General features: G+C 62.5%; 201 protein-coding genes, 2 tRNA genes, 1 other RNA gene and 1 pseudogene (2 of these 205 running past the window's edge). 119 read left to right on the top strand and 86 right to left on the bottom strand.

Going from position 1 to position 229,020, the window contains the following annotated elements; genetic code table 11:
- Both CTR2_RS24350 and CTR2_RS24345 read left to right on the top strand, forming a co-directional pair.
- Positions 1–6, top strand: partial view of a PDR/VanB family oxidoreductase gene (locus CTR2_RS24350; RefSeq protein WP_087080322.1) — the final stretch only. The gene continues 963 nt to the left of window position 1, outside the view; only the last 6 of its 969 coding nucleotides appear in the window; its start codon lies beyond the left edge, outside the window; the stop codon is at positions 4–6.
- A gap of 93 nt (positions 7–99) precedes the next feature.
- Complete coding sequence (locus CTR2_RS24345; RefSeq protein WP_087080324.1) at positions 100–1,041, top strand: 2-hydroxyacid dehydrogenase; 942 nt, start codon at positions 100–102, stop codon at positions 1,039–1,041.
- Positions 1,042–1,330: 289 nt separating this feature from the next.
- Here the strand turns inward: CTR2_RS24345 and CTR2_RS24340 are convergent, their stop codons facing one another.
- The 3 genes from CTR2_RS24340 to CTR2_RS24330 form a co-directional block, all read right to left on the bottom strand.
- Entirely contained in the window at positions 1,331–2,368 is a 1,038-nt protein-coding gene (locus CTR2_RS24340; protein ID WP_063663828.1) for a DctP family TRAP transporter solute-binding subunit, read from the bottom strand.
- Positions 2,369–2,450: 82 nt separating this feature from the next.
- On the bottom strand, positions 2,451–3,749 hold the full coding sequence (locus CTR2_RS24335; RefSeq protein WP_087080326.1) for a TRAP transporter large permease: 1,299 nt from the start codon (positions 3,747–3,749) through the stop codon (positions 2,451–2,453).
- Entirely contained in the window at positions 3,746–4,309 is a 564-nt protein-coding gene (locus CTR2_RS24330) for a TRAP transporter small permease (protein WP_087080328.1), read from the bottom strand. The genes CTR2_RS24335 and CTR2_RS24330 overlap by 4 nt, the downstream gene beginning before the upstream one ends.
- Before the next feature lie 425 nt (positions 4,310–4,734).
- Between CTR2_RS24330 and CTR2_RS24325 the strand changes: the two genes are divergently transcribed.
- The 5 genes from CTR2_RS24325 (at position 4,735) to CTR2_RS24305 (ending at position 9,316) form a co-directional block, all read left to right on the top strand.
- The gene (locus CTR2_RS24325; RefSeq protein ID WP_039050033.1) at positions 4,735–5,685 is read left to right on the top strand and encodes a LysR substrate-binding domain-containing protein; all 951 of its coding nucleotides are present in this window, start codon (positions 4,735–4,737) and stop codon (positions 5,683–5,685) included.
- Between the two features lie 430 nt (positions 5,686–6,115).
- A complete protein-coding gene (locus tag CTR2_RS24320; protein WP_003051113.1) occupies positions 6,116–7,015 on the top strand; it encodes a transporter substrate-binding domain-containing protein in 900 nt (299 codons plus the stop codon).
- Between the two features lie 113 nt (positions 7,016–7,128).
- Complete coding sequence (locus CTR2_RS24315; protein WP_003068095.1) at positions 7,129–7,881, top strand: amino acid ABC transporter permease; 753 nt, start codon at positions 7,129–7,131, stop codon at positions 7,879–7,881.
- Between the two features lies 1 nt (position 7,882).
- Complete coding sequence (locus CTR2_RS24310) at positions 7,883–8,554, top strand: amino acid ABC transporter permease (RefSeq protein ID WP_003068096.1); 672 nt, start codon at positions 7,883–7,885, stop codon at positions 8,552–8,554.
- A 24-nt stretch (positions 8,555–8,578) separates the two neighbouring features.
- Positions 8,579–9,316: an amino acid ABC transporter ATP-binding protein gene (locus CTR2_RS24305; protein ID WP_003068099.1), complete on the top strand. Its 738-nt coding sequence runs from the start codon at positions 8,579–8,581 to the stop codon at positions 9,314–9,316.
- Between the two features lie 209 nt (positions 9,317–9,525).
- On the opposite strand, the gene CTR2_RS24300 is transcribed toward CTR2_RS24305, so the two are convergent.
- From CTR2_RS24300 to CTR2_RS24270, 7 genes are read right to left on the bottom strand one after another with little or no spacing between them, the layout of a single operon-like run.
- Positions 9,526–10,521, bottom strand: a complete 996-nt coding sequence (locus tag CTR2_RS24300) for a Bug family tripartite tricarboxylate transporter substrate binding protein (protein WP_087080330.1) — start codon at positions 10,519–10,521, stop codon at positions 9,526–9,528.
- Between the two features lie 35 nt (positions 10,522–10,556).
- Positions 10,557–11,810: an alkyl sulfatase dimerization domain-containing protein gene (locus CTR2_RS24295; RefSeq protein ID WP_087080332.1), complete on the bottom strand. Its 1,254-nt coding sequence runs from the start codon at positions 11,808–11,810 to the stop codon at positions 10,557–10,559.
- 1 nt (position 11,811) lies between these two features.
- Positions 11,812–13,164 carry a DUF1254 domain-containing protein gene (locus tag CTR2_RS24290; protein ID WP_087080334.1) on the bottom strand — a complete coding sequence of 451 codons (1,353 nt, stop codon included), beginning with the start codon at positions 13,162–13,164 and terminating at the stop codon, positions 11,812–11,814.
- The gene (locus CTR2_RS24285) at positions 13,161–14,549 is read right to left on the bottom strand and encodes a DUF1254 domain-containing protein (protein WP_087080336.1); all 1,389 of its coding nucleotides are present in this window, start codon (positions 14,547–14,549) and stop codon (positions 13,161–13,163) included. The genes CTR2_RS24290 and CTR2_RS24285 overlap by 4 nt, the downstream gene beginning before the upstream one ends.
- Positions 14,550–14,603: 54 nt before the next feature.
- Positions 14,604–15,716: a Bug family tripartite tricarboxylate transporter substrate binding protein gene (locus CTR2_RS24280; protein ID WP_087080338.1), complete on the bottom strand. Its 1,113-nt coding sequence runs from the start codon at positions 15,714–15,716 to the stop codon at positions 14,604–14,606.
- Between the two features lie 40 nt (positions 15,717–15,756).
- Entirely contained in the window at positions 15,757–17,895 is a 2,139-nt protein-coding gene (locus CTR2_RS24275; RefSeq protein ID WP_087080340.1) for an acetate--CoA ligase family protein, read from the bottom strand.
- A 12-nt stretch (positions 17,896–17,907) separates the two neighbouring features.
- The gene (locus CTR2_RS24270) at positions 17,908–18,972 is read right to left on the bottom strand and encodes a porin (RefSeq protein ID WP_087080342.1); all 1,065 of its coding nucleotides are present in this window, start codon (positions 18,970–18,972) and stop codon (positions 17,908–17,910) included.
- 165 nt (positions 18,973–19,137) lie between these two features.
- Between CTR2_RS24270 and CTR2_RS24265 the strand changes: the two genes are divergently transcribed.
- Positions 19,138–19,857, top strand: coding sequence for a Crp/Fnr family transcriptional regulator (locus CTR2_RS24265; RefSeq protein ID WP_087080344.1), 720 nt, complete (start codon positions 19,138–19,140; stop codon positions 19,855–19,857).
- Positions 19,858–19,885: 28 nt separating this feature from the next.
- Here CTR2_RS24265 and rocF read toward each other — a convergent pair whose 3' ends face one another.
- Complete coding sequence (gene rocF / locus CTR2_RS24260) at positions 19,886–20,839, bottom strand: arginase (protein ID WP_087080346.1); 954 nt, start codon at positions 20,837–20,839, stop codon at positions 19,886–19,888.
- Between the two features lie 13 nt (positions 20,840–20,852).
- On the bottom strand, positions 20,853–21,959 hold the full coding sequence (locus CTR2_RS24255; RefSeq protein ID WP_087080348.1) for an ornithine cyclodeaminase: 1,107 nt from the start codon (positions 21,957–21,959) through the stop codon (positions 20,853–20,855).
- A gap of 129 nt (positions 21,960–22,088) precedes the next feature.
- On the opposite strand from CTR2_RS24255, the gene pyrC reads away from it, so the two are divergent.
- From pyrC to CTR2_RS24225, 6 genes are all read left to right on the top strand, one after another.
- On the top strand, positions 22,089–23,135 hold the full coding sequence (gene pyrC, locus CTR2_RS24250) for a dihydroorotase (protein ID WP_176391692.1): 1,047 nt from the start codon (positions 22,089–22,091) through the stop codon (positions 23,133–23,135).
- 149 nt (positions 23,136–23,284) lie between these two features.
- Entirely contained in the window at positions 23,285–24,166 is an 882-nt protein-coding gene (locus tag CTR2_RS24245; protein WP_087080351.1) for an NYN domain-containing protein, read from the top strand.
- A gap of 14 nt (positions 24,167–24,180) precedes the next feature.
- Positions 24,181–24,999, top strand: a complete 819-nt coding sequence (locus CTR2_RS24240) for a DUF3025 domain-containing protein (RefSeq protein ID WP_087084430.1) — start codon at positions 24,181–24,183, stop codon at positions 24,997–24,999.
- A 73-nt stretch (positions 25,000–25,072) separates the two neighbouring features.
- A complete protein-coding gene (gene htpX / locus CTR2_RS24235) occupies positions 25,073–25,945 on the top strand; it encodes a protease HtpX (RefSeq protein ID WP_003068113.1) in 873 nt (290 codons plus the stop codon).
- A gap of 125 nt (positions 25,946–26,070) precedes the next feature.
- Positions 26,071–26,439 (top strand): YXWGXW repeat-containing protein, encoded by a 369-nt coding sequence (locus CTR2_RS24230; protein ID WP_003068115.1) that lies wholly within the window; start codon positions 26,071–26,073, stop codon positions 26,437–26,439.
- An 86-nt stretch (positions 26,440–26,525) separates the two neighbouring features.
- Complete coding sequence (locus CTR2_RS24225) at positions 26,526–27,320, top strand: oxepin-CoA hydrolase, alternative type (protein WP_087080353.1); 795 nt, start codon at positions 26,526–26,528, stop codon at positions 27,318–27,320.
- 18 nt (positions 27,321–27,338) lie between these two features.
- Here CTR2_RS24225 and CTR2_RS24220 read toward each other — a convergent pair whose 3' ends face one another.
- The 5 genes from CTR2_RS24220 to CTR2_RS24200 form a co-directional block, all read right to left on the bottom strand.
- The gene (locus CTR2_RS24220) at positions 27,339–27,908 is read right to left on the bottom strand and encodes a hypothetical protein (protein WP_087080355.1); all 570 of its coding nucleotides are present in this window, start codon (positions 27,906–27,908) and stop codon (positions 27,339–27,341) included.
- A gap of 178 nt (positions 27,909–28,086) precedes the next feature.
- Positions 28,087–29,871, bottom strand: coding sequence for an NAD(P)/FAD-dependent oxidoreductase (locus CTR2_RS24215; protein WP_087080357.1), 1,785 nt, complete (start codon positions 29,869–29,871; stop codon positions 28,087–28,089).
- Between the two features lie 229 nt (positions 29,872–30,100).
- Positions 30,101–32,038, bottom strand: a complete 1,938-nt coding sequence (locus CTR2_RS24210; RefSeq protein WP_087080359.1) for a TRAP transporter large permease — start codon at positions 32,036–32,038, stop codon at positions 30,101–30,103.
- On the bottom strand, positions 32,035–32,607 hold the full coding sequence (locus CTR2_RS24205; protein WP_003068125.1) for a TRAP transporter small permease subunit: 573 nt from the start codon (positions 32,605–32,607) through the stop codon (positions 32,035–32,037). Before CTR2_RS24205 ends, CTR2_RS24210 begins: the two co-directional genes overlap by 4 nt.
- Before the next feature lie 116 nt (positions 32,608–32,723).
- Positions 32,724–33,839, bottom strand: a complete 1,116-nt coding sequence (locus CTR2_RS24200; RefSeq protein ID WP_087080361.1) for a TRAP transporter substrate-binding protein — start codon at positions 33,837–33,839, stop codon at positions 32,724–32,726.
- 501 nt (positions 33,840–34,340) lie between these two features.
- On the opposite strand from CTR2_RS24200, the gene CTR2_RS24195 reads away from it, so the two are divergent.
- Positions 34,341–35,144, top strand: a complete 804-nt coding sequence (locus CTR2_RS24195; protein ID WP_254913208.1) for a dioxygenase family protein — start codon at positions 34,341–34,343, stop codon at positions 35,142–35,144.
- Positions 35,145–35,152: 8 nt separating this feature from the next.
- On the opposite strand, the gene CTR2_RS24190 is transcribed toward CTR2_RS24195, so the two are convergent.
- The 4 genes from CTR2_RS24190 to CTR2_RS24175 are packed head-to-tail and all read right to left on the bottom strand — an operon-like array spanning position 35,153 to position 40,401.
- Complete coding sequence (locus CTR2_RS24190) at positions 35,153–38,584, bottom strand: AAA family ATPase (RefSeq protein ID WP_087080363.1); 3,432 nt, start codon at positions 38,582–38,584, stop codon at positions 35,153–35,155.
- On the bottom strand, positions 38,581–39,825 hold the full coding sequence (sbcD, locus tag CTR2_RS24185) for an exonuclease subunit SbcD (RefSeq protein WP_087080364.1): 1,245 nt from the start codon (positions 39,823–39,825) through the stop codon (positions 38,581–38,583). The genes CTR2_RS24190 and sbcD overlap by 4 nt, the downstream gene beginning before the upstream one ends.
- 29 nt (positions 39,826–39,854) lie before the next feature.
- Positions 39,855–40,133, bottom strand: coding sequence for a hypothetical protein (locus CTR2_RS24180; protein WP_087080366.1), 279 nt, complete (start codon positions 40,131–40,133; stop codon positions 39,855–39,857).
- A 1-nt stretch (position 40,134) separates the two neighbouring features.
- Positions 40,135–40,401, bottom strand: coding sequence for a DUF2164 domain-containing protein (locus tag CTR2_RS24175; protein WP_043375203.1), 267 nt, complete (start codon positions 40,399–40,401; stop codon positions 40,135–40,137).
- A 241-nt stretch (positions 40,402–40,642) separates the two neighbouring features.
- Between CTR2_RS24175 and CTR2_RS24170 the strand changes: the two genes are divergently transcribed.
- Together CTR2_RS24170 and CTR2_RS24165 are read left to right on the top strand one after the other, a co-directional pair.
- Positions 40,643–41,617: a quinone oxidoreductase family protein gene (locus CTR2_RS24170; RefSeq protein ID WP_087080368.1), complete on the top strand. Its 975-nt coding sequence runs from the start codon at positions 40,643–40,645 to the stop codon at positions 41,615–41,617.
- 15 nt (positions 41,618–41,632) lie between these two features.
- Complete coding sequence (locus tag CTR2_RS24165; RefSeq protein WP_087080370.1) at positions 41,633–42,577, top strand: LysR family transcriptional regulator; 945 nt, start codon at positions 41,633–41,635, stop codon at positions 42,575–42,577.
- A gap of 89 nt (positions 42,578–42,666) precedes the next feature.
- Here the strand turns inward: CTR2_RS24165 and CTR2_RS24160 are convergent, their stop codons facing one another.
- The 3 genes from CTR2_RS24160 to cysK form a co-directional block, all read right to left on the bottom strand.
- Positions 42,667–43,908, bottom strand: coding sequence for a helix-turn-helix transcriptional regulator (locus CTR2_RS24160; protein WP_087080372.1), 1,242 nt, complete (start codon positions 43,906–43,908; stop codon positions 42,667–42,669).
- Between the two features lie 227 nt (positions 43,909–44,135).
- On the bottom strand, positions 44,136–45,980 hold the full coding sequence (locus CTR2_RS24155) for an ABC transporter ATP-binding protein (protein ID WP_087080374.1): 1,845 nt from the start codon (positions 45,978–45,980) through the stop codon (positions 44,136–44,138).
- Positions 45,981–46,196: 216 nt separating this feature from the next.
- A complete protein-coding gene (gene cysK, locus CTR2_RS24150) occupies positions 46,197–47,117 on the bottom strand; it encodes a cysteine synthase A (RefSeq protein WP_087080376.1) in 921 nt (306 codons plus the stop codon).
- Positions 47,118–47,273: 156 nt separating this feature from the next.
- Between cysK and CTR2_RS24145 the strand changes: the two genes are divergently transcribed.
- Positions 47,274–48,209: a LysR family transcriptional regulator gene (locus tag CTR2_RS24145; RefSeq protein ID WP_087080379.1), complete on the top strand. Its 936-nt coding sequence runs from the start codon at positions 47,274–47,276 to the stop codon at positions 48,207–48,209.
- Between the two features lie 20 nt (positions 48,210–48,229).
- Here the strand turns inward: CTR2_RS24145 and CTR2_RS24140 are convergent, their stop codons facing one another.
- From CTR2_RS24140 to CTR2_RS24130, 3 genes are all read right to left on the bottom strand, one after another.
- Positions 48,230–49,600 carry an amidase gene (locus CTR2_RS24140; RefSeq protein WP_087080380.1) on the bottom strand — a complete coding sequence of 457 codons (1,371 nt, stop codon included), beginning with the start codon at positions 49,598–49,600 and terminating at the stop codon, positions 48,230–48,232.
- Positions 49,601–49,645: 45 nt separating this feature from the next.
- A complete protein-coding gene (locus CTR2_RS24135; protein WP_087080383.1) occupies positions 49,646–50,323 on the bottom strand; it encodes a DUF2848 domain-containing protein in 678 nt (225 codons plus the stop codon).
- Positions 50,324–50,397: 74 nt separating this feature from the next.
- The gene (locus CTR2_RS24130; protein WP_087080385.1) at positions 50,398–51,717 is read right to left on the bottom strand and encodes an MFS transporter; all 1,320 of its coding nucleotides are present in this window, start codon (positions 51,715–51,717) and stop codon (positions 50,398–50,400) included.
- Positions 51,718–52,130: 413 nt separating this feature from the next.
- Between CTR2_RS24130 and CTR2_RS24125 the strand changes: the two genes are divergently transcribed.
- Positions 52,131–52,295, top strand: a complete 165-nt coding sequence (locus tag CTR2_RS24125; RefSeq protein WP_223305621.1) for a hypothetical protein — start codon at positions 52,131–52,133, stop codon at positions 52,293–52,295.
- Here CTR2_RS24125 and CTR2_RS24120 read toward each other — a convergent pair.
- Positions 52,279–53,193, bottom strand: a complete 915-nt coding sequence (locus CTR2_RS24120) for a DMT family transporter (protein ID WP_087084432.1) — start codon at positions 53,191–53,193, stop codon at positions 52,279–52,281. The genes CTR2_RS24125 and CTR2_RS24120 overlap by 17 nt on opposite strands.
- 91 nt (positions 53,194–53,284) lie before the next feature.
- Here CTR2_RS24120 and CTR2_RS24115 point away from each other — a divergent pair, with 91 nt between their 5' ends.
- Both CTR2_RS24115 and rnpB read left to right on the top strand, forming a co-directional pair.
- On the top strand, positions 53,285–54,109 hold the full coding sequence (locus CTR2_RS24115) for an AraC family transcriptional regulator (protein WP_087080387.1): 825 nt from the start codon (positions 53,285–53,287) through the stop codon (positions 54,107–54,109).
- A 21-nt stretch (positions 54,110–54,130) separates the two neighbouring features.
- Positions 54,131–54,468, top strand: an RNA gene (rnpB, locus tag CTR2_RS24110) — RNase P RNA component class A.
- A gap of 44 nt (positions 54,469–54,512) precedes the next feature.
- Here rnpB and CTR2_RS24105 read toward each other — a convergent pair.
- The 4 genes from CTR2_RS24105 to CTR2_RS24090 form a co-directional block, all read right to left on the bottom strand.
- Positions 54,513–56,981: a TonB-dependent siderophore receptor gene (locus CTR2_RS24105; RefSeq protein ID WP_087080389.1), complete on the bottom strand. Its 2,469-nt coding sequence runs from the start codon at positions 56,979–56,981 to the stop codon at positions 54,513–54,515.
- Between the two features lie 136 nt (positions 56,982–57,117).
- Entirely contained in the window at positions 57,118–58,410 is a 1,293-nt protein-coding gene (locus CTR2_RS24100) for a sigma-70 family RNA polymerase sigma factor (RefSeq protein ID WP_087080391.1), read from the bottom strand.
- Between the two features lie 96 nt (positions 58,411–58,506).
- Entirely contained in the window at positions 58,507–59,274 is a 768-nt protein-coding gene (locus CTR2_RS24095; protein ID WP_087080393.1) for a pseudouridine synthase, read from the bottom strand.
- 66 nt (positions 59,275–59,340) lie between these two features.
- The gene (locus CTR2_RS24090; protein WP_087080395.1) at positions 59,341–61,035 is read right to left on the bottom strand and encodes an MBL fold metallo-hydrolase; all 1,695 of its coding nucleotides are present in this window, start codon (positions 61,033–61,035) and stop codon (positions 59,341–59,343) included.
- A 159-nt stretch (positions 61,036–61,194) separates the two neighbouring features.
- Here CTR2_RS24090 and CTR2_RS24085 point away from each other — a divergent pair, with 159 nt between their 5' ends.
- The 33 genes from CTR2_RS24085 to CTR2_RS23925 all read left to right on the top strand — a co-directional run bounded on the left by CTR2_RS24085 (position 61,195) and on the right by CTR2_RS23925 (position 98,433).
- On the top strand, positions 61,195–61,977 hold the full coding sequence (locus tag CTR2_RS24085; RefSeq protein ID WP_087080397.1) for a crotonase/enoyl-CoA hydratase family protein: 783 nt from the start codon (positions 61,195–61,197) through the stop codon (positions 61,975–61,977).
- Positions 61,978–62,015: 38 nt separating this feature from the next.
- Positions 62,016–63,920 (top strand): feruloyl-CoA synthase, encoded by a 1,905-nt coding sequence (locus CTR2_RS24080; protein WP_087080399.1) that lies wholly within the window; start codon positions 62,016–62,018, stop codon positions 63,918–63,920.
- A gap of 60 nt (positions 63,921–63,980) precedes the next feature.
- Positions 63,981–64,748 (top strand): SDR family NAD(P)-dependent oxidoreductase, encoded by a 768-nt coding sequence (locus CTR2_RS24075; RefSeq protein ID WP_087080401.1) that lies wholly within the window; start codon positions 63,981–63,983, stop codon positions 64,746–64,748.
- Positions 64,749–64,844: 96 nt separating this feature from the next.
- Positions 64,845–65,852 (top strand): Bug family tripartite tricarboxylate transporter substrate binding protein, encoded by a 1,008-nt coding sequence (locus tag CTR2_RS24070; protein ID WP_087080403.1) that lies wholly within the window; start codon positions 64,845–64,847, stop codon positions 65,850–65,852.
- A gap of 91 nt (positions 65,853–65,943) precedes the next feature.
- A complete protein-coding gene (locus tag CTR2_RS24065; RefSeq protein WP_087080405.1) occupies positions 65,944–66,951 on the top strand; it encodes a Bug family tripartite tricarboxylate transporter substrate binding protein in 1,008 nt (335 codons plus the stop codon).
- Positions 66,952–67,119: 168 nt separating this feature from the next.
- Positions 67,120–68,883, top strand: a complete 1,764-nt coding sequence (locus CTR2_RS24060) for an acyl-CoA dehydrogenase family protein (protein WP_087080407.1) — start codon at positions 67,120–67,122, stop codon at positions 68,881–68,883.
- A gap of 96 nt (positions 68,884–68,979) precedes the next feature.
- The gene (locus CTR2_RS24055) at positions 68,980–69,540 is read left to right on the top strand and encodes a MarR family winged helix-turn-helix transcriptional regulator (RefSeq protein ID WP_087080408.1); all 561 of its coding nucleotides are present in this window, start codon (positions 68,980–68,982) and stop codon (positions 69,538–69,540) included.
- A 50-nt stretch (positions 69,541–69,590) separates the two neighbouring features.
- Positions 69,591–70,469, top strand: a complete 879-nt coding sequence (dapF, locus tag CTR2_RS24050; RefSeq protein WP_087080410.1) for a diaminopimelate epimerase — start codon at positions 69,591–69,593, stop codon at positions 70,467–70,469.
- Positions 70,466–71,179 carry a DUF484 family protein gene (locus CTR2_RS24045; RefSeq protein WP_003069020.1) on the top strand — a complete coding sequence of 238 codons (714 nt, stop codon included), beginning with the start codon at positions 70,466–70,468 and terminating at the stop codon, positions 71,177–71,179. The genes dapF and CTR2_RS24045 overlap by 4 nt, the downstream gene beginning before the upstream one ends.
- Positions 71,180–71,203: 24 nt before the next feature.
- Positions 71,204–72,250, top strand: a complete 1,047-nt coding sequence (locus CTR2_RS24040; RefSeq protein ID WP_087080412.1) for a tyrosine recombinase XerC — start codon at positions 71,204–71,206, stop codon at positions 72,248–72,250.
- 210 nt (positions 72,251–72,460) lie between these two features.
- On the top strand, positions 72,461–73,576 hold the full coding sequence (locus CTR2_RS24035) for a CobW family GTP-binding protein (protein WP_087084433.1): 1,116 nt from the start codon (positions 72,461–72,463) through the stop codon (positions 73,574–73,576).
- Positions 73,577–73,830: 254 nt separating this feature from the next.
- Positions 73,831–74,574, top strand: a complete 744-nt coding sequence (dksA, locus tag CTR2_RS24030) for an RNA polymerase-binding protein DksA (protein WP_003069012.1) — start codon at positions 73,831–73,833, stop codon at positions 74,572–74,574.
- A 46-nt stretch (positions 74,575–74,620) separates the two neighbouring features.
- The gene (locus CTR2_RS24025) at positions 74,621–76,348 is read left to right on the top strand and encodes an STAS domain-containing protein (protein ID WP_087080414.1); all 1,728 of its coding nucleotides are present in this window, start codon (positions 74,621–74,623) and stop codon (positions 76,346–76,348) included.
- A gap of 148 nt (positions 76,349–76,496) precedes the next feature.
- Positions 76,497–77,042, top strand: coding sequence for an ATP-dependent protease subunit HslV (gene hslV / locus CTR2_RS24020; protein WP_003051248.1), 546 nt, complete (start codon positions 76,497–76,499; stop codon positions 77,040–77,042).
- Positions 77,043–77,118: 76 nt separating this feature from the next.
- Positions 77,119–78,438 (top strand): ATP-dependent protease ATPase subunit HslU, encoded by a 1,320-nt coding sequence (hslU, locus tag CTR2_RS24015; RefSeq protein WP_176391580.1) that lies wholly within the window; start codon positions 77,119–77,121, stop codon positions 78,436–78,438.
- 354 nt (positions 78,439–78,792) lie between these two features.
- Complete coding sequence (gene mraZ / locus CTR2_RS24010) at positions 78,793–79,221, top strand: division/cell wall cluster transcriptional repressor MraZ (protein ID WP_003051254.1); 429 nt, start codon at positions 78,793–78,795, stop codon at positions 79,219–79,221.
- Positions 79,222–79,230: 9 nt separating this feature from the next.
- Positions 79,231–80,160 (top strand): 16S rRNA (cytosine(1402)-N(4))-methyltransferase RsmH, encoded by a 930-nt coding sequence (rsmH, locus tag CTR2_RS24005; RefSeq protein WP_003081144.1) that lies wholly within the window; start codon positions 79,231–79,233, stop codon positions 80,158–80,160.
- A 43-nt stretch (positions 80,161–80,203) separates the two neighbouring features.
- Entirely contained in the window at positions 80,204–80,485 is a 282-nt protein-coding gene (gene ftsL / locus CTR2_RS24000; protein WP_087080416.1) for a cell division protein FtsL, read from the top strand.
- Positions 80,482–82,230, top strand: a complete 1,749-nt coding sequence (locus CTR2_RS23995; RefSeq protein WP_087080418.1) for a peptidoglycan D,D-transpeptidase FtsI family protein — start codon at positions 80,482–80,484, stop codon at positions 82,228–82,230. The genes ftsL and CTR2_RS23995 overlap by 4 nt, the downstream gene beginning before the upstream one ends.
- Positions 82,227–83,732 (top strand): UDP-N-acetylmuramoyl-L-alanyl-D-glutamate--2,6-diaminopimelate ligase, encoded by a 1,506-nt coding sequence (locus CTR2_RS23990; RefSeq protein ID WP_087080420.1) that lies wholly within the window; start codon positions 82,227–82,229, stop codon positions 83,730–83,732. Before CTR2_RS23995 ends, CTR2_RS23990 begins: the two co-directional genes overlap by 4 nt.
- A complete protein-coding gene (locus CTR2_RS23985; RefSeq protein WP_087080421.1) occupies positions 83,729–85,156 on the top strand; it encodes a UDP-N-acetylmuramoyl-tripeptide--D-alanyl-D-alanine ligase in 1,428 nt (475 codons plus the stop codon). The genes CTR2_RS23990 and CTR2_RS23985 overlap by 4 nt, the downstream gene beginning before the upstream one ends.
- A complete protein-coding gene (mraY, locus tag CTR2_RS23980) occupies positions 85,147–86,325 on the top strand; it encodes a phospho-N-acetylmuramoyl-pentapeptide-transferase (protein WP_087080423.1) in 1,179 nt (392 codons plus the stop codon). Before CTR2_RS23985 ends, mraY begins: the two co-directional genes overlap by 10 nt.
- 5 nt (positions 86,326–86,330) lie before the next feature.
- Positions 86,331–88,241: a UDP-N-acetylmuramoyl-L-alanine--D-glutamate ligase gene (gene murD / locus CTR2_RS23975; protein ID WP_087080425.1), complete on the top strand. Its 1,911-nt coding sequence runs from the start codon at positions 86,331–86,333 to the stop codon at positions 88,239–88,241.
- Complete coding sequence (gene ftsW, locus CTR2_RS23970; protein ID WP_087080427.1) at positions 88,238–89,509, top strand: putative lipid II flippase FtsW; 1,272 nt, start codon at positions 88,238–88,240, stop codon at positions 89,507–89,509. Before murD ends, ftsW begins: the two co-directional genes overlap by 4 nt.
- The gene (gene murG / locus CTR2_RS23965) at positions 89,506–90,591 is read left to right on the top strand and encodes an undecaprenyldiphospho-muramoylpentapeptide beta-N-acetylglucosaminyltransferase (RefSeq protein WP_087080429.1); all 1,086 of its coding nucleotides are present in this window, start codon (positions 89,506–89,508) and stop codon (positions 90,589–90,591) included. Before ftsW ends, murG begins: the two co-directional genes overlap by 4 nt.
- Positions 90,588–92,021, top strand: a complete 1,434-nt coding sequence (murC, locus tag CTR2_RS23960) for a UDP-N-acetylmuramate--L-alanine ligase (RefSeq protein WP_087080431.1) — start codon at positions 90,588–90,590, stop codon at positions 92,019–92,021. The genes murG and murC overlap by 4 nt, the downstream gene beginning before the upstream one ends.
- Complete coding sequence (locus CTR2_RS23955; RefSeq protein ID WP_087080433.1) at positions 92,018–92,989, top strand: D-alanine--D-alanine ligase; 972 nt, start codon at positions 92,018–92,020, stop codon at positions 92,987–92,989. Before murC ends, CTR2_RS23955 begins: the two co-directional genes overlap by 4 nt.
- Positions 92,986–93,795: a cell division protein FtsQ/DivIB gene (locus tag CTR2_RS23950; RefSeq protein WP_003068968.1), complete on the top strand. Its 810-nt coding sequence runs from the start codon at positions 92,986–92,988 to the stop codon at positions 93,793–93,795. The genes CTR2_RS23955 and CTR2_RS23950 overlap by 4 nt, the downstream gene beginning before the upstream one ends.
- A 72-nt stretch (positions 93,796–93,867) precedes the next feature.
- Positions 93,868–95,097 carry a cell division protein FtsA gene (ftsA, locus tag CTR2_RS23945; RefSeq protein WP_003051293.1) on the top strand — a complete coding sequence of 410 codons (1,230 nt, stop codon included), beginning with the start codon at positions 93,868–93,870 and terminating at the stop codon, positions 95,095–95,097.
- Positions 95,098–95,243: 146 nt separating this feature from the next.
- Positions 95,244–96,437, top strand: coding sequence for a cell division protein FtsZ (gene ftsZ, locus CTR2_RS23940; RefSeq protein ID WP_003051295.1), 1,194 nt, complete (start codon positions 95,244–95,246; stop codon positions 96,435–96,437).
- A gap of 253 nt (positions 96,438–96,690) precedes the next feature.
- The gene (gene lpxC, locus CTR2_RS23935; protein ID WP_003068962.1) at positions 96,691–97,614 is read left to right on the top strand and encodes a UDP-3-O-acyl-N-acetylglucosamine deacetylase; all 924 of its coding nucleotides are present in this window, start codon (positions 96,691–96,693) and stop codon (positions 97,612–97,614) included.
- Between the two features lie 11 nt (positions 97,615–97,625).
- On the top strand, positions 97,626–97,802 hold the full coding sequence (locus CTR2_RS23930; protein ID WP_176391581.1) for a hypothetical protein: 177 nt from the start codon (positions 97,626–97,628) through the stop codon (positions 97,800–97,802).
- A gap of 202 nt (positions 97,803–98,004) precedes the next feature.
- Positions 98,005–98,433, top strand: a complete 429-nt coding sequence (locus tag CTR2_RS23925) for an RcnB family protein (protein ID WP_087080436.1) — start codon at positions 98,005–98,007, stop codon at positions 98,431–98,433.
- Between the two features lie 113 nt (positions 98,434–98,546).
- Here the strand turns inward: CTR2_RS23925 and ruvC are convergent, their stop codons facing one another.
- The 6 genes from ruvC to CTR2_RS23895 form a co-directional block, all read right to left on the bottom strand.
- Positions 98,547–99,095 carry a crossover junction endodeoxyribonuclease RuvC gene (ruvC, locus tag CTR2_RS23920; protein WP_003068955.1) on the bottom strand — a complete coding sequence of 183 codons (549 nt, stop codon included), beginning with the start codon at positions 99,093–99,095 and terminating at the stop codon, positions 98,547–98,549.
- Between the two features lie 123 nt (positions 99,096–99,218).
- The gene (gene mtgA, locus CTR2_RS23915; RefSeq protein WP_087080438.1) at positions 99,219–99,947 is read right to left on the bottom strand and encodes a monofunctional biosynthetic peptidoglycan transglycosylase; all 729 of its coding nucleotides are present in this window, start codon (positions 99,945–99,947) and stop codon (positions 99,219–99,221) included.
- Between the two features lie 14 nt (positions 99,948–99,961).
- Positions 99,962–100,828 (bottom strand): shikimate dehydrogenase, encoded by an 867-nt coding sequence (gene aroE, locus CTR2_RS23910; protein WP_087080440.1) that lies wholly within the window; start codon positions 100,826–100,828, stop codon positions 99,962–99,964.
- 180 nt (positions 100,829–101,008) lie between these two features.
- Positions 101,009–101,869, bottom strand: a complete 861-nt coding sequence (locus CTR2_RS23905; RefSeq protein ID WP_087080442.1) for an energy transducer TonB — start codon at positions 101,867–101,869, stop codon at positions 101,009–101,011.
- Positions 101,870–101,898: 29 nt separating this feature from the next.
- The gene (locus CTR2_RS23900; RefSeq protein WP_087080444.1) at positions 101,899–103,968 is read right to left on the bottom strand and encodes a ribonuclease catalytic domain-containing protein; all 2,070 of its coding nucleotides are present in this window, start codon (positions 103,966–103,968) and stop codon (positions 101,899–101,901) included.
- A gap of 167 nt (positions 103,969–104,135) precedes the next feature.
- Positions 104,136–104,720 (bottom strand): YqiA/YcfP family alpha/beta fold hydrolase, encoded by a 585-nt coding sequence (locus tag CTR2_RS23895; RefSeq protein ID WP_003068947.1) that lies wholly within the window; start codon positions 104,718–104,720, stop codon positions 104,136–104,138.
- Between the two features lie 177 nt (positions 104,721–104,897).
- On the opposite strand from CTR2_RS23895, the gene rodA reads away from it, so the two are divergent.
- From rodA to CTR2_RS23880, 3 genes are all read left to right on the top strand, one after another.
- On the top strand, positions 104,898–106,079 hold the full coding sequence (gene rodA / locus CTR2_RS23890; RefSeq protein ID WP_003068946.1) for a rod shape-determining protein RodA: 1,182 nt from the start codon (positions 104,898–104,900) through the stop codon (positions 106,077–106,079).
- 384 nt (positions 106,080–106,463) lie between these two features.
- Positions 106,464–107,924, top strand: a complete 1,461-nt coding sequence (gene tldD, locus CTR2_RS23885; RefSeq protein WP_003051333.1) for a metalloprotease TldD — start codon at positions 106,464–106,466, stop codon at positions 107,922–107,924.
- A gap of 575 nt (positions 107,925–108,499) precedes the next feature.
- Complete coding sequence (locus CTR2_RS23880; protein ID WP_087080446.1) at positions 108,500–109,660, top strand: 3-deoxy-7-phosphoheptulonate synthase; 1,161 nt, start codon at positions 108,500–108,502, stop codon at positions 109,658–109,660.
- Between the two features lie 94 nt (positions 109,661–109,754).
- Here the strand turns inward: CTR2_RS23880 and CTR2_RS23875 are convergent, their stop codons facing one another.
- Complete coding sequence (locus tag CTR2_RS23875; RefSeq protein WP_087080448.1) at positions 109,755–110,126, bottom strand: YqcC family protein; 372 nt, start codon at positions 110,124–110,126, stop codon at positions 109,755–109,757.
- A 394-nt stretch (positions 110,127–110,520) separates the two neighbouring features.
- Between CTR2_RS23875 and CTR2_RS23870 the strand changes: the two genes are divergently transcribed.
- A complete protein-coding gene (locus CTR2_RS23870) occupies positions 110,521–110,838 on the top strand; it encodes a hypothetical protein (protein WP_012839818.1) in 318 nt (105 codons plus the stop codon).
- Between the two features lie 164 nt (positions 110,839–111,002).
- Here the strand turns inward: CTR2_RS23870 and mpl are convergent, their stop codons facing one another.
- The gene (gene mpl / locus CTR2_RS23865) at positions 111,003–112,421 is read right to left on the bottom strand and encodes a UDP-N-acetylmuramate:L-alanyl-gamma-D-glutamyl-meso-diaminopimelate ligase (protein ID WP_087080450.1); all 1,419 of its coding nucleotides are present in this window, start codon (positions 112,419–112,421) and stop codon (positions 111,003–111,005) included.
- A 43-nt stretch (positions 112,422–112,464) separates the two neighbouring features.
- On the opposite strand from mpl, the gene CTR2_RS23860 reads away from it, so the two are divergent.
- From CTR2_RS23860 to CTR2_RS23825, 8 genes are all read left to right on the top strand, one after another.
- Positions 112,465–112,698, top strand: coding sequence for a hypothetical protein (locus CTR2_RS23860; RefSeq protein WP_140400968.1), 234 nt, complete (start codon positions 112,465–112,467; stop codon positions 112,696–112,698).
- Positions 112,695–113,297 (top strand): hypothetical protein, encoded by a 603-nt coding sequence (locus CTR2_RS23855; protein ID WP_176391582.1) that lies wholly within the window; start codon positions 112,695–112,697, stop codon positions 113,295–113,297. The genes CTR2_RS23860 and CTR2_RS23855 overlap by 4 nt, the downstream gene beginning before the upstream one ends.
- Entirely contained in the window at positions 113,290–113,841 is a 552-nt protein-coding gene (locus tag CTR2_RS23850; RefSeq protein WP_087080451.1) for a TlpA family protein disulfide reductase, read from the top strand. The genes CTR2_RS23855 and CTR2_RS23850 overlap by 8 nt, the downstream gene beginning before the upstream one ends.
- Positions 113,842–113,988: 147 nt before the next feature.
- Complete coding sequence (gene accB / locus CTR2_RS23845; protein WP_087080453.1) at positions 113,989–114,447, top strand: acetyl-CoA carboxylase biotin carboxyl carrier protein; 459 nt, start codon at positions 113,989–113,991, stop codon at positions 114,445–114,447.
- Positions 114,448–114,571: 124 nt separating this feature from the next.
- Positions 114,572–115,930 carry an acetyl-CoA carboxylase biotin carboxylase subunit gene (gene accC / locus CTR2_RS23840; RefSeq protein WP_087080454.1) on the top strand — a complete coding sequence of 453 codons (1,359 nt, stop codon included), beginning with the start codon at positions 114,572–114,574 and terminating at the stop codon, positions 115,928–115,930.
- A 143-nt stretch (positions 115,931–116,073) separates the two neighbouring features.
- Positions 116,074–116,964 (top strand): 50S ribosomal protein L11 methyltransferase, encoded by an 891-nt coding sequence (gene prmA / locus CTR2_RS23835; RefSeq protein WP_034355260.1) that lies wholly within the window; start codon positions 116,074–116,076, stop codon positions 116,962–116,964.
- 60 nt (positions 116,965–117,024) lie between these two features.
- Positions 117,025–118,293: a zinc-ribbon and DUF3426 domain-containing protein gene (locus CTR2_RS23830; protein ID WP_087080456.1), complete on the top strand. Its 1,269-nt coding sequence runs from the start codon at positions 117,025–117,027 to the stop codon at positions 118,291–118,293.
- A 111-nt stretch (positions 118,294–118,404) separates the two neighbouring features.
- On the top strand, positions 118,405–119,304 hold the full coding sequence (locus tag CTR2_RS23825; RefSeq protein WP_087080458.1) for a carbohydrate kinase family protein: 900 nt from the start codon (positions 118,405–118,407) through the stop codon (positions 119,302–119,304).
- 103 nt (positions 119,305–119,407) lie between these two features.
- Here the strand turns inward: CTR2_RS23825 and CTR2_RS23820 are convergent, their stop codons facing one another.
- From CTR2_RS23820 to CTR2_RS23785, 8 genes are all read right to left on the bottom strand, one after another.
- The gene (locus CTR2_RS23820) at positions 119,408–120,478 is read right to left on the bottom strand and encodes a hypothetical protein (protein ID WP_310221982.1); all 1,071 of its coding nucleotides are present in this window, start codon (positions 120,476–120,478) and stop codon (positions 119,408–119,410) included.
- A 176-nt stretch (positions 120,479–120,654) separates the two neighbouring features.
- Positions 120,655–121,746, bottom strand: coding sequence for a ribonucleotide-diphosphate reductase subunit beta (locus CTR2_RS23815; RefSeq protein WP_034357815.1), 1,092 nt, complete (start codon positions 121,744–121,746; stop codon positions 120,655–120,657).
- A 223-nt stretch (positions 121,747–121,969) separates the two neighbouring features.
- Complete coding sequence (locus CTR2_RS23810; protein WP_087080460.1) at positions 121,970–124,879, bottom strand: ribonucleoside-diphosphate reductase subunit alpha; 2,910 nt, start codon at positions 124,877–124,879, stop codon at positions 121,970–121,972.
- Between the two features lie 505 nt (positions 124,880–125,384).
- Positions 125,385–126,023, bottom strand: coding sequence for a 1,6-anhydro-N-acetylmuramyl-L-alanine amidase AmpD (gene ampD / locus CTR2_RS23805; protein WP_087080462.1), 639 nt, complete (start codon positions 126,021–126,023; stop codon positions 125,385–125,387).
- A complete protein-coding gene (locus CTR2_RS23800; RefSeq protein WP_176391694.1) occupies positions 126,016–127,482 on the bottom strand; it encodes a sigma-54-dependent transcriptional regulator in 1,467 nt (488 codons plus the stop codon). Before CTR2_RS23800 ends, ampD begins: the two co-directional genes overlap by 8 nt.
- Positions 127,483–127,529: 47 nt before the next feature.
- Positions 127,530–129,335, bottom strand: coding sequence for a sensor histidine kinase (locus CTR2_RS23795; RefSeq protein ID WP_087080466.1), 1,806 nt, complete (start codon positions 129,333–129,335; stop codon positions 127,530–127,532).
- Between the two features lie 4 nt (positions 129,336–129,339).
- On the bottom strand, positions 129,340–129,585 hold the full coding sequence (locus CTR2_RS23790; RefSeq protein WP_087080468.1) for a PP0621 family protein: 246 nt from the start codon (positions 129,583–129,585) through the stop codon (positions 129,340–129,342).
- Positions 129,582–130,388: a cytochrome C assembly family protein gene (locus tag CTR2_RS23785; protein ID WP_003075234.1), complete on the bottom strand. Its 807-nt coding sequence runs from the start codon at positions 130,386–130,388 to the stop codon at positions 129,582–129,584. The genes CTR2_RS23790 and CTR2_RS23785 overlap by 4 nt, the downstream gene beginning before the upstream one ends.
- Before the next feature lie 485 nt (positions 130,389–130,873).
- On the opposite strand from CTR2_RS23785, the gene ffh reads away from it, so the two are divergent.
- Both ffh and CTR2_RS23775 read left to right on the top strand, forming a co-directional pair.
- Positions 130,874–132,265, top strand: a complete 1,392-nt coding sequence (gene ffh / locus CTR2_RS23780; protein ID WP_003070990.1) for a signal recognition particle protein — start codon at positions 130,874–130,876, stop codon at positions 132,263–132,265.
- Positions 132,266–132,566: 301 nt separating this feature from the next.
- Positions 132,567–133,145 (top strand): C40 family peptidase, encoded by a 579-nt coding sequence (locus CTR2_RS23775; RefSeq protein WP_087080469.1) that lies wholly within the window; start codon positions 132,567–132,569, stop codon positions 133,143–133,145.
- Between the two features lie 61 nt (positions 133,146–133,206).
- On the opposite strand, the gene CTR2_RS23770 is transcribed toward CTR2_RS23775, so the two are convergent.
- The 9 genes from CTR2_RS23770 to modA all read right to left on the bottom strand — a co-directional run bounded on the left by CTR2_RS23770 (position 133,207) and on the right by modA (position 143,257).
- Entirely contained in the window at positions 133,207–133,920 is a 714-nt protein-coding gene (locus CTR2_RS23770; RefSeq protein WP_087080471.1) for a DUF1266 domain-containing protein, read from the bottom strand.
- Positions 133,917–135,119: a hypothetical protein gene (locus tag CTR2_RS23765; RefSeq protein WP_087080473.1), complete on the bottom strand. Its 1,203-nt coding sequence runs from the start codon at positions 135,117–135,119 to the stop codon at positions 133,917–133,919. Before CTR2_RS23765 ends, CTR2_RS23770 begins: the two co-directional genes overlap by 4 nt.
- Positions 135,101–137,413, bottom strand: a complete 2,313-nt coding sequence (locus CTR2_RS23760; protein WP_087080475.1) for a hypothetical protein — start codon at positions 137,411–137,413, stop codon at positions 135,101–135,103. Before CTR2_RS23760 ends, CTR2_RS23765 begins: the two co-directional genes overlap by 19 nt.
- Positions 137,414–137,602: 189 nt before the next feature.
- On the bottom strand, positions 137,603–138,931 hold the full coding sequence (miaB, locus tag CTR2_RS23755; protein WP_003071003.1) for a tRNA (N6-isopentenyl adenosine(37)-C2)-methylthiotransferase MiaB: 1,329 nt from the start codon (positions 138,929–138,931) through the stop codon (positions 137,603–137,605).
- A 157-nt stretch (positions 138,932–139,088) separates the two neighbouring features.
- Positions 139,089–139,493: a hypothetical protein gene (locus CTR2_RS23750; RefSeq protein WP_087080477.1), complete on the bottom strand. Its 405-nt coding sequence runs from the start codon at positions 139,491–139,493 to the stop codon at positions 139,089–139,091.
- Between the two features lie 96 nt (positions 139,494–139,589).
- The gene (gene fdhD / locus CTR2_RS23745; RefSeq protein WP_087080479.1) at positions 139,590–140,453 is read right to left on the bottom strand and encodes a formate dehydrogenase accessory sulfurtransferase FdhD; all 864 of its coding nucleotides are present in this window, start codon (positions 140,451–140,453) and stop codon (positions 139,590–139,592) included.
- Positions 140,454–140,510: 57 nt separating this feature from the next.
- Positions 140,511–141,596 (bottom strand): molybdenum ABC transporter ATP-binding protein, encoded by a 1,086-nt coding sequence (gene modC, locus CTR2_RS23740; RefSeq protein ID WP_087080481.1) that lies wholly within the window; start codon positions 141,594–141,596, stop codon positions 140,511–140,513.
- A complete protein-coding gene (gene modB / locus CTR2_RS23735; RefSeq protein WP_003051416.1) occupies positions 141,593–142,273 on the bottom strand; it encodes a molybdate ABC transporter permease subunit in 681 nt (226 codons plus the stop codon). Before modB ends, modC begins: the two co-directional genes overlap by 4 nt.
- Positions 142,274–142,462: 189 nt before the next feature.
- Positions 142,463–143,257: a molybdate ABC transporter substrate-binding protein gene (modA, locus tag CTR2_RS23730; RefSeq protein WP_140400969.1), complete on the bottom strand. Its 795-nt coding sequence runs from the start codon at positions 143,255–143,257 to the stop codon at positions 142,463–142,465.
- Positions 143,258–143,354: 97 nt separating this feature from the next.
- Here modA and CTR2_RS23725 point away from each other — a divergent pair, with 97 nt between their 5' ends.
- A complete protein-coding gene (locus tag CTR2_RS23725) occupies positions 143,355–144,227 on the top strand; it encodes a molybdenum-dependent transcriptional regulator (RefSeq protein ID WP_087080483.1) in 873 nt (290 codons plus the stop codon).
- 164 nt (positions 144,228–144,391) lie between these two features.
- Here the strand turns inward: CTR2_RS23725 and CTR2_RS23720 are convergent, their stop codons facing one another.
- From CTR2_RS23720 to mdlC, 4 genes are all read right to left on the bottom strand, one after another.
- Positions 144,392–145,408 (bottom strand): Bug family tripartite tricarboxylate transporter substrate binding protein, encoded by a 1,017-nt coding sequence (locus CTR2_RS23720; protein WP_140400970.1) that lies wholly within the window; start codon positions 145,406–145,408, stop codon positions 144,392–144,394.
- 30 nt (positions 145,409–145,438) lie between these two features.
- Positions 145,439–146,410, bottom strand: a complete 972-nt coding sequence (locus tag CTR2_RS23715; RefSeq protein ID WP_087080485.1) for a Bug family tripartite tricarboxylate transporter substrate binding protein — start codon at positions 146,408–146,410, stop codon at positions 145,439–145,441.
- A 103-nt stretch (positions 146,411–146,513) separates the two neighbouring features.
- A complete protein-coding gene (locus CTR2_RS23710) occupies positions 146,514–147,455 on the bottom strand; it encodes a ketopantoate reductase family protein (RefSeq protein WP_087080487.1) in 942 nt (313 codons plus the stop codon).
- Between the two features lie 28 nt (positions 147,456–147,483).
- Entirely contained in the window at positions 147,484–149,100 is a 1,617-nt protein-coding gene (gene mdlC / locus CTR2_RS23705; RefSeq protein WP_087080489.1) for a benzoylformate decarboxylase, read from the bottom strand.
- 111 nt (positions 149,101–149,211) lie between these two features.
- Between mdlC and CTR2_RS23700 the strand changes: the two genes are divergently transcribed.
- A complete protein-coding gene (locus CTR2_RS23700; protein ID WP_087080491.1) occupies positions 149,212–150,117 on the top strand; it encodes a LysR family transcriptional regulator in 906 nt (301 codons plus the stop codon).
- A gap of 156 nt (positions 150,118–150,273) precedes the next feature.
- On the opposite strand, the gene CTR2_RS23695 is transcribed toward CTR2_RS23700, so the two are convergent.
- The 7 genes from CTR2_RS23695 to CTR2_RS23665 form a co-directional block, all read right to left on the bottom strand.
- Entirely contained in the window at positions 150,274–151,443 is a 1,170-nt protein-coding gene (locus tag CTR2_RS23695) for an MFS transporter (RefSeq protein ID WP_176391696.1), read from the bottom strand.
- A gap of 373 nt (positions 151,444–151,816) precedes the next feature.
- Positions 151,817–151,893: transfer RNA gene (locus CTR2_RS23690), tRNA-Met, on the bottom strand.
- 121 nt (positions 151,894–152,014) lie between these two features.
- A tRNA-Met gene (locus CTR2_RS23685) sits at positions 152,015–152,091 on the bottom strand.
- Between the two features lie 73 nt (positions 152,092–152,164).
- Positions 152,165–152,944 carry an enoyl-CoA hydratase gene (locus CTR2_RS23680; protein WP_057093504.1) on the bottom strand — a complete coding sequence of 260 codons (780 nt, stop codon included), beginning with the start codon at positions 152,942–152,944 and terminating at the stop codon, positions 152,165–152,167.
- A gap of 96 nt (positions 152,945–153,040) precedes the next feature.
- On the bottom strand, positions 153,041–154,858 hold the full coding sequence (locus CTR2_RS23675; protein ID WP_087080493.1) for a M61 family metallopeptidase: 1,818 nt from the start codon (positions 154,856–154,858) through the stop codon (positions 153,041–153,043).
- 94 nt (positions 154,859–154,952) lie between these two features.
- Positions 154,953–155,660 carry a DsbC family protein gene (locus tag CTR2_RS23670; protein ID WP_087080495.1) on the bottom strand — a complete coding sequence of 236 codons (708 nt, stop codon included), beginning with the start codon at positions 155,658–155,660 and terminating at the stop codon, positions 154,953–154,955.
- Positions 155,661–155,788: 128 nt separating this feature from the next.
- Positions 155,789–156,916 carry an FAD-dependent monooxygenase gene (locus CTR2_RS23665; protein ID WP_176391583.1) on the bottom strand — a complete coding sequence of 376 codons (1,128 nt, stop codon included), beginning with the start codon at positions 156,914–156,916 and terminating at the stop codon, positions 155,789–155,791.
- A 164-nt stretch (positions 156,917–157,080) separates the two neighbouring features.
- On the opposite strand from CTR2_RS23665, the gene CTR2_RS23660 reads away from it, so the two are divergent.
- The 3 genes from CTR2_RS23660 to ychF all read left to right on the top strand — a co-directional run bounded on the left by CTR2_RS23660 (position 157,081) and on the right by ychF (position 159,771).
- Positions 157,081–157,968, top strand: a complete 888-nt coding sequence (locus CTR2_RS23660) for an MOSC domain-containing protein (RefSeq protein ID WP_087080499.1) — start codon at positions 157,081–157,083, stop codon at positions 157,966–157,968.
- Positions 157,969–158,075: 107 nt separating this feature from the next.
- A complete protein-coding gene (locus tag CTR2_RS23655; RefSeq protein ID WP_087080501.1) occupies positions 158,076–158,399 on the top strand; it encodes a hypothetical protein in 324 nt (107 codons plus the stop codon).
- A 274-nt stretch (positions 158,400–158,673) separates the two neighbouring features.
- A complete protein-coding gene (ychF, locus tag CTR2_RS23650; protein ID WP_003075290.1) occupies positions 158,674–159,771 on the top strand; it encodes a redox-regulated ATPase YchF in 1,098 nt (365 codons plus the stop codon).
- Positions 159,772–160,402: 631 nt separating this feature from the next.
- Here the strand turns inward: ychF and CTR2_RS23645 are convergent.
- From CTR2_RS23645 to CTR2_RS23630, 4 genes are all read right to left on the bottom strand, one after another.
- Entirely contained in the window at positions 160,403–160,771 is a 369-nt protein-coding gene (locus CTR2_RS23645) for a DUF1428 domain-containing protein (protein WP_087080502.1), read from the bottom strand.
- A 196-nt stretch (positions 160,772–160,967) separates the two neighbouring features.
- Positions 160,968–161,132: a hypothetical protein gene (locus CTR2_RS23640; protein WP_176391584.1), complete on the bottom strand. Its 165-nt coding sequence runs from the start codon at positions 161,130–161,132 to the stop codon at positions 160,968–160,970.
- Positions 161,133–161,144: 12 nt separating this feature from the next.
- On the bottom strand, positions 161,145–162,764 hold the full coding sequence (locus tag CTR2_RS23635) for a sensor domain-containing diguanylate cyclase (protein ID WP_087080504.1): 1,620 nt from the start codon (positions 162,762–162,764) through the stop codon (positions 161,145–161,147).
- 203 nt (positions 162,765–162,967) lie between these two features.
- Positions 162,968–163,852 (bottom strand): LysR family transcriptional regulator, encoded by an 885-nt coding sequence (locus CTR2_RS23630; RefSeq protein ID WP_087080506.1) that lies wholly within the window; start codon positions 163,850–163,852, stop codon positions 162,968–162,970.
- Positions 163,853–164,049: 197 nt separating this feature from the next.
- Here CTR2_RS23630 and CTR2_RS23625 point away from each other — a divergent pair, with 197 nt between their 5' ends.
- From CTR2_RS23625 to CTR2_RS23615, 3 genes are all read left to right on the top strand, one after another.
- On the top strand, positions 164,050–164,562 hold the full coding sequence (locus tag CTR2_RS23625) for a universal stress protein (protein WP_087080508.1): 513 nt from the start codon (positions 164,050–164,052) through the stop codon (positions 164,560–164,562).
- Positions 164,563–164,709: 147 nt separating this feature from the next.
- Positions 164,710–165,684 carry a TerC family protein gene (locus CTR2_RS23620; protein WP_087080510.1) on the top strand — a complete coding sequence of 325 codons (975 nt, stop codon included), beginning with the start codon at positions 164,710–164,712 and terminating at the stop codon, positions 165,682–165,684.
- A 943-nt stretch (positions 165,685–166,627) separates the two neighbouring features.
- Complete coding sequence (locus CTR2_RS23615; RefSeq protein WP_087080512.1) at positions 166,628–167,011, top strand: DUF6713 family protein; 384 nt, start codon at positions 166,628–166,630, stop codon at positions 167,009–167,011.
- Positions 167,012–167,446: 435 nt separating this feature from the next.
- On the opposite strand, the gene CTR2_RS23610 is transcribed toward CTR2_RS23615, so the two are convergent.
- Positions 167,447–167,620 carry a hypothetical protein gene (locus tag CTR2_RS23610; RefSeq protein ID WP_176391585.1) on the bottom strand — a complete coding sequence of 58 codons (174 nt, stop codon included), beginning with the start codon at positions 167,618–167,620 and terminating at the stop codon, positions 167,447–167,449.
- Between the two features lie 281 nt (positions 167,621–167,901).
- On the opposite strand from CTR2_RS23610, the gene CTR2_RS23605 reads away from it, so the two are divergent.
- Positions 167,902–168,813: a DUF4382 domain-containing protein gene (locus CTR2_RS23605; RefSeq protein WP_254913209.1), complete on the top strand. Its 912-nt coding sequence runs from the start codon at positions 167,902–167,904 to the stop codon at positions 168,811–168,813.
- A complete protein-coding gene (locus CTR2_RS23600) occupies positions 168,810–169,133 on the top strand; it encodes a hypothetical protein (RefSeq protein ID WP_310224508.1) in 324 nt (107 codons plus the stop codon). The genes CTR2_RS23605 and CTR2_RS23600 overlap by 4 nt, the downstream gene beginning before the upstream one ends.
- Before the next feature lie 340 nt (positions 169,134–169,473).
- Here the strand turns inward: CTR2_RS23600 and CTR2_RS23595 are convergent, their stop codons facing one another.
- Both CTR2_RS23595 and CTR2_RS23590 read right to left on the bottom strand, forming a co-directional pair.
- Entirely contained in the window at positions 169,474–169,716 is a 243-nt protein-coding gene (locus CTR2_RS23595) for a heavy-metal-associated domain-containing protein (protein WP_087080514.1), read from the bottom strand.
- A 184-nt stretch (positions 169,717–169,900) separates the two neighbouring features.
- A complete protein-coding gene (locus tag CTR2_RS23590) occupies positions 169,901–170,362 on the bottom strand; it encodes a cupin domain-containing protein (protein WP_039049792.1) in 462 nt (153 codons plus the stop codon).
- A gap of 857 nt (positions 170,363–171,219) precedes the next feature.
- On the opposite strand from CTR2_RS23590, the gene CTR2_RS23585 reads away from it, so the two are divergent.
- The 4 genes from CTR2_RS23585 to CTR2_RS23570 all read left to right on the top strand — a co-directional run bounded on the left by CTR2_RS23585 (position 171,220) and on the right by CTR2_RS23570 (position 173,335).
- A complete protein-coding gene (locus tag CTR2_RS23585; RefSeq protein ID WP_003071090.1) occupies positions 171,220–171,537 on the top strand; it encodes a winged helix-turn-helix domain-containing protein in 318 nt (105 codons plus the stop codon).
- 74 nt (positions 171,538–171,611) lie between these two features.
- A complete protein-coding gene (locus tag CTR2_RS23580) occupies positions 171,612–171,770 on the top strand; it encodes a hypothetical protein (RefSeq protein WP_153260304.1) in 159 nt (52 codons plus the stop codon).
- Between the two features lie 165 nt (positions 171,771–171,935).
- Complete coding sequence (locus CTR2_RS23575; RefSeq protein WP_087080517.1) at positions 171,936–172,220, top strand: hypothetical protein; 285 nt, start codon at positions 171,936–171,938, stop codon at positions 172,218–172,220.
- A gap of 197 nt (positions 172,221–172,417) precedes the next feature.
- On the top strand, positions 172,418–173,335 hold the full coding sequence (locus CTR2_RS23570; protein WP_087080519.1) for a nitroreductase family protein: 918 nt from the start codon (positions 172,418–172,420) through the stop codon (positions 173,333–173,335).
- Positions 173,336–173,849: 514 nt separating this feature from the next.
- On the opposite strand, the gene CTR2_RS23565 is transcribed toward CTR2_RS23570, so the two are convergent.
- The 4 genes and pseudogenes from CTR2_RS23565 to CTR2_RS23550 form a co-directional block, all read right to left on the bottom strand.
- Positions 173,850–174,443, bottom strand: coding sequence for an HD domain-containing protein (locus CTR2_RS23565; protein ID WP_087080521.1), 594 nt, complete (start codon positions 174,441–174,443; stop codon positions 173,850–173,852).
- Positions 174,444–174,660: 217 nt separating this feature from the next.
- A pseudogene (locus CTR2_RS23560) lies at positions 174,661–175,619 on the bottom strand (catalase family peroxidase).
- A gap of 91 nt (positions 175,620–175,710) precedes the next feature.
- Positions 175,711–176,073: a COG4315 family predicted lipoprotein gene (locus tag CTR2_RS23555; protein ID WP_087080523.1), complete on the bottom strand. Its 363-nt coding sequence runs from the start codon at positions 176,071–176,073 to the stop codon at positions 175,711–175,713.
- Between the two features lie 408 nt (positions 176,074–176,481).
- Positions 176,482–176,736, bottom strand: a complete 255-nt coding sequence (locus tag CTR2_RS23550) for a hypothetical protein (protein WP_140400971.1) — start codon at positions 176,734–176,736, stop codon at positions 176,482–176,484.
- On the opposite strand from CTR2_RS23550, the gene CTR2_RS23545 reads away from it, so the two are divergent.
- The 3 genes from CTR2_RS23545 (at position 176,735) to CTR2_RS23535 (ending at position 178,535) form a co-directional block, all read left to right on the top strand.
- Positions 176,735–177,388, top strand: coding sequence for a cytochrome b/b6 domain-containing protein (locus CTR2_RS23545; RefSeq protein ID WP_087080525.1), 654 nt, complete (start codon positions 176,735–176,737; stop codon positions 177,386–177,388). The genes CTR2_RS23550 and CTR2_RS23545 overlap by 2 nt on opposite strands.
- Positions 177,385–178,167, top strand: coding sequence for a molybdopterin-dependent oxidoreductase (locus CTR2_RS23540; protein WP_087080527.1), 783 nt, complete (start codon positions 177,385–177,387; stop codon positions 178,165–178,167). Before CTR2_RS23545 ends, CTR2_RS23540 begins: the two co-directional genes overlap by 4 nt.
- Before the next feature lie 83 nt (positions 178,168–178,250).
- A complete protein-coding gene (locus CTR2_RS23535) occupies positions 178,251–178,535 on the top strand; it encodes a hypothetical protein (protein WP_087080529.1) in 285 nt (94 codons plus the stop codon).
- Positions 178,536–179,137: 602 nt separating this feature from the next.
- Here the strand turns inward: CTR2_RS23535 and CTR2_RS23530 are convergent.
- Together CTR2_RS23530 and CTR2_RS23525 are read right to left on the bottom strand one after the other, a co-directional pair.
- Complete coding sequence (locus CTR2_RS23530; protein WP_087080531.1) at positions 179,138–179,941, bottom strand: anti-sigma factor; 804 nt, start codon at positions 179,939–179,941, stop codon at positions 179,138–179,140.
- An 18-nt stretch (positions 179,942–179,959) separates the two neighbouring features.
- Complete coding sequence (locus CTR2_RS23525; protein WP_087080533.1) at positions 179,960–180,535, bottom strand: RNA polymerase sigma factor; 576 nt, start codon at positions 180,533–180,535, stop codon at positions 179,960–179,962.
- Between the two features lie 238 nt (positions 180,536–180,773).
- On the opposite strand from CTR2_RS23525, the gene CTR2_RS23520 reads away from it, so the two are divergent.
- The 12 genes from CTR2_RS23520 to CTR2_RS23465 all read left to right on the top strand — a co-directional run bounded on the left by CTR2_RS23520 (position 180,774) and on the right by CTR2_RS23465 (position 196,715).
- On the top strand, positions 180,774–181,367 hold the full coding sequence (locus CTR2_RS23520; RefSeq protein WP_087080535.1) for a ferritin-like domain-containing protein: 594 nt from the start codon (positions 180,774–180,776) through the stop codon (positions 181,365–181,367).
- Between the two features lie 69 nt (positions 181,368–181,436).
- Positions 181,437–181,991 carry a DUF3455 domain-containing protein gene (locus CTR2_RS23515; RefSeq protein WP_087084439.1) on the top strand — a complete coding sequence of 185 codons (555 nt, stop codon included), beginning with the start codon at positions 181,437–181,439 and terminating at the stop codon, positions 181,989–181,991.
- A gap of 672 nt (positions 181,992–182,663) precedes the next feature.
- Positions 182,664–184,052: a sensor domain-containing diguanylate cyclase gene (locus CTR2_RS23510; protein WP_087080537.1), complete on the top strand. Its 1,389-nt coding sequence runs from the start codon at positions 182,664–182,666 to the stop codon at positions 184,050–184,052.
- Between the two features lie 46 nt (positions 184,053–184,098).
- Positions 184,099–185,037, top strand: a complete 939-nt coding sequence (locus CTR2_RS23505) for an NUDIX hydrolase (protein ID WP_087080539.1) — start codon at positions 184,099–184,101, stop codon at positions 185,035–185,037.
- A gap of 150 nt (positions 185,038–185,187) precedes the next feature.
- Positions 185,188–186,057: a carboxylating nicotinate-nucleotide diphosphorylase gene (nadC, locus tag CTR2_RS23500; protein WP_087080541.1), complete on the top strand. Its 870-nt coding sequence runs from the start codon at positions 185,188–185,190 to the stop codon at positions 186,055–186,057.
- Between the two features lie 143 nt (positions 186,058–186,200).
- Entirely contained in the window at positions 186,201–187,205 is a 1,005-nt protein-coding gene (locus CTR2_RS23495; RefSeq protein WP_087080543.1) for a tripartite tricarboxylate transporter substrate binding protein, read from the top strand.
- A gap of 424 nt (positions 187,206–187,629) precedes the next feature.
- Positions 187,630–188,775, top strand: a complete 1,146-nt coding sequence (locus CTR2_RS23490; RefSeq protein ID WP_087080546.1) for an efflux RND transporter periplasmic adaptor subunit — start codon at positions 187,630–187,632, stop codon at positions 188,773–188,775.
- Positions 188,772–191,939, top strand: a complete 3,168-nt coding sequence (locus CTR2_RS23485; protein ID WP_087080548.1) for an efflux RND transporter permease subunit — start codon at positions 188,772–188,774, stop codon at positions 191,937–191,939. The genes CTR2_RS23490 and CTR2_RS23485 overlap by 4 nt, the downstream gene beginning before the upstream one ends.
- Before the next feature lie 38 nt (positions 191,940–191,977).
- A complete protein-coding gene (locus CTR2_RS23480; protein ID WP_087080550.1) occupies positions 191,978–193,303 on the top strand; it encodes a TolC family protein in 1,326 nt (441 codons plus the stop codon).
- Positions 193,304–193,390: 87 nt separating this feature from the next.
- Positions 193,391–194,491 (top strand): sensor histidine kinase, encoded by a 1,101-nt coding sequence (locus CTR2_RS23475; RefSeq protein WP_087080551.1) that lies wholly within the window; start codon positions 193,391–193,393, stop codon positions 194,489–194,491.
- Positions 194,484–195,104: a response regulator transcription factor gene (locus CTR2_RS23470; RefSeq protein ID WP_087080553.1), complete on the top strand. Its 621-nt coding sequence runs from the start codon at positions 194,484–194,486 to the stop codon at positions 195,102–195,104. The genes CTR2_RS23475 and CTR2_RS23470 overlap by 8 nt, the downstream gene beginning before the upstream one ends.
- A 243-nt stretch (positions 195,105–195,347) precedes the next feature.
- Positions 195,348–196,715 carry a carbohydrate porin gene (locus CTR2_RS23465; protein ID WP_254913213.1) on the top strand — a complete coding sequence of 456 codons (1,368 nt, stop codon included), beginning with the start codon at positions 195,348–195,350 and terminating at the stop codon, positions 196,713–196,715.
- A gap of 1 nt (position 196,716) precedes the next feature.
- On the opposite strand, the gene CTR2_RS23460 is transcribed toward CTR2_RS23465, so the two are convergent.
- Positions 196,717–197,238: a YqaA family protein gene (locus CTR2_RS23460; RefSeq protein ID WP_176391586.1), complete on the bottom strand. Its 522-nt coding sequence runs from the start codon at positions 197,236–197,238 to the stop codon at positions 196,717–196,719.
- 290 nt (positions 197,239–197,528) lie between these two features.
- Between CTR2_RS23460 and CTR2_RS23455 the strand changes: the two genes are divergently transcribed.
- The 8 genes from CTR2_RS23455 to CTR2_RS23420 all read left to right on the top strand — a co-directional run bounded on the left by CTR2_RS23455 (position 197,529) and on the right by CTR2_RS23420 (position 205,609).
- Entirely contained in the window at positions 197,529–198,182 is a 654-nt protein-coding gene (locus CTR2_RS23455) for a M15 family metallopeptidase (RefSeq protein ID WP_087080555.1), read from the top strand.
- Positions 198,183–198,338: 156 nt separating this feature from the next.
- Positions 198,339–199,403 carry a tRNA dihydrouridine synthase DusB gene (gene dusB / locus CTR2_RS23450; RefSeq protein ID WP_087080557.1) on the top strand — a complete coding sequence of 355 codons (1,065 nt, stop codon included), beginning with the start codon at positions 198,339–198,341 and terminating at the stop codon, positions 199,401–199,403.
- Positions 199,400–199,633 (top strand): Fis family transcriptional regulator, encoded by a 234-nt coding sequence (locus CTR2_RS23445; RefSeq protein WP_003071135.1) that lies wholly within the window; start codon positions 199,400–199,402, stop codon positions 199,631–199,633. The genes dusB and CTR2_RS23445 overlap by 4 nt, the downstream gene beginning before the upstream one ends.
- A gap of 87 nt (positions 199,634–199,720) precedes the next feature.
- Positions 199,721–201,319: a bifunctional phosphoribosylaminoimidazolecarboxamide formyltransferase/IMP cyclohydrolase gene (gene purH / locus CTR2_RS23440; RefSeq protein WP_087080559.1), complete on the top strand. Its 1,599-nt coding sequence runs from the start codon at positions 199,721–199,723 to the stop codon at positions 201,317–201,319.
- Between the two features lie 186 nt (positions 201,320–201,505).
- Complete coding sequence (locus tag CTR2_RS23435; protein ID WP_087080561.1) at positions 201,506–201,952, top strand: c-type cytochrome; 447 nt, start codon at positions 201,506–201,508, stop codon at positions 201,950–201,952.
- Between the two features lie 140 nt (positions 201,953–202,092).
- Positions 202,093–202,788, top strand: coding sequence for a phosphatase PAP2 family protein (locus CTR2_RS23430; RefSeq protein WP_254913214.1), 696 nt, complete (start codon positions 202,093–202,095; stop codon positions 202,786–202,788).
- Positions 202,789–203,350: 562 nt separating this feature from the next.
- Positions 203,351–204,835: an amino acid permease gene (locus CTR2_RS23425; RefSeq protein WP_087080563.1), complete on the top strand. Its 1,485-nt coding sequence runs from the start codon at positions 203,351–203,353 to the stop codon at positions 204,833–204,835.
- Between the two features lie 138 nt (positions 204,836–204,973).
- Positions 204,974–205,609, top strand: coding sequence for a DNA-3-methyladenine glycosylase I (locus tag CTR2_RS23420; RefSeq protein ID WP_087080565.1), 636 nt, complete (start codon positions 204,974–204,976; stop codon positions 205,607–205,609).
- A gap of 33 nt (positions 205,610–205,642) precedes the next feature.
- On the opposite strand, the gene CTR2_RS23415 is transcribed toward CTR2_RS23420, so the two are convergent.
- The 3 genes from CTR2_RS23415 to thiD all read right to left on the bottom strand — a co-directional run bounded on the left by CTR2_RS23415 (position 205,643) and on the right by thiD (position 209,834).
- Positions 205,643–207,415 carry an alkaline phosphatase D family protein gene (locus tag CTR2_RS23415; protein ID WP_217896224.1) on the bottom strand — a complete coding sequence of 591 codons (1,773 nt, stop codon included), beginning with the start codon at positions 207,413–207,415 and terminating at the stop codon, positions 205,643–205,645.
- A 162-nt stretch (positions 207,416–207,577) separates the two neighbouring features.
- Positions 207,578–208,882: a glutamate-1-semialdehyde 2,1-aminomutase gene (gene hemL / locus CTR2_RS23410; RefSeq protein WP_034353945.1), complete on the bottom strand. Its 1,305-nt coding sequence runs from the start codon at positions 208,880–208,882 to the stop codon at positions 207,578–207,580.
- A complete protein-coding gene (thiD, locus tag CTR2_RS23405) occupies positions 208,866–209,834 on the bottom strand; it encodes a bifunctional hydroxymethylpyrimidine kinase/phosphomethylpyrimidine kinase (protein ID WP_087080567.1) in 969 nt (322 codons plus the stop codon). Before thiD ends, hemL begins: the two co-directional genes overlap by 17 nt.
- A gap of 115 nt (positions 209,835–209,949) precedes the next feature.
- On the opposite strand from thiD, the gene CTR2_RS23400 reads away from it, so the two are divergent.
- The 6 genes from CTR2_RS23400 to CTR2_RS23375 are packed head-to-tail and all read left to right on the top strand — an operon-like array spanning position 209,950 to position 220,360.
- On the top strand, positions 209,950–210,102 hold the full coding sequence (locus CTR2_RS23400; RefSeq protein ID WP_034399566.1) for a rubredoxin: 153 nt from the start codon (positions 209,950–209,952) through the stop codon (positions 210,100–210,102).
- A 50-nt stretch (positions 210,103–210,152) separates the two neighbouring features.
- The gene (locus CTR2_RS23395; RefSeq protein WP_003071158.1) at positions 210,153–210,557 is read left to right on the top strand and encodes a response regulator; all 405 of its coding nucleotides are present in this window, start codon (positions 210,153–210,155) and stop codon (positions 210,555–210,557) included.
- On the top strand, positions 210,557–210,919 hold the full coding sequence (locus CTR2_RS23390; protein ID WP_003071159.1) for a response regulator: 363 nt from the start codon (positions 210,557–210,559) through the stop codon (positions 210,917–210,919). The genes CTR2_RS23395 and CTR2_RS23390 overlap by 1 nt, the downstream gene beginning before the upstream one ends.
- A 15-nt stretch (positions 210,920–210,934) precedes the next feature.
- The gene (locus tag CTR2_RS23385) at positions 210,935–211,462 is read left to right on the top strand and encodes a chemotaxis protein CheW (protein WP_003071161.1); all 528 of its coding nucleotides are present in this window, start codon (positions 210,935–210,937) and stop codon (positions 211,460–211,462) included.
- 19 nt (positions 211,463–211,481) lie between these two features.
- Positions 211,482–213,725, top strand: coding sequence for a methyl-accepting chemotaxis protein (locus CTR2_RS23380; protein ID WP_087080569.1), 2,244 nt, complete (start codon positions 211,482–211,484; stop codon positions 213,723–213,725).
- Between the two features lie 59 nt (positions 213,726–213,784).
- On the top strand, positions 213,785–220,360 hold the full coding sequence (locus CTR2_RS23375; RefSeq protein WP_087080571.1) for a hybrid sensor histidine kinase/response regulator: 6,576 nt from the start codon (positions 213,785–213,787) through the stop codon (positions 220,358–220,360).
- 180 nt (positions 220,361–220,540) lie between these two features.
- Here the strand turns inward: CTR2_RS23375 and CTR2_RS23370 are convergent, their stop codons facing one another.
- Positions 220,541–222,031, bottom strand: a complete 1,491-nt coding sequence (locus tag CTR2_RS23370) for a cryptochrome/photolyase family protein (RefSeq protein ID WP_087080573.1) — start codon at positions 222,029–222,031, stop codon at positions 220,541–220,543.
- Between the two features lie 22 nt (positions 222,032–222,053).
- On the opposite strand from CTR2_RS23370, the gene CTR2_RS23365 reads away from it, so the two are divergent.
- The 8 genes from CTR2_RS23365 to CTR2_RS23330 all read left to right on the top strand — a co-directional run.
- Positions 222,054–222,653 carry a YqgE/AlgH family protein gene (locus CTR2_RS23365; protein WP_003051525.1) on the top strand — a complete coding sequence of 200 codons (600 nt, stop codon included), beginning with the start codon at positions 222,054–222,056 and terminating at the stop codon, positions 222,651–222,653.
- The gene (ruvX, locus tag CTR2_RS23360) at positions 222,650–223,162 is read left to right on the top strand and encodes a Holliday junction resolvase RuvX (RefSeq protein WP_087080575.1); all 513 of its coding nucleotides are present in this window, start codon (positions 222,650–222,652) and stop codon (positions 223,160–223,162) included. The genes CTR2_RS23365 and ruvX overlap by 4 nt, the downstream gene beginning before the upstream one ends.
- Positions 223,159–223,677, top strand: a complete 519-nt coding sequence (gene pyrR, locus CTR2_RS23355) for a bifunctional pyr operon transcriptional regulator/uracil phosphoribosyltransferase PyrR (RefSeq protein ID WP_087080577.1) — start codon at positions 223,159–223,161, stop codon at positions 223,675–223,677. Before ruvX ends, pyrR begins: the two co-directional genes overlap by 4 nt.
- A gap of 2 nt (positions 223,678–223,679) precedes the next feature.
- Positions 223,680–224,642 carry an aspartate carbamoyltransferase catalytic subunit gene (locus CTR2_RS23350; protein ID WP_003051536.1) on the top strand — a complete coding sequence of 321 codons (963 nt, stop codon included), beginning with the start codon at positions 223,680–223,682 and terminating at the stop codon, positions 224,640–224,642.
- Between the two features lie 223 nt (positions 224,643–224,865).
- Positions 224,866–226,158, top strand: a complete 1,293-nt coding sequence (locus CTR2_RS23345) for a dihydroorotase (RefSeq protein WP_087080581.1) — start codon at positions 224,866–224,868, stop codon at positions 226,156–226,158.
- Positions 226,159–226,345: 187 nt separating this feature from the next.
- Positions 226,346–227,107, top strand: a complete 762-nt coding sequence (locus tag CTR2_RS23340; protein WP_087080583.1) for a lysophospholipid acyltransferase family protein — start codon at positions 226,346–226,348, stop codon at positions 227,105–227,107.
- Positions 227,108–227,158: 51 nt separating this feature from the next.
- Positions 227,159–228,067, top strand: a complete 909-nt coding sequence (locus CTR2_RS23335; protein ID WP_087080585.1) for a LysR family transcriptional regulator — start codon at positions 227,159–227,161, stop codon at positions 228,065–228,067.
- A 103-nt stretch (positions 228,068–228,170) separates the two neighbouring features.
- Positions 228,171–229,020, top strand: partial view of an 8-oxoguanine deaminase gene (locus CTR2_RS23330; protein WP_087080587.1) — the 5' portion only. 539 nt of this gene lie beyond the right edge of the window; only the first 850 of its 1,389 coding nucleotides appear in the window; its start codon is at positions 228,171–228,173; its stop codon lies beyond the right edge, outside the window.

Raw genomic sequence — 229,020 nt, 5'->3', positions numbered from 1 at the left:
CTGTGACCAGCGGATCGGGCAGGCTTTGACCATGCGCGGGCAGGGCTGGCGCAGCCTGCTCAAAATAGGCGTTTTCCATGAAAGCGCCGCGTTCCCGCCATGAAGCCTGCCCTGCTAGTTCTGAACCTCCAGGTCCCCGCCCATCTGCAGCAGATGGAGCAGACCTTTGCCGACTTTGATGTGATCTATGCGCCCGAGGCCGATCAGGCCGAGGCCGCCATCGCCGCACACGGCGCGCGCGTGCAATGCGTGTGCACGATTGGCGCGACGGGTCTGTCGGCCGCGCAGATGCAGCGCATGCCCGGGCTTTCGCTGGTCTGCGCCATGGGCGCGGGTTACGAGAACATCGATGTGGCCCATGCCAAGGCGCACGGGATTGCCGTCGGCAACGGCGTGGGCACCAACGACGAATGCGTGGCCGACCACGCCATGGGTCTGCTGATCGCAGCGGTGCGCGGCATTGTCAAGCTGGACAAGGCCACGCGTGCCGGCATCTGGCGCTCGGCCCTGCCGCTGCCCGCCAATGTCTCGGGCAAGCGCCTGGGCATCGTGGGACTGGGCCAGATCGGCGCCAAGATCGCCAGGCGCGCTGCCGCCTTCGACATGCCCGTCGGCTATCACAATCGCAAGCCCCGCGAAGGCGTCGAGCATCAGTACTTCGACGACCTGCTGGCGCTGGCCGCCTGGGCCGATGTGCTGCTGGTGGCCACGCCCGGCGGCGCTGGCACCCGCCATCTGATCAATGCCGAGGTGCTCGAGGCGCTGGGCGAGAAAGGCGTGCTGGTGAATATCGCTCGCGGCTCGGTGGTTGATACCGCAGCGCTGGCCGAAGCCGTGCGTGCAGGCCGTCTGGCCGGTGCCGGGCTGGATGTCTACGAAAGCGAGCCGCTGCCGCCGCAGGAACTGATAGCTCTGGACGCCGTGGTGCTGACGCCCCATGTGGGCGGCTGGTCGCCCGAGGCGGTGCAGAACTCGGTGGACCGCTTCATCGCCAATATGCGCTGCCATCTGGATGGCAAGCCCTTGGTTTCGCCAATCTGAGTGCTATTGAATTGAAAGCTGCTTGCGCTTGATTTTTAGGGATCCCAGATAACTTCTTTATTGAAATCATTTGTTAATAAGCGCTATAAGCTTCGGTATGCATAGCAATAAGAAATCCCCGCGCAGATCGCTCTGGCGGGGATTTTTACTATCTGCGGCGCCATGAAGCTGGCGCGGACCAAGCCAGTGACACCAAGCAAGGGCCGCCCCGCAGCGAGGGTGTCGTCCCCCTCCCGAAGAGAGAGGGGGAAGCCGCGGGGCCGCCTAGGCGTAGCGGCTCAGGGGGAGTTTACTTCTGGCTGGCAGCAATGGCCTTTTCGGCCTTGTCGACCAGCGGTGCGCCGATCTGGCTCTTCCACTTGTCGAACACGGGGCGCGTGGCCTTGACAAAGGCTTCGCGCTCGGCAGCGTTAGGCGTGGTCACGGTCACGCCCAGGCCGGCCAGGTCCTTGAGCAGAGGCTTGTCTGCTTCGACCAGACCCTTGCGAGCGATGGCGATTTCTTCCTTGGCGGCATCCAGCGCGGCTTGCTTGACGATGGCCTGGTCAGCCGGTGTCCAGCTGTTCCAGATGTCCTTGTTCACCACAAAGATCAGCGGATCGTTCATATAGCCCCACATGGTCAGATGCTTCTGGCCCACGGACTGCAGCTTGGCCGCCATATACACGCCGATGGGGTTCTCCTGGCCGTCCACGGCGCCGCTGGCCATGGCGGGCTGGGCATCGGCCCAGCTCATCTGCGTGGGATTGGCGCCCAGGGCTGTGAAGGTGTCCAGGAACAGGGGCGAGCCCACGACACGGATCTTCATGCCCTTGAGGTCGGCAGGTGTCTTGATAGCGTGCTTGGAGTTGGAGATTTCGCGGTAGCCGTTCTCACCCCAGGCCAGAGGCACCACGCCGCCTTTTTCCAGGGTCTTGAAGATTTCCTGGCCCACTTCGCCCTGGGTCACGGCATCCACGGCCTTGAAGTTGGGGAAGAGGAAGGGCATGGAGAACAGGTTCAGCGACTTGACCTGGGGCGACCAGTTGATGGTCGAGCCCACGGCCATGTCGATCACGCCCTGGCGCAGCGCGGAGAACTCACGGGTCTGGTCGCCCTGCACCAGCGAGGTGCCGGGGTAGAGCTTGATGTTGATGCGGCCCTGGGTGCGTTCGCGCACCTTGTCGGCCCACAGCTCGCCACCCTTGCCCCAGGGGAAGGCCGTGCCCAGCACCAGGGACATGCGGTATTCGCTCTTGTACTTGGCCTGGGCCATGGCCATGGGCGATGCAAAGGCCAGAGCGGCGGCTGTCGCCACGGCGGATGCGAGGAAGGTACGAAGTTTCATTTGGTTTGTCTCCCTTTTAGAAACGAAAAAACTGGCAAGCAGGAATGAGCAGTTGCAGCCTTCAGGGCCGCAACTGCTGGAATCAATAGCCCATCTTTGCGGGCAGCCACAGAGCGAGTTGCGGGAAGGCGATGACCAGAATCATCACGGCGAACATGGACAGCAGCATCCACCCCACCCAGCGCACGGTGGATTCCATGCGCACGCCCGCGATGCGGCAGCTGACCATCAGGTTCACGGCCAGTGGCGGCGTGAACTGGCCCAGTGCCACCTTGAGCGTGAGGATCACGCCAAACCAGACGGGATCCCACTGGTAGTGATTCATGATGGGCAGCAGCAGCGGCACAAAGATCAGGAAGATCGAGATGCCGTCCAGGAACATGCCCACAGTGATCAGCAGCAGGATCAGCAGGCCCAGCACGCCGTATTCGCCGAGACCGGAATTCACGATGGCATTGGCCACCGGATCGATCACGCCCAGCGTGGACAGCGAGAAGGCAAAAATACCGGCCAGCGACACCACCAGCAGGATCACGGCCGACAGCTCGCCCGCTTCGCGCAGAATTGGGAAGAGGTCGCGCATGCCGATGGTGCGGTGAATCACCATGCCGACGAACAGCCCGTAGAACACGGCGACCACGGCGGCTTCGGTGGGCGTGAACCAGCCCATGCGCATGCCGCCCAGGATCAGCACCGGAGCCGCCAGGCCCCAGGAGGCCTCGCGCAGGCTTTTCCAGAACGGCGGGCGGGGCATGGAGGCTTCGAGCGCGCCCATCTTGTGCTTGCGCGACATCCACACGGCGGGAATGATGAGCGCAATGCCGGCCAGCACGCCGGGAATCATGCCGGCCGCGAACAGGGCCGGCACCGAAGCGCCGGGCACCAGCACCGAGTAGATGATGAAGGCCACCGAAGGCGGAATCAGGATGTCCGTCGCTGCGGCCGCTCCGACCACGCTGGCGGAGAAGCTCTTGGGATAACCGGCGCGGCTCATGGCGGCAATCATCACGCCGCCCACGGCCGCTGCATTGGCCGGCCCGGAGCCGGAGATGCCGCCTAGGAACATGGCCACGGCAATCGCCACCAGCGGCAGCATGCCGGGGCCGCGGCCCACGATGGCCACGGCAAAGTTCACCAGCCGCAAGGCAACGCCCGAGCGATCGAAGATGGAGCCCACGAGCACGAACATGGGAATGGCCAGCAGCGGATACTTACCCAGCCCGGCATAGAAATTCTGCGGCACGGCCAGCAGACCGAACCACTGTGTATCGGCATTGGCCAGGGCAATCGCGGCCGCACCGGCCAGACCGAGGGCGGCACCTATGGGCACGCCAATGAACATCAGGCCCAGAAAGGCCACGAACAGCAAGGTGGCGATCATGCGATCTCCTTGCTGTGGTCTTTTTCCACGGGCTCGTCAGGGAAGGCGCCGGGCCTGCCCTGGCGGATGAACAGGCCGATGGCGCGCACGGTGATCAGTGCAGAGACCACGGGTAGCCAGATCGAGTACCACCACTGCGGCACGCCGATGCCGGGCGAGGTCTCCTCGAAACGGAAGTCGTCCCAGACCACGCGCACGCTGAGCACGGCAATGATGGCAAACAGCAATGCCACCATCAGAGAGCCGAACCGGGCCAGTGCCTTGCGGCGCTGGACCGAGCCGCTGTCCGAGAAAAACTCGATGCGGATATGCTGGTTGCGGGCCACGGCGGCAGAGCCTGCGACCAGGGCCAGCAAGATCATCAGAAAGACCGAGATTTCCTCGGTCCAGGCGAAGGAGGAGTTGGTGAAGTAGCGCACCAGCACATTGGCAAACGTGATCAGGGCCAGAGCGGCCATGATGATCACGGTCAGCCAGTCTTCAATGCGCAGGGAACGAGGCTCGTCCGGGCGCGCGCCGGTATCGGCTGCACCATCGGTCTCGGGAGGAGTGGAGGACATGAACGCGGAAAGTCAGAAAAACACACAGGAGTCAGGGCAGCTCGCCTGAATGGCGTGATCCGCGCGCACTCGATGAGAATGCCCTTATGTTCACGACTTACGCAAAACGGGTTCAGGCAAGACGATTGCCTCGGGAGGCAGGCCGTTGTTGCATTCTTGTTTGCGTAAGTCCTTATGTTGTTCCTTGACCTTCACGGCGTTGTGCGCCGGGATGGCTTGGAGCGAGTAGACACACCGGATAGATGTGAACAAATATTATCAAGGTATCTATGTCGCAGGGCTTACGTCCGGCGGCAGGCATTACCCTAGGGTCTGGCGACCAAGGCATGGCTCATCGTCGAGTCTGTGTTTTGTCCCGTTTACTAGCCAACAAGGATTACCTCCGTTGCACAGCTTTGGTGCAGGGCAGCGGATAATGAGAGTCTATGGAAACCAAATGGCTTGAAGATTTTGTCAGCCTTGCTGAAACCCGCAGTTTCAGCCGCTCGGCCCAGCTGCGCCACGTTACGCAGCCTGCGTTCTCGCGCCGCATCCAGGCGCTGGAGGCCTGGGCGGGAACCGATCTGGTCGACAGAAGCTCGTATCCGACGCGACTGACGCCAGCAGGCAAGACCATGTACGAGCAGGCGCTGGAGATACTGCAGTCCTTGCAGAGCACCCGCACCATGTTGCGTGCCCACGTCAGTGCGGGCAAGGGCATGGTGGGCTTTGCCGTGCCGCATACCTTGGCGTTCACGTTCTTCCCGAACTGGGTTTCGGCCGTGCACGAGAAGTTCGGCCCCTTCCGCAGCCGTCTGTTCGCACTCAATGTGCATGATGCGGTGATGCGTCTCGTGGAAGGTGGCTGCGATCTGCTGATTGCTTACTACCACTCTTCTCAGCCCTTCCAGCTGGACCCTTCGCGCTATGAGATGGTGAGCCTGGGGCATGAGGTGCTGGCTCCCTACTCCAAGCCGGACGAGAACGGCAACCCCATCTTTGCCCTGCCCGGTCGCCAGGGCCAGCCCTTGCCATACCTTGGCTATGCCGCTGGCGCTTATCTGGGGCGGGTGACGGAGTTGATCCTCAAGGAGGCGGCCGAGGCCGTGCACCTCGAGCGCGTCTATGAAACCGATATGGCCGAAGGCCTCAAGGCCATGGCGCTGGAAGGTCATGGCGTGGCCTTTTTGCCCTATAGCGCGGTACGCGGCGAGCTGGAGTCCGGTCGACTGGTGCGCGCAGTGCCGGAAGGTGTGACCGGTTTTCAGATGGACATGGAAGTGCGGGCCTATCGGGAAAAACCCACGGGCGATGCCCCTCAGGGAGGAGCAGCTGCGCTATGGAACTTCCTCAAGGAGCAGGGCGAGATTGCGGGTGGCGAGGTCAAGGCTGTGTAACCCGACCGAGTGTTGCTTTTCTTCCAAAAGGGCCAGTTGGCCCTTTTTTTGCTTGTGTGAGCAGCTTGCCGTGATTTCAGGTGTTTTACTGGTAAAAACCCTAATGTTATGCATCGGGTTAATACTGAATATGCAAGTTGCGCATAAGGATTTTTGCCATCGGCATTGGCTTGTGAAATCACGAAAGCATTAGAGTTCGCAGCTTGCACAAAAAGAGGTGCTGCTTTGCAACACAAGATTGAGGCGGTAAGTAGGTGGTTGCCTTCCTGAATTACCTACGGGAAAAGTCTTAGAAATGATTGCATTTCAGCCATCTTCATGACTGCACAATGTGTGCAGTACATTTGTTAACGCAACCTGTCCACCCTCACAAAGGGCGATGCGTTAAGGAGTGGCAAGCGTTTTTGGTCCTTACCAATAGGAGATCCGTATGAAGAAGCATTTGTTGGCCATCGCCGTAACCGCACTGGCAACTGGCACCGTGTTTGCCCAGGCCAATGACACCTTGGCCAAGATCAAGTCCACCGGCAGCGTCACTCTGGGCGTGCGTGAATCGTCCGGCCTGGGCTATACGCTGGGCAATGGCAAATATGTAGGCTTCCATACCGAAATGGGCGAGCGCATTCTCAAGGACATCCAGAAGCAACTGGGCCTGACAGCGCTGGAAGTGAAGTACCAGCCCGTGACCTCGCAAAACCGTATTCCTCTGGTGCAGAACGGCACCGTGGACATCGAGTGCGGCTCCACCACCAACAACACGGCTCGTCAGAAGGATGCAGCCTTTGCCTTCACCACCTATGTGGAAGAAGTGCGCATTGCCACTCGTGCCAACTCCGGCATCACCGGCATCAAGGACCTGAACGGCAAGACCATCGTGACCACGACGGGTACGACTTCCGTGCAGACCCTGCGCAAGAACAAGCGCGCTGACGGCCTGACCTTCAAGGAAGTCATGGGCAAGGACCATGCCGACAGCTTCCTGATGCTGGAAACCGGCCGTGCCGATGCCTTCATCATGGACGGCTCCATCCTGGCCGCCAATATTTCCAAGTCCAAGGCTCCCAACGATTACAAGATCGTGGGTGAAGTGCTGTCGGTGGAGCCCATCGCTTGCATGATGCGCAAGGACGATCCCGCCTTCAAGAAGGCTGTGGACGAATCCATCGTGCGTCAGATCAAGGATGGTTCTCTGACCAAGCTGTACGACAAGTGGTTCCTGCAGCCCATTCCTCCCAACAACGTGAAGGTGGGCCTGCCACTGTCGGCAGCGACCAAGGATGCGTGGGCTCACCCCAACGACAAGCCCATGGAAGCTTACGAAGTCAAGTAATCCCGCCTATAGGTGTACCGCCCCTTCTGCCAAGCGGTTAGAAGGGGCTTTTTTGTTGCGAGGGCCGGTGTGAGCGTTTGCCCTCATAAACCAAGAATGAAAGAGGTGCTCGTATGAGTTGGGATTGGCAGGTGTTCTGTCAGGACACCATTACCCAAGAGGTCGGGCAGAGTTGTTTTGGCAAGAACGGTGACATCACCTATCTGGATTGGATGATGTCGGCCTGGGGCTGGACCGTGTCGGTGGCATTGCTGTCGCTGGTCATCGCTCTGGTGTTGGGCGCAGTCATCGGTACCTTGCGTACCTTGCCCGATCGTCCGTGGATAGTGCGCCTGGGCAATGCCTGGGTGGAGTTGTTCCGCAATATTCCGTTGCTGGTCCAGGTGTTCATCTGGTACCACGTGGTTCCGGCCATCTTCCCTGCAATGAAGTCCCTGCCGGGCTTTGTGCTGGTGGTGTTTGCGATCGGTTTCTTCACCTCTGCCCGTATCGCCGAGCAGGTGCGCTCCGGTATTCAGGCATTGCCGCGGGGCCAGCGGTATGCCGGCATGGCAGTGGGGTTCACGACCTTCCAGACCTACCGCTATGTGCTGCTGCCGATGGCGTTTCGCATCATCATTCCGCCGCTGACCAGCGAGGCCATGAACGTGTTCAAGAACTCGTCCGTGGCGTTTGCGGTGTCCGTGGCCGAACTGACCATGTTCGCCATGCAGGCCCAGGAAGAGACCGCCCGTGGCGTTGAAATTTATATGGCTGTGACAGGTCTGTATGTGATTTCTGCCTTCATCATCAACCGCATCATGGCCTTCATCGAGAAGCGTTCTCGTGTTCCCGGCCTGATTGCAGCCAGCGGTGGAGGCCACTGATATGAATCTCAACCTCGACTGGTCGTTTTTCTCGTGGGACCTGTTCAGCAACTTTGTGCTGAAGGGGCTGTATTTCAGCGTGTCCTTGACCGTGATCGCCACGCTGGGCGGCATCTTCTTCGGCACCTTGCTGGCGCTGATGCGCCTGTCGGGCAAGAAGTGGCTGGACCTGCCTGCCACCATCTATGTCAACGGCATGCGCTCCATCCCGCTGGTGATGGTGATTCTGTGGTTCTTCCTGCTGATGCCCATGCTGATCGGCAAGCCCATCGGCGCGGAGACTTCGGCCATCATCACCTTCGTGGCCTTCGAAGCAGCATATTTCTCTGAAATCATGCGTGCCGGCATTCAGTCCATTCCACGTGGACAGGTGTTTGCCGGCCAGGCGCTGGGCATGACCTATGGTCAGAACATGCGTCTGGTGGTGCTGCCCCAGGCCTTCCGCAACATGCTGCCCGTGCTGCTGACCCAGACCATCATCCTGTTTCAGGATACCTCGCTGGTCTATGCGATCGGTGCCTACGACATGCTCAAGGGCTTCGAAATCGCCGGCAAGAACTTCGGCCGACCCATCGAATCCTATCTGGCGGCTGCCGTGACCTATTTTGTGATCTGCTTTGCACTGTCTTGGTTCGTCAAGCGTCTGCACAAGAAGATCGCCATCATCCGTTAAGCCGGCTCCCTTTGAGGAATTGCAATGATTGAACTCAAGAACGTTTCCAAGTGGTACGGCAGCTTTCAGGTGCTGTCCGATTGCTCCACCAATATCAACAAGGGCGAGGTGGTGGTGGTGTGCGGCCCTTCGGGCTCCGGCAAGTCCACGCTGATCAAGACCATCAATGCACTGGAGCCTTTCCAGAAGGGCGAGATCTTTGTGGACGGCACGGCAGTGCACGATCCCAAGACCAATCTGCCCAAGCTGCGCAGCCGCGTGGGCATGGTGTTCCAGCACTTTGAGCTGTTCCCCCATCTGTCGGTGACGGAGAACCTGACCATCGCACAGATGAAGGTGCTGGGCCGCAGTGCTGCCGACGCCAAGACCCGTGGCCTCAAGATGCTGGACCGCGTGGGCCTGACCGCTCACAAGGACAAGTTCCCCGGTCAGCTCTCCGGTGGTCAGCAGCAGCGCGTGGCCATTGCGCGCGCTCTGTCCATGGATCCCATCGTCATGCTGTTCGACGAACCCACTTCGGCATTGGACCCCGAAATGGTGGGCGAAGTGCTGGACGTGATGATGGGCCTGGCCAACGAAGGCATGACCATGATGTGCGTGACCCACGAAATGGGATTTGCGCGCAAGGTGGCCAGCCGTGTGATTTTCATGGACGTGGGCGGCAAGATTCTGGAAGACTGCAGCAAGGAAGAGTTCTTCGGCCATCCCGAAAACCGTCAGCCGCGAACCAAGGAATTCCTCAACAAGATCCTGCAGCACTGATGCTGCTGCCCTATGGGCTCAAGGCGCTCCTAGTGAGCGCCTTTTTTCATGGTCCAGCCATGGGAAGGTTTGAATAAAAGATGAGCTGGCATCGATTGTTAATCAACAAATATTGGCATGAAAGTATTCATATTTGTTTTCTGGTGATCGATGACAGCTCCTATTTTTAACGAGCTTGCCTGCATCAGGCAGGGCCTGGCCGGCGTGCGCTAGTCGAGTTGCACGCCGGTTTCCTTGACCAGCTGGCTCCAGTCGTCCAGGTCCTGGAGCAGGGTCTGGGTGAATTGCTGGGGCGTGGTCAGCGGCAGGTCCGAGAAGTTGAGCTCGCGCATGCGCTGGATCAGGGCCGGGTCGCGCAGCGCGCGCAGAACCTGTTCGTTGAGCCGTGCGACGACGGCCGGCGGGGTCTTGGCCGGCGCGAAGATGCCGTACCACGAGTAGTTCCTGAATGGGTAGCCGGCCTCGGTCATGGAGGGCACCTCGGGCAGGGACGGCAGCCGTCCCGAGCTGCTGTGCGCCAGCGCCTTCACGCGGCCGGCCTTGACCAGCTCCACGGTGGAGGACGTGTCACCGAAGCCCGCATCCACCTGCCCGCCCATGATGTCCTGCACGCAGGGGCTGGAGCCCTTGTAGGGGATGTGAGTCATGGTGATACCGGCCTGCTTCTTCAGGCTTTCCATGGTCAGGTGGCCGCCCGAGCCCAGGCCCCAGGAGCAGTAGTTGAGCGTGCCGGGATGGACCCTGGCATAGCTCACGAATTCCTGCAGCGTGTTGACGGGCAGGTCCTTTCTGACCAGCAGCAGATTGCCGCCGCGCCCGATCTGGGCGATGGGGGCGAAGTCCTTGAGCGGGTCGTAGGGCAGCTTGCGGTAGAGGCTGGGGTTGACCGCCATGGTGGCCGCGTAGGTGAACAGCAGGCGGTAGCCGTCGGCCGGGCCCTTGGCTACGGAATCGACGCCGATGATGCCGTTGGCGCCGGGGCGATTGTCCACCACGAAGGGCTGCTTCATGGCCTTGCCCAGCGCGTCGGCGAACAGCCGGGCAATGGTATCGGTGCCGCCGGCCGCCGCCGTGGGAACGACCAGGGTCACGGGCCGGTTGGGGTAGCCGGCGGTGCCTTGCGCATGGACGGTGCCGGAGGTGGCGGAGGCCAGCGCTGCGGCCAGGGCCAGGCCGCGGCGTAGGTGGTGCGGTTGAGGGTGCATGGATGTCTCCTGGATGGGACTGGCCAGCGGGCGGGCTAGCGGATGCCGAAGCGGCCCTGCGTGCCTTGCTCGATCATGTCGGCGCTGACTTTGTAGAGATTGCGCGATACATAGCTGGCGACCTGGGCCGCGCGCTCGCGCAGCCAGGCGGCCTTGAGGGCGCGCGCCTGGGTGAGTTCGGGCGCATCGCCATGAGCGGTGGCCAGCAGGTCGATGACGTGCAGGGCCAGCTGCCACTGGCCGGCGTCGGCCAGGGCCTGGGCGCTGGCGATGACGGCGGGCTTGTCGGTGATGGCCCGGGCCACGGCGGCGCCCACGGCTTCGGGCGGCTCGGGGTGCAGGGTGGTGGGATTGCGGTCCCACCAGCCGTTTTCCGAGCGGTAGATGTCGCGCACGATGTAGCTGGGGTCGCCATAGGTGGGCTTCATCCAGGGCACGCCGAACAGCTCCTCGGGGTAGTGCATCCGGGCCAGTACCTGCTGCTCGCCCAGTCCCTGGTTCATGAGGCTGACCACTTCGGCGCGCAGCCAGCGCAGCGCGCGGGCCGTGTGGGTGAGCACCTTCTGCACTTCGGCCTCGCCCTCGATCACGGGGCCGAATTCGCGCACGGCGATGCGCGGATTGAGTGCGGCCAGGGCTTCGAGCGTGCCGGCCCAGCGCACGGTGTCGCGCAGCGTGCGAAACGGCGTGCCAATGTTGGGAATGGAGTCCAGCAGTGCCGCGCCGCCGTAGATCACGCGCCGCGCGGGGCTCCACAGGGCGATGGCGTCGTCGGTCTCGGACGGTGCCCACAGCAGTTCGATGCGCTGCTCGCCGCTGCCTATGACCAGGCGCTGGTCAAAGGTTTCGGTGGGCTCGTGCATGGCCAGCCGGCGCTCGAAGAAGCCGGGCGAGCGGTTGAACTGCACTTCGGCCATGCGGTGCTGCAGGGCCTGGGTCTCGCGGTAGCGTGTGTGGCGGCGCGGCACGTTGCGGTGGGCGATGAGGCGGGGCGCTGGCTCGCCGCGCTGGCGCGCATGCTCCAGCCACTGGGGCACGCCGGCGTTGTAGCCGATGTGGCCGTGGCTGTAGCACAGCGCATGCACGGGCGCGTCGCTGAGCGCGCGCAGGCTGTCGATCATGCCCTGGGTGACGGAGCCGCCGGGGCCGGCGTCCACGACCACCAGGCCGGCGTCCGTCTCGGCCACGAAGGACTGGCCCTGGCCGCGCAGTATGTGCAGGCCCGGGGCCACGGTTTCGCTGCCCGTGCCCACGAGCAGGAAGGGCTTGTCGTCATCTTTGCTGTCCATGTCAGGTCTCCTGTTCATCGTTCAGGCGCTGCAGCGGCGGCAGTGCGTAGTGCCCGTTCAGCATGTCGGTGCGCGGCAGGTAGGCGCGCAGGCAGAGGTAGAAGGGGCCTTCGGGCGCGGGCAGCCAGTTGGCGCGCGCGGCTTCACTGTGTGGCGCGGCGTGCTGTATGTGCAGGGTCAGGCCGCCGTCGGCATCGCGGCGCAGGCCGGTGCTGCGGTCGCCTATGGCGTAGCGGTCCAGCGGGTTGTCCACCAGCATGTAGCTGCGCGCGTCGTACAGGGTGATGGACCAGAACGCGTCCACGGGCGGCAGGGCCCCGGGCACGAAGCGCAGGCGGTAGCGCGCGCCGCCGTCCAGGGGCTGGCCCCGGGCATCGGTCCAGGCCATGGGGTAGACGGCTTCGCGCCCGTCCAGCATGCCTATGTACTTGAGCGCCACCTGGGCGCGGGTGGCGTAGTCGTCGCCGAAGTTGTCCATCACCAGCGGCGGCACGATCCAGCCGGAGGCCTGGCTCGTGCCCGACTGTGCGCTGCGCAGTCGCGGCAGCACGGCATCCAGCGCCTGCTGCAGGACCGGGGCCTGGTCCTCATTCGGCCCGGTGCAGCCGCTGCCCAGGCCCACGGCCGCAAAGCGCTCCACCAGTTCGCGCTGCGCCGCGGGCGGCGGATTCTCCTGCAGCGCGGCGTTGACCTGGGCGGCGAAGTGGGCGGCCGTGGCCGGGGCCTGCGGGTCGCAGTCTGGTACAAAGGCCCGGGGCGCGGGCGCGACTCCCGCTTGGCCGGCCAGCGGGGCAACGCTGAAGCCGTCCTGCAGCGCATGCACGGCCGCGAGGTCGTGGGGACCGTCCACCAGGATGCGGCCTATGACCCAGAGCCAGCGCGTGGGCGCCTGGATATGGGCGCCGGGCGCATCGAAGCCCGCGGGCAGCGCGCCGCTCCAGCCCGGGGGTGTGACCAGGAAGGAGCGCGCCTGGGTGCCGGTCAGGCGCGGCCCTATGTGGGCGAAGGGATTTGTGTAGAAGTCCAGCAGGCCCAGCACGTAGTAGCGCCCCGCAGTGTCGGGCACGTCGATGACCAGCGGCCCGGCGTCCAGGTCCAGCCAGGCATTGGTGTAGAGCGTGTCGTTGTTGGGCGTGACCACGCGGCTCGTGCCGGCGCGCAGCAGCTGGCGCGCGTGGGTGAAGAGGTTGCACCAGCGCATGCCTTCGGGCGCGGCCTGGCCCGCCTCGGTGCGCCGGGGCGAGGTGGCCGCGCGCATGCGGCGCATCTCGTACAGCGGGTAGGCCCAGGTCACGGCTTGCTCGGCCAGGGCCTGCAGTTCGGCGGTCGTTGCGGCGGCGGTCATGGCGGTCATGCGTGCACCGCCTGTGTCTGCAGGGCGGGAATGCGCCAGCTCTGCACGCCGTCGCGCGGGTAGTACATGCGTAGTATCAGGTAGAAGCGCCCGGCTGGCGCGGGCAGCCAGTTGGCCGCATTGGCGGGGCGCTCGTGGCCGATCTCTATCTCCAGGCTGCCGTTGGCGCCGAACTGTAGCCCGGGCGTGCGGTCGCCGATGGCGTGGCGGCGGATGTCGTTGGGGTAGAGGAAGCGGTCGCTGTCATACAGCGTCACGGACCAGAAGGCATCGGCCGGCGGCAGGTCGCCCGCTTCGAAGCGCATCACATAGCGCTGCTGGCCGTTGAGTGGCTCGAGGTCGGCGTCGTAGTGAGAGGCGGAGTAGATGGCCTCGGTGGTGGCCAGCGCGCCCAGGCCCAGGTAGGCGGTGCGGGCGCGGATCAAGAAGTGGCTGCCGTAGCGGCCTGTATTGGTCGTCATGGTCCACGGCCGGGGACGGCGGTTGCTGCCCATGGCCGCCACGGTCTGCACGCCGTCGGCAAAGCCGTCGATAAGGCCGGCGCGCGTGGGCTCGTCCAGCGCCTCCCAGGAAAAAGGCACGCCGGGCACCAAGCCGGCCTGGCCCAGCCAGGCGACCAGGCTGCGGTCCTCGATGCGGCCTGGTGCCTCGGCCAGGGCCTGGCAGAGATTGGTGAAAAAGCGCGGCGCCACCTGCTGCGCGGGCTCGCCGTTCTCGAAGGCTGCGGCCATGACGTCCACGGGCTCGCCGCACCAGTGAGCGATGGCGGCGGGGCGTCCCTGAGGCACGGTGCCGGGCGCTGGCTCCAGGCGTATCTCCGACTGCAGTGCGCGCGCCGCAGGCCAGTCGCTCTCGTCGCCCGCGAGGATGCGGCCTATCAGCCAGACCAGGTGGGTGGGGCAGTGCACAGCGCGCAGATGGGCCAGCGATGGCGGCACCTGGCCGCCGGGGCCGATCAGGACCACGGTCTCGCCTTCGGGATTGCAGTTGCGCGGACCCAGGTTCTCGAAGTTCTCGGTATAGGCGTCGTACAGCGGCAGCACGAAGTAGCGCCCCGGATGGCGGGCCGAGGATGGAATGGTCAGCAGCATGGGGCCGCCTTCCAGGTTCAGCCAGGCCATGGAATACAGCAGGTCGTTGGCCGGAGTGACCACGTCGCGGTCCTCGTGGGTGGAAGGGCGCGGCGCATGGTGCAGCGTGTTCATGGGCGCGCGCACATCCGAGCCGGCCGAGCTGCCAGGGCGCAGCCGCGCCTGCTCGGCGGTCTGCAGGGCGCAGGTGCGGTAGGTCTCGGTGAGCGGGTAGCCGTAGACGAAGGCGGTCTGGCCTATGGAGCGGGCCAGGGCCTGGCGCGTCTGCTGCAGGGTCGTGGTGGACTGGGTCATGGAATCTACCTTTGCAAAGGAACAGGAAGGTGTTCTGGGAAATGGTGCGGGGATTCAGTTCGGCTGCACGCCGGTGGACTGGGTCAGCGCAATGGCGACGGGCAGGTAGGACTGGTAGTCGCTGGCGGCCTGGGCGGGCGTGTTGCCTATGGGGTCGGCCCCCATTTCCTGCAGGCGGCGCTGCATCTCAGGCTGTCGAACCACCACGGCCACCTCGCGGCCTATGCGCTCGACGATGGCGTCGGGCGTCTTGGCTGGAGCCATCAGCGAGGTGGGCGCCATGAAGGTGTAGACGTCGTCCTTGAAGCCCTGTTCGGCAAAGGTGGGCACGTTGGGCAGGGCGGTGGCGCGGCTGATGCCGGGCACAGCCAGGGCGCGCAGCCGGCCGGACTCGATATAGGGTTTGAGGGTGGAGATGGAGGCCGAGGTCATCTGGATCATGCCGCTGATGAGGTCGGAGACCATGGGGCTTTCGCCCTTGTAGGCGGCGTGCAGTACCTTGACGCCGTACTTGCGCTCCATGAAGGCCTGTATCTGATGTGGCTGCGTGCCCGCGCCCCAGGAGCCCATGGCGTAGTCGCCGGGTGCCTTGCGCACCAACTCGATCAGCTCGGCAAAGGTCTTGGCAGGCACGGAAGAGTGCACGGCCATGACGGTGCGCTGGCCGGCCACGTCCGAGACCATGCGCAAGTCGGTGCGCGGGTCGTAGGGCAGCTTTTTGTACAGCACCAGGTTGGCGGCGATGGGGCCGGGCACGGTCAGCAGCAGGGTGTAGCCGTCCGCAGCGCTCTTGACCACGTAGTCCGTGCCAATGATGCCGCCCGCGCCGCTGCGGTTTTCCACGATGACGGGCTGGCCCAGGCGCTTGGACAGGCCGTCGCCAAGGGTGCGCGCGAGGATGTCGGAGGAGCCGCCGGCCGCGAACTGAACGATGATACGCACGGGTCGGCTGGGGTAGCTGTCCTGGGCACGTGCGGCGGCCGGAGCCAGGGCGAATACAGGAGCGAGTGCGGGAGCTAGGCCCGCCAGATGCAGCAGGCAGCCGCGCCGGGACAGGCCTGTGTAGCCGGTGGTGGAGCCCGCTGCGCAGCTGCCTGCAGGCAAGCCCTGCATGGCGCCGCTGTCTTGGCCGCCAGCGGCCGGGGCTTGGGTGTGATGGGTCTTCATGCGAATCCTTGGGTTGTGGCAGAGGACATGCGGGCCGCGCTCAGCGGGCTGGGGCTGTGCAGCGGTCGGCGCCTATCACCAGCGCATCGACCGCCACGCAGCCGCCCTGTTCTCGAGGCAGGGCGATCAAGGGGTTGATCTCGGCGCTGGACAGGGTGTCGCCGCAGCGCTGGGCGAAGCCAGCCAGTGCCACCAGCGCATCGGCCAGTGCCTGCAGGTCCGCGGGCGGCTTGCCGCGCGCGCCGGCCAGGATGGGGAAGGTGCGCAGCTCCTGCACCATGGCCAGGGCATCGTCCCGGGTGATGGGCAGTGCGCGCAGCGACACGTCGCGAAGGATTTCGACGTGGATGCCGCCCAGGCCGAACATCAGCACCGGGCCGAACACCGGATCGCGGTGCACGCCAGCAATGCATTCGACGCCGCCGTGCACCATGCGCGCGGCCAGCGCTCCGTCCAGCTGCGCTTCGGGCCGCGCCTGGCGTGCACTGGCGAGAATGCGCTCGAAGGCGGCGCCCGCATCCATGGCCGTGTGCAGGTTCAGCGCCACGCCGCCGACCTCGGACTTGTGCGCGATGTCGGCGCTGGCCACCTTCAGCGCAATGGTGCCGCCCAGGGCCTGCACGGCTTGCGCCGCCTGCTGCTGGGTGCGCACCAGTTGGTGGGGCACCACGAGCATGCCGGCCTTGGCCAGCAGTTCCATGCTGCGGGCTTCGGACAGGCTGCCCGCGGGCAGCTGCAGCGTGGGCTGGGCCGGGGAGGCCGACGGCAGCGGCGCGGCGCGCGGCATATCGGCCAGCGAGGCCAGGGCGCCTATGCAGCGTATGGCCGCGCTGGGGTCCGAGAACACCAGGCATCCCAGGGCCTCCATCTCGGCGCGGCGCGCGTCGGAGCACAGCGTGCAGATGGCCAGCAGCGTGTCGGGGTGGGCGGCGCGCAGCTTTTCCACCAGGGAGCGCAGCACGGCCCAGAACGCGTCGGACAGGCCGCCCGCGGCGAAAAATCCCAGCCAGCTCGCGAAGTTCCGGTCCTGCATCATCAGCTCGGCGCTGCGCTCGAGCAGGGTGACGTCGTTGGTGACCTGGCCCGTGATGTCCACGGGGTTGCGTGGCGCGGCAAACGGCACCCATTCGAGCAACTGGCGCTGGGCGGCCTCTGACAGGGGCTGCACGTCGAGACCGGCGGCGCTGGCGTCGTCGGCCATCATGGCGCCCACGCCGCCCGAGACGGTGAGCAGGCCCAGGGAGCGGTTGCGCGGAATCGGCGCGATGGAGGCGCTGGCCGCCAGCGCGAAGAAGTCGCTGATGGTGTGTGCGCGCAGTACGCCGTACTGGCGGAACACGGCGTCATAGACAGCATCGTTGCCGGCTAGCGATGCCGTATGCGAGGCGGCCGCAGCCGCGCCCAGCTCGCTGGTGCCCACCTTGAACATGATCACGGGCTTGCCGCGCTCGCGCGCCAGCGCCAGGGCCGCGCGCAGGCGCTCGCCGTCGCGGCAGCCCTCCATGTAGGCCATGATGACATCGGTCTCCGGATCGCGGGCCAGCCAGGCCAGGCCGTCGGCCAACTGAACGTCGGCTTCGTTGCCCGTGGTCGCCCACAGGGACAGGCCCAGACCGCGCTCGCGCGCCATGCTGTAGGCATAGGCTCCAAAGGCCCCGGACTGGCTGATCAGGCCTATGCGCCCGGGCTTGACGCAGCCCGCATTGGGGGCGGGCGAGAAGGTGGCGTAGGTCTGGTGGCCGGGGCGCATGAAGCCCAGGCAGTTGGGGCCTATGATGCGTATGCCGGCTGCGCGGGCGCGTTCCTGCAGGGCCTGCTGGGCCGCCGCGCCTTCGGCGCCGGTCTCGGCAAAGCCCGATGAGAACAGCACCATGGAGCGCACGCGGGCCGTGGCCGCGTCCTCGAGCACCGCGGCCACATGGGCCTGGGGCACGGCCACGATGGCCAGATCTACGGGGTCGGGGATGTCGGTCAGCCGCGCGTGGGTGGGCAGGCCCTGCACCGTGGCCGCGCGCGGGTTCACGGCATGCAGCCGGCCCGTGTAGCCGAGGCGCAGCAGGTAGTCGAGCGGAATGCCGCCTATGCGCTCCGGCGAGTCGGTGGCACCGACGACGGCGATGGAGCGTGGCGAGAACAGGGCGTCCAGCCCGGCGAAATCGAAGTCCATTGATGGCTGCATGAAGTTCCTCTGTCAGAAGTTGTGGCGCACGCCCAGTGCCAGCGAACGCACGCCGTTGCCGCTGTCGGCCACCACGGGCACGTTGGCGATGGATACCGAGGAGCCGCCCGCGTTGCTCAGTTGCAGCCAGCGCGCGTACAGCGTGGTGCGCTTGCTCAGGTAGTGGTCGTAGCCCAGGGTCCAGGCGGTCTGGCGGCGTTCGGAGCCGTCGACCTTGCGGCGTGCCACCGACAGCATCACCTTGGTCGTGAAGGTTGCGCTCCACTCCGTGCCCAGCTGCAGGAGGTGGGCGTCGCCTGTACCGGCCAGGTGGATGCTGACGCGGCTGTAGCTGCCGCTCAGGCGCAGCTTAGGTATGGCATCCCAACTGGCCACCAGCGTCTGGTAGCGGCTGGTGCGCGGCGTGGCCACGGGCGCTGCAGCGCTGCCTTCTGTGAAGTTCTGGACGCTGTAGGCCATGAAGAAGGGCTTCTGGTTCCAGCCCACGGTGCCGCCGTAAAGCCGGGCGTTGTTGCTGTCGGGCGAGGGCACCTCGCCGAAGGAGTAGGCCAGGTCCAGCACCCAGGGCTGGCCCTCGGGAAGGCGGTAGCGCACGAGATTGCTGCCGCGCGCGGCAAAGGCCTTCAGGTTCGGCTGGCCGTCGGTGCTATAGCCGAGATTGGTGGGAGAGAACAGCGAATTCATGCCGAACGGGTCGGCGCGGAACAGGGCGCCGAACATGGGCGTGTACATGCGGCCCATCTCGACGTGGCCCCAGGGCGCGCTCAGGCCGATGAAGGACTGGCGGGTGAAGGCCAGGGAAGGCCCGGGAATGGTGCCCATGCCGGTGTCCGGAGTGACGCCGGCCTCGAGCATGAAGCGGGCGCGCCAGCCGCCGCCCAGGTCCTCGGAGCCGCGAAAGCCTATGCGCGAGGCGGCGCTGCCGCCGTCCTCCAGGCGTGTCAGCCGCGTGGCCCCCGATCGGGTGCTGTTGAGATGGACGTCCATGACGCCGAAGATCTCCACGCTGCTCTGCGCCCAGGCGGCACTGCCGAATATGGCCCAGCCTGCGGCGGCAAGCCATTGCTTGTGCTTCACGATATGTCTCCTGTGTTTGTGCTTTTGACGGGTGCACAGCCTTGCGCTGCGGTGTGACTGCTACTATCCGAACCAGTGCGGTTGGCACTCTGTCAACGCTTTGACAATTGGCGGCACTCGAGCCCGGGACTAACCCGGGGCCTGTTTTCCCGCGCACACAGATCCATGCCTCGCAAACACCAACCTGAAGCCGATTCCGTGGCGCTGATACGGCGTGCCTTGAGGCTGTGCCCGCTGATGAGGCACTGGCCGGATGACGTGCTGGACGAAGTGGTGGCCGTGGCGCGGCTGAGGCGCTATGACAAGCGAACGCCCCTCATGGTTGGCGAGCGATCGCGCCGCGAGGTGCTGGTGGTGGCTTCGGGGCGTCTGGCGGTGGAGGGCGTGGATGCGGCGGGCGTGCGCTTCGTGCTGTCCCTGCACGGCCCCGGAGAGATCGTGAGCCTGGTGCGCATGCTGGGCAACACCCGCTTCGTCTATCACTTCGTGGTGCAGGAGGGCACGGTGCTCGTGCACCTGCCGGGAGGGGCGTTCATGGCCGTGCTGGATGCGCACCCGGCGCTGTGGCGCGATGTCTGCATGCTGGTGCTGGAGCGCCTGCACGAGCAGATCGCCACCCAGCAGCGCCGCGCCCTGGGCCATACCGCCAATCATGTGGCCGATGCGCTGGCACGGCTGGCGCTGATTCACGGCAAGCCTATCGAAGGCGGCCAGGCCGTGAGCCTGCGCATCTCGCAGGGCGATCTTGCGGCCATGCTGGCGGTCTCGCGCCAGACCGTGAACAAGGAGTTGCGCACGCTGGAGCAGATGGGCGTGATCAATGCGGCCTATGGGCGCGTGACCATCCACGACCTCGAAGCCCTGCGCCAGGCGGCCGGCGGCTGATCTACCTGTGGCTCGTGCGGTGCCGGCCTCAGCGCGGCGCCGCTTGCGGCGCGGGGCGCATCAGCGTGCTCTGGCCGAACAGGCTTTGCACCAGATCCACCACCAGCTCTGCCGTCTGGTTGCGCAGATCCAGCGCCGGGTTGAGCTCCACAATGTCCAGCGAGGCAAGACGGCCGGTGTCGGCAATCATTTCCATGCACAACTGGGCCTCGCGGTAGGTGGGGCCGCCGCGTACCGGCGTTCCCGTGCCGGGGGCTATATCGGGGTCCAGAAAGTCCACGTCGAAACTCAGATGCAGGTGGATGTCCCTGTCGTTGCGTCCCAGCAAGGTGACCAGTGCCCGGCGCATCACTTCACGCATGCCCAGTTCGTCAATGGCCCGCATGTCGTAGACCTCCAGCCCCAGCTCTCGGATCATGTGCTTTTCGCTCTCGTCCACGCTGCGCAGGCCGATCTGACAGAACGATGAGGCGGGCAGAGCGGGAGTCGTGCCCGACAGCGAGGCCAGCTCCGTCGGCCCCAGTCCGCAGAGGCTTGACACCGGCATGCCGTGCAGATTGCCCGTGGGCGAGCTTTCGGGGGTGTTGCAATCCGAGTGGGCATCGAGCCAGAGCACGCGCAGCTGCTTGCCCGTGGCGCGGCAATGGCGGGCCACGGCGCTGATGGAGCCTGTGGCAAGCGTGTGGTCGCCACCCAGCAGTATGGGCAGCCGGTTTTGCTGCAGCACCTGCAGCACCGCGTCATGGGCGATCCGGTTCCAGCTCAGGCATTCGGCCAGATTGCGCAGACCCTGGGCATCGCGCGCGCCACGCGGATTGGCGGGGCCGCTCAGATTGCCCAGATCGCTGACCTGCACGCCCAGCCGCTCCAGCGCCGGGCCCAGCTGGGCCACACGCAGGGCATCGGGCCCCATGGCAGCGCCAAGGCGCGAGGCACCGATATCGGTGGGCAGACCGATCAGTGTGGACGATGTGTATGCCATGAGCCGCTCCGCTTCAGGCCGTCTTACGGGCCGCAAGATTGATGATCTGGGGACTGGCTGCCTGTCTCACCATGGCAAACAGATCCTTGGGGTCGGCGAGTTCCGGCACCAGCTCGATCTGTGACAGCAGGCCCGCGCCTCGTGCCAGGCTGTGCATGGTGCGCAGCGCCGAGTAGTCCTCCAGCGCGAATCCTACGGAGTCGAACAAGGTGATCTGGGCGTCCGATGTCCGGCCCGGCGTCAGCTTCTGCAGCACGCGCCAGAGCTCGGTCACGGCAAAGTCGGCCGGCATCTGTTGCAGCTCGCCCTCGATGCGCGTCTGCGGCTCGTACTCGACAAAGACCTGCGCACGCTGCAGGGCGCTGGCATCGAACTCTGTCTTGCCGGGGCAATCGCCGCCCACGGCATTGATATGCATGCCGGGCTCCAGCAAATGCCCGGGGATGATGGTGGCGCGGGTCTTGTCGGCGGTGGCGGTGGTCACGATGTCCGTGCCGGCCACGGCGTCCCGCACGCTGGTGCAGACGGTGGCCGTGGCGGAAAAGTCGGGCAGGAACGGCTGCAGGTTGCGCAGCAGCTTTTGCGAGGCTGCAGGGTCGATGTCGAACAGGCGCAGCTCGCGCACGCCCAGCAGCTCCATGAAGGCCAGCGCCTGGAATTCGCTTTGCGAGCCATTGCCGATCAGCGCCATGCTGCGGTTTCCGGCGCGCGCCAGATGGCGCGCGGCCATGGCGGATGTGGCGGCGGTGCGCAAGGCCGTGGTCAGCGTCAGCTCGCTGACAAAGCGCGGCATGCCGGTGGCGACATCGGCCAGCGCGCCGAAAGCCATCACCGTGGGAAGGCCCAGACGCGGATTGTGCGGGTGGCCGTTGACGTATTTGAAGGCGTAGTCCCGTGCATCGGCCACCGGCATCAGCTCGATCACGCCGCTGGCGGAATGGGCGGCGGTACGTGCGCTTTTGTCGAAGTCCTGCCAGCGGCCGAAGTCGGCCTCCAGGGCTTGGCTGATCAGGCGCAGCACCTGGGTGATGCCGATGCGCGCGACCAGCCGGGCTGCGTCGCTGGCGCTGAGAAAGTCGGTACGCAATGGTGTGCCGGCCATAGCTTGAGGAACAGACATAAGACCTCCTCCTTGGCTTCATTTTTGAGGATTTTTGCGCCAAATGCCAGAGAGAAGAGCCTGTGACCGCCGTGGGCGCACTGCTCTTGCGGGGTCGGGTGCGGCCCTGTCGCCGGGGAAGATGGGACAATATCGGCCATGACTCAGACCATCACGATTACCCGCCCCGATGACTGGCACTTGCATGTGCGCGATGGCGATGCCATGCGCTGCGTGGTGCCGCACACTGCCCGCCAGATGGGCCGTGCCATCATCATGCCCAACCTCAAGCCCCCGGTCACCACGGCGGAGATGGCTGCGGACTACCGCGCCCGCATTCTGTCGGCCGTGCCTGAAGGCAGCCGGTTCCAGCCGCTGATGACGCTGTATCTGACGGACAACCTGGGCCCTGAGGAAATCGTGCGTGCCAAGGCGGCCGGCGTGGTGGCCTGCAAGCTGTACCCCGCAGGTGCCACGACCAATTCCGACCATGGCGTGACCGATCTGCGCAAGATCTACCCGACGCTGCAAGCCATGCAGCGCGAAGGCCTGGTGCTGCTGGTGCACGGTGAAGTGACCGATCAGAGCATCGACCTGTTCGACCGCGAGGCCGTGTTCATCGAGCAGCAGCTCAAGCCTTTGCGCAAGGACTTCCCCGAGCTCAAGATCGTCATGGAGCATGTGACGACCAAGGAAGCCGCCGAGTACGTGGCCGCAGCCGATGATTTTCTGGCAGCGACCATCACGCCCCAGCATCTGCTGTTCAACCGCAATGCCATCTTCCTGGGCGGCGTGCGCCCGCACTTCTATTGCCTGCCGGTCCTGAAGCGCGAAACTCATCGCCTGGCGCTGGTGCAGGCCGCCACCAGCGGCAGCAGCAAGTTCTTCCTGGGCACGGACAGCGCTCCCCATGCTGCGCATCTGAAGGAGGCCGCGACCGGCTGCGCCGGCTGCTACAGCGCCCACGCCGCCATCGAGATGTATGCCGAGGTGTTTGACGGCGTCGGCGCCCTGGACAAGCTCGAAGCCTTTGCTGCCTTCAACGGCGCCGATTTCTACGGCCTGCCCCGCAACACCGACACCATCACCCTGGTCAAGGAAAGCTGGACACCTCCCGTGAGCTTTGCATACGGCGAAGGGGCGCAGCTCAAGCCTCTGCGCTTTGGCGAAGCCCTGCCCTGGAAGATGCTGGACTAAAAACAGTAGCTGCAAGCGCCTGCGTTCACTTGAATCAAAGGTGTTTTCGGTCTGAAATCAAGAAAGGAGTTGCGCAAGCTGCTCCTTTTTTAATTTGGCTTTGAGCAAGGCCTCGGTTAGGCTTGGCCAAACAGCGCTCAGGAGATTGCATGCCCAACGATGTCCAGCCCAGGATTGCCTTGCTGATCGATGCGGACAACGCGCCCGCGGAGATGATTGACGAGATATTGACCGAGCTGTCCACCTTCGGCCTGATCAATATTCGCCGTGCCTATGGCAACTGGACCAAGGCCGGTCTGCACGGCTGGCAGAGCAAGCTGCTGGAGTACGCCGTGCGGCCCATGCAGCAGTTCGATTACTCCAAGGGCAAGAACGCGACCGATATGGCCATGACGGTGGATGCCATGGAGCTGCTCTACACCGAAAAGCCCGATGCCTTCGGCATCGTCTCGTCGGATGCCGACTTCACCCCGCTGGTCATGCATTTGCGCGCCAAGGGCGCTGCCGTCTATGGATTCGGGGCGGAGCAGACGCCCAGGGCTTTCGTCAATGCCTGCTCGCGCTTTCTGTATTTCGATGCGCTCAAGGAGCTGGGCGACGGCATTGTCAGCCGCAGCGAGCGCCGCGAGGCACTGGAGGCCGAAGCCGTGCCGCGTGCCGTGCCCGCGGCAGGCCAGCCGCTGGGACCGAATCTCAACGCCGGCAATGGCCGGGTGGCTGGCGGCACCGGTGTGGCCGCACCGGCATGCACCACGCTGCGCGTGCCTTCGCACATGCTCAAGGAAGACAGGCAGCTCATTGCCATGCTGCGCGATGCCGTCAAGGCGACGCAGGACGAAGCCGGCTGGGCACGTGTGGCGGCGGTGGGCACGCATATCGGCAACAAGTTGTCGTTTGATGCGCGCAACTATGGCTATGCCTCGCTGACCAAGCTCATGGCCGCGACCCAGGTGTTCGAGTTGCGTGACGAAGGCACGGCCAGAGTGGCGGTGCGCGATCTGCGTGGGCATCAGGACGAGGTGCTGCCTTGATGCAGCCAGCCGCAATGCAGTCGGTGGATTGGGCCATTGATTGGCAGGCGCCCTGGCTGGCCCCGCTGCAAGCGATTGGACGTCAGGTTCATGACCAGGTGCTGGGCGGTGCCGGCGTGGCCAGGGCCTTGCAGGAGGTGGCTGCCGCCCACGGACTGCTGCCGGGCTGGCAGTTCGTCGAACAGTTGCAGCTGCCTGCGGGTCAGGCCTATGAGGAATTTATCCACAGCCGGCGCAGCATTCCTACGCGCGACAATCTGCATGATTTCTTCAACGGCCTGATCTGGCTGCACTGGCCCAGGCTCAAGCAGCGGCTCAATGCGCTGCAGGCGGCCGAGATCGCGCGCCAGGGCGTGGGGGCGCAGCGCGGGCGCCTGCGCGACTCGATCACGGTGCTGGACGAGAACGGCGGCCTGCTGCTGGCGCCACAGGCCCTGTGCGATGCGCTGCGCGACAAGCGCTGGCAGGAGCTGTTTGTGGGCCGACGTGCGCTGTGGGAGCAGGCGCGCTTTCTTCCCATAGGCCATGCCCTGCTGGAAAAGCTGGTCCAGCCGCGCAAGGCCATCACGGCGCATGTGATCTGCGTGCCGCTGGAGCAGGCTCCTGGCCTGGCGTCGCTGGCCGAGGCCGATGGCTGGCTGGACGATCAGTTGCGGACCCAGTCTTGCAATCTGGTCAGCAAGCCCTATCTACCAATTCCCATATTAGGAATCCCGGACTGGTGCCTGCAAAACCAGAACTTTTCCTTCTATGATGACTCTCTAGTTTTCCGAGCCCCACGTACCGCACAAACAACACAACAACGGGTACTGCCAGAAACAGAACTGGTTTGATGAGCATTCGTCCTGCACAGGCGGTGCCTCAGGGGTTTTGGTCATTTTGTCCCCTGTGTGGAGTACACCCTCGATGAAACGTATTGCCTTATTTCTACTGACCAATATCGCCGTGGTGGCGGTATTGGGCATCGTCGCCAGCTTGCTGGGCGTCAACCGCTACCTCACTGCCAACGGCCTCAATCTGGGCGCCCTGCTGGGTTTTGCCTTCATCATGGGCTTTGGCGGCGCCATCATCTCGCTGCTGATCTCCAAGCCGATGGCCAAGTGGACATCGGGCGTGCAGGTCATCAACGAGCCGCGCAATGCCGATGAGGCCTGGATCGTCAACACCGTGCGCGGCTTTGCCGAGAAGGCCGGCATCGGCATGCCCGAAGTCGGCATCTATGAGGGCGAGCCCAACGCCTTTGCGACCGGTGCATTCAAGAACTCGGCCCTGGTGGCCGTGTCCACCGGTCTGCTGGAAGGCATGACGCGTGAAGAGGTCGAGGCCGTGATCGGCCACGAAGTGGCCCACATCGCCAATGGCGACATGGTGACCATGACGCTGATCCAGGGCGTGATGAACACCTTTGTGGTCTTCCTCTCGCGCGTGATCGGCTATGCGGTCGACTCCTTCCTGCGCCGCAATGACGAGCAAAGCTCGGGCCCCGGCATCGGCTACATGATCACCACCGTGGTGCTGGATATCCTGCTGGGCTTTGTCGCCGCCATGATCGTTGCCTGGTTCTCGCGCCAGCGCGAGTTCCGTGCCGATGCGGGTGCCGCACAGCTCATGGGCCGCAAGCAGCCCATGATGAATGCGCTGGCGCGTCTGGGCGGCATGCATCCGGGCGAGCTGCCCAAGAGCGTGGCGGCCATGGGCATTGCCGGCGGCATCGGCCAGCTGTTCTCCACCCATCCGCCCATCGAGCAACGCATTGCTGCACTGCAAAACGCCCGCTAAGCGTACACATGTGTAAAAGGCAGTAGCCGGTCTTTACCGCTGCTTCACAAGCCCCTGTCAACAACTGGCAGGGGCTTTTGCGTTGTAGGAGCATATACATGTCCCTCGGACTTTCAGGAGTTGTGATGTCCTTCATCTCTCAAACCATGACCCGCCGCCTGCTGCCGGTCTTGCTGCTGGGCGGCTCGGCCGCCCTGCTTACGGGCTGTGTGGTGGCCCCGGCCTATCCGGCTTATGGAACCGAGGTGGTCGCGGGCGACGTTTATGCACCCATGGCCCCGCCTCCTCTGATCAACGAGGTGATTCCAGTGGCACCCTCGCCGGCCTATGTCTGGATCGGCGGCTCCTGGGGCTGGGGCGGCGGACGCTACAACTGGCGTCCCGGTCGCTGGGCCATGCCACCACGTCCTGGCTACGGCTGGCATGAAGGGGGCTGGAACCATGGTCCTGGCGGCTGGCATCATGGCGGTGGCCATTGGGGACCGCGCCGCTGAGGGCGTCCGCTAGGTGACAAGAGATGGCATAAGCCCGCTAGGCGGGCCATGCCAGCATCGCTAGAGTCGGATGCAGGAGGTTTGCCGTGAATCCTGCTCTTGTCACGCGCCGCGAAGGCGCTGTTCTCATCCTCTCCAACAACAACCAGGCCGCGCGCAACGCGCTGTCGCCCGAGTATTACTACGCGGTCATGGAAGAGCTGCGTGCGGCCGGCACCGATGCCTCGGTGGCCGCCGTGATCCTCACGGGCGAGGGCGGTCATTTCTGCGCTGGTGGCGATCTGAACCAGCTGGCAACGAGGCGCGAGATGCCGCTGGCCGAACGCCGCCTAAAGCTTGAGGATCTCAACCATCTGATTCGTGCCATACGCGACTGCCCCAAGCCCGTGATCGCGGCGGTGGAGGGGGCTGCTGCTGGTGCAGGCCTGTCTCTGGCCATGGCTTGCGACATGCTGGTGGCGGCAAGGTCGGCGGTTTTCTCGGTGGCCTATGTGAAGGTCGGCCTCACACCCGACGGTGGCGCGACGTCGTTTCTGGCCGAATTCATGTCCCGTCAATTGCTGACCGAGCTCTGCCTGACGGGCGAGCGCATCAGCGGCGAGCGCATGCATGAGCATGGCTGTATCAACCGTTTGACGGAGCCGGGCCAGGCCCTGGCCCAAGCGCTGGAGCTGGCAGGGCAACTGGCCCAGGGGCCGGAAGTGGCGACCGCGCGTATCAAGGCACTGTGCCGGGTAGCCCACAGCCACGGCCTGGAGCAGCAGCTGGCGCTGGAGGCCGACCATATGGTCGAGGCCCAGGGCAGCGAGGAGTCCCGCGAAGGCATTGCGGCCTTTCTGGAAAAGCGTGCGCCCGACTTTGCCAGGCTGCGCGGTTCCTGACAGGTCGTACCCGACGGCCTAGCGAACCGTGTAGTTGAGCTGGAACATCACGCCGGCATTGCCCAGCACATTAATCTGGGTGCCCCAGTTGCTGTTGAAGTCATAGCCCACGGCCGGAATGGCCGTGATGCCCCAGCCATGCCGGTTGTTGAACGGGATCTTCTTGTTGTACGGAAACTTGTAGCCGTGAATGATGCCGCCCGTGACCTTGAAAAAAAGGCCTGGCACGCTGTCAAACGGCCTGAATCGCCAGCCGTAATAGGCGTACTGGCTGGGCTGGCCGAATGAGTTCCTGAAATAGGCAAATCCCGCGATATGGCGCTCGTCCAGCTCCTTCTCGGCCTGGATCAGCCAGACATAGGCGTGCTTTTGTTCGTCGGGCTCGAAATCGTTTTCCTTCTTGGCATCGGAGAAATGCCAGTCAAGAGGGGCATAGCCGAACATCCAGCCCGACAGCGCTGAGGGCTTGTTGCCGACAGTGTCGGCCGCAGCAGCAACGTCACTGGTTTGTGCGCTGACACTGACTGCCGCCAGCCAGCAGGCCAGTCCCAGGGACACGGAGGCAGGGGCAGGTCGTAGAGGTTTCATGGTGACGCCTGGCGTGCAATGAAGTCACCAGCGTAGCGATGCCAAGCCTGGTGCATTGTCAGTCAGCGCCCAAAAACTTGTGAAGCCATGACGTCTGGTATGGACGCGGCCATCAAAGGCAGCCAGCAGCAGGGCTGGCATGGCTGGAAGTGGGTGCAGAGCGGCTGCCTGCCCCCGCTTAGAGGGCGCCGCCCGAGCCGCGCGCGCCCGAGGAGGGCACCTCGACGCCGAGAATTGCGGCCGCAACGGCCTCGCCGACTTTGATGCCGTCCACACCGGCCGACAGAATGCCGCCCGCGTAGCTGGCACCTTCGCCGGCCGGGTACAGACCGCGCGTGTTGTCGCTCTGGAAGTCGGCGCCGCGGCCGATCTTGACCGGGGACGAGGTGCGGGTTTCCACACCGGTCAACACGGCATCCTTCATGTCGTAGCCGCGAATCTTCTTGCCAAAGGCGGGCAGGGCCTCGCGCATGGCTTCGATCGCATAGAAGGGCAGGGCCTGGTGCAGATCGCCGAGGCTGATGCCGGGCTTGTACGAGGGTTGCACCTCGCCAAACTCGGTGGAGGGCTTGCCGGCGACAAAGTCGCCCACGAGCTGGCCGGGAGCGCTGTAGTTCTGGCCGCCGAGCACATAGGCTCTGGACTCCAGCTGGCGCTGCAGCACAATGCCGGAAAGCGGGTGATGCTCGCCTTTTTGCTGCTTTTCAACGCCAAAGGTCTTGCCGTCAAAGGCCCAGGCAAAGCTCTCAGCGTCTTGCGGGTAGTCCTCGGGGTTGATGGCGCAGACCATGCCGGCATTGGCATTGCGCTCGGCGCGAGAGTACTGGCTCATGCCGTTGGTGACGACGCGCCCGGGTTCGCTGGTCGCGGCCACCACGGTGCCGCCGGGGCACATGCAGAAGCTGTAGACGGCGCGGCCGTTTTTGGCATGGTGCACCAGCTTGTAGTCGGCAGCGCCCAGCAGCGGGTGGCCGGCATCCTTGCCCCAGCGGGCACGGTCGATCACGCTTTGCGGATGTTCGATGCGGAAGCCCACGGAGAAGGGCTTGGCCTCCATGGCCACGCCGCGCTCGTAGAACATGGCAAAAGTGTCGCGCGAGCTGTGGCCCAGAGCCATCACGGCATGATGGGTGGGCAATGCATAGCTTTGGCCCGTGGCCTGGTCGAGCACTTGCAGGCCGACCAGCTGGCGCTGGCCGTCGATGTCTTCGATCTGTACATCGGTCACGCGCTGCTCGAAGCGGATTTCGCCGCCCAGGCGCACGATTTCCTCGCGAATGCCCTCGACCAGCTTGACCAGCTTGAAAGTGCCGATATGGGGGTGAGCCGCGTAGAGAATTTCGGGCGGCGCGCCATAGGTCACGAACTCTGTCAGCACCTTGCGGCCCAGATGGCGCGGGTCCTTGATCTGGCTGTAGAGCTTGCCGTCGGAGAAGGTGCCGGCGCCGCCTTCGCCATACTGCACATTGGACTCGGGCGTCAGCTCGCGCTTGCGCCACAGGCGCCAGGTGTCCTTGGTGCGCTCGCGCACGGTTTTGCCGCGCTCCAGCACGATGGGCTTGAAGCCCATCTGGGCCAGCACCAGCCCGGCAAACATGCCGCAGGGGCCAAAGCCCACGACCACGGGGCGCTCGTCCAGATCCGCCGGGGCCTGGCCCACGGGTTTCCAGCTCATGTCGGGAGTGGGATTGACATGGGGATGGTCGGCAAACTGCGTCAGCAGCGCGGCTTCCTGGCCCTCGTCAGCCAAAGTGATGTCTACGATGTAGACGGCCAGCAGTTCCGCCTTGCGCGCATCGAAGCTGCGCTTGTGCACATGCAGCTTTGCAATGGCGGCGGCCGCAATTCCCAGGCGCTCGGCCGCAAGCTGGGTGAGCTTGTCCGTGGGCTGGTATTCGGTATGGTTCTCGGGGTGGTATTCAACCGCCGAGAGAGGGAGTTTGAGTTCTGCGATCCGGATCATGGCTTGTACCTATCAAGCAAGGGTCTGGATGGTACGGCAAAGACCTGATGACTGCGCGACAAGGCCATGGTGACCTCGGCTTTTGTTGTGCTTATCGCTTCTAAGAAGATAGCGGTTTGCGCTTGAGACAGCTCATGTCTCTCATCTCTTTGAGCATGAAGTTACTATGTATCAAGCGCAGCCAGCTATGCATTTGATAGTTTGATAGTTATGTGCTGGTGGCCTTTTGTTATTTGTAGAGCAGTTGCGGCAGCCACAGACCGATCTGCGGCCAGATGTAGAGCAGCACGATGGCCAGGATTTGTATGCCCATGAAGGGCATCATGCCCACGAAGATCTGGTTGAGCGTCACCGAAGGCGGTGCCACTCCCTTGAGGTAGAAGGCAGACATGGCCACGGGCGGAGAGAGGAAGGCCGTCTGCAGATTCAGCGCCACCAGCAGGCCGAAGAACAGCGGATCAACGCCAAAGTGGTTGAGCAGGGGGATGAAGATGGGCATGAAGATGACGATGATCTCCGTCCATTCCAGCGGCCAGCCCAGCAGAAAGATCACGACCTGAGAGAGGATCATGAACTCTATCTTGCTGAGGTTCATGGACAGCACCCAGCGCTCTATCAGCTCCTGCCCGCCCAGCAATGCAAAGGCGGCGGAGAAAATGGCCGAGCCCACAAACAGCCAGCAGACCATGGCCGAGGTTTTGGCGGTCAGGTACACGGACTCCTTGACGACATCGATACTCAGGCGCTTGTAGGCAGCAGCAAGCAGAAAGCCACCCAGGGCGCCCATGGCAGCCGCTTCGGTCGGCGTGGCCAGGCCAAAGACAATGGAGCCGAGTACGGTCAGGATCAGCACCACCAGCGGAAAGAACGAGCCCAGCAGCATCTTGAAGATTTCCAGCCGCGCAAAACTCAGAAACAGATAAAACAGTGCGGTGCAGATCCCCAGCATTGCAAAGCCAATCCACCACCAGGTGGGGGCTGGCTGGGTTTCAGCCTGGCTGGTAGCAGGCACGCCCGTTGCGCCTGTTTCAGGCTCTGCCGGCGCCGTCGCAGCCACTGTGCTGGAGGATTCTGAGCCGGGCGGCTCTTGCAGCCCTCCTTCCGTGGGTGGTTCCTGCAAGCCGCCTTCGATGGGCGGCTCGGTCAGGCCTGTGCCGTAGCTGGAGCTGGAGGAGCTGCCGCTTTCCATGCCTATGGGCTGGATCTCGAACTGTTCCTGCACCTTCGGCGTAGTCACTGCCTGCCAGCTGCTGGCAGCCAGCAGCAGGAACAGCATTCCGGGCAGAACCACCACGGCCAGCTGGCGCAGCAGATAGCCCGTGGGAATCTGTGCATTGCGTTGGCCTTTGAGCGCGGCCAGCAGGCGCATGGGGGCGTATTGCTGAGCGGTGGCGGGCAGCTCGCGAGTCAGGGGCGGTAGAGCTACCTGGCGCTCGGCGGCTGACAGCGGTGGTGCCCAGGCCGGCTTGATCTTGGCCATGATGACCACATAGCCCACGTACAGGCCGGCAAGCATCAGGCCAGGGAAGAAAGCGCCGGCATACAACTGGACGACGGAAACGCCTGCTGTCGCGCCATAGAGAATCAGCAGCACCGAAGGCGGTATCAAGATGCCCAGGCAGCCACCCGCCGTGATGGCCCCTGCCGCCATGGACGTGCTGTAGCCGGCACGCAGCATGGTGGGCAGTGCCAGCAGGCCCATGAGCGTGACCACGGCGCCCACAATGCCGGTGGCGGTGGCAAACACGGTGCAGGTCACCAGCGTGGCCACAGCAAGCGAGCCCGGCACGCGGGCCATGGCCAGGTGCATGCTTTTGAACAGCTTTTCGATCAGGTTGGCGCGCTCGACCAGATAGCCCATGAAGACGAAAAGGGGGATGGCGATGAGCACGTCATTGGTCATGCTCTTGTAGGCTGACTGCACCATCAAATCCAGTGTGCGTGTGGTATCGCGCTCATAGGCCAGCCAGGTGAAGATCATGCCCATGCCCATCAGCGTGAAGGCAGTGGGAAAGCCCAGCATGATGGCGACCACCACCAGCGACAGCATCAGCAGGCCCAGATGGCCGTTGGTGATGTTTTCTACGCCCAGCAGCAGCACGATGGCCGAGAGCACGACCAGGGCCATGATGGAAAAGCCGAACCAGAGTTCCTTGCGCATCTTCATGCTTTGCCCTCCTGCACCATTTCCTTGAGCTTTTCCACATCCACTTCTTCCACGTCTGCGCCGCGACGGGGCCATTGGCCGTCGCGCAGGCACAGCATGCAGCGGGCGATCTCGGCCAGGCCCTGAAGCAGCAGTACGCCACCGGCCAGCGGAATCATGAATTTGAATGGGTACAGCGGCAACGGATGGGCAGAGAAGGTCTGCTCGCGAATGTCCAGCGATTCGTGGGCGTAGGTCCAGCCGGCCCATGTCAGGGCCAGCACGCCAGGCAGGAAGAACAGGATGTACAGGCACAGATCCACGGCAGCCTGCGCACGAGGGCTGAAGAAGCCGTAGAGCACATCGCCGCGCACATGGCCGTTCTTGGACAGGGTGTAGGCGCCGGCCAGCATGAACATGGTGCCGTAGAGCATGATCTGTGCATCCAGCACCCAGGCGTGAGGTTTGTTCAGTGCGTAGCGGGAGAACACCTCCCAGCTGATCAGCATTGTCAGCAGCACCACGGCCCAGGCCGCCACCTTGCCGATAAAGGTCGAGAACGCATCGACAGCAAGCAGAATTTTTTGCATGGCAGTCTCCGCTGCGTGATGCAGCGAGGTGCGAAGAGGATGGGATGCCCGCCTGCCGGGGCGGGGTTGCGGGAGGAAAACAGGCGCCGCCCCTTCTGGGCTGCGCTGTGTCGACATCAACTGCGCTTTTGCGCGAAGTAGTGGTTCCAGGCCATCTTGAAGTCGAGGTCGGTATCGTTTTGCCAGCGCCCACTGCGCTGGGCAAACGTGCGCATGGAGTCCATCACCCGCTTGAACATGGGGTTCTCGGCGGCCTTCTTGGATGTCACCTTGTCCCAGGCGGCCAGTTGGGCGCGCAGGATGGTGTCGGGTGTCTTGTAGAACTTCACGCCCTGCTTGGACTGCATCTCTGCATAGTCCTTGGCATAGCGGTCGGTGGCCTTCCAGCTCATGTCGGCGCTGGCGGCCTGGGTGGCGTACTCGATGATGGACTTGATCTCGGCCGGCAGTGCGTTGAACTTGGTCTTGTTGAACAGCACCTCAAACTGCTCACTCGATTGGTGAAAGCTTTGCAGCATGCAGTTCTTGGTCACATCCGGAAAGCCCAGCACGCGGTCGCTGGATGCATTGTTGAACTCGGCGGCATCCAGCAGGCCGCGATCCAGGGCTGGAACGATCTCACCGGCAGGCAGCGGGTTCACTGCCAGACCCATTTCCGTAAAAACATCCACGGCAAGGCCGACGGTGCGAAATTTCAGTCCCTTCAGGTCCTCCACCTTGGCCACGGGTTTCTTGAACCAGCCCAGCGGCTGGGTCGGCATGGGGCCGTAGAGTTTGGAGACCACGTCCATTTTCAGGCCGCCGTAGATCTCGTCCAGCAACTCCTTGCCTCCGCCATAGTTGTGCCAGGCCAGCACCATATTGGCATCCATGCCAAAGGCCGGTCCGGACCCCCACAGCGCTACGGCCTGGCTTTTGCCATACCAGTACGCAATCACGCCGTGCCCGCCATCCAGCGTGCCTTTGGATACGGCATCCAGCAACTGGAATGCAGGCACCACGGAGCCGGCAGGCAGCACCTCGATCTTGAGGCGGTTGCCAGTCATGTCGTTGACTTTCTTCGCGAAGTCCTGGGCAAACTCGTGAAAAATGTCCTTGGCTGGCCAGGTGCTCTGAAAGCGCCAGGACGTGGTCTGGGCCGTGCTTATCATGGGCACGGACATGGCGGAAGCAGCCACTGCGGCACCTTTGAGTAGGTTGCGGCGGCCGGTTTTCTGGGTCTCCTGTGTCATCTACTTCATCTCCTCAGGGTGGTTATCCTGGCCTTCCGCCAGTGCATGCATCTTTGAAGCGAGTGACAGGCCGGCGCAGAGGGTTAACACCAGACTTGATGGACGGGTGGCTGCTCGAAGTCTTGAATTTTCTTTATTGAAATCAATCTATTACGCCCGCAATTAAAGTGGTTTTTGCTATGGATTGGTGAGTGTTTGGCAGTGCTGGAGATCTGCCGGTTAAGGGTAATTTGGGGGGCGCTGCGTGGATGTATCGTTGCGGTAAAGCTCGCAAAGCAAGCGCCTGAATGACTTGCCGTGCACTAGCATGCAGTCAGTCTGACTTGACGCCCAAGCTCCATGCCCCATTCATCCTCCGACTCGTTCCTACCACTTACCCGCAGGCATTGGCTGCAGCATTCCGGTGCTGTACTGGGGGCGCTGCCAGTCATTCCCTTGCTCGGCTGCACAGCTCCTGCTGCGGAGTCGGTGAGGAGCGGGGGACAAGCGGCTGCTCCATGGTTGAGCGGTGGTACGGCCGCCATTACAGCGGCTGTGCGCAGCGTCAACCCGTTTGCCGGTGCCGGGCTGGCGGGCGGTTGCCGCCTGACCTGCGAGGCCACCATAGGCCCCTGCCACACGCTGTCGCCGCAGCGAACGGATATCAGCGATGGCTGGAATGGCCTGCCGCTGCATATGCAGATTCGCGTGGTCAACGAGCGCTGCGAGCCGGTGGCGGGAACGATTGTGGAGATCTGGCATACCAATCACACGGGCGGTTACTCGGGCCAGATTCACCGCATGTGCAACAACGATGCCGCCGATGTGAACAAGCAGTTCTTTCGCGGCTATCAGCGCTCCGACGGCAATGGCGTGGCGCGCTTCGACAGCTGCTACCCCGGCTGGTATCGGGGCCGTGCCGTGCATGTGCACTTCCGCATTCTGCAAGGCAGCTACGATCCGGCGGACAGCGCTGCATCGTGGTTGACCAGCCAGCTGTTGTTCAGCGATGCGCTCAACAGCGAAATCTTTTCGCAGGCGCAGCTTTACAAGGACAAGGGCCAGCCCGATACCCGCCTGGATGTGGACAACGTGGTCGGGCAGGAGCCGGACAAGACGGCTTATGTCTTCGATGTGCAGAATCTGGGCGGGGTGATGCTGGCATCGAAGACCGTGGTGGTGCGCAGCGACAGCGCCGACAAGCTCTGCCAGGTCAAGGGCTCCATGCCGCCGGGCGGCCCAGGTGGGCCAGGTGGTCCGGGGCGGCCCGGCGGCATGCGGCCGCCGCGCCCGGGCATGATGCCGCCACCTCCACCCGGCACCTGAACCAGGCTTCAGATCACCAGTCTGGAGTAGCCGATTCCAGCCGCTTTTTCCACGCGGATCTGCGCCGGAATACGCTCCTTGAGGGCTTCCACATGGCTGATGACGCCAATCATCTTGCCACTGGCGTTGAGTGCATCGAGCGCGGCCAGGGCGATCTCCAGCGTATCGCCGTCCAGCGTGCCGAAGCCTTCGTCCAGGAATAGCGAGTCAATCGAGGTCTTGCTGCTGACCAGATCGGACAGTGCCAGTGCCAGTGCCAGGCTGACGAGAAAGGCCTCGCCGCCGGAGAGCGTGCGGGTGTCGCGCGCCACATCGCCCTGCCAGCCGTCCACGATGTCCAGTTCCAGCTCGCCCGTGGGCTTGCGCCGCAGCAGATAGCGACCGTGCAGGCGCTCAAGGTGCCGGTTGGCCAGATGCAGCAGATGGTCCAGCGTCAGCCCCTGTGCGAACTTGCGGAACTTGTCGCCCCTGGCGGAGCCTATCAGGCTGTCCAGGTGCTGCCATAGATCGCTGTCCTGTTCCTGCTCGGCAATCCGGGCCAGCAGGGCTTGCTGGCCCGCGCGGCGCTGGTCGTCGTCCGCCAGGCGGGCACGGTGCGCGCCCAGTTGCTCGGCCTGCTGGGTGCGTTCGGTCTCCAGTTGCGTGATCTGGTCGCTGATGCTCTCGGGCGTTTCGGCGCTGAGCGCCTGGGCCTGCAGCTCGGCCAGGCGCTGGCTGGCGTCGGCCTGCAAGGTGGCCGCGCGTTGTGCCGCGCCCTGAAGCTGGTTGCTCATTGCCTGCAGACCTTGCTGTTCGGCATCGGACAGCAGGGCCGAGCTGTACTGCGCTTCGTCGGAGAACGGGCTGGCCTGCAGCGCCTGCTGCCATTCGGCCTGGGCCTGCCGCGTCGATTGCTGCAGCTGCTCGAGCGTGGCTTGTGCCTGGCTTGCCTGACCTTGCAGCGTGGCCAGCTGCTGCGCAGTCTGCTCGAGCAGGGTTTTGCAGTCTTGCAGCGTGGCTGCGGCTGGCACTGTATAGGCGGTGGCGTCGGCGGACATGTCGGGCAGGGCCTGGCTGCGCTGCTGCCAGTGCTCGGCATCCTCTGCGGCCTGCGCGACCTGGCGTTGCAGCAGGTCAATCTGCTGGGCCAGCGTCTGCATGGACTGCTGCTGGCGCTGCCATTGCTGCCATTCCTGCTGGCGCGCAGCCAGCCAGTCTGCCGTGTCCGGGCCTTCGGGCAATGCATGGCCTGCCTTCTGCAGGGTATGCTGCAAGCGGGTCTGCAGGTCGCCGGTCTGCTGCTCCAGGGCTTGCAGTGCCTGAGCGGTCTGCTCCTGCTGGCTCAGATTGCTCTGGAGAGCCTGCCGGGTGCTGGCCTGTGCATGCTCGATCTGTTGCTGGTGTTGCAGGGCCGCCTGGCAGGCGTCCTTGGCCTGTTGCAGCTGGCGTTCGGCAGTTTCGGCATCGGCCAGGTTCTGCTGCAGCTGCGCAATCTGCTGCATGGCTTCAGCGCAAGCGGTGCGCAGTGCATCGGGCTGCTGCCATGCCGCCTCATCCGGTGGCACCATGCTCTGTGCGCGCAATTCAGCCCAGCGTGCCAGCCATTTTTCAATTTGCTGGGCAATGGTCTGGTGCTGCTCCTGCTGCTGTTGCTGCTGGCCCTGGGCAGTGGCCAGCGCGGTGTTCAGCTGCTCGCCCTGGCGTTGCAGCGATTCCAGCGCGCTCTGTGCTTGCTGCAGCGCAGCGGCAGTGGCCGATACATCCAGCGCTGCATATTCGGTGATGGCCGGGTGATCCTGAGAACCGCACAGAGGGCAGGCTTCGCCGGGGTGCAGCGCGGCGCGGTGGTCTTGCAGACTTTGGATGAGGCGCTCCTGGTCAAGCAGGGCCTGCTTGTCGCTCACCTTGTCCTTGAGCGCCTTGTACTGAGCACGCAGGGCATCGCGTTGTGCAAGCTGTTCCTGAATGCGGGAACCAACGGCGTTCAAGGCCTGCGCATTGCGCTGCTGCTGCGCGTCCAGGGGCTGGCGCAGCGCGGCATGCTCCTGCAACTGCTGCCAGTGATGCAACTGGCGCTCTGCGTTTTGCCAGTGGCTGCGCAACTGAGGCAGGCTGCCGTGCGTGACCAACTGCTGCTGCAGGGCTTGCTCTGCGGCCTGTTGCTGTTGCTGAATCAGGGAGACTTGCAGTGTCGACTGCGTGGATTGCTGCGTCTGTGCCTCGGCTTGCTGCTGCAGCTGCAGGGCGACTTGCTGCAACTGCATGGCCTGCGCTTTTGTCTGGGCAGCTTGCTGCTGCAGTTGCTGCGCTTGCTGCAGCTGTTCGCGCCAGCCGCTGAGGTTTTCACCCAGCAGGGCGTGGCTGGCATGGGCTTGCTGCCATGCCGTCAAGTCGGCCTGCCGGGCCTGTGCAGACTGAAGTTGCAGCCTTGACTGCTGCAGCTGAGCGTCAGCCAATTGCCGGGCCTGTTGGTGTTGCTGCCATTGCGCGCTTTGGGCTTGCAGCCGCTGGGTATGCAGTTGCTGCAATTGCGCAGTCTGTTCGCTTTGCTGGTCTTGTGCCAGCTGCCAGCGCTGATGCACGGGCTGGATTGCCTGAGCAGGTCCATGGGCCTGCAGGCGCAGCAGATCGTGGGCGGCATCACTCAGCGCTTGCTGGGCGTTCGCTTGTGCATTGCGCGCCTGTTCCACGTCCTCCATGGCCTGCATGGTCTGTGCCTGCCAGCGCTGCACGGTTTGCAGTTGCTGGTGGCGTGCCTGCAGATCCGTCAAGCCGGTCTGCAACAGTGCGGCTTGGGACAGCAACTGCTCGCGCGTGCCGGCATCCAGCAACTGCATGCCCTGGGCCTGGGCCTGCTGCTTTTCCACGGCCTGACGCGCGTCGCGCGCGCGTGCAAAGACGCTCTCCGAGATGCGGCCGTAGATATCGGTGCCGGTCAGCTCTTCGAGCAACTCGGCGCGCTCATTGGCCGTGGCCTGCAGGAAGGCGGCAAAGCCTCCCTGGGCCAGCAGCATGGACTTGGTAAAGCGCGCAAAGTCCAGTCCGGTGATCTCGGCGATGCGCCGGGTTTTGTCCTTGACGTGGGTGGTGAGTATGCTGCCGTCCGCCACCAGTGCCAGCTCCACCCTGGGAGCTTGCAGGGCTGCGTCGGGTTTGCCGCGCGCGCGGCGCTGGCTCCAGAAGGCGCGGTAGGCCACGCCTTTGACCTCGAACTCCACCTCGGCTTCGCATTCGCCGGTGTGGCGCGTCATGATGTCGTTGCTGCCGCTGATGCTGTCGAGCCGAGGCGTCTGGTGATAGAGCGCCAGGCAGATGGCATCGAGCAGCGTGGACTTGCCTGCACCCGTGGGGCCGGTGATGGCAAACAGGCCGTTGTCGGCAAAGGGGGCAGCGGTGAAGTCGATATTCCACTCGCCCTTGAGCGAGTTCAGGTTCTTAAGCCGCAGTTTGAGAATTTTCATGCCGCTGCTCCTCGTTCGTCGTGGAGGCCGTGCAGCACCTGTTGATAGCGCTCGGTCAGCGCCGATTGCAGCGGCGGCTCCAGGCTCTCCTGGGCCAGTCGGCGCGCAAACACATCGAGCGGGGTGAGTTCATCCAGCGACTCGCGGGCCTCGCCGGACAGCTGTGCTGCGGCCTGGCCGCGCTGGCGTTTGATGCGCAGAACCTCCACGGGCAGCGACTCGGCCATGGCCTGCACGCGCGCCGTGAGGTCGGAGAGATAGTCGTCTTCCTCGACCGTGACTTCAAGCCAGACAGGCAGATTGTTGCGGGTTTGAGCGGCGGCAGACTTCAGCAGCTCGGGCATCTGCGCCAGACTGCCGGCGATGGAGGCCATGGGCTGGAACACCGGCACGGGCAGGGCAGTGACGGTCTGCAGTCCGTCGGCATTCAGATCCACCAGCAGGACCTGCTTGGTCTGTCTGGCTTCGTCAAAGCCCAGGGCGATGGGCGAGCCGCTGTAGCGGATGTGATCGAGTCCGCCGACGAGCTGCGGCTTGTGGATATGGCCAAGGGCGATATAGCAGGCTGGCGGGAAAGCACTGGTCGGAAAAGCCTCCAGTGCGCCTACATAGATCTCACGTACCGATTCATTGCTGCTGGCACCCACCGTGGTCAGATGACCGGTGGCAATGATGGGCAGCAGTTCGCCGTTGCTGGCCTGCATCGCCTGTTGCTGTTGCAGGGCGGCGGCATACACGCGCTGGTAGGTGGACGCAATCGCGGCTTGCAGTGCCTGCTGCTTGTCCTGCGCGCTTTGCCCGGCCTGGCTTTGCTGCACATCACGCGGGCGGATGAAGGGCAGTGCGCAGACGATGCAGCCAGGCTTGCGGGCCGCGCCGCGCAGTGGCAGCGTGATCACATGCCGGGCCTCGTCGCCGGTCGAGCTGACCACCTGGGCGCCCAGGTAGCTCAGCAGCTCGCGGCTTTCATCGAGCACGCTGACCGAGTCATGATTGCCCGCCAGCATCAGCAAGGCCGTGCCTGCGTCGTGCAGGCGCACGATGAGCTGGTTGTACAGCTCGCGCGCATAGCTGGGCGGGGCTCCGGTGTCGAAGATGTCGCCGGCGATCAGCACGGCATCCACGGCATGGGTCTGCACCTGGGTGAGCAACCAGTCGATCAGGGCCTGATGCTCGGCCTGACGGCTGCGGCCCATGAAGTGCTGGCCCAGATGCCAGTCGGAGGTATGGAGAAGACGCATGCGGCGATGGTATGCCAGCCGGCCCCGTCCTACTCGCTGTCCAGCCGTTCTTGCGATAGCTCCTGTTCGAACAAGGCATGGCCTTTGGCCCAGCCACCACCCCAGATCAGATCCATGGTCTCGGCCAGCGCCTCCAGGTGCGGATCGTCGAGGTCGCTGCGTGCATGTTCGGCCTGATACAGGCGGTAGAGCGCGGCCTGGGTCATGCCTTCATCCCTGAGAGCCTGGGCCAGCACCACCAGCGTCGCCACAGTCGGGGGCGGCTGGTCTGGCCGCAGAGCTGCCTGCAGGCGTCGGGCAGACATCATCTCAGCGCCTGCCAGCGCGCTTGGCCGTCCAGTAGCTGAATTCTTCCTTGCCGACTTCATAGTCCAGCTCCTGCAGCCGGGCCTGCAGGTTTTCCTGCACATCGGCCACGGCACGGTTGTAGATGCTGGGGCCTATTTCCGCGAGAAAGAAATTCAGCAGGGCACCGGATTGCATATTGCCTATGGGTTCGTCCATGTTTTCACGGAAATAGCGTTCTATGGAGGCAATGGCCTGCTGCTGCGCATGTTTGGGGAGTTCTATGCTCATTGATCAAGCTTCCTTGTAAATCTTCTTTCGCTTCAAGCGTCTGATTCTTCTTCAGCTGACTGGCTACCTTGTCTCGCAACTGGCGGTGTGACAGTGGCAGTCCGCTTCATGGCTTCGGCCAAGCACGGGGCGCCATGCAGAGATTGCTGCACCACATGCACTTATTATGTGCATGAGCTCATGTTGATGCACGCAGATGGCATGAATACGATGGCTTCTTCATCATTCCCAAGGAAAAGCCATGGCTGTCGCCATTCGAATCTACAGCTCAGGTGCGCCCGAAGTGATGCAGCTTGAAGAGCTGGATCTGCCGTCACCAGGGCCGGGCGAAGTTCTGCTCGAGCAGACCGCCATCGGTGTCAATCCTCTGGATGTCAATCAGCGCAAGGGGCTGGTCCCGATTGCATTGCCTTCGGGACTGGGTCTGGAGGGCGCTGGAATAGTGGCAGCCGTGGGCTCGGGAGTGTCGGGCTTGAGGTCAGGGGACCGTGTAGGCTACGCAACCGGGCCGCTGGGCGCGTATGCCAGTGCGCGCTTGTTCCCCGCTGATCGTCTGATCAGGCTTCCGGACAGTCTCGCGGATGATGCCGCGGCGTCGGTCCTGTTCAAGGGCATCACGGCTCAGTACCTGCTCAAGACCACCGGCCAGGTGAGTCAAGACAGCCGCGTCCTGATTTATGGCGCTGCCGGGGCTCTCGGACAACTGATGTGCGCGTGGGCCAAGCATCTGGGCGCCCAGGTTCTGGGCGTCGTCTCCAAGCCCGCCAGCGTGGAACGTGCCAAGGCGGCAGGCTGCGACCAGGTGTTTGTCTTTGATGCGCAGACACTGGCATCCCAGGTGATGCAGGCCACGCAGGGACGAAAGGTGGATGTGGTCTACGACTCCATTGGAAAAGACACTTTCTTCGCTTCGCTGGACTGTCTGCGACCCAGAGGGCTGATGGTGTCGTTTGGTGCCACATCGGGCCTGCCGCCCGCCGTCGAGGTAGGCGTGCTCAATGCCAAGGGCTCGCTGTTTCTGACCCGTCCGTCTCTGGCCGCGCATACGGCCACGATAGAGGAGTATCAGAGCCGTGTGCAGGACGTGCTGGATGCCATCGCAGGCGGCATACTCACGCCTCGCATATGGAAAAGCTACGCGCTCAAGGACGCAGCCCTGGCGCACGCAGACCTGGAGCGAGGACGCTCGCAAGGTTCGATCATCCTCACCCCCTGAATCGCTATAGACACCATGGAGATATTCGACAGCCAGCACACGGATGAGCTCGCCACGCTGGTCGCACTGGCAGACCAGGGTTCGTTTGCCGCTGCGGGACGACTGCTGGCGCGTCACCCTTCGGTGCTCTCCAAGCGCATGCAGGCTCTCGAGCGAAGACTGGGCGTGCGCCTGGTGGAGCGCACCACGCGCCAGCTGCATTTCACCAACGAGGGCTGGCGGCTTGTCGAAAAGCTGCGCCAGGCTGCCCATCTGATTCGGGATGCAGAGCAGGAAGCGGCGCAGGGAGCGCAGGAAATACGGGGGCGCCTGCGCTTGTCCATGCCCGCGACGATGGGGCGGCGGTGGATCAGCCCCATGCTGGCGGATTTTTCCCTGGCCTACCCGGAGGTAGCGCTCGAAGTGGAGTACAGCGAGCGCATCGTGGACATTGTGGGAGAGCGTTTTGACGCCGCCATACGTATCGGCAACCTGGCGGACAGCCGGCTGGTTGCCACGCGGCTATGTGATCAGTATCGCCTTCTGTGTGCATCATCCAGCTATCTTGAGCGCCATGAAGCGCCAAACAGGCCTGCGGATCTTGCCCGTCACAACTGCCTGGGCTACACCGGCCTGCTGGACTTTCCGCAATGGCGACTGGTTCAGTCGGCAGGAAAGCGGGCAGCGAAGACCGCCGAATCGGTGCGCGTCAGCGGCTCCATTCTCAGCAACGACAACGAAGCTTTGCTTCATGCGGCAATCAAAGGTGTGGGCATCATCGCCGGCAGTGACTGGCACCTCATGCCCTCCATCCATGCTGGAGAGCTGGTCCGCATATTGCCGCAATGGACGTTGGGAGATACCGGGGGCATCTACCTGCTACGACCTTCGGGACAGTACAACACGGGAGCCATGAAGGCGTTCAAGCAATGGGTGACGGGGGCCTTTGCGGCGGCTCCCTGGCGGTCGCCCCAAAGCTGATGATCACCTGTTTTCATTGCTGTTCCAGGAGGGTGATATCTGGACGTTGCAACTAGAGGCTTGGAGCTCGGCTATCGCCCAAGCAAGGGTTAGGAGTCGCTCTTGCTTCCCAGCCAGGCCGCGCTATTGAGAAAGAAGCGTACCAGCTCGCTCTGACGGCGTGCGCCGGTCTTGGAGAAGATGGAGCGCAGGTGAGCTCTTGCGGTATTGAGGCGAATGCCCAGCGCTTTGGCTGCCTCCTCCAGCGTCAAACCATGGGTCAGCTGTATCACCAGCGAGGTCTCCGAAGACGTGAGCTGAAACAGCTGCTGGGCCAGATGTGTGGATGGATCGGCTTTGCCATCCGTGTTGCGCATGAACACGGCTACGCAGGGACGGCTCTTGGCCTCTGCGTTGTCACCTGAGGAAATGCTCTGGACCACAAGCCCCCAGTTGAGCTGACCCGAAGGACGGGCAATCGAGATACCTTCGGTCATGACGGACGTCGATGCCTGGGATGACAGCAAGGCATCCTTGACCAAGCGCTGGAGCTTTCGGTTGTCGCTTGCATATTCAGCCTCCAGCATGCCTCCAGAGATCCGGATGCCATCCTGAGCATCGAGAATGCCTTTGGCCGCAGGGTTGCTTTCCAGCAATCGGCCATTCTGGTCCAGGATGACGACACCCACCATCAAGCGCGCCGTGACGGTGCTGTACAGCGACATGACCTGACGATCATGGTGCAGCGCCAGATGCATGTTCAGCGCACGGCGGATATGCGGCATGAGCATGCGGCCCAGATCCAGATCCCGCTGGCTGAAGGCGGGTTCCGACTCGGGGCGCGTGATCCGCAGGCCGTAGACACTGCCATCCTTGGTCACGATATCTGCGGCCATCACATGGAAAATATTGTGCACACGGCACCAGTCCTTGTAATAGACGCTGCTGCGCCATTCGCTTTCGGACATCAGGTCGGGAATGGTCTTGAATTGCTCCTTGGGCATGCCAAGGAATGGACTGTGCTCGCTGTAGACGTCGTGCGTAAGCAAGCCCTTGAGCCCTCCGGATGCGGTGATCGTCAAACCGATATTGTCTCCCTCGGTCTGGCGGATGATCAGCACTGCAAAATTGCTGCGCATATGCGTACGAATCACCTCCAGGCAGGGAACCCAGGCCTCCGGCAAAGAAGCAGCATCGTAGAGGTGATTGATGAATTCGCTGAAGCGCTCCGCACTGATCAGCTCTGTTGTCTCTGGGTTCTGAACTCCGGATATCGAGCCATCTTTGAGAGCAAAAGTCATTGAGGCCTGTGCGTAATCGATGGGTTTCAGTTTGCCGTAGGTGGTGCTCATTGCGTGGACCTCTTGCTGCATCGCATTATCAGCGCCTCATTGCCTGGCTTCGCTTCACAAGACTTCATCCTTGGTGCATGCAATTGGCGGCCGCCGGACGGCGGCTTCTTTGGAATGCACCGGCCAGGTTTTGCTGGCCACCTTGCCGCGCCCGCCAATGAGGAGACCCGGGCATCAAGCCGGCTGCGCTGCCGTATCCAATGTAGCAGGCAGACCGGCTCGTCGGCTTATTGCACGGCCTCATCCTGGTCGGCGAGGAAGCCGCCGCTCTGGTGCGCCCAGAGCTTTGCGTAGATGCCGCCGCGCTGCAGCAGTTGCTGGTGCGTGCCTTCCTCCACGATATGGCCTTCGTTCATCACGATCAGGCGATCCATGGCCGCGATGGTGGAGAGGCGGTGGGCAATGGCGATCACGGTCTTGCCGTCCATCAGCGAATCCAGGCTTTCCTGGATGGCGGCTTCCACCTCGCTGTCCAGCGCGCTGGTGGCTTCGTCGAGCAGCAAGATGGGCGCGTCCTTGAGCATCACGCGTGCAATTGCCACGCGCTGGCGCTGGCCGCCCGAGAGCTTGATGCCGCGCTCGCCGACCTGGGCGTCATAGCCGCTGCGGCCCTTGAGGTCGGTCAGCGTGGCGATGAAGTCCGAAGCCTCGGCCTTGTCGGCGGCAGCCTGCATCTCGGCTTCGCTGGCGTCGGGGCGGCCATAGAGGATGTTGTCGCGCATGGAGCGGTGCAGCAGCGAGGTGTCCTGGGTCACCATGCCGATGGCGCTGCGCAGGCTGTCCTGCGTCACGCTGCGAATGTCCTGGCCGTCGATGGTGATGCGGCCGCTTTGCGGCTCATGAAAGCGCAGCAGCAGATTGACCAGCGTGGACTTGCCCGCGCCCGAACGGCCGATCAGGCCGATGCGCTCGCCGGGACGGATGTGCAGGTTCAGGTGGTCCAGCACCTTTTTGCCGCCCTCCTTGTAGCCAAAGCTCACATCTTCGAAGGCAATCGCTCCTCGCGTGACCTGCAGCGGCTTGGCGTCGGGTGCATCGACGATGGTACGAGGCTTGGTCAGCGTGGTGATACCGTCCTGGATGGTGCCCACGTTCTCGAACAGGCCCGTCATCTGCCACATCACCCAGTGCGAGTAACCCATCAGGCGCAGCGCCATGGCAATCACGGCCGCCACCACGCCGGCGGAGGCCTGAGCCTGCGTCCACAGATAGAGCGCCGTGCCGCCGCTGCCCAGCAGCAGCAGGGCAATCATCAGGTGGTTGGTGATCTCGAACAGGCTGACCAGACGCATCTGCGCATAGCCCGTGGCCTTGAAGGCTTCCATGGCATTGCGCGCATATTCGGCTTCGCGGCGCGTGTGGGCGAACAGCTTGACGGTGGCGATATTGGTATAGGCATCGGTGACGCGGCCCGTCATCATGGAGCGCGCATCGGCCTGTTCCTTGCCGATCTGGCCCAGGCGCGGCACGAAATAGAAGCAGGCAGCGGCATAGGCGATGAACCACAGCGCAAACGGAATCATCAGCCGCCACTCGAAGCTGGCGGCCAGGATCAGAATGCCGATCATGTAGACGCCCACGCCCACAAACACGTCCACCACCATGAACACCACTTCCCGCACCGACAGCGCGGTCTGCATGATCTTGGTGGTGATGCGGCCGGCAAACTCGTCCGCATAAAAGGACATGCTCTGGCCCAGCATCAGCTTGTGGAACACCCAGCGCAGCCGCATGGGGAAGTTGATGGCCAGCACCTGGTGCATCACGGTGGTGTGCAGGGCCAGCAGCGCCACGCTGCCCAGCAGGATGGCGGCAATGCCCAGCACCGTGGCCTGTTGTTCGGCCCAGAAGTTGGCGGGCGAGACCGTGCCCAGCCAGTCCACCACGCGGCCCATGATGGCGAACAGCACCGCTTCGTAGGCGGCCAGCAGGGCCGAGGTCAGGGTCATCAGGCCAATCCAGCCGCGCATGCCCTGGGTACAGGCCCAGACAAAGGCAAAGAATCCCTTGGGCGGAACTTTGGGCTCCTGGCCGGGATAAGGGGCTACCTGTTTTTCAAAAAATCGGAACAAGATGGAAATACTCCCGTGTCATGCTTGTGGCATATCTTGTCCCCATGGTAGGGGAGTGCCCTGAATTGGTGTCAAGCGGACTCGATGACCGCTTGTCCCATGGGCCATTGGCACAAGCCGATGACTGTGCGGCGAACTCGGGCTATGCGCAAGGTGCGCGACGGGCATGAAAAACGCCGCATCTGGTGCGGCGTGGCAGGAAGGCGCGCGGCGCGATCAGGCGTTGGGCAGGAAGCCTTCCACCGACAGGTAGCGCTCGCCCGTGTCGTAGGCAAAGCCCAGCACCCTGGCACTGGGCGGCAACTCGGGCAGCTTCTGGGCAATGGCGGCCAGCGTGGCGCCCGAGGAGATGCCGACCAGCAGGCCTTCCTCGCGAGCGGCGCGGCGCGCGTATTCGCGTGCGGGCTCGGCCTCCACCTGAATCACGCCGTCGAGGAGGCTGACGTCCAGATTCTTGGGCACAAAGCCGGCGCCAATACCCTGGATCGGGTGGGGTGCGGGCTGACCGCCCGAGATCACGGGCGATGCCGAAGGCTCCACCGCATAGACCTTGAGGTTGGGGAACTTGGCCTTGAGCACCTTGGCCACGCCGGACAGGTGACCGCCTGTGCCCACGCCGGTGATGAAGGCGTCGATGCCGTCGGGGAAGTCGCGCAGGATTTCCTGGGCCGTGGTGGCCTCATGCACGGCCACGTTGGCGGGGTTCTCGAATTGCTGGGGAATCCAGGCTCCGGGCGTCTGGGCAGCCAGTTCCTGGGCGCGGGCGATGGCACCCTTCATGCCTTTTTCCTTGGGAGTCAGATCGAACGATGCGCCATAGGCCAGCATCAGGCGGCGGCGCTCGATGCTCATGCTCTCGGGCATGACCAGGATCAGCTTGTAGCCCTTGACAGCCGCGACCAGGGCCAGGCCCACGCCAGTGTTGCCGCTGGTGGGCTCGATGATGGTGCCGCCGGGTTTGAGCGCGCCGGACTTCTCGGCGTCTTCCACCATGGACAGGGCAATACGATCCTTGATGGAGCCGCCGGGGTTGCTGCGCTCGGACTTGATCCAGACGTTGGTATTGCTTCCGAACAGACGGTTGATGTGAATGACGGGCGTGTCGCCAATCGTTTGCAGAATGTTGTCAGCTCTCATCGGACCTCCGCGAATAAGGGATGGTGGGACAGTGGATCGCAGCGCAGGCTGTCTGCGCAGACACAGAGCATTGTGCACGCAAGCGTTCTGCGAATGGGCTATATCGATATGACCCGAAAAGTGGGCAAGGCCGCAGGCGATGATTAACATCGGCCCATGAATCTACGGTTTCTGGAAACCTTTGTGCTGCTGGCCGAGCTGCGCAACTTCCGCATGACGGCCGAGCGGCTGTTCACCACACAGGCTGCCGTCTCCAGCCGCATCGCCACGCTGGAGCAGGAGTTCGGCGTGCGCCTGTTCGACCGCGGCGTGCGCGAGGTCACGCTCACGGCCGACGGCGCCAAGGCCCTGGTGCATGCCGAGCGCATGCTCAGGCTGATGCGCGAGATGCGCGAGGACATGCTGGACAAGCAGGCCTATGCGGGCGTGATCCGCATCGGCGCCATCGAATCCATCGTGCACAGCTGGTTCCCCGACTTTCTCGCGCTGCTGCAGCAGCGTTATCCGCGGCTGCAGGTGGAGATTGCCTGCGACACCACGCTGCACATGTCCGAGCAATTGGTGAAGGGCCAGCTGGACCTGTCGCTGCAGGCCAAGCCCGTGACGGCGGCCGGCGTGGGCCATTTGTCGTTGGGTGAATTTCCCATGGCCTGGGTGGGCAGCCCCAAGCTGGGCATTGGCGACGAGACGCTGAGCCTGGCCGAGCTGGCTGCCTTTCCCATCATGTGCTTTGCGCGCGGCTCGGAACCCTATGCGGTGGTCGAGCAGCTGTTCTCGTCCGAGGGCATTGCCTCGGTGCACCTGAACTGCATTGCCTCGGTGGCCACCATGATCCGCGTGGTCTGCGACGGCCTGGGCGTGGCCGCCGTGCCACCGGCCATCATCCAGCGCGAGCTGGCCGAGCAACGCCTGCGCCTGCTGCGCGTGGACCGCGAGTTTCCCTCGCTGCCCCTTGTGGCCTGCTACCGCAATGACCACCAGAACCCCTTGACCGAAGTGGTGGCGCGCGCGGCCGAAGAGACCGCCGCCGCCTTTGCGCTGAATCACGGCCAGGCGGTGGCGCGGCTGCCGGGTAGCGGCCTGGGCGGTTAGACCGTCCGGGGCCCCGGCGATCAGCCCTGCGCCGAAGCCAGCAGCTGCTCCACGGCCAGCGCCACGGACAGCAGGCGCTGGTCCTGCCCGCCCAGTCCCGCCAGGCTCAGGCCCACGGGCGCTTCGCCTGCGCGATGGCAGGGCAGGGAGATGGCGCAGCCGTCGAGGAAGTTGATCAGCGTGGGGTTGCGCAGGATCAGGCCGTTGGCGCCGAAGTAGGCGTCGTCGCTGGCCGCGAGGTTGGCGATCTTGGGGGCGACCACGGGCACGGTGGGCATGACCAGCAAGTCGTGGTCGGCCATCTGGGCACCGACCGAGGCAATCCACTGCTTGCGGCGTGCCAGCAGGTCGATGTAGTCGGCCGCGCTGATGTCCTTGCCGCGCAGGATGCGTGTGCCCACGCGCGGGTCGTATTCGGACAGGCGTGTGGCGATGTGGTGGCGATGCCAGGCCCAGGCCTCGGCGGCCGTGAAGCCGCCCTTGGCATTGATGCCGGGCAGCTCTCCGAAGGGCGCGACCACGGCATGCGTGATCTGCGCGCCGGCCTGCGAGAGCAGGGACAGCGCGCGCTCCCAGGCGGCGGCCACGGTGGCGTCCATGCCGTCCAGCACCACGTTGGTGGGGGCCAGCAGGCGCAGGCCCTGCAGCGACGCGGCCTGCAGCTCGCCCAGCGGCTCGCCCGAAAGAATGGCATCCAGCGTGGCGCAGCAGCGCACGCTGGATGCCAGCGGGCCGATGGAGTCCAGGTTGGCCGACAGCGGCAGCACGCCTTCCATGCTCACGCGGCGCGCCGTGGGCTTGAAGCCCGTGAGGCCGCACAGCGCCGAGGGAATGCGCACCGAGCCGCCCGTGTCCGAGCCGATGGCCGCCATGGCCATGCCATCGGTGACCGAGATGGCCGCGCCCGAGGACGAGCCGCCCGGAATGCGGCCGCCGTCCTCGTCACGCTGCCAGGGGTTGCGCGGCGTGCCGTAGTGCGGATTGATCCCCAGGCCCGAGTAGGCGAACTCCGTCATGTTGGTCGTGCCCACGATGACGGCGCCGGCCTGGCGCAGGCGCTGCACCACTTCGGCCGTGCGCTGCGCGGGCGGCGCATCGGCCAACAGGCGCGAGCCGCCCAGCGTGGGGAAGCCCGCGATGTCGAACAGGTCCTTGACCGAGATAGGCAGCCCCTCGATGGGCGAGCGCGCCAGGCCCGCCGCGCGCAGCGTGTCGCTGGCGCGGGCTTCGGCCAGGGCCGAGCCCTGGAAGACGCGCGTGAACACCTTGGGGCCTTCCCCCGCCATGGCCCGGGTCAGGGCCTGCTCGGTCAGCTGCACCGAGGTGGTCTGGCCGGAGCCCAGGTGCTGCGATGCTTGCTCCAGGGTGGAAAGAGGGAAGGCTTGGGTCATATGGGAAATCCTGTCGATGAAAACGGCCGGGGGCTGGAGGAAGGCTCAGGCCACAACGTCCAGCAGTTTGCTGCGGTAGCTGTGGCGGATGGAGCGCTGGCTGCGGGGATCGTACAGCTCCATGGTGAACTGCGCCGAGGGGCGGATGCCGCCGATGGCGCCTACCGTGCCGCAGGTCATGCCGCAGCCCTCGGGCAGCAATTGCTTGCCGTCCGTGAAGCCTGCAATCAGGTCCTGGGGCGTGCGCAGGCTGGCCAGCGTGCCCTCCTGGTAGAGCACCTCGCGACCGTCTTCCACGATCCAGGAGCGCACGACCAACTCGTCCCAGTGGCCGGCCACGTCGGCAAAGCGCCAGGCCTGGGTGGCCACGGGCTTGACGCAGGCCTGCTTGGAAAAGGCCACGCTGTAGGCTTCGAGCTTGCGGTCGGTGTGGTCGGAGGCCAGGCTCACGAACATTTCGCCGCCATGCGTGAACACGAAGACCTCGACCTCGCCCGAGGAGTCGGGGCCCAGCACCTGCAGCGCGCTGCGCTGGCTCAGCTGGTTGCTGGAGATGCGGTAGTACAGCGGCACGGCGCTGGGGCGGGGGATGCCGATGGCGGCCAGCTCTTCGATGTGGTGTTCGATGGCCTCGCGGTCGCGGCCGGCCCAGCCGGCGACGATGAGCGTGTCGAAATCAGGGGCGAAGGTCTGGCCTTCGGGGGTGGTGAACTGCAGTTGCATGGCGGAAATCTCAAGAAAGGGAGAGCGGGGTCGTGGGCCTCGCATGGCGGCGCTGCACAGGCAGCGTCAGGAGGTCACTGCTTCTTGACGAAGAGCACGACCAGGAAGGCGGCGAGGAACTCCAGCGCGGCCACGAAGTACAGCCCCGAAGACAGCGAGCCGGTGCTGGTCTTGAGCGCGCCGATCATGTAGGGCGCCACAAAGCCGGCCAGGTTGCCAACGGAGTTGATCAGCGCAATGCCGCCTGCTGCTGCCGTGCCGGCCAGAAAGGCCGATGGAATGGACCAGAACACGGGGAAGGCGGCGAGGATGCCGACGGAGGCCAGCGTCAGCGCGCACAGGGCCAGCACGGCGTTGTGCAGGAACATGCCGGTCAGGATCAGGCCTGCGGCGGCGATCAAGGCGGCGATGGCGCTGTGCATGCGGCGCTCGCCGGTCTTGTCCGAATGCATGCCGTTCCAGACCATGGCCAGCGTGCCGGCCAGGAAGGGAATGGCCGAGATCAGACCGATCTGCAGATTGTTCTGGATGCCGATCTCCTTGATGATGGACGGCGACCAGAAGGCGATCGTGGCGTTGCCGCTGACGATGCAGAAGTACACGGCGGCGCACAGCCAGACGCGGTAGTTGCGGCAGGCGTCGGCGAAGGAGTGCTGCTTGTGACCTTGCTGGCTCTCCTGAGCCACGGCGGCGCTGACGGCGCGCTGCTCGGCGGCGCTCAGCCACTTGGCGTTCTCGGGCTTCTCGGGCAGCCAGGCCAGCACGAAGAAGCCGGCGATCACCGAGGGAATGCCTTCAAGAATGAACAGCCATTGCCAGTTGGCCAGATGGCCCACGTCCTGCATGCCGTTCATGATGGCGCCCGCGATCGGGCCGCCCACGGCACCGGCGATGGCGAACGAGGTCATGAACAGGCCGTTGATACGGGCGCGATGGCGGGCCGGGAACCAGTAGGTGAGGTACAGCACCACGCCGGGGAAGAAGCCGGCCTCGACCACGCCCAGGATGAAGCGCAGCACGTAGAACATGGTGGGCGTGGTCACATAGGCCATGGCCATGGAGGCCGCGCCCCAGAGGATGGTGATGCGCGCCAGCGTCTTGCGTGCACCGATCTTCTCCAGCAGCAGGTTGCTGGGCACTTCGAACAGGAAGTAGCCGATGAAGAAGATGCCGGCGCCCAGGCCGTAGATGGCCTCGCTGAATTGCAGGTCCTGCAGCATCTGCAGCTTGGCGAAGCCGACGTTGACGCGGTCTATCCAGGCCAGGACAAAGAGAAAGACCAGAAAGGGGATCAGGCGCCAGGTGATCTTGCGGTAGGTGGCGTCCATGTCGGGGTGCGCGTGCGCACCGGCATGGCCGGCAAGAGGGTGGGTGGCGGAAGCCGGGCTGCTCATGGGGAGTCTCCTGTATGCGAAAGTGCAGCGGGCACATGGGGCGCTTTTGCTGGCGCTCCTGTGTGTCTTGGAACATGGGGTGCGGCGCGGGCCGGTGTTCCTGTGGCGGCAGTATCGAAAGGCAGCGAGAGGCTGTCCAACAAGAAATTCTGAGCGGCCCTGAATGCAAATTCTTATGAGCAGAGGTGGTGCGGGCTTTGCACCGGCATGAGGCAGGCGTGCACCGATAAAGCGCGGGAAAACCCTAGGATTCATCCGCACCGGATCGCGCTGCCGGGCCGCTCAAAACCCCGGTCTGCGCCTGGTGCCAGAGACTGGTGATTGATTCACATCAAGCCCTGGGGAGATGGTGTTTCCCCTTGGGCCTGCAATCGGGAACAATGGGGCAAAGTCTGTTTGAGGGAGGACTGCTCTTGCTCACGTTCAACACAATTCTGGTGCTGCTGGGGGTCTGTTGCGTAGGCCTGCTGGTTGGTTTTTCCTGGCGCGAGCAGCGCTGGGGGCCCTGGGTCATGCTGGTGTTCGTGGTGAGTCTGCTGTCGCTGATGAGCTACGCGATTCTCAATCTGCTGCTTTAGCACTGCAGGTCAGGGCAGGCCGCGGGCGCAGCGGGGCCTTCCACAGCTCGGCCAGCAGCAGACCGGCAATCGTCATGATGCCGCCCACGGCGTGGTAGGCCGCCAGGGGCTCGTTCAGCGTGAATGCAGCGATCAGGGCGGTGAAGACCGGGATCAGATTGAAGAACATGCTCGATCGCCCGGGTCCCAGCGTCTGCACCGCCTTCATCCACAGCAGCGGCGCGGCGATGGAGGCCATGATGCCGGCATAGCCGACCAGCGGCAGATTGCCGGCGTCAAGCCCGGTCTTGGGCGAGAAGAGATAGAGCGGGAACTGCACGATCACGGCAACCAGCACCTGCAGATACAGCAGCTGCACCGTGGCCAGGCGCGGCATGGGCCAGCGCTTGAGCAGGATGTTGTAGACCGCATAGGCCAGCATGGCCAGGAACATCATGGCGTCGCCCAGGTTCAGGCCCTCGGATGCCAGATGGCTGAGCCGGCCCGATGAAACCACCAGCGCGACTCCCAGAATCGCCAGCAATGAGCCCCAGATGCCGCCATGCGTCAGCGGTTGGCCCAGCATGAACACGGCCAGGGCCAGCACCAGCATGGGCGTGAGCGAGCCGATGATGCCCATATGCGTGGCCGTGGTGAAGTGGGCAGCGTAATAGGCCAGGCTTTGGTAGATGACCATGCCCAGCACGCCCAGAACGACGATCCTTGGCAGTAGGGGCTTGATGTCGGCGCGCTGGCGCCAGATCGAGGGCAGAACGAAGGGCGTGAACAGCACGGCGGCCACCAGCCAGCGGAAGAACCCGATCTCGGCCGCGCTGATGCTGTCTGCGGCCAGCTTGCTGACCACGGTGTTGACCGACCAGATCAGCACCGCGCCCAGTGGTAATAGGTATGCACCCATATGAAACTCCTTGAGGTGCTTATGATGCGCTTGACGGATTTGAAGCGCATTGCTGATTTCAGACATTTCATAACTCAAGCCGGACGAACCCATGCCTGCCTCAGCCCCGACTTCCGGACAGGTCGCCAAGCGCCATGCCGTACAGATACTGGACACCGACAAAGTGCCTGGCAGCTATTACTTCCGCTATGACGAGTTTGGCGAACACAGCGAGGCTCCGCCGCACAGCCATCGCTGGGGACATCTGAACTATGCGGCCCACGGCAGCCTGAGCATGGATGTGCCCAGCGGCCATATCCTGTGTCCGCCGCAGCATGGGGTGTGGATTCCGCCAGGCGTGGTGCACAGCTGCTATCTGCAGCATGCGGTGCAGTACCGTTCCGTCTATCTGGCCCCTGATCTGTGTGCGGACCTGCCGCAGACGGCGGGCTGCATGCGGCTGGGACCCATCGTCAAAGCCGTGCTCGCGGACTTCGGTGCCAGGGGCGTGCAGATCCCGGTGACTGACGCAGACCTGCGGCTGGCCCGGGTGGTGCATGACCAGTTGCGAGCCACGCCGCTGGAGCTGAGCTTTCTGCCCGTGGCCCGGCATCCCGCGCTGGTGCAGGTGCTGGATGCCATGCAGGCGCGCCCCGACGACCACCGCAGCCTGGCCGAATGGGCCGAAACCGTGCACATGACTGAACGAACCCTGGCCCGCCACTGCCAGCGTGAGCTGGGCATGAGTCTGGGCGAATGGCGCCAGCGCATGCGTTATCTGCAGGCCATCGACGCGCTGGAGGCAGGTCATACCGTGCAGCAGATCGCCTATGACCTGGGTTACAGCACGCCATCGGCCTTTATTGCCATGTTCCAGCGCGAATCAGGCCTGCCGCCCGAGCAGTTCAGGCGCGAGTTCTGTGCAAGTTCTTTCTGAACGCGGGATAATGCGCGCCGTGAAGTGCGCCAGACCGCCGCTGGTACAAGTGCCGAAAGGCCGTACTGGAGGAACGTCCGGACTGCATAGGGCGGCGTAGCAGCTAACAGCTGTCCACCGTGAGGTGAGGATCAGAGCAACAGAGACGAGTCTGGCAGGAGTGCCGCAAGGCAGACCAACCAGGGTGAAACGGGCAATCTCTACGCGCAGCAATACCAAGTAGGCACACGTTGACGGGGCCCCCGGAGTGTGCGGGTAGGTAGCACCGAGCCATCGGGCGACTGATGGCCAAGATTAATGGCGGTCACATGGCGGGCAACCGTTGTGCACAGAATCCGGCTTATCGGCGCGCTTCACACTTTTTTCCATGCCCCGCCACTGGCGGGGCATTTTCATGGGCAGGTCAGAACTGGTATTTGGCCGTCAGCAGAACCTTGCGTGGCACGCCGAAATAGTTGCCGCCATTGTTCGTGCCCAGGGTCTCGAAGTAGCGGCGGTCGAACAGGTTGCTGACGTTCATCTGCAGGTCCAGCTGCCGGTTCACGCGATAGCCGATGACCAGGTCGGCGACGGCATAGGCCGGCTGGCGGATGACATAGCCCTCGGCGCTGGTCAGCGACTCGGACGTGGTGCGGGTCTGGTAGCGCAGGCCGCCGCCCACGCGCCATGCGCCCAGCCCGCCGCCCAGGTGGTACATGGCCGACAGCTTGAGCTGGTGGCGCGGCGTGTAACTGGCGTAGGGAGCGCCCTTGGCGCCTTCGGTGCTGTCGCTGGCGATCTCGGCCTGGGTGAAGGTGTAGCCAAAGCCGGCATTCAGGCGTGGCAGGATCTCGCCGCTGATGTCCACGTCCAGCCCCTTGCTCTTGACCTTGCCCACGGAGCGGTAGCAATTGGTCTTCACCGTGCAGGAGTTGATGTCCGCGATGGCCTGGGGCAGGTTGTCCTGCGCGGTGTTGAACACGGCAACGGCCAGGTTCACGCGCTCGTCCAGGTAGCTGCCCTTGAGGCCCAGCTCGAAGTTCCGGCCTTCCACCGGCGCCAGCATGCTGCCCGAGACATCCAGAAAATCCTGCGGCCGGAAGATGCTGGTATAGCTGGCATAGGCCGAGTAGGTCTTGTTGATGTCATAGGTCAGCGCCGCATAGGGCGTGGCATGGGCCTTCTCGCTGAATTCGCGCTCCCGGCTCCAACTGCCCTGGCGCTGGGCGTTGGTGAAGTCGTACCAGTCCAGGCGCGCGCCGGCGATCAGGTTCAGTGGCTCGGCCAGCAGGAAGCGGCCCGTGGCGTAGGCCGAAGTCATCGTGGTCTTCTGGCGGCGCGTCCACAGGTCTTCGGCCAGCAGGCCGGAGCGGTCCAGCGAGTCGGGGTTCCAGGTATAGGGATCGACGCCATTGGCGATCAGCCATTCACCCGTGGGCGACAGGTAGCTGTAGCCCTGGTCGCTCCAGCGGATGCTGCGGCGGCTGACGCCAAAGGCCAGGTCATGCTCGCGGCCGAACAGGCGCACGGGGCCCTGGGCCGAAGCATCGAGGCTGAGCTGGCGCTTGTCGTAGTCGTACAGGCCGCCGGCCACGTCGTAGCGCGTGCGGCCCTGGCCGTCCAGGCCGCCCGAGACCAGGTAGGCCCCGTCCAGCGCGGACTTGGCCTGCAGGGCGCGTGCGGCCAGCCTGGCCTTCCAGCCGCTGTCGAAGCGGTGCTCCAGGTCGGCGAAGAGGCTGACCTCCTTCTTGTCCCATTTGCTCCAGGACGGCGAGAAACGCCTGGACCGCGAAATGTCGAGGAAGGAGCCATCGAAGCCCATGGGCACGCCCATCCATTGCGAGCCGGGATTGTCTTCGTTGACATAGGAGCCGCCCACGCTCAGGGTGGTGTCGCGGCCCAGGTCGAACTCGGCGGTGCCGTACAGCAGCTGGCGCTTGCTGCTGTAGCCGTCGATGAAATGGTCGCGCGACTGCAGCGAGGCCACGACGCGCCCGCGCGCCGTGCCGTCCTCATTGAAGGCGCCGCCCACATCGACCTCACCCACTGCCTGGTTCCAGCTGCCGCCGCGCAGCGTGGCCGAGCGCTGGGTGCTGCGCGGCGCGCGCTTGCGCACGAAGTTGATGGTGCCCGATGGATCGCCCACGCCCGTCATCAGCCCCGTGGGGCCGCGCACCACTTCCACGTGGTCGTACATGGCCATGGTGTCGTAGGTGGCGGTGTCGGTCTCATACGAGACGGGCACGCCGTCCTGCAGGAAGGAGCCGATCACGAAGCCGCGCGAGAAATAGCGTGCCCGGTCGTCGCTCCAGCGGTTGACGGTAATGCCGGTGGTGCTGTTGGCCACATCGTCGATGGACAGCATGCCCTGGTCGTCCATCTTCTGGCGCGTGACCACGGTCAGCGACTGGGGCGTCTCGCGGATGGACAGCGGCAGCTTGGTGGACGTGCTCATCAGTCCCGTGGTGTAGGAGCCCGAGCCTTCGGTGGTCGTGGTCTCGCCCACGGCGGACACCGTGACTTCGGGCAGGGCGACGGTGCCGGCGGGCTTTTCCACCACCAGCGTGCCCTGGCGCACATAGGCTTCCAGCCCGCTGCCACGCAGCAGCCGGGCCACGGCGGCGGCCGTGCTCAGGCGCCCTTCCACGGCGGGCGCGCGGCGGCCCTGCACCAGCTCGGGCGCGGCCAGCAGTTGCAGGCCGGCCTGGCGGGCCAGCTGGGTGAGCGCCTGGTCCAGCGGCTGGGCAGGAATGTGGAAGTCGGTGCTGGTGGCCGGGGTCGGCGCTGCCTGGGCCTGGGCACCGGTAGGAAGCTGCAGGGCCAGCAGTGCGATGGTCGCCGCGACCGCATGGTGGCGGGCAAGGCGGGAAGGCTTGGAGGGAGATGAAGACATGGAAGGTCCCGTGACGGAGCTGGGCAATGGCGATTCCCGGGCTGCGGATGATTCGCGTTCCGGGGTCCTCATGCCTTTACGAACGGGCGCGCAAATTCCCTCACACCTTGTGCGCACCTCCAGGCGATCGAGCACATCAACTGCGGCGGCGGATGACCAGGGTACGTTCCAGTCCTGCCTGCTCTTCTTCCTGCACGCTGACCGGCAGGGTGCGCGGCAGCATGCGCAGCCAGCCTTGGGTCGCCGCAATGCGCACGCGCCCCAGCACGGGCAGGGCGGCCGCATCGGGCGCCACGCGCAGCGGCTGCGCGCTGTAGCGCTCCAGGCGCCGCGCCACCTCGGCCAGCGGCGTGTTCTGAAAGTCCAGCCAGCCTTCCCGCCAGGCGGCCACCGTGGCAGCCGTCTGGATGGTGGCCGTCTCCCCTGCCACCACGCGAAGCATCTGACCTGCGCCCAATTCGTGACGGGCGCCGCTGCCGTCGCGCACCTGCACACGGCCTGTATCGACGGCGACCAGCACCGCATCGTCCTCCAGCGCGACCTCGAAGCGCGTACCCAGCACGGTGACCTGCACGCCCCGCGCCTGCACGCTGAAGGGCCGCGCGGTGTCGCGCGCCACGGCGAAGAAGGCGCTGCCGGCCAGCAGCCTGACCTGTCGGCGCGTGGCGTAGAAGTCCACCTCGGCGCGGCTGGCGGCGTCCAGGGTCAGACTGCTGCCGTCGGGAAGGGGCTGGGTCAGCAGGCGGCCGGTAGCCGTGGCCAGCCGCACCTGGTACTGCGGCATCCACTGGCGCCAGGCCAGCCAGATGGCCTGGCTGCCGACACCCAGGCCCGCAATCCCCAGCAAGGTGGACAGGGCGCGGCGGCGGCCGGTGCGTGGTGCGGGTGCGGCAGCATCTCCGCGCCAGCGGCGCAGCGAGGCTTCCACGCTGTCCATGGCGCGCATGACTTCGCGCTCCACGGTCTTGACCGAGACGCCGTGGCGCGCCGCCAGCTCGGCATGCGAGGCGCCCTCGATGCGGTCGGCCAGGAAGATGTCGCGGCAGCGCGCGGGCAACTGGGCCAGTGCGCTTTCCACCCCGGCCAGGGCCTGGCGGTAGGAATGGGTATCGGCCACGTCGGGGCTGAGCGGGGCGGGCGGCTCGCCTTCCCGCACGCTGGTGTCAAAGCGCTCGGTCGTGCGCTGGCCATGGCGCAGATGGTCGATGGCGATGTTTTCCATCACCGCGTAGAGATAGGCGCGCGGCAGGCCGTCTGGTGTTTCGGTGCCGTCTTCGCTGCGCTGGCGTTCGGCCAGGCGTATCCAGGCGTCATGCACCAGGTCGCGCGCAGCCTGCGGGCCGGCGCGGCGCGCCACGAAGCGAACCAGCTCGTGGTAGCTGTCCTGGAAGGTGCTCAGCAGGGAGGAGGAAGAGACGGGCGCGGGCATGCGGGAGGCCGGACGGCAGCACAGGAATCCCACATTCTACGGAATGATTCTCATTTGCCAGTGGCGTGGCCCGCGACGCCCCTGGAGGGCAGACGTCTAGAACCTTTCCCAGGGCATCAGATAGCGCCACTGACCCTCGGGCACCTTGGCCAGAGAGACGCGGCCAAGGCGCAGTCGGCGCATGCTGACCACCGTCAGGCCGATGGCGGCGCACATTTTCTCGATCTCTTCGGGAGCAATGCCCTTGAGAGCGAAACGCAGGTGGTTTTCGCTCTGCCAGCTCACATGGCAGGGAGGCATGCGACGATGGCCGTTGCCGCCGGGAATGGGCAGACCTTCGTACAGAATTTCCAGACCATCTTCAATGATCTGGCCCTCCACGCCGACAATGATTTCCTGCTCCAGCCACATGCCTTCCTCGGCCAGCTTGCGTGCCACGCGCTTGTCCTGCGTGTAGACGATGAGGCCGCTGGCGGGCAGGGGAATCGTCAGAAACGACTCCAGATTCCTGAAGTGATGATCCAGCACCAGCTGGGGCATGGGCGTATCCAGCTTGGCCTTGGTGCCTTCGTTCAGCAGCGAATGCGCGCTGCGCACGCGGCCATAGGCCGGGCCCTGGGTCATGCCCGCGGGTTTGTTCATCAGGATGGTGACGGGCGGAATGGCTTCAGGCTTGGCATCCTTGCGCAGGATCACTACCTGATCGGGGCGCACGCGGGTTTCGGGCACTTGCACCACTTTGCCGTCCACCTGGACATTGCCCGCGACGATATGGAGCTCGGCCTCGCGGCGCGAGCATTGTTCTTGCTCCGCCACGCGTTTGGCCAGGCGGATGCTTTCTTGTTCAGGCAGGGATTCAGACATGGCGAGAGCTTAATGCTCCGGCCATGTCCTAGTTGTCCACAGGTCTAGCGCGGCGGTCGCTGGGCGCTATCTGCCAAGGCAGAGCTTTTGAATGCGCTCCACATGCGCCAGCAGCGATTGCTGGGCCACGGGCCACAGGGCTTGCGGTGTGTCGGCGTAGGCAATCGCCACCCAGTCCTGAATGCTGCCGTCGGGCTTGGTGCGCATGGCCTGATGTACCTTGGCCTCGCGTGCCAGGCGGTGGGCCTTGAGGCGGGTGATCTGATGTCGCGCGAAGCCCAGCACATAGCCATGGGCGGGCAGGATGTAGCGAATGCCATGCTCCAGGCACATGGAGTGGAGCCTGTCCAGCGAATCGAGGTAATCGATCATATTGCCGTCCGGCGGGCTGATGACGGTGGTGCTGCCATTGAGGATGTGATCGCCACTGAACAGCAGCGCGTCCTCCTCCAGCAGAAAGCACAGGTGGTTGGCCGCGTGGCCGGGCGTGAAGATGGCGTGCAGCGTATGCGTGATTTCGCCCTCTGTGTCTTGTCCGGTAAGCGTGATGCGCTCTCCGTCCCGTAGCGTCACCTCGGGTCTGAAGCGACTGTTGGCGCGCGCTGTGGGCGCCGACGGCAGGCCCATGATGGGAGGCCTGGCATGGCCGGAAAGCAGGACCATGGCCTGCAGCGGCGCGGCGCCCGGCGAGTGATCGGGGTGGGAATGGGTGCAGACGATGTAGCGGATATCGCCGCCGGCGGCATCGTGCAGGCGCTGCAGATGTTCGGCATCGTCCGGGCCGGGGTCGATGGCGATATAGCCCGTATGCGTATCGCCGACCAGATAGCTGTTGGTGCCGGGGCCGGTCATCATGCCGGAGTTGGGGGCCGTCAGGCGCAGCAGGTTCTTGCGCAGCGGCACGGCTTTTTCAGGCTGCCAGTCCAGATGGTGAATGCCGTGGCCGTCGGGCAGCACCATTTCCAGCTCGCCATAGGCCATATCGGTTTCGGTATGGCGTGTGTCTTTGCCTTTCAGGTGGCCGCCACGGGGGCAGGCCTGCCACAGCGGTTTCTCGCTTAGCAGGGCGTGGATCACGGCCTGGGTATCAGGCTGGTGAGCTATGCGCTGCAATGTACGCTGGGTGGGGAAGAGGATGAACAGTTTTTTCTCTTCAAAGCGCGCAATCGCATCCTGCGGAGAAATCCAGATGGGCTCGAACTGCTCGGTTTCGTCGGCCACCGCCGTTTGACCCTCGGGCATGCGGGCCACAAAGAACGGCACGTTAAAGCGCTTGGGCAGGTCCAATGGTGCGGTCCAGTGGGCCAGATACCAGAGCTGGTCCACGGCCAACGTCCAGCCGCGCGCGCGGCATTGCTCATACAGCGATGCCTTGCGGTCCAGTTGCTGAACTTGGGCCGGTGGAACGGGTTGGCCGGCCTGGTCATAGGCCAGCAGGATGCCCAGCTCCTCAAAAGTCTCGCGAATGCCTGTCAGAGCCTGGGTAATGCGTTCTTCTCCCGCCTCGGCGATCATGCTGGGACGCACGCGCGCCAGCGCATGACTGGCCGGGGCTGCATCTTCATCTTCCTGACCGCCACCGGGGAAAACATAGGCATTGGCAAAGATGCCTTGATCGGCACGCCTTGTCATCAACACTTCAAAACCCTTGCCGTCGGCGCAGTCGCGCAGCAACAAAAGCGTGGAAGCATCGCGCGCGGGAACTGGCGCGCGCTGGGGCTGAAGCAACTGGCTGGGGCGGGGCTGGCTGGGTGATGTCATGAGGTCACATTATGCGAAGTCGCCGCGTTCGTGAATGTCACACCTGGACTAGTTGTGCATTCCTGCTGCGCGAATCGGGGAAAGCACTGAGAGCAAATGGCCGAGGATGTCTTGCATTTAGTTATTTGAAATAACAATAATGATGCAAAAGGAATGGTTATGACTCATAAAGAAATTGCAGTTGAGTTCCGTGGCGAAGCCGAGCAGGTCGCCGTCATTCGCCTGATGCGCGCCGCCAAGCGCAACGCCTTGTCCGATGGGCTGGTGATGGGTCTGCGCGATGTGTTCATGAATCTGCCCGCCAGCGTGCGCGCGGCCGTGGTGGATGGCGATGGCCCGCATTTCTGCGCCGGCCTGGACCTGAGCGAGCTCAGCGAACGCGATGCGGCCCAGGGCGTTCTGCACTCACGCATGTGGCATGAGGCGCTGCGCCAGGTGCAGTTCGGCGCGGTGCCCGTTGTCGCCGCCCTGCATGGTGCCGTGGTGGGGGGCGGCCTGGAGCTGGCCAGCGCCTGCCATATCCGTGTGGCCGACAGCAGTACCTTCTATGCCTTGCCCGAAGGTTCGCGCGGCATTTTCGTCGGCGGTGGCGGCTCGGTGCGCATCCCGCGCCTGATCGGAGCCGCGCGTATGGCCGACATGATGTTCACGGGCCGTGTGTACAAGGCCGAAGAGGGGGAGCGCATCGGTCTGTCGCAATATCTGGTGCCCGAAGGGCATGCGCTGGACAAGGCCGTGGAGCTGGCGCTGCGCATTGCCGAAAACGCCCCCATGACCAATTACGCCCTGATGCACGCGTTGCCCCGGATTGCTGATCAGCCCGCCGATCAGGGGCTGATGACAGAAGCTCTGATGGCTGCCGTGGCACAGAGCGCGCCAGAAGCCAAGTTCCGTTTGCAGGAGTTTCTGTCCGGGCGGGCCGCCAAGGTCAGCAAGGACTGAAAGCACTCTCAAAAAATAACGCTGTGGAGACAAAGACAATGCAGGAGACAAACACAGCCATGCAGGCCCTCGGTCAGGCAGTAGAGGGTGACAGGCCCCGCTACCGTGAGCTGGAGTTCGGCGTGCGCAGCATCCAGGTCAGGGAGGCAGGCGACGGCACTTTCTACGTGCGCTCCGACCGGGCGCTGGCAGAGCACGCAGCGCGCATGACCGACAGGCTGGTGCACTGGGCGCAGACCACGCCGCAGCAGACCTTCATCGCCCAGCGGCAACGGCTGGCCGACGGCAGCACCGGTGATTGGCAGCGCATCGGCTATGCCCAGACGCTGGCAGCGGCGCGCAGCATTGCGCAGTCCTTGCTGGACAGAAAGCTATCGGCAGAGCGTCCCGTCATCATCCTCAGCGAGAACGATCTAGACCATGCCATGCTGGCCATGGGCTGCCTGTATGCAGGCGTGCCCTATTGCTCGGTCTCCACGGCCTATTCACTGGTCAGCACCGATTACGCCAAGTTGCGCCATGTGGTCGATACGCTCACGCCCGGCCTGATCTTTGCCGCCGATGCGGCGCGTTATGACAAGGCGGTACGCGCCGTGCTGCCCGAGGGCTGTGAGGTGGTTTACCGCAAGCCGGCCGTCGATGCCCAGACCTGTACCTTGTTTGCCGACCTGCTGGCAACCGTGCCTACAGCTGCGGTGGATGTCGCCATGCAGGCTACCGGGCCCGACACCATCACCAAGTTCCTGTTCACCTCGGGATCGACCAAGCTGCCCAAGGCCGTGATCAACACTCACGGAATGTGGTGCGCCAACCAGCAGCAGATTGCCCAGACCATGCCCGATATGGTCAAAGGCCCGCCCGTGCTGGTGGACTGGCTGCCCTGGAATCACACTTTCGGAGGCAACAAGAACATCGGTCTCGCGCTCTATCACGGCGGCACGGTCTACATCGACGAAGGCAAACCGACGGCGGCAGGCATTGCCGAGACGCTGCGCAATCTGCGCGAGATCTCTCCCACCGTCTACTTCAACGTACCCACGGGCTTCGAATACATCGCCCGTGCCATGGAGAGCGATGCGCAGTTGCGCAGCAGCCTGCTCAGGCGCGTCAAGATGTTCTTCTATGCCGGAGCCTCTCTGGCCCAGCCCGTCTGGGATAGCCTGCACCGCACGCAGGAGGCCGAGTGCGGCGAGCGCATCGTGATGGGAACCGGCCTGGGCATGACCGAGTCCTCGCCATCGGCCCTGTTCATCAACCGTCCCGACGTGCGCTCCGGAGACCTGGGCGTACCGGTGCCGGGTCTGGAGCTCAAGCTGGCGCCTGTGGATGGCAAGCTGGAGGTTCGCTATCGCGGACCGAATGTCACGCCTGGCTACTGGCGCGCGCCTGAAGCGACGCACGAGGCGTTTGACGAGGACGGATTCTTCCGCACCGGCGACGCCGTGCAGTGGCGCGACCCGCAGGATCGAAACCAGGGCCTGCGCTTTGACGGCCGCATTGCCGAGGACTTCAAGCTGGCCACGGGCACATTCGTCAATGTGGGGCCGCTGCGCGCGAGGATCATTCACGCAGGCGCCCCCTATATCCAGGACGTGGTGCTGACCGGCCTGGATCGCAAGGAGGTCGGTGCCATCGTTTTCGGGACTCCGGCCTGTGCGGCCTTAAGTGGCCTGGAAGCGGGGGCGACGCTGGAGCAGATCATGCACAGCGAGCCAGTGCAGCAGCATCTGCAGACGGTTCTGAACCAGCTGGCGCAGACGGCCACCGGCAGCGCCACCCGCATTGCGCGGGCAGTGGCTGCGATCAGGCCGCCATCGCTGGACCTGGGCGAAGTCACGGACAAGGGCTCCATCAACCAGCGTGCCGTGCTCCAGCATCGCGCCGACGTGGTGGCCGGCCTCTATGACGAAACGCTGGCCCTGATCCTGAAGCCCAATTTCTGAGCCAGAACAGGCTTGGGCCCGATAACACAAAGCATAAGCAGCTTTTAAAAGGATAGTGATATGCAAGTTCAGGATCAGATTGCCATCGTCACCGGCGGCGCCTCCGGCCTCGGTGAGGCCACGGCGCGTGCGCTCGCTGCCGCAGGCGCAAGGGTGGCGGTGCTGGATCGTCAGCTCGACAAGGCCAAGGCGGTGGCTGCCGAGATCGGCGGGCTGGCGCTGGAGTGCGATATCTGCGATGCGGCCAGCGTCACGGCCGCGCTGGATGCCGTTCGCGAGCAATGGGGCTCGGATGCACGCGTTCTCATGAATGTGGCCGGCATCGGCACGGCCAAGCGCGTGATCGGCCGCGATGGCGAGCCCGCGCCGCTGGAAGACTTTGAACGCGTGATCCGCGTCAACCTTGTCGGCAGCTACAACATGACGCGGCTGTTTGCCGCACGCTGCGCCAAGCTGGCGGCGCTGGAGGATGGCGCGCGCGGCGTGATTCTCTATACCGCCTCGGTGGCTGCCTTCGATGGCCAGGTGGGGCAGCAGGCTTACAGCGCATCCAAGGGCGGATTGGTCGGCATGACGCTGCCCATGGCGCGTGATCTGGCCCAGCACGGCATTCGTGTCTGCACCGTGGCACCAGGCCTGTTCGCCACCCCGTTGATGAAGGAATTGCCCGAGCCCGTGCAGCAGTCGCTGGCAGCATCCATTCCCTTTCCTTCGCGCCTGGGCAAGCCTTCGGAGTTTGCCGATCTGGCCGTGCATATCGTGCACAACGATCATCTCAATGGCGAGGTGATTCGGCTGGATGGTGCGCTGCGCATGGCTCCGCGCTGAGACAGGGCGGGCTGGTGACAGCCCGCTGGTTTGTTATCGAGACGTGTATTGATTCCACAGGACCGAAGAGTCCGTATTTCAGGCAGGAGACAAGTCATGCAAGGTCGTCGCAATTTCGTCAAAGGGCTGGGCGCTGGTGCCGCGCTGGCCGCGTTCGGCGGCATCGCCAGCCGCAGCGCCTATGCCCAGGGCGGCGGCCCGCTGGAGCAGGTGCGCATTCTTTATGGCTTTCCCGCAGGCAGCGCCGGTGATTCGGTTGCCCGCCGCGTGGCCGAAAAAATGGGCGGCAGCAGCTACACCAGAAATATGGGCGTGGTGGAAAACAAGCCCGGAGCCGGCGGCCGCATTGCGCTGGAGAATCTGCGCAACTCCGTGGGAGATGGCTCGGTGATTGCGCTGTCCCAGGTCTCGGCCTTCTCCATCTATCCGCATATCTATAGCAAGCTGACCTATCAGGCCAAGGACTTCGAGCCGATTTCCATCGGAGCCATCATGCACCACGGTCTGGCGGTCGGCCCTGCCGTGCCGGCCGAGGTCAAGACGCTCAAGGATTTTCTGACCTGGTGCAAGAACAACCCCGACAAGGCCAGTTTCGGTAGCCCCGGTGCCGGCAGCCAGCCGCATCTGCTGGGGGCGCTGCTGAGCCTGCGCTCCGGCGTCAGGCTCAGCCATGCGCCTTATCGCGGCATGGCGCCCGGCGTCTCGGACGTCGTGGGCGGTCAGATCGCAGCCATCATGGGCACCTGCGGCGACTACCTGAGCTATTACAAGGCCGGCAAGCTGCGCGTGCTGGCCACCAGCGGACCGCAGCGCAACCCCTATCTGCCCAATGTGCCCACGTTTGCCGAGCAGGGCTTTGCCGACCTGACGGCCGAGGAGTGGTTTGGCTTTTATGCCAATGCCAGGACGCCCGCCGATGTGCGTGCACGCGCCCATGCGGCCATCACGGCAGCGCTCAAGAGTGACGCGCTCAAGGAAAGCCTGGGCGTGGTCGGCCTGATTGCCACCAGCTCCACGCCCGAGGAAATGGCCCGTTCGCAGCAGGCAGAGTTCGAGCGCTGGGGCCCGCTGGTCAAGCAGATCGGTTTTACGGGCGATTCCTGATGACCCCTTGGTATCGAATAGCATTCGGGTCGGGATTTTTCAGACAGGCTCAAGCCTGCATATAGCGATCGAACAATAGAGGAGACAAACCATGCAAGATCGTCGCAATTTCGTCAAAGGCCTGGGCGCTGGTGCAGCGCTGGCCGCATTCGGCAGCATCGCTGGCCGCAATGCTTATGCACAGGGTAGTGGACCGCTGGAGCAGGTGCGCATTCTGTACGGCTTCCCCGCAGGCAGTGCCGGTGACTCGGTGGCGCGCCGCGTGGCCGAAAAGATCGGCGGCACCAGCTACTCCAAGAACATGGGCGTGGTGGAAAACAAGCCCGGTGCCGGTGGCCGCATCGCACTGGAGAATCTGCGCAACTCCGTGGGGGATGGCTCGGTCATCGTGCTGTCCCAGGTCTCGGCCTTCTCCATCTACCCGCATATCTATAGCAAGCTGACCTATCAGGCCAAGGATTTCGAGCCGATTTCGATTGGGGCCATCATGCACCACGGTCTGGCGGTCGGCCCCGCCGTGCCGGCCGAGGTCAAGACGCTCAAGGATTTTCTGGCATGGTGCAAGAACAACCCCGACAAGGCCAGCTTCGGCAGCCCCGGTGCCGGTACCCAGCCGCATCTGATTGGCTCCCTGCTCAGCCTGCGTTCGGGCATCAAGCTCAGCCATGTGCCTTACCGCGGCACGGCGCCTGCAGTGTCCGACCTGGCCGGTGGTCAGATTGCTGCCGTGATGGGCCCCAGCGGCGACTTCCTGAGCTACTACAAGGCCGGCAAGCTGCGCGTGCTGGCCACCAGCGGACCTCAGCGCAACCCCTATCTGCCCAATGTGCCCACCTTTGCCGAGCAGGGCTTTGCCGACCTGACGGCCGAGGAATGGTTTGGCTTTTATGCCAATGCCAGGACGCCCGCCGATGTGCGTGCACGCGCCCATGCGGCCATCACGGCAGCGCTCAAGAGCGATGCGCTCAAGGAAAGCGTGGGGGTGGTCGGCCTGATTGCCACCAGCTCCACGCCCGAGGAAATGGCCCGTTCGCAGCAGGCCGAGTTCGAGCGCTGGGGCCCTCTGGTCAAGCAGATTGGCTTTACGGCTGATACCTGATCACCCCCAGAGCCGCTTTGCGGCTTCCCCCTCTCTCGCAGCGCGGGAGGGAGATGATGCCCTCGCTGCGGGGCGGCCCTTGCTTGGCATCCCTGGCTTGGGCCGCGCTTCGGCATGAATGGGGCAGCCTTTAGAGATTTTTATTTGCTGCTTGGCAGCCGGTTTTGTATGTCCTATTTGCCCGCCAGCGCCGATAACGCTTTTCTTCTTTTCGATGTGCTCAAGGCCGATGAGCAGCTGCAGCAACTGCCTGTGCATGCCGCAACAGACCGGGGGCTGATGCAGCAGGTGCTGGAGGAGGCCGGCAAATGGGTGGGTGAGGTGGTGGCGCCGTTGTCGCGTGAAGGCGATGAGGTCGGCGTGCAGTTTGCAGCGGGCAAGGTCACCACGCCGCCTGGATTTGCCCAGGCATATCAGGACTTCTGGCAGGCGGGCTGGCCTGCACTGGCCTGTGCCGAGGAGGACGGCGGCCAGGGGCTGCCCTGGGTGCTGGAAGGCGTGCTGTACGAATGGCTGAGTGCCGCCAACCATGGCTGGACCATGGCGCCGGGCTTGCTGCATGGTGCTTATGAGTGCCTCAAGCACCATGGCAGCGATGCGCTCAAGGCCGCCTATCTGCCCAAGGTGGCCAGCGGCGAATGGCTGGCAACCATGTGCCTGACGGAGGCCCATGCGGGCAGCGATCTGGGACAGGTTCGCAGCCAGGCTGTGCCGGCTGGCGTGTCCGAGTTGGGCGAACGCTTCGAGGTCAGTGGTAGCAAGATTTTCATTTCGGGGGGCGAGCATGATCTGAGCGAGAACATCGTGCATCTGGTGCTGGCGCGTCTGCCGGGGGCAGCCGCAGGGCCCAAGGGCTTGTCGCTGTTTCTCGTACCCAAGCTGTTTCCAGGTGGCGAGCGCAACCGCGTGGTCTGTGAGCGCATCGAGGAAAAAATGGGCCTGCATGGCAGCCCCACCTGCGTGATGCGCTTTGATGGGGCTGCAGGCTGGCTGATCGGTCAGCCGGGCGCGGGACTGAACGCCATGTTCGTCATGATGAATGCCGCGCGTCTGCATGTGGCGCTGCAGGGCATAGGTTTGCTGGATGCGGCATGGCAGAAGGCCCATGCCTATGCGCTGGAACGCCGCCAGATGCGCGCACCGGGGGCGGTGCCGGACTCGCGTGGCCCGAATGATGCAGCGGATCTGATCATCGAGCATCCGGCTATTCGCCGTACGCTCGATCTGCAGCGTGCCTGGGTCGATGGCGGGCGTGTGCTCGCCTACCAGACCGGTATTTATCTTGATGTGGCGCGACATGCCGAAAGCGCTCGTGAGCGTGATCAGGCCCTGCAGTGGTGCAGCCTGATCACGCCCGTGCTCAAGGCAGCCTGGACCCAGCAGGCGTTCGAGGGCTCCAGCGCCTGCCTGCAGGTATTCGGCGGCCATGGCTACATCCGCGAGTGGGGCATAGAGCAGATCGTGCGTGATTCGCGCGTGGCCATGATTTACGAAGGCACGAATGAAATTCAGGCCATCGATCTGCTGGTGCGCAAGGTGCTGCCGGACGGTGGTCAGGTCATGGGTCAATGGCTGCTGGGCCTGCGCAAAAGCCTGGATGCAGGTCGGGCGCTGGATGCAGAGGTGCTGCGCTGCCTGGCCCAGTTGCGCTACTTCACCACGGTGCTGGCACAGGCCTGCAAGGAGGATGACACCCTGGCCTGGCGCGTGGCCGACGACTATCTGCGCTGCGTGGCCGTGGTGCTGCTGGGCTGGGCGTGGGCACGTATTGCGGCCACAGCGGGGGAGGATAGTGAGCGCTGGCGAGGCCCCTGCAAGCAGGTGCAGCAGCGCATATTGCCCGAAATGGACTGGCGTCTGACTCTGATGAAGGCGCAGTGGGCGCAGGCTTCCGTCGTACACGGCAACCAGCTGTTCAGCCCTGCTCACTGACCAAAAAGGCTGCAAGATGCAGGCAAGACCGGCACAATTGCAGTCTTTTCATCGCGCTCCTGGATTGCTCTTTTGCCTTCGAAGTTGACATCGCCAATGCTCGCTCACAAGACTGCTGAACCAGACTCCAAACTTGCACGTTCTTTGCGCGGCACGCGCTCCAGAGAGGCGGGTTTGGACATCCCGGGCTCGGGGCAGGAGCCCAGGGAGAGTGCCGAGGTTTTTGCCGTCGATCAGGTCAATGCCAGTTTTCTGGAGTCCCTGCTGGGCTACAACGCCAGGCGCGCCTCGCTGGCACTGGTGGGAGTTTTCATGCGCTGCATGGAGCGTTTTGACCTCAAGATCGTCGAGTTCTCCGTGCTGTCTCTTGTGGGCAGCAATCCGGGCATCACCTCGCGTCAGCTCTGTCAGCAACTGGCCGTGCTGCCGCCGAATATGGTGGGCATGATCGATGCGTTGGGCAAACGTGGCTTTCTGGAGCGGCGTCCGCACCCGCGAGACGGCCGCGCCACGGGTCTGTATCTGACCGCTGCAGGGCGCGAGCTGGTGGATACGGCCGAGCCCGAGCTCAAGAGCAGCGAGACCCGTGCCATCGCGCATCTGAGTGCTGCTGAGCAGGTGCAACTCATGGAGTTGTTGCAAAAGCTGTATCGCTGATCCCATGGCCTGGCGCAGATCCTGCGCCCGGCGCGATAATGTGAGGCATCATGCAGATTCGCTTTACCAAGATGCAAGGTGCGGGCAATGACTTTGTCGTGCTCGACGAAACCCAGGCTCGCCTGGGCTTGAGCACCGCCCAGTACCGCTACCTGGCCAATCGTCACTTTGGCGTGGGTGCCGACCAGATCCTGACGGTGCGCCCGGCACCCGCAGAGGGCGTGGACTTTGAATATGTCATCCACAACGCCGACGGTGGCGAGGTCGAGCAGTGCGGAAACGGCGCACGCTGTTTTGCGCGCTATGTACATGACAAGGGTCTGACCGACAAGAGCGTGATCCGCGTGCAGACCCTCTCGGGCGTCATCGCCCCCGAAATTCATGGCAATGGCCGCGTCACGGTCGATATGGGTGCGCCCCAGCTGGATCCGGCCAAGGTGCCGTTCACGACCGACGGTCTGCAGGTCGAAACTCTGGGTTCGACACAAAAATGGCCTCTGACGCTTGATACGCCTGTGCAGCCAGCTACAGTCTGGATAGCAGCCGTTTCCATGGGCAACCCGCACGCGGTGCAACTGGTGGACGACGTGAATGCCGCTGCGGTGGAGGTCCACGGACCGCTGATCGAAAGCCACGTCCGTTTCCCTCAGCGTGTGAACGCCGGCTTCATGCAGATTCTCAACCGTGCTGAAGTCCGCTTGCGTGTCTATGAACGTGGTGCCGGCGAGACCCTGGCCTGCGGTACGGGGGCTTGTGCCGCCGTGGTGGCCGGCATTGGCTGGGGGCTGCTCGACCAGCGTGTCGATGTGCATACCCGCGGCGGTCTGCTGACCATTGAATGGGCTGGCGGTGCGCACGATCGCGTGCGCATGACCGGCCCTGCCGAATTTGTTTTTGAAGGCCAGATCGACATACCTGATACCTTATGAACAGCTTGACCGATACCGCCATGACCGAAGAGTCGATTGCCGACTACCTTCAGGAAAACCCCGATTTCTTCGAGCGCCATGCCGAGATGCTGACAGGCGTGCGTTTGATCAGCGGCCATGGCCCACGTGCCGTCAGCCTGCAGGAACGTCAGGCCGAGATGCTGCGCGAAAAGATCAAGGGTCTGGAGCATCGCATCATGGACATGGTGCGCCATGGCAGCGAGAACGCTTCCATCGCCAACAAGATTCATCAGTGGACCCATGCCCTGGTCAAGGTGCAGGACCTGCGCGAGCTGCCCCATGCGCTCACCGCCAGCCTGCAGCACACGTTTGATGTCCCCCAGGTCGCACTGCGTCTGTGGAATGTGGCGGGCGCGCACAGCGGCACCGTCTACACCATGGGAGTCAGCGATGATGCCAAGGCCTTTGCTTCGTCTCTGACCATGCCGTTCTGCGGCCCCAATATGGGCTTCGAACCCGTGACCTGGCTGCCCAACCCCAATGCGGTGCAGTCGGTCGCGCTGCTGACCCTGCATGACGGTGCCATGGACAGTACTTCCAACGCCTTTGGCATGCTGGTGCTGGGATCGCCCGACCCGTTGCGCTTCGATGCCACCATGGGCCTTGAATTCCTTTCACGGATCTCCGAGCTGGCCAGTGCCTCGCTCTCGCGCATGCGCGCTCCTGCGCTGACGCTGGCGCACGGCTGAGGCTGCAAAAGGGGGTAGATACCGATGCAAGAGCGCGAGCAGCCCTCTTTTGAGGAGCAGTACGCGCAGCTTCCGGAAGTTGTCCACAGCTATCTGGAGCATGTGCGTGTGCAAAAGCGCCTGGCCGAGCGCACGCATACGCTGTATGCGCTGGACCTGATCAAGCTGCAGAGCTTTGCACAGGCGGCAGCTCGGGAGCTTTTGACGCTGCAACCCTCGCATATCCGCCGCTTTGCTGCGCAAATGCATGGCGCCGGCCGCAGTGCACGCGGTATCGCACTGATTCTTTCGGGCTGGCGCAGCTTTTTCCGCTGGGCGGCCCAGCGGGAGCTGGTCCCTTTCAATCCCGTGGAGGGTGTGCGCGGCCCCAAGGCTGCCAAGCCTCTTCCCAAGGCTCTGGCGGTGGACGATGCCGTGCAATTGGCCAGCTTTCAGAATCCCGAAGCTGATCCATGGATGGAGGCGCGTGACGTCGCCATGACCGAGCTGCTCTACAGCTGTGGCTTGCGTGTGGCCGAACTGGTGGGGCTGGATCTGCGCCCCGACCAGAATAGCCGGCATGAAGGCAGAGGCTGGATTGATCTGGAGGCGGGTGACGCCCATGTTCAGGGCAAGGGCAGCAAGCGCCGCATCGTGCCCGTGGGGCGAATGGCAATCGAGGCCTTGCAGCGCTGGCTGGCCCTGCGCAGCAGCGGGCTGGTCGGGACTGCACAGCTCAAGGCACAGGACGAAGCTGCCTTGTTCGTTGGTCGCCGGGGCGAGAGGCTCAGCGCCCAGTCGGTCTGGTCACGTCTCAAGCAGCGAGGCCAGCAGGCGGGGCTTGCGACCGGCGTGCACCCGCATGTGCTGCGTCACTCCTTTGCCAGTCATATGCTGCAGTCCAGTGGCGATCTGCGTGCCGTGCAGGAGCTGCTCGGGCATTCCAGCATTGCCACCACGCAGATATATACGCGACTGGATTTCCAGCATCTGGCCCGGGCCTATGAAAAAGCCCACCCGCGTGCCCAGCGCAGTGGCGTCGGAGAGACGCCCGCTCCATTGCGCATGCCGGACGACGAAGAGCAAAACTGAAGAGTCCTGATTTGATAGCTTGAAGTGATTGTTGAGTATGTGATGGAGGTGATTTTTTGCTGAAATTTCTGCCATCCCTGCTGCCCATGCGCGCTTGAAAGCACCGCTACACTCCCCAGCTGTTATCACCGGAGCGCGCATAGGGATGCGCCGCCCGTGTTTTTTGGACAGCCGCATGTGGCGGCTGGCCGCAGCAAGAGGTTTCAACGCATGGCTCTCATTCCTGTCACCATCCTCACGGGCTTTCTAGGCTCGGGCAAGACCACGCTGCTCAAGCGCGTGCTGCACGAATCCCACGGCATGAAGATTGCCGTGATCGAGAACGAGTTCGGCGAGGAGAACATCGACACCGACATTCTCAAGACCGAATCCAAAGAACAGATTCTGCAGATGAGCAACGGCTGCATCTGCTGCACCATCCGCGAAGACCTGCGTGAGGCTTTGCAGTTGCTGGCCGCCAAGCGCCGCAAGGGGCAGGTGGACTTCGACCGCATCGTGATCGAGACCACTGGCCTGGCCGATCCCGGTCCTGTGGCCCAGACCTTCTTCATGGATGACGAGATCGCCGAGACCTATCTGATCGACTCCATCATCACGCTGGTGGATGCCAAGCATGCCAACCAGCAACTCGACGATCGCCAGGAAGCACGCCGTCAGGTGGGCTTTGCCGACCAAATGTTCCTGTCCAAGACCGATCTGGTGACGGATGCGGAAAAGGAGGCGCTGATCCATCGCCTCAAGCACATGAACCCGCGCGCGCCCATCCGTGCCGTTCATTTTGGCGATGTGCCCCTGAGCGAAGTGTTCGACCTGCGTGGCTTCAACCTGAACGCCAAGCTGGACATCGACCCCGATTTCCTCAAGGAAGATGATCACGACCACGATCATCACGACCACAGCGCTTGCGACCATGACCATGGTCAATGCGAACACGATCATGAACACCAGCACGACGAGCATTGTGGCCACGACCACCATGACCACGAGCATGGCGAGCACTGCAATCACCCACATCACCATCATCACGACGATGACGTGAAGAGCTTTGTCTACCGCGCCGATCGCGCGTTCGACCCGGCCAAGCTGGAAGACTTCCTGGGCGCCATCGTCAATATCTACGGCCCCAAGATGCTGCGCTACAAGGGCGTGCTCGACATGAAGGGCACCAGCCGCAAGGTCATCTTCCAGGGCGTGCACCAGCTCATGGGCAGCGATCTGGGTCCCGAGTGGGAAGCCGATGAAAAGCGAGTCAGCAAAATGGTCTTCATCGGCATTGATCTGCCTCAAGACATTCTTCTCCAGGGACTGGATCAATGTCTGGTGTAAACCCTGGGTTTAGGGGCTGTTTCGGCGAAAGCTAACGGTTTGCTGACAATGACTGACGGCCTGCCAAGCAGGCCGTTTTGTTTGTCTGTTATTTCTCGCAAACTGGCCGAAACAGGCACAGGCTTTGTTGCAAATTGTGGGGTATGTGCAACGGAGCCGGGCTGGGGGGACTGGCGTGGCTACAATGCCGGCCCTAAAGAGGGTGTTGGAGCAATCCGGCCCTGCAAGGGCTCTGTACTGTAAGGAGACAGGACGTGACCGCTGTGAAAAGTAATCTGCCCAAGGCCGCAGCCAAAGCTGCGGCAGCGGCTGTGCACCCCCGCAGCGTCGAGACCTCTTTGGTGGACGCCGCGTTGGACAACCCGGTGCTGGTACCTGCAGCAGCGGGAGAATCTTCCAAATCGTCCAGATCCAAGCGTTCTGCATCGCCTCCAGCGCGGCAGCCTGAAACAGATGTTCCGCCCTTGGCAGCTTCGGCAGTCAAGGCTGCGGCAACCATGAGAGATACGAAAGCAATGACCAACACAAAGCAAGCTGTGCCCAAGAAAGATCCCAAGCTGGCCAACGCCTGGAAGACCAAGTCGGTAGAGGAGCTGACCGATGCTGAAGTGCTGGCCATGTCTGATGACGATTACATGAACGATGCCCAGCTGGCCTACTTCCGTCGCAAGCTGGTCGCGCTCAAGAACGATATGCATGTGAATGCGGGCGAGACTGCGGAAAACCTGCGTGAAGACACCGTCGTGGTGCCCGATCCCGCCGATCGTGCCACCATCGAGGAAGAGCACGCTCTCGAGCTGCGCACCCGTGACCGCGAGCGCAAGCTGCTCAAGAAGATCGACCAGTCCATTGCCCGCATCGATGCCGGCGACTACGGTTACTGCGACGAAACCGGCGAGCCCATCGGGGTGGGACGGCTGCTGGCTCGCCCCACGGCTACACTGTCGCTGGAAGCCCAGCAGCGCCGTGAACTCAAACAGAAGATGTACGGCGATTGATCTGCGTCAGGCGTTGGCGGGGCTGCAGGCAGCAAAGTAGAGGACCATGGCAAAAGAAGAAAACAAGTCGGGAGGGTTGCTGTCCAAGGTGGTGCGTTTTGTGCGCCACCCGACCGTGAATTGGTCCGATTTGGAGAATCTCAACCAGGAAAGCGAAGAAAGCCAGTACAGCAAGCAGGCGCTCAAGGAGATGCTGGAGCGCAAGCGCCAGAACGACTTTGTGCGAAAGCGCGAGTTTGACCAGCTGCGCAAGCTGCGTCAGGCTCAGTTGTCCAAGACGGCGGTGACTGCCAGGGCCCCACTCGAGACGCCGACCCCGCTGGCACATTCCTCTTTTTTGCAGACTGCTCAAAGCTCCGTGCCGGGCGAGCGCGCAGAAACCATCAAGAAGATCGACGAGATCGAAGCGCAGATGGCCCAGCAATGGTGGCGCGGCAAGCTGGCCGCTGATGCCGCCACCATGCCGCTGCAACTGCCCGAGGGCGGAAGCAGCATGCCTTCGGTATTTAAAAGCCAGCCGCTTTCGATCAGCACGTTACCTCTGCTTCAGGATGTGCTGCCAAGCGATCTGGAGCTGCCGCAATCGGGGCGGCAGGGCAATCCTGTTGCTTTGCCGGGCCTGCGTGGCGAGACGGACTTTTCGCCGGCGTTTGCCACGACCGAGGTCTCCGCTCCAACCGATATCAACATGGTTCCGCCGTCCTTTGCGCGCTTCGAGCATGATGCCGCGCTGGAGGATGCTGCGATTGTCTTTGCCAGCGGTGACAGCGTCGCAGCCGAGACCAGTCTCAAGGCCTTGATTGCCGAGCGTGCTCAGGATACGCCGTCACAGTTGCAGGTCTGGCTGGCACTGCTGGACATGTACCGCGCAGCAGGCATGCAGGCTCAGTTTGAAGACGCTGCCATGGACTTTGTAGCGCGCTTCGGTCGTTCGGCCCCGCAATGGTTTGTGATGCCGCAGCAGGCGGGCAGGCTTAGCGAAACCGCGCCGGATGCCGCAGCAGTACAGACCGGCTTTCGCTGGCAGGCTCCTGTGCATTTGGATGAGCCTGGTTTCAAGGCGCTGCTGGCCAGCAAGGCGCGCAGCGTCGGCAGCTCGGTCATGGACTGGAGCGTTCTGGAGAGCCTCGACCCCGGCGTGAAGAAGCCGCTGCTGGATGCGGCACAGCAATGGGCCGACGAAAAGGGATCACTGGTTTTTGCCGGTCATGAAAGATTGCAGGCCGTGCTCAGCAAGCACACCCCTTCCGGTGATCGAGCCGTCGATCAGGACTGGTGGTATTTGCGTCTGGCCATACAGCGCCTGATGCATCTGCAGGACGAATTTGAGCTGACGGCGCTGGACTATTGCGTGACCTACGAGCTGTCGCCACCCTCGTGGGACGATCCGGTTTGTGCGTATTCGAATGAAGGGCAGGCGCAGAACCTGCGTGCCCAGGATAGCCGGCTCTTGGGGCCGGAGACGATTCAGCCCGGCATGCTTTGGAAGGAGCATCAGCCGCGTTTTGCGCTGCAAGGTGTGATCGACGGCGATGCATTGCCCTGGCTGGCCGAGGTTCAGGAAAAGGCCAAGCTTGGCGAAGCCATTGCCATTGACTGCGCGCGCCTGGTGCGCATGGACTTTGCTGCCGCAGGCTCGGTGCTGAACTGGGCTGCGCAGATGCAGGAGCTGGGTCATGTGTTGCAGTTCAGTCAGTTGCACCAGTTGCTGGCGGTGTTCTTCAATGTTGTTGGCATTCAGGAACATGCACAGGTGATCCCAAGGAGGGACTAGCTCCCTGAATGGCTACGCCGCCTCCCCTCTAAGAGGCTGTGTCTCTGGCCGGAGTCGGGCCGTTTGAGGCCTTATCCACGGCAAGCCCTGCAAATTTAATTTTTCTGGGCCTCTTGAGGTCGATCTTGTCTGTCCCCATCTGCTCCAGATGGAACAGTTTCACGGCACCACCATTTTGAGCGTGCGCCGCCAGACTCCCGAGGGCGTGCAAGTCGCCATCGGCGGTGATGGTCAGGTCACATTGGGCAATATCGTCATCAAGGGCACGGCGCGCAAGGTGCGCAAGCTCTATCACGGCAAGGTGCTGGCGGGTTTTGCGGGGGCAACCGCAGATGCCTTCACGCTGTTCGAGCGCTTCGAGGCCAAGCTGGAAAAACACCAGGGCAATCTGACCCGCGCCGCGATCGAGCTGACCAAGGAATGGCGTACCGACCGCGTGCTGCGCAAGCTCGAAGCCATGTTGGCAGTCGCTGATGCGACGACTTCGCTCATCATCACCGGCAATGGCGACGTTCTGGAGCCCGAACAGGGCATCGTGGCCATCGGCTCCGGCGGTGCCTATGCGCATTCCGCCGCCAAGGCCTTGCTGAACAATACCGAGCTGTCGGCCGAGGATGTGGTGCGCAAGTCCCTGGCGATTGCCGGCGAGCTGTGCATCTACACCAATATGAATCACACGATCGAGACGCTGTAAGCACTCGTCTATCCAAATTGATAGCTTCTGGCGCTTTATGGATGGGCGCCAGAGGCATATTTGACTGAGAATTCACATGTCTTCTGCCATGACTCCCCAGGAGATCGTCTCCGAGCTGGACAAGCACATCGTCGGCCAGCATGGTGCCAAGCGCGCGGTGTCGATTGCATTGCGCAATCGCTGGCGCCGCCAGCAGGTGCCCGAGGGCCTGCGCCAGGAAATCACGCCCAAGAACATTCTGATGATCGGCCCCACGGGCGTGGGAAAGACGGAGATCGCCCGCCGCCTGGCAAAACTCGCCGATGCTCCCTTCATCAAGGTCGAGGCGACCAAGTTCACCGAAGTGGGCTATGTGGGCAAGGATGTGGACGCCATCATCCGCGATCTGGCCGAAGTTGCCGTCAAGCAGACGCGCGAGTCGGACATGAAGAAGATGCGCGCCCGCGCCGAAGATGCTGCTGAGGAGCGCATTCTCGATGTGCTGATCCCGCAGGCCCGCACCGGCGAAGTACCGGCAGACAACACGGCGCGTCAGGTTTTCCGCAAGAAGTTGCGCGAAGGTCAGCTTGATGACAAGGAGATCGAGATCGACATCGCCGAGCAGATGCCTCAGGTGCAGATCATGGGTCCCCAGGGCATGGAAGAGATGGCCGAGCAGTTGCGTGGCATGTTCAGCCATATGGGCCAGGAAAAGCGCAAGACGCGCAAGCTCAAGATCGCCGAGGCCCTGAAGCTGCTGACCGATGAGGAAGCAGCAAAGATGGTCAATGAGGAAGACGTCAAGACCCGCGCCATTGCCAATGCCGAGCAAAACGGCATTGTCTTCATCGACGAAATCGACAAGGTGGCGACGCGCCAGGAAACCAGTGGCTCCGATGTATCGCGTCAGGGTGTGCAGCGCGACCTGCTGCCCTTGGTCGAAGGTACCAGCGTCTCGACCAAGTATGGTGTGGTCAAGACAGACCACATTCTGTTCATCGCTTCGGGTGCTTTCCACCTGTCCAAGCCCAGCGATCTGATTCCCGAGCTGCAGGGGCGCTTTCCCATTCGGGTGGAACTGGAATCTCTGTCGGTACAGGACTTCGAGGCGATTCTGATGCAGACTCACGCCTCCCTGGTCAAGCAATATCAGGCGCTGCTGGCGACTGAAGGCGTGACTCTGGAGTTCAAGCCCGAGGGCATCACGCGTCTGGCAACGATTGCCTTTGACGTCAACGAGAGTACCGAAAACATCGGTGCACGGCGTCTGTCCACAGTGATGGAGCGTCTGCTTGACGAAGTCAGCTTCGACGCGGCCAGGCTTTCGGGGCAGACCGTGGTGATCGATGCAGCCTATGTGGATCAGCGTCTGCAGGTGCTGAGCAAGGATGAGGATCTGTCGCGCTTCATTCTTTGAAGAACCGAGCGCTTGAAGCGAGCTGCCCGCCTGTGCGGGCAGTTTGCATTTGTAGGAGAAGGTCGAGACTTAAATCAGTTCTTTCCATTGAATTGAATGGTTGCAATTGACGCCTCCTAATGAGAGTCCACTTGCATTGACTTTGCTAAGTGCTTGTAAAGGAAAGATATTTTCAGAATAAGGCTTTTCTTTTTCTCTCTAAGTGCTTGATTTCATTGCAAATAATTGTTCCTTCGGGTTTGGATTCACCTTAAATTGCTGATACAGTGCAAAAAAGTGCAATTAAGTGGTGAAAGCTGCCCTCGTGCCCATTTTTGGGGAACGAGCGGCTCCAGATGACCGGAGTAACTTGCCGTGTTTCAAGGGGCGTCTTCGCTGAATCTCGATGGAAAGGGGCGGCTCTCAGTGCCGACCCGGCATCGTGACGCCCTTTTGTCCTTGGCGGAGGGGCAGGTCACTTTCACCAAGCATCCCGATGGCTGTCTGTTGCTGTTTCCGCGCCCCGAGTGGCTGCAGTTTCGCGAACGCGTCGCGCAACTGCCGATCACGGCTCAGTGGTGGAAGCGGATTTTTCTGGGCAATGCCATGGATGCGGAGATGGATGCAACCGGTCGGCTGCTGATTTCGCCCGAGTTGCGTGAGGCCACAGGTCTGACCAAAGAGGTCTTGATGCTGGGTATGGGGGCGCATTTCGAGGTCTGGGACAAGGCCACTTATGAAATGCGCGAAGCGGAAGCGCGCCAGCAACCGATGCCGGCGGCTTTCCAGGATTTTGTTTTGTAGGAAGTGCTTGTGAATCAGCCGTTGCAACATATCACCGTCTTGCTGGATGAGGCCGTGGACGCCCTGCTGGGTGGTGCCGCCGAGCCGCCCGCCGGCCAGTGGGTCGATGCGACGTTCGGTCGAGGCGGTCATTCCCGGCTCATTTTGCAAAGGCTCGGGCCGGACGGGCGCTTGATCGCGTTCGACAAAGACCCGGACGCAATTGCTGAGGCGGCGCGCATCACCGATGCGCGTTTTTCGATTCGGCATGAAGGATTTCGCCATCTGGGCGAACTGCCCGAAGGCAGTGTGCAGGGCGTGTTGATGGACCTGGGGGTGAGCTCGCCCCAGATCGACAACCCGGACCGGGGCTTCAGCTTCCGCTTTGACGGCCCCCTCGACATGCGCATGGACACCACGCGTGGTCAGAGCGTGGCCGAGTGGCTCGAAGATGCGGAAGTGCAGCAGATTGCGGAGGTGATACGTGACTACGGCGAAGAACGGTTTGCTGGCCCCATTGCAAAGGCGATTGTTGCTCGGCGCGAAAGCCAGGGCCCATTACGCACCACTGCCGAGCTGGCCCAACTCGTGGCTGGCGCGGTCAAGACCCGCGAGGCTGGGCAAAACCCGGCAACACGGACCTTCCAGGCTCTTCGGATTTTCATCAATGCCGAACTTCAGGAGCTTGAGCAAGCGCTAGAAGCCAGTCTGCGCGTGCTGGCTCCCGGCGGCCGTCTGGCCGTGATCAGCTTCCATTCGCTGGAAGATCGCATCGTCAAGCAGTTCATTGCCAAGCATTCCAAGGAGGTCTACGACCGCCGTGCACCGTTTGCGCCTCCCACGCCCATGCGTCTGAAGGCGCTGGAGCGCATCAAGCCCAGTGCTGCCGAGGTGGATGCCAATCCCCGTTCGCGTTCCGCCGTGATGCGCGTCGCCGAGCGCACCGAGGTGCCTGCATGATGCATCGCCATGCCGCTTCGAGCATGGCTGCGGGAGGGCTGCCATGCTGCGCATAAACCTGCTGCTGCTGCTGGCGGTCATGACCAGCGCCATTTTTCTGGTGCATACCCAGTATGAGTCGCGTCGCCTGTTCACCGAACTGGACCGCGCCGAGGCCGAGGCGCGTCGTCTGGCGACCGACCAGCTGCGGCTGCAGGTGGAAAAGCGTGCTCAGGCCACGCCCCAGCGCATCGAGACCATGGCGCGCGAAAAGCTGCAGATGAAGCAGGCTTCTCAGGCCATTACGCAGTACGTGCATGAAACGGCTGCAGGAACTGCGCAATGACACGCAGCGTGCTCTATACCACCAGCCCTTTGCTGGCTTCGAAAACACCGCTGTGGCGCAGCAAGTTCATCGTGGCTGCGCTGGCGCTGGGTTTTGTGGGCCTGGGCGCGCGTGCTGCCTATGTACAGGTCTTCGGCAACGACTTCTTCAAGCGTCAGGGTCTGGTGCGCTTTGCGCGTACCCTGGAGCTACCAGCCAATCGTGGCCGTTTGCTGGATCGCAACGGCCTGATTCTTGCGTCCAGCGTGCCAGCGGCCAGTATCTGGGCCATTCCCGAGGACGTGGATCTGAAGGACCCTGAGGTCCAGCAAAAGCTCAAGGAAGTGGCGCGCCTCATGGACATGCCGCTGCGCTCCCTGATGGAGAAGCTGGATGTCGAGGACAAGACCTTTGTCTGGGTCAAGCGTCAGCTGGACTGGGATGTGGGTCAGAAGATCGTGGCGCTCAATATCAAGGGCATCTACAACCGCAAGGAATACAAGCGCCAATATCCCGAAGGGGAGTCTGCGGCGCATATCGTGGGCTTCACCAATGTGGAAGACCATGGTCAGGAAGGCATGGAGCTGGCGTTCGATAAGGAACTAGCCGGCAAGGCTGGCTCGCGTCGTGTGATCAAGGATCGTCTGGGCCGCGTGGTGGAGGGCGTGGGCGATGAAGTGCCACCGCAGGATGGGCAAGATATTCAGTTGTCCATCGACAGCAAGGTCCAGTACTACGCCTACCAGAAGCTCAAGCAGCAGGTGGAGTCGCAAAAGGCCAAGGCCGGCAGCGTGGTGGTGATGGATGCACACACCGGCGAGCTGCTGGCCCTGGCGAACTATCCCAGCTATGACCCCGGCCATCGCAAGAACCTGACGGGCGAGCAGCTGCGCAATCGCGCACTGACCGACACCTTCGAGCCCGGCTCGACCATGAAGCCCATCACCATTGCCACGGCACTGGAGCTCAAGCGCGTCAAGCCGTCCACCATCATCGATACCTCGCCCGGCCGCTATACGGTGACGGGTTCCACCATCACCGACACGCACAACTACGGCGCGCTGACGGTGGAGGGCGTGATCCAGAAGTCCAGCAACGTGGGTGCGACCAAGGTCGCGCAAAGGCTTTCGCCCCAGGAGATGTGGGAGTACTTCAGCGCCCTGGGCTTTGGCCAGAAGCCGCAGATTCAGTTTCCGGGCGCGGTCTCGGGTCGTCTGCGTGCCTGGAAGACCTGGAAGCCTATCGAGCAGGCCACCATGTCCTATGGCTATGGCCTGTCGGCATCGCTGTTCCAGATGGCGCGCTCCTACACCGTGTTCTCCAACGACGGCAATGTCATTCCCTCGACGATTCTGAAAACGAACGAGCCTCCTGTGGGCGTGCGTGTGATCTCCAAGGAAAACGCCGAGGCGGTGCTGCACATGCTGCGTCTTGCTGCCGGCCCAGGCGGCACCGGCCAGAAGGCTCAGGCCGAGGGCTACACCATCGGCGGCAAGTCGGGCACTGCCCGCAAGCAGGTGGGCAAGAGCTATGCCGCAGGCAAGTACCGGGCCTGGTTCACGGGCATTGCTCCCATCGACAAGCCGCGCATCATCGTGGCCGTGATGGTGGACGAACCGACGGCAGGTTCCTACTACGGTGGCACGGTGGCCGGTCCGGTGTTTGCGGACGTGGTTCAGCAGACATTGCGTTTCATGGGCGTTCAGCCCGACAAGGAAGTCAAGCCTCAGATCGTGGCTGCACCCGCTGAGGAGCCTGTGCTATGAGCACCCCCATTCAAATCCTGAACAATGCAGCCGAGGCCGTTGCCTGGCTGCGCAGTCGCGTGCAGGGTGACCTGCAGACCGATAGTCGCAAGGTCAAGGCAGGCGATGCCTTTGTCGCCTGGCCCGGAGCAGCCACTGATGGCCGAGCCTATGTGGGCAAGGCTCTGGAGCAGGGCGCCGCCGCCGTGCTGGTGGAGGCCGAAGGCTTGCAGGCCTTCGATCTGAGCGGCGACCGTATTGCCGCGCTCAAGGATCTGAAGGCCGCGACGGGACTGATTGCCGACCAATGGTTTGCACATCCCAGTGGCGAGCTCGACGTGCTGGCCGTGACCGGCACCAATGGCAAGACCACCACCGCCTGGTGGCTGGCGCATGCGCTCTCGAAAGTGACGCTGAATACGCGCACCGGTTGCGCGCTGGTCGGCACCCTGGGTGTGGGCGTTCCGCCTGCGCTGGAGTCGACGGGCATGACCACGCCGGACCCGGTGTTGCTGCAGCGCGCGTTCCGCAGCTACGCCGACCAGGGTCTTGCCGCCTGTGCCATCGAGGCATCGTCCATCGGCATCGTCGAGCACCGTCTGGACGGCAGCAAGATTCGCGTGGCGCTGTTCACCAATTTCACGCAGGACCACCTGGACTATCACGGCAGCATGGATGCCTACTGGCAGGCCAAGGCCCAGCTGTTCGACTGGCCCGGCCTGCCAGCGGCTGTGGTCAATATCGACGACGCGCATGGCGCCAGGCTCTGGGCCAGGCTGCAAGGCCGCGCCATGGATGTGTGGAGCGTTTCCATCCAGGGGCCGGCGCGCCTGCAGGCCAAGGACATCGGTCTGGGCGACGAGGGCCTGAGCTTTACCGTGCTGGAAGCCGGTCACAGTCTGCGCATGAACACGCGTCTGGTCGGCCAGTACAACGTCTCCAATCTGCTGGGGGTGCTGGCCGCCCTGCGTTGCCTGGGTCTGACGCTGGAAGAGGCTGTGGCTGCCTGCGCCCATCTGGAGCCCGTGCCCGGTCGCATGCAGCAGATCGTCAAGCCCGGCCTGCCTCTGGTGGCCGTGGACTATGCCCACACCCCCGATGCGCTGGAAAAAGCCCTGCGCGCCCTGCAGCCTGCAGTGCGCCAGCGCCAGGGCAAGCTGTGGTGCGTGTTCGGCTGCGGCGGTGACAGGGACAACAGCAAGCGCCCGTTGATGGGACAGGCCGCCCAGGCGAATGCCGACGGCGTTTTCGTCACCAGCGACAACCCGCGCAGCGAAGTGCCCGAAAGCATCATCGACCAGATTCTGGCCGGCATGCAGGCGGGCGAGACATTGCATGTTCAGGCCGACCGCGCGGCGGCCATTGCCCAAGCCATTGCCCGTGCCGATGCGCGCGATGTGGTGCTGATTGCCGGCAAGGGACATGAGGACTATCAGGAGACGAAGGGCGTGCGCCATCCGTTCTCCGACATGGCTGAGGCGCAGAAGGCGCTCGCAGCCCGCGAAGGAAAGATTCGGTCATGATGACCCTGGCAAAAGCGCTGGAGCTGATCCAGACGCATATCCCCCAAGCCCGCCTGGTCGGCAACGGCCAGCTGGAGCTGGCACGCGTGCACACCGATACGCGCACGCTGCAGGACGGGGACTTGTTCGTGGCCCTGAAGGGCGAGCGTTTTGACGCCCATGATTTTCTGCCTCAGGCGCAGGCCGCCGGTGCCGTGGCGGCCATTGCCAGCCACGGGCTGGAAGCTGCGGGCATGTCCGGCATCGAAGTGCCGGATACGCTGCTGGCATTGGGTGCGCTGGCGAGGGCCTGGCGTGCGCAGTTCGATCTGCCGCTGATTGCCGTGACCGGCAGCAATGGCAAGACCACGGTCACGCAGATGATTGCCTCCATCCTGCGCGCGCACGTGGGCGCGCAGGGCGAGGCAGCGCTGGCCACGCGCGGCAATTTCAACAACTCCATCGGCATGCCGCTGAACCTGTTGCGCATGACGGGTGCGCATCGCATTGCGGTGCTGGAGATGGGCATGAACCACCCCGGCGAGATTGCCGAGCTGGCTGCCATCGGCCAGCCCACGGTGGCTCTGGTCAACAACGCCCAGCGCGAACACCAGGAGTTCATGGGGACGGTGGAAGCCGTGGCGCGTGAGAACGGCTCGGTGCTGGGCTTTCTGCCCCGGGACGGCGTGGCCATCTTCCCCGCTGGGGATGAATACACGCCGCTGTGGACCGAGCTGAGTGCCGGTCGCCCCAGCCTGATGTTTGGCGAGGCCGCTGATGGGGCTCAGGTTTTTGCCTGCGATGTGGTCTGGGCCGACGGAGCCTGGAGTTTTGCGCTGAATACCCCGCAAGGCGTGGCTGCCGTGCAGCTGCATATTGCCGGCCGCCACAATGTGCGCAATGCACTGGCCGCTGCTGCCTGTGCCCATGCCGCCGGCGTGTCTCTGGCGGCCATTGCGCAGGGACTGTCCGGTTTCGAACCCGTGACGGGGCGCTCGCGCGCGCTGGCTGTGCAGATCAATGGTCAAGGCGTTACGGTGGTCGATGACACCTATAACGCCAACCCCGATTCCGTGGCTGCTGCCATTGCCGTGCTGGCCGAGCTGCCCGCACCGCAGTTGCTGGTGCTGGGCGACATGGGGGAGGTCGGCGATAACGGCCCGCAGTTCCATGCCGAGGCCGGCGCCCTGGCGCAGCAGGCTGGTATTGCCCATTTTTTTGCTCTGGGTGACCAGAGCGCGTTTGCGGCCTCTGCCTTTGGCAGTGGAGCTCAGCATTTTGATAGCATGGCCGCCCTTCAGCAGGCGGTGTGCGCAGTTTTACCCAAGGTAGGTAGCGTGTTGGTCAAGGGTTCGCGGTTCATGAAGATGGAGCAAGTGGTGCAGAGCATTGAGGCCTGCGCAGACAAGAAACAGGGCAACTGCGAGGAGGCCGCATGCTGCTGATGCTTGCTCAATGGCTGCAGGGTATCTCGCCGGAATTCGGCTTTCTGCGCGTCTTCCAGTATCTGACGCTGCGCGCCGTGCTGGCCGCCGTCACCGCCTTGCTGATCGGCCTGATCGTCGGTCCGAGGGCGATTCGCATGCTGACCGCACTCAAGATCGGCCAGCCCGTGCGCGGCTACGGCATGGAGACCCATCTGGTCAAAAGCGGCACGCCCACCATGGGCGGCGTGCTGATTCTGTTCTCGATTGCCGTGTCCACACTGCTGTGGTTTGACCTGTCCAACCGCTTTGTCTGGATCGTGCTGCTGGTCACGCTGGGCTTCGGTGCGATTGGCTGGGTGGACGACTGGCGCAAGGTCGTCAACAAGGACCCCGAGGGCATGCGCTCGGGCGAGAAGTATTTCTGGCAGTCCGTCATCGGCCTGCTGGCCGCCCTGTATCTGGTGTTCTGCATTTCCGAGAACAACAACGCCGAGGTTTTCGGCCTGTTCATCTCCTGGGTGCAGTCGGGCTTTTCCATGGACCTGCCGCCCAAGGCCGGCCTGATGGTGCCCTTCTTCAAGGAAGTCAGCTACCCGCTGGGCGTGCTGGGCTTCATCGTCATGACCTATCTGGTCATCGTGGGCGCCAGCAATGCCGTGAACCTGACCGACGGCCTCGACGGTCTGGCCATCATGCCCGTCATCATGGTGGGCACGGCCCTGGGCATCTTCGCCTATGTGACCGGTAACGCCACCTATGCGCGCTATCTGCTGTTTCCCAGCATCCCCGGCACGGGCGAGCTGATGGTGTTCTGCGGCGCCATGGCGGGCGCCGGTCTGGCATTTCTCTGGTTCAACGCACACCCCGCCCAGGTCTTCATGGGCGACGTGGGCGCGCTGGCGCTGGGTGCCGCTCTGGGCACGATTGCCGTGATCGTGCGCCAGGAAATCGTGCTGGCCGTGATGGGCGGCATCTTTGTCGCGGAAGCCATCTCGGTGATGCTGCAGGTGACTTACTTCAAGTACACCAAGAAGCGTTATGGCGAGGGCCGTCGTCTGCTGAAGATGGCGCCGCTGCACCACCACTTTGAAAAGAGCGGCTGGAAGGAGACTCAGGTCGTGATCCGCTTCTGGATCATCACCATGCTGCTGTGCCTGCTGGGCCTGTCCACCCTGAAGCTGAGGTAATCGCCATGCAAGACGAAGACCTCAAGCTCGACGATCAGCTTCTGCAGCCGGATGTGGATGCGGGAGAGGGTGCTATGCAAACGCAAGCGCCTATCGCTGATCTGCAAAGCATTTTAGATGGAAGTATGTCTGAAGTGATTCAGGAGCAAGCGCAAGAAGCTCCTGAAATGGAAGCGCCAGCCATCATCGCCAAGACGCTGGATGCCGAGCCGGTGCCCGATATCTCCACCTTGACGGCTGCCAGGGATGCGGCCGCCTTTGTGGCACAGATCTTTGCCGACCCCAGCATCTCCGATGCGGCCGATGCCGAAGTGACCGAAGTCGAGTCGCAGCCCGAAGCCGGGCTGGAAGAAGTGGTGGAGCTGCCACCTGTCCCCGTGCATTGGCCGCAAGGCGCAGCCCAGCACCTGCAGGGCCAGCGCGTGCTGATTCTGGGTCTGGGTATCTCGGGCATCGCCATGGCACGCTGGTGCGTGCGTGCCGGTGCCGACGTCACCGTGGCTGACACGCGCGAAGCCCCGCCCTATCTGCCTGCGCTGCAGGCCGAACTGCCCGGCGTGCGCTTTGTCGCCGGCGCATTCACGGCTGCTCTGGTCGATGGCCAGAGCCTGAGCTCCGTCTATCGTTCGCCGGGTCTGAGCCCGGCCAGCGTTGCTCCGGTCTTCAATGCCGCGCGCAGCATCGGCTTGCCCACGGGCGGCGAACTGGACCTGTTTGCCTTTGCGCTCAAGGGCCTGCGCGAAGCCCATGGCTATGCGCCCAAGGTGCTGGGCATCACCGGCACCAACGGCAAGACCACGGTCACCTCACTGACCGGTCAGCTGCTGGAGCATGGCGGATTGAGCGTGGGCGTGGCCGGCAATATCGGTCCTTCGCTGCTCGACACCCTGTCCGGTCGCATCGATGCCGAGACTCTGCCCCAAGCCTGGGTGCTGGAGCTGTCCAGCTTCCAGCTCGACGACTGCCGCGGCTTCGAGCCCACGGCAGCCACGGTGCTCAATATCACCCAGGACCATCTGGACTGGCATGGTGGCATGCAGGCCTATGCCGATGCCAAGGCCCATGTCTTTGGCGAACAGGCTCTGATGGTCCTCAACCGCGAAGACCCCGTCGTCATGGCCATGCTGCCCGCGCCCGTGGCGGTGCCCGGCAAGCGCGGTAAGACTTTCCAGCGTGCCCATGTCACCTTTGGCGGCGACATGCCGCGCCGCCCCGGCGACTTCGGTCTGGAGGTGGTCAACGGCATGACCTGGCTGGTGCGCGCCCATGAGGCCGACGAAACCAGCAAGGGCAAGAACGCAGACGATCTGCACATCGTGCGCCTGATGCCCGCCGATGCGCTGCGCATCCGCGGCCGCCACAACGCCATCAATGCGCTGTCGGCCCTGGCGCTGGCGACCGGCGCGGGATGCACGCTGGCACCGCTGCTCTACGGCCTGCGCGAATACCGGGGCGAGCCGCACCGCGTGCAGCCCGTGGGCCGGGTGGGCGATGTCGAATACTTTGACGACAGCAAGGGCACGAACGTGGGCGCCACCGTGGCAGCCCTCATGGGCCTGGGGCCGGACCACCGCATCGTGGTGATTCTGGGCGGTCTGGGCAAGGGCCAGGACTTCACGCCACTGGCCGCCCCCGTCTCGCGCTATGTGCGTGCGGCTGTGCTGATCGGCCAGGATGCGCCGCAGATTCGCGAGGCTCTGGGCGACACCGGCGTGAGCCTGGTCGATGCTGCAAGCATGCAGGACGCCGTGCAGCAGGCCGCGCGCCTGGCCCATGCCAATGATGCGGTGCTGCTCTCGCCGGCCTGTGCGAGCATGGACATGTTCAAGGACTACGCGGACCGCGCCCACCAGTTTGTGGAAGCGGTGCGCGAGCTGGCGCTGGAAGCCGGCCAGCAACTGGAGGACGGCGCATGACAGCCGCCTTCCTGACCAGCCTCTCCGGCCGCATGCGCTCGTGGTTCCGCAGCGCAGAGGAACGGCCCATCGACGTGCTGCCTGTGCGCGTAGGTGGGCCGCTGTACGACCGTCCCACCCGTACTCCGGCCAGTGTACTGGGGCTGGATCAGGCATTGATCTGGGTCGTCATCGCCTTGCTGTCCTGGAGTCTGGTCATGGTGTATTCGGCATCGATTGCGATGCCGGACAATCCCCGCTTCGGCAAGATCGAGCCCTATCACTTTCTGCTGCGCCACACCATGTCGATAGGCATGGCCTTTGTGGCCGCGCTGCTGGCTTTCCAGGTGCCCATGAATGTCTGGGAGAAGGTGGCGCGCAAGCTGTTTCTGATCTCCATCGTGTTGCTGATGGCGGTGCTGATCCCGCATGTGGGCACGGTGGTCAACGGCGCGCGGCGCTGGCTGTCGCTGGGCATCATGAACTTCCAGCCTTCCGAGCTGGCCAAGTTCTCCATCCTGATCTACGCGGCCGACTACATGGTGCGCAAGATGGAGGTCAAGGAGCGCTTCTTCCGCGCCGTGCTGCCCATGGGCCTGGCCGTGGTCGTGGTGGGCGTGCTGCTGCTGGCCGAGCCAGACATGGGGGCCTTCATGGTGATCGTCGTGATCTCCATGGGCATTCTGTTCCTGGGCGGCGTGAACGCGCGCATGTTCTTCATCATCGCGCTGCTGGTGGTGCTGGCCTTCGGCATGATCATCGCCACCTCGGAGTGGCGCCGCGAACGTATTTTTGCCTACCTCGATCCCTGGGATGAGAAGCATGCGCTGGGCAAGGGCTATCAGCTCTCGCATGCGCTGATTGCCATCGGGCGGGGCGAGATCTTTGGCGTGGGCCTGGGCCGCAGCGTGGAAAAGCTGCACTGGCTGCCCGAAGCGCATACCGACTTTCTGCTGGCCGTGATCGGCGAAGAATTTGGTCTGGTCGGCCTGCTGCTGATTGCTGCCGTCTTCTTCTGGTTGACCCGCCGCATCATGCTGATCGGCCGTCAGGCCATTGCGCTGGACCGTGTCTTTGCCGGGCTGGTGGCCGAGGGCGTGGCGATCTGGATGGGCTTCCAGGCCTTTATCAACATGGGTGTGAATCTGGGCGCCCTGCCAACCAAAGGTCTGACTCTGCCGTTAATGAGTTTTGGCGGTTCGGCCATTTTGATGAATTTGATTGCGATAGCTGTGGTGCTCCGAGTCGATTACGAAAACAAGCTGCTGATGAAGGGAGGTCACGCATGACGCTCCCCGTTCAGCAAAACAGGCAGCGCACCGCGCTGGTGATTGCCGGCGGAACCGGCGGCCATATCTTCCCCGGGTTGGCCGTGGCGCAGGAGTTGCGCGCGCGCGGCTGGAATGTGCACTGGCTGGGCGCGCCCGGATCCATGGAGTCGCGCATCGTGCCGCCGCAGGGCTTTGCACTGGAGACCATCGAGTTCGGCGGCGTGCGCGGCAAGGGCGTAAAGACATTGCTGCAGCTGCCCTTCAAGCTGAGCAAGGCCTTTGCGCAGGCGCGCAGTGTCGTCAGGCGTGTGCAGCCCGATGTGGTCATCGGTCTGGGCGGCTATCTCACCGTGCCCGGTGGGTTGATGGCTGCCCTGTCCGGCGTGCCCGTGGTACTGCACGAACAGAACTCCGTGGCCGGCATGGCCAACAAGGTCGTGGCCAAGGTGGCCAAGCGAGTGTTCACGGCTTTCCCCAAGGTATTTGCCAAGGGTGAATGGGTGGGCAATCCGCTGCGTCAAGCGTTTCTGGAGCAGGCCGAGCCAGCCCAGCGCTTTGCCGGCCGCAGCGGCCCGCTCAAGCTGCTGGTAGTGGGCGGCAGCCTGGGAGCCAGGGCGCTCAATGAGATCGTGCCCCAGGCTCTGGCCCTGATGCCCGCCGGGCAACGCCCCGTGGTGCTGCACCAGAGCGGAGCGGCACAGATCGATGCGCTGCGTGCCAACTATCAGGCTGCAGGCGTACAGGCCGAGCTGGCCCCCTTCATCGATGACACGGCCAAGGCCTTTGCCGATGCCGACCTCATCGTCTGCCGTGCCGGTGCCAGCACCGTGACCGAGATTGCCGCCGTGGGCGCAGCAGCGGTCTATGTACCGTTTCCGGCGGCAGTGGATGACCACCAGACCAGCAATGCGCGCTTTCTGGTGGACGCCGGTGGCGGTTGGTTACAGCCGCAAAGTACTTTGAGCGCCCAAGGGTTGGCGGAAATGCTACAAAATATGCAGCGTGCGACGCTGTTGGAGCGCGCTGAACTCGCGAAGAAAATGCAAAAGACTGATGCCACCGCGAAGGTGGTCGCCGCTTGTGAGGAGTTGGCAGCATGAAACACGCCATTCATCACATTCACTTTGTCGGTATTGGCGGCGCCGGCATGAGCGGTATTGCAGAGGTTCTGCACAACCTGGGTTACGCCATTTCAGGCTCTGATCTTGCCGACAGCGCCACGCTGCGTCGCCTGGCGGGCCTGGGTATCAAGACCTTTGTCGGTCACACGGCCGAGAACGTTGTTGGCAGCGATGCCGTGGTGACGTCCACGGCCGTGCAGGGCGACAACCCCGAGGTCCTGGCTGCGCGCGAGAAAAAGATTCCTGTGGTTCCCCGTGCGCTGATGCTCGCCGAGCTGATGCGTTTCAAGCAGGGCATCGCCATTGCCGGCGCGCATGGCAAGACCACCACCACCAGCCTGGTGACCAGTGTGCTGGCCGAAGCCGGTCTGGACCCCACCTTCGTGATCGGCGGCAAGCTCAACAGCGCCGGTGCGAATGCCAAGCTGGGCCAGGGCGACTACATCGTGGTCGAGGCCGACGAGTCCGATGCCTCCTTCCTGAACCTGCTGCCTGTGATGGCCGTCGTCACCAATATCGACGCCGATCACATGGAAACCTACGGTCATGACTTTGGCCGTCTGAAGCAGGCCTTTGTCGACTTTCTGCATCGCATGCCGTTTTACGGGCGCGCCATCCTCTGCGTCGACAGCCCTGCCGTGCGCGAGATCCTGCCCAAGCTGGCGCGTCCGGTCACGACCTACGGCTTTGCCGAAGATGCCCAGGTGCGCGCCGTGAACGTGTGTGCCGAAGCCGGTCGCATGCGCTTTACCGTGCGCCGCCAGAACGGCCAGAGTTACCCCGATCTCGAAGTCGTGCTGAGCCTGCCTGGCGAGCACAACGTGCTCAACGCCTTGTCTGCCGTAGCAGTGGCCATGGAACTCGAAATTTCCGACGAGGCGCTGCTGCGCGCCTTGGAGGGCTTCAAGGGCGTGGGACGGCGCTTCCAGCGCTATGGCGAACTGCCTGCTGCCAATGGAGGCACTTTCACCGTCATCGACGACTACGGTCATCACCCCGTGGAAATGGCTGCCACGCTGGCTGCGGCACGCGGTGCCTTCCCGGGGCAGCGCCTGGTGCTGGCCTTCCAGCCACACCGCTACAGCCGCACACGCGACTGTTTCGAGGACTTTGTGAAGGTCATCGGCAGCGCCGACTCGGTGCTGCTGGCCGAGGTCTATGCCGCGGGCGAGGCCCCCATCGTGGCTGCAGACGGTCGTTCCCTGGCTCGCGCCTTGCGTGTGGCCGGCAAGGTCGAGCCTGTATTTGTGGAAAACATTGCCGATATGCCGGCAGCCATCGCTGCCAATGCGCAAGCGGGCGATGTATTGCTGTGCATGGGGGCCGGATCGATTGGCGCCGTGCCTGGGAAATTGGTTGAAATGCTTCAGAAACAAGAGCTGGCTGCGCCCGCAGGGAGCGCGCAATGAGCATGTTTGGTACAAATATCGACGTGAAGGCACTGGGCAAGGTCGCCGTGCTCATGGGCGGTCGCTCGTCTGAACGCGAGGTCTCGCTGATGTCCGGCACTGGTGTGCTGGCCGCACTGCAGTCCAAGGGTGTCGATGCCCACAAGTTCGACCCCGCCGAACAGGGGCTGGACCAGCTCAAGGTGCAAGGCTTTGACCGCTGCTTCATCGCGCTGCATGGTCGCTACGGTGAGGACGGCACGGTGCAGGGTGCACTGGAGTTGCTGGACATTCCCTATACGGGTTCGGGCGTGATGGCTTCCAGCATCGCCATGGACAAGATCATGACCAAGCGCATCTGGCGCTTTGAAGGCCTGCCCACGCCGGACTGGCGCATGGTCGATTCGGCCGAAGCCACCCGTGACGCGTTGCAGGCCCTGGGCGCTCCCATGATCGTCAAGCCCGCACGCGACGGATCCAGCATCGGCCTGACCAAGGTGATGAATGCCGACGAATGCGCCAAGGCCTACGAGCTGGCGGCCCAGTACGACGCAGAAGTGCTGTGCGAGCAGTTCATTGCCGGTGACGAGACCACCTGCCCCGTGCTGGGCACGGGTGCCAAGGCCGCTGCGCTGCCGGTGATCCGAATCGTTGCGCCCGAAGGCAACTACGACTACCAGAACAAGTACTTCACAGATACCACGCAGTATCACTGCCCTAGCGGCCTGCCGGCTGCCGAGGAGGCAGAGATCCAGCGCATTGTGGAGAAAGCCTTCCGCACCCTGGGCTGCCGTGGCTGGGCGCGTGCCGACATCATGATTCGCGCCAGCGACCGCAAGCCTTTCTTGCTGGAGATCAATACCTCTCCAGGCATGACGGGGCATTCTCTCGTCCCCATGGCTGCGCGCGCTTCCGGCGTGAGCTACGAAAACCTGTGCCTTGGCATCCTGGCCATGAGCACGCTGGATGGAGAAGCGGAGCAGCCATGAACCGCAACCAGCCCACAGCCGTCGTCCCGTTCGACGTCAAGCTCATGAACATCACTGCCACGGTGATGTTCATGGGCTGCTTGACGGCGTGCGTGATGGCCGTGGGGTGGTGGTTGATGCGAACTCCGGCCTTCAATATCGGTCGCATCGTGGTGGAAGGCGAGCTGGTGCATAACAACGCCGTGACGCTGCGCGCCAATGTGGCGCCAGTGCTCAAAGGCAACTTCTTCACCGTGGACCTGAAGGCGGCCCAGCATGCATTCGAGCAAGTGCCCTGGGTGCAGGAGGCTCAGGTGCGCCGCGAATATCCGAACGGCTTGCGCGTTGCGCTCAAGGAGCATGTGGCCGAGGCCTTCTGGGGGGCTGAGACCGGTACCGGTCTGGTCAACAAGGCCGGCGAAGTGTTTGAAGCCAATCTGGGCGAACTGGACCGCGAAGGTCTGCCGCGTCTGCAAGGCCCCGAGGGCTCGGCCCCGCGTGTTCTGCAGATGTATCGAGCACTGGAGCCGGCCTTGAAGCCGCTTGATGTGGCGCTGGACAGCCTGACTCTGGATGCGCGTGGCAGTTGGACGCTGGTGCTGGACAACGATGCGCTGCTGGAACTGGGCGGCGGCACGACCGAAGACATATTGCAGCGCGTGCAGCGCTTTGTGCGCACGCTGCCTCAGATCACCTCTCAATACAAGCGCTCGGCTGCGGCACTGGAGTCTGCAGACCTGCGTTACGAAGACGGCTATGCCTTGCGACTCAAGGGCGTGACCACTGGAACCTCCGCGCCGGCAACTGCTGCCAGGGCCAGACGATAAGCGGGAGCAGGGGAACAGACATGCAAGGCGCACACAAAGACAAGACAGAACCTACCGGGGGCGGAAGCTGATATGGCAAGAGAATACAAGGATGTGATTGTTGGGCTGGATATCGGCACGGCCAAGGTCATGGCGGTGGTGGCCGAGGTCATGTCCAATGGCGAGCTCAAGCTGGCAGGCCTGGGCGTAGCCCCCAGCAACGGCTTGAAGCGCGGCGTGGTCGTGAACATCGACGCGACCGTGCAGAGCATCCAGCAGGCGCTCAAAGAGGCCGAGCTGATGGCGGATTGCAAGATCCAGCGAGTGTGCACCGGCATTACGGGCAGCCATATCCGCGGTCTGAATTCCAGCGGCATGGTGGCCATCAAGGACAAGGAAGTCTCGTCCACCGATATGGCCCGCGTGATGGAAACCGCCAAGGCCATCAATATCTCGTCCGACCAGCGCCTGCTGCTGGTTGAGGCGCAGGAGTTCGTCATCGACGGCCACGAGGTGCGCGAGCCCATCGGCATGAGCGGCATTCGCCTTGAAGCCAAGATCCATATCGTGACCGGCGCCCAGAGCGCGGCCGAGAACATCATCAAATGCGTACGCCGCTGCGGCCTGGAAGTCGAGCAGTTGCTGCTCAACCCGCTGGCATCGGCCCAGGCCGTGCTGACCGACGACGAGCGCGAGCTGGGCGTGGCCGTGGTGGATATCGGCGCGGGCGCGACCGATGTGGCCATCTTCACCGGCGGTGCGATTCGCCACACGGCCGTGATCCCGATTGCCGGCGACCTGATCACCAGCGACATTGCCATGGCCTTGCGTACCCCCACCAAGGATGCCGAGGACATCAAGGTCGAGAGCGGCTATGCCAAGCAGTTGCTGGCCGATCCCGATGCCCAGGTTGAAGTGCCGGGCCTGGGCGACCGCAGCCCGCGCATGATCAGCAAGCAGGCGCTGGCTGGTGTGATCGAGCCCCGCGTGGAAGAGATCTTCTCGCTGGTGCAGCAGGTCATCCGCGAATCGGGCTACGAAGAAGTGCTGTCCTCGGGCATCGTGCTCACGGGCGGTAGCGCCGTCATGCCCGGGATGATCGAGCTGGGCGAAGACATCTTCCTCAAGCCCGTGCGTCGCGGGCTTCCCAAATATTCCGGTGCGCTGGCCGACATGGTCGCCCAGCCCCGTGCCGCCACGGTGATGGGCCTGCTCGATGAAGCACGCCTGGCACGTCTGCGTGGCTACAAGGTGGCCCAGAAGAGCGGTTCCATGAAGACCGCCTTTGGCCGGTTCAAAGACTTCATCGTGGGGAACTTCTGATATGAGCACTTATCGCATGTTCATCACCGGGCCACCACAGATGGATTTTTCGCGGTATCGACGACGAAGACCGCGAAGACCTCAAGAGTTCGAAATTTCTTTTCCACAGCAGCGACAAACCACCACTAGAGAACAGGAGCACCACCATGCCTATCGACATGATTGAAACCGAAGAATTCAACCAAGGCACGCAGATCAAGGTGATCGGCGTCGGCGGCGGCGGCGGCAACGCCGTCGACCACATGATTGAACGCAGCGTTCAGGGCGTCGAATTCATTACGGCCAATACCGATGCTCAAGCTCTGTTGCGCAGCCGCGCTCACCGCACCATCCATCTGGGTGGCAGCGGCCTGGGTGCTGGCAGCAAGCCCGACAAGGGCCGCGATGCTGCGGAAGCTGCTGTGGAAGATATTCGCGCTGCCATCGAAGGCGCGCACATGCTCTTCATTACGGCAGGCATGGGTGGTGGTACGGGTACCGGTGCATCGCCTGTGATCGCACGAGTGGCCAAGGAAATGGGCATTCTGACGGTGGGTGTGGTGACCAAGCCTTTCGAGTGGGAAGGCGGCCGCCGCATGCAGAACGCTGACGCCGGCCTGGCCGAGCTGGAGGCGAATGTGGACTCGCTGATCGTTGTGCTCAACGAAAAGCTGCTCGATGTGCTGGGCGACGATATCTCCCAGGACGAGGCTTTTGCCCATGCCAATGACGTTCTGAAGAACGCCGTGGGCGGCATTGCCGAAATCATCAACGAGTACGGCCATGTGAACGTCGACTTTGAAGACGTGCGCACCGTGATGGGCGAGCCCGGCAAGGCCATGATGGGCACGGCCAAGGCCGCCGGTCCCGATCGTGCCCGTATCGCTGCCGAGCAGGCCGTGGCCTGCCCGCTGCTGGAAGGCATCGATCTGTCCGGCGCCAAGGGCGTGCTGGTGCTGGTGACTGCCGCCAAGGGTAGCCTCAAGCTGTCCGAGTCGCGTCTGGCCATGTCCACCATCAATGCCTACGCGTCTCCCGATGCCCACGTGATCTATGGCGCAGCCTACGATGACTCGTTGGGCGACGAGATCCGCGTGACCGTGGTGGCCACCGGCCTGTCGCGTCCCAATGTGCGTCGCCAGAACATCCAGGTGGTGCAGGGCGGTCTGCGTACCGGTACCGACAACGTGGCCGTGGGCCTGCCTCCCCTGGGCGGCATGGAATACGGCACGGCCAACACCAATGTGCCCAGCGTCTGGCGCACCAACCGTACCCAGGCTTCGGAGCGCGTGAGCGCGCTGGCGTCTGGCGGCATGGATGATGTGGAGATCCCGGCCTTTCTGCGCAAGCAGGCGGACTGACAGCCCGACACCCCCTGAGCGGCTGCACCGCTTCCCCCTCTCTCGCTTCGCAGGAGGGGGACGACGCCATCGCTGCGGGGGCGGCCCTTGCTCGGCATCTCTGAGTTGGTGCTCGCCAGTATTTGAGAGGTCAGCCGCAAAGGCCTTTGGTTCGTTAAGGACTGACGGCCCATCAGTTCGCTGTATCGCAGCGATTAAGACAACCCTGGGTCGGCGTAAGCTGGCTCGGGGTTGTCCCATTTAAAATACCAGCATGCTTCAGCAACGTACCATCAAGACCATTTCCCGTGCCGTAGGCGTGGGCCTGCACAGCGGCCAGCGTGTCGAGTTGACGCTGCGCCCTGCCCAGCCTGATACCGGCATCGTGTTCCGTCGCGTGGACTTGCCTGAGCCTGTGGATATCCCTATTTCCGCCGAGGCCGTGACCGATACGCGCATGGCCTCGACCATCGGCAGCGGCGGTGCCAAGGTGCATACGGTAGAGCACCTGATGTCGGCCATCGCCGGTCTGGGAATCGACAACCTCTACGTGGACATCACGGCCGAAGAGGTGCCGATTCTCGATGGTTCCTCGTCCTCGTTCGTGTTTCTGCTGCAAAGCGCCGGAATCGAGTTGCAGAAGGCTCCCAAACGCTTCATCCGCATCAAGAGCCCGATCGAGGTGCGCGAAGGCGAAGGACAGAATCTCAAGTGGGCGCGCTTCGATCCCTACCACGGCTTCAAGCTGCGCTTCGAGATCGACTTCGCTCACCCTGCCGTGGACTCCACGGGGCAGTGCGTGGAGTTCGACATGGGTCTGGACAACTACACACGCGACATCGCCCGCGCCCGCACCTTCGGCTTCACCAAGGATGTGGAAATGCTGCGCAACAACGGCCTGGCACTGGGCGGGGGGCTGGACAACGCCATCGTCATGGACGACTACAAGGTCCTGAACAGCGACGGCCTGCGCTATGACGACGAGTTTGCCAAGCACAAGATCCTTGACGCGATCGGCGATCTGTATCTGATCGGCAAGCCCATTCTCGGTGCCTACAGCGCCTTTCGCTCGGGTCACGGCCTCAACAACAAGCTGCTGCGCGCAATGATAGAGCAGCCTGAGACCTGGGAGCTAGTGACCTTCGAGAGCGAGCGCCAGGCCCCTCAGGGCTTTGCCATGCCCGCCCAGGCCTGGTGAGCGAGACCTCCATGCTGATCTTTCGCTGGCTGGCCACCTTGCTGATTCTGGCTTCGGCATTGAGCTTTACCTTCTATCTGGGAACCGGCAAGGCGCACTACAAGCGCCTGGGTTTCTTGCTGTTCAAGTGGACGGTGATCGCCGGTCTGGCCTTTTTTGCCGTGATGTTTGTCGGGCGCATCATCTGAGAACTGATGAGTATTGATAGCGGCTTGCCAAATCCGGCTCGGCGTTTCATAGGTTTCTGTTCTGTAAACAGCACGCAAAAAGTGGTAAATCGGCAGTTGTTCACTTCTTGCGGCGCCGAAATTGGGTAAAGATGGATCTGCTGCGGCCGCCATGACCGGCCGCACACCTTGTTGACCGAAACAATTCGACAAAGGAGTCTCCATGTCCCGTTTGACTACCCGCATTCTTTCTGCCTCGGTTGCCGCCTGCCTGGGTCTGGGCAGTCTGGCCGCCCAGGCGCAGCCCGGCCCGCCGCCCGGTCGCGGCAATGGACATGGAGCGCAGGACATGCGCCATGGCGGTCGCCATGATGATCGTGGCCGGCATGAGCAGCGCTATGACAGGCGCGACGACCGACGTGCCGATCATCACGACAATGGTCGCCGTGGCGGCGGTCCCGACCACAACTGGTACAAGGGCAGTCGCGTGCCGCCGCAATACCGCAGCCAACACTATGTGGTGAATGACTGGCGCGGCCACCGCCTGTCGGCCCCGCCGCGCGGCTATCACTGGATTCAGAACGGCGGCGACTATCTGCTGGTCGCCATTGCCTCCGGTGTGATTGCCTCCATGGTGCTGGGCAATTACTAAGCCGTGACACCCCCCTGAAAAGCCGTGGCGTGCCGCAGCTTTTTTGTATCTGGGAAGTCCCGCAAGCAGTCCAGCTCAGGGGTGCCAGGCAGTGGCATAGGCGCCCCAGGAACTCAATAAACCCGTCCGCCACGGTACATGGCATGTTGCTTGCGGCGCAGATCGGTGGACTTGGCCATCAGTCCCATGGCGGCCGCCGCATGGGCATGGGTGATGGCCAGTCCCAGCGCATCGGCGGCATCGGTGCCGGGCAGGCCGGGCAGTTGCAGCAGCCGTTTGACCATTTCCTGGATCTGGCTCTTGGCTGCGCGACCGTGGCCGACCACGGCTTTTTTCATCTGCAGGGCGGTGTATTCGGAAACCGCAAGATTGGCGTTGACCAGGGCCGTCAGCGCCGCACCACGGGCCTGGCCCAGCAGTAGCGTGGACTGGGGGTTGACGTTGACGAAGACGATTTCCACGGCAGCCACTTCGGGCTGGTAGCGTGAGGCGACTTCGGAGATGCCGTCGAACAGCACCTTGAGACGACCCGGCAGGTCGCCGAGCTCCATCTTGTTGGTGCGTATGGTGCCGCTGGCCACATAGGACAGGCGCTGGCCTTCCATGTCGATGACGCCAAAGCCCGTGGTCTGCAGGCCAGGGTCGATTCCTAGAATTCGCATGGCTGTCGATTATCCTCGTACAAAACCTTCACGCTCCATGCGGGTGACAGCAAGCAAGAGCCGCCTCGCGGCGATGCTGCCTTCCGCTCGGGGGAAGGTGCGGGGCCGCCCAGGCGAAGCGCCTCAAGGGTGTGTCACCATCGGTATATAGCGCGCAATCGTGCGGCTGCGCTGCGCCAGATAGCGCGATTGCGGCATTTTCTCGAAGCGCTTGGGTGCCGGAAGCATGGCGGCAAGTCGTGCTGCCTCTGCCGCATTGAGCTGGGCGGCACTCTTGTGGAAGTAATGCCGGGCGGCTGCCTCGGCGCCGAACACGCCCTGGCCCCATTCCACGTTGTTGAGGTAGATCTCCAGAATGCGCTGCTTGCTCAGCATCAGCTCCAGCAATTGCGCCAGCACCAGCTCCTGGCCCTTGCGCAGAAAATTGCGTTCACCCGACAGCAGCAGGTTCTTGGCCAGTTGCTGGGTGATGGTGGAGCCGCCATAGACCTTGGCGGGCTTGGTGTTGCTTCCGGCTTTGTCTGCCTGCGTGGCCCTGGCCTCGGCTTTTGCGTTGCGCTGCCAGGCCTTCTGAACGGCATCCCATTCCACGCCGTGGTGGTCCATGAAGCCGGCATCTTCGGAGGCAATCACCGCGCGCTTGAGGTTGCTGGAGATCTGGCTGTAGTCTACCCATTGCTGGCGCCAGCGCAGGCCTTCGCTGCTGTGGGCAAGCTGCCAGGCTTCGGAGCGCTGATAGCTGGTGGACTCCGGATCCAGCCATGCCATGACTGCGATGCGTACTACAAAAAACAATTGCAGCAGCAGGGTGGCGCAAAGCACCAGCAACAGCAGTCGGCCAAGAGCTTTCATGGTGGGGCGAGGTTTTAGTGAGCGGCTTCGGCGTGCAGCAGAGCACGCAGCTCGGCCAAGACTTGTGCCGAGGGCGGACGCACGCCGCGCCATAGCGCAAAGGACTCGGCGGCCTGCTCCACCAGCATGCCCAGGCCATCACGCGCCAGCGCGCCGTGGCTGCTGGCCCAACTCAGAAAATTCTGAGCGGCGGGGCCGTACATCATGTCGTAGGCCAGACTGCGTGCGTGCAGCACGCTGGCGGGCGCGGGCACATCAGCCCCAGCCAAACTGCTGGCTGTGGCATTGATGATGATGTCGAAATTTTGGGTCAAATCGGTCTCAAGCACCTGTCTTTCAAGTGCTACCAGCTCTACTTTATGTAGTGTGGCAATGGCCGCATGCTGCTGGATCAGCGTTTGGGCCCTGGCATGAGTGCGGTTGACCACGACTAGGCGGCGGGGCTTTTGTTCCAGCAAAGAGCCCAGGGCTCCAGCGGCGGCGCCGCCCGCGCCAAGCAGCAGCACATCACGCCCGGCGATGGGTACACCGGCATTGCGGGTGATGTCGGCCACGATGCCCAGGCCATCGGTGTTGTCGGCATGAATGCCGTTGGCGCCGAATACCAGCGTATTGGCAGCACCAGCCAGCCGCACGCGCTCGCTGGTGCTGGTGGCCAGCTCGGCCGCCTGCAGCTTGAAGGGAACGGTCACATTGCAACCCTTGCCGCCGCGCGCGGCAAAGTCGCGCACAAAGTCGGCAAAGCCATCCAGCGGCACCAGGGCGCGGTCATAGCTGACGGGCTGGCCGGTCAGCTCGGCAAAGCGGGCATGGATCCAGGGGGAGCGGCTGTGGGCAACGGGGTTGCCCATGACGCAGTAGGCATCAAGCGTATTTGTCATAAAAAGGCTGAAGGAAATCGCTGAGCAGAGTTGAGGACGCGTCGGGCAGTGGCCTGCGAAACCGGCCAAGCCTGAGCCAAGGCCGCCGCGCAAGGGCCGTCCTGCCGCGCTGGCTGCGTTCCCCGCCCGCAAGCGAAGCGATGCGAGAGCGGGGGAAGACGCCGAAGGCGGTACAGGGGGTCACCTTATGTCTGTTTCCAGTGTCTGCTCGCGTGTGAACCTGAAGCGCGAGACGACGGCGATCTGATCGGCCTTGGTGCGCATGGCCGGGCCGAAGTGGCCGTAAGGGGCTGCGGCGCGGGCAATGGCCTCGGCGCGGGTATCGAGCATGCGGTTACCCGAGCCCTGCACAACCTCGGTGGAAAGCACGCGGCCGTCATGGTTCACGGTCAGGATCATGACCAGCTCGCCATACAGCTTCTTGCCCTTGTTCTCGGGGAAGTTTTCTGTGCCCTTGTCTTCCACCTTGCGGCGCAGCGCATCGTAGTAGACGGCATACACGGCTTCCTTGGTGGCGGGACTGATATAGCGCTTCTTGGGGCGGGCGTTCTCTTCGTTGATGCGCTTTTCAATCTCGGCCAGCAGCTTGATGAGCTGCAAGCGCTTTTCTTCCTGGGCTTCCAGGGCCTTGTTGTCGGCGCTCAGCCGCGGGTCTATGGGGGGCAGCGCGGCCACTTGCTGGCGCAGCTGGGTCAGCAACTGGTTCTGCTGCTCCTGCATGGCATCGAGCTGGCGCTGTTTTTCCTCGAAATCGTCGCCGACCGTCGTCAGGGCCGAGTAGGGCATGGGGCTGGTGGCCCGGCCCTGGTCTGCATCGCCGCCGCCAGCCAGCGATGTCTGGGCGATGGCCTGCGCCTTGTCCGGCACCTCGTTGGCGCGGGCGTTGACCAGGATCACTTCCAGCGGCGTGTCCTGAAACACGCGCTCAAAGCGTTCCGGGTCCACGAAGCGGACGGTCAGCAACACGGCATGGACGGCGATGGACACGCCCAGCGCCAGCTGCAGCGTACTCAGTCGTCGAAGAGAGGTGGGCAGTTTCACGGCAGCGTCAGGGCGATGAGGTGTGGAGGTCAGGACTTTGGCTGGTCTGCAGCAGGATCGGCGTCGTTCATGTCCACCGCAATGGAGATGGGACCGGCCACGGCGTCGTCATCGTCCTCGCCGCTGTCCTCACCTTCGCTTTCGGCCTCGGCTCCTGCATCCAGGCGTTCGATCAGCGTGCCCGAGATGTCCAGCGAGATCTCGTCGATCTCGCCGAGCTTGACGCGCACATGGGCGCCGCGCGGCAGGTTCTGCGCACCCAGTACGGGCAGCACCAGAGGCAGATTGTCGGCGCGCACCAGGAAGGAACCGTTGGGGCCTTCCTTGAACACGCTGGCCGTCAGTTCGCTGATGCCGTTCTGCTCCAGATACTTGAGCGTCCAGAAACGCTCCATGCCGGCCTGATAACCGTTGTAGGCGCTGTAGGCGCCGTCAAAGCTGCTGATGATGCCGAACAGCTCGGCGTCCTTGGGCTTGAAGGGCGCGGCCAGGGCAGCCGTCTTGCCATGACGGGCGCAGGCAATGATCTGCCACTGATTGACAAGGTCCACATAGCGGCGCAGCGGGGATGTTGCCCAGGAGTAGGCTTTCACGCCGATGCCGGCATGGGGCAAGGCCTTGGTGCTCATGCGTACCTTGACGCCAGGTGCCAGGCTGGCCTGGCTGCGGTAGATGCCGGGCACACCGTGCTCGGCCAGCATCAGTCCCCAGGTGCTGTTGGCCACGATGGCGGCCTCGGCCACGATCAGGTCCAGCGGCGCGCCGCGCTTGCGCACGGTGATCTGTACCTGCTCGCTGCCATTGGGCTCGGCGCCGTCATTGCCGACGAGACGGAAGTTGTAGTCCGGACGGTTGAAGTTCTCGGGCTTGCCGCGCACCACTTCGCGATTGGCCTTGAGGAACTTGGACCAGCGCTGCAAAAAGGTGAGCTCCTTGCGCTTGCCCAGCAAGGAATCAGGCGTGTTTTCAACCTGAATTGAGGAGTCGGTCAGCCATTCCTCGGTGACGATGTGATCGAGCTTGTCGTAGCGGAAGTTGACTTCCACGGGCACGCGCTCGAGTCGGGTTTCGCTGGAGATAGTCTCCAGCGTCTCCTCGTTGATCTGCACATACAACGAAACCGCAGGGTTGGAGCGGCCCTCGTCCAGCGTGTAGATATGCACCACGTCGTCGGGCAGCATGGTGATCTTGTAGCCGGGCATGTAGACGGTGGACAGGCGGGCACGGCCCAGCTTGTCCAGCTCGCCGCCGGGCGTGATGGCCAGACCGGGGGCGGCAATGTGAATGCCCACGGTGACGGTGCCCGTGCCCAGGCCCGTGACGGACAGCGCATCGTCGATTTCGGTGGTGGCCGAGTCGTCGATGGAGAAGGCCTGTACATCGGCCACGGGCAGGTCGGCCGGTGGCTGGGGAGCCTGCACGGAGGGGAAGCCTGTGCCCTTGGGGAAGTTGTCGAACAGGAAGCGCTTCCAGTGGAACTGGTAGGACGAGTCGATGGCGCCTGCGCGGTGCAGCAGCTCCAGCGGGGCCAGCTTGGTGGCGCGGCTGGCATCGACCACGGCCTTGTATTCGGGAGCGTTCTTGTCGGGCTTGAACAGAATCTTGTAGAGCTGTTCGCGGATCGCCTGCGGGCACTCGCCGCGGCCCAATTCCTCGGCCCAGGCGTCGATCTGTGCCTGAATCTGCTTTTTCTTCTCGATGGCGGCAAGGGCTTGCTGCAGGATTTCTGCAGGAGCCTTCTTGAAACGGCCCTTGCCCGCACGGCGGAAATAGTGCGGTGCGTCGTACAGGCAGAACAGCGCACCGGCCTGCTGGGCCAGCGTCGCGGATTCGGAAAAATAGTCACGCGCCAGGTCGGCAAAGCCGAACTCTTCCTCGGGCGCAAATTCCCAGGCCAGATCCAGATCGATCTCGGCGGCCTGGGCCTGGCCCTGAGCGACCAACTCGGCAGGAGCCGGCTTCTCGAACTTGAGCAGGATATTGGCGGCCTTGACCTTGACCCGCTTGCCCGAGTCCAGCTCGACTTGGGCTGAGGATTCGGCTTCGGAGAGGATGCGCCCGGCCAGAAATTTGCCGGCTTCTTCAAACAGTGCGTGCATAACCGCGCATTTTCCCACGAGCCGAACATTCGGTGCTCAGAAGTGATTCAGTTCATGCTTGAGATCGGTCAATATCAGACGCGGCCCCCGCGGTCAGGGGCGTGAACAGGGGGCTCGCTGCAGCAATACAGCCGTTCCCTGGGGGGCGCATGGAGTCGCCCAGGGGATCAGGCCAAGGCCAGAAATTCGTCGATCCGGTCCAGATACTCGGCAAAGTTGCTCAGGGCGTGGTCGCCGCCCTCTTGCACCAATTGAAGGGCGTGAGGGTAGCGCTCGCTCATCTCGTTCCAGTCGAGCACCTCGTCGCCCTGGGCGATCAACACCATCTCGGGGGCTGCTGGCGTCATGGTGCGGGTGTCGAGCTGGCGCAATTCCTCAATGTATTCGGGGCGAAAGAAGAAGGTTTCCTCGGGGTCATGCCAGCTGGACTGCTCGCCGATGTATTTTTCCAGGTCGCGGGCCGGGTTGACGGCGGGGTTGATCATCACGCTCTTGCAGCGCGCCAACTGGGCCACCCAGCTGGCGTAATAGCCGCCCAGCGACGAGCCCATGACGGCCATGTTCTGGCGTGGCCAGTTGGCTATGCCCTCTGCGATCACGGCCGCCGCTTCGCGCGGCGAGGGCGGCAGCTGAGGGCACCACCAGCGTACCTTGGAATGCCTGGCGCCCACATAGTCCGCCATGATGCGTGCCTTGTTGGACTGAGGGGAGGAGCGAAAGCCATGCAGATACAGCAGGTGGGTGGTCGTCATAGCGGCAATCTCCTCTGGTAAAAAACACTTCAGTCTCGGTCATTGTGGACTGTCTGCCCCAAGACTATCAGGGGAGAACGCCTATGGCGGGGGAATGAGCGTGGGTCGACTTGAGTCGTCAGCAAAGCTCAACCCTGCAAGCTGCACGGCAGTCGGCTCCCACGATAATTGCGGCCCATGTCCGCCATCGAATTCGATAAGCCCTCGCTGCTGCAACGCATTGTTCCGCTGTTTCGCGGCTTTGATTTCCTGCTGCTTCTCTTTATCGCCATGTTGGCGGGTGCGGGGCTGCTGGCCATGTACTCGGCGGGCTTCGATCACGGCACGCGCTTTGTGGACCACGGACGCAATATGCTGATTGCGGCGGGTCTGCTGTTCGTGCTGGCCCAGATATCCCCTCAGCAATTGATGAAGGTGGCCGTGCCGCTCTACACCCTGGGTGTGGTGTTGCTGGTGGCGGTGGCGCTGTTCGGCATCACCAAGAAGGGGGCCACGCGCTGGGTGAATGTGGGAGTGGTGATTCAGCCCTCCGAGCTTTTGAAGATCGCCACGCCGCTGATGCTGGCCTGGTGGTTCCAGCGCCGCGAGGGCAATCTGCGCGCATCGGACTTTGTCATCGCCTTTGTGCTGCTGATGGTGCCCGTGGGCCTGATCATGAAGCAGCCCGATCTGGGCACCTCGCTGCTGGTGATGGCTGCCGGTCTGTCCGTGATCTTTTTTGCCGGCCTGCCCTGGAAACTCATCGTGCCGCCCGTGCTGCTGGCCCTGGTCGGCATTTTCCTCATCGTCTGGTTTGAGCCCCAGCTCTGTGCCGATGGCGTGAGCTGGTATTTTTTGCATGACTATCAGCGTACTCGCGTCTGTACCTTGCTGGACCCCACGCGCGACCCTCTGGGCAAGGGCTTCCACATCATTCAGGGCATGATCGCCATCGGTTCGGGCGGTGTCTGGGGCAAGGGTTTTATGGCTGGCACGCAGACCCACCTGGAATTCATTCCCGAGCGCACCACCGACTTCATCTTTGCCGCCTATTCCGAGGAATTCGGTCTCATAGGCAATCTCTTCATCATCGTCGGCTTTTTGCTGCTGGTCTGGCGCGGGCTGGCCATTTCCATGAATGCCAACTCGCTGTTTGGCCGACTGATGGCAGCTGCCGTGGCCATGATCTTCTTCACCTATGCGTTCGTGAACATGGGCATGGTCAGCGGCATTTTGCCGGTGGTGGGCGTGCCTTTGCCTTTCATCAGCTATGGCGGCACGGCCATGGTCACGCTGGGCCTGGCGCTGGGCGTGCTGATGTCGGTGTCGCGGGCGCAGCGGCAGCTACCCGGCGGTGATGGGCATATTCCCCATGCGTGAAGACCCGTGACCGGGTTGAGGTGCTCTTGAAAAGTGAGCTTCCTGTCAATACCCTTCAAGCGCTGAGTGAAGGTTTGGTGTGAAATTGAGCGCCAGGGCAGCGCGCTTAGATCGTTGAAAAATGTCAGTAGTTCCGTCCAAGGTCTTGCTTCGACTGTAAACAGCGTTTACAAACGGTTCTGGGGGGTCAGAAGACCGATCAAGCGGGAGCGGCAAAGACCCAGGTGGGGTTCTGCAATGCAAAGCGGGCAGTGCGGAACCCGGCAAGTGCGAAGCTAAGTGAATGGAGCGGAATGTTGTTCAGCCTGGTGGGGCAGCATTCCGCTCTTTTTTATGCGCAGCCCGAGACAAGTCAGGGCTTGCAGCTATCTCTACAATGCTCTCATGATTTCCCGCGAACCCACCATCGAACGCTTGGCCACGGCCCGTCAGTTGCTGCTTGAGCCCTTCGGCCTGGACGAAACCCATCTTGCGCGTGCGCTTGCCGAAATTCGCTCGCACCAGGTGGATGACGCCGATCTCTACTTCCAGTACACCCGCGCGGAAGGCTGGAGTCTGGAAGAAGGCATCGTCAAGACCGGCTCCTTCTCCATCGATCAGGGAGTAGGCGTTCGGGCGGTCAGCGGCGAGAAGACGGCTTTTGCCTATTCCGACGACATTTCCGAAGCCTCGCTGCTGGATGCCGCACGTACCGTGCGCTCCATCTCCAGCGCAACCCAGACGCGCCGCGTCAAGGCGGGTGCGCAGAAGATTGCGCAAAGCCGCTCTCTGTACCCTGAACTGGATCCCATCAGCACGCTGGACAGCACGGCCAAGGTCGAGCTGCTGGGCAAGGTGGAAAAGTTGGCCCGCGCCAAGGATCCGCGCGTGGTGCAGGTCATGGCCGGTCTTGCCAGTGAATACGATGTGGTGCTGGTGGCCCGTGCAGACGGCACGCTGGCCGCTGACGTGCGCCCACTGGTGCGCCTGTCGGTGACAGTGATCGCCGAGCAAAAGGGCCGCCGCGAGGTGGGTTCCTCCGGTGGTGGCGGTCGCTTCGGCCTGGCCTATTTCAGCGACGAGCAGATCAGCCAGTATGTGGACGAGGCCGTGCATGCGGCCCTGGTCAACCTCGAATCGCGTCCCGCACCGGCAGGCGTGATGACGGTGGTGCTGGGCTCGGGCTGGCCCGGCGTGCTGTTCCACGAGGCCGTGGGCCACGGCCTGGAAGGCGACTTCAACCGCAAGGGCTCCAGCGCCTTCAGCGGTCGCATCGGTCAGCGCGTGGCCGCCAAGGGCGTGACCGTGCTGGATGACGGCACGATTGCCGATCGCCGCGGCTCCTTGAACGTGGACGACGAAGGCCATGTCAGCCAGAGCAATGTGCTGATCGAGGACGGCATTCTCAAAGGCTATATCCAGGACTCCATGAATGCGCGCCTGATGGGCGTCAAGCCCACGGGCAATGGCCGTCGCGAAAGCTATGCCCACATCCCCATGCCGCGCATGACCAACACCTATATGCTGGGTGGCGACAAGGATCCACAGGAGATCATTGGCTCCATCAAGAAGGGCTTGTACGCCACCAACTTCGGCGGCGGTCAGGTGGACATCACCAGCGGCAAGTTCGTGTTCTCTGCCAGCGAAGCCTACTGGGTGGAAAACGGCAAGATCCAGTACCCCGTCAAGGGTGCGACCATCATCGGCAGCGGCCCGGAGTCACTCAAGCACATCAGCATGATTGGCAACGACATGCGCCTGGACTCGGGTGTGGGCACCTGCGGCAAGGAAGGCCAGAGCGTGCCTGTGGGCGTGGGCCAGCCTACGCTGCGCATTGACGGCCTGACAGTCGGTGGCACGGCCTGATAGAGGTTTCATGACGGCTCTGCCCGTCGCGAGCACCAACCCCCGCTTTGCATGGCAGAGCGGGGGTTTTTCATTTCAGTGTGCTGCAGACCGTTCACGGCGAAAAAGCTTGTGGCAAATCGCTGTAGATCGCCTGGCAGCAGGGTTTTTTCATGGCGTTAAGGGGTCTTGTCCTGAATATTGCTGATTCGCTTAAAAATTGCACTGATTCTGGGTTAATGGAAGTTTTTATCAAAAAAATTCTGAAAAATTAGAAAAAACGCAAAAATACTGCGTATGAGTAAATTTTAAAAAATGCGCCATTTCAGAGGGAAAACCTGCTTTTGACAGAACAGCGGTGCGAGCTGCTGATGTTGCAATGCAAAAGAGCTGTGCTACATTGAAAGACATGCAAACGCAACGCGCCTATTTCTTTTACTTTTGGTTCTCGCCCCCGGCGGCTGAGAGGTAAACGCGCGCACCCTGCAAACACCTCCCAAAGAACCGCCGAAGCTGCAAAGCCCGGCGGTTTTTTTTCACCCCTACGTTTCAGCACCCCCGGTTTTCAACGATCAAACACCTCACGAAAGATTGCCATGACTGCTCTGAACACTTCCTCCACCGATTCCTGGTATCGCGCAGGCTCTCCCAAGACAGGCCAGACCGACGACGCACGTATCAAGGAAATCACAGTGTTACCCCCTCCAGAGCACCTCATTCGCTTCTTCCCCATTCGCGGCACTGCCGTGGAAACGCTGATCAGCGACACCCGCCGCAGCATCCACAACATCATGCGTGCGCAGGATGACCGTCTGCTGGTCATCGTCGGCCCTTGCTCCATTCACGATCCGGCTGCTGCCCTGGACTACGCTCGCCGTCTGGCCGTGGTGCGCGAGCAGTACAAGGACACGCTGGAAGTGGTGATGCGCGTCTATTTCGAAAAACCCCGCACCACCGTGGGCTGGAAGGGGCTGATCAACGATCCCTACCTGGATCAGAGCTATCGCATCGACGAAGGCCTGCGCATCGCGCGCCAGCTGCTGATCGACATCAACCGCCTCGGTGTGCCTGCGGCCAGCGAGTTCCTGGACGTGATCTCGCCCCAGTACATCGGCGATCTGATCAGCTGGGGCGCCATCGGTGCCCGCACCACGGAAAGCCAGGTGCACCGTGAACTGGCTTCGGGAATCTCGGCGCCGATCGGCTTCAAGAACGGCACGGACGGCAATATCCGCATTGCCACCGACGCGATTCAGTCGGCCAGCCGCGGTCACCATTTCCTGTCGGTACACAAGAACGGCCAGGTCGCCATCGTGCATACGGGCGGCAATCAGGACTGTCACGTGATTCTGCGCGGTGGCAAGACGCCCAACTACGATGCCGAGCATGTGGCGGCTGCCTGCAGGGATCTGGAGACAGCTGGCCTCACGCCTTCGCTGATGGTGGACTGCAGCCACGCCAACAGCAACAAGCAGCATGAGCGCCAGAAGGATGTGGCCCGTGATATCGCGGCTCAGATCGCCGGTGGCTCCAGCAGCGTGTTCGGCGTGATGATCGAAGGCCATCTGATCGGCGGCGCGCAGAAGTTCACGCCCGGCAAGGACGAGGTCTGCGATCTGACCTATGGCCAGAGCATTACCGATGCCTGCCTGGGCTGGGATGATTCTCTGGAAACGTTGCAAGAGCTGTCGCAGGCCGTGAGCCAGCGCCGCGCTGCTGCGCTCGCCAGCAAGCAGGAAGCCGAAGTGCTCGCCTGATAGATAAGGCGGGCATGAACGAAACAGGCCACAAGGAGTATTTCCTGTGGCCTGTTTGTTTTTCCATACGGGAGTGGGTTGCCTGCCTGCTCGATCAGTGTTTGGTGTCCGGCGTTGATTCCGGTGTCATCTCGCATCCATTGAGGGTGGCATCGATGCGGTTGAGCAGGCGCAGCAGATGCTGCTTGTCAAAGTCGGTGCGCTGCTGCCACTCGTGGTCGGCCAGCGGATATACATGGCTTTGGTGGGGGAGGCTGCCCTTGGCATCGATCACGGCGCGCAGGCGCGGGATGAACACCCATTGCAGCCACTCGTGCAGCTTGAGCGTGTCGTACATGAAAGGCGTGGTGGATTCCAGTGCCTTGGGGTCTGGGGCTACGGCGGACCAGAGCTTCTGGACCTGCAGTTCGGTCTCCAGTTGTTGCAGATGCTCGCGTATTTCTTGGTGGATGTTTTCAGCGGTCATGGTGATGGTTCCTGAAGGCGTTGCAAGGCCTGCAAACTGGTATTCGTCAAAGATCTGTCCAGTATGTAAGTCCTCTCATCACATTTTCAAGGCAGGAGCCTGGATGGAGATAACTGGCTGGTTACAAGTCCGTAATGACACTTGAAAAAGACAGTTTTGCCCTTATATTGATGCCAAGTATGTAAGTGATGCTATCAAATTTAATGTTTTTGCATTGCTTTGCACACCATGTTCCCGTAACCGCTGTGATGCATGAGGCGCGCTTTCAGGTCTTGCAGTGGTTGCCGCAGCTGTTTGCAAGCCGTCAGCTTGCAGCGTCTTCAGCACCGCGGTCACTATTAAGCTGTGGCCACGATAACGAATGGTGCAAGAGTCACCAGGTCAGAGGAGATTTATGCGTAGTGAAGTAATCGTGGTTTTGGATGGCGACCGTGAATACCGGGTCGATACCCAGTCGCTGTCCCCTATCAGTTCGGACGAAGGTCGACGCTGGCTGGATCAGCAGTTTGTCTCGCTCGAGTGCGAGCCTTTGCGGGCCACCGGCAAGGTGTTGCTGGCTGACAAGCTGGTGGTGGTGGCGCGTGAGGCGCGCAATCGCCCCGAGCTGTTTGACAACGAAGACTGGCGCAACAGCTATGCCCTGGCAGCGCATGCTGTATTGTCCAAACCCTTGATCCGGGTGGATGTGCCGGCGATGTCAATCAGTTATTGACACCCCTGAGCCGCTTTGCGGCTTCCCCCTCTCTGCTTCGCGGAGGGGGCGACAGCCTCGCTGCGAGACGGCTCTTGCTTGCTGTCTCCGTGTCAAGGCATGCCAGTTTTGAAGGTTGCTGATGAAAATGCCCGCGTTTGGCGGGCATTTGCTTTTTTCAGGGCTTATTTCAGCGCTTCCAGTAGCTTGGCGTGGATGCCGCCGAAGCCGCCATTGCTCATGCAGACGATATGGTCACCGGGGCGGACGACGGCGCTGATCTGCGCTATCAGGGTCTCGATATCACCCGCTACCTGAGCGCGCTGGCCGGCGCCTACGCCCATGGATTCCAGTGCTTCGGCGGCATCCCAGTCGAGGCCTGCAGTGTGGCAGAAGACCAGATCGGCGCTTTCCAGCGACCAGGGCAACTGGCTCTTCATGGTGCCCAGCTTCATGGTGTTGCTGCGAGGCTCGAACACCGCCAGGATGCGGGCCTCTGCCCCGAGCTTGCGGCGCAGACCGTCCAGGGTGGTGCGGATGGCTGTGGGGTGGTGGGCGAAGTCGTCATAGACCTCGATGCCGTTGACCGTGCCGCGCAGCTCCATGCGACGCTTGACATTCTGAAAGCGCGACAGGGCTTCGCAAGCCACCTCGGCACTGACGCCCAGATGGTCGGCGGCAGCGATGGCGGCCAGTGCATTGAGCTGGTTGTGCACGCCGGTCAGGCTCCAGCGCAGTTGCGCCACTTTTTTGCCGCGGTGCAGCACGGCAAAGTCGCTGGGATCGCCATCGGCGCTGAAATCGCTGACAGCCGAGCCGAAGCTCCGTACTTCGCTCCAGCAGCCCTGGCCCAGCACGCGGGTCAGACTTTCTTCCAGGCCGTTGCTCACCACACGGCCGGTCGACGGCACGGTACGTATCAGGTGGTGGAACTGGCGCTCGATGGCAGCCAGATCGTCAAAGATGTCGGCGTGATCGAATTCCAGGTTGTTGAGCACCGCCGTGCGGGGGCGGTAGTGCACAAACTTGCTGCGCTTGTCGAAAAAGGCGGTGTCGTACTCATCGGCCTCGATCACAAACGCTGGTTCGTCACCGACGGGGCCAGGGCCCGCGACAGGACGCCTGGCCGCACCGAGGCGGGCGGAGACGCCAAAGTCCAGCGGTACGCCGCCGACCAGGAAACCGGGTTGCAGACCCGCACACTCAAGCACCCAGGTCAGCATGGATGTGGTGGTGGTCTTGCCATGGGTGCCGGCCACGGCCAGCACATGGCGACCGCGCAGCACATGCTCGGCCAGCCATTGCGGGCCGCTGGTATAGGCGGCGCCAGTGTCCAGAATCGCTTCCATCAGCGGGAATTTGGGCGATCCGTCGGGCAGGCGTTTGCGGCTGACCACGTTGCCGACCACATACATATCGGGCTTGAGCGCAATCTGGTCGGCGCCATAGCCCTCGATCAGCTCGATGCCCAGTTGGCGCAGCTGATCGCTCATCGGCGGGTAAACGCCGGAATCGCAGCCCGTCACTTTGTGACCGGCTTCTCGTGCCAAGGCGGCCAAGCCTCCCATGAAGGTGCCGCAAATGCCCAGGATATGTATGTGCATGGCCGGGGATTCTACGTTTGCCTGCATGACCTGGAGGCAAGCCATGGCCCGCCTGGGCGCTGACGGTAACCTTTATTGTCAAATTGATAGCTGGTTGCGCATGATCTATATGGATTTAAATGTGTTTTTACTTTCAGTTAGATACGAAACGGGTGCTGGCAGCTATCAAAACCTTGGCTCGTACGGTCCAAGTCAAAGTGCGGTCATTCATCTGGGTCACAATGCGTGCATGACCTGCCGCGCCTGCTGCGGCGGGCGTGATGAAATAGCGCTATGAGTTTGGATAACGTGACTGCTGAAATCGCTCAGACAGCGGCCCGCCTGGTGGTGGAGGAAGGCCTTGAATGGGGCCCGGCCAAGCAACGGGCCGTGCGTCAGCTCGGCCTGCCCGGCCGCACGGCGCTGCCTGACAACGACCAGCTTGAAGAAGCGGTGCGTGAATATATAGAGCTGTTCTGCGGCGACACCCAGCCGCAGGAGTTGCAGGCACTGCGCGAGCTGGCCCTGGTCTGGATGGACAGGCTGCAGGAGTTTCGCCCGCATCTGGCCGGAGCGGTCTGGCGCGGCACGGCCACGCGGCTGTCGGATATCTATCTGCAACTGTTCTGCGATGATCCCAAGTCTGCCGAAATAGCGCTCATCAACAACCATGTGCAATACGAGCCGAGTACGGTCACAGGCTTTCAGGGCAAGCCGGTCGAGGCGCTTTCCGTTCACGCACTGTGCAAGCCTATCAACGAAACCGTGGGCGTGCATCTGCTGGTCTACGACCATGACGATATGCGCGGCGCGATGAAGCCCGATAGTCATGGTCGCAGCCCGCGTGGCGATGCCAAGGCCTTGCGCAAGCTGCTGCAGGAGAGCTGCGATGAGTGAAAACACCTCTGAGAACAAGTCGACCAATGGCTCGCGCCGCCTGTGGCTGACCGGCGCAGTGGCTGCAGTTGCGGCCGGGGGGGGCGCCGGTGTGGCCTGGTGGCGCAGCCAGCCGCAGGCCATGGGCCCTGGCGTCGAGGCACAGCTATGGAGTCATACGTTTGAAACCCCCGATGGCAAGCCTTTTGCCATGGCCGCTTTACAGGGCCGCCCCCTGCTGGTGAACTTCTGGGCCACCTGGTGTCCGCCCTGTGTCAAGGAGCTGCCCATGCTCAGCGAGTTTGCGGCGCAGCAAGGTGCAAAAGGTATTCAGGTCGTTGGCCTCGCGGTTGACAAATCCGAAGCCGTGCTGCGTTTTTTGCAGCGTCAGCCCGTGCAGTTCCCGGTAGCCATCGCCATGCAAGGGGGATTGGGACTGAGCAGAAGCCTGGGTAACTTGCAGGGAGGCTTGCCATTCACGGTTCTTTTTGATGCCAAGGGGCAAGTGCGGCAACGTAAAATAGGCGAGCTTTCCAGCGAAGATCTGACAGATTGGAGCAAATAGAGCGAATGAACATTGCTCTTGTCGTCAGAAAAGTGTAGGTAACTAAATTCCATGGCGACGTTAGTGAAAAATATCTGCCAATGCACGCAGAAGGCCGAATTTGAGGTAAATTCGCGCCCTGTTTAGAAATACGTCGCTGGAGCTCCCATGGATTTGCGAAAACTCAAGACCCTTATTGATCTCGTGTCCGAATCGAATGTGTCGGAACTGGAGATCACCGAAGCAGAGGGCAAGGTCCGTATCGTCAAGAGCGAAGGTGTGGTTCACCAATACGTTGCTGCCCCCGTGCAAGCCGCTCCTGTGATGGCTGCCCCCTTGGCTGCCGCTCCCGTTGCCGCTGCTCCTGTGGCGGCCGCAGCCCCTGCTGCTGAAGGCCATGTGGTCAAGTCGCCCATGGTCGGTACTTTCTACCGTGCCTCCAGCCCCGGCGCCAAGCCCTTTGTGGATGTGGGAAGCCAGGTCAAGGAAGGCGAAACCATCTGCATCGTTGAAGCCATGAAGATCCTCAACGAAATCGAAGCCGACAAGACCGGCACCATTGTTCGCGTTCTGGGTGAAAACGGCCAGGCTGTGGAATACGGCCAGCCTCTGTTCGTGATCGAGTGATAGATCATGAGGCGTTGCGTGCAGTTCGCATGGCAGCGCAGAGGTGCGCTAGCCACTGGCTGCGCGACTGAGTCATTGGCAGTAGTCTGTGCTGCGGCACAGGCACCAAGCTGCGAGGAACTTCATGTTTAAGAAAATTTTGGTTGCCAATCGGGGCGAGATCGCCCTGCGCATCCAGCGCGCTTGCCGTGAGCTGGGTATCAAGGCGGTGATGGTGTATTCCGAAGCCGATCGCGATGCCAAGTACGTCAAGCTGGCCGATGAGGCCGTCTGTATCGGCCCGGCTCCTTCTCCGCTGTCCTACCTCAACATGCCGGCCATCATCTCGGCTGCCGAGGTGACCGATGCGGAAGCCATCCACCCCGGTTACGGCTTTTTGTCCGAGAACGCCGACTTTGCCGAGCGTGTGGAAAAGAGCGGTTTCACCTTTATCGGCCCGACTCCCGAGAACATCCGCACCATGGGTGACAAGGTTTCGGCCAAGCAAGCCATGATCAAGGCCGGTGTGCCTTGCGTGCCCGGCTCGGACGGCGAACTGCCCGACGATCCCGCACTCATCAAGCGCATTGCCAAGACCATCGGCTATCCCGTGATCATCAAGGCCTCGGGCGGCGGCGGCGGTCGCGGCATGCGTGTGGTGCACACAGAAGCTGCACTGATCAATGCTGTGCAGATGACCAAGGCCGAAGCCGGCGCTGCTTTCGGCAATCCTGCCGTCTACATGGAAAAGTACCTGCAGAACCCACGTCACGTGGAGATCCAGGTGCTGGCCGATACGCACAAGAACGCCGTGTATCTGGGCGAGCGCGACTGCTCCATGCAGCGTCGCCACCAGAAGGTGATCGAGGAAGCTCCGGCTCCCGGCATTCCCCGTCGTCTGATCGAGAAGATCGGCGAGCGCTGCGCTGCGGCCTGCAAGAAGATCGGCTATCGCGGTGCGGGTACTTTCGAGTTCCTGTACGAGAACGGCGAGTTCTACTTCATCGAGATGAACACCCGCGTGCAGGTGGAGCATCCCATCACCGAGCTGATCACGGGCATCGACATCGTGCGCACCCAGATCATGATCGCTGCCGGCGAGAAGATGCCTTTCACCCAGCGCCAGGTCGAGTTCAAGGGGCACGCCATCGAGTGCCGTGTGAACGCCGAAGATCCGTACAAGTTCATCCCTTCGCCCGGCCGCATCTCCATGTGGCATGCTCCCGGCGGTCCTGGCGTGCGCGTTGACACCCATGTGTACAACAATTACTTCGTGCCGCCCAACTACGACTCCATGATCGGCAAGATCATTGCCTATGGCGATACCCGCGAGCAGGCCATGGCCCGCATGCGCACGGCCTTGCTGGAGACCGTGGTGGAAGGCATCAAAACCAATATTCCGCTGCACCAGGATCTGATGGTCGACTCCAAGTTCATGGAAGGCGGCACCAACATCCACTATCTGGAAGAGTGGCTGACGCATCGCACGCCCAACAAGCGATGAGATCAGGAGCCTTGCTGCTCTGAGTTCCCATGCTGGCCTCTGGTAACGGAGGCCAGCATTTTCGTTTTTCAGGAAAGTACAAGTGCGTTCTCTCCGTCAGGCCTGACCTGGCATGGATGACGCAGTTGCTAGAAAGGATGGCCATGTTCGAGCTGAGCCTGCTGTGCCCCGAAGATCGGGTCGAAACCATTAGCGAAGCGCTGGATGCACTCGATGCATTGAGCGTGTCCGTAGAAGATGCCGATGCGCAGACCGAAGCCGAGCAGGCACTGTTCGGCGAGCCTGGCATGCCGGCACCGAAAGAAGGCTGGAACCGCAGCCGCGTGATCGCCCTCTATCCCGACGAAGCCGCAGCCACCGAGGCGCGTGATCTGCTGCTGCCGCAGGACTTTTTTGAGGGCTGCAAGATTCTGGCCCTCAAGCCCGTGCCCGAGCAGGACTGGGTGCGCCTGACGCAGTCGCAGTTCGAGCCCGTGGATATCACGCCCGAGTTCTGGATCGTTCCCACCTGGCATGAACTGCCCGAGCAGGCCAAGGTCAGCATCCGTCTGGACCCTGGTCTGGCTTTCGGTACCGGCACCCATCCCACTACTCGCATGTGTCTGCGCTGGATTGCACGCCAGCCCAAGGGCACCCTGGGACGCACGCTGGACTATGGATGTGGCTCGGGCATTTTGGCCATTGGTGCAGCCAAGTTCGGCGCGACCGATGTGGATGCGGTGGACATCGATCCCGCGGCCGTGGAATCGACCAACTACAACACCAGTGCCAACCATGTGGAAGTCAGGGCCGGCCTGCCAGATGCGGCTGGCGGTGAGTACCGGACCGTGCTGGCCAATATTCTGGCTACGCCGCTCAAGGTGCTGGCGCCGCTGCTGTGCGGTCGTGTGCAAGCTGGCGGCAATCTGGTGTTGGCGGGCATTCTGGAACGCCAGGCCGACGAGCTGAAAGAGGCCTATGCGCCTTATCTCAAGCTGGAGGTGGCCGACAGCGAAGACGGCTGGATTCTCATGACTGCACAGCGAGCAGCCTGATTGCGACGCAAACCCGCAGCCGGCAGGTGTGCGGGTTGTTGCTGCCTACAATTGAACCTGATGAGCCAAGTCACCCGTTGCCCCTCCTGTGGAACCCGCTTCAAAGTGGTTGCCGACCAGCTGCGCATCTCGCAAGGCTGGGTGCGCTGCGGGATGTGCCAAAGCGTCTTTGATGCCTCGCAGGATTTGCAGTCCGTGCCCGACGAGCTGCTGCAGCCAGACGCTGCTGATGCGCCGCAGAAACCTGCCGTACAGGAGGTGCAGCCGACGGAAGCCGACGAACAACCCGTGCCGGCTTGGCCGCAGCATGATTCCGCGCTGGTCGCTCCCGCCTCTGAGACCCTGCAGGGTTCGGCTTCGGAATCGGATTCGGTGAACGCGGCACCGGCTGTTGCCCAGGTCGCAGAAGCCGCACCGGCAGCAGAGCCTGCCGATGTGGTTTCCGAACCGGAGCCGTCCGGCTCCATGACCGGGATGGCGGATGCACAGCCCTCGTTTGTCGATCAGGCGCGTCCTCTGACTGAAGAGGCTGCGGAAGCTGCTCGGCATGAGCCTCATCCGGACGCGAGCGAGCCGGAGGATGGGCTGGAGTCTGGTGATATTCCCGCTACCACCGAGCCGGAGCTGCTTGTGCAGTCGTCGCCGAGCGAGGTCCTGATGCCCGAGGCCGCGCAGGACCTCAAGGACGAGGCCCAGGCCGAAGCTGTCTCGAAGGAGGCGCTGCTGCATGCCGATATCGGCGCTATACAACCCGCCAGGGACCGGGCGCAGGCTGTCACGGATGCGGATGAGGCTGTTGCCATTGCTGGCGATGAGCCTGGCTTTGTACGCCAGGCCCGCCGGCAGGCGTTCTGGCACTCAGCAGGCATGCGTGTAGCGCTGGTGCTGGGCTCGCTGGTAGCCGTAGCCGGTGTCGTGGGGCAATATGCCTGGCTGCAACGTGATGTGCTGGCTGCGCAATATCCGGCGCTGGCCCCTGTGCTGGCCAAGGCCTGCAGTCTGGCGGGTTGCGAGCTGCAGGCCCGCCGCGCGATTGCCGATGTGGTGATCAGTGGCTCGGGCTTCAAGCAGCTTGCTGATGACCGTCGGTACCAGTGGAGCCTGACATTGGAGAACCGCTCCGATGCGCCAGTGGCCATGCCCATGGCCGAGCTGACCTTGACCGATGCGCAGGACAGGCCTTTGCTGCGCCGTGTGATCGACCTGAGGCTGCTGGGTGGCCCGGAGCAGTTGCATGCCCGTCAGGAGTGGAGCGTGAACGTTCCTGTGCAGGTGCAGGATCTCGGCGCTGCAGTGGCGGGTTACCGGGCGCTGGTTTTTTATCCCTAATACGGCTTGTGCCAATTCGGATCAGGCAGGGTGTCTCGTCAATAGAAATGCCCGTTGTACATCCTTGTTGGCGCAAGCCACCCTTCATTCATTTCTGAAAGAGAACGCACCATGGCCGCTTTGATCTGCGGGTCGCTGGCATTCGACAACATCATGACCTTTGAAGGTCGTTTCGTAGACCAGATCCTTCCCGACCAGCTGCACATACTGAATGTATCGTTTCTGGTGCCCACGCTGCGCCGCGACTTTGGTGGCTGTGCCGGCAATATTGCCTATAGCCTGAAGCTGCTCGGTGGCGATGCACACCCCATGGCCATGGTGGGCAGCGACGGTGCGGATTATGTGCAGCGCTTCAAGGAGCTGGGCATTGAGACCCGTCATGTGGGTCAGCTGCAGAGCACGCATACGGCGCAGTGCATGATCATGACCGACCATGACAACAACCAGATCACGGCTTTCCACCCAGGCGCCATGATGCAGGCGCACGAGAATCGCATCACTGCCGATATGGCTGCCGATGTCAAGATCGGCATTGTTGCTCCCGATGGCCGTCAAGCCATGATCGAGCACGCCGCCCAGTTCAAAGCAGCAGGCATTCCCTTTGTGTTCGATCCTGGACAGGGCCTGCCCATGTTCAATGGTGACGAGCTCAAGGCCTTTATCGAGCAGGCCGACTGGGTGGCAGTGAACGACTATGAAGGCAAGATGCTCAGCGAGCGCACGGGTCTGAGCTTTGACGAGATTTCGCGCAAGGTGCGCGGCCTGGTCGTGACCCTGGGCGCCGAAGGCTGCGAAGTCTGGCAGCAGGGTGAAAAGACACTGGTTGCTCCGGTGAAGCCCGCTGCCGTGGTCGATCCCACAGGTTGCGGCGATGCCTGGCGCGGCGCCTTCCTGTTTGGTCTGGAGCGTGGTTGGGACCTGGTGCGCTGCGCCGAACTGGGAAATCGCATGGGGGCGCTCAAGGTTGCGCATCGCGGCCCGCAGAACTATCAGCTGGACTTCCAGCCCTGATTTGGTATCCGTGCCTTGAGGGCACAGATATCAGGCATGTAAAAAAGCCCGACTCTCGCAGGAGAGGCCGGGCTTTTTTATGGCGTGCAGGTCAGCGAACCGATCAGGGCTTGTTACCTGTGGGGAAGGGCCAGGCGGCTTGAGGTGCCAGGCGGGTCTGTGCCACGGGTGCAGCGGTTTCGGTTACTGCGGCAGGAGCGGGTGCTGCTGCTGCCTTCTTGGGAGCGGCGGCCTTGGCAGCAGTTGCAGCCTTCTTGGGTGCAGCTTTTGCAGGAGCGGCGGCCTTGGCAGCAGTTGCAGCCTTCTTGGGTGCAGCCTTTGCAGGAGCGGCGGCCTTGGCAGCAGTTGCAGCCTTCTTGGGGGCAGCGGCCTTGGCAGCAGTTGCAGCCTTCTTGGGCGCAGCGGCCTTGGCAGCAGTTGCAGCCTTCTTGGGTGCAGCGGCCTTGGCAGCAGTTGCAGCCTTCTTGGGGGCAGCGGCCTTGGCAGTAGTTGCAGCCTTCTTGGGAGCAGCGGCCTTGGCAGCAGTTGCAGCCTTCTTGGGAGCAGCGGCCTTGGCAGCGGTTGCAGCCTTCTTGGGTGCAGCGGCCTTGGCAGTGGTTGCAGCCTTCTTGGGTGCAGCCTTTGCAGGAGCAGCGGCCTTGGCAGCGGTTGCAGCCTTCTTGGGTGCAGCCTTTGCAGGAGCAGCGGCCTTGGCAGCGGTTGCAGCCTTCTTAGTTGCAGCCTTCGCAGGAGCAGCGGCCTTGGCAGCGGTTGCAGCCTTCTTAGTTGCAGCCTTTGCAGGAGCAGCGGCCTTGGCAGCGGTTGCAGCCTTCTTGGGTGCAGCCTTTGCAGGAGCAGCGGCCTTGGCGGCGGTTGCAGCCTTCTTGGGTGCAGCCTTTGCAGGAGCAGCAGCCTTGGCGGCGGTTGCAGCCTTCTTGGGTGCAGCCTTTGCAGGAGCAGCAGCCTTGGCAGCGGTTGCAGCCTTCTTGGGCGCAGCCTTTGCAGGAGCAGCAGCCTTGGCAGTGGTTGCAGCCTTCTTGGGTGCAGCCTTTGCAGGAGCAGCGGCCTTGGGGGCTGCGGTCTTGGTTGCAGCTGCCTTCTTCACAGCTTCAGCCTTGGGCGCGGCCGCCTTCTTGGCAGGTGTCTTTTTCTCGGTTGTGGCCTTGGCGGCCGTCTTCTTCGCAGTTGCCATCATTTTCTCCTTCGTTGATTTGCATAAGACGTCCGGCTCTTTGCAGTGCCGGACGATTCAAAGCGATGTGGAGTTACGCATCGCTAGGAACACAAATTTGCTTCACGCCAAAAATCTCAGTTTTTTGTAGCAATGAAGTGAAGCAAGTCATGACTCGCATTGTGCCTGCTTAGAAGCAATTAATCCCAAGAAAGTGCGCCTCCGGTCTGATACTCGATCACTCGTGTCTCAAAGAAGTTACGTTCTTTCTTCAAATCGATCATTTCGCTCATCCAGGGGAAGGGATTTTCTTCACCGGGGAACAGTTCCTCCAGGCCGATCTGTGTGGCGCGACGGTTGGCGATGTAGCGCAGATAGCCCTTGAACATGGATGCATTCATGCCGAGCACGCCGCGTGGCATGGTGTCCTCGGCATAGCGATATTCAAGCTCCACAGCCTTCTGGAACAGCTCCGTGATTTCCTGCTTGAACTCGGCCGTCCACAGATGGGGGTTCTCGAGCTTGAGCTGGTTGATCAGATCGATGCCGAAGTTGCAGTGCATGGACTCGTCGCGCAGGATGTACTGGTACTGCTCGGCGGCGCCCGTCATCTTGTTCTGGCGGCCCAGGGCCAGGATTTGCGTGAAGCCCACGTAGAAGAACAGACCTTCCATCAGGCAGGCAAAAACGATCAGCGACTTCAGCAGAGTCTGGTCGGTCTCGGGTGTGCCGGTGTGGAAGTTGGGGTCCATGATCGCTTCGATGAAGGGGATCAGGAACTCGTCCTTGTCGCGGATGGATTGGACTTCGTTGTAGGCGTTGAAGATTTCCGATTCATCCAGACCCAGCGATTCCACGATGTACTGGTAGGCATGGGTGTGGATGGCTTCCTCGAAAGCCTGGCGCAGCAGGAACTGGCGGCACTCGGGCGCCGTGATGTGGCGGTAGGTGCCCAGCACGATGTTGTTGGCGGCCAGCGAATCGGCCGTCACAAAGAAGCCCAGGTTGCGCTTGACGATGCGGCGCTCGTCTTCGGTCAGACCGTTGGGGTCCTTCCACAGCGCGATGTCGCGCGTCATGTTCACTTCCTGCGGCATCCAGTGGTTGGCGCAGGTGGCCAGATACTTTTCCCAGGCCCACTTGTACTTGAAGGGAACCAGCTGGTTCACGTCGGTCTTGGCGTTGATGATGCGCTTGTCTGCGGCATTCACGCGCTTGTGGGTGCTGGTGGACGCGCCGGCTTCTGCGCTGGTGGCGGAAGGGGCAAAGGTGTCGTCGTCAAAGCTCAGCATATTTATTCCTTGAAGGGAAAAAGCTGGGTGCAGTGCAATCGACATCCAGCTTTTCAATCATTTATTGATGGAGTGGCGCCACTCAAATACTGGCGCACTCTAAGGCGAGAGACACCGAGGAAGCGCTGTTGCGCACCGAGGGTGTCGTCCCCATCCCGCGTAGCGAGAGAGGGGGGAAGGCGCGGGGCCGCCTAGGCAAAGCGCCTCAGGGGGAGCCAGTCAATTACTGGCAGGCCTCGCAGCCTGGGTCGTCGATGGCGCAGAACTTGATGTCCGTGGCAGGTGCCTGGGCACGGGCAGCGGCAGCAGCCGCTTCCAGTGCGCTCACCGCAGGCTTGGCCGCAGGTGCAGCCGAAGCGGCAGGAGCGCCGGAGGACACGGCGTTCAGCACACGGCTTTGCACGGTGGACTTCTCGATATTGGTCGCGCTGGTGGTACGCAGGTAGTAGGTGGTCTTCAGACCGCGCAGCCAGGCCAGCATATAGGTGTCGTGCAGCTTCTTGCCCGATGCACCGGCCATGTAGATGTTCAGGCTCTGGGCCTGGTCGATCCACTTCTGGCGGCGCGAGGCGGCTTCCACCAGCCATTCGGGCGAGACTTCGAACGCGGTCGCGTAGAGGTTCTTGATCTCTTGCGGCACGCGGTCGATGGCGCGCAGCGAGCCGTCGAAATGCTTGAGGTCCATGACCATCACGTCGTCCCACAGGCCCAGACGCTTGAGGTCGCGCACCAGGTACTGGTTGATGACGGTGAATTCGCCCGACAGATTGGACTTCACGGACAGGTTGCCGAACGAAGGCTCGATCGAGGCATCCACGCCCACGATGTTGGAGATGGTGGCGGTGGGGGCAATGGCCACGCAGTTGGAGTTGCGCATGCCGTCCTTGGCGATCTTGGCGCGCAGTGCATCCCAGTCCAGCTTGGCGGAGCGGTCCACTTCCACATAGCCGCCGCGGGCCTTTTCCAGCAGCTTCAGAGTGTCGGGGGGCAGGATGCCCTGATCCCACAGCGAGCCCTTGAAGGTGGAGTAGGTGCCGCGTTCCTTGGACAGCTCGGTCGACGCCCAGTAAGCGTAGTAGCAGATGGCTTCCATGGCCTCGTCGGCGAACTCGACGGCGCCCTGGCTGGCGTAGGCGGTGCGCATTTCATACAGCGCGTCCTGGAAGCCCATCAGGCCCATGCCCACGGGGCGGTGGCGCAGATTGGAGTCCTTGGCCTTTTGCACGGCGTAGTAGTTGATGTCGATCACGTTGTCCAGCATGCGCATGGCCGTGTTCACGGTCTTGCGCAGCTTGTCGTGGTCGATCTTGCCGTCCTTGATGTGCTGGACCAGGTTCACGGAACCCAGGTTGCAGACCGCGGTTTCGGTGTCGCTGGTGTTGAGCGTGATCTCGGTGCACAGATTGGACGAGTGCACCACACCCACGTGCTGCTGGGGCGAGCGGATGTTGCAGGGGTCCTTGAAGGTGATCCAGGGATGGCCGGTCTCGAACAGCATCGAGAGCATCTTGCGCCACAGATCCACGGCAGGCACGCGCTTGAACAGCTTGAGTTCGCCGCTGTCGGTCTTGGCTTCATAGGCGGTGTAGGCCTTCTCGAAGGCTTCGCCGTACAGATCGTGCAGATCGGGAGTGTCGGCGGGCGAGAACAGGGTCCACTGGCCTTTTTCCATCACGCGCTTCATGAACAGGTCGGGAATCCAGTTCGCCGTGTTCATGTCGTGGGTGCGGCGGCGGTCGTCGCCGGTGTTCTTGCGCAGCTCCAGGAATTCTTCGATGTCCAGGTGCCAGGATTCAAGATAGGTGCAGACCGCGCCCTTGCGCTTGCCGCCCTGGTTCACGGCGACGGCCGTGTCGTTGACCACCTTGAGGAAGGGAACCACGCCTTGCGATTCGCCGTTGGTGCCCTTGATGCGCGAGCCCAGGGCACGCACACGGGTCCAGTCATTGCCCAGGCCGCCAGCAAACTTGGACAGCAGAGCGTTTTCCTTGATGGATTCGTAGATGCCGTCCAGATCGTCGGGCACGGTGGTCAGGTAGCAGGACGACAGTTGCGAGCGCAGCGTGCCGCTGTTGAACAGCGTGGGAGTGGACGACATGAAGTCGAAGGACGACAGCAGTTCGTAGAACTCGATGGCACGGGCGTTGCGGTCGGGCTCGTTCAGCGCCAGGCCCATGGCCACGCGCATGAAGAAGGACTGGGGCAGCTCGATGCGGGTCTTGCGCACGTGCAGGAAGTAGCGGTCGTACAGGGTCTGCAGACCCAGATAGTCGAACTGCTCGTCGCGCTCGGCCTTCAGGGCCTTGGCCAGACGGGGCAGGTCGTAGTTCAGCAGCTCGGGGTTGAGCAGTTCGTTGTCCACGCCTTTTTGCACAAAGCCGGGGAAGTAGTCGGCATAGGCGGCCTGCATTTCCGCGGGCTGCACGTCGCGGCCCATGACTTCGCGCACGATGGTGTGCAGCAGCAGACGGGCGGTGACGTAGGTGTAGTCGGGGTCTTTTTCGATCAGCGTACGGGCGGCCAGGATGGACGCCTTGTAGACCTCGGCCAGAGGCACGCCGTCATACAGATTGCGCAGGGTCTCGGCCACGATGGGGGCGGACTGGATGTCGGCATTCAGATTGCCGCAGGAAGCGACGATCAGGGCTTCCAGGCGCTCCTGGTTCAGCGGCACGCGCTGGCCGTTGTCGGTCACATGCAGCACGGGCTTGGTGGCGGCAGCGGCTGCCACTTCGGCGGCCTTCTTCTGCTCGGCACGCTCCTGGTTGCGGCGCTCGCGGTACAGCACATAGGCGCGGGCCACGTCCTGGTGGCCGGCACGCATCAGGCCCAGCTCGACCTGATCCTGCACATCTTCAATATGGAAGGTGCCGCCATCGGGGCGCGAGCGCACCAGTGCGCGCACCACGCCGTCGGTCAGTTCGTTGACGGTGTCGCGCACGCTGGCGGAAGCCGCGCCCTGCGCGCCGCGCACAGCCAGGAAGGCCTTGGTCAGGGCCACGGCAATCTTCTGGGGCGCGAAAGCCACCACATCGCCGCTGCGGCGGATGATCTGATAGCTGTCATTGGGGGAGGAAGAATTGGCTGCACCGGCAGGTGCGGCAGAAGGCAGTGAGTTCAACGCTTCTTGCATAAGTTCCTCTGAGTCAGTATGTGGATAGGCAGACAAAGGCCTGCACTGTGGGCAGGCCATCAAAAACACGATTCGGCGCCTCGGTTTACACATGGTTTGCACAGGGTGTGCACAACTTGTAAACACTAGATATGGGGTCTGAGACGCTTCAAAACACTACCGGTAGTGTATCGCGCTTAAATCCGGGCGACCTGATGAAACTACTGAATCTGGCATTTCGAGCGCCGCTTGACAGCCGCAAAAATGACTTCATCCCGCATGAATAAAGGCCTGTGGCGCGGTTGCGCGCGGCGGCAGATCGGGACGGAAATATGTAAAAAATTTGCGTGTTTGATGCAGGCGACAGTTGTTGCGCGCGCGCCATTGACATGCCGTTTCGAAGCCCCGCAACGATGGATGCTCGGGATTTTCAAAATGAGGAGCGCATAGCGCTTGCCAGTACAAGATTTCAGCTGTGAATATGCATGAAATCGAGCGCTGAAAGGCGGTAGATGCTATGAAGATTTCAGGCTGCGCCTGAGGCTGCAGGACTGGGGGGGAATTCCCAGCTTCGAGTGCCGTCTGCTCTGCCCAGTTGCAGCTGCAGCCGCTGCCAGTCAAAACCGGGTCCGGGGTCCTGCTTGCGTCCAGGGGCGATGTGCTCGTGCCCGGCGATGTAGCGCACAGGATATTGCGCCGCGATGGCGATGCAAAGCTGCTGCAGGGCCTGGTACTGCGGAGCTTCAAAGCTCAGGCCTTCCAGGCCTTCGAGTTCGATGCCGATGGAGTCGTCGTTGCAGCGCTCGCGCCCGCGCCATTGGCTGACACCGGCATGCCATGCACGGTCGTCGCAGCTGACGAACTGCCAGATCTCGCCTTGACGCGTGACAAAGAAATGTGACGAAACTTCGAGGCCGCGAATGCCCTGGTAATAGGGGTGGGCGTCCCAGTCCAGCTGATTGGTGAACAGCTGCTGCACCGCGCCTGTGCCGTACTGACCCGGAGGCAGGCTGATGGAATGGATGACCACGAGGTCGATCTGCGCATCCTTGGGACGAGGGCCGAAATTGGGAGATTTCAGGTGACGCGCCGCACCGTACCAGCCGGCCTGCCAAGGCTGCTGTGGCAGCGGCAAGGATGGAGAATGGGGTGCGGGATCAGGCATTGTCGCTCTGGTGTTTGCTGCCTTCGGCCGGCAGGTCTATGCCCAGACGGTCGATGCGGTAGCGAATCTGGCGCAGGCTGATGCCCAGTCTGGCCGCCGTGGCTGTGCGGTTGAAGCTGTTGTCCTGCAGGGCTCTGACCAAAATGCTGCGCTCCTGCTCGTCAAGCCAGCCTTGCAGATCCTCCGGCAGCATGGCCGGACTGCCAGCGTGCTGAGTGTGCGGCGGCGGTGCGCTTGATGCCCAAGCGTCCGAGGAAGCGGTTGCCGCCGCACCAACGTCCTCGGCCGGCACGCAGGATTCGGGCAGGCGCAGCGGGCCTTCCTCGCCCAGTGCAATGGCGCGGTGCAGCACGTTCTCCAGCTCGCGCACATTGCCAGGCAGCGGGAGCCGGGCGATCTGGCTCAGGCTGATGTTGTCCAGCTCCGGCGTAGCCAGTCCGGACTCGCGGGCCAGCTTTTGCAGCAAAGCCTGGCATAGCTGGCCCAGGTCTTCACGGCGCTCGCGCAGCGCGGGCAGCTCGATTTCGATGACATTGAGACGGTAGAACAGGTCCTGGCGGAAATTGCCTGCCTGCACTTCCGCTCCCAGATCGCGGTGGGTGGCGCTGACGATGCGCACATCGACGGTTTCTTCCTGGGTGCTGCCCAGCGGACGAATCTTGCGCTCCTGAATGGCGCGCAGCAGCTTGGCCTGCATGGCCAGGGGCAGGTCGCCGATTTCATCGAGAAACAAGGTGCCGCCCTGTGCGGCCTGGAAGTAGCCGGGCCTGTCCTGTGTGGCACCGGTGTAGGAGCCCTTGCGGGCACCGAAGAACTCGGCTTCGAGCAGGCTTTCCGGGATGGCACCGCAGTTGACTGCGACCATGGGACCGTCGGCCCGCTGGCTGCAGCCGTGCAGGGCGCGTGCCACCAGTTCCTTGCCCGTGCCGGATTCACCGTGGATCAGCACGGGAGCCATGCCTTTGGCGACCTTGGCAATGCGCTGCTTGACCAGTTGCATGGCTTGAGAGTTGCCAACCAGAGCCTCAAGGGCGCCAGCTGGCGTTCCCGCACCAGTGCCGCTGGCGGCCGAGCTGTCGCTTGCCTGCGGGTTGCCGGGCTTGGGCACTGCGCCAATGCCTTGCACGGCCGAAGCCACGACCTGACGGAACTGGCGCAGGTCCACGGGCTTGGTCAGATAGTCGAACGCGCCCGCGCGCAGGGCTTCGACGGCGTTTTCGGCAGAGCCGTAGGCCGTCATGACGATGCAGCGCTCGCTGCGCGACTGATCGCGCAGCTGCAGCAGCAGCTCCATGCCGATCCCGTCGGGCAGGCGCATATCGGTAATCAAGACATCGAAACTGCGGCCTTGCAACTGAGTCATGCCTTCCTGGACCGAGCCCGCGGTTTCCACGCGGTAGCCTTCCCGCAACAAGGTCAGCTCGTAGAGTGTGCGCAGATCCGGTTCATCATCGACCACGAGAATGCTGGCCGCTGCGGATGAGTGAGGCGATGATGTCACTGGGCTTACACCATGATCGAGTCAAACAGAGAGTGGCTTGCGAGGGATGAAGGGCCGCTGCGCAGAGTCACGATAAAGGCATTGCCGTTCACATCGCCTTGCGGTGTGTTGCGGGCCAGGCGTTGATAGCTGATGGAGGCATCGTAGCGCTGGCACAGCTCACGGCATATATAGAGTCCGAGGCCGCTGGAGCGGCTTTGAGAGGAGAAGAACGGCTCGAACAGATGGCGCTCGACGCTGGACTCCAGCGGTGCCCCATCACTCCAGACCATGAACCAGCAGGTGTCGTCCTGCGGTGCGAGACCCTGGATCTGACCGTTCAAGGGCCCGTGGCCGCTGATCAGCTGCAGGCCCGCCTCATTGCCGGCATGGCTGCGGTGGCGCTGGGCATTGTCCAGCAAGTTGATCAGCACGCGGCGCAGATGCTCTTCATCGAACAGGATATGGCGGGCCGTTGCATTGAGCCGCAGCAGAAGCTGGCGCGGCGGGGCGGCCTGTATGCGCCATTCATGGCTGATCTGGGCCAGCAGGGTGTCCAGCGGCAGCGACTGGCCCTGATGGGTTTCTGCACCCTGCTGCACGCGTGCCAGGTTGAGGATTTCTTCGGCGATGCGGGCCAGTCGGTCGGCGTTCTGCCCCACGATGCGGCATAGCTGTTGCGGGCCGGGTTGGCTCGCCAGGTCTTCGGCCAGCAGCGCATTGGCCTGGGTGATGGCGGCCAGCGGGTTGCGTATTTCATGGGCCACGGCAGCCGACATACGGCCCATGGAGGCCAGCTTTTCGGTGCGCAGCTGCGCTTCCATCTCGCGCAGGTCGTGAAGAAACATGACGCAAAGCGAGTGGCTGGCTTGCGCCTGCGGACCTTCGTCCAGATAGGGCGCCGAAACTTCGGTGATGCGTGTGCGCACATGCATGCCCGTGGCGCCGTGTCGCTCATGGGCCTGCAGATGGATCGTGGCGGACAGCGGGCGGGCATGGGCGAAGCTGGCCTGTGTCGCATGCGCCAGCGGCTCCCACCAGCTGTGGGCCTGCAGGGAAAAAGGCTGGGGGTGATCCATGGCGAGGCCCAGCAGCTGCAGCGCGGCGGGGTTGGCCTGCAGCACCTGCAGGCTGGAGTCGACCACCAGCACCCCGTCGGAGAAGTGGTTGATCACCAGGCTGTTGACCTGCTCCTGGGTCTGGGTGCGCAAGCGGTTGAACAGGGCCTGGGAGCGCTCGCGCCGGACACGCTTGGCCAGCTCGTGCGTGAGATAGGCCACGCAGAAATAGCCGGCACAGGAAAAAGCCGCCTGGTAATAGGACTGGGCGCCGTCGTTGAGCCTGCCGTGGTATTGCCAGAAGGTGTAGGCCAGCGTCAGCAGCGTGATGCTGGCCGTGGTGCCAAAGGCCAGCATCAGTCCGCCCAGCGCCGAGGAGATCAGGACGGGAATGGCCAGCAGCGCGGTGTAGTTGAGCGAGCCGACCTGAAAGATCTGCAGCAGAAAGATCGCCGCAATGTCGACGCCGATCACGGGCAGCCATTGCAGGGCTGCGCGAGGCGCCGGCAAATGGCGTCCGGCAGCCAGGCGCAGTACGACGGTCAGCGTCAGATAGGTGAAGCAGATCAGCCAGGCCAGGGGGGAGCTGATGTTCTGCAGCTGCAGATTCAGTGTCTGCAGCAGCACCAGGGCCAGCGCCAGAAGCACGCGGCCGCTGAGGAAGGCCTGCCACAGACGCACGAACGGGGCGTTGAGGCTGGCGTCCGCGCGCCGGCTGATGGCTTCATCGAGCGGGATGGCGGTGTGCTGCCAGGGCGAGGCGGAGTTCACCATGCGGTCAGTGACGGGCAGTGTCTTGCTGGGCCAGGCGGCGGTGTTCCGCGCTGCAGAAGATCTTGCCCGAGTCGTCGTTGACGGCATCTGCTTGCGGCAGGTGAAGGCCGCAGTGAGCGCAAGCTACCATGGTCTGTGCCTGCTTGGGGGAGTTGGCAGGCCTGGTCTGCTCGGCCACTTCTGCGCGGCGTTTGCTGCGCCAGATGCCGACAGCCACCACCACGACCAGCAGGACCAGCAAATACTTCATGCTGCGCGCTCCAGCAGGACTTCAATCACAAAGCGCGAGCCGACATAGGCCAGCAGCAAAAAGATGGCGCCGATATAAAGAACACGTACGGCGCTTTGGCCGCGCCAGCCGAATCGCTTGCGGCCGAACAGCAGCACGGCAAATGCCAGCCAGGACAGCAGGGAAAAAATGGATTTGTGATTCCACACCCATGCCTTGCCGTAGAGCTGCTCGCCAAACAGCCAGCCTGCGGCCAGTGTGGCGGTCAGCAGCACAAAGCCTGCTCCGACAAAACGGAAGGTCAGCCGCTCCAGCGTCAGCAGCGGCAGTCCGCTGTCATGGTCGCCACCCTGGCGCATCTGCCGCTCGGCATGGCTCATCAGCGCGCCATGAACGACGGCTGCGGCAAACAGGCCGTAGGAAGCAATACCCAGAGCCAGATGCAGCGGCAGCCAGGGTGAGGCGTTGACGTGCAGCGGTGTGCCGGGGAACACCACGGCCAGAAGCACGGCCACGCTGCCCAGTATGGACAGCGGCCAGCGCGAGCGCAGCTGCGGGTAAAGCTGCTGCTCCACCACATAGACGGTCAGCACCAGCCAGGCAGTGATCGAGAGTGCAGGAGCAAAGCCGAAGTGCGGAAGCTCTCCAAGCAGACCCCAGCCCAGCAGCAGGGCATGCAGTGCCCAGGCCAGGCGCAGGCAGCGACGGGCACCGGCTTCTTGCAGGTGCTGGGTGGCAAGCGCAGGAATGGCGTAGGCAATGGCTGCTGCCATGGCCAGGATCCAGCCAATGGGGCCAGCTGCGGTGAGCGGTTGGGAGAGCATGCTTTCTATGATAGTGCCGCTGGCCCGCACTCATCTTTTGCAGGCCGTTGCCGCCCGTCAATTTTGTGCTTAAAGCGTTGCCTGAACCCGGTCAGGAGCGTGGGTTTGAGCGCTTGCGAGCAGATCGTCGACTTTTGAGCCCGGCCTTCAAGGATTTTCTCCTGCCGGGCGATGTCTTCAGCCCTCCCGCCCAGCCGGCCAGTTTTGCGCCACGAGCAAGGACTTGCAGGAGAGCTCGATTCAGGTCCATTCAGGGCCAGCCTGGTCTCTTTCGAGGGAGCTGTGGGGCCGAGCGCAGCGACGTTGCACGCCTGAGGCAGATCACGGACAAGCCTGCGGGGCATCGTCAATCAAGGGCAGCGGGTAAAATGACTGTTCATGCAGCTTCGCCTCGCCTGAGCTGGGTCCGCAAGCTGCCCGGAGAGCCGTGCTGCCAGCTTGCACACGACTCCCGTCCATCCATAACTTTCGAATGCTTTTTGCTTATGGCCTCCGCACTCACCGATAAACTCTCGCGCCTTGTCAAGGAGATGCGCGGCCAGGCCCGCATCACCGAGTCCAATGTGCAGGACATGCTGCGCGAGGTGCGCATGGCCTTGCTGGAGGCCGACGTGGCCCTGCCCGTGGTGCGCGACTTCATTGCCCGCGTCAAGGAAAAAGCGCTGGGCCAGGAAGTCATCAGCTCGTTGCAGCCCGGCCAGGTGCTGGTCTCCATCGTCAACAAGGAGCTGGCGGCGACCATGGGCGAAGGCGTGGCCGACATCAACCTCAACGCCCAGCCTCCGGCCGTCATTCTGATGGCCGGTCTGCAGGGCGCCGGCAAGACCACCACCACGGCCAAGCTGGCCAAGCATCTGATCGAAAAGCGCAAGAAAAAGGTGCTCACGGTTTCGGGAGACGTGTATCGCCCCGCGGCCATCGAGCAGCTCAAGACCGTGACGGCCCAGGCTGGCGCCGAGTGGTTCCCCTCCACGCCCGACCAGAAGCCCCACGATATTGCCGTGGCTGCGATCGACTACGCCAAAAAGCATTTCTTCGATGTGCTGCTGGTGGATACGGCCGGCCGTCTGGCCATCGACGAGCTGCTGATGGCCGAAATCAAGGATTTGCACGCCACGCTCAAGCCCGTCGAAACCCTGTTCGTGGTCGATGCCATGCAAGGCCAGGATGCGGTCAACACCGCCAAGGCCTTCAAGGAAGCGCTGCCGCTGACCGGTATCGTGCTGACCAAGCTCGACGGCGATTCGCGCGGCGGTGCGGCGCTGTCGGTGCGCCAGATCACGGGCGCGCCCATCAAGTTCGCCGGTGTCTCGGAAAAGATCGACGGCCTGGAAGTCTTTGATGCCGACCGCCACGCACAGCGCGTGCTGGGCATGGGCGACATCGTGGCCCTGGTCGAGCAGGTCACCAAGGGCGTGGACATGGAAGCCGCGCAGAAGATGGCCGAGAAGCTCAAGAGCGGCGACGGCTTCGACCTCAATGACTTTCTGGCCCAGCTGCAGCAGATGAAGCAGATGGGTGGTCTCTCGACCCTGATGGACAAGCTGCCCGCCGAGCTGGCCGGCAAGGCCGGTCAGGTCGATATGGACAAGGCCGAGCGCGAGATCAAGCGCAAGGAAGGCATCATCTGCTCCATGACCTTCAAGGAGCGCAAGAACCCCGCCCTGATCAAGGCCACGCGCAAAAAGCGTATCGCAGACGGCGCCGGCGTGCAGGTGCAGGAAGTCAACCGCCTGCTCAAGGAGTTCGAGCAGATGCAGACCATGATGAAGAAGTTCAAGGGCGGCGGCCTCATGAAGATGATGAAGAAGATGGGCGGCATGAAGGCCATGAAGGGCATGATGGGCGGCGGCGGCATGCCCAAGCTGCCGTTCTGATAATTGATCATCCCCCCTGAGCCGCTGCGCGGCTTCCCCTGGCCGGGTGCCCCCCAAGGGGGACGACAGCTTCGCTGCGCGGCGGCGCTTGCTGGCTGTCCCTGAGTTGGGGTGTGCTTGGTTTGAGATCAGCGATCTATAAAAAGTGAGCTGCTTGCGCTTGTTGTTTATGGGTTTGGATGAGAAATGCATCTGAATCAAAGGCATGACAAGCGAGAGCAGCTCACTTTTTTGTAAAGAAGCGCAGTAATTGTGGGTAGACGGTGGCTGTATGGGCGGCTTTCTGAGAACATGCCTTTCCATGAAGCTACAAGACAGGACTTTCGTGGAGGCGGGTCAGCGGCAAGCTCTGCCTCAATGTCTGGAGCGCCGCGGCGCGCTGCTGCTGGCGGGCTCGCTGCTTGCGGTGCTGGCAGGCTGTTCCACCACCAAAGACAAGCCCCGCCCTGCTGCGCAAGGCGGATCTTCCGCGCGCCTGGCCAATGCCCTGAGTCTGGATGCAGAGCTGCGCGAGTCCTTGCTGGCACGCACCATGCTGGTGGTCAACACGCCTTACACCTATGGCGGCAACTCGCCTGAAGGCGGTTTTGACTGCAGCGGTCTGATTCAGTGGGCCGTGGGGGGCATCACGGAAATGCGCCTGCCCCGCACCACATCGCAATGGGCGCAGGCCAGCAACCCGGTGGACGGACGCGATCTGATGCGCGGCGACTTTGTGTTTTTCAACACTCTGGGCGGGCGCTATTCCCATATGGGAATTTTTGTGGGCAACGGACAGTTTGTGCACGCGCCGTCCAGCGGTGGAACGGTGCAGCGGGTACGCATGGACAATGTGTACTTCGCCAGGCGATTCACGGAAGCCCGAAGCATCTTTGCCTGAACGCCTGCGCTGCGGATGTAAAAAGGGACTGCCTGGCAGTCCCTCGGTTTTTGCGGGTGTCTCACACTGGTGCCGCAGGCTCGGAGGCGGGCCCTGCCTCATCGCCGGTCAGCGGCAGATTCCAGCTCATCGCATGCCAGGGGTGCTGCTCCTGCGTCACCCATTGAGCCACTTCTTCGGACGTGAAGGCCTTGCCCAGCACATCGCTGCGGCCTTGTGCCAGCCATTGCGCGCGGCCCTGGGCATAGGCCTGGCCGAAAGCAAGCCAGCTGTCGAAGCATTGCTGGGCGCGCTGGGCGTTGAGCTGAAGGATGTCCCAATGCAGGGCTTCGTCCGTCCATTCCAGCAGCCTGGCGCTGCGCACGAAAAAGGTCACGCGCGCACAGGCAAACGCCATTGCGGCGCGCACGTCGTCGCTGCGCTGCAGGCGTTGCAGATCCAGCATGAACCAGCGCTGGCGCAGTGCGTCGGGCAGTTGCTGGCGCACCTGTTCGTCGCTGAGGTCGGTGCGCAGGCCAAGATGGTGCAGGATCATGGGGCGCAGCTGCCTGGCCAGCGCATCGTCAGCGCCATGCAGATCGCTGGCAAAGCCGCCTTGCATGGCGTGGTAGGCCATGGGGTGGGCCAGGGCCAGGGCCCAGTTGCGCTCCTGGCTGCCCGCCTGGTAGCTGATGATGTCGCCGCGTTGCTTGGCCTCCTTGAGGCGCTTGAAGCCGCCGCGCAGCACCCAGTAGATCAGGGCCACGATGAGCAGAAAGATCGTCCATCCGCTCATGTGCGAACTCCTGGGCGACCGGGGCGCTTTCTGGCCATCAGCAAGCTCTGTTTCAGTGCGGCGGATTTGGGCATGCGTTCAATGACTTCGCTGTCCAGCGAATCCTTGCGTGCCGCCACCATCCACTGCATCAGTGGTGACTGCAGATTGAGCCGGGGCAGCAGGGCGGGGTGCTGCTGCATCAGCCACAGTTGTTCGTCGTCGGTCTGCAGCTCCTGCACCGAGCACCAGGGCGCCAACCCCGGATGGGACTTCAGCAGCTCGGGCGGGCGGCGCACAATGCCCATGGACAGTGCGTCCTCGGGCACCTCGTCGTTGAGTGGCAGATGGTTGAGCAGAGTCACCACATCGGGCATATAGCGTGCAATCGGCGGTCGGTTCTGCTTGCCCTTGATCTGCTCGATCTGAAGCTTGCCGTCCTTTTGCACATAGGCATTGACGGTGATGCGGGGCTGTGCAGTGCCCGTGCGGTAGCTGAACAGCCGCATGCGCCCCGACTCGAGACCCTCGGCGTAATGTTCTCCATAGCCGCCGCTGAAGGACTTGCGGTTGGCAAACTGGCCCACGCAGTGGCCCATCATCTGGCTTTCATAGGCCATTTCCTGGCGCATCTGCGCACTTGTGCCGTCAAACTCCACAAAGGTACCGTGCTGGCCACGCAGCAGTCCGTGCACGGCGCCCGAGCTGTGTTCAACCCGGCCGCTGTTCTGCTTTTTCTCGAAAGCCAGATGCTCCAGCGTCCAGCGCGCCAGTGCCTGTGGGCAGTTCACGCGCTGCAGCTTGCCTTCGAGAGAGGTGCCCTTGCGGGTGGAGAGAAATTCCACCAGCCGTGTCTCCAGCGCCAGCAGGGCGGCGCTGTCGGGCTGCACCCACCAGAGGTCGGGCAGCTCGAAGCCGGCCTGCTTGCGCGCCAGCCGCTCCAGCGCCCAGGCCGGCGGCTCCTGGCGGCCGGCCAGCTCCTGCAACTGCCGGACGTCGGCAATGCGCAGCACGGCAGGCTCGTCGGCCTGCAGATTGCCCACCACATGACGGTAGAAGTGATTGCCCAGCCAGGCGGCGACATCGGCGGCGTCGCCGCGCTCCGTGCTGCGCTCCTTGATGCGCTGCTTGATGGCCGGCGCGTTGACGACATCGCGCGCCTTGTAGGCACTGGCGGCAGCGGCTTTTTCGACGACCTGATTCACCAGAATTTCCACCATGGCTTGCGACCCGATGCCGCAGCGCCGGCCTGGGCGTCGCGCTCGGCCAGCTTGCGCTCGGCACGCTCAATGCCGGACTGCGACATGCGCCGTTCGTCTTCGTCGTCGTCCTTGTCCAGATAGCTGTTGGCTTGCTTGTGCAGTGCCACGGATTCTTCCAGCAGCTCGGGGTAGGCTTCCAGCGCACAGGCCAGGCGGCGCAGCGGATAGCAGTCCTGCAGCGCAATGACTTCTTCCTGATGCGTGCGCAGGCGCGGCAGCACCAGCTCGGGGCGTGTGCTGGAGAAAAAGTCCAGCATGGACATCAGGGACGCCAGGTAGTTGCGGCGCACGTCGCGCTGCTCGTCCTCATCCAGGTCGTGGAACCATTGGTCCAGACGCTCCATCCAGATGCTGATCTCGTCATCGCGATTGAGCTTGTAGAGCGACAGGGCGACGGTGGAGAAGTAACGCGTGGGTTCGTGGCGGCTGTAGCCATGCTCCTGGGCGAAATGCCACAGGCGCTCGGCCTCGACCACGGTCTGCGCGTCGTCGTCCTTGCCCACGGCACACCACAGCAGGCCGTTGTGATGTTCGGCAAACGGGCTGCTGCCCAGTCCCTTGTGGTGCAGCTCGGCCGCCTCGTCGTAGCGGTCCATGAAGCGGTACTTGATGGCCAGGTTGTTGCAGAGCATGGAGTACACATGCAGGTCGCCATCCTTGAAACGGCCCTGGCCAGTCGCCCAGAAATGCTCGAAGCGGGCAAGACCTTCCTCGTAGTAGCGCACGACCAGAGGCTCGCGCACCTCCTGCGCAGGCACTTTCTTCTTGCCGCCCATCAGCGGAGCCAGATCGTCTGCATCGTCAAGGACCACGCCGGCGGCGTAGCACCAGTGCGCGCCATGGGCTTGGGGGAAGGGCCGAGCCAGCGCTTCATCCAGCGGCAGCGCGGCAAAGCGGGCAGCCCAGAGCGCGGGCAACTTGTCGCTGTCGGCCATCTCGGGGTGCTGGCCCACGCCAATTTCCAGCAGCGGCAGAGCCTGCTCCATCTGGCGCTTGCGTGCCAGACGCAGGCCGTCGAGCAGAGCCAGCACCGGATGGGCCGGCTGGGCTGCGCGCACCATGTTCAGATAGAAGTCCGCAGGGTGCAGCGGCACTTCCTCTTGTGCGAGCAACTGGCGCATGTCCTCGTCGGTCTGACCCATGGCCAGAACCAGTGCCCAGGTGATGGCGTTGGCCGGGTCGTTGCTGAACTGTTCCTTGGCCAGTTGAAAAGCGGCCACGGCCGAGACGGGGCGAGCGTGGAGCACGCTCTCCAGCGCCAGATCGGCGGCCTCCTTCAAGCGGCCGGTCTGCACCAGCCAATCCAGTTGGGAAGCGCTGAAGGGATCGCCCGAGTCATCCGTCAGGCCGAAGTGTCCCTGAGGCGCCAGCTGCAGTGCGGCCTCCAGCTGACCGGCCTGCGCACAGGCCTGGGCTTGCAGTCGCACGATCTTGACCTGGCGATGCGCCTTGACGGCCTGCGATGGGGGCGGGCTCTCCAGGCGGGCGAGCTGTTGCTCGCAGGCCATGAGCAGCGCGGGCAGGCTTTGCGGGGCCAGCGGCAGCACATGGTCGGCCAGCGTCATCCAGCGGTCAAAGTCCACCTGCTGATCGGGCGCGGCATCGCGCAATATATTGATGGCGTTTTGCACGAGGCTGGCAGCCTCGCTGGCGTGGCCGCTTTTCTGGGCCATTTCCGCCTTGCGAACGCAGACGATGGCATCGAGATAGGCCGCATCTTCGGCCAGATCGGGGTTGCGACGCTCCTGGGCGCGTTGTAGCTCAAGGCCCGTGGCCGCAGCTTCCCAGGCCTGGAGCTGCGAGGCCATCCAGTGCCAGCCATGCCAGTAGTTGTCGCTGTCCACATCCTCGGGCAGCCGGGCAATGGCTTGTGCCGCCGCACCCAGCAAGGCTTGCGCGGAGGGCTGGTCAAAGCCCATGCGGCTCTGGATGTCGCTCAGGCTCAGGCGCAGCATCGCTTCGGCAGGACTCAGCTCGTCGGCGCCGGAAAGAACGGCGGCGCGATGCTGCTGCAGCAAGGTGTTGGCCGCTTCGGGCTGATCGAGATAGAGCCAGAAGTCGTGAACGCGTTCAAGCTCCTGCACGGTGGCTGGGGCAAAGTTCTGTTGCCCCATCAACTCCACCGCCGCGGCGATGCGGTCCTGACGGCTGATGCTGCCGGGCTTGTCGTCGTTGTAGTCGTTCAGTAGCTCATGGGCTTGATCCAGCAGGGCGTAGATGGCTTCGCCCTGCAGTGCAGCAGTTTGGTTCATGGTGTCCAGAGTTCAATCCGAGGCAGCTTGGCCCCAATAGGCCACCATCCTAGCGGCGGATTGAAGAGGCGTGTGCCATCCGGCAAGGCATCACCATTTGTTACAGAATTTATAACCAGTCATGAAAAAAAAGCCTGCGCGGCATGGCCGGCAGGCTTTGGGTAGATGAGGCCAGGGAATGCCGGGCCATCAATCCTTGACCAGGACTTCGCCGCGCAAGGTGTAAGCCTTGGCTTCGGTAATCTTCACGTCCACCATCTGTCCGATCAAACGCTCGTTGCCGGGGAAGTTGACCACGCGGTTGCAATAGGTGCGGCCCATCAGTTCGCTGCCGTCGCGCTTGCTCACGCCTTCGACCAGCAGGCGTTGCACCGTGCCGACACGCTCTTCGCTGATCTCCTTGATGTTGGTGTTGATCACGGCCTGCAGCTCCTGCAGGCGGCGCAGCTTGACTTCGTGCGGTGTGTCGTCGTGCAGATTGGCCGCCGGCGTGCCGGGGCGGGGACTGAAGATGAAGCTGAACGAGTTGTCGAAGCGCACGTCGTGGATGAGCTTCATCATCTTCTGGAAGTCCTCTTCGGTCTCGCCGGGAAAGCCGACGATGAAGTCGCTGCTCATGGCCAGATCGGGACGGATGGCGCGCAGCTTGCGGATGGTGCTCTTGTATTCCATGGCCGTGTAGCCGCGCTTCATGGCCATGAGAATCTTGTCGCTGCCATGTTGCACGGGCAGATGCAGGTGGCTGACCAGTTGCGGAATCTTGGCGTAGGCCTCGATCAGGCGCGGCGTGAATTCGTTGGGATGGCTGGTGGTGTAGCGGATGCGCTCGATGCCGGGAATCTCGGCCACATATTCCAGCAGCAGCGCGAAGTCGGCCATCTCGCTGCTGTCGCCCATCTTGCCCAGGTAGGCGTTGACGTTCTGGCCCAGCAGCGTGATTTCCTTCACGCCTTGCTCGGCCAGGCCCGCGACTTCCACCAGCACGTCCTCGAACGGGCGGCTGACTTCCTCGCCGCGCGTATAGGGCACGACGCAGTAGCTGCAATATTTGGAGCAGCCCTCCATGATGGAGACAAAGGCCGAAGCGCCTTCCACGCGTGCCGGCGGCAGGTGGTCGAACTTCTCGATTTCGGGGAAGGAGATATCGACCTGGGGCTTGGCCTTGGCCGCACGCTGATTGAGCAGCTCGGGCAGGCGGTGCAGGGTCTGGGGACCGAAGACCACATCGACAAACGGAGCGCGCTTGATGATCTCGGCACCCTCCTGGCTGGCCACGCAGCCGCCCACGCCGATCAGCACGCCTTTTTCCTTGAGATGGCGGATGCGGCCCAGATCGCTGAACACTTTTTCCTGGGCCTTCTCGCGCACCGAGCAGGTATTGAACAGAATCAGATCGGCCTCGTCCACGTTCTGCGTGGGCTCGTAACCCTGGGCGGCGCCCAGCACATCGGCCATCTTGTCCGAGTCGTACTCGTTCATCTGGCAGCCAAAGGTTTTGATAAAGACTTTCTTGCTCATGGGGCGCTCTTGTCAGGTGGGCCTGCAGTGTCTGCAAGCACAAAGTGATAGCGGCTGGCGCCTGCCATCACTCGATTTGGATATGGAAACAGTTCGAGAAGCTTGCAGAAAAAGCGCAAGCAGCTCTTTAATCAATAGCGGTCGGCGCGTGCCGAACTCAGCTGCCGAAAACGCGCTGCAGCAGCGTGCGCGGCTGAATCGGCTTGTATTTCTCGATCTCGGCAGGGGTCAGGATCCAGGCCGTGTGCAGGCCCTGGGTCTGCGGCTCGATCACATAGCCCACCAGCATCTTCTGGCCCGCATAGTTGCTGGCAAAAACAATGCTGCGCTCGCGGCTGAACAGGCGAAAGCCGGGCGTGGTGCGAATGGCCGTGCCGTTGATGGCCACTTCGGGGAAATTGGTGACCGTCATTTCGCCGAACTGCGCCGTGGGCGGAAAGTTGCGCGTGTTGTCCGAGGGCAGGCCCTGGGCCAGCGCCGGCAGGCTGGCGCTGGCGGCAGCAGCCAGCAGGGTGCAGCCCCAGAGGCGGCGGCTGAAGCGGGTGGTGGTGCAGCGGTTCATGGTGTATATCCAGGGGCTGATCGTGGGGCGGTCAGAGCTGGAGCCATGGCCGCAATGCCGTGATTCTAGAGGCTGGCGCTTGGCAGCAGGGCTTGCTCAGGCTTTGCCGCCCGCAGCATAGAGCACGGCCTTGGGCGGGCGGCACAGCCCCCAGAAGCGCAGGCCCGTCAGCTCCGCCATGCGCACGCCCATGGCGGTGGGCGCGGAAATCGTGGCCAGCGCCGCGATGCCGACCTTGGCGCATTTGCGCACCAGTTCATGGCTGCCGCGGCTGGACAGCAGTACAAAGCCGGGTTCGCCGAGGCGGCCCGTGCGCGCCAGCCGGCCGACCAGCTTGTCCAGCGCATTGTGGCGGCCCACGTCTTCGAGCACATCCGTGATGTCGCCCGCCAGCGTGGCCCAGCCAGCGGCATGGATGGCGCCGGCTTCGGCATTCAGGATCTGGTGCGGGGCCAGGGCGTCGATCGCCTTGAGCACGGTGGCGGCGTCGACCTGCTCCAGCCAGTCCTGGGGCGGCAGGGCATCAAACGACAGGTCCAGCGCCGCAAAGCTCTCGACTCCGCAGACACCGCAACCCGTGCGGCCCGTCATGCTGCGGCGCCTGTCTTTGAGCCGCGCAAAGCAGCGCGAGGCGATGTCGAGCTGCACTTCCATGCCGTCCATGCCTTCGGGCAGGCCGGCCGCCGCGGCGGACACGGGGCGGGCTTCGATGCCGTAGCAGTCCGAGGCGCTGTCGATGATGCCCTCGGTCAGCGCAAAGCCCAGGGCAAAGTCTTCCACGTCGGTGGGCGAGCCCATCATCACCGCATGCGAGATGCCGTTGAAGACCAGCGCGATCGGCACCTCGGCCGCCAGCACGCGCTCCTGCCGCTCCTGCTGCCCGGCGTTGAAGAAGCTCACGGCATGGGTGTGCAGCGGTGCTATCGGCTGGGCAGGGACGGGGCAGGCGGACTCGGTCATGGGCTGATGATAGTCAGCAGGCGCATCCCTTGCCGGCAAGGGGCGGATGCGCTGCGCTCAGTCCAGCAGCGCCATGCCCTTGATCTGGGCAAACACCGGCATGCCGGCCTGCAATTGCAAGGCCTTGGCCGAGTGCCGGGTGATTCTGGCCAGCAGCCGGGTGCCGCCCGCCTGCAGCGAGACCATGACCTGCCCCGGCCCGTCCTCGCGCAGGTCCAGCACCTGCACCGGCAGGATGTTGAGAATGCTGCTGCCCTCGGGCCTGAGCAGACTCAGGCTGACATCGCGCGCCTGCACGCGCAGCGGCACCGGGCTGCCGGGCTCGCGCGGGCGGGCCATGACGAGTTGCAGCCGGCCCCCGTCAAAGACCAGGGTGCTCAGATGATCGGCGGCGTCGTGGGCCTGCACCGTGGCATGGACCACGCTGGAGGCCACGTCGCCATGGGCCAGCGGCAGATCGAGGCTGGAGAGCAGCTCGGTGACGGAGCCCTGCGCCAGCACCTTGCCCGCGCCGAGCAGCACCATATGCTGGGCCAGGCGCGCGACCTCGTCCATGGAGTGGCTGACATAGATCACTGGAATCCGCAGATGCCGCTGCAACTGCTCCAGATAGGGCAGAACCTCGGCCTTGCGCTGGGCGTCGAGCGCGGCCAGGGGTTCGTCCATGAGCAGCACTTCGGGGCTGGTGGCCAGCGCTCTTGCAATCGCCACGCGCTGGCGCTCGCCACCCGAGAGCGTGGCGGGCATGCGCTCCATCAGATGGGCAATGCCCAGAAGTTCGACGGCTCTTTCCTTGGAGACCTTGCGGCGTTGCTGCGGCGTGCGCCTGAGTCCGTAATCGATATTGCGCTGCACCGAAAGGTGCGGGAACAGGCTGGCTTCCTGGAACACATAGCCGAGCGCGCGCTGGTGTGTGGGCAGCCATTGCCGGCCGGCATCGTCCTGCCAAACGGTCTGGTTGACGGTGACGCGGCCTTGGGCCCGCTCCAGTCCGGCGAGGCTGCGCAGGCAGGTGGTCTTGCCGCAGCCCGAGGGGCCGAACAGGGCCGTCACTCCGTGGCCGGGAAGCTGCAGATCCACATCGAGTGCAAAGTCCGGCCGGGTCAGCTTGAGCTGGGCGGTGATGAAGTGGGCAGCGGTCATGCGCGGCGCTCCGCTTTGGGTTGCAGCCAGTTCAGGGCCAGCAGCACGATGAAGGAGAACACCACCATGCCGGCCGCCAGCAGATGGGCGTGCCCGTACTCCATGGCTTCCACATGGTCGTAGATCTGTACCGAGACCACGCGCGTGACGCCGGGGATATTGCCGCCCAGCATCAGCACCACGCCGAACTCGCCCACGGTGTGGGCAAAGGTCAGCACGGCAGCGGTGATGAAGCCGGGCCGCGCCAGCGGCAGGGCCACGGTCAGAAAGCGGTCCAGCGGACTGGCGCCCAGACTGGCCGCCGCCTCCATGGGGCGCGGGCCCAGGGCTTCAAACGCACGTTGCAGCGGTTGCACGGTGAACGGCATGGAGTAGATCAGCGAGCCCACCACCAGGCCGGCAAAGGTGAACGGCAGATTGCCCAGGCCCATGGCCTGCGTAAGCTTGCCTATGGGGCCGTTGGGGCCCATGGTAACCAGCAGATAGAACCCGATGACGGTGGGCGGCAGCACCAGCGGCAGCGCCACGACCGCACCGATCGGGCCGCGCCAGCGCGAACGGGTATGGGCCAGCCACCAGGCCAGTGGCGTGCACAGCAGCATGAGCAGCACGGTGGTCACGCCTGCGAGCTTGAGCGTGAGCCAGATGGCTGCGTAGTCTTCGGCATTCAGTTGCATGGAATCAAAAACAGGACTGGCGCAAACCGGGATGCGCGAGGGATGTCTCCATCGACCCCGCACCCTTCCCGATCCGCAGCCGCACAGGCCGCAAAAAAAGACCCTTGGAGTGCCCAGCTTAGCCGAGCAGCGCCAAGGGTAGAGCGGATCGCTGGGTTGAGGCGGGCTCTAGCGCTTGCCGGTCAGGCGTCAGAAGCTATAGCCGTAGGAGCGGATGATGTCGTGCGCCTTGGGGCTGCGCAGGTACTTCATCAAAGCCGCAGCGGCTTCGTTGTCCTTGGCGCTGTTGAGCACAATGGCGTCCTGGCGGATGGGTTCATGCATGTTGGCGGGCACCTGCCAGGCCGAACCCTCGCGGATCTTGCCGTTCTCCATGACCTGGGACAGTGCCACAAAACCCAGCTGCGCATTGCCGGTGGCAGCGAACTGGTAGGTCTGGGCGATGTTCTCGCCCATCACCACCTTGGGCTGCACCTGTGCGCTCAGGCCGAGCTTGTTCAGCACTTCCATGGCAGCTGTTCCGTAAGGGGCCAGCTTGGGATTGGCGATCGCGATGTGCTTGTAGTCGCCGCTCTTGAGCACATCGCCCTTGTCATCCACATAGCCGGCCTTGGGGCTCCACAGCACCAGCGTGCCGATGGCGTAGGTAAAGCGCGAATCGGTCACGCCCTTGCCTTCCTTGGCCAGTTTTTCGGGTGTGGTGTCATCGGCGGCCAGCAGAATGCCGAAGGGCGCGCCGTTGTTGATCTGGGCGTAGAACTTGCCGGTGGCGCCAAACGACAGCTCGGCCTTGTGGCCTGTATCCTTCTCAAACTCGGCCGCAATCTTCTTCATGGGCGCGGTGAAGTTGGCTGCCACGGCGACCGCCACTTCAGCGGCCTGCGCCTGCGCAGACCACAGGCCCAGCACGACTGTGCCGATCACGGCCGCAGAGCGAGCCAGTTGAAAGGAAAAACCGGTGGAGCGGGCAGTGATCTGAGTCATTGAAATTTCGCTATTCATTGATGGAATAGCGAGTGTAACGTGAATGAACAACTGAGGTCGAGCGGGGAAATTGACTGTCAGGGCATGATGGCGGCCTATGTCAGACACAGAAAATTTCGAACAAGAACAATTGGATATGGCCGGCGACGAGGCTGTGCCGGGTGGCGCACTATCGTCCGACTCGGTTTCCCAGGCGCTGGGCTATGACATGGCCGACCGTCGCATTGCCATCCTGCGCGGGATTGCGCAAAGCGGCTCCATCTCCCAGGCAGCACGTGACGTGGGCGTGAGCTACAAGGCGGCCTGGCAGGCCATCGATACCCTGACCAATCTGGCTGGCGTGCCGCTGGTCGAGCGCAGCGTGGGCGGCGCCGGGGGCGGTGGTGCACAGATCACGCCAGCGGGCGAGGAATTGCTGCATGCGGCCGAGGCCATGATGCGCTTGCGTACCGAGTTGCTGCAGCGCATGCAGGCCGGCACGCCTGGTGGGGGGCAGCCCAATCTGGGCCTGATGACCAGCATGCGCAATCAGTGGCCTTGCAGCGTGCTCAAGGTCGAGTCCATAGGCGGGCAGATTCGGGTCTGGCTGCGTGCCGCAAGCGATGCAGGCTCGGACTGGACGATTGCTGCGCGCATCACGCCCGAAAGCTATGAGCTGCTGGGCCTGGCGCCCGGTGTGCAGGTGCTGGCGTTGTGCAAGGCCACGGCCGTCAAGGTCTGGCTGGGGAAGGAGCGGCCTGCTGGGTCCACGCAGCCCATCAATATCTGGCCTGCCGTGGTGCAGCGCGCGACCTATGGCGCAGCCACGGTGACGGAAGAGAGCCTGGCTTCCGATGAAGCCATCTGTCGTTTGAGCTGGGGTGCTCAGATCGTAGGCTTTGCGCCGGCCATGAGCGGGCTGGTGGCCGATGACAATGTCTGGCTGGAGGTGGCCGAGTCGGCGGTAGTCGTGGCGATGGCCTCCCACTGAAACACGACTGGCGCAAATTCGGATCTGGCTTGGTGTTTTGTCGGTAGGCATGCCTGTTGAGCATTCTTGCTTGCGTAAACCAAAAAAAGACCGCCGGTCCTTTCAGACGGGCGGTCAAAAGGGAGCTTTCGGGCAACCGGACTCCCACGTTGAACTGAAATTTCTTAGTCCACTTTCAAGCCGATTTCCTTGATCAGCGGTGCAAACCGGGCGCGTTCCTTGGCATGGTGGTCCACGAAGTCCTGGCGGCTCATGCGCGGCTCGGGCGTGGCACCCAGACCCTGGATCACATCGACCACGCTCTTTTGCTCCAGTGCCTTGATCACGCTGGCGCGCACGGCATCCACCACGGCTGCGGGCGTGCCGGCCGGCGCGTAGACGCCGAACAGTGTGTCGGCATCGAAGCCCGGCAGGCCGCTCTCGGCCAGCGTGGGTACCTTGGGGTACAGAGGTGAGCGGTGCGGGCTGCCTATGGCCAGCAGCTTGAGCTTGCCGGCCTCGACCTGCTTGAGCCCCGGGCCCGGATCGAACCAGTATTGCAACTGACCGCTGAGCACATCGGTCAAGGCAGGGCCGGCACCCTTGTAGGGAATATGGCTGGCATCGACCTTGGCCGCGCGCTTGAACATCTCACCGGCCAGATGAGGCGAGCTGCCAGGGCCTGGCGAGCCGTAGGATAGCTTGCCCGGATTGGCCTGCAGGTGCTTGATGAAGTCCTGCACATTGCTCACGGGAAGGCTGGGGTTGGTTTCCAGGAACACATGCACGCGTGCCACGGCCGCCACGGGGATCAAGTCCTTTTCAGGGTTGAACGGCAGCTTGCTGTAGATCAGCGGATTGATGCTGATGCCGCCGCCGCTGCTCAGCAGCAGCGTATAGCCGTCCTTGGCAGAGCGCACGGTTTCGCTGATACCGATATTGCCGTTGGCTCCTGGCTTGTTGTCCACCACCACGGACTGGCCCAGCACCTGGCTCATGGTGGGCGAGATCGCGCGCCCCATCACATCGGCGGCGCCGCCAGGGGCGAAGTTCACGATCAGGCGGATGGGGCGATCCGGCCATGTCTGTGCCTGGGCGGCCGGTGCCAGGCAAAGCGCCATGCCCAGGCTGGCCCAGCCTTTGGCGATCAGGGCGCGCAGCTGCCTGTGTGCAGAGGGGCGTTGAGTGATGGGAGTCTCCATATGCGTTTTCCTGCTTGTCATTGATAGCGATCAGTCCAGCTTGATGCCTGCGGTCTTGATGACCTCTCCCCAGCGCTTCTTCTCGGAGAGCCAGAACTCGCGCATCTGCTCGGGAGTGCTGGGCAGGGGCTCCAGGGCCAGTGATTCGAAGCGGGCCTGCACGGCCGGCGTCTTCAGGGTTTCCTGCAGCGTCCTGGACCACATCTGTATGGTGGCGTCATCCGTGCCCCTGGGGGCAACCAGGCCCTGCCAGGCGAAGGCCTCGAAGCCGGCCACGCCCTGCTCGATGAGCGTGGGCGTCTGAGGCAGAGTCTTGAGTCGCTGCGCACTGGCCACGCCGATGGCGCGGACCTTGCCCGTGTTGATGTGGGGCAAGCCTGCGGCGCTGTCCACCAGCATGAAGGGAATCTGGCCTCCGATCACATCCAGCATGGCCGGGCCGGCGCCGCGATAGGGGGCGTGGGTCATCTTCACGCCCATCTTCTGGGCCAGCAGTTCGGTGGCCAGGTGGTGCGGGGTGCCCAGCCCGGGAGATCCATAGCTGAGCTTGCCGGGGTTGGCCTTGGCCCAGGCCGCGAATTCCTGAAAGCTGCGCACCGGCAATTCGTTGTTGACAACCAGCAGCAGCGGAAAGCGCGCCAGCAGGCTGATGGGAACGAAGTCCTGCTCGGCGTTGTAGGCCAGCTTGGGGAACAGATGCGGGTTGGCGGCCAGGGTGGCGAAGTCGGCGGTGAAGACCAGGTTGCCATGGTCGCGCGAGCGCGCCGCATATTCTGCGGCGATGTTGGTGCCGGCGCCCGGCTTGTTGATCACCACGATGTTGCGATGGATGGGCTTGGCCCAGGCCTCGGCTACGCCGCGAGCCACGGCATCCGAGCCGCCGCCCGCGGCAAAGCCGACCACCCATTCCACGGGCCTGCCGGACGTCGGCTGGGCGTGGGCCGTACCCAGCATGAGCTGTACACCGCAAGCAGCGCCGGCTTTGAGAAAGGTTCTGCGCATGTTGTCTCCTTGTTGTTGAATTCGTGGGCCCGGTGCCTGCTGTCTTTCTCTTTGTTTTGCTGTCTTTTCCGGGCCTTCGATGCGTCTTCGCCGAGTCCTTGTCCTATGACGTGCGCTGCTGTGTCATGCTGATGAGCCGGTGCAGGGTACGTGTCATGGGTGTGGCTATGCCATGCCGCTCGCCCGCGCGCACCACCGCGCCGTGGATGGAGTCGGTCTCGGTGGGGCGCCCCGCCAGCAGGTCCTGCAGCAGCGATGGCTGGTGCCCCACATGATGGTTCAGGGCGTCCTCCACCGTGGCCTGGATGCGCAGGGCGTCCACGGCGATGCCGTTGGCCGCAGCCACGGCAACGACCTCGTCCAGGACTTCGCGGATCAGGCTGCGGCCCAGAGGACTGGCCAGTCCGTCAACGGTCTGGCGCGTGATGCCGCACAGACCGTTGAAGGCTGCATTGAAGGCCAGCTTCTCCCAGATGGCGGTCTCGACCTCGGGATCGATCTCGCAATGCAGGCCGGCGCGGTTGAGGTCGTCGCAGAAGTCCTGGAAGCCGGCGTCCACCTGTCCGGTGCGCGGCATGAAGCGGATCTTGCCGCTGCCCAGCGAACTCACTTTTCCGGGAGCCAGCAACCGGGCCGGCCATGTCGTCACACCCACGGCGATCTGCTGGGAATCGGCAAATCCGTGCAGGGTCTCGATATGTCCTATGCCGTTTTGCAGGCTGAGCAGCAGGGCCTCAGGCCCTATCAGGTGGGCAATGCTTTGCAGCGCGGCCTGGGTGTGGGCGGCCTTGGTGAAGATCAGCCAGCGCGCGGGCGGCTGCGTCAGCTCATGGGCCTGCAGGGCCTGAACGCCGGCGTGCAGCGGACCTTGGTCGGTCTCGCAGTGCACGCCGTGCTCGCGTATGGTCTGGAGCAACTGCGCGTTGACATCCACCAGCGTGACGGGGATGCCGGCCCGGGCCAGCCGGGTGCCGAACAGGGTGCCCATGGCCCCCGCTCCCAGGATGCCTACGGTGGCCGCTTGCGGCTCTTGTGTGTTGTGCATGTCTTGTCTCCGAGGGCTCGGGGCCGGGTCAGGCGACCTCGACCTCGACCAGAGTGGCGCGCGGGCTGCGCAGGGCGTCCCGCAGAACCTGGGGCAGCTGGGCTGCTTCGGTGACGCGCACGCCGTCGCAGCCCTGGCCCTTGGCCAGGGCCACAAAGTCGATGTCGGGCAGGTCCGTTCCCTCGACCTTCTCGCCCTCACGGTAGCCGAACACCCTGGAGAAATCCTGCAGGGCAGCGTAGCGGCGGTTCTTGACAATGATGTAGGTGACCGGCAGCTTCAGATGGGCGGCGCTCCACAGTGCCTGGATGGCGTACATGGCCGAGCCGTCGCCGATGACGCCTATGACCTTCTTGTCGGGCTTGGCCAGCGCGATGCCTACGGAAGCAGGCAGGCTGTGGCCCAGTCCGCCGCTGCACATGGTGAAGAAGGTCTCGGCAGCGTAGATGGGCAGATGGGCCTGGATGATGGAGCGCGAGCCAGGCGCCTCCTCGACGATGATGCTGTCGCGCGATCGCACCTGGGCCAGTGTGTGCATGAGGAAGGCATCGCTCATCAGCTCGCCTGGCTCGGGTGCCGCCGGCGCCGGCATGGCGGGCCGGGGCTGGAGCGCGGGGCGCGGATGCGTCGGGGGGCGGGTCAGCAGCTCCTGCACGCCCATGCGAATATTGCCCACGGCCGCGTCGCCAACGGGTGCCCAGGCGGCGATGGCGGGGTCCTCGATGAGCTGGAACAGCTGCGTGCCTTCGGCGATGAAGGGGCCGTGGCCTTCGACGTGGTAGGTGAAGGCAGGTGCGCCGATGACGAAGACCACGTCATGGCCCGAGAGCCTGTCCACGATGCGCTCGCGCATGGCGGGCAGGAAACCGCCGAACAGCGCATGGTCCTCGGGGAAGCCGCAGCGCCCGCTCATGGGCGCCACATAGACGCGCGCCTGGTGGCGTTCGGCCAGGGCCTGGACGGCCTCGAAGGCCTGGCTGCGGTCCACGGCCGCTCCGACCACGAAGGCCGGTGTGCGCGCACTCTCCAGCGCCTGGCCTATGCTGTCCAGCAGGCGTGGGTCGGGTCGGGTTTCGAAGCCGACTTTGCGCAGCGTGATGGGTTCGCAGGGCACATCCCAGTCATCGGCGGGAATGGAGACGAAGACCGGGCCGCGCGGCTCCTGCATGGCGATGTAGTAGGCGCGCGCCAGAGCCTGGGGCACGTCCTCGGCGCGTGCAGGCTCACAGCTCCACTTCACATAGGGCTTGGGCAGCTCGGCGGCCTGGTTGGAATGCAGGAAGGGGTCGAACTGCAGCAGCGAGCGCGTCTGCTGGCCGGCCGTGATGACCATGGGCGTGCGGTTCTTGAAGGCCGTGAAGATATTGGCCATGGCGTGGCCCACGCCGGCGGCCGAATGCAGGTTCACGAAGCTGGCATTGCGCGTGGCCTGGGCATAGCCGTCAGCCATGCCCACGACCACGGTTTCCTGCAGACCGAGGATGTATGAGAAGTCCTCGGGATAGTCGCGAAACAAGGGCAGCTCGGTGGAGCCCGGGTTGCCGAAGATGCGCGTCATGCCCAGCTCGCGCAGCATGTTGATGACGGCATGGCGTACGGTGAAGACCTCGGCGGCCTGGGCATTGGGGGCGGTGTTGGCGGGCAAAAAATTCTCCTTGGATCGGGCTGGCACTGGGCCTTGGCACTGTTGGCATCAATCCTGCCTTTGGAGATAATTTCCAGCAATTGAATAAATCATCTAAGAGATATTCGTTTAATGGATATATCAGGCCTGGATCTCAATCTGTTGCGTGTTTTCGATGCGGTGTTCCGCCACGGCAGCGTCAGCCGCGCTTCGCAGGAGCTGGGTCTTTCCCAGCCCGCAGCCAGTCAGGCGGTGACGCGGCTGCGCCATTTGCTGGGTGATCCGCTGTTCGAGCGCATGCATGGGGGCGTACGCCCCACGCCGCGTGCCGAGCGGCTGGCTCAGGCGGTAAGAACTGCGCTGGCAACGCTGGAGGTGGCCTTGGCAGAGGCACACAGTTTTGATCCCTTGCAGGCGAATCAGTGCTTTCGCATTCACCTCAGTGACATCGGTGAGGCGCGCTTCCTGCCACCGCTGATGCAGGCCTTGAGAGGCCGGGCGCCCCATGTGCAGCTGGAAACCCTGCCCATGCCCATGGGCGAGATTGCCGATGCCCTGGATCGCGGCTCGCTGGATATCGCCATCGGCTTTCTGCCTGGTGTGACGGGCACGCAGCAGAAGGTGCTGCTGTCCGACCACTACGCCTTGTTGCTGCGTCAAGGGCATCCGGTTCTCAAGGGTTTGAAGGCCGAGAGACTGAGCGCTGAACATTTGCGCGGGCTCGACTATGTGGCCGTGCGCTCGCATTCCGAGACGCTGCGCATTCTGCGCAAGCTCGAGTTGCAGGATCAGGTGCGGCTGTCGGCGGCCCACTTCATGGCCGTGCCTTCCATCGTGCATCAGACGGATCTGGCCGTCATCATGCCCGCCGAGATTGCCGAGACCTTTGAAGCGCAGGGCGGATATGTGGTGCTGCAGGCCGATCTGCCGGAGAGTGCTTTCGATGTCTCTTTGCACTGGAGCTGGCGCTTTGCGCAGGAGCCCGCGAACCAGTGGCTGCGGGAATTGGTCAGCGAAGTGTTCGGGCAGCGCAGATAAGGGGCTAAGCCCCCATACGTACCCGCTTCGTGTGGCCGCTGCCCCTGCGTCGGGCGCCCCAGCGGAGGCTTGTTGCCTTGGGATGACTCAGCGGCAATAAAAAAGCGCCAGGCTATAAGGCTCTGGCGCTTGATGGGGCTGCGATGGCAGCTATCTTTAATGAAGTTCTTTGCCCTTGAGCTCGGGAATCAGAAAGACCGTGGCCAGCATGTCCAGCACATAGATGGCGGCCAGCAGTGCAATGGCCACCTGGAAAGAGTAGGCCATGGCCAGCGCACCGATGACGACCGGGCCCAGGCCCCCGACGGCGCGGCCGATGTTGAACAGCACGTTCTGAGCCGTGGCGCGGGCCTCGGTGGGGTAGGCTTCGCTGATGACGGCGCCATAGCCGCCCATCATGCCGTTGACGCACAGGCCCATGATGGCTCCCACCCACAGCATGGCCGTGGCATCGGTGAGCTGGGAATAGGCCAGCACCGAGATCACGGAGCCGACCTGGAAGATCAGGAAAGTGGGCTTGCGGCCGATGCGATCGGCCAACTGGCCGAAGACCCAGATGCCCAGCGACATGCCGATGATGGTGACGGCCGTCCACACCGACGACTTGGTCAGGCTGAAGCCCATCTGCTTGGACAGAAAGCTGGGCATCCAGATCATGATGCCGTAGTAGCCGAAGTTCTGTACCGAGGTCAGCACGATCACGCCCAGGCTGATCTTGCGCGTGGCCTTGTCCTTCATCAGCAGTTTCAGGCATTGCATGGCCGAGGGCTGCTCTTTCTTGCTGCGTGCCACGAACACTTCGGGCTCATGCAGCTTGTTGCGGATGACCCAGGCCACGACAGCAGGAATCACGCCGACCAGAAACATGCCGCGCCAGCCGATGGAGGGCAGCAGCAGCGGGGTCAGCATGGCTGCGCCCAGCACGCCCAGTTGCCAACCCAGAGCCACATAGGACGAGACTCGTGCGCGATGGCGGGCGGGCCAGGCTTCGGCGGCCAGTGCCATGCCGATGCCGAACTCGCCGCCCAGGCCGATGCCGGCAATGGTGCGGTAGATCAGCAAGTCCCAGTAGCCCTGTGCAAAAGCACACAGGCCGGTAAAGACGGCAAACAGCACAATCGTCCAGGTCAGCACGCGGATGCGGCCATATTTGTCGCTGAGCATGCCGAAGACGATGCCGCCGAAGACAGCACCGATCAAGGTCCAGGTCACGAGAGAGCCAGCCTGGCCGGGCGTGAGGTTCAGGTCCTTGGAGATGGCCGAGAGCATGAAGCCCAGAATCAGCAGGTCAAAGCCGTCCATGGCGTAGCCGACGGCCGAGCCCATGAGTGCTTTCCAGCTGTATCCGTTGACTTCTGTTGGAGCGGCGGGCGCGGCTATGCCTGCCACGGCGCCTGTGGTTTGTGTGGTCACGGGAGAGTCCTTGAGCGAAGACGGACTTCGGGTGCCTGCAGGCCGGCTTTTGCAGAAAAAAGCAGACCCTCGCTGGGCGCAAGACCAGCGCGCGGGCACGCAGCGTGCGTGCAGCATCCTTGAGGTGCAACGGGCACGAAAAAGTCCTTGAAGGGGAGTTTGAGCGGCTGGAGCATGGCGGCGCGGCCTGCGTTGATTTCTGCAGGGCAGAAAGGGCAGTGCGGCGCCATGTCGCCTCTGTAAAAAGCGAAAAGCCCCAGCTGCGTGAGCAACTGGGGCTTATATTTGGTGGTCGTAGCGGGACTCGAACCTGCGACATCAGCATTATGAATGCTGCGCTCTAACCAACTGAGCTATACGACCGACAGTGCGCAATTCTAGAGGTAAAACAGTGGCCCGGCGGCAAACTTGGGAATTTTTTTATCCGGCAGCACCAGGCAAAGAAAAAACCGCAGTGCTTTTGCAAACACTGCGGTTTTCTGTTTGGTGGTCGGGGCGGGACTTGAACCTGCGACATCAGCATTATGAATGCTGCGCTCTAACCAACTGAGCTACACGACCGAAGACAGCGATTATATGCAAAAAATCGCTGCTTCAATCGGTTTTCTGAAATTTCTCGCGAAAAATCTGCTGCTTACTGATGGGTGAAGTTGGCGGGGCGCTTGTTCACAAAGGCGTCCATGCCCTCCTTCTGGTCCTGTGTGGCAAACAGGGCGTGGAACAGGCGGCGCTCGAACATCACGCCATCGGACAGTCCGCTCTCGAAGGCGCGGTTCACGGACTCCTTGGCTGCCATCACGGCCAGCTGAGAGAAGCCGCTGATGATGATGGCGGCGCCCAGTGTCTCTTCCATGAGCTTGTCAAAGGGCACGACGCGGCTGACCAGGCCGGCACGCTCGGCCTCGCTGGCATCCATCATGCGGGCCGTCAGCGCCATGTCCATGGCCTTGGATTTGCCCACGGCGCGGGGCAGGCGCTGCGTGCCGCCGGCACCGGGAATCACGCCCAGCTTGATCTCGGGCTGGCCGAACTTGGCGTTATCGGCGGCGATGATGAAGTCGCACATCATCGCCAGCTCGCATCCACCGCCCAGGGCAAAGCCGCTGACGGCGGCAATCACGGGCTTGCGGATGCTGCGAATGGTTTCCCAGTTGCGCGTGATGTAGTCGCCGCCATAGGCGTCGGCAAAGCTGTACTTGGCCATGGCACCGATGTCGGCACCGGCGGCAAAGGCGCGTTCGCTGCCGGTGATGATCATGCAGCCAATGCTTTTGTCGGCATCGAACTTCCTAAGTGCATCACCCAGTTCGTCCATGAGCTGGTCGTTCAGGGCATTGAGCTGCTTGGGACGGTTCAGCGTGATGACGCCGACTTTTTCCGCTTCCACGCGGACTTCGATGGTTTCGTAGGCCAAGTTTGTCTCCTGCTAAAGAATGAATGGCTGCTGCCAAGAATAACCGCTGAGTCTGGCTGCCGGCTGTCGCGCTGCAACGGCACTTAGGGGCTGGGTTCAGGCCGCAATGCCCGCCAGCCAGCGCTCTGCAGCGGCCTTGTCGCTGATTTCCAGCCCCAGATTGCTGATGGGGCTGGCGCTATCTGCATCCTCGCTGGCGGCTTTGGCGAGCAGGCCGCCCAGGTTCAGCGTCAGCTGCAGAATCTGCTGGTCGCGTGCCACCCAGGCCGTGAGCTGATTGGAGCCGGCCGCGTACAACTGCACATCGTCCAGTTTGCTGATGCGCCAGCGCTGACCATCGGCCTCGACGGCCAGCCACTCATCTCCAGCCATCATGCCGGCCTGCTCGGCAGCACCGCCGCGCAGCACGGTCTTGATCTGCACGCTATGGTTTTCCTGGACGCGCAGACCCAGTTTCTGCGCCAGCTGTGCGGGCTCGGCCTTGCTCTTGATGCCATGCCGGGCCAGCAGCTCGCGCAGCGGCAGGTCCTCGGTGGAATGCACCCAGGTTTGCAGCTGTCCGGCAATCTCGGGGTTGCCCACTTCGCTGACCACGGTCAGTACATCGGCTTCGCTGATGGGGCCGCCTTCACTGCAGCGCCACAGGCCGCGCATCACATCGTCCAGGCTGCTCGTGCCGTGGGCGCGCAGAGCCAGGTCAAGGCACAGAGCGACCAGCGAGCCCTTGGTGTAGTAGCTGACCGTGTGATTGGCAGTGTTCTCGTCCTGGCGGTAGTACTTGACCCAGGCGTCGAAGCTGGCCTCGGCCACGGATTGCACCAGGCGGCCCGGCGTCTGCAGCACCTGATTGATGGTGCGTGTGACGAGCTTGAGATACTGGCTGTTGTCCAGCAGCCCGGCACGGCGCAGGAACAGATCGTCGTAGTAGCTGGTAAAGCCTTCAAAGAACCACAGCAGCTCGGTGTAGTTCTCCTGCTCGTAGTCGTAGCGGGCCAGTTCGGCCGGGCGCAGGCGCTTGACGTTCCAGGTGTGGAAGTACTCGTGGCTGATCAGGCCCAGCAAGGTGTTGTAGCCCTCGCCGGCCTTGGCCTCTCCCTTGCGCGGCAGATCGCGGCGGCCGCAGATCAGCGCCGTGCTGTTGCGGTGCTCAAGGCCGCCATAGTTGTCATCGACCACATTGAGCATGAAGACATAGCGGTCCATGGGCGGCTGGCTGCCGTCGGCATGCCAGAAGGCGATTTCGGTCTCGCAGATCTTTTTCGTATCGGCCAGCAGGCGCTCGCCATCAAAGCTGGGCGCGGCACCGGCGACCACAAACTCATGGGGCACGCCGCCGGCCTCAAAGCTGCCGCGCCAGAAGCGGCCCATCTCCACGGGGCAGTCCACCAGCTCGTCGTAATGGGCTGCCGTGTAGAGGCCGAAGCCGTTGGCATCGACTTGCGCGGGCGTGAGGCCGGTGGCCACCTGCCAGCCCTCGGTGGCGGGGCTGCCGAGCAGCTCCAGCGCATGGAGGCGGTCTTCCTGATCATGCACGCGCAGGCACAGGCTGGTGCCGTTGAAGAATCCACGCCGGCGATCCAGCCAGGCTGTGCGCACCGAGGTGTCATAGGCGCAAACCTGATAGCTGATAACGCACGCTGAATCAGCGTTGCAGGCGATTTTCCATTGATTCTTGCTGAGCTGTTGCACGGTCACGGGCTCACCGTTCTGCGTGGCCTTCAAGCCCTGCAGATTCTTGGAGAATTCGCGCACCAGATAGCTGCCCGGAATCCACACCGGCAGCGACAGCAGCTGCTGCGCTGCAGGCTGGGCGATATGCAGCTCCACATCGAAAAGATGGGCGTCCACCGCGCTGGCCTGCACGGCGAAGCGGATGTCGGGGCGAATGCCGGATGTGTTGAGAACAGAGGTCATGGCAGCTCCAGAAATGCGGGCCGGAGCATGCGAACCTAGCGCAGCGCGCCTGAAACTGCATCAGGTGCGCGCTGCTCCGGCAATGAGACAGAGATTACTTGGCGGCGGCCAGGTGCTTTTCGACCTCGGCAGCCGAGATGGCGCCGGGCACACGCACATTGTTGGAGAAGATCACGGTGGGCGTGCCGGTGATCTTGTACTTGCGGCCGAAAGCCAGATTGCGCTGGATGGCGGCGGGGTCGCACTGGGCGGCAGCCGCATTCTTGCTGTTCAGCATCTGATCCTGCCAGGCCTTGGCCTGATCCTTGGCGCACCAGATATTGCGCGACTTCTCGGCCGAGTCAGGGCTCAGGATGGGGTAGAGGAAGAGGTAGATGGTGACGTTGTCCACGCTCTGCAGGTCTTTTTCGAAGCGCTTGCAGTAGCCGCAGTTCGGGTCTTCAAACACGGCCATCTTGCGCTCGCCCTTGCCGTGCACGATGGTGATGGCGTCCTTGATGGGCAGTTGCTTGAAGTCCACGGCCGTGAGCTGGGTCATGCGGTCTTCGGTCAGGTTGCGGCGCGCCTTGGTGTCGATCAGCTCGCCCTGAATCAGATAGTTGCCCTTGGCATCGGTGTAGAAGATGTCCGTACCCACGCGTACTTCGTACAGGCCGCTCATGGGGGTGGAGCGCACCTCGTCGATTTTCTCGAGCTGGGGAATGCGCTCGGTCAGCGTCTTCTTGAGATTGGCATCCTGGGCATGCACGCTCAGGCCGAAGGTCAGGCTGGCGGTGGCCAGCAGGCAGGCAACAAGTTTCATGGAAGATGTCATGGGCTGCAGCGCGCTGCAGCGTGGAAAGAATGAGGTCGGCTGCCATCCACTATGCATGGACGGCAGGGCTGTTGCTTGGAGTACGGACTGAGTCAAGGGTTCCCTGAGCCGTCTTCTCAGAGCAGACCCATGGCCTGCTTGGCCATCCAGGACTTGAGCAGGCCGCTGCGCTCAAAACCCTTCATGCCCCAGTTGCGCAGCATCTGCACAGGCACTTCGGGACGGGAAAACAGCTGCTGCAGCCCGTCCATGGCCAGGCCCATGGGGGCCAGAGATGCCTTGCGCTCACGTTCGTACTGGCGCAGCAGCTTCAGATCGGCGGGGCTGCGCCAGTAGTCGCGCTCCTGAAGGATGCGTGCCAGCGTCTGCACATCGCCCAGGCCCAGGTTCAGACCCTGGCCGGCCAGCGGGTGGACGTTGTGGGCGGCGTCACCCGCCAGCACCCAGCTTTGCTGGCTGTTCCTGTCCAGCGGTCCGCACCAGCGATCGGCTACAGCCTGCTGCAGCGGCCAGGTGGCGCGCTCGGCCACCAGCTCCAGCTGGCCCAGAGCATCCTGGCTGATGGACTGCAGGCGGGTGGTAAAGCTTTCTTCGTCGCTTTTCAGCCAGTCAGGCACCAGCGATTGTTCCAGAGACCAGACAACGGCCACTTCGTGACCGTCGGGTCCGCCCATGGGCAGAAAGGCCAGGATTCCTTCCGGCGTGAACCACTGGCGTGCAATGCCGCCATGTGGCAGCTCACAGCTCAACCGGGTGGCAATGGCGTGCTGGGAATAGGGTGTGACGGAGAACTCCACGCCAAATTCGGTGCGTGTGCTGCTGGAGCGGCCTTCGCAGACGGCGGTGAGTGCGGCCTCCACCGGTTCCTTGACGATTTCCACCTGGGGTTGATAGCGCACTGCCTCGGCCAGGCGCTGCTCCAGCGCGGGGACATCGACGATCCAGGCCAGTGCCGGCACTTCCTGAGAAGCTGCGTCGAACTGGACCTGACCGTCCAGATCACCAAACACCTGCATGCCGACCACGGGTGTGGCATCCTCGTCGTCAGGCCAGCAGCGCAACGACTGCAGCACGGCCCTGGAACTGGCATTGAGCGCATAGGCGCGCACATCCTTTTGTTGCGGGGATCGCGGCTGAGGCGGCGCCACCAGCGCCACACGCAGACGCTCACGCGCCAGCAAAAGAGCCAAGGTCCGGCCCACAATGCCGGCTCCACGAATACATACATCAAAGGTTTGCGCCATGTCCGGCATTGTAGGAGGCGCGGACAGGGCCTGCGCTCATGGAGGAAACCTCACGTCATGCGGTCGCCGACTGCAGTCAACTATGTTGTTGATAGCGAGCTGTGCAGGTCAAGCAGGGACTAGAGGGCAAAATGAGAGATGAATCCGTAATCGAAGGAGATGTGATGACCGACACCGCCTATGACGTGCAGGGCCGGATTGCCGAACTGTGGATCTACCCCGTCAAATCCTGCGCCGGTATTGCCGTGCCGAAGGCCGAGCTCTCGCGCCATGGCCTGCAATGGGACAGGCACTGGATGGTGGTCGATGCCAATGGCGATTTCTTGACCCAGCGCAGTCATCCGCGCATGGCGCTGATCCGGCCCGAGATTACGGAGGAATACTTGCTGCTGCATTTTCCGGGCATGGACAGCTTGCAGATTCCTTTGCTGGTACAGGGCGGCAAATGCCGTGCGCGGGTCTGGAAGGATACGGTCGATGCCTGGGACCTCGGCGAATGGGCCGCGCCTGCACGCAGCTGGCTGAGCCGGGTTCTGGCGCAGGACTGCCATCTGGTGCGCTTTGATGGTTCGCAACCGCGCCGGGCCAGCGAACGCTGGGTGGGCGATGGCGATGCTCCGGTGCATTTTGCCGACGGCTATCCTTTGCTGCTGCTCAGCCAGTCGGCCGTGGATGAGCTCAATCAGCGGCTGACGCAGGCTGGCGAGGCAGCTGTCGATGCGCGGCGCTTTCGTCCGAATATCGTGATTGCCGATATCGAGGCCCATGATGAAGATCGTGTGGAACAGCTGGATCTGCCCCAGTTGCCCGGTCTGAGCCTGCTGCCCTGCAAGCCCTGTACGCGCTGCCCGATTCCCGATGTAGACCCCGACACCGCCATACCCGGCACGGCAGTGGGAGATTCAATTTCCATTTATCGCCAAGATCCGCGTGTGGATGGTGCTATTACTTTTGGTATGAATGCCATAGTGCTGGGTCTGCCAAGTGTTGCGGATGCTGCAGCGGAGCTGGTTGTGGGCCAGCAACTGGCGGGCAATCTGCGCTTTGATTGAGGGTGTAGGCCTTTGACCCTCAAAGACTTGGGGCATCCCTGTAGTAGTGATGCAGCAGAACCAGTGTCCAATAAGGCCATTGGCAGCAGCAACGAGGGGAGGGCGGCATGGCTGAATTCAAATCTGGCGATTTCGTGGTTCTCACCGGGGGCAGTGCTTTTGCCGGAAAGATCGCGCGCCTGACTTTTCGTGCCCCCGACAGAGATTTCTGTCTGCCGGACGGTCATGGCCATATTGGCTGTGAGGCCGGAGACTGGGTGCTGGAGTTTGCCCAGAAGGTGCCCGCCTTGATGCGCAGCTGTCGGACTCCCTGCATGACCAAATATCTGTGCAGTCCGCAATCCCAGTTCCGACGGCTGGAGGAGACTGCCGGGTTGGAGCAACTGTTTGGCCCCATGCGACAGAGTTCGCCGGCGTTGACCGCTGATTGATCCGACATTTCCCGGAATTTTTCTCCCAAGCCTGTCTTTGCGCAGGCTTTGTTGCTTTCTGGCCGGAACCGCGGCGCAATCTACCGCAGATGAGCAGAGATTGCCGGGTCATTACAATCGGGGGCTTTCCGTGGCCAAACCAGGACGAAACTCTGAGTGAACAGAGTGCCTATGGGTCACGCTTCAAAAGAACCGGATTCGCGACGATGCGGATCGGGCACTTCCGCCACATGGGTGTGGTGCCGGGTAGTGCATTGATACATAAGGAATTTCCATGAGCCTCAAATGCGGCATCGTGGGCCTGCCCAACGTGGGCAAGTCCACTCTTTTCAACGCGCTGACCAAGGCCGGCATCGCTGCCGAGAACTATCCCTTCTGCACGATCGAGCCCAACACCGGCGTGGTGGAAGTGCCTGATCCGCGTCTGGATCAGCTCTCCGAGATCGTCAAGCCCGAGCGCATCGTTCCCGCTATCGTGGAGTTCGTGGACATCGCCGGTCTGGTGGCCGGTGCTTCCAAGGGCGAAGGACTGGGCAACCAGTTCCTGGCCCATATCCGCGAAACCGATGCCATCGTCAACGTGGTGCGCTGCTTTGAAGATCCCAACGTGATTCACGTGGCGGGCAAGGTGGACCCGATTTCCGACATCGAAGTCATCCAGACCGAGCTGTGCCTCGCCGATCTGGCCACGGTGGAAAAGGCTTTGAATCGCTACAGCAAGGCCGCCAAGTCCGGTAACGACAAGGAAGCCGCCAAGCTGGTGGCACTGCTGACCCCCATTCAGGCCGCCCTGAATGAAGGAAAGCCCGCCCGTGTGGTGTCGGTGTCCAAGGAAGATGCTCCCCTGCTCAAGCCTTTCTGCCTGATCACTGCCAAGCCTGCCATGTTTGTCGGCAACGTGTCCGAAGACGGCTTTGAAAACAATCCTTTTCTGGATCGTCTCAAGGAATATGCAGAAGCTCAGGGCGCACCCGTGGTCGCCATCTGCGCCAAGATCGAGGCCGAGATGGCCGAGATGGAAGACGAAGACCGCGATATGTTCCTGCAGGAGCTGGGCCTGGAAGAGCCTGGTCTGAACCGCCTGATCCGTGCAGGCTTCAAGCTGCTGGGCCTGCAGACCTATTTCACCGCCGGTGAAAAGGAAGTGCGTGCCTGGACTGTGCGTGTCGGCGCGACGGCTCCCCAGGCCGCGGGCGTGATTCACGGTGACTTCGAGCGCGGTTTCATTCGTGCCCAGACCATTGCCTTTGAAGACTTCGTCGCTTTCAAGGGCGAACAGGGTGCCAAGGACGCCGGCAAGATGCGCGCCGAAGGCAAGGAGTACATCGTCAGGGACGGCGATGTGATGAACTTCCTGTTCTCCCCCAAATAAGCACGATTGACATGCACCCTGGCCACATATGGATGTCCATGTGTGCCCAGGTGTCATCGTCATTGAAGGGCGCAACCGGCAGATGCTTGCGGCGGCATTGTGGAATCAATCAGTGTCGCGGCGGCAGTCCAGCCCCGCTATCGAGCACCAACGGGATGCAGTACAAGGCAGCGCTCAGCCGCCGGCGTTGTACCGGAGATAGCGATCACTGGTATCGGCAGGCGGTGCATCCATCCAGCGAGGGCGGGCTGCTTCTGCTTGCTGAGTCCGCCGGACTCAAATTTCCGGGGCGGCGGTACTGCTGCGATTGCAGGCCTAACCCACGGCGATGAGTTGCGGTTGACCGTCGCAGCTCACGGAGCTTATGACACACAGCCCACTGCATGTCGCCCCGGTACACCCATTGCTCCCCCGAGAGAGAATGCCCGGAGGTGCAAAGGCGATGTCTTTGTGTATCGCAATGAGAACGACTGCCGCATGCAAGCGCTTTGGACGCAGGCCAGCCATGGCTGGCGCGGCAATCACCGGCGCAGCTTGGTGGAGACCATGCTGCATTGCATCAAGCAACTGGGTGAGAGGGTGATGCTGCCTGGGTTTGAACCTGGCAGCTCAATGAGCTGACTATCAGACCTCAAGGCTTCACTTCGACGACTTGTTCGAAACCCCCAAAGATCATGCGCTTGCCGTCGAAGGGCATGGGCGGGTTGCCGGGGGCGGATGGGTCCATGCGCGGGTCTTCCATCATCTTCTTCATGGCTGCGTCGCGCGTAGCCTTGTCCGGCCATTCGACCCATGAAAAAGCCACTGTCTCCTCGGCCGTGGCCTGAACCGAGCGGCGGAAGTCGGTGACTTTGCCATCGGGGACGTCATCTCCCCAAGCCTCGATCACCCTGATTGCGCCGAGCTCGATGAATATCGGGTCGAACTTGCGCGCGTGCTCGATGAACTTCTGCTTGTTGGCGGTGGGGACAGCGATCACGAAACCATCGATATATGACATCTCTTCACTCCTGCTGAATTGACCGTTAGATGCGGAGCTAGCGCCGCATTCACAATGCCCGCAGGGCCAGCTGGGCCCTTTGAGCTCGCAGATCACGCTCCAGCAACCCAGGCTGAGCATGGCCTTTCAATTTTGTCTGTGGCGACCGGGAACCTGAGCAGCCAATGCTGCATGCATCCTGCTCTTCAACTCGATGTCAGTCGAGCGGTTCGCTGAAAATGTGGTGGCAGTTTTCGCGTTGATCGTAATGCAGCTCACCTGCGCAGAAGCTGAAGTTTGTGACAGACAGATTCTGGCCGTCGGCAAGATCCGTTGCAGTCTTTGCTGCTGCCAGGGCAACGCAGACATTGTTGAGCGGCATTGCAACCTTTCGTCATTCTTTCTTGTGTTCATCAAGCATCAGCACCGGTGCCGCCTCCATGACGGACTCAGATAGGGACTGGCTATGGCTTTGCGTTGTGTCCCGAAAGTCTGCTACTCGCTGTGCCGGACTTTTGGTGAATACAACAACTTTGTTGCGACCTGTCGTCTTGGCCTTGTACAGCGCCTCATCGGCCGAACGGATCACCGAGGCTACGTCTGCATCGTGTTCTGGCTCCCAGGCCGCGCAACCAATGCTGACTGTGATGTAGCCGAATTCGCTTCCGGAGTGCTCGACAGAGAGTTGCGAAACGGCGGCGCGGATGCTTTCTGCAAGGCATGAAGCGCCCTCTAGAGATGTATCCGGCAAAACAACGATGAACTCCTCGCCTCCATAGCGAGCTGCGATATCTCCTGGCCTGCGAATATTGTCACCAATGCATTTGGCTATGGTTGCGATGACGTCATCCCCGGCTTGGTGTCCGTATGTGTCGTTGTAGACCTTGAATCTGTCAATGTCGACGAATAGCAATGAAAAGATACTATGGTTTCGTCTTGCCCTGTGCCATTCCTGATCCAGCATCTCGTCGAGTCTGCGGCGGTTGTTCAAGCCCGTCAGCCCATCGGTACGAGCTAGCAAGGCCAGCTCCGACTCTGCGCGTATTCGTCGCTTGAGCTGTGTCACGAAAGCAAAGGACAAGCCGATAAAGGCTGCTGTGAGCACCCCCATCAGACAGGCAATGATCAGTGCACGCTGTCGCCAAGCCGTGAAAATATCGGAGTGCGCTTTCGCGACCATGATAATGAACGGCAAGCTCGGAAGATTCTTGAAGTAGTACAGGCGATGAGTGCCATCGAGGTAGGAGGTATCTGAAAAGCTGCCCTCAGGTTCGGCAATGAACCGCTTGAATGTGTTTGCGTTTCGTATATTGCGCCCTATGACCTTGGCATCAAAGGGTTGGCGCATCATCATCGCACCATCTTTTCTTATCAATGCGAGTGATCCATTCTCACCCAGCGACAGCCCGGAAAATAGTTTTCTGAAGTATTCAAGTTGGACATCGATCAGCACTACGCCTGCGAAAGAGCCGTCTGCATGAGAAATCCGACGGCTCAGGGGAATGCTCAGGGCGCCGTCATGCAGTGGTGATGCGTATGGGTCTCCCACATAGAGCCCCGTGGCTGAATTTTCTCGATGTACGGTGAAGAAGTCATGGCCAGATAAGTTGACATTGCCTGGGTTGACTTTCTGTGCATCGATGGCAATGTTTCCCTCGGTATCCAAGACCAGAATTGATCCCAAATAGGATGCAGTCGCAGCTTTGTCGAACAAGGCAACTTCGCGCAGATGCGGCGATGCCGCCATCACTTCGGGATCGTTCAATCCATCAATCACGGCCTGCAATGACAGCGAATAAAGTTCGAGATTTCGAACCACATCATTTTCGGCGAGAAGAGCCACATTACGCGATGTTTCCACCGCGTGCTTCATCGTGTCCAGCCGACTTTGATAAAGAGCCGCCGCGCAGATCGCCGCCATCGAGAGCGCAATTGCTCCAGCCACGAAGAGCATTGCATAGGAGATGCTGGAGAAGTGACTACGATCAATAGCAAACCAATGAGTTGATTTCATATTGTCTAAGCACCTGCACTGGTGATATCGAGCTTGTAAAGATTGTGCTTGAATAAGTCAGCACAGCGCTTTCTTCACATTTCACAACAGTCTGCTTTGATGGCTCTTGGGGATTTCGGCCATAGACGGTTTGTGATCGCAGGGGCGAGCTTCACCACACCTCGATTCGCCGACAGTGCTGAGCGCTTGCTTCTCGAGGAAATCTAGCCTCTGGTCGAAAAAAGCTTTTGCACCAGCGGATGTAGTACCTTCCTGCTTGCACCAATCGCGAAGAAGTGCTCCTCCACGCCCTCGCAATCGCCCAAACGCTTCACCTCATATCGGGTCGTCAAGTCTTCGTGAACCAAGCTGGCCATTGGAAAGACACCCATGCCAGCTGCTCCAAACGTCTTGAGCAATGCACTGTCCTCGAACTCGCCTATGACATGCGGTTTGATGGATTCTCGTTCAAACCACTGATCAAGCCTTGCGCGTACTGCCGCATGGGCCGTTGGCAGAAGTACGGGAACTTTGGCCAGAGACTGTGGAAAGCCTTGCCGAGCTGCCGCAAACAAGGATGCAGGTGCGTACCAGGCCAACGGGGATGAGCCCAGAGAGTGGCTGTAGACCTTCAGGTTGGGGTTTGGAGGAGCGGCCCGGTCGGCAAGAACGACATCAAGTCGATGCAAAGCCAGGTCGCCCAGCAAATCCTCGAATTCGTCAACCAAGCACAACAGTCGAAGATGGGGTTCCTGCATCACGGGTTGCATCAGGCTTCGCACCGCCAGTTCGGGCAACTCGTCGGCGATGCCGACGATCAAGCGCATGGTCGGCATGCCCACTGCGTCACGCACTACCGCAGGCAGCTGTTCCCCTAGCTGGAAGATTTGCTCTGCCTGTCGCATGGCGGCAAGTCCTGCGTCTGTCAGGACAACGCCTCGCCCTGCAGGTTTGAGCAGTGCATAGCCCAGTGACCGCTCCAGCTCACGAACTTGGGTGCTAACAGTTTGTACAGCCATGCCCAGGCGCTCGGCAGCACGGGCCATGCCTCCTTCTTTGGCGACAACCCAAAAATAGTAAAGGTGCCTGTAACTGAAGCCAGGGCTCATTGTTCGGCTTTTCGGAGCTATTGCTTCCGAATTATCTGCTTTTATTAAATTGCAGCATCGCTATCGTTGGTGTTGTCCAGGGCCAGGAGAAGTGCTCGGCAGAGAACCTTCGAATCAGGAGGCGCAAGCGGTCTTTGAACGAGGATTCACTCAGGTGAGTCACTGCACCAAGCAGCTCACCTCAAAGGAGAGGCACCATGCTGAGAGTTCTTGTCCCGTCAGACGGATCAGCCAATTCGTTGTTTGCAATACGTCACGTGATCGACGAGTTCAGGAAGAGCAAAGATCTGGAGATTCATCTCCTGAACGTGCAGCCACCATTCTCGAAACTCATCACCGATTACTCAAGCAGGAGTGACAGGATGGAGTTTCACCACGAGCAGACGGAGTCGGTGCTCTTGACCACTCGACGAATGCTGGATGCCGCCGGGATTCCATATGCTGTCCACTCGGAAGTCGGCAACAAGGTTGACTGCATTGTGGATGCCGCGCACAGGCTTCATTGCGACCTGATTGTCATGAGTACGGCACGCAAGAGCTCCTTGGTACGTCTTATCGAGAATTCAGTGACGAATCAGGTGCTGGAGCGAACCAGCGTGCCTGTAGAGGTGATCCCGGGCGAGCCTGCCTCGAAGCTGGAGCGCATTGGTATTCCTGCGGGAGTCGGTGCCGGAGCGGGCATTGTGGCTCTATGGATGGCTTCCAGTTAAGAGTTCGACAGCGACGTTGAGAGCCGCTCGCACTTCCCTTGCTACACCGTTGCTTCGCCTTGTCTCTGCGGTTGGCCGGGGCATGTCAGCGGCCCCTGGTGCAAGCAGTATCTCAAGGCAAAAGAAGCAAACGCTTGGGGCCATTTCATGCACAACATCGAAACCTTGGCAACTGGCCCGATGTGGGTCGGCTTCATTGTCTTTGTGCTCATCATGCTGGGCCTGGATCTATTTGTCCTCGGAGGAAACAAGGCTCACCGCGTATCGGCCAAGGAGGCTGCAAGCTGGACTGCCACCTGGATGGCTCTTGCCACCACATTCGGCGCGTTGTTATGGTGGTATTTGGACGCTACCGCAGGTCGTGAAATTGCCAATCGCAAGGCACTTGAATTCTTTACCGGCTACCTCATAGAGCAGGCATTGTCGGTAGACAACATGTTTGTCTTCGTCATGATCTTTACCTACTTCGCTGTCCCGCCAGAGTTGCAGCGACGCGTGCTGCTGTATGGAGTTCTGGGAGCGATCGTGATGCGGGCAGCAATGATTCTTGGCGGAATCTGGCTCGTTTCCGAGTTTGAGTGGGTGCTCTACGTTTTTGGGCTGCTGCTCGTGGTCACGGGCGGCAAGATGTTGATCATGGCTGAGCAAAAGCCCGATCTGGAAAAGAATCCACTGCTACGCTGGTTGCGCTGCCACATGCGTATAGCGCCAGGCTTTCACGGCCAGTCGTTTTTCGTACGCATCGATGGATTGCTTCATGCAACACCGATGTTCCTGGTGCTTCTGATGATTGAGGCGAGTGACCTGGTCTTTGCCGTGGATAGTATTCCGGCCATCTTCGCTGTCACCACCGACCCATTTATCGTTTTTACATCCAATATCTTCGCGATACTGGGTTTGAGGGCGCTGTACTTCCTGCTGGCCGACATGGCCGAACGCTTCCATCTGCTCAAGTACGGCCTTGCTCTGGTATTGATCTACATCGGAGGCAAGATGCTGATGATGCCCTGGTTTCATATGCCCGTGCATTGGTCGCTACTCATTGTTGGCTCGATTGTCCTGATTTCCGTGCTGCTTAGCGTGAAGCTCTCAGGCCGAAAATCTTCAAGGAGTGTTCTATGAGCGATGCCTGCACTCATGCCTGCGCCTGATTCGAGCGGCGCGATAGCCTTGGCAGGCTGATTTCATTGACGTGGAAAGGCGAGTGCAGCTGTGCGAACACCGGCGGCGAACGTTGGCTGGTGGCAGTGGACGGCTCCGCATGCTCTTCGCGTGCTGTTGCCGTGGGTGCCCGTTTGGTGGCAATGAGGCAAGGCAGCATGCTTGACCTCGTGAATGTGCAGTCCTGATTGAGCAATGAGGCTGCGGAGACCGAGTTGGGTCGATACGGCTGGGCAGCCACGGCCCGGGCGCGCCGAGCGCTCGCAGAATCCGCTACCCTTATCCCCTGGCATCTTCATGTCGTCATGGGTGATGATGCAATCGTGATCGTGGGTTTGGCTGAATCTCTTGGCTGCTTCTGTATTTGCATCGGCTCCCATGGGCTAACGGCAACATAAGCCGTACTGCTCGGGTCGGTGACTTGCAAAGTCTTGCGCTTGGCACAGATGCCGGTTTTGATCGTGCGTTGAGTCAGTATGTACCTGGAGTTGGCCGGCGCAACAGGTCGTCTGCATTCGTGCCGAACTGATGCATTCAGCGGATCGGCGATGCTTGACTGGTGAGAGCGGATACCAAGCAGGCATCGGCAATCGAATTCTTGCGGAGTGGTTGCGGCAGTGAGTGCTTGGCATGTGCAGTCTTCCCGTGACCGGATCTGACGGGTTTCGGCGGAACGACCAGTTCGGGTGCTCACGTTGACGCCTGAGCCGCCACTGCGCAAGCAACTACATGGTGAGTAGCCTGCGTCAAGGCGTCAAAGTCACTTGCTCAAGTCCAGCCCGAGCAGTCCGTAAATGTTCATGACCGGTCGCTCTTGGTCGTGAGAGGCTATCCCCGATTGAATTGCTTGAACAGCCCGGCCAGGGTAGTCTTTATGTCCGCAAGATAGACAGAAGCACTGTTAATGCCCATGCAAGACCGCCTTCGCCTTCTCTTTCTGGCAAATGCCACCATTCTGATCACGCATCAAATTGACGCTGCCTATTGGCATGAATGGGAGCTGTTCCTCATTCCTGGCGGCAATCAAATCAACCTGCTACTCAATATTCCAATCATTGGATTGGTCCTGTACTCGCACAGCCGGGTTGTCTCCAACATGAAAACCGGCTTGCCTTTCTACAAGTTCTTGGCCTGTCTCGGCCTTTTGACCGTAGGCATTCACGCGTTTTTCTTCCTCCAAGGCAGCGAGTCGTTCATTCAGCCCATGTCGATTGCGCTGATGCTGGCTACATTCATTCTGTCGATATGGCAGCTGATGGCTCTGCGCCATCTGGAAAATTTGCCTTAGTTCGTGAGCACCTGATCCCGGCCTGTGCCGGCAGTCAGCTTGTGTCAACGGTGGCGCCATGATGGGCAAATGACAGTCAACCGGATGGATTCATGTCTGCAAGTGCTTATGGGCCGAGCACAGCGAGGTTCAGTGCTAGCAGTTGCCTTTCTTGGCTTGCCCAGGTGGGCACCCATGAGGGTGAGGCTTTCTGTATCCGTCGTCGTAGTAGCCGTTCGGATACACGACACAGCCGCTGAGCAGCAAAGCTGTCGCGACCAGCGTTAGCACTTTTTTCATATGGATCCTTTGGATCTGCCGCATGTCACAGAGAGCTGCAGGGGGCCTTGAGAGTGATCGGCGGGATCTCGGCGGCGTCACCATTTATTTTTGCTCAAGGCCTGGAACTAGTCGTCGCGATTGATGCAGGCAACAACGCCGCTCAGCCTCAAAGGGCTAGTCGTTCTGGCCCAAGACGATCAGGACTGCACCGCTGAGGAGCAGCAGGACTGCCAAAGCTATCCAGAGCTCAAGGTTCGCGATGCTGCCCTGGGCATCCAGGGCAAATCCTGCTGCACAAGAAAGTGCCGCACTGACCACCAGCAGTGTTCCCAATTTGCTGCGCAGCATGGCTTTTGTCTGTACTTCTCTATCAATGATTGCTCAATGGCGGCAATGCAGGCTTGGCATTCGAGCCTTCATGGACCCCCATACCTGAATCACCTCGACCATGTCCTATTTTCGGTGATGACCGTGGCATATGGAGGCAGGTTTCAATGGCTTTGTTACCGAAGGTAGAGCATGGTTGGATCTGCACATAGATCGGCTCGAATGCTGGGTTCTACGAGTCGTAACACTGTATCCAAGGGCACTCCTGGCATTGCGCTGTCTTTGTTTTCAAAAGGTACCGTATGAGTGACTTGCATGGATTTCGGTCTGCCAAGATCCTGTGCTGGGCGGGTCTGGGTTTGATTGCTGCAGGCTTGGCAGCATGTGGCGGCGGCGGTGGTGGCGATAGCACTCCACAGCAAGGCACGCTCAAGCTGGCGATGACCGACGCTCCGGCCTGCGGCTACGACCATGTTTATGTCACGGTCAGCAAAATCCGCGTGCATCAGAGCGCTACGGCAGGTGCCACGGATTCCGGCTGGAGCGAGCTGGCGATTCCTGCCCAGCGCATTGACTTGCTCAGCCTCACCAATGGGGTACTGCAGGAATTGGGTTCTCTGCCGCTACCGGCTGGCAATTACCAGCAGACCCGCTTGGTGCTGGCTGACAATCCGTCCAATCCGACATCCGCCAATCCGTTGGCCAATGCACTGGTGCTTTCGGGTTCGACCAACGAGATCGCGCTGACCACTCCCGGCGGTCAACAAAGCGGCTTCAAGCTCAAGGCCAACTTCAATGTCACCGGCGGCCAGGTCGCCGATATGGTTCTGGACTTCGATGCCTGCAAGTCCATTGTCAAGGCCGGTAACTCGTGCAACTACAACCTCAAACCCGTGGTGGCCGTCATCAAGCGGTTGACTACAGCAATTGTGGGCTATGTGGATCCTGCTCTGGCCTTCAGCGTCGTGGTGTCCACGCGTGACCCGGACAACAATTTGCGAGCCACCGTGCCCAACGCCACTTCCGGCAAGTTCGTGCTGGCATATCTGCCGGAGAACACCAACTACACCGTCGTCGTTGCAGGCCGGGACCTGACCACTGCCGCAGTGACTGGCGTTCCTGTCTCGATCACCGCTGGTACCACCATGCTCAACGCATCGACGTCCCCCATCCACTGCCTGCATCTGCTTCGGCGACTGTTGCGGGCAAGGTGACAAACGCATCCAATACGCCTTTGACAGATGCCGAGGTCAATGCCCAACAGGTGCTCAGTGAAGGTCAGAGGCTGGACGTTGCATGGACCATGGTCGATCCATCCAATGCAAACTACAGCTTGACTCTTCCGCTTGGGACTCCCAATAAAGCACCATACGTCGCAAGCGGCCCCTTGGTATTCACCGTAGACGCCGCTGCTGCAGGCAAATACGGCATTCTGGGTAGTGCCTCCGGCTACACAAGCCAGACCACGGCACCAGCCGTGACGCTGACAACTGCCAACAATGTGACCACCAAGGATCTGGTTCTGGCTCCTTGAGGAAAAACTGGGCAATGGGGCGGAATGCTGCTCGTGGCATTCCGTATCCATGCCCAGATCGTGCTGTCGCCTGTTTCCCAAAATGAAAGCCTGGTCTTTAGGCCGCTTTCATTGCATCCATGGAGGATCACCAGGGTTGCAATCGCAATATGAAGCGCCGGAAGTTCCGGCAAATGACGAGTACGCTGGATGCACCAGCACTTCAGGGGGGAGCCGATCACTTTGGCGAGCTCCCAGGCCCAATCGGTCTCCTCATTACCCGAGCCGTCGTCGAAGCTCATGAGGGGGCATCATCGCCACCGCAGCATGAAAAACCGGGATGAGTCGCCTGGTATTTGCGTCAAGCAGTATTGGAGCCTGCATTGCCTGCCAGGGCGGAGGTTGGTTCAATTAGCTCAGGCGTATACCCCGCATCCTGGATGGCCTCTGCAAACTCGGCGTCAGATGCGGTTCCCGAGATAAGCACGGTTCGTTGCTTAAGCTCAAACTCGATACAGGCCTTGTCATCCATGGCCACAATTGATCGTTTGATGCGCCCAGCGCAGCCACCGCATGTCATATCGGTCACACGAAAAGCAGTCATTGCATGTTCCTTTCAAGGTTGTGAGTCAAGTCTCAACCCTGACATCATGAGAATGTCAAATGCCTTGTATCAACGGTGCTGACCGGGAACGATGCCATCTGCCAAGCTGTTCCTGATGCGCTTGGTCTGAACGAGGGGGCACGCCAGCGGCTCCGCCGAGAGCACGCTGGGAGTGCACTTGGGTTTACTTGTGCGCCTTTTGCGGATCATCTGCCGGATCGACGTAGTTCAGGTCGAATGGGCCTTCCCCGTGGATCTGGATCACTGTTGGAACCTTGAACATGGCGAAGTGATTGGTCTTGGCCGGAATCGAACCGAAGCTGCCGGCTTTTTGGACTTTGAGTGCCTTCGAGTCCCACTTGTCGCCCATTCCGATCATGACCGTGCCGGAGATGACGGTCACGTTCTCGGCTTGGCTGTGCCAATGCGGCAAGACGCGATAGCCGGCGGGCACGGACAGACGCACCACATAGGGGCCTGGTTGATTGGGATCACCTAGGAGTACCGCGAATTTGGCTCCTTTGGCGAGAACCGGAGGCGGTGCTCCCCACTCGACACCTTCGGTGCCGTGGATGGCCCAGGATGCCATAGGAATCACTGCCAGCGCGACGAGGCTGGCCGAACGAGCGAACGAGAAATGAGACATCAGAGTCTCCTTGCGCGCGACCCCATACACACCGCCGCTGACATCGCACGCGTCATCAGGGACGAGCCTCCTGAATTGGGCTGTGATGATCCGCCATGCGCACTTCACAGATGTTGACAGGAGGTATCAAAGCCTATTGCAGGCAGATTGGGTTTACAAGCCATGCCAATGCTAAAGCTAATGTCTGTGTGCGCAACTCATGGTAGCTGCCGGTTCTCGACAACCTGGAGTCAAGAGGCGCCAGGGGGCGCGTTTGCGAAGCTCGAGGTTGCAGAACCTGCAATTTGCTCCGGTATGCGGCCTCACAGGTTCCGATATGGAGTGAGGCCCTGGAATCAGCAGATCGCAGAGTCGATGGACAACAACGGCACGTTTTGCGGCTGTCGCATATCGACACAATGCAGTCCTGTGCCAGGAGACGGCTTTGCCGTGATTGGAGCTGCTCATGGTCACGTCGCGGCCTGTCAGTCATCGCTTCACAGCGCTCAGCTGAGCCACGACTCCGGGGGGCTGTGCAGTCACGAGCGGTCGTCGCATGCAGCAAATGATTTACGGCAAAGTCCGCAGTCAGCGCTCACGCAAAAGAGCTGAAGGCCTATTGCCGCGCATTCAGCCTCGATGTTCAGCGGTTTTGGCAATCCGACCATATGAACCGAGCTTGTTGACTACGCTGATGCTTAGGACTTGAGGCTTCAGCCATCGTCATAATTCGTGCTGTGCCGGAATAGTTCCGCCCAGGGCGACGTGGTTACGCTGAGCCTTCAGTAACAACACATCTTGCGCTTTCAAACCACATGTCCAATACACCTTCACGCTCTAATCTCGCTTCACCTGAAGTGAAGCTGCGCATGCGTGTGATGGCCGGTGACATCATTGCCATCGGCCCTGGGAAAATCGAACTCCTGGAGACCATTAACGAAACCAAATCCATTGCTGCGGCCGCCAAATCCCTGGGCATGTCCTACCGCCGGGCCTGGTTGCTGGTCGATGGCATCAATCATGCGCTGAATAAGCCGGCGGTGATCACATCGACGGGAGGTTCTCATGGAGGTGGTACGGAGCTCACTGAAACGGGGCATCTGGTGATTGCTCTGTATAGGCGTATCGAGCAACATGCTCTTAGGGCATGTCAAGCCGATCTGGACAAGCTGGTCGCCTTGGTCCACAGCAGCTAGGCAGGCTGGCGGCCAAGCACTGGCACGCAGCGGCATCAAGCGTGGCCAGCGGAGCGTAGTGCAAAGAATCTTTCATGGCATTGAACCTCGTGCTGCGGCTCAAGCACGAACTTCATCGCTTAACGCTCATCGCCTCCCCGTCACCACGAGGGCAGGGCGCTGAATGCATCGCATCAATGCCGTTAGACACGCTGGCCCGCTTCTCGCAAAGCATGAGCAAGCAGTGCTGCTGATTTTCATCCGCCATATCCGTTGGGCGGCTCATCTCTTCGTAATATATACTTGAATATAACGAAGGCCGGCATGGCAGACTTCGTCTAGTTGGCGCGCAGCGGCTCCTCCTGCTTCCACCTGCCACTGTCTCCCGAACTCTTGTGCTTATGTGAATTGAGATTTATATGGGAAGCGAAAAGCTCAGTGTTGAAGAGCGGCTGCAAGTGCTGGAAATACTGTTGGAGGAGTCAATCTGGGGGCTCCACCTCGACCGGCCAGAGCACCGCAAGGCTATCGCGTCTGCTCTGTATACCCGCCTTGAAGTGGCCAACCTGCACCAGGCGTACTCACCAGGCGTGACTGCCGCTTTGTATGAACAGGCGGATGCGCTGTCCGAGTTGGACAACACGCCTGATCCGCTCAAGCCCATGCTGCGTCCCTTGGTTCGATATTCAGGGGCTGCAGACTGAACGCCACATCTTCCCCTCAAAGATTTGCGCAAGCAGGCGCGTGGCTTTGCAAGGGCAGACATTGATTCACGAAGATGTGCGCTTTATGTGCAAAGACATGACGAACACGGCTTGCCCATGTCACCGTTCATAAGCGGGTTCGAGTAACCAATGCCTTGTTCGTACTTCGCGACGATCATGTTTAGTAGAGGGCTTTAGTGAAGCAAGATCACATTTCCTACCTGCTGGCCCTCCATCGGGAGCAGGACTGGGCGGCAGCAGCAATTGCATGCCAAATCTCTCAAGCGCAGTTGAAGAAAGCTGTGGCAGAAGCCGAATCCGAGTACGGCTGTTCCCTTGTGAAAACCGGGACAGTCTTTCGGGGGTTCACGCCTGAAGGCGAGAAGGTCGTTGTCTGGGCTCAAGGCTTGTCGGAGGCCATTTCCACCCTCAAGCATGTATTTGCGGTTTCGAACAGCAGAAAGGCAATTGCCCCTCTTCTGGATCGACGCTCCGTCTCACCGAAGCGACTTGAGGCACCTGGAGCGGATAGCCAGGAGATCGACCTGATGATCGAGGCGGCGTTGAGCGCACCAGATCATGGTGGTCTACATCCGTGGCGTGTACTGGTGTTTCCCGCGGATTCCCGAGCGCGGCTGGCAGATTTATTCGAACAGGAGAAATTGCGCCGCGACCCTCTAGCCTCCAGTGAGGACCTCAGGCGTGCGCGTGAGCACGCCACACGCAGCCCGACTTTGCTCGCTTTCATCATCTCGCCCAAGCTGCGCATGCGGGTGCCGGAGCGTGAGCAATGGCTGGCAGCCGGCTCAGCACTGGGCAACCTGCTGAATGCCGCGCATCAACTCGGCTTTGGTGCCATCATGCTCAGCGGAGAGCGCTGCTTCGACGTTTTGCTTTGCTCTGAGCTGGGGGTCGAGTCAACCGAGTATCTGGCCGGATTCATCAGCCTCGGCAGCATCAAGGCAGCGCCGCCGCAGCGAAAGCCCGCCATGCTCGATACTGTGAGAGCCTGCTGGCATTCTGCTGAGCCGGGTGCTGAGACGCCTGCGAAAAGTCAGATCTGCCTTGATTCGGCAGCCAGCAATGCAATCTCCGAATCACAGGCTCCCCGCTAAGCTATGCGACATCTTCGCCAGACGCAGGCGGCATGCTTTCAGCAGGCTCTGCTCTTGCCTGCTCAAGTTGGCGCAAGGAGATGACAGGCCTGCTTGAGCGGGTCACGGGCAGCGGTCGGCCCGAAGGCGGACATCAGGTCTTCACTTCGGCTATCGGCTCGAAGTCCCCAAAGATCATGCGTTTGCCTGGGAGGAGTGCTGTGGCCGTTTCGATTTGATCGTACCGCTGCATATCTGTCAAGAGACTGAGGTTTGCGACCGCAAGCTTCTGGCCCAAAGCTGCGGCTGTGCTCGACCGAGGTCGTATGAAAAAATCGAAGAGTCAGGTTTTGGGGAGCCTTCAAACCATTCCAGCGGGCGGGATTGTGGATTCCGTATCGATCTGAAAGATCGATTTCCGCATGCGGTTGCTCACCCGGGCACGATGCAGCAGCTCGATTTCGACGACCAAGGGCTGCTTTGCAGCACTGACTCTCAGACAAGAAATGCCTTGCCGGCAGCGCTTGATGCTGGCCTAGAGCGACTGGCCAGGATTGCAGGAGGCTTCGGCCATTCTCTGGCGTGTGCCTTCGTCGAGAATTTTGCGCATCAATGAAAACAGAGGTTCGGTGCTGGTGTGCTTCTGACCGTATGTCAGATTGAATCCGTAGTCGAAGTCGGCCGGATTGGCTCCCTGGTTGTGCTGAAGAATGGTCTCCAGCTTGTCCAGTGCCTTCACGGCTTTGGCTTCGGGCGATGCGGCATCCTCATACTCCTGCCAAAGCGCAAGGATCTCGGCTTGGTGCGACTCATCGAGCGAGCGTGTGACATGCAGCAGATCGGCCTTTTCCTGCTCGCTTTTGTCAGGATGCTGGTCTTTCTCGATGGCAGGAATGTCTCCGTGAATCGCTTCGCCCAAATCATGCACAAGGCACATTTTCAGCAGCTTGAGCATGTCCATGCCGGCAAGCTCGTCCTCGAATGTCATCGCCATCAGGCACAGACGCCAAGTATGTTCGGCGGTGCTCTCCGTCCTGCCTGTCGATGTGTGCGCGCTTCGAAGCACGCTCTTGAGCTTTTCCGCTTCCTGCAGAAAGGCCAGACGGCCCTTGATCTTGTCGATATCCATGCCCGATTCTATAAAGACCCATATGCTCCCGGTCGCCGCATGCTGAAAACTCCTGCTGAAAAGCCAGGGAGGCCAGGAAACGAGCATTCGTCCCATGTACTCTGCCGGATGTACGCAGCGCAGAGCACATAGGCTGGTTGGGCCGTGAACTGCAAGGTCTGCCGACCGCAGTCTCGGATGCCCGGATGTCTTGATCCATTCGAGGTGATCTTGGAATTCATTGACCGCTCAAGCGCTTGCCAAATGACACAGCATAGGCCTGGGAGCGAAAGCGGAGCACCGGATCATTGGTCGGCGCAATGCCGTCGGCCATGACCATCGGGTCAAAGTTGATCGACTCGCACATGGATGTTTTTTGGGGCGAGGCACTGGTGATCGTCAATGTACCGGCCTTGAACTCGGGCCGCTGTGCAGGCCAGGGCTGCGTAGGGTCGTCCTGTGGATCGCCAGGCTGCCCTATAGTCACCAGCATGTCCCAGCGAGCCGGCTTTTGCGCCGTGCTGTCGATCAAGGCTTTCTCCAGGAAGTCGGCACCTGCCGTCTTCAATGCTTCGTTGCTCAGAGACTTCTCACCCTCCTGCGGCACGAAGCGCCAGCGCACCGGGGTCACCTTGTCCTGTGCGTTGATGAACTTAAGGTGTGAATTCCAAAGAATGCGCTGTGGGTGTAGCTATCTGGCGGGTTGTGGCTGGCCAAGTATTGGGCCTGGGCATGATGGTCGGGATGGGAAGCCTTGAATGCGCTGAGCGTTTCCGGATCTGGCTTGCCGGTGGTGGGATCCGGGCGCTGGGCCAAAGTCAGATCCAGGAAAGTCCTGGTGCTGGATGCACCGAATATGGGGGTGTTCAACATGGACATCTGCTGCAACTGCCCCTGCGGGAGCTTGAATTGCAGCGCCATGCCACGCGCGCTCCTGGCGGCATCAGTGACCTTGGGATTGCCACCTGCCAGAGAGAAGCGGGCGATTACCGGAACGACTTTGCCTGTGAACAAGATGGAGCGCGAGTAGCCGGCCGCCTCAGCGGTGCCGACGAATTCGCCGATCGCGCAGCTTCCTTTGATGTGATTGCGGCGCTGTCCCTGGTGCACGCCAAAGCTACCTTCCAGAGCCTGGACAACCTCGGGTGCCGTCACTTCAGGTTCTGCAGCCTGGAGGAACACCGGGGGCAGCGCCATGATGCAAGCTGCTGCGAGCTTTATTTTTCTGCGGTTCATTGCTTCTTCCTTTCAATGCTCGGACCTTGGACTCTTAGGGTTGGGCTGTGTGTCAGGCGTTGTTGAGAAAGCCATCTCCCGTCTTGTCTCCTGGCTTGGCATCTTTGGCCCAGTAGTAGAGCGGACGGCCTTTGTAGGCCCATTGTTTGTCGCCGCTGTCACGGATCACGACGCTCCGGTCGCCATTGGCAGCGCTGCCTGCGGCCACCATCGACGGAGGCCAGTTCGTGGCGCAGACTCCGTTGCACACGCTTTTAGCGGCATCCGTGTCGAAGACATAGAGCGTCATCTGATTGGGGCCAACGAGCACACCATTGATGGCGGAGGCTGGCATCTGTGCCTGGGTCCCGGATGTCATGGCACAGACCGCCAGCAGCACCGAGTTCAGGGCGGCAAGGAAAACGAGGCGGGTCATGGAGTCTCTTTTTGGTTGACGTGCTGTAAACAGTTCAACGAAGCGGTTTATTCCATGGAGAGCTGTAACTGCGCGGTTTTCAATCTCTATTGATGTCAACGAGGCAGGCCATACGTAGCTCAGGCTGCGTCACACAATAGACATATCCCTGGGGCCGGTCTCTGCGGCTCGAAGCTGTCGAGGAAAACCGGTGCGCAGCCGGGTCAAGCGGCTCATGGATGAGCTGCATCGCCCCAAAAGCGATACAGGTCTGCGCCACTGTTGTCGGGTAGTCATTGATAGCGAAGCAGATGGCAATCTGAACAATCCGCCTTTACTAGGTCAAGCCTGAAGCGCTCGCTCAACCAGGCGTTTCTGAGGCCGTCGTCTAAGCGAGCTTAGTTGCTGGAAAGCAGAGTGGCCGGTCAGTCAGTCCTTGCAGGCATGGGAGCTGCAGCTTTGCTCAGCTGTGAATCTTTGCCAGTCTTGTCGTTCAAGAAGTGGGACTGTGAACCCTCGAAAAATAGGCTGGAAGCCTTTGGTCTTGGCTGTGCTGCAACTGCCCTGAAGCATGGAGGTGGAAGAAGCTCGATTCAGCTCATCAACTGCGCTTGCCGAACTATCACGATTTTTTGAACTTTCGGTGAGGACTTCGAGATCAGGTGCGCGAAACAATGCGCTCATGCCTTCTCCTGCACATCAACCGTCGAAGCGCAGCGCCACAGTTCAGCCGTTGTGGCTGCGCATGACCCACTGGATCAATGCTCTAGCTGTGCTGGTCATGGTGATGAGCGGCTGGCGAATCTACAACGCCTCGCCCATTTTTGACTTCTTCTTTCCCGCCGGCCTCACCCTGGGCGGCTGGCTGGGTGGCGCACTGCAATGGCATTTCGCGGGTATGTGGCTGTTCGTGCTCAATGGGCTGGCCTATCTGTTGCTCAATCTGTTCACGGGCAGGTTTGCGCAGCGCATGCTTCCCGTCACTGTACGCGGCATATTGCGTGACACCTGGCTCGCACTGACGGCACGTTTGTCGCATTCAGACTTGAGTCACTACAACCAGCTGCAGCGCGCAGCCTACCTGTTTGCCGTTGCAGATTTGATATTGCTGGTGCTCAGTGGCCTGGTGATCTGGAAGTCGGTGCAGTTTCCGCTGCTGCGCGAGCTTCTGGGTGGCTACGACATGGCACGACGCATTCATTTTTACTGCATGGCGGCCATTGTCTGCTTTGTTGCCGTTCATCTTTTCATGGTCGTACTGGTTCCGCGCTCTTTGCTCCTCATGGTGCTGGGCCGCCCGACGTTCCGTCCTGAGATCAAGGAGAGCACGACATGAGCACATCCCTCTGGCATAGGGACAACGGTGAAGTAGTGGTCGCCGAGGCTAGTCGCCTGATCGACAGGCAGTTGTCGCAATCAACGCGTCGGCAGTTTCTGGCACGAGGTCTCACACTGGGTGGCATCGGCCTGCTCAGTGGGTGCCGCATCGACGACAACGCCACAGCGGAAGCGGCGCTCTCCCGGATATCGCGCTTCAATGATCGTATACAGGGTTGGCTGTTCGACTCCTCGCGTCTTGCACCTACTTACCCCGAATCCATGATCACCCGGCCATTTCCCTTCAATGCTTTTTATGAGGAAAGCAAGGTTCCGGAAGTGGACGGAGCCAGTTTTCTTCTGGAGGTCACAGGCCTTGTGGCCGACAAGCGCGGCTGGACGCTCCATGAGCTGCGCGCGCTGCCGCAGTACGCGCAGGTCACGCGCCACATCTGTGTGGAGGGCTGGAGCGCCATCGGCAAATGGGGTGGTCCACGCTTTGGTGATTTTCTACGCGCCGTGGGAGCTGACCTCAGTGCCCGCTATGTAGGCTTTCAATGTGCCGATGACTACTACACCAGCATCGATATGGCGACAGCCCTGCATCCTCAGACGCTGCTTGCCCTCGACTGGGATGGGCAGCCTCTGCCGCCCAGATACGGCTTCCCGATGAAGCTTCGCATGCCTACCAAGCTGGGCTACAAGAATCCCAAGCACATACGGGCCATCTTCGTGAGCAACTCCTTCAACCGCGGCTACTGGGAAGACCAGGGCTACAACTGGTTCGGCGGTAGTTGAGGAAACACTTCTTCAAACCGATCTCTCCTGTTCCCACTGCGGCGCATGCCGTCTTTTTCCACCTGAGCCAAGAAAGTACCATCATGAAACACGCATTCATCACCACCGCGCTTTCCATGTGTCTGGCATTGAGCGTCACTTCGGCCTTTGCAGCCGATGCGATGACCAAGGAGCCCATGGGCAAAGATCAAATGGGCATGGACAAGCCTGCCATGGGCAAGGACACCAAGCACAAGGATTCCATGAGCATGAGCAAGGGCGCAATGACCAAGGACGGAAAATCCTCCATGGACCACATGGGCAAGGACAAGATGAGCAAGGACGCCATGGATAAGGAAGGAATGTCCAAGGGCGCCATGAGCAAATAGCAAGCAAGGGAGCGGCAATAGCCATCTCGACGTCTTGTCGCTCCCCACACTCCACCATGCTCGATTTTTGTGGATTGAGCTGCAGGTACTGCGTCCGCAGCCGACGCAGCATCAAGCTCATTTTGTTTCTGCAATCACAACCTGCGGGCCACCCTGGCCAGGCTGGGTTGTCACGAAGCGGCCGGAAGACGAGCAGATGCTGTCCTGAAAGATAGCCGGCTCGCTCCTGCGCAGGAGGGCTGATGTCCGAAGTTCGAGGGGCGGCATCTGTACTAGCCGAGCAGGTGCCAATCATCACCGGCATTCTTACTGGTGATTCAAGAGATCAGGGCTGTAGCCGCACATCCATCCAGGCTGCCACGTCAGCATGTCCTGACCATGGTCATACAGTGATGTCGCAACTGACGTTGCGCCTCCGAGAGGCCTGAAAGATGGCCGCGCATTTGCCAAGCAATTAAAAGCGCTCATTCAGGAGAGCAAGCTGATACACCGTTTTTGCAGCAGAAAGCAGCGACAGGACTCGCCACTTATGGCCGCCGTTGAACCTCAATGGCTCCGGATAAATCGGGCACGGTTCGCTGCAGTGTCAATGGAGATGCGAATCAGAGATCACGGCGAATGAGTGAGCCCTTGAAAAGCACCGGGCCAGTCGGCCCCGTTGAGCTGGGGACGCCGCCTTTCGGCTCCAGGCTGATGGCCAGGGCCGGGATTGCGTTCACATCGCTCTCCTGCGCAGTGAGTTGCTCAAGCTTTCCATCACCCATGACGCCCAAAGAGCGCGGAGCGCCTTGCTGGGGCAAGGCCCACAGTTGCAAAGACTGGTTGTCCGCTTCTTTAAAGCCGCTCACACGCTGCAACACCAATTGCTTATGTCGAGGATCGAACGTCACCAGCACGGATGCATCGGCCTTGCCGTCGGCCAGCACCGCCACATACTGAATCTGGGGGGCAGCCTGCAGTGCAGCCTGTGCCATCTGGAGCTGAGCTTGCAGCGCAGACAGTTGTTGCCGTGAGGCGTCTTCGAGCCCCCGCTGAAACCAAAGTCCCACCGAGATAGCCGCTACAGTGGCCAGTCCGCCTGCCAGGGCCAGCCCACGCCACCAAGCGAGTGATGGCACTGGCGGCTTCGATACAACAGCTTCACGTTGGCGAGCCAGTCTGATGTTGGCATCTTCGGCTTGCAGCAAATTGACTATGCGCGTCCAGACCGCTGCATCGGGCTGTATTGGAGTCTGAACCTCGGAGAAGGCCGACCAGCGACCTTGCCACAGCAATGCTGCCGCCCGTACCTGCGGATATTCGCGTGCCAGTTGCTCAAAGCGTCGGCGTGCTCCCCCGTGCAATGTTCCCAAGGAATAGGACGCAGCCAGACGGTCGAGCAATTCGGGGTTTCGAGTCAGATTCATGATGTGGACTCCTGGCGCTCAGACATGGCGGGCCATGCATTTGCGCAGTTGCTCCAGGCTGCGGCGCATCCATGTCTTGACGGTGCCCAGCGGCAGCTTCAGGCTGCTGGCCAGCTCGCTATGACTTAAATCCCTCAGATAGGCCAAGCTCACCACTTGGCGCTGGGGCTGCGCCAGTTGTTGCAGGCACTGATGCAATGCCGCGGCCTGTTCGCTAGCCTCAATCAGCTGCATGGGCGCTTGCGCATCCTTGTCCTGCAAAAGCTCTTCTACGCTTTCGATAGGGACATTGAGATGCAGGCGCTCGGCTCTGCGCCGGCGCAAAAAGTCCAAAGCCCGGCTGCGCACCAGCATGCCCATCCAGGCCAGGGGCGGGCTGAGCGAGTCTCGGTAGGTCTCCGCACTGCGCCAGATGCCCAGAAAGCTCTCTTGCAACACGTCCTCGGCCCACTCTTTGTTGGCGACGATGCGCAGAGCCAGCCCATACAGCCGCGAGGCAGTCAGGTCGTACAGCAGCTTGAGAGCACGCTCATCCCGGGCTGCGACGCGGTCGAGTAAGTCCATCAGTTCGTTGTCCGGTGTTTTGGCGCTCATGCAGCCATTGTGAACAGAAGTGCCTCTTTAATGCGGCGCTGTTGGATAACTGCCAAGGCGTGTTGCCGACCTTGCCTGTTTACCTATACGCAGCATCTCGGCTGTCGGATGTGGGCAACGCATGAATTGGCGCAGAAATATTTTCAAAAACTTGAATCCACCGATCCGCAGACTGCGTATTCCAAGAGTCGGACATTGAAATTGCTCGACACAGCTCCACAGTCAACTAGGAGTCATCATGAAGATCAATCTGTTTGAAGGCCATTCCTCCCTCATGGCATCGCGACGCGGATTTCTGGGTACTACCGGTACTTTGTCAGCGGTGGCCGTCGCCATGCTGGCAGGTAGCGAAGCTCTGGCTCAAGGCATGGGTAATGACCCAGCCAAGGATGTATCCATCCTCAATGTGGCCCTGGGGCTGGAACATGAAGCAATCAATGCATACCAGCTGGGAGCCGGTAGCGGTCTGCTGCAAAAGCCCGTGCTGGATGTCGCCCTGCTGTTCCAAAGCCATCACAAGGCCCACCGTGACGCCCTGATTGCAACCATTCAGAAAATGGGTGGCAAGCCGGTAGCCGAGGCCCCGATGCAGACCTATGCCGAATCGCTGAAGGCTGCAACCCTGAAAAGCCAGGCTGATGTACTGGCTCTCGCTGCAAGACTGGAGCTTGGAGCGACCAACGCCTACCTGGGCGTCATTCCCGCCTTTGAGAGCCGCGATCTGGCCAAGGTCGCGGGACGCCTGGCGGCTGATGAAACCATGCACTACACGGCCCTGATCTCGGCTCTCGGTCGCCCCTTGCCAAGCAATGCTTTGTCATTTGGCGGCTGACCTGGCGAAGTCCAGAGTACCGGGCAGTCTCGCCCAGTGCATTTTTTCACCTTGTTTGAGGGAATCATCATGAAGCACCGACACACACTTTCACTGACTGCTCTGTGCCTATCCGCGCTTGGCCTGAGCGCTTGCTCATCCATGGGCTCGCACTCCATGTATTCACAAGCCGAACTTCCGGCTTCCGTGCAAGTACCCGCAGGACACAAAGTGGCCATGGAGACTGTGGGTATTGGCCAGATCACCTATGAGTGCCAGGCCAAAAAGGACATGGCAGCCGAGCACGAATGGGTGTTTGTAGGCCCCGATGCCAAGCTGCAAACGCGAAGCGGTACGGTCATCGGCAAATACTGGGGGCCGCCAGCGACCTGGGAGAATAACGACGGCTCCAAGATCACTGCCACGCAGCTTGCCGTGGCTCCTGCCGGAGCGGGCAATATCCCTCTGCAACTGGTCAAGGCCAACCCTGCCACCGGCATGGGAGCCATGCAGGGGGTGACCTTTATCCAGCGTGTGGCAACCAAGGGAGGCGTCGCGCCGAGCATGGCCTGCGGAGCCGCGAATCTGGGCAGCAAGCAGATCGTGCAGTATCAGGCCGACTATATTTTCTGGAAAGCAGCCTGACAGAGAGTCCAGCGGCGCGCCTTCCCTGTCAGAGACCGGAACGTTGCGCCTTTTTTCAGCCTGGTGCATGGGGTGCTTCTGCTTGGATGGGCATCCCCACGCAGGCCAGGTGGCGAGGGCGTGCCCCATGGATCTCGTGGCTCAATCGCACCGGGTAACCAGAGCCTCGATTTCGGTACCTTGCCCCGAATCGCCTGCGGCAATGGTCTGCGAGGGCTTGATTTCGGCAGCCACGATGCGTGTCCCCGGCCTATGCCGGAGCCACTGCCGGTCACCATGCTTTCTTTCCATTGATGCTTGCTTCTAGGAATCATGGAAATGGCTGCGGCACGTCACTGGGGTGGCAGCCTTTTCCGGCTTCGGCAATGCAAGACCGACTGGTAAGGGGCAGCCCCGTGTTCCCATTGCGGTCGGCTGAGGCTGGCAGATGCCACCTGATTACAGTTTGAGCTACCGATGTCTCTGACCATGGGTGATGCGCGCGGGGGACGGGAGCGGGCAGTTCAACCCGCGGGAAAAGCCTGGAAATTGACGGTTTATGGCCCGGTAGCCGCACTGCTGAGGGCAGCTCGGCGTGGACAAGCTGAGATGCTGATGTTTTTGGTATGCGCAAGTGACGCAAAGTAACGAATAATGAGCCTTCACGACTGCAAGCGCGCTCGAGGTTCAAACATGATTCGTGCCAATGCCATCGCAAAGCGAACGATCACCGGCCAGTTGCTGGAGATCGCCATGGCTCAGTCCTTTTGCGCAGTGATGATTACCGATGCCAGGTTGAATGGAGAGGGGCCTGTCATCGAGTACTGCAATGCAGCCATGTGCGAGATGACCGGATACACCGAAGCAGAGCTTCTGGGCCGATCGCCGCGCATGTTGCAGGGGCCGCTGACGGATCAACTGGTATTGCAGCGTTTGCATGAGTCTCTGGAGCAAGGCCTGCCATTTCAGGGCAGTGTGGTGAACTACCGCAAGGACGGCTGCACCTACCACGTGGAGTGGAATATTTCCCCCGTGCGTGATGAGAAGGGCGTCATTCGGCATTTTGTGGCGGTGCAGCGCGATATTTCGGAGCGTGTGCAGGCCGAGCAGGAGCGCGCGCTACTCGCGAGGGCATTGAATGCGGCCAATGACGGCATTTTGATCACGGATCGCGACTCCACCATCGTCTTTGTCAACCAGGCTTTTGAAGCTCTCACGGGCTATAGCGCGGCGGAACTGCTGGGCCAGCCCACCGAGATGCTGCGCTCGGGCCTGCATGAGCCGGAGTTCTATGCCCAGTTGCAGGAAGCATTGAGTCTTGGCCACAATTTTCGTGCCACCTTCATCAACCGTCACAAGAGTGGCGGCGTGTATTACGCCGAGCAGAGCATTGCAGCTCTGCGCGACGAGTCAGGGCAGGTCAGCCACTATGTAGGGGCATCCAAGGACATCAGCCGCATGGTGCAGCGAGAGATGGAGCTGCGTGAGCGTGCAAACCGCGACAAGCTGACGGGCTTGCTCAACCGCCATGCGGGCGAGGCCGAGCTCAAGCGCAACCAGCTCCAGGCTCAGAATCAGCTGCGGCCTTATGGCGTGATATTGGGCGATATCGACCTTTTCAAGCAGGTCAACGACCGCTTTGGCCATGTTGCCGGAGATCGTGTGCTCAAGATGGTGGCACATGTGCTTTCCGGCAAGGTTCGTCGCTATGACCATGCCGTGCGCTGGGGCGGAGAGGAGTTCCTGATCGTCCTCTCGGATGCCAGCCTTGGTGTGGCCGCGGGCCTGGCAGAGCGCATTCGCTGTGCCGTGGCGGAATGCGCCGATCCCGAGGTGGGGCATTTCACCATTTCTTTAGGGGTTGGGCTCTGGGAGCCGGGCGAAACCGAGGACGATCTGCTCAAGCGCGCAGATGCGGCGCTATACAGGGCCAAGCATAGGGGGCGCAACCAGGTGGCCATCGCCACGGGGTCGATGAACATGCCTTTGGTGCAGGCGCCCGAGTTGCTGGCGCAGGGCGATTCCTTGACCTTTTCGGGGAAGAGTCCGGATAAGCCGTGGACAGGGGCTGCCTCACCGTAGAATTTGCTCTTCCTCCCTGTCCTCGTCTTCATAGCTTTTGAGTGGTTTGAACAATTCCGAACTGCATTCCGTGCAGGCCGATCTGGTGGCAGTGCTGGTTGCCGTCACGGGTGGCCAGCCACGTATCCTGACCACCGGGTCCGGGCGAGCCTTGCCTGCCGGGCCTTTTACCAGCAACCACCGCTCGCTGCAGGCCAGCTTGCGTGCCTGGGTGGAGAAACAGACCCACCATCCTCTGGGCTTTGTGGAGCAGCTCTACACCTTCGCAGACCGGGAGCGCTCGCAGCAACTGGGCATGCATGTCATCTCCATCAGCTATCTGGCGCTGACTCAGGAACTGGATGAGGTCGGTGCCGCACAGCCGGGCTGGCAGGACTGGTACCGCTACTTTCCCTGGGAGGACTGGCGCGACGGGATGCCCGGCGTGATTGCCGAGCGCATTGCGCCAGCGCTGCATGCCTGGAGCGAATCTGCTTCAGATAGTGTAGCTAGAAGTGCACGCTGGCAAAGAGCTTCAATGACTTTTGGCCTTGATGAGCACGAATGGAACGAGGAGCTGGTTCTGCAGCGCTACGAGCTGCTGTTTGAGGCAGGTGTGGTGCCCGAAGCCTGGGGCGAGGGCGATGAAGCACGCGCGGCCGAATTGCTGCCCGGTGCCGCCATGAGTAATGATCACCGCCGCATTCTGGCTACCGGCATGGCCCGTTTGCGCGCCAAGATCAAATACCGGCCCGTGGTGTTTGAGCTGATGCCCGAGGAATTCTCGCTGCTGCAGTTGCAACAGACTGTGGAGGCATTGGCGGGGCGCGGCTTGCACAAGCAGAACTTCCGGCGCCTGATCGAGCAGCAGGCGCTGGTTGAGGAAACAGGCCAGATGACGGCCGTAGGTGCGGGCCGCCCGGCCAAGCTGTTTCGCTTTCGACGCAATGTAATGCTGGAGCGCGCCATTGCTGGCAACAAGCTGCCGCTGGCAAGAAGTCATTAGCCCCTGAACCACTCTTGGGATGGAGGACTGTTTTAACTGCGGGAGCGGCTTGACTTAAATAATGCTCAGTCTTAGCATAAGTCCGTTTGCGTAAGGCCTGAAAGCGATCTGGAAGTCTTTGCGTTTTTTATTGAACTAAAAATACTCAAAATGAGCATTAATAAAATTGCAGCCTTGCCCGTCCCATCCCTGCCCGATGTAATGCTGGAGCCGCTGGTACGCATGGCCTTGCTGGAAGATCTGGGACGTGCCGCAGACTTGACCACCGACACCATTGTTCCTGCCGATGCGATGGGCGAGTTGCGTCTGGTGGCCAGGCAGGATGGAATCTTGGCCGGACTTGATCTGGCACGTCTGGCCTTTGTGCTGATGGATGCTCGCATGGAGTTTGACGTCCGCTGCGCAGACGGCACGCTGCTGCAGCCTGGCATGGAGATCGCCCGCATTCGTGGCAAAAGCCGAGCCATTCTCACGGCCGAGCGTACGGCGCTCAACTACCTTTGCCATCTCAGCGGCGTGGCCAGCGCCACGCATTCGATTGCAGAGGCCGTCAAGCCCTTCGGCACCCGAGTGACCTGTACGCGCAAGACCATGCCGGGCCTGCGAGCCTTGCAGAAGTACGCCGTGCGTGTCGGTGGCGGCAGCAACCACCGTTTTGGCCTGGACGACGCCGTACTCATCAAGGACAACCACATTGCACTGGCCGGCGATGTCGCCACGGCGGTGGGACGTGCTCGTGCGGGCGTGGGACATATGGTCAAGATCGAGCTGGAAGTGGATACGCTGGCCCAGCTGGATGTGGCGCTGCAACTGGGCGTGGATGTAGTGCTGCTGGACAATATGGGTCTGGATGATTTGCGCATTGCGGTCGGCATGTGCAAGGGCCGGGCCATCACCGAAGCCTCGGGGCGTATTACCCCCGAAACTGCAGCTGCCGTGGCTGCCACGGGCGTGGATCAGGTTGCCGTGGGCTGGCTCACGCACAGCGCGCGCGTGCTCGATATAGGCCTGGACGCTTGAACTGAGATACCCCCTGAGCCGCTGCGCGGCTTCCCCCTGGAAGGTGGACGGCGCCATTGCTGCGGGGCGGCCCTTGCTTGGCGCCTCTGGCCTGGATTGCGCCAGCTTTGTGGATGCTGGAAATCAATAGGGGAAAGGCGCTTATGCCCATCACACAGCAGTTTGTTAGGGCGCGCGGAGCCTGGATTCTGGCGGCCGCAACGCTGGCCAGTGCGGCTGCCGGGCTATGGCTGGCGCGCACGGGTACGGCTGCCGTGCGCTTTGAAAAGCCCATCACCATCGTCGTGACCTTTCCGCCAGGCGGTGGCACGGACCTGCTGGCGCGTCGCCTGGGCGCGGCCATGCAGCAGCGTTTGGGCCAGTCCGTAGTGGTGGAGAACCGGCCCGGCGCTAGCGGCAATATCGGCGCGAGCGCAGTGGCCGAGGCAGCACCCGACGGCGCCACGCTGCTCATGGTCAACAGCTCGTTTGCCATCAATCCCGGCGTCTACCAGCATCTGGACTTCGACCCACGCCGGGACTTCAAGGCTGTGTTCAACGTCGGCAGCATCGCTTCGGTGCTGGTGGTTCCCAGCCAAAGCAGCGTGCGCAATCTGCACGATGCGCTGGCCGGAGCGACCGTTGGAGAGCCTTTGTCATTTGCCTCCTGCGGCAACGGAACGCCCCAGCATATGGCGGGTGAGATGCTGGCCCAGGCCGCCCATGCAAGCCTCCAGCATGTGCCCTACAAGGGTTGCGGACCGGCCATCACTGCAGTAGCCGCAACACAGGTACCTGTGGCCGTGGTCACGGCCAGCAGCGCCGCGCCCCTGATAGCTGCAGGCCGCGTGCGGGCCATCGCTGTCACGGCACTGGCCCGCGTCGCATCCCTGCCCGATGTCCCCACGATGGCCGAGCAGGGCCTGGCTGGTTTTGCCGTAGAGCAGTGGCATGGCTTGCTGGCGCCGGCTGCCACGCCGGAGCCCGTGATCGCCCGTCTGCACCAGGTGCTGACGCAGATACTGGCCGAGCCCGAGATGCAGCAGGCGCTGCGCGAGCAGGGCTATACGCCGGCCGGGGAGTCTGCGGCCCAATTCGGCAAGCTCATCGCAGCCGATATCGAGCGCTATGCGACCGTGACCGCGCAGCTCGGGCTCACGGTTGATTGAGTCCAGGCCAGCGGTCGACGCCAGACGCCCATGCTCGTGACGGGCCACCTGCAAAGGTGGCCTGTTCTGTTTCAGGCATATGACGAGTTCGCTATACGAAGGTATAGCTGGGACCAACCAAAAGCCAAGCCTCTCTTCCCAAGGCAGGCTCGCTTTGTCGATTGGCGGGTTTGATAATCAAAGGCGGGGATCAGGGCACCAGACCCTGGCGCCACGGCGGCATGCTTTGCCGCCCATCGCATGGAGAAGTTCCTCTTGGATGCCCATTCCTTGACGGCGCTATAGCGCGCGGCTTCCTCATGCTCTCCCGCTTCTCTGTCCTGCTGCAAAGCTGCTTCTGTATTCAAGAAGTTGCGAGGGCGAGACAGGATCAATCCTGGGCCGGGACCTGCCCTGGCCATATCGATGCCATTGTTTGCTGCTTATGAAACAAGTCCTGAACTCCTGCAGTCCCGTGGGGCCTGCCTGCCTGCTGTTGTGTCTGGCGCTCGCTGCCTGCAACGGCGACAAACAGACGCCGGCAGCCGCTGCCGATAGCCGGACTGCGCTGCACCGCGAAGGCAATCTGGTCGTGGTGCCGTCGCAATCTCCAGTGCTGGCGCAGCTGAAGCTGGCGCAGGCCACCCAGGAGCAGGTCCAGACCCTGATCTCGGCGCCGGCGAGTATCGAGGCCGAGCCTGAAAAGATGGTCAAGATCACGCCTCCGGTCGCGGGCCGGCTGGTGCATCTGCATCGACAGCTCGGCGACCCGGTCAAGGTCGGTGAGGCCTTGATCACCATGGACTCCTCCGATATCTCGGTCGCTCGGGCAGACAATGCCAAGGCCCAGTCCGCGCTGCTGCTGGCGCGTCAGGAGTTCGACCGCCAGAAGCTGCTGTTTGATGCCGAGATTGCGGCGCGCAAGGACTACGAGGCCGCGCAGCAGGCGCTGGCCGCGTCCAGCGCCGATGCGCGCGCTGCGACCGACCGCCTGGCTCAGCTTGGCGCCGATGTGCAGGCCAGCTCGCGCGGCAGCTATGTGATCAAGTCGCCGATCAGCGGACGCGTGGTGGAAATGGCAGGCTCGCAGGGCGGCTATTGGAACGATGTGAATGCCTCGGTGATGACCGTGGCCAATCTCAGCAAGGTCTGGCTCAGCGCCAGCGTGCCCGAGCGCGACCTAGCCTATGTGGATGTGGGCCAGGAGGCGCATATCGCGCTGACCGCCTATCCCGACCTCAAGCTCGAAGGCCGTGTGCAATACGTGGGTGAGATCGTTGATGCCGCCACGCGCAGCGTCAAGGTGCGCGTGGCCGTGGACAACCGCGAAGGGCGGTTGCGCCCGGGTATGTTTGCGCGCGTGAGCTTCGACGGACCAGGCCGTGACGCCCTCATGGTGCCGACCACGGCGCTGCTCCAGGGCAATGTGAGCTCACGGGTGTTCGTAGACAAGGGGCACACGGACAAGGGCGCCCGCTTTGAGCCACGCGACGTGCAGGTCGGCGTGCAGCAGGATGGCAAGGTGGAGATCCGCTCGGGCCTGGCGGCCGGCGAGCGCATCGTCGTCAACGGTGGAGTGCTGCTGCAATGATCGAACGCATCGTCAATCTCAGTTTTGCACGTCGCGGCGTGGTGTGGCTGATCTTCATCTTTGCAGCCCTGTATGGCGGGTTCAGCTGGAAGCAGCTGCCGCTCGAGGCCTATCCCGACATCGCCGATGTGACCTCGCAGATCGTCACCCAGGTGCCGGGTCTGGCGGCCGAGGAAATCGAGCAGCAGATCACGATTCCGCTGGAGCGTGCGCTGCTGGCCACACCGGCCATGCATGTGCTGCGTTCGCGCAGCCTGTTCGGCCTGTCGCTGATCACCGTCGTGTTCGAGGACGGGGTCGACGGCTACTGGGCGCGTCAGCGCCTCAAGGAGCGCATGGACGAGGTCGATCTTCCCTATGGCGCGCGCGCTGCGCTCGACCCCTACAGCTCGCCCACGGGCGAGGTCTACCGCTATACGCTGGAAAGCTCCACACACAGCCTGCGCGAGTTGTCCGAGCTGCAGCAGTGGGTGGTGATTCCGCGCCTCAAGAAAGCACAGTCCGTGGTGGATGTGACGAATTTCGGCGGCCTGACCACGCAGTTCATGCTCGAACTCGACCCCGCGCGCCTGCTGCAGTACGGGCTGACCCTGTCCCAGGTGATCGATGCCCTCAATGCCAACAACGCCAGCGGCGGCGGCAGCGTCATAGACCGTGGCGAAGTCTCCTATGTAGTGCGCGGCGTGGGCCTGCTGAGATCGCTCGACGACATGGGCAATGTGGTGGTCAAGACCTCGGACAACGGCACGCCGATTCTGGTCAAGGACCTGGGACGCCTGACCTATGGCAATGTGGAGCGCCGCGGCATTCTGGGCAAGGACGACAACTCCGACACGCTGGAAGGCATCGTGCTGCTGCTCAAGGACGCGAACCCCTCCAAGGCGCTGGAAGGCATCCATGCCGCGGTGAAGGAGCTCAACGAGAAGCTGCTGCCGCCCGACGTCAAAGTCGTGCCCTATCTGGACCGCACCACGCTGATTGAGCGCACCACGCATACCGTGGGCAAGACCCTGGCCGAAGGCATGATCGTCGTGACCCTGGTGCTGCTGCTGTTCCTCGGCAGCCCGCGCGCGGCGCTGATCGTGGCGCTGACGATTCCCATGGCGCTGCTCCTGGCCTTTGTGTTCATGCATCACGCCAGGATTCCGGCAAATCTGTTGTCGCTGGGAGCCATAGATTTCGGCATTTTGGTGGACGGTGCCGTGGTCGTGGTCGAGAACATTCTGCGTCGCCGCGAGGCCCAGGAGGACAAGCCCTTGACGCCGCGTGACGCCATCTCTGCCACGCTGCAGGTGGCACGCCCCATCTTCTTCGGCATGTGCGTGATCGCCGCTGCCTATCTGCCGCTGTTCGGCTTCGAGCGCATCGAGTACAAGCTGTTTTCGCCCATGGCCAGTGCCGTGGGGGCGGCCCTGGTGGGAGCGCTGGCCGTGGCGCTGCTGCTCACGCCGGGCCTGGCCTGGATGGCGTTTCGCCGTCCGCGCAAGATCTTCCACAACCCCGTGCTGCACTGGCTGGGAAAGCGCTATGACCGCTTTCTCAGTGACGCTGTGGGGCAGATGCGCTGGCTGGTAGGGGCCGTGACGGCGGCGATGGTAGCGCTGGTGCTGCTGGCCGGCACCATAGGCCGCGACTTCCTGCCTTATCTGGACGAGGGCTCGATCTGGCTGCAGGTGCAGATGCCTCCCGGCATCACGCTGGACAAAGCCCGCGACATGGCCGACGAGCTGCGTCGGGCCACGCTGGAGTTCCCCGAGGTGTCCTATATCGTGACCCAGACTGGACGCAACGACGACGGTACCGATTACTGGACGCCTTCGCACATCGAGGCCAGCGTGGGCCTGCATCCTTACGATCAATGGAAGTCGGGCCTGAACAAGCAGCAACTGATCGCCAAGATGGCCGAGCACTTCGCGAGGATGCCTGGCTATACCGTGGGCTTCATGCAGCCCATGATCGACGGCGTGCAGGACAAGCTCTCGGGTGCGCACAGCGATCTGACCGTGAAGGTCTACGGCCAGGACCTGAGCGAGGACCGGCGCGTGGCCGACGAGATGGTGGGCATTCTGTCCAAGGTGCCCGGTGCGGCCGATGTGGCCGTGGACATCGAGCCGCCGCTGCCCAATCTGCGTATAGACCTGGACCGAGCGGCTGCCGCGCGCTACGGCATCAACGCGGCCGATGTGGCCCAGCTGATCTCCACGGGCGTGGGCGGGGCCTCCATAGGCCAGCTCTACGTGGGTGAACGCAGCTACGACATGACGGTGCGCTTCGCGCCCGGTACTCGCAGCGACCCCGAAGCCATAGGTGCGCTGCGTCTGGCTGCTGCCAATGGCGCCCAGGTGCCGTTGGCCGATGTGGCGCGCATCAGCACCACGGTGGGCCAGAGCGTGATCGTGCGCGAGGGCGGCGAGCGCCACATCCTGGTCAAGCTCAATGTGCGCGGCCGTGATCTCGCGGGCTTCCTCAAGGATGCGCATGAGGCTCTCGATGCCCAGCTCCAGTACGACCACCAGAAGACCCATATCGAGTGGGGCGGCCAGTTCGAGAACCTGCAGCGTGCCGAGGCACGGTTGCTGGTCATCCTGCCACTGACGCTGGGCATCATGCTGGTGCTGCTGTTCGGCGAGTTCGGCAATCTGCGCCAGCCGCTGCTGGTGCTGGGCGTGGTGCCGCTGGCCATGATCGGCGGCTTTGCCGGACTGCATCTGCGTGGCATGACGCTCAATGTCTCGAGTGCCGTGGGTTTCATCGCGCTGTTCGGTGTGGCCGTGCTGTCGGGCGTGCTCATGGTTTCGCAGATCAACCGCCTGCGTCGCGAGGACGGTCTGGAGTTGCGCGATGCTGTGCTCGAGGGGGCATCGAGCCGTATGCGTCCGGTGCTGATGACGGCCACGGTGGCAGCCTTCGGTCTCATGCCGGCCATGCTTGCTACGGGCCTGGGTAGTGATGTGCAGCGGCCACTGGCCACTGTGGTGGTCTGCGGTCTGGCCAGCGCCACCTTGCTTACCTTGCTGCTGCTACCCAATCTCTATTACGTGGTCGAGCTGCGTGCCCAGCGTGCGCTTGAGCGAAAGCGCCGGCGAGCGGCCGAGCGCGGGGAGCTCGACGACGAGGACGCAGCCCCCGTTCCCACCGCCACTGCGGAGCGCATGGCCCCCTGAGTTCGGGTCCGCGCAATACCTACAAACTTGGATGCACCATGCAATTTTCCTTTCTTTCCCTCAAGCGCCTGGCTCTGCTGCTGGCGGCGCTGGGCCTGGGTGGCACGGCATTGGCCCAGGCCGCGGCGCAGCCTGCCGCAGCCGGGCTGCGCTTCAGCGACTATCTGAGCGCTGTCGAGCAGCACAGCCTGGACCTGCAATCCCAGCAACAGAACGTGGTGTCAGCCCGGGCTGGCGTCGGCATCGCGGGCATACGACCCGATCCCCAGCTCTCGCTGGGAGCTGCGCGCGAGCAGGTCAATAGCGGCCTGCCGAGGCCGCAGAACCGGACCTATGAACTCAGCATGGAGCTGGAGACCGGCGGCAAGCGCTCGGCTCGCATTCGCGCCGCACGCAGCCAGGTGCGGCTGGCCGAGGCTGAGGTCGAGGGATTCCGCATCCAGCTGTTCTCCGATGCGGCCCAGGACTTCACACAGGCCTGCCGCGACCGCGAGGCGCTGGAGCGCAAGGAGCAGACGCTCAATGCTCTGTCCGATGTAGTCAAGGCCAACGAGGTGCGACGCAAGGCCGGCGACGTCGGCACCGTTGAGTGGCGGCAGTCGCGCGTGGAGCGCGACCAGTTCCAGGCCGACGTGACGCAGGCGCGCGCCGATGCCCAGACCTCGCGTCTGGCCCTGAGCGTGCCGCTGGGGCGCAAGCTCCTGGAGGTCTTTGGCTCCGACGAGCTGCAATGCGATTTCCAGCCCTTTGCGAACGACAAGAGCATCGATGTCCTGGTGACCCAGGCCCTGCATGTGCGCAGTGATGTGCGCGTGGCCCAGGCCACGCTGGACAATGCGCGCGACAATGCCGGCCTGGCCCAGGCCAACCGCTGGGTCAATCCCACGCTGGCCGTGGGATTGACCGCCATACCTGCCACGTCTGCGGGTATGGATGCCCAAGGCAATGTCTTCGATGCGAGCAGCCGCTCGCGCATGTTGTCGGTCTCGGTGAGCGTGCCCATCCCGTTCTCGCGCCTGAACCGCGGTGAGGTGCTGCAGGCAGAGGCCATCGTGACCCAGGCCATGCTGGGGCTGCAGCAGTCGCAGCACAAGGCCGAGGCTGACGTGCGCTCCGCCTACTTCCGGTTCGCGGCGGCGCAGGAGAACGTGGAGCGCTATCGCAGCAATGTGCTGGCGGATGCGCAGCGCGTGCTCGAGAGCATCCGACTGTCCTATCGTCACGGCCAGGCTTCGTTGCTGGAGCTGCTGTCGGCCCAGCGCTCGGCCGATGATGCCTACCTCGGCTATCTACAGGCCAATGCTGACCTGGCCAAGGCAACAGTCGATCTGCAACTGAGCATAGGCCAGCGACCCGCGTTGTGATGATGGAGTAGGCGGGCAGGGCTGGCGTGCGCGCATCTTGAGCCACAATCAACGGTCTTTCACGCTCTGAGATCCGCCCTGCATGCCATGACAGCCAAACCGCAACGCTTTCTGCATCTGCGCCGGGCCCTGATCCTGGCCGGCATGGCAGCGACCATGGCAGCCATCTTCGCGCTGGATACGCTGACCGAGTACGCGGTGGCCGCGGCCGTGTTCCACACGGCCGTCATCCTTGTGGCGGTGCGCTGGTTCAGCCCGCGCCTGGTGATAGGCACCACGGCGCTGTGCATAGCGCTCACCCTGGCCAGCTTTGCGCTGACGCCGGCCGGGGCCTACCGCACTGGACTCATCAACACGGGCATCAGCGTCCTGGCCATCGTTATCACGGCCTATCTGGGCCTGAAGATGGTGGCCGCCCAGAATGCGGCCCACGCAGCACAGACCCAGTTGCTGCGCATCACTCAGGCCACCAGCCTGGGACAGGTGACGGCCTCGATCGCCCATGAGGTCAACCAGCCGCTGGCCGCCATCGTCACCAGCGGCAATGCCAGCCAGCGCTGGCTGGCTCAGCAGCCACCGAATCTCGAAAAAGCCGGCCAGGCGCTGGAGCGTATCCTGGGCGATGCGCGGCGCGCCAGCGAGGTCATTGCGCGTATCCGCTCCATGGCGCGCGGCGAGGCACCGAGCAAGCAGAAGTTCGATCTCAACGAGGCAGTGCGCGAGATGGTGAATCTGTCGGGCGCGGACCTGAACCAGCGCGCCATTGCCATGGACCTGCAACTGGCGCCGGGTCTGGCGCCGGCCTGGTGCGACCGAGTGCAGTTTTTGCAGGTGCTGGGCAATCTGCTGCTCAACGCCATGGACGCCATGCAGGAAACGCCGGCCGTGCAGCGGCGCATTGCCGTGGCTACCCAGGCCTTGGGCCAGCAACTGGTGCTGACAGTCACCGATGCGGGAGAGGGGCTGTCGCCGCTGGCCAAAAGCCATTTGTTCGATGCCTTCTGGAGCACCAAGCGTGAGGGCATGGGTCTGGGGCTGAGCATCAGTCGCCACATGGCCGAGACCAACGGTGGCCGCATCTGGGCCACAGAGCGCGAGGACGGGCACAGCGGCGCCGTGTTTCATGTGACCATCGCGGCTCTCGTCGCCTCGGGTGATCCCGCATCAGGAGGACACAAGCTTGGCTGAGCTCGAAACCGTGTATGTGATTGATGACGACGCCTCGGTGCGCGCGGCCATCGAGGATTTGCTTCTCTCCGTGGGACTGGTCGTGTCTGCCTTCGGCGCGACGCGCGACTTTCTCGCCCATCTGGAGCTGAGCCCGCCCGAGGGGCCGGCCTGCTTGGTGCTGGACATCCGCATGCCGGGCCAGAGCGGTATGGAGTTCAGGCGCCAGATGCTGGAGCAGGGGCTGCGTTTTCCTACCATCTTCATCACCGGCCATGGCGATATTCCCATGAGCGTGGAGGCCATGAAGACCGGGGCCATAGAGTTTCTGACCAAGCCGTTTCGCGATCAGGATTTGCTGGATGCCATACAGCAAGGTATTGCCCTTGATCGCCAGCGCCGTGTGCAGGATGGGCAGTTGCTGGAGTTGCGTTCGCGTTGGAATTCGCTGTCCAGTGGGGAGCAGTCGGTGTTGACTGGCGTGGTGCGAGGCATGCTCAACAAGCAGATCGCGGGAGAGCTGGATGTCAGCGAAATTACCATCAAAGTCAGGCGATCTCAAGCCATGCGCAAGATGGAAGCTGGCTCGGTTGCCGAGCTGGTGCGCATGCTGGAGAAGCTGAGCATCCGCTGATGGTAGCCACATGTCTGGCCTGCCGGGCGGTCACTTCGCGTGTGCAGCAGGTGTCGCGGGTGCTTGTACGGCGAACGTAAAAATTGTTCGTGTCGGTTTCCATGTAAAGATTACGCATGAATTTTCTGGAGCATGTGCGGGTTAGCCAGTTCACAATGGCGGGTTCGCCAGGAGCGGTCAATGCGTCAGCAAAGAACATTCAATAACAAAATTGGTTTCGGCAAGCTTTGCACGGGCAGTTTGATGTCCTTGTGCATGATATGGGGGCTGACTGCTCATGCGCAGCAGAGTGCAGAGCCAGTCCGTGCAGGCAGTGAAGAAGCCTCTGCAGCAGCGTCAGCAACTGATGCGCGTGGGGGAGGCACAGAGCCTGAGAAGTGGAATGCCAAGTTCCAAGCCACCTATGTCTGGCAGCGCAAGCCGTCCTTTTCTGCACCCTATACCGGAGAGAAAAGCCTGTTGCCAGGGCGCGAGCGCAGCTACTCCTTCACGACCACTGCATCTCTCGGATACCGTCCATGGGCCGGAGGGGAGGTCTATCTTGATCTGGAAGGCGCGCAGGGCATTCCTCTGTCGGGACTGGCAGGCCTGGGTGGCTTTACCAATGGGGAATTGGCCAAAACTTCGGGAGCAAGATTGAAGCTCTATCGCGCCCGAGCATTCTTGCGCCAGACCTGGAGTCATGGCGGTGAGCAAGAGGCGGTGGAGTCAGAGGCAAGGCAGTTGGCGGGCATGGTGGACAGGCGTCGTACTGTGCTCACGGTGGGCAATCTGGCGGTCATCGATATCTTTGACGACAACCGCTACAGCCATGATCCGCGCACGCAGTTCATGAACTGGTCGCTGATGACTCAAGGCGCGTTTGACTATGCCGCAGATGCCAGAGGTTACAGCTGGGGGGCGGTGCTGGAGTGGTTTCACGACGACTGGGAGGTGCGCTTCGGTCGCTTCATCCAGCCCAAGGAGCCCAACGGCCAGCCGCTGGACTATCGAATTTTCAAACACTACGGCGACCAGCTGGAAGTAGCCCATGCACACACCCTGGCGGGCCAGCCGGGAAAGTTGCGCGCTTTGGTCTTCCGCAACCACGCCGTGATGACGCGCTATGACGATGCACTCAACCTGGCGGCGCAGACCGGGGCGGTGCCGGATCTGAATGTTGCACGCTATGGTGCCAGAAGCAAGCACGGCTTCGGCATCAACCTGGAGCAGGCGTTGAGTGATGACGTGGGTCTTTTCGCTCGTGGCAGCTGGGCGGATGGCAAGACGGAAATCTATGCCTTCACGGAAATCGACCGCTCTCTTTCTGCGGGTCTGCTGATCCAGGGGCGCAAATGGGGACGGGCGAGCGATACGCTGGGCATAGGCGTGGCGCGCAATTTCCTCTCGTCCTCACACCGTCAGTATCTGGCAGAGGGCGGGGTGGGGGCATTCATTGGTGACGGGCGTCTGAACTACAAGCCCGAGAATATTCTCGAGATGTTCTACAGCGTGGGGATCAGCAAGCAATCCAGCATCAGCTTTGACTGGCAGCATATCCGCAACCCTGCATACAACGCGGACCGTGGGCCCATCAACGCACTGGCTGTGCGTTTGCACACCGAGTTCTGATCTAGAAAAACCGCAGGATGATCTGGTGCAGGCCTGCCGTCATCAAGGCATAGCGCAGGAATTTTCCAACTGCCATATAGGCGACGCAGGGCCAGAAAGGCAGGCGCACCCAGCCGGCGACCGCGCATAGCGGGTCGCCGACGACGGGCAGCCAGCTCAGCAGGCAGGCCTTGGCGCCGTATTTGCGCAGCCAGTAACGGGCGATGCGGTTCCAGCGTGACTTGTGGTGCATGTTCTGGGGCGGCGGCTCTCCATGTCGGCGCAGCTCTTTGGCCTTGTTCCAGGCCTGGTTGGCGGCCAGCCCCATCCACCAACTGATGGCCCCACCCAGCGTGTTGCCCGCCGTGGCGACCACAATGGCGGGCCAGAACAGATCGGGGTTGGCTGAGACCAGTGCGGCCACCACGGGCTCAGAGCCCAGCGGCAGCAGGGTGGCCGAGACCAGGGCCACGACAAACACGGTGCTAAGGCCCAACTCCGGCAGGGCCAGCCATTGCAGCAACTGATGTATCCACGCTTCCATAGGGCGGCTAGTTTAGGCGGGTCGCTCAATTCCCTGAACTTTGCATCCTGTCATTTCTCAGTCATCGGCCATAGTTGCAGGCTGTTGATATATGGTTTCTTATCCAAATGCGTAAACAGGTGTTATCCGGTAACGCCAGATCAATGGGAGTAGGAATGGCTTTCAGCCCTCTAAAAAAAATGATGCGATCGAGTCAGGCAGCAGGCCTGGCGGTTGCTTTGCTTTTGATAGCTGGTTGCGCACCGAACATAAGGACCATCGCGCCGTCTGACGCCAAACCAGCGGTCACGGTGGCTGCCGATCTGGTGCCGCTGGCGACGTTGGCGCCCGGCATCAAGCAGGACATGCGCTATGTCTCCAAGCACAACTTCATGGGCCGCCCCGTGGCTGGCTATGAAGCCGGGGTTTGCTGGCTCAGCCGCGTGGCTGCCGAATCTCTGGCAGCTGTTCAGAAGGAACTGGCTGGACAGGGGCTGGCTCTGAAGGTCTATGACTGTTACCGACCCCAGGCGGCCGTTGACGACTTTGTGCGCTGGGGTCGCGATATGGCCGATCAGAAAAACAAGGACATGTATTACCCGCGCGTGCCCAAGAGCGAGCTCTTCAAGCGTGGCTACATCGCCGAGAAATCGGGTCACAGCCGTGCCAGCACCGTGGACATGACGCTGCTGGTGGTGGATGCCAAGCGGGCCGGAAAGCTGGTGCGTGGGCCGTTGGCCGACGGTATCGAAGTGGACATGGGAACGCCCTTCGATCTCTTTGACGAGCAGTCGCATACCGACAATGCCCAGCAATCGCCCGATGTGCAGCACAACCGCCGCTGGCTGCGCAGCCTGATGCAGCGCAATGGCTGGAAGAACCTGCCAGAGGAGTGGTGGCATTACACGCTGGTCAGCGAGCCCTATCCCGAGCAGTACTTTGATATGCCGGTGCGTAAAAACTGAGACGCCAGTGGTGCATTGCCCGATAGTGACTTGCCTCGCAGGGTGATGCATGGAGTTTGGTTTTGCTGAAAATTTGAGCAGGTATAATTGCCCCCTCTCTTTTCCAGCGCCCGGTCTGTGCCAGACATTGCCTGCCGCAGAAACCAAATTCTCTCCATGCCCGCCCTGCACATTGGTCATATTCCATTGGCAAATCGTCTGTTTGTCGCTCCCATGGCGGGTGTGACGGACCGGCCGTTTCGTCAGCTGTGCAAGGCACTGGGGGCCGGTTACGCGGTCAGCGAGATGGTGACCAGCCGCAAGGACTTGTGGAACAGTCTCAAGACCAGTCGCCGCGCCAACCATGAAGGCGAGCCTGGGCCGATCTCGGTCCAGATTGCCGGCACCGAAGCGCCCATGATGGCCGAGGCTGCCATCTACAACATCGAGCGCGGCGCGCAGATCATAGACATCAACATGGGCTGCCCGGCCAAGAAGGTCTGCAACAAATGGGCGGGCTCCGCCCTGATGCAGAACGAGCCGCTGGCCGTGGAAATTGCCCAGGCCGTGGTGGAGGCCGCACGTCCCTACAACGTGCCCGTCACCCTGAAGATGCGCACCGGCTGGTGCGATACGCACAAGAACGCAGTTCTGCTGGCGCGCCAGTTTGAAGATGTCGGCATCCAGATGCTGACCGTGCACGGCCGCACGCGCGAGCAAGGCTACAAGGGCTTTGCCGAGTACGACACGATTGCGGCCGTCAAGCAGGCCGTCAAAGTGCCCGTGGTGGCCAATGGCGATGTCAACAGCCCTGAAAAAGCCCGCGATGTGCTGGCCTATACGGGGGCGGATGCCATCATGGTCGGCCGTGCAGCCCAGGGCAGACCGTGGATCTTTCGCGAGATCGCGCACTTTCTGGCCACCGGCGAGCATCTGGCTCCCCCCCTGGTGGCCGAGCTGCGTCGTCTGCTGCTCGAACATTTGCAAGATCACTACAGCCTGTATGGCGAGGGAACCGGCGTGCGCAGCGCCCGCAAGCATATTGCGTGGTATCTGCGAGCGCTGCCGGGCGGGGAAGAGTTCAGAAAACACATCAACACTATTGAGGACTGTGCGGTGCAATGGCAGGCCGTGGCCGACTATCTGGATGCCCTGGGGCAGCAGATGGAGCGGATCCCGGTGGCCACGGCCGCTGCTGAACCAAGCAGCGGGCTGGACGAACCGGCAGAAATGGCTGCATGAGCAATCAGAATTTAGAACAAGTCGTTCGCGACAGCCTGGAAGGCTATTTCCGCGATCTCGAGGGTGAAACACCGGCCAATGTCTATGACATGGTGATTCGCCTTGTCGAAAAACCGTTGCTGGAAGTGGTGATGGGCCAGGCCGACAACAACCAGTCGCGCGCCGCCGAATGGCTGGGCCTGAATCGCAACACCCTGCGCAAAAAGCTGGTCGATCACGAGTTGCTCTGAACGACGAGGCTACCGAATCCATAGCTGCAAGCGCTTGAAATATCTGCACTTGCAGCTTGTTTTTATCCAAACTTTGAATTGACGCCCATGAAAGCTCTGATCTCCGTCTCTGACAAGACCGGTATCGTCGAATTTGCGCAAGCCCTGCACGCCCTGGGCGTGCAACTGCTGTCCACCGGTGGCACCGCCAAGCTGCTGGCGGGCGTGGGCCTGCCCGTGACCGAAGTGGCCGAAGTCACCCAATTCCCCGAGATGCTGGACGGCCGCGTCAAGACCTTGCACCCCATGGTGCACGGTGGTCTGCTGGCTCGCCGCGAACTGCCCGAGCACATGGCTGCTTTGAAGGAACATGGCATCGAGACCATCGATCTGCTGGTCGTGAACCTCTACCCCTTTGAAGCTACCGTGGCCAAGGCCGGTTGCACCCTGGCCGACGCCATCGAGAACATCGATATCGGCGGCCCCGCCATGGTGCGTTCCGCTGCCAAGAACTGGAAAGACGTGGGCGTTCTGACCGCCGCCGACCAGTACGAAGCCGTGCTGGCCGAGCTCAAGGCGAACGGCAAGCTGTCCGACAAGCTGCGTTTCGCGTTGTCCGTGGCAGCCTTCAACCGCATTGCCCAGTACGACGGAGCGATCAGCGACTACCTGTCCAGCGTCAAGTTCGAAGACGAAAAGCTCAGCGAAGAATATGTGCCCGAGCGCGCCCTGTTCGGCGGCCAGTCCAACGGACATTTCATCAAGGTGCAGGATCTGCGCTACGGTGAAAACAGCCACCAGCAAGCTGCCTGGTACCGCGATCTGTACCCCGCTCCCGGCTCGCTGGCCACGGGCGTGCAGCTGCAGGGCAAGGAGCTGAGCTACAACAATATCGCCGACGCCGATGCGGCCTGGGAATGCGTCAAGAGCTTTGACACCCCTGCCTGCGTGATCGTCAAGCACGCCAACCCCTGCGGCGTGGCCGTGGGCGCGAATGCCTTCGAAGCCTATTCCAAGGCCTTCCAGACCGACCCCACCAGCGCGTTTGGCGGCATCATTGCCTTCAACCGCCCTGTGGACAAGGCCGCGGCCGAAGCCGTGTCCAAGCAGTTCGTCGAAGTGCTGATGGCTCCCGAGTTCAGCGCCGAAGCCCTGGAAATCTTCAAGGCCAAGGTCAATGTGCGCCTGATGAAGATCGCTCTGCCCGCAGGCGGCGCAACCGACTGGGACAACGGCCGCAACGCCATCGAGTCCAAGCGCATCGGCTCGGGCCTGCTGCTGCAGACCTCGGACAACCATGAGCTCAAGCTGGCCGACCTGAAGGTCGTGACCGTCAAGCAGCCCACGCCTGAAGAGCTTCAGGACTTGCTGTTCGCCTGGAACGTGGCCAAGTTCGTCAAGTCCAACGCCATCGTCTTCTGCAAGAACGGCATGACCATGGGCGTGGGTGCCGGCCAGATGTCGCGCCTGGATTCGGCCCGCATCGCCTCCATCAAGGCCGAAGCCGCCAAGCTGTCGCTGCAGAACACCGTCGTGGCGTCGGATGCCTTCTTCCCCTTCCGCGACGGCCTGGACGTGGTGGTCGATGCCGGTGCCACTTGCGTGGCTCAGCCTGGCGGCTCCATGCGCGATCAGGAAGTGATCGATGCGGCCAACGAGCGTGGCGTGGCCATGGTCTTCACCGGCGTGCGCCACTTCAGGCATTAAAACTCCCCCCCTGAGGCGCTGCGCGCCCTCCCCCTCTCTGGCGCTGTGCACCGGAGGGGGACCGACACCTTCGGCGCGCGACGGCGCTTTCTCGGTGTGCCTGGCTAGGTTCGCGCCAGTTTTTTTGCTCCGCGTCTCATGGCCAGCGCAAGCTGGCCATTGTCTTTTTAGCTGTGATTGCTTGGTATGACAGATCCCATTGACGACGAAGAAAACTACCCGCCGCGTCCGCGCTGGATTGGCTGGCTGATCGGGCTGGTCATGCTGGCGGCGGCCCTGGGCGTGGCCAATATCGGCTGGCGCATCATGCGCGTCAGCTCTGCCGAGAAGGCCACGGAGGCGCTGGTGCAGAAGCACCCGGAGCTGGCCCAGGGCAAGAAGCTGGTGGAGCAGTCCGACTGCATGCGCTGCCATGGATGGGAGCGCAAGTATGTGGGACCGTCCTTTGTCTCGATTGCCCAGAAGTACGAGGCCCAAAGCGATGCACAAACCTATCTCGCAGGCAAGATTCGCGCCGGCAGCGTGGGTGTCTGGGGCAATGTCATCATGCCGCGCCACCCGCAGATCAGCGAGGAGCAGTCCTTGCTGATGGCGGCCTGGGTGTTGTCGGCCCAGCCGGTTCAGGCCGAATAGGCTGGTGGATGGAATCAGACGGATGGATGCGGACAGCTTGTCCGGCCTGAACGCGCAGGCCGCTGGCGTCTGTCGTCGACCGCCCTTTTTGGCCCTGCCGCCCCTGTCCTGCGCTGCGCCGCTGCTTTCATAATCTGCACATGGCAAAACCCGCGCGTGCTCCCGCTCTTCGCCCCGCCGATCAGGCAGCCCATGGACACGGGCCTGGTCCGGCCCGCCAGCGTGGCTTTGTCTTCTGGGCCATATGGGTGAACATCGCCACCTACGCGATCTATCCCACGGCCAACTGGCTGGCCAGCCTGCGCGACCAGCGCTATGACTTCATCACGCGCTGGGATGCCATGATTCCGCTGGTGCCGGAATTCATCTTTGTCTACTTCTCGTTTTTCCCGTTTCTGGCCCTGCCGTTCTGGCTGGTGGGGCAGCCCGGTACGGCGGCGCTGGGCAAGCGTCAGGTGCTGGGTACGCTGATCTGCGGTCTGACCTTCGTGCTGTTCCCGGCAAATTTGGCCTTCGAGCGCGCGATTCCCGAATTCGAGCCCTATCGCAGCATTTTTGCGACCATGTTCTTTGTGGACAAGCCGCACAATCTGCTGCCCTCGCTGCACATCGTCTACACGGCGCTGACCTGCCTGGCCATCTGCCAGGCGCAATGGCAGCGTGGTCGCTGGGGGCTTTGTCTGCTGATTGTGCTATGGAGCGCGGCAATCTGCGCCTCAACCATGCTGGTGCATCAGCACCATGTGCTGGATGTGGTCACTGCGCTGATGCTGGTGCCAGTGCTCTGCCTGCTGATTCGCCCTGCCGATGTGCCGCCGCAGCCTCCGCGCATCTGAGCCGGGCAGGATTGCTCTGCCGCGGGCCTTTTTCGAATCCTGCGTCTGTGCTCGCTTGCATGCAGGACTGCAGCGCGATTTTTGAGCGCGGTGCAGGCTTCGTGAAGCGCGGGCCTGGCTAGTCTGTTTTGAGATGGGTGTGCAGCCGGGCCTGCACAAAACATGCAGATGGACTGGTGATGCTGCAGGGAATCTGCGCATCATTGGTGAAATCCCTAGGATGCCTTTTTGACAAAAAGGACCGGGCCGAAGACGCCGCGCCAAAAGCGTGGCCAAGAACATGTTTACGACCTCCTCGCGCCGCGACAGAGGCTTTGCGGGATGGGATGCTAGGCGCGATACCGCAGCAATAGACGTGCTATTGCGAGGATTCGCAACGCCGCAGACCGCCCGCAAAGACACTGTCCCGGAGGGTTGGAGCGAAATCGGGCGATTTGCTGCGCGCTGTCTCTTGCTTGCACCCCGGTGCAAGCGGCGAGCCATCGCTTCGAACTCATCCCGATTGCGCTCCAACGCGGCTGCGTAGAGATCGTAAACACGTTCTCAAAGCCTGGGGATATGCATGCAGTGGCTGAAAACCAAAACCATTGAACAGGCGCTGGCCGATTCCGACGAGCCGGGCCGGCAGCTCCAGCGCACGCTGGGTGTTTTCGATCTGATGATTCTGGGCCTGGCCGTGGCCGTGGGCGCAGGGATTTTCTCGGTGGGGGCTCGCGCAGCCGGCAGCTTTGCAGGGCCGGCCGTGATTTTTTCCTTCATTCTGGCGGCCGCGACCTGCGCGCTGGCCATCATGTGCTATGCGGAGTTCGCCTCCACCGTGCCCGTCACGGGCAGCGCCTATACCTATACCTATCTGACGCTGGGCGAGGGCCTGGCCTGGATCATTGGCTGGAATCTGCTGCTGGAGATGATCTCGGCCGCTGCCGTGCTGGCCAAGTACTGGGGTATCTATCTGTCGGCCGTGTTCTCCACGGCAGGGCTGGAGATCGCGCAGAGCATCGAGATTGGCGGCTTCTCGCTGAACTGGGGGCCGTTCTTCATCGTGGCCGTGTTCACGGCCTTGCTGATTGCGGGCACCCAGGTCTCGGCCAAGGTCAACAACCTGTTCACCGTCATCAAGCTGGCGATCACCGTGTTTGTGATCGTCGTCGGCTTCACCTATATGAACACCGACAACTTCAGGCCTTTTGTGCCCAGTGCACAGCCGCCCGTGGTGGCTCATGGCGTGAGCGGTGACTTGTGGGGGCAGCCCATGCTGGCCTGGTTGTTTGGTGCCGAACCCAGCCAGTATGGCTGGCTGGGCGTGATCTCGGGCGCATCGCTGGTGTTCTTCGCCTTTCTGGGCTTCGATGTGGTGGCAACCTCGGCCGAAGAGGTCAAGGACCCGCAGCGCACGCTGCCACGCGGCATTCTCGGCGGGCTGGTGCTGGTGACGGTGCTCTACATCCTGGTCACGCTGGCGCTGACCGGCATGGTGCCCTATACGGCACTGGCCAGGGCCGAGAATCCTTCGCTGGCCACTGCTTTCATTGCCGTGGGCGCTGGCTGGGCGGCGCAGGTCATCTCGGTCGGCGTGCTGATCGGCATGACCACCGTGGTCATGGTGCTGCTGATGGGCAGCTCGCGCGTGTTGCTGGCCTTGTGCCGCGACGGCCTGCTGCCGCGCAGCTGGGGCGTGACATCGGCCAGGCGCAAGACGCCGGTTCGCCTGCAACTGGCTGTGGGCGTGATCGTGGCGTTGCTGGCAGGCTTTACCAAGGTGGAGCTGCTGGAGGAGATGATCAACATCGGCACGCTGTCGGCCTTTGTGCTGGTCAGCATCGGCGTGCTGGTGCTGCGCAAAAAGCGCCCTGACGCCGGAGCCGGCTACCGAGTGCCTTTTGTGCCTGTGCTGCCTGTGCTCTCGGCCCTGCTGTGCTTTTATCTGATGCTGAATCTCACCACGCTGACCTGGCTGCGCTTTCTGGGCTGGATGGCGCTGGGTGCGCTGATCTACATGGCCTATGGCATGCGCCATTCGCGTCTGGCTCAGGCGGATAAAAAGTGAGCTGTTAGCGCTTTATATTCATTGATTTCAATATGTTTTATCTCTGAAATCGTTTGATATCAGGTGCAAGAAGCTATCAAAATAAAAGCCCTGCAGGGAATGCCCTGCAGGGCTTTTGCATTGGTTAGAGTGCTGGACATGAGTACCGAACCCACCGAGACCACGCCGACCCGCTCCCCCACCCAGTCCGCCGAAGACGGCCAGCAGCGCTGCCGCTGGTGTCTGGCCACGCCGGGCTATGTCCACTATCACGACCGCGAATGGGGATTCCCGGTGGACAGCGACCAGCGCCTGTTCGAGAAACTCTGTCTGGAAGGCTTCCAGTCCGGCCTGAGCTGGCTGACCATTCTCAACAAGCGCGAGAACTTTCGCGCGGCCTTTGCAGGTTTTGATTTTCATCGCGTGGCGCAGTTTGGCGAGGCCGATGTGCAGCGCCTGCTGCAGGACGCGGGCATCGTGCGCCACCGCGGCAAGATCGAAGCCGTGATCAACAACGCCGGGCGGGCCATCGAAATGGTCCAGGCCGAAGGCTCTCTGGCCGCGTTCTTCTGGCGCTATCAGCCGACAGTGCCCTCGACGGGCACGACCATTCAGGCCCAGACGCCGGAGTCGCAAACCCTGTCCAGGGAGCTCAAAAAGCGCGGCTGGAAGTTTGTCGGGCCGACCACCATGTATGCGCTGATGCAGGCCATGGGCATGGTCAACGACCATGCACCGGGCTGCATCACCAGAGCTGAAGTGGAGCGCGCCAGAGCCGCTTTTCAGCGGCCCTGAGGGCGGGCTTGTTCCGCCTTGCCAGCCTGGGGATCAGGCCTTGACCAGCAGTCCCGGCGCGCTGGCCAGAACTTTCATGGAGGCTTCGGTGCTGGCCGTGAACTGGCGGCTGCTGATGGTGTTCACGTACACCCAGTCGGCGCGGCAGGCATCCGCCGTGGCCGTCACCAGCATATAGCCGCGGCGCGAGGTGTCGCAGTATTTGAGCGGCTTGATGAGCTGCTGCAGCGCAGCGGCCAGCGTCGCGGGGTCTTCGCCCGGCAGGTATTCCTCAAAGCCCGGCGAGCTGACCGAGGAGGTCGCAAATTCCACGCCCACGGCCTTGCCGTTCATGTCCTGCAGCTCGCTGGCCCAGGCGTTGTGCGTGTCGCCGGCCAGCACCACCAGCTTCTTGCCGAGTTGGCGTGCGCTGCCCAGAACGGTCTCGCGCGCGGCCTGGTAGCCGTCCCAGGCGTCCAGGTTGTAGGGGATCGAGGGCTGGGCCAGGATGGCTTGCTCCTGAGGCGTGAGTGTGGCGGGCGCGGTCTGCGCCTTGGCAACCAGCGCTGCGTACTGCGAGACCGATACACCGGCACCGGCTTGGATGGTCTCCATGAGTATGGGCGCGGGGATGTTCATGCGTCCCATCAGCACCTGTTGGCCCAGTACCTGCCAGGTGGCGCGGGAGGCCGCCATCTGCTGCTGCAACCACTGTGTCTGGGTCTGACCCAGCAGCTGACGCGCCGGGTTGGCCATGGCCGTGGCGAAGCCCGCCGAGTCAAGGCCGGCAGAGGTCATGAAATCGGCATAGTCCAGCTGCTTGTCGCGGCCTATCACGCGGGTGTCCAGCATGTGCAGCGAGACCAGATCGCCAAAGTCGAAGCTGCGGTAGATCAGCTCGGCGCTCGCGGTGCGCGTAGGCATCCACTCGTGGTAGGCCTGCATGGCGGCGGCCTTGCGCATGGCAAAGTCGCCCTCGCCGGGCTGGTGATTCTCGGCTCCCGCACTCCAGGTGTCGTTGGCAAATTCGTGGTCGTCCCAGATGGCAATCATGGGCGCGGCAGCATGCAGGGCCTGCAGGTCTGCATCGCTCTTGTACTGGGCATGGCGCTCGCGGTAGTCGGCCAGCGAGAGAATTTCTCCGGCAGGATTGACCAGGCGGCCCATGGCCTCGGCCTGGGCCGAGGCATAGCCGCCGCGCGCGTATTCATAGATGTAGTCGCCCAGGTGTACCGTGGCGTCCAGGTCGCTGCGCCTGGCCGCATCGGCGTATACATTGAAGTAGCCGGCCGGGTAGTTGGCGCAGGAGAAGACGGCCAGTCTGACCTGGGCCACCGAGCCGGTGGGCAGGGTGCGCGTGCGTGCCGTGCCCGAAGTCACGCCATAGGCGCGGAAGCGGAAGTGGTAGGCCGTGGCTGGCCTGAGGCCGGCTGCATCGATCTTGACCGTGAAGTCCCTGGCAGCGGTGGCGCTGCTCTCGCCGCGCGCCACGATGGTGGCGAACGCTGCGTCGCTGGCAAGCTCCCATTGCACGGGGATGTCTGCCTGGTGGCCGGCGGGCGGGGTGATGCGGGTCCAGAGCATCACGCGGTCGGACAGCGGGTCGCCGCTGGCCAGGCCATGGGCGAAGCGGACTTCGGGATCGGCCGGCTTGGCCTCTGTCTGGCTGTCATCGCCGCCGCCGCAGGCCGCGAGCGGCAGAACGGACATGGCGCCGGCGCTCCAGGCCATCTGGCGCACAAAGCGGCGGCGGTTCAGTTCACTGGCCTGGTCGGTGGTGCCCTTGAGCAGGTTGTGCAGCGTCGGCTTGCTGGATTCGTCGGTCATGGTGCTTTCATTGCTGACAAAAACGCGAGCGTGGCAAGCGTCCATGACGCGGCTGTGAAATGCCGAACCGCTGCGGCTGAAGCCGGTGCTGGCGCAGTCTGCCGCCACCAATGAAAAAGCCCTGCAGACATGGGCTGCAGGGCCTGGTGGGCGGGCGGGGATTTACAGTGTCTTGAACACTTCGCGTGCCGCTTCAATGGTGCGGTCGATGTCTTCGTCGCTGTGCGCGGCGCTGACAAAGCCTGCTTCGTACAGCGCCGGAGCAAAGTAGTGGCCGCGCTCCAGCATGCCGTGGTAGAACTTGTTGAAGACCTTGCCGTCGGTCTTCATGACCTGGGCGTAGTGCGTGGGCAGCTCGGGCAGGAAATAGAAGCCGAACAGCCCGCCTTGCCAGTCCACGCTGAAGGGAATGCCGGCAGCATTGGCTTCGGCCTTCAGGCCTTGCATCAGGTGGCCGGTCTTGAGGTGCAGCTCGGCGTGGAAGCCGGGGCGGCTGATCAGCTCCAGCGTCTTCAGTCCGCAGGCCGTGGCAATCGGGTTGCCCGACAGCGTGCCGGCCTGGTAGACGGGGCCCAGCGGCGAGAGCTTTTCCATGATCTCGCGGCGTGCGCCGAAGGCCGCCATGGGCATGCCGCCGCCGATGACCTTGCCCATCACGGTGATGTCGGGTGCAAAGCCTTCGATTTCCTTGGCATACAGGCTTTGTGCGCTGCCCAGGGCAACGCGAAAGCCCGTCATGACTTCGTCATAGATCAGCAGCGCGCCATGCTCGCGGGTCAGTTCGCTGATGCGACGGGTGAAGTCCACCGAGGCGCGCACAAAGTTCATATTGCCAGCAATCGGCTCCATGATGACGCAGGCAATGTCGCTGCCCATCTTGGCAAAGGCCTCTTCGAGCTGAGCAACGTCGTTGTACTCCAGCACGATGGTGTCCTTGGCCACATCGGCAGGCACGCCGGCCGAGGACGAGGCGCCGAAGGTGGCCAGACCCGAGCCGGCCTTGACCAGCAGCGCATCCGCATGGCCGTGGTAGCAGCCGTTGAACTTGATGATCTTGTTGCGGCCGGTGTAGCCGCGCGCCAGGCGCAGCGCGCTCATGCCGGCTTCGGTGCCGGAGCTGACCAGGCGCACCATGTCCATGCTGGGCATCAGGGCGCGGATCTTCTCGGCCAGCACGACTTCCCGCTCGGTGGGGGCGCCGAAGCTGAAGCCTTCAAGCACGGCGGCCTGCACGGCCTCGACCACTTCGGGGTGGCCGTGGCCCAGGATCATGGGGCCCCAGCTGCCGATGTAGTCGGTGAACTGCTGATCGTTCTGGTCCCAGAAATAGGCGCCCTGGGCGCGTTTCACAAAGCGCGGCGTGCCGCCCACGGCGGCGAAGGCGCGCACGGGCGAGTTCACGCCGCCGGGGATCACGCCCTTGGCGCGCTCGAACAGTGCAGTATTCAGATCAGTGTTTTGTGTCATGAGAGGGAATCACAAAGCCTTCAATCGGCTTGGCGTCGGGTTCGTCATCGGTGGAGTCTTCGGCCTGCTCGTCTTCGGACTCCTCGTCCTCGGTGGGCTGGGCCCAGAAAAGACGATCGGGCAGATAGTGGCCCATGCCGGGGCGAAAGCCTGCATCCAGGCTGTGGTCCAGGTATTCCAGCGCCTCCAGGGTTGCTGCGCCTAGGTCGTTGCCGGTGGCCAGCAGGGCCGTAATCGCAGCGGACAGCGTATCACCGGCACCTGTGAACGTGGCGTCAAACATCTCGTACTTGCTGTTGCCCAATACGGACTGGGCCGTGGTCAGCACGTTGTCCACGAACTGGTCGGGCAGGGGGATGCCGGTCACCAGCACATAGGGCACTTCCAGCGCCTCGGCGGCCATGGCGATGTCGCGCGCCGTGGGCGCACGGCTGTTTTCCCATTCAGGCAGCAGCCAGCGCCACAGCGTGTTGTGGTTTCCAACCAACACCGAGGTTTGAGGCAGGACAAGCTCCTTGAACGCGTCAAGGTACTGATCCTGCTTGTCGTCCTCCCACCAGGACAGGTCCGGCATGTAGCTGATGATGGGAATGTCGGGGTAGTCCGATGAGATAGTGGCAATGGCGGCCAGGTTGGCAGGGCTGCCTACAAAGCCGACCTTGATGGCGGTGACGGCAATGTCCTCCAGCACCATGCGCGCCTGCTCGGTCACCGCGTCATCGTCGAGTGCAAAGTGCTCGTAGATGCGGGCCGTGTCTCTGGCGTAGGCGCCGCAGGCCACGGGCAGTGCATGACCGCCGATGGAGGAGATGGTGGCGATGTCGGCCGAGAGCCCGCTGGCTCCGCTGGGGTCACTGCTGTTGAAAGACAGCACGCAGACGGGTGCTGATTCCGTCGCTTCTTCCTGGCGGGTGCGGCGAGGGGGAGTGGAGGAGATGGGGTTCAATGCCATGGCGCACCCCAGTTTGCACCCGGGAATGCAAGGGTGGGAGCCGGGGTTGTGACTAGATACAATCGTTGCATTCTATGTGAAGCCCCTTTAAGCTGTGACTGACCCTAAAACCTGGATGTGTTTGACCTGTGGCTGGCTTTATGACGAAGCCCAAGGCTGCCCCGAACATGGAATTGCTCCAAACACCCGCTGGGAAGATGTGCCCATGAACTGGACATGCCCGGAATGCGGTGCACGCAAAGAAGATTTTGAAATGGTGGAAATCTGAGTGCAAGAGTCGCTCACTCCATCAACGACCGAATTGGGAGGAATTTCACCGTGACAGCATCTGGTGCGCCTTTGCGCGTTCTGGTCGTGGATGACAGCAACACCATCCGCCGCAGCGCTGAAATTTTCCTCAAGCAAGGTGGTCACGAAGTTCTTCTTGCCGACGATGGCTTCGATGCCCTGTCCAAGGTCAATGACTACCAGCCCCAGCTCATCTTCTGCGACATTCTGATGCCCAAACTCGATGGCTATCAGACCTGCGCCATCATCAAGCGCAATGCTCGCTTTGCCAATACGCCCGTCGTGATGCTGTCATCCAAGGACGGTGTATTCGACAAGGCTCGCGGCCGCATGGTGGGCTGCCAAGACTATCTGACCAAACCATTTACCAAAGATCAATTGCTGCAAGCCGTACAACAATTCGCGCTGCAAGCTGCAGATGTGGGAGCTGCATGATGACAATTCAAAAAGTTCTGGTCGTTGACGATTCCAAGACGGAGCTGATGGCTCTGAGCGATATTTTGCAAAAGCAGGGCATGCAGGTGCGTACCGCGGAAAATGGCGAGGAAGCCATGAAGCGCCTGGCCGAAGACAAGCCCGACCTGATCCTGATGGATGTGGTCATGCCTGGACAGAACGGCTTTCAGCTGACCCGCGCCATTTCTCGCGATCCCCTGTATGCCGATGTGCCCATCATCATGTGCACCAGCAAGAATCAGGAAACCGATCGGGTCTGGGGCATGCGTCAGGGCGCACGTGGCTATATCACCAAGCCCGTGGATGCCGCCGAGCTCCAAGCCAAGATCGCAGCGCTATAACGAGCTGCGCTGCTTATGGCGAACCGTGAAGCCCTCCGAGATCTTCAATCCCGTCTGGCCGGGCGCCTGCAGGCAGCACGCAGCGAAGGCGTCAGCGTTGCTGCCTGGCTGGCAGTGCAAGCTGGCGGACGGGATTATTTGCTGCCGCTGAATCAGGCGGGAGAAATCTTTCCCTGGACCGGCGTTCAGCCCGTCCCATACACACAGGCCTGGTTTCTGGGCATCGCCAATCTGCGCGGTGCTTTGATGGGGGTGGTGGACCTGGCTCAATTGCTGGGTCACGGAAGTGTCCGCAATGAGCAGGAACTGATGGACTGCAGCCTGCTGGCCTTCAACCCTGCCTTGGAGGTCAACGCGGCCCTGCTGGCCGATCGTCTGCTGGGCCTGCGTGCCGCAGACGCGTTTTCCAAGGCCGAGCCTGCGCCTGAGCGTTCCCCGAGTTTCTTCGGAGCCGTCCATATCGATGCGAGCGGCCGCCGCTGGCAGGAGCTGAAATTGCAGTCCCTGTCTCAAACCGCCAAATTTTTGAGCATTCGTGCTTGAGGTTCCTGGATTCAGCGCTATGTCCTTTGCACAGAAAATAAATCAGTTGTTCCGACGCAAGCCCATCGCGGCTGCCGTCAGTAGTGATAGCGGCATGATGGGAGACACGGTCGTGCAGGATATGTACGACGGATCGCTCAATAGCGTGCAGGGGGCACCTTCCGTCTTCGGCGTCGAGGAGTCCAGCCGCGCGGACGAACAGGTGAGCCTGCCTATTCTTGGTACGGCCACGACTGCCAAGCATCAGCGCACCTTGTTTACCTTGCTGGGTGGCTCGGTGCTGGTGCTGGTGGTGCTGTCGGCATGGATGCTGCGCGAAGCAGGCAACTCCAACCAGCAACTGGCGGCGACCGGCCAGGCATTGATGCAGTCCCAACGTCTGGCCAAGTCGGTCTCCATCGCCATGACGGGAGCTGCTCCTGCGTTTGCCGACGTCAAGGACAGCGCCGGTGTTTTGGCGCGCAACGTGCGAGCGCTGGCTGCCGGCGATTCCGATCTGGGCGTGAACGCGCTGGGTGGCGGTTTGCAGGACGAGCTCAGCTCCATTAGCACCCTGATGGAGCGAGCGGAAAAGAGCGCCGGGCTGATTCTCGGACAGCAAAAGACTCTGACTCAAGTGGGCGACGCGCTGCGCACCATCAACCGCCAGTCCTCCGATCTGCTGGAAACCGCGGAAACCATTTCTTCGCTGAAGCTGCAGCAGGGCGCCGGCGCGGCCGAGATCTCTGCTGCCGGTCAGCTGGTGATGCTGACCCAGCGTATTGCCAAATCTGCCAACGAATTCCAGACCCTGGAGGGCGTGAGTCCCGAGGCCGTTTTCCTGCTGGGCAAGGACTTGAACTCCTTCAAGGAAATCTCCGAAGGCCTGCTCAACGGCAGTGCCGAAATGCGGCTGTCCGCGGCACGCGATCCCCAGGTGCGTGAACAGCTGGAGACGCTGATCAAGCAGTACGACGATACGCGTACCCAGGCCAGCGCCATCCTGGGCAATCTGCAAGGGCTGGTGTCGGCCCGTGAAGCACAGACCAGCATCAACAATGACAGCGAACCGCTACGCCAGCAGCTGGAGCAGCTGCAGACGGCGCTGCAGGGGCTGGGCGGGGCCAGCATGCTGCAGCTGGCGCTGCTGAGCATCGCCATTTTGACCGCGGTTCTGAGCGGTATCGGCATCTCGCGCGTGCAACTGCTGGACAGCCGGGCGCGCCAGCAGGAAGCCGAGCGTCACCAGGTCGATGCCCGTTTGCAGGAGCAGGAAGCCAAGCGCATCAACGACGCCAACCAGGCGGCTATTTTGCGTTTGATGAACGAGCTGCAATCGGTGGCCGAGGGCGATCTGACGCAGGAAGCCACCGTGACCGAGGACATCACCGGCGCGATTGCCGACTCGGTGAACTACACGGTGGAAGAGCTTCGTGCTCTGGTGGGGTCGGTGCAGAACACGGTGACCCGCGTGGCCCAGACCACCGAGCAGGTGGACGTCACCTCGACCGAGCTGCTGGCTGCATCGAACGAGCAGCTGCATGAAATTCGCGAAACCGGCAAGTCGATTCTGGACATGGCCGGCCGTATCAACAACGTCTCTGCTCAGGCGCAGGAATCGGCCCAGGTGGCCCGTCAATCGCTGCAGGCTGCGGATTCGGGTCTCAAGGCCGTGCAGAACGCCATCGGCGGCATGAACTCCATCCGCGATCAGATTCAGGATACCTCCAAGCGAATCAAGCGCCTCGGCGAATCGTCCCAGGAGATCGGTGAAATTACCGAACTGATTTCGGACATTACCGAGCAGACCAACGTGCTGGCGCTGAACGCCGCCATTCAGGCCGCGTCCGCCGGTGAAGCCGGTCGCGGCTTCTCGGTGGTGGCGGAAGAAGTGCAGCGCCTGGCGGAACGTTCCGCAGACGCCACGCGACAGATTGCCGCGCTGGTGAAGGCCATTCAGACCGATACCCAGGATGCCGTGGCCGCGATGGAGCGCTCCACCCAGGGTGTGGTGGAGGGGGCTCGTCTGTCCGACTCTGCTGGTACTGCCCTGTCTGAAATCGACAGCGTGTCGCGCCGGCTGGCCGAGCTGATTGAGCAGATTTCCAATTCCACATCACGCGAAGCCAACATGGCCAACGGCGTGGCGGAAAACATTCAGCACATTTTTGCAGTGACCGAGCAAACCGGTGAGGGAACCCGCACCACTGCGCAGCAGGTGCGAGAGCTCTCCCACATGGCTGAAGAGCTGCGTCAGTCTGTTTCCCGATTCAAGATTGCCTGATTTGACTGGCTCTTTGTCTCATAAAAATGCACGACCCTTGAGGGTTAAGGAACTAGAGCATGTCAGTGGTTGACGACTCGCCAATACGTACAGCCATGTCTGCAACTGCAGAGCAGGATCTGGGCCCGCTGGCCTGGGTGCTCGATGAAGTGCGCAAGTCGCTGGAGGCGGCGACCAAGGCTGTGAGCCGTTTCATGCGCGATGCGGATGCGGCCCGTTTGTCTGACCTAGAGGAGTTGGATACATCGGCACTGCGCATTGCACGCCAGCAGCTGCATCAGGCCTGTGGCGCCCTGGAGATGGTGGGTGTCACCGCTCCGGCTCAGGTGCTGCGCAGCATGGAGGCTGCGGTCAACCGCTTTGTACAGCGTCCCGAATACTGCACGCAGGAAGCCGCGAGCACGCTGGAGCGCACGCATTTTGCGCTGATGGAGTTTCTGGAGGCAGTTCTGGCCGGTCAGCAGGTCTCTGCTGTAGCCCTGTTCCCTCAATACCGTGAGACCCAGGTGCTGGCCGGCAATGACAAGGCCCACCCGGCTGACTTATGGCCTGCCGAGCGCCGTGCGCGCGAGCCTCGCTGGACCGGGACCATGCCCGAGCCGCTGGCCTATGGCCCACATGCACGTGCCATGCTGGACGGTGTGGTGCTGCGCATGGTCAAGAGCGACGACCGCGAGGCGGCAGCCCAGATGTGCGAGCTTTGCCGGCGCTTTGCGGCCGCTCAGCCCGAAGATGTGGCGGCGCGCAGTTTCTGGAAGATTGCCGCGGCCTTCTTCGACGGCCTGGCACGCGGACTCATCACCGCCGACATCTACGTCAAGCGCATGGCTTCGCGCGTGCTCATGCAGTACGCCAGCATGGCCAAGGGCGACAGCCTGCCGCCCGCCCGCCTGTTGCAGGATTTGATGTTCTTCTGCGCGCAGGCCAGGCCCCGCGAGCAGGCCGGCGAGAGCCTGAAGGCCGTGCACGAGGCCTATGCCATGGAGCACATGCCGGTGGTGGACTACCATGTGGCACGCTATGGCCGTTTCGATCCCTCGGTGCTGGTGCAGGCGCGCAAGCGCATTGCCGCCGCCGCCGAAACCTGGTCCGCCGTAGCCGGCGGCGACCGCAGCAAGATCAGGTCCATGGCCGAGCAGTTCGGGCTGGTGTCCGAGTCGCTGGTCAAGCTGCAGCCTGCCAGTCACGGGCTGGCGCGCGCGCTGATTCGTGTGGCCGAGACGGTGGAGCGTATCGGCGAGCCGCCACCGGCCGAGCTGGCCATGGAGGTGGCGACCGCGGTGCTGTATCTGCAGGCCAGCTTCATGACCGCCGGGCATGACGACGAAATACAGGCCGCCCAGTCCAGCGTGCTGGTCCAGCGTCTGGATGCGGCTTTGCATGGCGCGCAGTCCGAGCCGCTGGAAATCTGGATGGAGGAGCTCTACCGTCAGGCCAGCGACCAGCAGACCATGGGATCGGTGGTTGGCGAGTTGCGCATCACCCTGGGCGAGGCAGAGAAGCAGCTGGATCTGTTCTTTCGCAATCCCGCGGATACCTCGGTGCTGGCCTCGGTGCCGGGCCAGATGGCGCAAATGCGCGGCGTGCTGTCGGTGCTGGGCTTCGAGCAGGCCGCGACCGCCATGCAGCGCATGCGTGACACCGTCGAGCATCTGATGCTCGGCGAGGTGACGGTCGAGAATCAGCCGCGTATCTTCGAGAAGCTGGGCAGCAGTCTCGGCGCCATGGGCTTTCTCATCGACATGCTCAGCTACCAGCGCAATATGGCGCGCAAGCTGTTCGTCTATGACGAGGAAAAGGACGAACTGCGCATCGTCATGGGTCATAGCCGCAGTCGCGGCCCCGAAGCCTTCCGTCCCACCGTGGATATTCCCATGGATGGCGTGCAGTCTGGACAGACTCCGGTCGCTTCGGCTGCCGTGATTGCTGCTCCGGCAGTGGAGCCCTCTGTTGCCGCTCCGCCACCGCCCGCCGAAGTGAGGCCAGTTCCTGCTGCTGTGGCGCAGCCAGAGCCGCTGCAAGTCAGGCACATCGAGGACGAGGACACTCCGCCGTGGGCAGTGACCGAGCCAGGTGCCTTGCCCGAGTTTGAGGCGACACCCGCACCAGCCGTGGCAGAGTCGGCTGCCGTGGGCTCCGATGCCCTGGCCGATGCCATGGCTCAGGTGTTTGCGGGCATGCAGTCGGGCAAGCAGGCAACTGACGAGGCGGATGTCGCTCGGGATCCGGCAGCGGTAGTTGCAGTTCCGGCGGTCGTGCCTGCGGCGGCTATGGTGCCGCCAGCCGAACTGAACACCGTAGATCTGGATGGCGACGATGAGCTGCTGTCCATCTTCCTGGAGGAAGCCCGCGAAGTCGTGGATAACGGCTTGCAGGCCCTCAAGGTTTTGGCGGACGAGCCCGGCAATCTGAGCGAGCAGACCACGCTGCGCCGTGCATTCCACACGCTCAAAGGCAGCTCGCGCATGGTGGGGCTGGATGAGTTTGGTGAAGCCGGCTGGGCCATGGAGCAGATGCTCAATGCATGGCTGGCAGAGCAGCGGCCCATGCCTCAGGCCATGCAGCAGCTGGCTCAGGATGCCCTGAAGGCCTTTGCCGTCTGGGCACAGGATATCGAGAACCAGCAGGCGCAGAACTGGTCGGCCACGGCCTTCCGTGCCGCCGCCGACGCCATGCGCCTGCAAGGCGAGCGTGCCGAGGTGGCCCTGGTTCCGCGTCGTGGCGAGCGCGCCCAGCGCCTGGAGTCGGCCGAGGCGGCAGCTGCTGCGGATGCCTCCGCGCTGGAGCTACCTGTAGCGCCGGAGCCGATCGCCGAGCTGCAGTGGCCACTGGAGCCACAGACCGTGGCCGCAGAGCCCGTATTTGCGATGCCGGAGCTGGAGTTCCCGCAAGAAGAGCTTTCTGCGCAGCCAGATCAGGAACAGGTGGCTGAGCTGGAGGCGGCAGCAGTCGACTTTGCCTTGCCGGAACTGGATATTCCTGACGATCTGCTGCATCAGCTTCAAGCACCCGATGCGCTTGACGTGTCCGCGCTGCCAGCCCTGGAGTCAGCGGCAGAGCCCGAGTGGCCAGAGGGCGCCGGGGAGGTTCAGTCTTTGCTGCAGGAAAGCACTGCGGCAGAAGAGGTGCAGGAGCTGGATTTTGCCGCCTTCGAAGCGGCCATGCGTGAAAGCGAGCAGGCAGCCATAGACATGCAGACTGCCGTGGAGCCTCCCGCCATGGACGCAGCTACCGGGGCGCCGGCCGCTGTGGAGATGGCGCTCGAGCTGCCGTCTGCAGAGGCAGCGATCGAGCTGGAGGCCATTGAAGCCTTGCTGGATGGCGTGCCCGATCCAGTCGTGGCCGAAGAACCCGCTCAGGTGCCGGAGCCCGAAGTCTCGGCGATTGAGCCGGTGCTGGAGCAGACGGCCGAGCCGGACGACGGCTATCGCAATATTGATGGGCTGCGCATCAGCGCAGCGCTGTACAACGTCTATCTCAACGAAGCAGACGAGTGGTCAGAACGACTGGGTGAGGTGTTGCAGCAGTGGTCGCAAGAGCCGGCTGCCGTCATTCCCGACGACGCGATCGCGCTTGCGCATTCCCTGGCGGGCAGCTCCGGTACCGTGGGCTTCAAGGCCTTGTCGGAGCTGGCGCGTTTGCTCGAACATGCGCTGTTGCATCTCCAGCCTCAGGGCTATGCCGGTGCGCTGCAGATTCAGCAATGCGTGACCGCATCCGATGAAGTGCGCCGCTTGCTGCATCAGTTTGCGGCAGGTTTCCTCAAGGACGCCTTACCCGCTGTCGAAGACGCGCTGCGTGAAATCCTGAATACTCCGATCGATGTCGGTGCAGCAGCTGAAACTGTCGACCTTGAGCTGTCCGAGCTGGATGAGGCAGAGTGGCCCGAGGTGCAGGCGCTGCAGCCGCCTGCAGATCCCAAGGATTTGCCGCTGGACTTTGCTGCCGAGCTTTCGCAGGATGGGGTCTTGCCCGAGCTTGCGGGTGATGGACTCAAGGATGTGGCCGAGGAAGAAGCGGGGGCATCGATAGCCGACCCGTTGCTGGATGCCGCGGTAAAAGCCGCGGATCAGGCACCGTATTCCATGGTGCCTGCCGCAAGCAGCGTGGAGCATGAGGCCGAGCTGCAGCGCCGCATCGATGAAGCCATCGCGCTGGCGGTGCATGCCGGTGACGACGAAGACGACATCGATGTGCTCGATCAGGTCGATGCCGACCTGTTTCCCATTTTCGAGGAAGAGGCCATCGACCTGCTGCCCAAGCTCGGTGCTGCACTGCGCCGCTGGCATGGGCGCCCGACGCTGGATGAGGCTCGCAACGAAGCCCTGCGCGCGTTGCACACCATCAAGGGCAGTGCCCGCCTGGCGGGTGCCATGCGCATGGGGGAGATGGCCCACCGCCTGGAGTCGGCGGTGGAGCGTATCGACCAGGAGCGTCCCGCAGCCGAAGCGATCGAGCCGCTGTTGAGCAGCTTTGACGCTTTGCAGGCCAGCTTCGATGTGCTGCGCATGGCCGGTGAGCAGGAGCCCGAGCAGCCGCTGGCTCAACTGGACGATCTTCTTGCTCAGGCGCCTCTGCATCTGAGCGCGGCGGAGTCTGATGCAGAGCAAGCAGCAGCGGAAGCTCAAGCCGGTGAAAAGACTGCCGCAGAGCCTGCGCAGGCCATTGAGCTGCCGGCACCGGTGGTGCCGCGCGCCGCATCGCAGCAGACGGTGCGCGTGAGAGCCCAGTTGCTGGACCGCCTGATTTCCCAGACCGGCGAAGTGCTGATTGCGCGCTCGCGTGTCGATGCGCGTCTGTCGCAGGCCCGTTCGGCACTCCATGATCTGACGGGCAACCTGGAGCGTCTGCGCACGCAGCTGCGCGACATCGAGGTGCAGGCCGAAAGCCAGATGCAGTCGCGTCTGGCCCTGTCCAAGGACACAGCGGCCGGTTTTGACCCTCTGGAGTTCGACCGCTTCACCCGCGTGCAGGAGCTCACGCGCATGATGGCCGAATCGGTCAACGACGTGGCCACGGTGCAGCGCAATCTGCAGCGGGATCTGGCGGCAGCCGAAGACGATCTGGTGGCCCAGGGCCGGCAGGCGCGCGATCTGCAGCGCGATCTGCTGCGCACGCGCATGGTGGAGTTCGACTCCTTTGCCGAGCGACTGTATGCCGTGGTGCGCCAGACCTCCAAGGAGATGGGCAAGCAGGTGCGCCTGAACATTCTGGGCGGCACCATCGAAATGGACCGCGGAATGCTGGAGCGCATGATGCCGGCCTTCGAGCATCTGCTGCGCAACTGCGTGGCTCACGGCATCGAATCGCCCGAGCGGCGCCAGGAACTGGGCAAGCCGCCCGTGGGCACCATCGAGATCGTGCTGAGTCAGGAGCGCAACGACGTGGCTCTGTCCGTGGAAGACGACGGGGCTGGTCTGGACCTGGAACGGATTCGCGCCAAGGCCATCAGCCTCAAGCTTTGGACTGACGAGCGTCCTATGACGCTGGAAGACGCGGGGCGCCTGATCTTCGAGCCGGGCTTCACCACGGCCACCGAGGTGACGGGTGTTGCCGGCCGCGGCATCGGCATGGATGTGGTGCGTTCCGAAGTGAATGCTCTGGGCGGTCGTATCGAAACCCATACCGAGCCAGGCCGTGGCAGCGCCTTCCGTCTGGTTGTGCCGTTGACCACGGCCGTGACCCAGGTGGTGATGCTGCGCATGGGCGCCGTGTCCATGGGAGTGCCCGCCAACCTGGTGGAAATCGTGCGTCGCGTGCCCGTCAATGTGCTGGAGGAAAGCTATCGCAAGCAGGAGTTCCAGGACGGCAGCGAAGTCATGCCTTTCTACTGGGCTGGCGCGCTGTGGCAGACCTCTTTGCGCAGCGAGGAAAACCTCGGGCGCACGCGCCCCGTGGTGATAGCTCGCAGTGCCTCGCAGCGTGTGGCGCTGCATGTGGACGAAGTGCTGGGCAACCAGGAAGTGGTGATCAAGAACCTGGGCCCGCAGTTGTCGCGTCTGCCAGGTCTTACCGGCATGTCCGTGCTGCCCTCGGGGGCCGTGGTGCAGATCTACAACCCGGTGGCGCTGGCCAACGTCCATGGCGAGCAGGTGCGAGCCATGCTGGCCAGGGCCGAGCAGGCCGCAGCCGATGGCGAACTGCAGGCCCACTCAGGCGGTGCCGATCTGCTGGGCGCCGAAGCTGCGCAGACCACGGTGCCACTGGTGCTGGTGGTGGATGACTCCATCACCGTGCGCCGCGTCACCCAGCGTCTGCTGCAGCGCGAAGGCTACCGTGTCACGCTGGCCGCTGACGGCCTGCAAGCCATGGAACGTTTGCAGGACGAGCGCCCGACCCTGGTGCTGTCCGACATCGAAATGCCGCGCATGGACGGCTTTGATCTGCTGCGCAATATTCGCGCCGATCAGAAGCTCGAAGGCATGCCCGTGGTCATGATCACTTCGCGCATTGCCCAGAAGCATCGCGAAATGGCGCGCGACCTGGGAGCCAATCACTATCTGGGCAAGCCCTATTCCGATGAGGAGCTGCTGGGGCTGATCCAGCATTACGCATTGCAGCGCAGCGGCCCCGCGCCTGAGCGCAGCCCGCTCAGCGGGCTTGCGGCCGAGGAGTCGGGAGTGGCTGTCGAATAAGGTTTGCTCCTTATAACAAAGCGGCTTGCGCTGGTCAGCATTGCATTTCAGATTGATATTGATCTGAAATACATGAAGGCCGTGCGTAAGCCGCTTCTTTTTTGATTGGCAGCCTTTTGGACGGTTGGCAGCCGAGCGCTCGGGGAGATGGACCTCCACAGGGCCTTGAGCCAGGAGCGCTCAAACTTCTTTCTTGAGGATTCCGTAGCGCGCCAGGGTTTTCTCCCGCGCCGCAGCATGATCCACGACGGGCAGGGGATAGTCGCGCCCCAGTGTGATGTCTGCCTCGGCCAGTTCCAGCGGCTTGGCCAGCCAGGGGGCATGCCGCAGTTTGGCCGGCAAGGGCGTCAGCTCGGGGACGTAGCGCGCGATGAACTTGCCGTCCGGATCGAACTTCTCGCTCTGGGTCACCGGGTTGAAGATGCGGAACCAGGGCTGGGCATCGCAGCCCGTGGAGGCCGCCCATTGCCAGCCGCCGTTATTGGCCGCCAGATCAAAATCGTTGAGCTTTTCAGCGAAATAGGCCTCGCCCCGGCGCCAGTCCAGACCCAGGTCCTTGACCAGAAAGCTGGCCGTGACCATGCGCAGCCGGTTGTGCATATAGCCGCTGGTATTGAGCTGGCGCATGGCGGCATCGACCAGCGGGTAGCCGGTGCGGCCTTCGCACCAGGCGGCGAAGAGGGTGTCGGCTTCGGCTCCCGTCTCCCATTCGATGGCGTCATAGGCTGGCTTGAAGCTGCGTTCCACGACATAGGGCTGGTGGGCCAGGATCTGGAAGTAGAAGTCGCGCCAGATCAGCTCGCTGAGCCAGGTGGCCGCCCCTTCGCGCGCCGGGTCTGACCAGTCCTCGTTGTGAGCCGCCTCATGGGCGAGGCGGGCCAGCTCGCGTATCGACACGGTGCCGAAGCGCAGATGGACGCTGAGATAGCTGGGCCCCTTGAGGGCCGGAAAGTCGCGCGCCGTCTTGTACTGCGGCAGGCGCGGCAGAAAGTCGGCCAGCAACTGGCGTGCGCCGCGGGCTCCAGTGGGCAGGCGCAGGCCGGCCAGTGTGTCCGGGGCAAAGCCCAGCTCGGCGGCCGTGGGAATCGGGCGGCGCTCGGTGTCCGGCAGATCGGCCAGCTTGCTCGCCAGATCGCGCTCGCTGGGGTAGGCCGATAGATAGAACGGCGTGATCTTTCGCAGCCAGGCGTTCTTGTAGGGCGTGAAGACCGAAAACGGCGACAGGCTCTGGGTCAGCACCTCGTCGCGCGCAAAGATGCGGTGGTCCTTGAAGCGCAGCAGCAACTGCCCCTGGCTCTTGAGGCTGCGCGCCACCTGGGCGTCGCGGGCAAGAGCCGCCGGCTCGTCGTCGTCGTTGCAGAAGACGGCACCCGCGTCCAGCTGCCGGGCCAGGGCCGGGATGATGTCCTGGGGCAGGCCGCGCCGCGTGATCAGCCCTGTCTGTGGACGCCCCGAGGTATCGCGCAGGGCCGTATCCAGTTCGGCCAGACTCCGGCAGATGAATTCCACGCGGCGGTCGGCGTGGGGCAGGGCGGCAAGAATGCTGTCGTCGAAGACAAAGGCGCAATACAGCTTTTCACATTGCTGCAATGCATGATAAAGGGCTGCGTTATCGGCCAGGCGCAGGTCGCGCCGCAGCCAGATCAAGCCCACAGGGTAAGAAGGAGTCATGGATCGCCATTAAAATCGCTGCATGTCTGCAGAATCTGCGCCTATCAACTTGACGCACCACTTCCTGATTGCCATGCCCGGCCTGGAAGATGAGTCGTTTTCGCGCAGCGTTGTCTACCTGTGCGAGCATAGCGAGCGTGGCGCGCTCGGTCTGATTATCAACAAGCCCTCCAAGCTCAGCCTCCAAGGCCTGCTGCAAAAAGTGGATTTGGGTCTCAAGCGCGATGATTTGCGCGATCAGCAGGTCTTTACCGGTGGCCCGGTGCAGACTGATCGCGGCTTTGTGCTGCATGAGCCCATGGTCATCGAAGGCGCACCCGAGAACGAATCGGCCTATGCCTCAACCATGACCATTCCAGGCGGCCTGGAGATGACCACGTCCAAGGATGTGCTCGAAGCCCTGTCGGACGGAGCCGGTCCCAAGCGCGTGCTGGTCACGCTGGGCTATTCCTCCTGGGATGAAGGCCAGCTCGAATCCGAAATCGGCGAGAACGCCTGGCTGACCGTGGAAGCCGACCCCGAGGTGATCTTCAGCACCCCGGTGGACGAGCGCTATGACCGCGCCCTGGGCCTGCTGGGTCTGCAGCGCTGGATGTTGTCCCCAGAGTCGGGTCGCGCATGAACGATATTTCCTCTTCCAACAAGGCCGCCGATGCGGCCTTTTCCTCGACTTTTTCCTCGGCCGAAAATACGGCTGCGAGGCCTGCGGCGGCGCCCGCACCGCAAAAGCCCGAGGTGCCGGCCCATTTCCAGCAGTTCCTGGGCTTTGACTTCGGCATCAAGCGCACGGGCTGCGCCTCGGGCAACCGTGTGCTGGGCGGCGCCAACCCGCTGCCCACCATCAAGGCCGAAGCGGCCGATGCACGCCTGGCCGCAGTGGAGAAGCTGATCCGCGAGTGGCAGCCCAATGCCCTGGTGATAGGCGTGCCCTACCACCCCGATGGCGCGGCGCACGAGAACACCGCCCGGGCCCTGAAATTCGGCCGCCAGCTCAGAAGCCGCTTCAAGCTGCCGGTGTACGAGGTGGACGAACGCTACAGCACGACCGAAGCCCTGGCGGGTGGCGCACGCGACGCCGACGCGGCTTCGGCCTGCATCATTCTTGAACAGTTTTTGAGGAGTCTCCCATGAGTGAAACCATTGCGGGTCAGGGCAGCCTGATCCTGGACGCCGAAGCCCTGTATAGCGAGATGCTGCGCGGCGTGCAGCGCATCATGGGCCCCAATACCCGTCTGGCGGGCATCACCTCGGGCGGTGCCTGGCTGGTCGAGCGCCTGCACAAGGATCTGAACCTCAAGGGCAAGCCCAGCGTGCTGTCTTCCTCGCTGCACCGCGACGATTTTGCCCAGCGCGGCATGGCTTCCAGCGCCCAGACCCAGATCGCCTTCGATGTGAACGGCGCCGATGTGCTGGTACTGGACGATGTGCTCTACACCGGCCGCACAGTGCGTGCCGTGCTCAACGAACTCTATGACTACGGCCGTCCCGCCAGCGTGCGACTGGCCGTTCTGGTGGACCGGGGAGGGCGCGAGCTGCCCATCCAGGCCGACTTTGCCGCAGCGCGCGTGGCGCTGCCGGCCGACCGTTCCCTGGCGCTGGCGCGCGACGAGGGCGGTGTTTTCCACTTCCGCATTCAAGAGGCCTGATCGTGCTGTACAAGCGCAACCCCCAACTCAACAAGAACGGCGAGCTGATCCACCTGCTCTCCACCGAAGGCCTGTCCAAGGACATCCTGACCCAGATTCTCGACACAGCCAGCAACTTCGTCAGCGTCAACGACCGTGAAGTCAAGAAGGTGCCTCTGCTGCGCGGCAAGAGCGTGTTCAATCTGTTCTTCGAGAACAGCACGCGTACCCGCACCACCTTCGAGATTGCGGCCAAGCGCCTGTCGGCCGACGTGTTCAACCTGGACATCGCGCGCAGCTCGGCCAGCAAGGGCGAGACCTTGCTGGACACCATCGACAACCTCTCGGCCATGGCGGCCGACATCTTTGTCGTGCGCCACAGCGAGTCCGGTGCTCCTTATCTGATCGCCAAGCATGTGGCGCCCCATGTGCATGTGGTCAATGCCGGCGACGGCCGCCATGCCCACCCCACCCAGGGCCTGCTGGACATGTACACCATCCGCCACTACAAGCAGGATTTCTCCAATCTGCGCGTGGCCATCGTGGGCGACGTGCTGCACTCGCGCGTGGCGCGCTCGGACATCCATGCCCTGACGACCCTCGGCGCAGCCGAGGTGCGCGTGGTCGGCCCGCGTACCCTGGTGCCCTCGGACATGGCCAGCATGGGCGTGCGCGTCTTCCACAATCTGGAGGAGGGCATCAAGGACTGCGACGTCATCATCATGCTGCGCCTGCAGAACGAGCGTATGAGCGGAGCGCTGCTGCCCTCGAGCCAGGAATACTTCAAGAGCTTCGGTCTGACCGAAAAGCGCCTGGAACTGGCCAAGCCCGATGCCATCGTCATGCACCCCGGCCCCATCAACCGCGGTGTGGAGATCGACTCCGCCGTGGTGGACGGCCCGCAGGCCGTGATCCTGTCGCAGGTGACCTTCGGTATCGCCGTGCGCATGGCTGTCATGTCGATCGTCGCTGGTAACGAAGCCTGATGGAACATCAGGCCATCCCCCTGAGCGGCTGCGCCGCTTCCCCCTTCTCTCGCAGCGCTGCTGCGGGAAGGGGGACGACGCCCTCGCCGCGAGGCGGCTCTTGCTCGGCGTCTCTCGCTACAGCGGGCTGGAGCACAGGGCTGGGTGGCATTGGGTTCAATATGTTTTTTGTAGCTGCTAGCGCTTATGAAATAAGGGCTGGAAGCCAATTTGGTGCCAAACCATGAAGATTCTGATTCGCAATGGCCGGGTGATGGACCCGGCACGAGGTTTTGACCAGCAGGCCGATATCGCCATCGATGGCAGCGTGATCGCCGCGATCGGCACGGTGCCCGATGGTTTTGTGGCCGAGCGTGAAATCGACGCCTCCGGCCAGTGGGTGCTGCCCGGTCTGGTGGATCTGGCCGTACGCCTGCGCGAGCCCGGTCACGAGCATGAAGGCATGCTGCAGTCCGAGATGGCGGCTGCCGTGGCCGGTGGCGTGACCAGCCTGGTCTGCCCGCCCGATACCGAACCCGTGCTCGACGAGCAGGGCCTGGTGGAAATGCTCAAGTTCCGTGCCGAGAAGCAGCACAAGTCGCGTCTGTTCCCCATGGGTGCGCTGACCGTGGGACTCAAGGGTGAAACGCTGACCGAGATGGCCGAGCTGACCGAGTCCGGTTGCGTGGCCTTCGGCCAGGCGGATGTGCCGCTGTCCAGCATCACCACGCTGAGCCGTGCGCTGAGCTACGCCAACACCTTTGGCTATGCCGTGTGGCTGCGCCCGCAGGACAAGGATCTGGGCAGGGGCGTGGCCGCCAGCGGCGCGCTGGCCACCCGCATGGGTCTGGCCGGGGTGTCCGTGGCGGCAGAGACGATTGCGCTGCACACCATCTTCGAGCTGATCCGTGGCTCGCAGACCCGGGTTCACCTGTGCCGCATCTCCAGCGCCGCCGGTGTGGAGCTGGTGCGCCGAGCCAAGGCCGAAGGCCTGAATGTGACCGCCGACGTGTCCATCAACTCGCTGCTGCTGACCGAGAACGACATCGGCTACTTCGACAGCAGCGCCCGTGTGGTGCCCGTGCTGCGTCAGCAGCGCGACCGCGATGCGCTGTCTGCCGCGCTGGCTGACGGCACCATCGATGCGCTGGTTTCCGATCACTGCCCGGTGGACGAAGACGCCAAGGTGCTGCCTTTTGCCGAAGCCGAACCCGGTGCGACCGGCGTGGAGCTGCTGCTGTCCATTGCCGTGAAGTGGAGCCGCGACTACAAGGTGCCGCTGAACCGCGCACTGGCTGTCGTGACTTCGGCACCCGTGGCCGTGCTGGGCAGCGCCCTGGGCGAGCAGCAGTCCCTGCTGGGGCAGCTCAACGTGGGCGGCGTGGCCGATCTGTGCATCGTCGACCCCGAGGCTGAGTGGACGGTTGATCCCAAGGCGCTGCAAAGTCAGGGCAAGAGCACGCCATTCAACGGTTACGAGTTGCCTGCGCGCGTGGTAACGACTATCGTTGACGGCGCTGTCGCTTATCAACGATAGGCTCTCCCTGAGCGGCTTTGCCGCTTCCCCCTCTCTTGATGCGTTGCATCGGGAGGGGGACGACACCCTCGGTGCGCGGCGGCGCTTCCTCGGTGCCTCTGACTTTGCATTGCGCCAGACTTAGGCGCTTGCCGGTTTCAAGTTGCAGCAACTGAGTCACAACGAGCCGCTACACTGTTTGAGAATCATGGCAAACGGCTTGCAAAAAATCAAAACCGGCTCGCGTGCGGTATGGCGCGGACTGCGTCTGCTGGCCCATGTGGCCAAGGGCGCCTGGATCGTGGCGTTTCGCTTTCCACAGCTGCACTACCTGCAGCAGCACGAGCATGTGCAGGCCTGGGCCGCAACGCTGCTGCTGCGGGCCGGGGTGCAACTGCAGGTCAAGGGGCAGCCACCGGCCAAAGGGCCGGTGCTGATGGTCAGCAACCATATCTCCTGGCTCGATATTCCCCTGCTGCATGCGGCGCGCCATTGCCGCTTCATCTCCAAATCAGACGTCAAGGGCTGGCCCATCATCGGCACGCTGGCGACGGCTGCAGGCACGCTCTACATCCAGCGCAGCTCGCGCCGCGATGCGGTGCGCATGGTGGGTGCCATGGAAGAGGCCTTCAAGCGCGGCGAAATCCTCGCCGTATTTCCCGAAGGAACGACGGGCGATGGTCGCAGCCTGCTCTCGTTTCACTCCAATCTGCTCGAAGCCGCCGTGCAATGCGATGCACCGGTACAGCCCGTGGGGCTGCGCTTTGTCGATGGCAAGACAGGCAGCACCAGCTATGCCGCCACCTATGTGGGCGACGAGACCCTGCTGGGTTCCATCTGGCGCGTGCTTTGCTCGGACCAGCTGATCGCCGTGGTGCACTATGGCGAGGCGCAGAGCGCACAAGGGCGCGACCGCCGCGCCTGGGCCAAGGACCTGCACACCGAGGTGGACAGGTTGCGCCAGAGCTAGGCGCTCTGCCGGCGCTTTCCGCAGCCGGTCAAACCCGTGTAGGCTGCGCGCATGCACGCCAGAGTTTTGCGCTATCTCGATGAAGTGGTTCGCCGCGGCTCCATCCGCAAGGCGGCCGAGTATCTGCATGTGGCTCCCACAGCCGTGAACCGGCAGATTCTCGATCTGGAGGCCGAGCTGGGAGCGCCGCTGTTCGACCGCATCCACAACCGTCTGCGTCTTACGCCGCTGGGCGAAATGGTGCTGACCCATGTACGCAGCACCTTGCGCGAACATGCAGCGCTGCGCGAGCGCATTGCCGACTTCAAGGGCATGCGGCGTGGCGAGATCACGGTGGCGGCGACGTCGGGCCTGGCGGGCTCCTTGCTGCCATCGCTGGTGCATGACTTTCGCAGCAGCCATCCGGGGATGGTCGTGCGTGTCATCGACTTGCCCACCCAGGCCATTGTGTCTGCCGTGGAAGCCGGGGAGGTGGACCTGGGCCTTGCCTACGATCTCGCGCCCAGACCCGGTTTGCGCATGCTGGCGGCCAGCGAATGGCAGATCGGAGCCGTCCTGCCGATCAAGCACCCGCTGGCCCATCATTCGTCGCTGCTGCTCAGTGAATGCGTGGGCCATCCGCTGATTCTGCCGGCACCGGCCCTGACCATACGCAGTCTGCTCAACGAAGCCTTTGCGAGCAGTGCCATCGAGGTGACACCGGTGGCCGAGTCCACCTCCATGGCCTTGATACAGCGCCTGGTCATGCTGGGCGAGGGCATTGCCCTGCTCAACGCTCTGGATGTGCTGGAGGAGCTGGATCGCGGATCCCTCAGTTTCGTGCCTCTGCGCGACGCGCACCTGCAGCGTCAGACCTTGATGCTGTTCGTGCGCAAGGGGGCCGAGCTGAGCGCGGCTGCTGCACTCATGGCGGCAAGCATCGAATCCGCGCTGGCGCGGCTCTACGCCAGAAAACACTGATTCGCTGTCCACATTTTGTGGACATGCTTGGCTGAATTCAGCGCTATCGCGCGCTTGGGTGCCTCTCTAGACTTGCGCTTCTTGTTTAGAGAGGAAGAAACCCATGACCCTGATTGCCCTGAATGCCGACGTACTGGTCACCATGGATGCACAACGCCGCGAGATCAAGGACGGTGCGCTGGTGGCGGACGGCCCGGCCCTGCTGTGGGTGGGCGCAACGGCCGAGCTGCCGGCGCAATACCGCCGCATGGCCGACGAGGGCCAGGCGCGCGTGCTGGACATGCGCGGCAAGGTTGTGACGCCGGGCTTGGTCAACACCCACCACCACATGTACCAGAGCCTGACGCGTGCCGTGCCGGCCGCCCAGGATGCCGAGCTGTTCTCGTGGCTGCAGAACCTCTACATGCTGTGGTCGCACCTGACGCCCGAGATGATCCATGTCTCGACCCAGACCGCCATGGCCGAACTCATGCTGTCGGGTTGCACCACCACCAGCGACCATCTCTATCTGTTCCCCAATGGCTCGCGCCTGGATGATTCCATTGCGGCAGCGCAGCAGATGGGCATGCGCTTTCACGCCGCGCGCGGCTCCATGAGCCTGGGCCGCAGCAAGGGCGGCCTGCCGCCCGATGTGGTGGTGGAGGAGGAAGAGGCCATTTTGCGCGACAGCCTGCGCCTGATCCAGCAATACCACGACGGCTCGCGCCACTCCATGCTGCGCGTGGTTCTGGCCCCTTGTTCGCCGTTCTCGGTGACGCGTGATCTGATGCGCGAATCGGCGGTGCTGGCGCGTGCGCACGGTGTCTCGCTGCACACCCATCTGGCCGAGAACGACAACGACGTGGCCTTCTCGCGCGAGAAGTTCGGCCTGACCCCGGCGCAATACGCCGAGGATCTGGGCTGGGTGGGGCGCGACGTCTGGCATGCGCATTGCGTCAAGCTCGATCCCGAAG

Origin of the sequence: Comamonas thiooxydans, from assembly GCF_002157685.2 — a bacterium.
GTDB classification, from domain to species: domain Bacteria; phylum Pseudomonadota; class Gammaproteobacteria; order Burkholderiales; family Burkholderiaceae_C; genus Comamonas; species Comamonas testosteroni_H.
Note: the sequence above shows the minus strand (reverse complement) of the source record. Positions and strands in the feature narration are given on the sequence as shown.

Excerpts from the sequence above, each read along its gene's own strand:
- CTR2_RS23775 (WP_087080469.1), top strand. The coding sequence starts at position 132,567 with ATGAAGCTACAAGACAGGACTTTCGTGGAGGCGGGTCAGCGGCAAGCT.
- lpxC (WP_003068962.1), top strand. The coding sequence starts at position 96,691 with ATGCTTCAGCAACGTACCATCAAGACCATTTCCCGTGCCGTAGGCGTG.
- ftsZ (WP_003051295.1), top strand. The coding sequence starts at position 95,244 with ATGCCTATCGACATGATTGAAACCGAAGAATTCAACCAAGGCACGCAG.
- rocF (WP_087080346.1), bottom strand. The coding sequence starts at position 20,839 with ATGGCATACACATCGTCCACACTGATCGGTCTGCCCACCGATATCGGT.
- CTR2_RS23875 (WP_087080448.1), bottom strand. The coding sequence starts at position 110,126 with ATGACCGCTGAAAACATCCACCAAGAAATACGCGAGCATCTGCAACAA.
- CTR2_RS24335 (WP_087080326.1), bottom strand. The coding sequence starts at position 3,749 with ATGATCGCCACCTTGCTGTTCGTGGCCTTTCTGGGCCTGATGTTCATT.
- CTR2_RS24210 (WP_087080359.1), bottom strand. The coding sequence starts at position 32,038 with ATGAAGATGCGCAAGGAACTCTGGTTCGGCTTTTCCATCATGGCCCTG.
- CTR2_RS23700 (WP_087080491.1), top strand. The coding sequence starts at position 149,212 with ATGGATATATCAGGCCTGGATCTCAATCTGTTGCGTGTTTTCGATGCG.
- CTR2_RS24255 (WP_087080348.1), bottom strand. The coding sequence starts at position 21,959 with ATGTCTGTTCCTCAAGCTATGGCCGGCACACCATTGCGTACCGACTTT.
- CTR2_RS23565 (WP_087080521.1), bottom strand. The coding sequence starts at position 174,443 with ATGGATATCGACAAGATCAAGGGCCGTCTGGCCTTTCTGCAGGAAGCG.
- CTR2_RS23815 (WP_034357815.1), bottom strand. The coding sequence starts at position 121,746 with ATGCTGAGCTTTGACGACGACACCTTTGCCCCTTCCGCCACCAGCGCA.
- CTR2_RS23660 (WP_087080499.1), top strand. The coding sequence starts at position 157,081 with ATGACCGACACCGCCTATGACGTGCAGGGCCGGATTGCCGAACTGTGG.
- CTR2_RS23850 (WP_087080451.1), top strand. The coding sequence starts at position 113,290 with ATGAGTGAAAACACCTCTGAGAACAAGTCGACCAATGGCTCGCGCCGC.
- fdhD (WP_087080479.1), bottom strand. The coding sequence starts at position 140,453 with ATGACCGAGTCCGCCTGCCCCGTCCCTGCCCAGCCGATAGCACCGCTG.
- CTR2_RS23765 (WP_087080473.1), bottom strand. The coding sequence starts at position 135,119 with ATGGTGGAAATTCTGGTGAATCAGGTCGTCGAAAAAGCCGCTGCCGCC.
- dusB (WP_087080557.1), top strand. The coding sequence starts at position 198,339 with ATGCCCGCCCTGCACATTGGTCATATTCCATTGGCAAATCGTCTGTTT.
- CTR2_RS24135 (WP_087080383.1), bottom strand. The coding sequence starts at position 50,323 with ATGCAACTGCAGTTCACCACCCCCGAAGGCCAGACCTTCGCCCCTGAT.
- CTR2_RS23335 (WP_087080585.1), top strand. The coding sequence starts at position 227,159 with ATGCACGCCAGAGTTTTGCGCTATCTCGATGAAGTGGTTCGCCGCGGC.
- dapF (WP_087080410.1), top strand. The coding sequence starts at position 69,591 with ATGCAGATTCGCTTTACCAAGATGCAAGGTGCGGGCAATGACTTTGTC.
- CTR2_RS24170 (WP_087080368.1), top strand. The coding sequence starts at position 40,643 with ATGGCTGTCGCCATTCGAATCTACAGCTCAGGTGCGCCCGAAGTGATG.
- CTR2_RS24140 (WP_087080380.1), bottom strand. The coding sequence starts at position 49,600 with ATGACCCAAGCCTTCCCTCTTTCCACCCTGGAGCAAGCATCGCAGCAC.
- CTR2_RS23785 (WP_003075234.1), bottom strand. The coding sequence starts at position 130,388 with ATGCTCTCCCAACCGCTCACCGCAGCTGGCCCCATTGGCTGGATCCTG.
- CTR2_RS23425 (WP_087080563.1), top strand. The coding sequence starts at position 203,351 with ATGCAGTGGCTGAAAACCAAAACCATTGAACAGGCGCTGGCCGATTCC.
- hemL (WP_034353945.1), bottom strand. The coding sequence starts at position 208,882 with ATGACACAAAACACTGATCTGAATACTGCACTGTTCGAGCGCGCCAAG.
- CTR2_RS23585 (WP_003071090.1), top strand. The coding sequence starts at position 171,220 with ATGGCCGGTGACATCATTGCCATCGGCCCTGGGAAAATCGAACTCCTG.
- CTR2_RS23625 (WP_087080508.1), top strand. The coding sequence starts at position 164,050 with ATGCTGAGAGTTCTTGTCCCGTCAGACGGATCAGCCAATTCGTTGTTT.
- CTR2_RS23640 (WP_176391584.1), bottom strand. The coding sequence starts at position 161,132 with ATGCCGCTCAACAATGTCTGCGTTGCCCTGGCAGCAGCAAAGACTGCA.
- CTR2_RS23880 (WP_087080446.1), top strand. The coding sequence starts at position 108,500 with ATGACTGCTCTGAACACTTCCTCCACCGATTCCTGGTATCGCGCAGGC.
- miaB (WP_003071003.1), bottom strand. The coding sequence starts at position 138,931 with ATGAGCAAGAAAGTCTTTATCAAAACCTTTGGCTGCCAGATGAACGAG.
- CTR2_RS24090 (WP_087080395.1), bottom strand. The coding sequence starts at position 61,035 with ATGACATCACCCAGCCAGCCCCGCCCCAGCCAGTTGCTTCAGCCCCAG.
- CTR2_RS23510 (WP_087080537.1), top strand. The coding sequence starts at position 182,664 with ATGATTCGTGCCAATGCCATCGCAAAGCGAACGATCACCGGCCAGTTG.
- accB (WP_087080453.1), top strand. The coding sequence starts at position 113,989 with ATGGATTTGCGAAAACTCAAGACCCTTATTGATCTCGTGTCCGAATCG.
- murD (WP_087080425.1), top strand. The coding sequence starts at position 86,331 with ATGCAAGACGAAGACCTCAAGCTCGACGATCAGCTTCTGCAGCCGGAT.
- CTR2_RS24300 (WP_087080330.1), bottom strand. The coding sequence starts at position 10,521 with ATGCACCCTCAACCGCACCACCTACGCCGCGGCCTGGCCCTGGCCGCA.
- CTR2_RS23825 (WP_087080458.1), top strand. The coding sequence starts at position 118,405 with ATGGCCGCTTTGATCTGCGGGTCGCTGGCATTCGACAACATCATGACC.
- ampD (WP_087080462.1), bottom strand. The coding sequence starts at position 126,023 with ATGCCTGATCCCGCACCCCATTCTCCATCCTTGCCGCTGCCACAGCAG.
- CTR2_RS24275 (WP_087080340.1), bottom strand. The coding sequence starts at position 17,895 with ATGCAGCCATCAATGGACTTCGATTTCGCCGGGCTGGACGCCCTGTTC.
- hslU (WP_176391580.1), top strand. The coding sequence starts at position 77,119 with ATGTCTTCTGCCATGACTCCCCAGGAGATCGTCTCCGAGCTGGACAAG.
- tldD (WP_003051333.1), top strand. The coding sequence starts at position 106,464 with ATGATTTCCCGCGAACCCACCATCGAACGCTTGGCCACGGCCCGTCAG.
- CTR2_RS23590 (WP_039049792.1), bottom strand. The coding sequence starts at position 170,362 with ATGTCTCATTTCTCGTTCGCTCGTTCGGCCAGCCTCGTCGCGCTGGCA.
- CTR2_RS24085 (WP_087080397.1), top strand. The coding sequence starts at position 61,195 with ATGACTCATAAAGAAATTGCAGTTGAGTTCCGTGGCGAAGCCGAGCAG.
- CTR2_RS24175 (WP_043375203.1), bottom strand. The coding sequence starts at position 40,401 with ATGAGCATAGAACTCCCCAAACATGCGCAGCAGCAGGCCATTGCCTCC.
- CTR2_RS24115 (WP_087080387.1), top strand. The coding sequence starts at position 53,285 with ATGCCTGCCTCAGCCCCGACTTCCGGACAGGTCGCCAAGCGCCATGCC.
- ftsA (WP_003051293.1), top strand. The coding sequence starts at position 93,868 with ATGGCAAGAGAATACAAGGATGTGATTGTTGGGCTGGATATCGGCACG.
- CTR2_RS23990 (WP_087080420.1), top strand. The coding sequence starts at position 82,227 with ATGAGCACCCCCATTCAAATCCTGAACAATGCAGCCGAGGCCGTTGCC.
- nadC (WP_087080541.1), top strand. The coding sequence starts at position 185,188 with ATGAGCATTAATAAAATTGCAGCCTTGCCCGTCCCATCCCTGCCCGAT.
- CTR2_RS24340 (WP_063663828.1), bottom strand. The coding sequence starts at position 2,368 with ATGAAACTTCGTACCTTCCTCGCATCCGCCGTGGCGACAGCCGCCGCT.
- CTR2_RS23900 (WP_087080444.1), bottom strand. The coding sequence starts at position 103,968 with ATGCACGCACTGTTTGAAGAAGCCGGCAAATTTCTGGCCGGGCGCATC.
- CTR2_RS24120 (WP_087084432.1), bottom strand. The coding sequence starts at position 53,193 with ATGGGTGCATACCTATTACCACTGGGCGCGGTGCTGATCTGGTCGGTC.
- CTR2_RS24165 (WP_087080370.1), top strand. The coding sequence starts at position 41,633 with ATGGAGATATTCGACAGCCAGCACACGGATGAGCTCGCCACGCTGGTC.
- CTR2_RS23820 (WP_310221982.1), bottom strand. The coding sequence starts at position 120,478 with ATGATGGCAACTGCGAAGAAGACGGCCGCCAAGGCCACAACCGAGAAA.
- CTR2_RS23615 (WP_087080512.1), top strand. The coding sequence starts at position 166,628 with ATGCCCATGCAAGACCGCCTTCGCCTTCTCTTTCTGGCAAATGCCACC.
- CTR2_RS23810 (WP_087080460.1), bottom strand. The coding sequence starts at position 124,879 with ATGCAAGAAGCGTTGAACTCACTGCCTTCTGCCGCACCTGCCGGTGCA.
- CTR2_RS23545 (WP_087080525.1), top strand. The coding sequence starts at position 176,735 with ATGCCTTCTCCTGCACATCAACCGTCGAAGCGCAGCGCCACAGTTCAG.
- CTR2_RS23795 (WP_087080466.1), bottom strand. The coding sequence starts at position 129,335 with ATGGTGAACTCCGCCTCGCCCTGGCAGCACACCGCCATCCCGCTCGAT.
- CTR2_RS23610 (WP_176391585.1), bottom strand. The coding sequence starts at position 167,620 with ATGCTGCGCAGCAAATTGGGAACACTGCTGGTGGTCAGTGCGGCACTT.
- CTR2_RS23710 (WP_087080487.1), bottom strand. The coding sequence starts at position 147,455 with ATGCACAACACACAAGAGCCGCAAGCGGCCACCGTAGGCATCCTGGGA.
- CTR2_RS24325 (WP_039050033.1), top strand. The coding sequence starts at position 4,735 with ATGGAAACCAAATGGCTTGAAGATTTTGTCAGCCTTGCTGAAACCCGC.
- rodA (WP_003068946.1), top strand. The coding sequence starts at position 104,898 with ATGTCCGCCATCGAATTCGATAAGCCCTCGCTGCTGCAACGCATTGTT.
- CTR2_RS23365 (WP_003051525.1), top strand. The coding sequence starts at position 222,054 with ATGTCTGCAGAATCTGCGCCTATCAACTTGACGCACCACTTCCTGATT.
- CTR2_RS24240 (WP_087084430.1), top strand. The coding sequence starts at position 24,181 with ATGCAGTCGGTGGATTGGGCCATTGATTGGCAGGCGCCCTGGCTGGCC.
- CTR2_RS23485 (WP_087080548.1), top strand. The coding sequence starts at position 188,772 with ATGATCGAACGCATCGTCAATCTCAGTTTTGCACGTCGCGGCGTGGTG.
- CTR2_RS24215 (WP_087080357.1), bottom strand. The coding sequence starts at position 29,871 with ATGATCCGGATCGCAGAACTCAAACTCCCTCTCTCGGCGGTTGAATAC.
- CTR2_RS24070 (WP_087080403.1), top strand. The coding sequence starts at position 64,845 with ATGCAAGGTCGTCGCAATTTCGTCAAAGGGCTGGGCGCTGGTGCCGCG.
- prmA (WP_034355260.1), top strand. The coding sequence starts at position 116,074 with ATGTTCGAGCTGAGCCTGCTGTGCCCCGAAGATCGGGTCGAAACCATT.
- CTR2_RS23855 (WP_176391582.1), top strand. The coding sequence starts at position 112,695 with ATGAGTTTGGATAACGTGACTGCTGAAATCGCTCAGACAGCGGCCCGC.
- CTR2_RS23550 (WP_140400971.1), bottom strand. The coding sequence starts at position 176,736 with ATGAGCGCATTGTTTCGCGCACCTGATCTCGAAGTCCTCACCGAAAGT.
- CTR2_RS23535 (WP_087080529.1), top strand. The coding sequence starts at position 178,251 with ATGAAACACGCATTCATCACCACCGCGCTTTCCATGTGTCTGGCATTG.
- CTR2_RS23400 (WP_034399566.1), top strand. The coding sequence starts at position 209,950 with ATGTGTTTGACCTGTGGCTGGCTTTATGACGAAGCCCAAGGCTGCCCC.
- CTR2_RS23480 (WP_087080550.1), top strand. The coding sequence starts at position 191,978 with ATGCAATTTTCCTTTCTTTCCCTCAAGCGCCTGGCTCTGCTGCTGGCG.
- mtgA (WP_087080438.1), bottom strand. The coding sequence starts at position 99,947 with ATGAAAGCTCTTGGCCGACTGCTGTTGCTGGTGCTTTGCGCCACCCTG.
- CTR2_RS23695 (WP_176391696.1), bottom strand. The coding sequence starts at position 151,443 with ATGGGCTCGGCCGTCGGCTACGCCATGGACGGCTTTGACCTGCTGATT.
- CTR2_RS23540 (WP_087080527.1), top strand. The coding sequence starts at position 177,385 with ATGAGCACATCCCTCTGGCATAGGGACAACGGTGAAGTAGTGGTCGCC.
- CTR2_RS23530 (WP_087080531.1), bottom strand. The coding sequence starts at position 179,941 with ATGAATCTGACTCGAAACCCCGAATTGCTCGACCGTCTGGCTGCGTCC.
- thiD (WP_087080567.1), bottom strand. The coding sequence starts at position 209,834 with ATGGCATTGAACCCCATCTCCTCCACTCCCCCTCGCCGCACCCGCCAG.
- CTR2_RS23635 (WP_087080504.1), bottom strand. The coding sequence starts at position 162,764 with ATGAAATCAACTCATTGGTTTGCTATTGATCGTAGTCACTTCTCCAGC.
- htpX (WP_003068113.1), top strand. The coding sequence starts at position 25,073 with ATGAAACGTATTGCCTTATTTCTACTGACCAATATCGCCGTGGTGGCG.
- CTR2_RS23595 (WP_087080514.1), bottom strand. The coding sequence starts at position 169,716 with ATGACTGCTTTTCGTGTGACCGATATGACATGCGGTGGCTGCGCTGGG.
- CTR2_RS23930 (WP_176391581.1), top strand. The coding sequence starts at position 97,626 with ATGCTGATCTTTCGCTGGCTGGCCACCTTGCTGATTCTGGCTTCGGCA.
- ftsW (WP_087080427.1), top strand. The coding sequence starts at position 88,238 with ATGACAGCCGCCTTCCTGACCAGCCTCTCCGGCCGCATGCGCTCGTGG.
- CTR2_RS23860 (WP_140400968.1), top strand. The coding sequence starts at position 112,465 with ATGGCCCGCCTGGGCGCTGACGGTAACCTTTATTGTCAAATTGATAGC.
- CTR2_RS24055 (WP_087080408.1), top strand. The coding sequence starts at position 68,980 with ATGCTCGCTCACAAGACTGCTGAACCAGACTCCAAACTTGCACGTTCT.
- CTR2_RS24315 (WP_003068095.1), top strand. The coding sequence starts at position 7,129 with ATGAGTTGGGATTGGCAGGTGTTCTGTCAGGACACCATTACCCAAGAG.
- CTR2_RS23750 (WP_087080477.1), bottom strand. The coding sequence starts at position 139,493 with ATGAACCGCTGCACCACCACCCGCTTCAGCCGCCGCCTCTGGGGCTGC.
- accC (WP_087080454.1), top strand. The coding sequence starts at position 114,572 with ATGTTTAAGAAAATTTTGGTTGCCAATCGGGGCGAGATCGCCCTGCGC.
- CTR2_RS24035 (WP_087084433.1), top strand. The coding sequence starts at position 72,461 with ATGGCTCTCATTCCTGTCACCATCCTCACGGGCTTTCTAGGCTCGGGC.
- CTR2_RS23435 (WP_087080561.1), top strand. The coding sequence starts at position 201,506 with ATGACAGATCCCATTGACGACGAAGAAAACTACCCGCCGCGTCCGCGC.
- CTR2_RS23630 (WP_087080506.1), bottom strand. The coding sequence starts at position 163,852 with ATGAGCCCTGGCTTCAGTTACAGGCACCTTTACTATTTTTGGGTTGTC.
- CTR2_RS23715 (WP_087080485.1), bottom strand. The coding sequence starts at position 146,410 with ATGCGCAGAACCTTTCTCAAAGCCGGCGCTGCTTGCGGTGTACAGCTC.
- CTR2_RS23415 (WP_217896224.1), bottom strand. The coding sequence starts at position 207,415 with ATGACCGACGAATCCAGCAAGCCGACGCTGCACAACCTGCTCAAGGGC.
- sbcD (WP_087080364.1), bottom strand. The coding sequence starts at position 39,825 with ATGCGTCTTCTCCATACCTCCGACTGGCATCTGGGCCAGCACTTCATG.
- CTR2_RS23605 (WP_254913209.1), top strand. The coding sequence starts at position 167,902 with ATGAGTGACTTGCATGGATTTCGGTCTGCCAAGATCCTGTGCTGGGCG.
- hslV (WP_003051248.1), top strand. The coding sequence starts at position 76,497 with ATGGAACAGTTTCACGGCACCACCATTTTGAGCGTGCGCCGCCAGACT.
- modA (WP_140400969.1), bottom strand. The coding sequence starts at position 143,257 with ATGACTCAGATCACTGCCCGCTCCACCGGTTTTTCCTTTCAACTGGCT.
- CTR2_RS24330 (WP_087080328.1), bottom strand. The coding sequence starts at position 4,309 with ATGTCCTCCACTCCTCCCGAGACCGATGGTGCAGCCGATACCGGCGCG.
- CTR2_RS24105 (WP_087080389.1), bottom strand. The coding sequence starts at position 56,981 with ATGTCTTCATCTCCCTCCAAGCCTTCCCGCCTTGCCCGCCACCATGCG.
- CTR2_RS24130 (WP_087080385.1), bottom strand. The coding sequence starts at position 51,717 with ATGAGCAGCCCGGCTTCCGCCACCCACCCTCTTGCCGGCCATGCCGGT.
- CTR2_RS23995 (WP_087080418.1), top strand. The coding sequence starts at position 80,482 with ATGACACGCAGCGTGCTCTATACCACCAGCCCTTTGCTGGCTTCGAAA.
- CTR2_RS24180 (WP_087080366.1), bottom strand. The coding sequence starts at position 40,133 with ATGATGTCTGCCCGACGCCTGCAGGCAGCTCTGCGGCCAGACCAGCCG.
- CTR2_RS24305 (WP_003068099.1), top strand. The coding sequence starts at position 8,579 with ATGATTGAACTCAAGAACGTTTCCAAGTGGTACGGCAGCTTTCAGGTG.
- CTR2_RS24285 (WP_087080336.1), bottom strand. The coding sequence starts at position 14,549 with ATGACCCAGTCCACCACGACCCTGCAGCAGACGCGCCAGGCCCTGGCC.
- CTR2_RS23445 (WP_003071135.1), top strand. The coding sequence starts at position 199,400 with ATGAGCAATCAGAATTTAGAACAAGTCGTTCGCGACAGCCTGGAAGGC.
- CTR2_RS23645 (WP_087080502.1), bottom strand. The coding sequence starts at position 160,771 with ATGTCATATATCGATGGTTTCGTGATCGCTGTCCCCACCGCCAACAAG.
- modB (WP_003051416.1), bottom strand. The coding sequence starts at position 142,273 with ATGCAACTGAATGCCGAAGACTACGCAGCCATCTGGCTCACGCTCAAG.
- mpl (WP_087080450.1), bottom strand. The coding sequence starts at position 112,421 with ATGCACATACATATCCTGGGCATTTGCGGCACCTTCATGGGAGGCTTG.
- CTR2_RS23575 (WP_087080517.1), top strand. The coding sequence starts at position 171,936 with ATGGGAAGCGAAAAGCTCAGTGTTGAAGAGCGGCTGCAAGTGCTGGAA.
- CTR2_RS23340 (WP_087080583.1), top strand. The coding sequence starts at position 226,346 with ATGGCAAACGGCTTGCAAAAAATCAAAACCGGCTCGCGTGCGGTATGG.
- CTR2_RS23460 (WP_176391586.1), bottom strand. The coding sequence starts at position 197,238 with ATGGAAGCGTGGATACATCAGTTGCTGCAATGGCTGGCCCTGCCGGAG.
- mraY (WP_087080423.1), top strand. The coding sequence starts at position 85,147 with ATGCTGCTGATGCTTGCTCAATGGCTGCAGGGTATCTCGCCGGAATTC.
- CTR2_RS24075 (WP_087080401.1), top strand. The coding sequence starts at position 63,981 with ATGCAAGTTCAGGATCAGATTGCCATCGTCACCGGCGGCGCCTCCGGC.
- CTR2_RS24290 (WP_087080334.1), bottom strand. The coding sequence starts at position 13,164 with ATGACCGCCATGACCGCCGCCGCAACGACCGCCGAACTGCAGGCCCTG.
- CTR2_RS23665 (WP_176391583.1), bottom strand. The coding sequence starts at position 156,916 with ATGGCGCAAACCTTTGATGTATGTATTCGTGGAGCCGGCATTGTGGGC.
- ftsL (WP_087080416.1), top strand. The coding sequence starts at position 80,204 with ATGCTGCGCATAAACCTGCTGCTGCTGCTGGCGGTCATGACCAGCGCC.
- CTR2_RS23515 (WP_087084439.1), top strand. The coding sequence starts at position 181,437 with ATGAAGCACCGACACACACTTTCACTGACTGCTCTGTGCCTATCCGCG.
- CTR2_RS24265 (WP_087080344.1), top strand. The coding sequence starts at position 19,138 with ATGCCTCGCAAACACCAACCTGAAGCCGATTCCGTGGCGCTGATACGG.
- CTR2_RS23950 (WP_003068968.1), top strand. The coding sequence starts at position 92,986 with ATGAACCGCAACCAGCCCACAGCCGTCGTCCCGTTCGACGTCAAGCTC.
- CTR2_RS24310 (WP_003068096.1), top strand. The coding sequence starts at position 7,883 with ATGAATCTCAACCTCGACTGGTCGTTTTTCTCGTGGGACCTGTTCAGC.
- CTR2_RS24320 (WP_003051113.1), top strand. The coding sequence starts at position 6,116 with ATGAAGAAGCATTTGTTGGCCATCGCCGTAACCGCACTGGCAACTGGC.
- CTR2_RS24025 (WP_087080414.1), top strand. The coding sequence starts at position 74,621 with ATGGCAAAAGAAGAAAACAAGTCGGGAGGGTTGCTGTCCAAGGTGGTG.
- CTR2_RS23790 (WP_087080468.1), bottom strand. The coding sequence starts at position 129,585 with ATGAAGTATTTGCTGGTCCTGCTGGTCGTGGTGGTGGCTGTCGGCATC.
- CTR2_RS23475 (WP_087080551.1), top strand. The coding sequence starts at position 193,391 with ATGACAGCCAAACCGCAACGCTTTCTGCATCTGCGCCGGGCCCTGATC.
- CTR2_RS24345 (WP_087080324.1), top strand. The coding sequence starts at position 100 with ATGAAGCCTGCCCTGCTAGTTCTGAACCTCCAGGTCCCCGCCCATCTG.
- pyrR (WP_087080577.1), top strand. The coding sequence starts at position 223,159 with ATGAGTGAAACCATTGCGGGTCAGGGCAGCCTGATCCTGGACGCCGAA.
- CTR2_RS24080 (WP_087080399.1), top strand. The coding sequence starts at position 62,016 with ATGCAGGAGACAAACACAGCCATGCAGGCCCTCGGTCAGGCAGTAGAG.
- CTR2_RS24065 (WP_087080405.1), top strand. The coding sequence starts at position 65,944 with ATGCAAGATCGTCGCAATTTCGTCAAAGGCCTGGGCGCTGGTGCAGCG.
- CTR2_RS23670 (WP_087080495.1), bottom strand. The coding sequence starts at position 155,660 with ATGAAACTTGTTGCCTGCCTGCTGGCCACCGCCAGCCTGACCTTCGGC.
- CTR2_RS23620 (WP_087080510.1), top strand. The coding sequence starts at position 164,710 with ATGCACAACATCGAAACCTTGGCAACTGGCCCGATGTGGGTCGGCTTC.
- murC (WP_087080431.1), top strand. The coding sequence starts at position 90,588 with ATGAAACACGCCATTCATCACATTCACTTTGTCGGTATTGGCGGCGCC.
- CTR2_RS23760 (WP_087080475.1), bottom strand. The coding sequence starts at position 137,413 with ATGAACCAAACTGCTGCACTGCAGGGCGAAGCCATCTACGCCCTGCTG.
- CTR2_RS24190 (WP_087080363.1), bottom strand. The coding sequence starts at position 38,584 with ATGAAAATTCTCAAACTGCGGCTTAAGAACCTGAACTCGCTCAAGGGC.
- CTR2_RS24160 (WP_087080372.1), bottom strand. The coding sequence starts at position 43,908 with ATGAGCACCACCTACGGCAAACTGAAACCCATCGATTACGCACAGGCC.
- CTR2_RS24095 (WP_087080393.1), bottom strand. The coding sequence starts at position 59,274 with ATGTCTGAATCCCTGCCTGAACAAGAAAGCATCCGCCTGGCCAAACGC.
- CTR2_RS23555 (WP_087080523.1), bottom strand. The coding sequence starts at position 176,073 with ATGACCCGCCTCGTTTTCCTTGCCGCCCTGAACTCGGTGCTGCTGGCG.
- CTR2_RS23520 (WP_087080535.1), top strand. The coding sequence starts at position 180,774 with ATGAAGATCAATCTGTTTGAAGGCCATTCCTCCCTCATGGCATCGCGA.
- CTR2_RS23895 (WP_003068947.1), bottom strand. The coding sequence starts at position 104,720 with ATGACGACCACCCACCTGCTGTATCTGCATGGCTTTCGCTCCTCCCCT.
- CTR2_RS23380 (WP_087080569.1), top strand. The coding sequence starts at position 211,482 with ATGTCCTTTGCACAGAAAATAAATCAGTTGTTCCGACGCAAGCCCATC.
- CTR2_RS23525 (WP_087080533.1), bottom strand. The coding sequence starts at position 180,535 with ATGAGCGCCAAAACACCGGACAACGAACTGATGGACTTACTCGACCGC.
- CTR2_RS23430 (WP_254913214.1), top strand. The coding sequence starts at position 202,093 with ATGGCAAAACCCGCGCGTGCTCCCGCTCTTCGCCCCGCCGATCAGGCA.
- CTR2_RS24100 (WP_087080391.1), bottom strand. The coding sequence starts at position 58,410 with ATGCCCGCGCCCGTCTCTTCCTCCTCCCTGCTGAGCACCTTCCAGGAC.
- CTR2_RS23955 (WP_087080433.1), top strand. The coding sequence starts at position 92,018 with ATGAGCATGTTTGGTACAAATATCGACGTGAAGGCACTGGGCAAGGTC.
- aroE (WP_087080440.1), bottom strand. The coding sequence starts at position 100,828 with ATGACAAATACGCTTGATGCCTACTGCGTCATGGGCAACCCCGTTGCC.
- CTR2_RS24280 (WP_087080338.1), bottom strand. The coding sequence starts at position 15,716 with ATGAAGACCCATCACACCCAAGCCCCGGCCGCTGGCGGCCAAGACAGC.
- CTR2_RS24060 (WP_087080407.1), top strand. The coding sequence starts at position 67,120 with ATGTCCTATTTGCCCGCCAGCGCCGATAACGCTTTTCTTCTTTTCGAT.
- ruvC (WP_003068955.1), bottom strand. The coding sequence starts at position 99,095 with ATGCGAATTCTAGGAATCGACCCTGGCCTGCAGACCACGGGCTTTGGC.
- CTR2_RS23465 (WP_254913213.1), top strand. The coding sequence starts at position 195,348 with ATGTCCTTGTGCATGATATGGGGGCTGACTGCTCATGCGCAGCAGAGT.
- CTR2_RS23580 (WP_153260304.1), top strand. The coding sequence starts at position 171,612 with ATGGCATTGAACCTCGTGCTGCGGCTCAAGCACGAACTTCATCGCTTA.
- CTR2_RS23495 (WP_087080543.1), top strand. The coding sequence starts at position 186,201 with ATGCCCATCACACAGCAGTTTGTTAGGGCGCGCGGAGCCTGGATTCTG.
- cysK (WP_087080376.1), bottom strand. The coding sequence starts at position 47,117 with ATGAGAGCTGACAACATTCTGCAAACGATTGGCGACACGCCCGTCATT.
- CTR2_RS24245 (WP_087080351.1), top strand. The coding sequence starts at position 23,285 with ATGCCCAACGATGTCCAGCCCAGGATTGCCTTGCTGATCGATGCGGAC.
- CTR2_RS23370 (WP_087080573.1), bottom strand. The coding sequence starts at position 222,031 with ATGACTCCTTCTTACCCTGTGGGCTTGATCTGGCTGCGGCGCGACCTG.
- CTR2_RS23675 (WP_087080493.1), bottom strand. The coding sequence starts at position 154,858 with ATGACCTCTGTTCTCAACACATCCGGCATTCGCCCCGACATCCGCTTC.
- CTR2_RS23390 (WP_003071159.1), top strand. The coding sequence starts at position 210,557 with ATGACAATTCAAAAAGTTCTGGTCGTTGACGATTCCAAGACGGAGCTG.
- ruvX (WP_087080575.1), top strand. The coding sequence starts at position 222,650 with ATGAACGATATTTCCTCTTCCAACAAGGCCGCCGATGCGGCCTTTTCC.
- CTR2_RS23420 (WP_087080565.1), top strand. The coding sequence starts at position 204,974 with ATGAGTACCGAACCCACCGAGACCACGCCGACCCGCTCCCCCACCCAG.
- CTR2_RS23870 (WP_012839818.1), top strand. The coding sequence starts at position 110,521 with ATGCGTAGTGAAGTAATCGTGGTTTTGGATGGCGACCGTGAATACCGG.
- CTR2_RS23375 (WP_087080571.1), top strand. The coding sequence starts at position 213,785 with ATGTCAGTGGTTGACGACTCGCCAATACGTACAGCCATGTCTGCAACT.
- CTR2_RS23490 (WP_087080546.1), top strand. The coding sequence starts at position 187,630 with ATGAAACAAGTCCTGAACTCCTGCAGTCCCGTGGGGCCTGCCTGCCTG.
- CTR2_RS24040 (WP_087080412.1), top strand. The coding sequence starts at position 71,204 with ATGCAAGAGCGCGAGCAGCCCTCTTTTGAGGAGCAGTACGCGCAGCTT.
- CTR2_RS23770 (WP_087080471.1), bottom strand. The coding sequence starts at position 133,920 with ATGAGCGGATGGACGATCTTTCTGCTCATCGTGGCCCTGATCTACTGG.
- murG (WP_087080429.1), top strand. The coding sequence starts at position 89,506 with ATGACGCTCCCCGTTCAGCAAAACAGGCAGCGCACCGCGCTGGTGATT.
- CTR2_RS24220 (WP_087080355.1), bottom strand. The coding sequence starts at position 27,908 with ATGAAACCTCTACGACCTGCCCCTGCCTCCGTGTCCCTGGGACTGGCC.
- CTR2_RS23655 (WP_087080501.1), top strand. The coding sequence starts at position 158,076 with ATGGCTGAATTCAAATCTGGCGATTTCGTGGTTCTCACCGGGGGCAGT.
- CTR2_RS23345 (WP_087080581.1), top strand. The coding sequence starts at position 224,866 with ATGAAGATTCTGATTCGCAATGGCCGGGTGATGGACCCGGCACGAGGT.
- CTR2_RS24230 (WP_003068115.1), top strand. The coding sequence starts at position 26,071 with ATGTCCTTCATCTCTCAAACCATGACCCGCCGCCTGCTGCCGGTCTTG.
- CTR2_RS23830 (WP_087080456.1), top strand. The coding sequence starts at position 117,025 with ATGAGCCAAGTCACCCGTTGCCCCTCCTGTGGAACCCGCTTCAAAGTG.
- CTR2_RS24045 (WP_003069020.1), top strand. The coding sequence starts at position 70,466 with ATGAACAGCTTGACCGATACCGCCATGACCGAAGAGTCGATTGCCGAC.
- CTR2_RS24205 (WP_003068125.1), bottom strand. The coding sequence starts at position 32,607 with ATGCAAAAAATTCTGCTTGCTGTCGATGCGTTCTCGACCTTTATCGGC.
- modC (WP_087080481.1), bottom strand. The coding sequence starts at position 141,596 with ATGACCGCTGCCCACTTCATCACCGCCCAGCTCAAGCTGACCCGGCCG.
- ffh (WP_003070990.1), top strand. The coding sequence starts at position 130,874 with ATGGCCTCCGCACTCACCGATAAACTCTCGCGCCTTGTCAAGGAGATG.
- CTR2_RS24145 (WP_087080379.1), top strand. The coding sequence starts at position 47,274 with ATGAATCTACGGTTTCTGGAAACCTTTGTGCTGCTGGCCGAGCTGCGC.
- CTR2_RS23725 (WP_087080483.1), top strand. The coding sequence starts at position 143,355 with ATGTCAGACACAGAAAATTTCGAACAAGAACAATTGGATATGGCCGGC.
- CTR2_RS23720 (WP_140400970.1), bottom strand. The coding sequence starts at position 145,408 with ATGGAGACTCCCATCACTCAACGCCCCTCTGCACACAGGCAGCTGCGC.
- CTR2_RS23925 (WP_087080436.1), top strand. The coding sequence starts at position 98,005 with ATGTCCCGTTTGACTACCCGCATTCTTTCTGCCTCGGTTGCCGCCTGC.
- CTR2_RS23385 (WP_003071161.1), top strand. The coding sequence starts at position 210,935 with ATGGCGAACCGTGAAGCCCTCCGAGATCTTCAATCCCGTCTGGCCGGG.
- purH (WP_087080559.1), top strand. The coding sequence starts at position 199,721 with ATGAAAGCTCTGATCTCCGTCTCTGACAAGACCGGTATCGTCGAATTT.
- CTR2_RS24200 (WP_087080361.1), bottom strand. The coding sequence starts at position 33,839 with ATGACACAGGAGACCCAGAAAACCGGCCGCCGCAACCTACTCAAAGGT.
- CTR2_RS23985 (WP_087080421.1), top strand. The coding sequence starts at position 83,729 with ATGATGACCCTGGCAAAAGCGCTGGAGCTGATCCAGACGCATATCCCC.
- CTR2_RS24295 (WP_087080332.1), bottom strand. The coding sequence starts at position 11,810 with ATGGACAGCAAAGATGACGACAAGCCCTTCCTGCTCGTGGGCACGGGC.
- ychF (WP_003075290.1), top strand. The coding sequence starts at position 158,674 with ATGAGCCTCAAATGCGGCATCGTGGGCCTGCCCAACGTGGGCAAGTCC.